At 62.2% G+C, this 227,551-nt stretch carries 216 protein-coding genes, 2 tRNA genes and 1 pseudogene (1 of these 219 running past the window's edge); 102 read left to right on the top strand and 117 right to left on the bottom strand.

The features are described from left to right. The 3 genes in view from WLQ66_RS05055 to WLQ66_RS05045 are tightly spaced (at most 5 nt apart) and all read right to left on the bottom strand, a layout consistent with a single transcriptional unit that may run on beyond the window. Positions 1-398, bottom strand: partial view of an MATE family efflux transporter gene (locus WLQ66_RS05055; RefSeq protein WP_340545278.1) — the beginning only. Its footprint begins 934 nt before the window's first position; 398 of the gene's 1,332 nt are visible here — the first part of the coding sequence; its start codon is at positions 396-398; its stop codon lies off the left edge, out of view. 5 nt (positions 399-403) lie between these two features. Next, a complete protein-coding gene (locus WLQ66_RS05050; protein ID WP_340545277.1) occupies positions 404-970 on the bottom strand; it encodes a PaaI family thioesterase in 567 nt (188 codons plus the stop codon). Beyond that, on the bottom strand, positions 967-1,389 hold the full coding sequence (locus tag WLQ66_RS05045; RefSeq protein ID WP_340545276.1) for a PaaI family thioesterase: 423 nt from the start codon (positions 1,387-1,389) through the stop codon (positions 967-969). Before WLQ66_RS05045 ends, WLQ66_RS05050 begins: the two co-directional genes overlap by 4 nt. A 115-nt stretch (positions 1,390-1,504) precedes the next feature. On the opposite strand from WLQ66_RS05045, the gene WLQ66_RS05040 reads away from it, so the two are divergent. The 8 genes from WLQ66_RS05040 (at position 1,505) to WLQ66_RS05005 (ending at position 10,457) form a co-directional block, all read left to right on the top strand. Then, positions 1,505-1,882, top strand: a complete 378-nt coding sequence (locus WLQ66_RS05040; RefSeq protein WP_340545275.1) for a MerR family transcriptional regulator — start codon at positions 1,505-1,507, stop codon at positions 1,880-1,882. Positions 1,883-2,254: 372 nt separating this feature from the next. Beyond that, complete coding sequence (locus tag WLQ66_RS05035; protein WP_340545274.1) at positions 2,255-2,656, top strand: MerR family transcriptional regulator; 402 nt, start codon at positions 2,255-2,257, stop codon at positions 2,654-2,656. 79 nt (positions 2,657-2,735) lie between these two features. After that, positions 2,736-4,517, top strand: a complete 1,782-nt coding sequence (locus WLQ66_RS05030; protein ID WP_340545273.1) for an acyl-CoA dehydrogenase C-terminal domain-containing protein — start codon at positions 2,736-2,738, stop codon at positions 4,515-4,517. 141 nt (positions 4,518-4,658) lie between these two features. Then, positions 4,659-4,871 (top strand): hypothetical protein, encoded by a 213-nt coding sequence (locus WLQ66_RS05025; protein WP_340545272.1) that lies wholly within the window; start codon positions 4,659-4,661, stop codon positions 4,869-4,871. Between the two features lie 67 nt (positions 4,872-4,938). After that, positions 4,939-6,090 carry an acyl-CoA dehydrogenase family protein gene (locus WLQ66_RS05020; RefSeq protein WP_340545271.1) on the top strand — a complete coding sequence of 384 codons (1,152 nt, stop codon included), beginning with the start codon at positions 4,939-4,941 and terminating at the stop codon, positions 6,088-6,090. Positions 6,091-6,371: 281 nt separating this feature from the next. Beyond that, complete coding sequence (locus WLQ66_RS05015; protein ID WP_340545270.1) at positions 6,372-7,010, top strand: glutathione S-transferase family protein; 639 nt, start codon at positions 6,372-6,374, stop codon at positions 7,008-7,010. A 10-nt stretch (positions 7,011-7,020) separates the two neighbouring features. Next, complete coding sequence (locus WLQ66_RS05010) at positions 7,021-8,232, top strand: acetyl-CoA C-acetyltransferase (RefSeq protein ID WP_340545269.1); 1,212 nt, start codon at positions 7,021-7,023, stop codon at positions 8,230-8,232. Between the two features lie 23 nt (positions 8,233-8,255). Then, entirely contained in the window at positions 8,256-10,457 is a 2,202-nt protein-coding gene (locus tag WLQ66_RS05005; protein ID WP_340545268.1) for a 3-hydroxyacyl-CoA dehydrogenase NAD-binding domain-containing protein, read from the top strand. A 158-nt stretch (positions 10,458-10,615) separates the two neighbouring features. Here WLQ66_RS05005 and WLQ66_RS05000 read toward each other — a convergent pair whose 3' ends face one another. Both WLQ66_RS05000 and WLQ66_RS04995 read right to left on the bottom strand, forming a co-directional pair. Further along, on the bottom strand, positions 10,616-11,305 hold the full coding sequence (locus tag WLQ66_RS05000) for a Hint domain-containing protein (protein WP_340545267.1): 690 nt from the start codon (positions 11,303-11,305) through the stop codon (positions 10,616-10,618). A 175-nt stretch (positions 11,306-11,480) separates the two neighbouring features. Continuing rightward, positions 11,481-12,146, bottom strand: coding sequence for a sulfotransferase family 2 domain-containing protein (locus tag WLQ66_RS04995; RefSeq protein WP_340546302.1), 666 nt, complete (start codon positions 12,144-12,146; stop codon positions 11,481-11,483). A 137-nt stretch (positions 12,147-12,283) separates the two neighbouring features. Between WLQ66_RS04995 and WLQ66_RS04990 the strand changes: the two genes are divergently transcribed. The 4 genes from WLQ66_RS04990 (at position 12,284) to WLQ66_RS04975 (ending at position 17,330) form a co-directional block, all read left to right on the top strand. Then, entirely contained in the window at positions 12,284-13,912 is a 1,629-nt protein-coding gene (locus WLQ66_RS04990; RefSeq protein WP_340545266.1) for an AMP-binding protein, read from the top strand. Between the two features lie 111 nt (positions 13,913-14,023). Next, positions 14,024-15,034, top strand: coding sequence for a hypothetical protein (locus WLQ66_RS04985; RefSeq protein WP_340545265.1), 1,011 nt, complete (start codon positions 14,024-14,026; stop codon positions 15,032-15,034). 456 nt (positions 15,035-15,490) lie between these two features. Then, positions 15,491-16,573, top strand: a complete 1,083-nt coding sequence (gene rsgA, locus WLQ66_RS04980; RefSeq protein WP_340545264.1) for a ribosome small subunit-dependent GTPase A — start codon at positions 15,491-15,493, stop codon at positions 16,571-16,573. Positions 16,574-16,577: 4 nt separating this feature from the next. Beyond that, positions 16,578-17,330 (top strand): VOC family protein, encoded by a 753-nt coding sequence (locus tag WLQ66_RS04975; RefSeq protein WP_340545263.1) that lies wholly within the window; start codon positions 16,578-16,580, stop codon positions 17,328-17,330. A gap of 609 nt (positions 17,331-17,939) precedes the next feature. Here the strand turns inward: WLQ66_RS04975 and WLQ66_RS04970 are convergent. The 6 genes from WLQ66_RS04970 to WLQ66_RS04945 form a co-directional block, all read right to left on the bottom strand. After that, a complete protein-coding gene (locus WLQ66_RS04970; protein WP_340545262.1) occupies positions 17,940-19,271 on the bottom strand; it encodes an SPOR domain-containing protein in 1,332 nt (443 codons plus the stop codon). 229 nt (positions 19,272-19,500) lie between these two features. After that, entirely contained in the window at positions 19,501-20,133 is a 633-nt protein-coding gene (gene upp, locus WLQ66_RS04965; protein WP_014874324.1) for a uracil phosphoribosyltransferase, read from the bottom strand. Between the two features lie 156 nt (positions 20,134-20,289). Then, positions 20,290-21,507 (bottom strand): phosphopentomutase, encoded by a 1,218-nt coding sequence (locus tag WLQ66_RS04960; RefSeq protein WP_340545261.1) that lies wholly within the window; start codon positions 21,505-21,507, stop codon positions 20,290-20,292. Continuing rightward, the gene (locus tag WLQ66_RS04955) at positions 21,507-22,817 is read right to left on the bottom strand and encodes a thymidine phosphorylase (protein WP_340545260.1); all 1,311 of its coding nucleotides are present in this window, start codon (positions 22,815-22,817) and stop codon (positions 21,507-21,509) included. Before WLQ66_RS04955 ends, WLQ66_RS04960 begins: the two co-directional genes overlap by 1 nt. Before the next feature lie 3 nt (positions 22,818-22,820). Continuing rightward, positions 22,821-23,213 carry a cytidine deaminase gene (locus WLQ66_RS04950; RefSeq protein WP_340545259.1) on the bottom strand — a complete coding sequence of 131 codons (393 nt, stop codon included), beginning with the start codon at positions 23,211-23,213 and terminating at the stop codon, positions 22,821-22,823. A 154-nt stretch (positions 23,214-23,367) separates the two neighbouring features. Further along, positions 23,368-24,465 (bottom strand): cupin domain-containing protein, encoded by a 1,098-nt coding sequence (locus WLQ66_RS04945; protein ID WP_340545258.1) that lies wholly within the window; start codon positions 24,463-24,465, stop codon positions 23,368-23,370. A gap of 152 nt (positions 24,466-24,617) precedes the next feature. Here WLQ66_RS04945 and WLQ66_RS04940 point away from each other — a divergent pair, with 152 nt between their 5' ends. After that, a complete protein-coding gene (locus WLQ66_RS04940; protein WP_340545257.1) occupies positions 24,618-26,906 on the top strand; it encodes an NADP-dependent malic enzyme in 2,289 nt (762 codons plus the stop codon). A gap of 85 nt (positions 26,907-26,991) precedes the next feature. Here the strand turns inward: WLQ66_RS04940 and WLQ66_RS04935 are convergent, their stop codons facing one another. Continuing rightward, positions 26,992-27,171, bottom strand: a complete 180-nt coding sequence (locus WLQ66_RS04935) for a hypothetical protein (RefSeq protein WP_340545256.1) — start codon at positions 27,169-27,171, stop codon at positions 26,992-26,994. Positions 27,172-27,211: 40 nt separating this feature from the next. On the opposite strand from WLQ66_RS04935, the gene prpE reads away from it, so the two are divergent. Continuing rightward, positions 27,212-29,101, top strand: a complete 1,890-nt coding sequence (gene prpE, locus WLQ66_RS04930; protein WP_340545255.1) for a propionate-CoA ligase PrpE — start codon at positions 27,212-27,214, stop codon at positions 29,099-29,101. A 128-nt stretch (positions 29,102-29,229) separates the two neighbouring features. Then, complete coding sequence (locus WLQ66_RS04925; protein ID WP_340545254.1) at positions 29,230-30,657, top strand: amidase family protein; 1,428 nt, start codon at positions 29,230-29,232, stop codon at positions 30,655-30,657. Positions 30,658-31,085: 428 nt separating this feature from the next. On the opposite strand, the gene WLQ66_RS04920 is transcribed toward WLQ66_RS04925, so the two are convergent. After that, positions 31,086-31,847: an NAD kinase gene (locus WLQ66_RS04920; RefSeq protein WP_340545253.1), complete on the bottom strand. Its 762-nt coding sequence runs from the start codon at positions 31,845-31,847 to the stop codon at positions 31,086-31,088. 169 nt (positions 31,848-32,016) lie between these two features. Between WLQ66_RS04920 and glyA the strand changes: the two genes are divergently transcribed. Next, positions 32,017-33,315 carry a serine hydroxymethyltransferase gene (glyA, locus tag WLQ66_RS04915; RefSeq protein WP_340545252.1) on the top strand — a complete coding sequence of 433 codons (1,299 nt, stop codon included), beginning with the start codon at positions 32,017-32,019 and terminating at the stop codon, positions 33,313-33,315. A gap of 81 nt (positions 33,316-33,396) precedes the next feature. Here glyA and WLQ66_RS04910 read toward each other — a convergent pair whose 3' ends face one another. From WLQ66_RS04910 to WLQ66_RS04895, 4 genes are all read right to left on the bottom strand, one after another. Next, positions 33,397-33,681 (bottom strand): YiaA/YiaB family inner membrane protein, encoded by a 285-nt coding sequence (locus WLQ66_RS04910; RefSeq protein WP_260101729.1) that lies wholly within the window; start codon positions 33,679-33,681, stop codon positions 33,397-33,399. Positions 33,682-33,757: 76 nt separating this feature from the next. Then, the gene (locus WLQ66_RS04905) at positions 33,758-34,435 is read right to left on the bottom strand and encodes a PspA/IM30 family protein (protein WP_340545251.1); all 678 of its coding nucleotides are present in this window, start codon (positions 34,433-34,435) and stop codon (positions 33,758-33,760) included. A gap of 91 nt (positions 34,436-34,526) precedes the next feature. Beyond that, complete coding sequence (locus WLQ66_RS04900) at positions 34,527-35,114, bottom strand: TetR/AcrR family transcriptional regulator (protein ID WP_340545250.1); 588 nt, start codon at positions 35,112-35,114, stop codon at positions 34,527-34,529. Positions 35,115-35,180: 66 nt separating this feature from the next. After that, positions 35,181-35,546 (bottom strand): hypothetical protein, encoded by a 366-nt coding sequence (locus WLQ66_RS04895; RefSeq protein ID WP_340545249.1) that lies wholly within the window; start codon positions 35,544-35,546, stop codon positions 35,181-35,183. Positions 35,547-35,690: 144 nt separating this feature from the next. Here WLQ66_RS04895 and WLQ66_RS04890 point away from each other — a divergent pair, with 144 nt between their 5' ends. Further along, positions 35,691-36,449 carry an alpha/beta fold hydrolase gene (locus tag WLQ66_RS04890; RefSeq protein ID WP_340546301.1) on the top strand — a complete coding sequence of 253 codons (759 nt, stop codon included), beginning with the start codon at positions 35,691-35,693 and terminating at the stop codon, positions 36,447-36,449. Between the two features lie 30 nt (positions 36,450-36,479). Here the strand turns inward: WLQ66_RS04890 and WLQ66_RS04885 are convergent, their stop codons facing one another. After that, complete coding sequence (locus WLQ66_RS04885) at positions 36,480-36,662, bottom strand: hypothetical protein (RefSeq protein ID WP_340546300.1); 183 nt, start codon at positions 36,660-36,662, stop codon at positions 36,480-36,482. Positions 36,663-37,000: 338 nt separating this feature from the next. Continuing rightward, on the bottom strand, positions 37,001-38,368 hold the full coding sequence (locus WLQ66_RS04880; RefSeq protein WP_340545248.1) for a methyl-accepting chemotaxis protein: 1,368 nt from the start codon (positions 38,366-38,368) through the stop codon (positions 37,001-37,003). Positions 38,369-38,821: 453 nt separating this feature from the next. Here WLQ66_RS04880 and WLQ66_RS04875 point away from each other — a divergent pair, with 453 nt between their 5' ends. Continuing rightward, positions 38,822-41,350, top strand: a complete 2,529-nt coding sequence (locus WLQ66_RS04875; RefSeq protein ID WP_340545247.1) for an ATP-binding protein — start codon at positions 38,822-38,824, stop codon at positions 41,348-41,350. 133 nt (positions 41,351-41,483) lie between these two features. Here the strand turns inward: WLQ66_RS04875 and WLQ66_RS04870 are convergent, their stop codons facing one another. From WLQ66_RS04870 to WLQ66_RS04855, 4 genes are all read right to left on the bottom strand, one after another. After that, positions 41,484-42,458, bottom strand: coding sequence for a glycosyltransferase family 2 protein (locus tag WLQ66_RS04870; RefSeq protein WP_340545246.1), 975 nt, complete (start codon positions 42,456-42,458; stop codon positions 41,484-41,486). Between the two features lie 30 nt (positions 42,459-42,488). Then, positions 42,489-42,574, bottom strand: a tRNA-Leu gene (locus WLQ66_RS04865). A gap of 143 nt (positions 42,575-42,717) precedes the next feature. After that, positions 42,718-43,350 (bottom strand): tetratricopeptide repeat protein, encoded by a 633-nt coding sequence (locus WLQ66_RS04860; RefSeq protein ID WP_340545245.1) that lies wholly within the window; start codon positions 43,348-43,350, stop codon positions 42,718-42,720. Between the two features lie 69 nt (positions 43,351-43,419). After that, a complete protein-coding gene (locus tag WLQ66_RS04855) occupies positions 43,420-43,893 on the bottom strand; it encodes an Lrp/AsnC family transcriptional regulator (RefSeq protein WP_340545244.1) in 474 nt (157 codons plus the stop codon). 136 nt (positions 43,894-44,029) lie between these two features. Here WLQ66_RS04855 and putA point away from each other — a divergent pair, with 136 nt between their 5' ends. The 3 genes from putA (at position 44,030) to WLQ66_RS04840 (ending at position 48,814) form a co-directional block, all read left to right on the top strand. Then, entirely contained in the window at positions 44,030-47,506 is a 3,477-nt protein-coding gene (gene putA, locus WLQ66_RS04850; protein ID WP_340545243.1) for a bifunctional proline dehydrogenase/L-glutamate gamma-semialdehyde dehydrogenase PutA, read from the top strand. Positions 47,507-47,583: 77 nt separating this feature from the next. Next, positions 47,584-48,360, top strand: coding sequence for a rhomboid family intramembrane serine protease (locus WLQ66_RS04845; RefSeq protein ID WP_340545242.1), 777 nt, complete (start codon positions 47,584-47,586; stop codon positions 48,358-48,360). Between the two features lie 40 nt (positions 48,361-48,400). Then, complete coding sequence (locus WLQ66_RS04840; protein WP_340545241.1) at positions 48,401-48,814, top strand: GFA family protein; 414 nt, start codon at positions 48,401-48,403, stop codon at positions 48,812-48,814. A 90-nt stretch (positions 48,815-48,904) separates the two neighbouring features. Here the strand turns inward: WLQ66_RS04840 and WLQ66_RS04835 are convergent, their stop codons facing one another. Together WLQ66_RS04835 and WLQ66_RS04830 are read right to left on the bottom strand one after the other, a co-directional pair. Beyond that, on the bottom strand, positions 48,905-49,690 hold the full coding sequence (locus WLQ66_RS04835) for an inositol monophosphatase family protein (RefSeq protein ID WP_340545240.1): 786 nt from the start codon (positions 49,688-49,690) through the stop codon (positions 48,905-48,907). A gap of 180 nt (positions 49,691-49,870) precedes the next feature. Then, positions 49,871-50,776, bottom strand: coding sequence for a LysR family transcriptional regulator (locus WLQ66_RS04830; RefSeq protein ID WP_260087555.1), 906 nt, complete (start codon positions 50,774-50,776; stop codon positions 49,871-49,873). Between the two features lie 96 nt (positions 50,777-50,872). Between WLQ66_RS04830 and metF the strand changes: the two genes are divergently transcribed. Both metF and WLQ66_RS04820 read left to right on the top strand, forming a co-directional pair. Then, positions 50,873-51,742 carry a methylenetetrahydrofolate reductase [NAD(P)H] gene (gene metF, locus WLQ66_RS04825; RefSeq protein ID WP_260087554.1) on the top strand — a complete coding sequence of 290 codons (870 nt, stop codon included), beginning with the start codon at positions 50,873-50,875 and terminating at the stop codon, positions 51,740-51,742. Between the two features lie 99 nt (positions 51,743-51,841). Beyond that, positions 51,842-52,399 (top strand): PaaI family thioesterase, encoded by a 558-nt coding sequence (locus WLQ66_RS04820; RefSeq protein ID WP_374015305.1) that lies wholly within the window; start codon positions 51,842-51,844, stop codon positions 52,397-52,399. Between the two features lie 583 nt (positions 52,400-52,982). On the opposite strand, the gene WLQ66_RS04815 is transcribed toward WLQ66_RS04820, so the two are convergent. From WLQ66_RS04815 to WLQ66_RS04770, 11 genes are all read right to left on the bottom strand, one after another. Continuing rightward, positions 52,983-53,318 (bottom strand): hypothetical protein, encoded by a 336-nt coding sequence (locus tag WLQ66_RS04815; RefSeq protein ID WP_340545239.1) that lies wholly within the window; start codon positions 53,316-53,318, stop codon positions 52,983-52,985. Then, positions 53,258-53,476 carry a transposase gene (locus WLQ66_RS18840; RefSeq protein ID WP_506546807.1) on the bottom strand — a complete coding sequence of 73 codons (219 nt, stop codon included), beginning with the start codon at positions 53,474-53,476 and terminating at the stop codon, positions 53,258-53,260. Before WLQ66_RS18840 ends, WLQ66_RS04815 begins: the two co-directional genes overlap by 61 nt. A gap of 9 nt (positions 53,477-53,485) precedes the next feature. Continuing rightward, entirely contained in the window at positions 53,486-53,647 is a 162-nt protein-coding gene (locus WLQ66_RS18835) for a hypothetical protein (RefSeq protein WP_506546808.1), read from the bottom strand. Between the two features lie 474 nt (positions 53,648-54,121). Beyond that, positions 54,122-54,562 (bottom strand): c-type cytochrome, encoded by a 441-nt coding sequence (locus WLQ66_RS04805; RefSeq protein ID WP_340545238.1) that lies wholly within the window; start codon positions 54,560-54,562, stop codon positions 54,122-54,124. A gap of 11 nt (positions 54,563-54,573) precedes the next feature. Beyond that, positions 54,574-55,776 carry a 6TM ABC transporter family protein gene (locus WLQ66_RS04800; protein WP_340545237.1) on the bottom strand — a complete coding sequence of 401 codons (1,203 nt, stop codon included), beginning with the start codon at positions 55,774-55,776 and terminating at the stop codon, positions 54,574-54,576. A gap of 53 nt (positions 55,777-55,829) precedes the next feature. Then, the gene (locus WLQ66_RS04795) at positions 55,830-56,528 is read right to left on the bottom strand and encodes a copper-binding protein (RefSeq protein WP_260101378.1); all 699 of its coding nucleotides are present in this window, start codon (positions 56,526-56,528) and stop codon (positions 55,830-55,832) included. A 40-nt stretch (positions 56,529-56,568) separates the two neighbouring features. Further along, positions 56,569-57,927: a multicopper oxidase family protein gene (locus tag WLQ66_RS04790; protein ID WP_340545236.1), complete on the bottom strand. Its 1,359-nt coding sequence runs from the start codon at positions 57,925-57,927 to the stop codon at positions 56,569-56,571. Positions 57,928-57,941: 14 nt separating this feature from the next. After that, the gene (locus tag WLQ66_RS04785) at positions 57,942-59,402 is read right to left on the bottom strand and encodes a TolC family protein (RefSeq protein ID WP_340545235.1); all 1,461 of its coding nucleotides are present in this window, start codon (positions 59,400-59,402) and stop codon (positions 57,942-57,944) included. Beyond that, complete coding sequence (locus WLQ66_RS04780; protein ID WP_260084249.1) at positions 59,402-59,626, bottom strand: hypothetical protein; 225 nt, start codon at positions 59,624-59,626, stop codon at positions 59,402-59,404. Before WLQ66_RS04780 ends, WLQ66_RS04785 begins: the two co-directional genes overlap by 1 nt. An 83-nt stretch (positions 59,627-59,709) precedes the next feature. After that, complete coding sequence (locus WLQ66_RS04775; protein WP_340545234.1) at positions 59,710-60,093, bottom strand: hypothetical protein; 384 nt, start codon at positions 60,091-60,093, stop codon at positions 59,710-59,712. Positions 60,094-60,739: 646 nt separating this feature from the next. Beyond that, a complete protein-coding gene (locus tag WLQ66_RS04770) occupies positions 60,740-61,777 on the bottom strand; it encodes a helix-turn-helix domain-containing protein (RefSeq protein WP_340545233.1) in 1,038 nt (345 codons plus the stop codon). 114 nt (positions 61,778-61,891) lie between these two features. Between WLQ66_RS04770 and WLQ66_RS04765 the strand changes: the two genes are divergently transcribed. Continuing rightward, complete coding sequence (locus tag WLQ66_RS04765) at positions 61,892-62,905, top strand: alpha/beta hydrolase family protein (RefSeq protein ID WP_340545232.1); 1,014 nt, start codon at positions 61,892-61,894, stop codon at positions 62,903-62,905. Positions 62,906-63,387: 482 nt separating this feature from the next. On the opposite strand, the pseudogene WLQ66_RS04760 reads toward WLQ66_RS04765, so the two are convergent. The 5 genes and pseudogenes from WLQ66_RS04760 to WLQ66_RS04740 form a co-directional block, all read right to left on the bottom strand. Next, positions 63,388-63,868, bottom strand: a pseudogene (locus WLQ66_RS04760) (transposase); the annotation flags it as partial. Positions 63,869-64,038: 170 nt separating this feature from the next. Next, the gene (locus WLQ66_RS04755) at positions 64,039-64,389 is read right to left on the bottom strand and encodes a tyrosine-type recombinase/integrase (protein WP_416633925.1); all 351 of its coding nucleotides are present in this window, start codon (positions 64,387-64,389) and stop codon (positions 64,039-64,041) included. Positions 64,390-65,104: 715 nt separating this feature from the next. Further along, positions 65,105-66,304, bottom strand: coding sequence for a T6SS phospholipase effector Tle1-like catalytic domain-containing protein (locus WLQ66_RS04750; RefSeq protein ID WP_340545230.1), 1,200 nt, complete (start codon positions 66,302-66,304; stop codon positions 65,105-65,107). Continuing rightward, complete coding sequence (locus WLQ66_RS04745; protein WP_340545229.1) at positions 66,282-68,579, bottom strand: xanthine dehydrogenase family protein molybdopterin-binding subunit; 2,298 nt, start codon at positions 68,577-68,579, stop codon at positions 66,282-66,284. The genes WLQ66_RS04750 and WLQ66_RS04745 overlap by 23 nt, the downstream gene beginning before the upstream one ends. Before the next feature lie 114 nt (positions 68,580-68,693). Then, complete coding sequence (locus WLQ66_RS04740) at positions 68,694-69,845, bottom strand: type III PLP-dependent enzyme (RefSeq protein ID WP_340545228.1); 1,152 nt, start codon at positions 69,843-69,845, stop codon at positions 68,694-68,696. Between the two features lie 121 nt (positions 69,846-69,966). Here WLQ66_RS04740 and WLQ66_RS04735 point away from each other — a divergent pair, with 121 nt between their 5' ends. The 18 genes from WLQ66_RS04735 to WLQ66_RS04650 all read left to right on the top strand — a co-directional run bounded on the left by WLQ66_RS04735 (position 69,967) and on the right by WLQ66_RS04650 (position 88,871). Next, positions 69,967-70,404: an Lrp/AsnC family transcriptional regulator gene (locus tag WLQ66_RS04735; RefSeq protein WP_340545227.1), complete on the top strand. Its 438-nt coding sequence runs from the start codon at positions 69,967-69,969 to the stop codon at positions 70,402-70,404. A 434-nt stretch (positions 70,405-70,838) separates the two neighbouring features. Further along, complete coding sequence (locus WLQ66_RS04730; RefSeq protein ID WP_340545226.1) at positions 70,839-73,985, top strand: valine--tRNA ligase; 3,147 nt, start codon at positions 70,839-70,841, stop codon at positions 73,983-73,985. A 280-nt stretch (positions 73,986-74,265) separates the two neighbouring features. Next, positions 74,266-74,559 (top strand): DUF1330 domain-containing protein, encoded by a 294-nt coding sequence (locus tag WLQ66_RS04725; protein ID WP_340545225.1) that lies wholly within the window; start codon positions 74,266-74,268, stop codon positions 74,557-74,559. A 42-nt stretch (positions 74,560-74,601) separates the two neighbouring features. Then, complete coding sequence (locus WLQ66_RS04720; RefSeq protein ID WP_340545224.1) at positions 74,602-75,144, top strand: tellurite resistance TerB family protein; 543 nt, start codon at positions 74,602-74,604, stop codon at positions 75,142-75,144. Then, positions 75,141-75,581 carry a tellurite resistance TerB family protein gene (locus WLQ66_RS04715; protein WP_340545223.1) on the top strand — a complete coding sequence of 147 codons (441 nt, stop codon included), beginning with the start codon at positions 75,141-75,143 and terminating at the stop codon, positions 75,579-75,581. The genes WLQ66_RS04720 and WLQ66_RS04715 overlap by 4 nt, the downstream gene beginning before the upstream one ends. Beyond that, the gene (locus tag WLQ66_RS04710) at positions 75,578-76,363 is read left to right on the top strand and encodes a phosphate/phosphite/phosphonate ABC transporter substrate-binding protein (protein ID WP_340545222.1); all 786 of its coding nucleotides are present in this window, start codon (positions 75,578-75,580) and stop codon (positions 76,361-76,363) included. The genes WLQ66_RS04715 and WLQ66_RS04710 overlap by 4 nt, the downstream gene beginning before the upstream one ends. A 278-nt stretch (positions 76,364-76,641) precedes the next feature. Continuing rightward, the gene (locus tag WLQ66_RS04705; protein WP_340545221.1) at positions 76,642-77,421 is read left to right on the top strand and encodes an ABC transporter ATP-binding protein; all 780 of its coding nucleotides are present in this window, start codon (positions 76,642-76,644) and stop codon (positions 77,419-77,421) included. Positions 77,422-77,456: 35 nt separating this feature from the next. Continuing rightward, the gene (locus WLQ66_RS04700) at positions 77,457-78,167 is read left to right on the top strand and encodes a transporter substrate-binding domain-containing protein (protein ID WP_340545220.1); all 711 of its coding nucleotides are present in this window, start codon (positions 77,457-77,459) and stop codon (positions 78,165-78,167) included. Positions 78,168-78,281: 114 nt separating this feature from the next. Continuing rightward, positions 78,282-79,163, top strand: a complete 882-nt coding sequence (locus WLQ66_RS04695; RefSeq protein ID WP_340546298.1) for an ABC transporter permease — start codon at positions 78,282-78,284, stop codon at positions 79,161-79,163. Beyond that, the gene (locus WLQ66_RS04690) at positions 79,160-79,966 is read left to right on the top strand and encodes an ABC transporter permease (protein WP_340545219.1); all 807 of its coding nucleotides are present in this window, start codon (positions 79,160-79,162) and stop codon (positions 79,964-79,966) included. Before WLQ66_RS04695 ends, WLQ66_RS04690 begins: the two co-directional genes overlap by 4 nt. A 191-nt stretch (positions 79,967-80,157) precedes the next feature. Then, positions 80,158-81,492: a glutamine synthetase family protein gene (locus WLQ66_RS04685; RefSeq protein WP_340545218.1), complete on the top strand. Its 1,335-nt coding sequence runs from the start codon at positions 80,158-80,160 to the stop codon at positions 81,490-81,492. Between the two features lie 71 nt (positions 81,493-81,563). Beyond that, positions 81,564-82,244 carry a type 1 glutamine amidotransferase gene (locus WLQ66_RS04680; RefSeq protein WP_340545217.1) on the top strand — a complete coding sequence of 227 codons (681 nt, stop codon included), beginning with the start codon at positions 81,564-81,566 and terminating at the stop codon, positions 82,242-82,244. Next, a complete protein-coding gene (locus tag WLQ66_RS04675; protein ID WP_340545216.1) occupies positions 82,244-83,602 on the top strand; it encodes a glutamine synthetase family protein in 1,359 nt (452 codons plus the stop codon). The genes WLQ66_RS04680 and WLQ66_RS04675 overlap by 1 nt, the downstream gene beginning before the upstream one ends. Before the next feature lie 117 nt (positions 83,603-83,719). After that, complete coding sequence (locus WLQ66_RS04670; RefSeq protein WP_340545215.1) at positions 83,720-85,030, top strand: NAD(P)/FAD-dependent oxidoreductase; 1,311 nt, start codon at positions 83,720-83,722, stop codon at positions 85,028-85,030. Positions 85,031-85,198: 168 nt separating this feature from the next. Continuing rightward, positions 85,199-86,419, top strand: a complete 1,221-nt coding sequence (locus WLQ66_RS04665; protein WP_340545214.1) for a DegT/DnrJ/EryC1/StrS family aminotransferase — start codon at positions 85,199-85,201, stop codon at positions 86,417-86,419. A 172-nt stretch (positions 86,420-86,591) separates the two neighbouring features. Then, entirely contained in the window at positions 86,592-87,533 is a 942-nt protein-coding gene (locus WLQ66_RS04660) for a nucleoside hydrolase (protein ID WP_340545213.1), read from the top strand. Next, positions 87,530-87,979 (top strand): GNAT family N-acetyltransferase, encoded by a 450-nt coding sequence (locus WLQ66_RS04655; RefSeq protein WP_340545212.1) that lies wholly within the window; start codon positions 87,530-87,532, stop codon positions 87,977-87,979. Before WLQ66_RS04660 ends, WLQ66_RS04655 begins: the two co-directional genes overlap by 4 nt. Positions 87,980-88,595: 616 nt before the next feature. Beyond that, complete coding sequence (locus WLQ66_RS04650) at positions 88,596-88,871, top strand: glycine zipper 2TM domain-containing protein (protein ID WP_340545211.1); 276 nt, start codon at positions 88,596-88,598, stop codon at positions 88,869-88,871. Positions 88,872-89,085: 214 nt separating this feature from the next. Here WLQ66_RS04650 and WLQ66_RS04645 read toward each other — a convergent pair whose 3' ends face one another. From WLQ66_RS04645 to WLQ66_RS04625, 5 genes are all read right to left on the bottom strand, one after another. Further along, on the bottom strand, positions 89,086-89,316 hold the full coding sequence (locus WLQ66_RS04645; RefSeq protein ID WP_340545210.1) for a hypothetical protein: 231 nt from the start codon (positions 89,314-89,316) through the stop codon (positions 89,086-89,088). Positions 89,317-89,513: 197 nt separating this feature from the next. Beyond that, positions 89,514-90,029 (bottom strand): hypothetical protein, encoded by a 516-nt coding sequence (locus tag WLQ66_RS04640; protein ID WP_340545209.1) that lies wholly within the window; start codon positions 90,027-90,029, stop codon positions 89,514-89,516. A gap of 65 nt (positions 90,030-90,094) precedes the next feature. After that, positions 90,095-91,369, bottom strand: a complete 1,275-nt coding sequence (gene eno / locus WLQ66_RS04635; RefSeq protein ID WP_340545208.1) for a phosphopyruvate hydratase — start codon at positions 91,367-91,369, stop codon at positions 90,095-90,097. A 173-nt stretch (positions 91,370-91,542) separates the two neighbouring features. Then, positions 91,543-92,439 carry a DMT family transporter gene (locus tag WLQ66_RS04630; RefSeq protein ID WP_340545207.1) on the bottom strand — a complete coding sequence of 299 codons (897 nt, stop codon included), beginning with the start codon at positions 92,437-92,439 and terminating at the stop codon, positions 91,543-91,545. A 307-nt stretch (positions 92,440-92,746) separates the two neighbouring features. Further along, positions 92,747-93,160, bottom strand: a complete 414-nt coding sequence (locus tag WLQ66_RS04625) for a Fur family transcriptional regulator (RefSeq protein WP_340545206.1) — start codon at positions 93,158-93,160, stop codon at positions 92,747-92,749. Between the two features lie 372 nt (positions 93,161-93,532). Here WLQ66_RS04625 and WLQ66_RS04620 point away from each other — a divergent pair, with 372 nt between their 5' ends. Next, the gene (locus WLQ66_RS04620; protein WP_340545205.1) at positions 93,533-94,861 is read left to right on the top strand and encodes a DEAD/DEAH box helicase; all 1,329 of its coding nucleotides are present in this window, start codon (positions 93,533-93,535) and stop codon (positions 94,859-94,861) included. 112 nt (positions 94,862-94,973) lie between these two features. Here the strand turns inward: WLQ66_RS04620 and WLQ66_RS04615 are convergent, their stop codons facing one another. Next, on the bottom strand, positions 94,974-95,693 hold the full coding sequence (locus WLQ66_RS04615) for an endonuclease/exonuclease/phosphatase family protein (protein WP_340545204.1): 720 nt from the start codon (positions 95,691-95,693) through the stop codon (positions 94,974-94,976). A 188-nt stretch (positions 95,694-95,881) separates the two neighbouring features. Here WLQ66_RS04615 and WLQ66_RS04610 point away from each other — a divergent pair, with 188 nt between their 5' ends. Further along, positions 95,882-96,787 (top strand): DMT family transporter, encoded by a 906-nt coding sequence (locus WLQ66_RS04610; protein ID WP_340545203.1) that lies wholly within the window; start codon positions 95,882-95,884, stop codon positions 96,785-96,787. 2 nt (positions 96,788-96,789) lie between these two features. Here the strand turns inward: WLQ66_RS04610 and WLQ66_RS04605 are convergent, their stop codons facing one another. After that, positions 96,790-98,229: a protein adenylyltransferase SelO gene (locus tag WLQ66_RS04605; protein ID WP_340545202.1), complete on the bottom strand. Its 1,440-nt coding sequence runs from the start codon at positions 98,227-98,229 to the stop codon at positions 96,790-96,792. Between the two features lie 62 nt (positions 98,230-98,291). Here WLQ66_RS04605 and WLQ66_RS04600 point away from each other — a divergent pair, with 62 nt between their 5' ends. Next, positions 98,292-98,723 carry a cupin domain-containing protein gene (locus WLQ66_RS04600; protein ID WP_340545201.1) on the top strand — a complete coding sequence of 144 codons (432 nt, stop codon included), beginning with the start codon at positions 98,292-98,294 and terminating at the stop codon, positions 98,721-98,723. A gap of 59 nt (positions 98,724-98,782) precedes the next feature. Here WLQ66_RS04600 and WLQ66_RS04595 read toward each other — a convergent pair whose 3' ends face one another. After that, complete coding sequence (locus tag WLQ66_RS04595) at positions 98,783-99,943, bottom strand: anhydro-N-acetylmuramic acid kinase (protein ID WP_340545200.1); 1,161 nt, start codon at positions 99,941-99,943, stop codon at positions 98,783-98,785. A gap of 153 nt (positions 99,944-100,096) precedes the next feature. Here WLQ66_RS04595 and tyrS point away from each other — a divergent pair, with 153 nt between their 5' ends. Further along, entirely contained in the window at positions 100,097-101,353 is a 1,257-nt protein-coding gene (gene tyrS / locus WLQ66_RS04590; protein WP_340545199.1) for a tyrosine--tRNA ligase, read from the top strand. Between the two features lie 310 nt (positions 101,354-101,663). On the opposite strand, the gene WLQ66_RS04585 is transcribed toward tyrS, so the two are convergent. After that, positions 101,664-101,801: a hypothetical protein gene (locus tag WLQ66_RS04585; protein ID WP_340545198.1), complete on the bottom strand. Its 138-nt coding sequence runs from the start codon at positions 101,799-101,801 to the stop codon at positions 101,664-101,666. Between the two features lie 45 nt (positions 101,802-101,846). Here WLQ66_RS04585 and WLQ66_RS04580 point away from each other — a divergent pair, with 45 nt between their 5' ends. The 4 genes from WLQ66_RS04580 (at position 101,847) to WLQ66_RS04565 (ending at position 104,808) form a co-directional block, all read left to right on the top strand. Then, the gene (locus tag WLQ66_RS04580) at positions 101,847-102,791 is read left to right on the top strand and encodes a GNAT family N-acetyltransferase (RefSeq protein ID WP_340545197.1); all 945 of its coding nucleotides are present in this window, start codon (positions 101,847-101,849) and stop codon (positions 102,789-102,791) included. Between the two features lie 72 nt (positions 102,792-102,863). After that, the gene (locus WLQ66_RS04575) at positions 102,864-103,619 is read left to right on the top strand and encodes an SDR family NAD(P)-dependent oxidoreductase (protein ID WP_340545196.1); all 756 of its coding nucleotides are present in this window, start codon (positions 102,864-102,866) and stop codon (positions 103,617-103,619) included. 152 nt (positions 103,620-103,771) lie between these two features. Beyond that, entirely contained in the window at positions 103,772-104,257 is a 486-nt protein-coding gene (locus tag WLQ66_RS04570) for a GFA family protein (protein ID WP_340545195.1), read from the top strand. After that, a complete protein-coding gene (locus WLQ66_RS04565; RefSeq protein WP_340545194.1) occupies positions 104,254-104,808 on the top strand; it encodes a sugar O-acetyltransferase in 555 nt (184 codons plus the stop codon). The genes WLQ66_RS04570 and WLQ66_RS04565 overlap by 4 nt, the downstream gene beginning before the upstream one ends. 167 nt (positions 104,809-104,975) lie before the next feature. Here the strand turns inward: WLQ66_RS04565 and WLQ66_RS04560 are convergent, their stop codons facing one another. From WLQ66_RS04560 to WLQ66_RS04550, 3 genes are all read right to left on the bottom strand, one after another. Beyond that, on the bottom strand, positions 104,976-106,787 hold the full coding sequence (locus WLQ66_RS04560) for an ABC-F family ATP-binding cassette domain-containing protein (protein ID WP_444739776.1): 1,812 nt from the start codon (positions 106,785-106,787) through the stop codon (positions 104,976-104,978). Between the two features lie 41 nt (positions 106,788-106,828). Then, on the bottom strand, positions 106,829-107,623 hold the full coding sequence (locus tag WLQ66_RS04555) for a GNAT family N-acetyltransferase (RefSeq protein ID WP_374015623.1): 795 nt from the start codon (positions 107,621-107,623) through the stop codon (positions 106,829-106,831). Between the two features lie 167 nt (positions 107,624-107,790). Then, the gene (locus WLQ66_RS04550; RefSeq protein WP_340545192.1) at positions 107,791-108,258 is read right to left on the bottom strand and encodes an outer membrane protein assembly factor BamE; all 468 of its coding nucleotides are present in this window, start codon (positions 108,256-108,258) and stop codon (positions 107,791-107,793) included. An 87-nt stretch (positions 108,259-108,345) separates the two neighbouring features. Between WLQ66_RS04550 and WLQ66_RS04545 the strand changes: the two genes are divergently transcribed. The 8 genes from WLQ66_RS04545 to WLQ66_RS04510 all read left to right on the top strand — a co-directional run bounded on the left by WLQ66_RS04545 (position 108,346) and on the right by WLQ66_RS04510 (position 116,520). After that, positions 108,346-108,891 (top strand): YceD family protein, encoded by a 546-nt coding sequence (locus tag WLQ66_RS04545; protein ID WP_340545191.1) that lies wholly within the window; start codon positions 108,346-108,348, stop codon positions 108,889-108,891. 219 nt (positions 108,892-109,110) lie between these two features. Beyond that, positions 109,111-109,317: a 50S ribosomal protein L32 gene (rpmF, locus tag WLQ66_RS04540; protein ID WP_014874239.1), complete on the top strand. Its 207-nt coding sequence runs from the start codon at positions 109,111-109,113 to the stop codon at positions 109,315-109,317. A gap of 40 nt (positions 109,318-109,357) precedes the next feature. After that, positions 109,358-110,482, top strand: coding sequence for a phosphate acyltransferase PlsX (gene plsX, locus WLQ66_RS04535; RefSeq protein WP_340545190.1), 1,125 nt, complete (start codon positions 109,358-109,360; stop codon positions 110,480-110,482). A gap of 15 nt (positions 110,483-110,497) precedes the next feature. Beyond that, positions 110,498-111,469: a beta-ketoacyl-ACP synthase III gene (locus WLQ66_RS04530; protein ID WP_340545189.1), complete on the top strand. Its 972-nt coding sequence runs from the start codon at positions 110,498-110,500 to the stop codon at positions 111,467-111,469. Between the two features lie 119 nt (positions 111,470-111,588). Then, positions 111,589-111,891 carry an integration host factor subunit alpha gene (gene ihfA / locus WLQ66_RS04525; RefSeq protein WP_008207184.1) on the top strand — a complete coding sequence of 101 codons (303 nt, stop codon included), beginning with the start codon at positions 111,589-111,591 and terminating at the stop codon, positions 111,889-111,891. Positions 111,892-111,920: 29 nt separating this feature from the next. Then, positions 111,921-115,124 carry a MerR family transcriptional regulator gene (locus WLQ66_RS04520; RefSeq protein WP_340545188.1) on the top strand — a complete coding sequence of 1,068 codons (3,204 nt, stop codon included), beginning with the start codon at positions 111,921-111,923 and terminating at the stop codon, positions 115,122-115,124. Positions 115,125-115,213: 89 nt separating this feature from the next. Next, positions 115,214-115,290, top strand: a tRNA-Pro gene (locus WLQ66_RS04515). Between the two features lie 111 nt (positions 115,291-115,401). Further along, positions 115,402-116,520 carry a 2'-deoxycytidine 5'-triphosphate deaminase gene (locus WLQ66_RS04510; RefSeq protein ID WP_340545187.1) on the top strand — a complete coding sequence of 373 codons (1,119 nt, stop codon included), beginning with the start codon at positions 115,402-115,404 and terminating at the stop codon, positions 116,518-116,520. 24 nt (positions 116,521-116,544) lie between these two features. On the opposite strand, the gene WLQ66_RS04505 is transcribed toward WLQ66_RS04510, so the two are convergent. From WLQ66_RS04505 to WLQ66_RS04470, 8 genes are all read right to left on the bottom strand, one after another. Next, positions 116,545-116,751: a hypothetical protein gene (locus WLQ66_RS04505; protein ID WP_340545186.1), complete on the bottom strand. Its 207-nt coding sequence runs from the start codon at positions 116,749-116,751 to the stop codon at positions 116,545-116,547. Positions 116,752-116,855: 104 nt separating this feature from the next. Beyond that, positions 116,856-117,518, bottom strand: coding sequence for an SMC-Scp complex subunit ScpB (gene scpB, locus WLQ66_RS04500; protein ID WP_340545185.1), 663 nt, complete (start codon positions 117,516-117,518; stop codon positions 116,856-116,858). Further along, positions 117,518-118,309, bottom strand: coding sequence for a segregation and condensation protein A (locus WLQ66_RS04495; RefSeq protein ID WP_340545184.1), 792 nt, complete (start codon positions 118,307-118,309; stop codon positions 117,518-117,520). Before WLQ66_RS04495 ends, scpB begins: the two co-directional genes overlap by 1 nt. After that, a complete protein-coding gene (gene nagZ / locus WLQ66_RS04490) occupies positions 118,302-119,306 on the bottom strand; it encodes a beta-N-acetylhexosaminidase (protein WP_340545183.1) in 1,005 nt (334 codons plus the stop codon). Before nagZ ends, WLQ66_RS04495 begins: the two co-directional genes overlap by 8 nt. A gap of 149 nt (positions 119,307-119,455) precedes the next feature. Beyond that, positions 119,456-120,820 carry an SPOR domain-containing protein gene (locus WLQ66_RS04485; protein ID WP_340545182.1) on the bottom strand — a complete coding sequence of 455 codons (1,365 nt, stop codon included), beginning with the start codon at positions 120,818-120,820 and terminating at the stop codon, positions 119,456-119,458. Positions 120,821-120,912: 92 nt separating this feature from the next. After that, positions 120,913-122,658, bottom strand: coding sequence for an arginine--tRNA ligase (gene argS, locus WLQ66_RS04480; RefSeq protein WP_340545181.1), 1,746 nt, complete (start codon positions 122,656-122,658; stop codon positions 120,913-120,915). A 188-nt stretch (positions 122,659-122,846) separates the two neighbouring features. Continuing rightward, complete coding sequence (locus WLQ66_RS04475; RefSeq protein ID WP_061048797.1) at positions 122,847-123,161, bottom strand: YciI family protein; 315 nt, start codon at positions 123,159-123,161, stop codon at positions 122,847-122,849. 121 nt (positions 123,162-123,282) lie between these two features. Continuing rightward, the gene (locus tag WLQ66_RS04470) at positions 123,283-124,464 is read right to left on the bottom strand and encodes a deoxyguanosinetriphosphate triphosphohydrolase (RefSeq protein ID WP_340545180.1); all 1,182 of its coding nucleotides are present in this window, start codon (positions 124,462-124,464) and stop codon (positions 123,283-123,285) included. 99 nt (positions 124,465-124,563) lie between these two features. Here WLQ66_RS04470 and WLQ66_RS04465 point away from each other — a divergent pair, with 99 nt between their 5' ends. Next, entirely contained in the window at positions 124,564-124,887 is a 324-nt protein-coding gene (locus WLQ66_RS04465) for a HesB/IscA family protein (RefSeq protein ID WP_014874225.1), read from the top strand. Positions 124,888-125,019: 132 nt separating this feature from the next. Here the strand turns inward: WLQ66_RS04465 and WLQ66_RS04460 are convergent, their stop codons facing one another. Further along, positions 125,020-126,249: a DUF6902 family protein gene (locus WLQ66_RS04460; RefSeq protein WP_340545179.1), complete on the bottom strand. Its 1,230-nt coding sequence runs from the start codon at positions 126,247-126,249 to the stop codon at positions 125,020-125,022. A gap of 78 nt (positions 126,250-126,327) precedes the next feature. After that, complete coding sequence (locus WLQ66_RS04455; RefSeq protein WP_340545178.1) at positions 126,328-126,579, bottom strand: hypothetical protein; 252 nt, start codon at positions 126,577-126,579, stop codon at positions 126,328-126,330. 387 nt (positions 126,580-126,966) lie between these two features. Here WLQ66_RS04455 and xth point away from each other — a divergent pair, with 387 nt between their 5' ends. Further along, a complete protein-coding gene (xth, locus tag WLQ66_RS04450) occupies positions 126,967-127,773 on the top strand; it encodes an exodeoxyribonuclease III (RefSeq protein ID WP_340545177.1) in 807 nt (268 codons plus the stop codon). 215 nt (positions 127,774-127,988) lie between these two features. On the opposite strand, the gene WLQ66_RS04445 is transcribed toward xth, so the two are convergent. The 3 genes from WLQ66_RS04445 to dksA all read right to left on the bottom strand — a co-directional run bounded on the left by WLQ66_RS04445 (position 127,989) and on the right by dksA (position 130,202). Then, on the bottom strand, positions 127,989-128,195 hold the full coding sequence (locus WLQ66_RS04445) for a cold-shock protein (protein WP_014874221.1): 207 nt from the start codon (positions 128,193-128,195) through the stop codon (positions 127,989-127,991). Positions 128,196-128,433: 238 nt separating this feature from the next. Then, entirely contained in the window at positions 128,434-129,660 is a 1,227-nt protein-coding gene (locus WLQ66_RS04440) for an FAD-dependent monooxygenase (protein WP_340545176.1), read from the bottom strand. A 119-nt stretch (positions 129,661-129,779) separates the two neighbouring features. Beyond that, positions 129,780-130,202, bottom strand: a complete 423-nt coding sequence (gene dksA / locus WLQ66_RS04435) for an RNA polymerase-binding protein DksA (protein ID WP_340545175.1) — start codon at positions 130,200-130,202, stop codon at positions 129,780-129,782. Positions 130,203-130,395: 193 nt separating this feature from the next. Between dksA and WLQ66_RS04430 the strand changes: the two genes are divergently transcribed. Beyond that, entirely contained in the window at positions 130,396-131,235 is an 840-nt protein-coding gene (locus tag WLQ66_RS04430) for an AAA family ATPase (RefSeq protein WP_340545174.1), read from the top strand. Between the two features lie 70 nt (positions 131,236-131,305). Here the strand turns inward: WLQ66_RS04430 and WLQ66_RS04425 are convergent, their stop codons facing one another. The 3 genes from WLQ66_RS04425 to WLQ66_RS04415 all read right to left on the bottom strand — a co-directional run bounded on the left by WLQ66_RS04425 (position 131,306) and on the right by WLQ66_RS04415 (position 133,001). Beyond that, positions 131,306-132,043, bottom strand: coding sequence for a hypothetical protein (locus WLQ66_RS04425; RefSeq protein ID WP_340545173.1), 738 nt, complete (start codon positions 132,041-132,043; stop codon positions 131,306-131,308). Between the two features lie 222 nt (positions 132,044-132,265). Continuing rightward, on the bottom strand, positions 132,266-132,622 hold the full coding sequence (locus WLQ66_RS04420; protein ID WP_340545172.1) for a helix-turn-helix domain-containing protein: 357 nt from the start codon (positions 132,620-132,622) through the stop codon (positions 132,266-132,268). Between the two features lies 1 nt (position 132,623). Continuing rightward, the gene (locus WLQ66_RS04415; RefSeq protein WP_340545171.1) at positions 132,624-133,001 is read right to left on the bottom strand and encodes a hypothetical protein; all 378 of its coding nucleotides are present in this window, start codon (positions 132,999-133,001) and stop codon (positions 132,624-132,626) included. A 331-nt stretch (positions 133,002-133,332) separates the two neighbouring features. Here WLQ66_RS04415 and WLQ66_RS04410 point away from each other — a divergent pair, with 331 nt between their 5' ends. From WLQ66_RS04410 to rsgA (WLQ66_RS04395), 4 genes are all read left to right on the top strand, one after another. Further along, positions 133,333-134,694 carry a DUF2927 domain-containing protein gene (locus WLQ66_RS04410; RefSeq protein WP_374015624.1) on the top strand — a complete coding sequence of 454 codons (1,362 nt, stop codon included), beginning with the start codon at positions 133,333-133,335 and terminating at the stop codon, positions 134,692-134,694. 83 nt (positions 134,695-134,777) lie between these two features. Then, the gene (locus tag WLQ66_RS04405; RefSeq protein ID WP_340545170.1) at positions 134,778-134,945 is read left to right on the top strand and encodes a hypothetical protein; all 168 of its coding nucleotides are present in this window, start codon (positions 134,778-134,780) and stop codon (positions 134,943-134,945) included. A gap of 54 nt (positions 134,946-134,999) precedes the next feature. Then, positions 135,000-136,184: a vWA domain-containing protein gene (locus WLQ66_RS04400; protein ID WP_340545169.1), complete on the top strand. Its 1,185-nt coding sequence runs from the start codon at positions 135,000-135,002 to the stop codon at positions 136,182-136,184. A 252-nt stretch (positions 136,185-136,436) separates the two neighbouring features. After that, positions 136,437-137,528 carry a ribosome small subunit-dependent GTPase A gene (rsgA, locus tag WLQ66_RS04395; RefSeq protein WP_340545168.1) on the top strand — a complete coding sequence of 364 codons (1,092 nt, stop codon included), beginning with the start codon at positions 136,437-136,439 and terminating at the stop codon, positions 137,526-137,528. 90 nt (positions 137,529-137,618) lie between these two features. On the opposite strand, the gene WLQ66_RS04390 is transcribed toward rsgA (WLQ66_RS04395), so the two are convergent. The 3 genes from WLQ66_RS04390 to WLQ66_RS04380 all read right to left on the bottom strand — a co-directional run bounded on the left by WLQ66_RS04390 (position 137,619) and on the right by WLQ66_RS04380 (position 141,913). Next, positions 137,619-139,493, bottom strand: coding sequence for an OmpA family protein (locus WLQ66_RS04390; RefSeq protein WP_340545167.1), 1,875 nt, complete (start codon positions 139,491-139,493; stop codon positions 137,619-137,621). A gap of 122 nt (positions 139,494-139,615) precedes the next feature. After that, the gene (locus WLQ66_RS04385) at positions 139,616-140,881 is read right to left on the bottom strand and encodes a vWA domain-containing protein (RefSeq protein WP_340545166.1); all 1,266 of its coding nucleotides are present in this window, start codon (positions 140,879-140,881) and stop codon (positions 139,616-139,618) included. 18 nt (positions 140,882-140,899) lie between these two features. Then, a complete protein-coding gene (locus tag WLQ66_RS04380; RefSeq protein ID WP_340545165.1) occupies positions 140,900-141,913 on the bottom strand; it encodes an AAA family ATPase in 1,014 nt (337 codons plus the stop codon). Between the two features lie 309 nt (positions 141,914-142,222). Between WLQ66_RS04380 and WLQ66_RS04375 the strand changes: the two genes are divergently transcribed. From WLQ66_RS04375 to WLQ66_RS04285, 19 genes are all read left to right on the top strand, one after another. Continuing rightward, the gene (locus tag WLQ66_RS04375) at positions 142,223-143,302 is read left to right on the top strand and encodes a glycosyltransferase family 2 protein (protein ID WP_340545164.1); all 1,080 of its coding nucleotides are present in this window, start codon (positions 142,223-142,225) and stop codon (positions 143,300-143,302) included. Between the two features lie 198 nt (positions 143,303-143,500). Next, positions 143,501-144,460: a phosphoadenosine phosphosulfate reductase gene (locus WLQ66_RS04370; protein ID WP_340545163.1), complete on the top strand. Its 960-nt coding sequence runs from the start codon at positions 143,501-143,503 to the stop codon at positions 144,458-144,460. A gap of 81 nt (positions 144,461-144,541) precedes the next feature. Further along, positions 144,542-145,582, top strand: coding sequence for a dihydroorotase (gene pyrC, locus WLQ66_RS04365; protein ID WP_340545162.1), 1,041 nt, complete (start codon positions 144,542-144,544; stop codon positions 145,580-145,582). Positions 145,583-145,659: 77 nt separating this feature from the next. Further along, positions 145,660-146,340: an orotate phosphoribosyltransferase gene (locus WLQ66_RS04360; RefSeq protein WP_340545161.1), complete on the top strand. Its 681-nt coding sequence runs from the start codon at positions 145,660-145,662 to the stop codon at positions 146,338-146,340. Positions 146,341-146,613: 273 nt separating this feature from the next. After that, entirely contained in the window at positions 146,614-148,134 is a 1,521-nt protein-coding gene (locus tag WLQ66_RS04355) for a replicative DNA helicase (protein WP_340545160.1), read from the top strand. Positions 148,135-148,472: 338 nt separating this feature from the next. Continuing rightward, on the top strand, positions 148,473-149,510 hold the full coding sequence (alr, locus tag WLQ66_RS04350; RefSeq protein WP_340545159.1) for an alanine racemase: 1,038 nt from the start codon (positions 148,473-148,475) through the stop codon (positions 149,508-149,510). Continuing rightward, positions 149,507-150,307: an MlaE family ABC transporter permease gene (locus WLQ66_RS04345; protein ID WP_340545158.1), complete on the top strand. Its 801-nt coding sequence runs from the start codon at positions 149,507-149,509 to the stop codon at positions 150,305-150,307. Before alr ends, WLQ66_RS04345 begins: the two co-directional genes overlap by 4 nt. Continuing rightward, positions 150,304-151,050 (top strand): ABC transporter ATP-binding protein, encoded by a 747-nt coding sequence (locus tag WLQ66_RS04340; protein ID WP_340545157.1) that lies wholly within the window; start codon positions 150,304-150,306, stop codon positions 151,048-151,050. The genes WLQ66_RS04345 and WLQ66_RS04340 overlap by 4 nt, the downstream gene beginning before the upstream one ends. A gap of 129 nt (positions 151,051-151,179) precedes the next feature. Continuing rightward, entirely contained in the window at positions 151,180-151,623 is a 444-nt protein-coding gene (locus WLQ66_RS04335) for a paraquat-inducible protein A (protein WP_340545156.1), read from the top strand. A gap of 187 nt (positions 151,624-151,810) precedes the next feature. Then, on the top strand, positions 151,811-153,175 hold the full coding sequence (gene radA / locus WLQ66_RS04330; RefSeq protein WP_340545155.1) for a DNA repair protein RadA: 1,365 nt from the start codon (positions 151,811-151,813) through the stop codon (positions 153,173-153,175). Between the two features lie 40 nt (positions 153,176-153,215). Beyond that, positions 153,216-153,770, top strand: coding sequence for a CvpA family protein (locus tag WLQ66_RS04325; protein WP_340545154.1), 555 nt, complete (start codon positions 153,216-153,218; stop codon positions 153,768-153,770). Positions 153,771-154,346: 576 nt separating this feature from the next. Further along, positions 154,347-155,057 carry a Hint domain-containing protein gene (locus tag WLQ66_RS04320; protein ID WP_340545153.1) on the top strand — a complete coding sequence of 237 codons (711 nt, stop codon included), beginning with the start codon at positions 154,347-154,349 and terminating at the stop codon, positions 155,055-155,057. 287 nt (positions 155,058-155,344) lie between these two features. Next, positions 155,345-156,802: an amidophosphoribosyltransferase gene (purF, locus tag WLQ66_RS04315; protein ID WP_374015315.1), complete on the top strand. Its 1,458-nt coding sequence runs from the start codon at positions 155,345-155,347 to the stop codon at positions 156,800-156,802. A gap of 113 nt (positions 156,803-156,915) precedes the next feature. After that, positions 156,916-157,458, top strand: a complete 543-nt coding sequence (locus WLQ66_RS04310) for a DUF2199 domain-containing protein (RefSeq protein ID WP_340546295.1) — start codon at positions 156,916-156,918, stop codon at positions 157,456-157,458. 241 nt (positions 157,459-157,699) lie between these two features. Further along, a complete protein-coding gene (locus tag WLQ66_RS04305) occupies positions 157,700-157,969 on the top strand; it encodes a hypothetical protein (RefSeq protein ID WP_340545151.1) in 270 nt (89 codons plus the stop codon). A gap of 99 nt (positions 157,970-158,068) precedes the next feature. Next, positions 158,069-158,722 (top strand): SDR family NAD(P)-dependent oxidoreductase, encoded by a 654-nt coding sequence (locus tag WLQ66_RS04300; RefSeq protein ID WP_340545150.1) that lies wholly within the window; start codon positions 158,069-158,071, stop codon positions 158,720-158,722. A 270-nt stretch (positions 158,723-158,992) separates the two neighbouring features. Continuing rightward, positions 158,993-159,775: a 5'/3'-nucleotidase SurE gene (gene surE / locus WLQ66_RS04295; RefSeq protein ID WP_340545149.1), complete on the top strand. Its 783-nt coding sequence runs from the start codon at positions 158,993-158,995 to the stop codon at positions 159,773-159,775. Continuing rightward, complete coding sequence (locus WLQ66_RS04290; protein ID WP_340545148.1) at positions 159,772-160,419, top strand: protein-L-isoaspartate(D-aspartate) O-methyltransferase; 648 nt, start codon at positions 159,772-159,774, stop codon at positions 160,417-160,419. The genes surE and WLQ66_RS04290 overlap by 4 nt, the downstream gene beginning before the upstream one ends. A gap of 139 nt (positions 160,420-160,558) precedes the next feature. Further along, positions 160,559-161,779: a peptidoglycan DD-metalloendopeptidase family protein gene (locus WLQ66_RS04285; protein WP_340545147.1), complete on the top strand. Its 1,221-nt coding sequence runs from the start codon at positions 160,559-160,561 to the stop codon at positions 161,777-161,779. A gap of 108 nt (positions 161,780-161,887) precedes the next feature. Here the strand turns inward: WLQ66_RS04285 and WLQ66_RS04280 are convergent, their stop codons facing one another. From WLQ66_RS04280 to tatA, 5 genes are all read right to left on the bottom strand, one after another. Continuing rightward, entirely contained in the window at positions 161,888-162,730 is an 843-nt protein-coding gene (locus WLQ66_RS04280) for an ATP-binding protein (RefSeq protein ID WP_340545146.1), read from the bottom strand. Between the two features lie 47 nt (positions 162,731-162,777). After that, entirely contained in the window at positions 162,778-163,233 is a 456-nt protein-coding gene (gene rpiB, locus WLQ66_RS04275) for a ribose 5-phosphate isomerase B (RefSeq protein WP_340545145.1), read from the bottom strand. 185 nt (positions 163,234-163,418) lie between these two features. Further along, positions 163,419-164,393, bottom strand: a complete 975-nt coding sequence (tatC, locus tag WLQ66_RS04270) for a twin-arginine translocase subunit TatC (protein WP_340545144.1) — start codon at positions 164,391-164,393, stop codon at positions 163,419-163,421. Next, positions 164,390-164,875, bottom strand: a complete 486-nt coding sequence (gene tatB / locus WLQ66_RS04265; RefSeq protein WP_260087519.1) for a Sec-independent protein translocase protein TatB — start codon at positions 164,873-164,875, stop codon at positions 164,390-164,392. The genes tatC and tatB overlap by 4 nt, the downstream gene beginning before the upstream one ends. Before the next feature lie 6 nt (positions 164,876-164,881). Then, positions 164,882-165,100: a twin-arginine translocase TatA/TatE family subunit gene (gene tatA, locus WLQ66_RS04260; RefSeq protein ID WP_260080776.1), complete on the bottom strand. Its 219-nt coding sequence runs from the start codon at positions 165,098-165,100 to the stop codon at positions 164,882-164,884. A 225-nt stretch (positions 165,101-165,325) separates the two neighbouring features. Here tatA and WLQ66_RS04255 point away from each other — a divergent pair, with 225 nt between their 5' ends. Both WLQ66_RS04255 and WLQ66_RS04250 read left to right on the top strand, forming a co-directional pair. Continuing rightward, positions 165,326-165,634 (top strand): hypothetical protein, encoded by a 309-nt coding sequence (locus tag WLQ66_RS04255; RefSeq protein ID WP_340545143.1) that lies wholly within the window; start codon positions 165,326-165,328, stop codon positions 165,632-165,634. Positions 165,635-165,768: 134 nt separating this feature from the next. Next, positions 165,769-166,476: a helix-turn-helix transcriptional regulator gene (locus WLQ66_RS04250; protein ID WP_340545142.1), complete on the top strand. Its 708-nt coding sequence runs from the start codon at positions 165,769-165,771 to the stop codon at positions 166,474-166,476. Positions 166,477-166,486: 10 nt separating this feature from the next. Here the strand turns inward: WLQ66_RS04250 and WLQ66_RS04245 are convergent, their stop codons facing one another. The 3 genes from WLQ66_RS04245 to WLQ66_RS04235 all read right to left on the bottom strand — a co-directional run bounded on the left by WLQ66_RS04245 (position 166,487) and on the right by WLQ66_RS04235 (position 169,706). Beyond that, positions 166,487-167,614, bottom strand: a complete 1,128-nt coding sequence (locus WLQ66_RS04245) for an ABC transporter ATP-binding protein (RefSeq protein WP_340545141.1) — start codon at positions 167,612-167,614, stop codon at positions 166,487-166,489. Between the two features lie 171 nt (positions 167,615-167,785). Further along, a complete protein-coding gene (locus tag WLQ66_RS04240; RefSeq protein ID WP_340545140.1) occupies positions 167,786-168,913 on the bottom strand; it encodes a YhaZ family DNA alkylation repair protein in 1,128 nt (375 codons plus the stop codon). A gap of 13 nt (positions 168,914-168,926) precedes the next feature. Further along, positions 168,927-169,706: an SDR family oxidoreductase gene (locus WLQ66_RS04235; protein ID WP_340545139.1), complete on the bottom strand. Its 780-nt coding sequence runs from the start codon at positions 169,704-169,706 to the stop codon at positions 168,927-168,929. A 295-nt stretch (positions 169,707-170,001) separates the two neighbouring features. On the opposite strand from WLQ66_RS04235, the gene WLQ66_RS04230 reads away from it, so the two are divergent. The 7 genes from WLQ66_RS04230 (at position 170,002) to WLQ66_RS04200 (ending at position 177,134) form a co-directional block, all read left to right on the top strand. Beyond that, positions 170,002-170,970: a Hint domain-containing protein gene (locus tag WLQ66_RS04230; RefSeq protein ID WP_340545138.1), complete on the top strand. Its 969-nt coding sequence runs from the start codon at positions 170,002-170,004 to the stop codon at positions 170,968-170,970. 167 nt (positions 170,971-171,137) lie between these two features. Next, positions 171,138-171,569: a nuclear transport factor 2 family protein gene (locus tag WLQ66_RS04225; protein ID WP_340545137.1), complete on the top strand. Its 432-nt coding sequence runs from the start codon at positions 171,138-171,140 to the stop codon at positions 171,567-171,569. Between the two features lie 89 nt (positions 171,570-171,658). Then, entirely contained in the window at positions 171,659-173,266 is a 1,608-nt protein-coding gene (locus tag WLQ66_RS04220; RefSeq protein WP_340545136.1) for a peptide chain release factor 3, read from the top strand. Positions 173,267-173,287: 21 nt separating this feature from the next. After that, positions 173,288-174,049: a hypothetical protein gene (locus WLQ66_RS04215; protein WP_340545135.1), complete on the top strand. Its 762-nt coding sequence runs from the start codon at positions 173,288-173,290 to the stop codon at positions 174,047-174,049. Next, on the top strand, positions 174,046-175,011 hold the full coding sequence (locus WLQ66_RS04210) for a glycosyltransferase family 2 protein (protein ID WP_340545134.1): 966 nt from the start codon (positions 174,046-174,048) through the stop codon (positions 175,009-175,011). The genes WLQ66_RS04215 and WLQ66_RS04210 overlap by 4 nt, the downstream gene beginning before the upstream one ends. 179 nt (positions 175,012-175,190) lie before the next feature. Further along, complete coding sequence (locus WLQ66_RS04205; protein ID WP_340545133.1) at positions 175,191-176,744, top strand: DEAD/DEAH box helicase; 1,554 nt, start codon at positions 175,191-175,193, stop codon at positions 176,742-176,744. Between the two features lie 123 nt (positions 176,745-176,867). Continuing rightward, the gene (locus WLQ66_RS04200; RefSeq protein ID WP_340545132.1) at positions 176,868-177,134 is read left to right on the top strand and encodes an RSP_7527 family protein; all 267 of its coding nucleotides are present in this window, start codon (positions 176,868-176,870) and stop codon (positions 177,132-177,134) included. A 190-nt stretch (positions 177,135-177,324) separates the two neighbouring features. Here WLQ66_RS04200 and WLQ66_RS04195 read toward each other — a convergent pair whose 3' ends face one another. The 28 genes from WLQ66_RS04195 to WLQ66_RS04060 form a co-directional block, all read right to left on the bottom strand. Beyond that, positions 177,325-178,992 (bottom strand): ribonuclease J, encoded by a 1,668-nt coding sequence (locus WLQ66_RS04195; protein ID WP_340545131.1) that lies wholly within the window; start codon positions 178,990-178,992, stop codon positions 177,325-177,327. Then, entirely contained in the window at positions 178,982-179,770 is a 789-nt protein-coding gene (locus WLQ66_RS04190) for a type III pantothenate kinase (protein WP_340545130.1), read from the bottom strand. Before WLQ66_RS04190 ends, WLQ66_RS04195 begins: the two co-directional genes overlap by 11 nt. 21 nt (positions 179,771-179,791) lie before the next feature. After that, positions 179,792-180,541, bottom strand: coding sequence for a biotin--[acetyl-CoA-carboxylase] ligase (locus WLQ66_RS04185; protein ID WP_340545129.1), 750 nt, complete (start codon positions 180,539-180,541; stop codon positions 179,792-179,794). 70 nt (positions 180,542-180,611) lie between these two features. Then, complete coding sequence (nuoN, locus tag WLQ66_RS04180) at positions 180,612-182,051, bottom strand: NADH-quinone oxidoreductase subunit NuoN (protein ID WP_340545128.1); 1,440 nt, start codon at positions 182,049-182,051, stop codon at positions 180,612-180,614. Between the two features lie 13 nt (positions 182,052-182,064). Next, complete coding sequence (locus WLQ66_RS04175; protein ID WP_340545127.1) at positions 182,065-183,612, bottom strand: NADH-quinone oxidoreductase subunit M; 1,548 nt, start codon at positions 183,610-183,612, stop codon at positions 182,065-182,067. Further along, positions 183,612-185,744 (bottom strand): NADH-quinone oxidoreductase subunit L, encoded by a 2,133-nt coding sequence (gene nuoL, locus WLQ66_RS04170; protein ID WP_340545126.1) that lies wholly within the window; start codon positions 185,742-185,744, stop codon positions 183,612-183,614. The genes WLQ66_RS04175 and nuoL overlap by 1 nt, the downstream gene beginning before the upstream one ends. A 6-nt stretch (positions 185,745-185,750) precedes the next feature. After that, a complete protein-coding gene (nuoK, locus tag WLQ66_RS04165; protein ID WP_014874166.1) occupies positions 185,751-186,056 on the bottom strand; it encodes an NADH-quinone oxidoreductase subunit NuoK in 306 nt (101 codons plus the stop codon). Positions 186,057-186,060: 4 nt separating this feature from the next. Further along, on the bottom strand, positions 186,061-186,663 hold the full coding sequence (locus tag WLQ66_RS04160; RefSeq protein WP_340545125.1) for an NADH-quinone oxidoreductase subunit J: 603 nt from the start codon (positions 186,661-186,663) through the stop codon (positions 186,061-186,063). Beyond that, the gene (locus tag WLQ66_RS04155) at positions 186,660-187,079 is read right to left on the bottom strand and encodes a carboxymuconolactone decarboxylase family protein (RefSeq protein ID WP_340545124.1); all 420 of its coding nucleotides are present in this window, start codon (positions 187,077-187,079) and stop codon (positions 186,660-186,662) included. The genes WLQ66_RS04160 and WLQ66_RS04155 overlap by 4 nt, the downstream gene beginning before the upstream one ends. Next, positions 187,076-187,570 (bottom strand): NADH-quinone oxidoreductase subunit NuoI, encoded by a 495-nt coding sequence (nuoI, locus tag WLQ66_RS04150; RefSeq protein WP_340545123.1) that lies wholly within the window; start codon positions 187,568-187,570, stop codon positions 187,076-187,078. Before nuoI ends, WLQ66_RS04155 begins: the two co-directional genes overlap by 4 nt. Before the next feature lie 3 nt (positions 187,571-187,573). Then, positions 187,574-188,611: an NADH-quinone oxidoreductase subunit NuoH gene (nuoH, locus tag WLQ66_RS04145; RefSeq protein ID WP_340545122.1), complete on the bottom strand. Its 1,038-nt coding sequence runs from the start codon at positions 188,609-188,611 to the stop codon at positions 187,574-187,576. Between the two features lie 6 nt (positions 188,612-188,617). Next, positions 188,618-189,004 carry a YNQ4 family lipoprotein gene (locus WLQ66_RS04140; protein ID WP_340545121.1) on the bottom strand — a complete coding sequence of 129 codons (387 nt, stop codon included), beginning with the start codon at positions 189,002-189,004 and terminating at the stop codon, positions 188,618-188,620. Then, on the bottom strand, positions 189,001-191,019 hold the full coding sequence (gene nuoG / locus WLQ66_RS04135) for an NADH-quinone oxidoreductase subunit NuoG (RefSeq protein WP_340545120.1): 2,019 nt from the start codon (positions 191,017-191,019) through the stop codon (positions 189,001-189,003). The genes WLQ66_RS04140 and nuoG overlap by 4 nt, the downstream gene beginning before the upstream one ends. Positions 191,020-191,022: 3 nt before the next feature. Further along, positions 191,023-191,427, bottom strand: a complete 405-nt coding sequence (locus WLQ66_RS04130; protein ID WP_340546294.1) for a DUF5333 domain-containing protein — start codon at positions 191,425-191,427, stop codon at positions 191,023-191,025. A gap of 113 nt (positions 191,428-191,540) precedes the next feature. After that, the gene (locus tag WLQ66_RS04125) at positions 191,541-191,891 is read right to left on the bottom strand and encodes a hypothetical protein (RefSeq protein ID WP_340545119.1); all 351 of its coding nucleotides are present in this window, start codon (positions 191,889-191,891) and stop codon (positions 191,541-191,543) included. A gap of 17 nt (positions 191,892-191,908) precedes the next feature. Continuing rightward, on the bottom strand, positions 191,909-193,207 hold the full coding sequence (nuoF, locus tag WLQ66_RS04120; RefSeq protein WP_340545118.1) for an NADH-quinone oxidoreductase subunit NuoF: 1,299 nt from the start codon (positions 193,205-193,207) through the stop codon (positions 191,909-191,911). Positions 193,208-193,213: 6 nt separating this feature from the next. Continuing rightward, the gene (locus tag WLQ66_RS04115) at positions 193,214-193,441 is read right to left on the bottom strand and encodes a DUF5337 domain-containing protein (protein WP_340545117.1); all 228 of its coding nucleotides are present in this window, start codon (positions 193,439-193,441) and stop codon (positions 193,214-193,216) included. A gap of 53 nt (positions 193,442-193,494) precedes the next feature. Further along, a complete protein-coding gene (locus WLQ66_RS04110) occupies positions 193,495-194,688 on the bottom strand; it encodes an NADH-quinone oxidoreductase subunit E (protein WP_340545116.1) in 1,194 nt (397 codons plus the stop codon). Beyond that, positions 194,688-195,899: an NADH-quinone oxidoreductase subunit D gene (locus WLQ66_RS04105; RefSeq protein WP_260084618.1), complete on the bottom strand. Its 1,212-nt coding sequence runs from the start codon at positions 195,897-195,899 to the stop codon at positions 194,688-194,690. The genes WLQ66_RS04110 and WLQ66_RS04105 overlap by 1 nt, the downstream gene beginning before the upstream one ends. Further along, positions 195,899-196,504 (bottom strand): NADH-quinone oxidoreductase subunit C, encoded by a 606-nt coding sequence (locus WLQ66_RS04100; protein ID WP_340545115.1) that lies wholly within the window; start codon positions 196,502-196,504, stop codon positions 195,899-195,901. Before WLQ66_RS04100 ends, WLQ66_RS04105 begins: the two co-directional genes overlap by 1 nt. 24 nt (positions 196,505-196,528) lie before the next feature. Beyond that, positions 196,529-197,062, bottom strand: coding sequence for a NuoB/complex I 20 kDa subunit family protein (locus tag WLQ66_RS04095; RefSeq protein WP_082996117.1), 534 nt, complete (start codon positions 197,060-197,062; stop codon positions 196,529-196,531). Continuing rightward, a complete protein-coding gene (locus WLQ66_RS04090) occupies positions 197,053-197,418 on the bottom strand; it encodes an NADH-quinone oxidoreductase subunit A (protein ID WP_014874151.1) in 366 nt (121 codons plus the stop codon). The genes WLQ66_RS04095 and WLQ66_RS04090 overlap by 10 nt, the downstream gene beginning before the upstream one ends. A gap of 238 nt (positions 197,419-197,656) precedes the next feature. Continuing rightward, entirely contained in the window at positions 197,657-198,439 is a 783-nt protein-coding gene (locus tag WLQ66_RS04085; protein WP_340545114.1) for a crotonase/enoyl-CoA hydratase family protein, read from the bottom strand. A 90-nt stretch (positions 198,440-198,529) separates the two neighbouring features. Further along, positions 198,530-199,390: a hydroxymethylglutaryl-CoA lyase gene (locus WLQ66_RS04080; protein ID WP_340545113.1), complete on the bottom strand. Its 861-nt coding sequence runs from the start codon at positions 199,388-199,390 to the stop codon at positions 198,530-198,532. A 91-nt stretch (positions 199,391-199,481) separates the two neighbouring features. Next, positions 199,482-201,431, bottom strand: coding sequence for an acetyl/propionyl/methylcrotonyl-CoA carboxylase subunit alpha (locus WLQ66_RS04075; protein ID WP_340545112.1), 1,950 nt, complete (start codon positions 201,429-201,431; stop codon positions 199,482-199,484). A gap of 90 nt (positions 201,432-201,521) precedes the next feature. Further along, on the bottom strand, positions 201,522-203,126 hold the full coding sequence (locus tag WLQ66_RS04070; protein WP_340545111.1) for a carboxyl transferase domain-containing protein: 1,605 nt from the start codon (positions 203,124-203,126) through the stop codon (positions 201,522-201,524). Further along, complete coding sequence (locus WLQ66_RS04065; protein WP_340545110.1) at positions 203,123-203,443, bottom strand: hypothetical protein; 321 nt, start codon at positions 203,441-203,443, stop codon at positions 203,123-203,125. Before WLQ66_RS04065 ends, WLQ66_RS04070 begins: the two co-directional genes overlap by 4 nt. Before the next feature lie 152 nt (positions 203,444-203,595). Beyond that, positions 203,596-205,137, bottom strand: a complete 1,542-nt coding sequence (locus WLQ66_RS04060) for an AMP-binding protein (RefSeq protein WP_340545109.1) — start codon at positions 205,135-205,137, stop codon at positions 203,596-203,598. A 149-nt stretch (positions 205,138-205,286) separates the two neighbouring features. Between WLQ66_RS04060 and WLQ66_RS04055 the strand changes: the two genes are divergently transcribed. Beyond that, a complete protein-coding gene (locus WLQ66_RS04055; RefSeq protein ID WP_340545108.1) occupies positions 205,287-205,889 on the top strand; it encodes an OmpW/AlkL family protein in 603 nt (200 codons plus the stop codon). 152 nt (positions 205,890-206,041) lie between these two features. Here WLQ66_RS04055 and WLQ66_RS04050 read toward each other — a convergent pair whose 3' ends face one another. After that, a complete protein-coding gene (locus WLQ66_RS04050; protein ID WP_340545107.1) occupies positions 206,042-207,202 on the bottom strand; it encodes an isovaleryl-CoA dehydrogenase in 1,161 nt (386 codons plus the stop codon). Positions 207,203-207,400: 198 nt separating this feature from the next. Here WLQ66_RS04050 and WLQ66_RS04045 point away from each other — a divergent pair, with 198 nt between their 5' ends. Beyond that, the gene (locus tag WLQ66_RS04045; RefSeq protein ID WP_340545106.1) at positions 207,401-208,465 is read left to right on the top strand and encodes a Hint domain-containing protein; all 1,065 of its coding nucleotides are present in this window, start codon (positions 207,401-207,403) and stop codon (positions 208,463-208,465) included. Positions 208,466-208,486: 21 nt separating this feature from the next. Here WLQ66_RS04045 and WLQ66_RS04040 read toward each other — a convergent pair whose 3' ends face one another. After that, a complete protein-coding gene (locus WLQ66_RS04040) occupies positions 208,487-209,695 on the bottom strand; it encodes a DegT/DnrJ/EryC1/StrS family aminotransferase (protein WP_340545105.1) in 1,209 nt (402 codons plus the stop codon). A 93-nt stretch (positions 209,696-209,788) separates the two neighbouring features. Beyond that, complete coding sequence (locus tag WLQ66_RS04035) at positions 209,789-210,454, bottom strand: HAD-IA family hydrolase (RefSeq protein ID WP_340545104.1); 666 nt, start codon at positions 210,452-210,454, stop codon at positions 209,789-209,791. Positions 210,455-210,586: 132 nt separating this feature from the next. Between WLQ66_RS04035 and glmU the strand changes: the two genes are divergently transcribed. The 3 genes from glmU to WLQ66_RS04020 are packed head-to-tail and all read left to right on the top strand — an operon-like array spanning position 210,587 to position 214,466. Continuing rightward, positions 210,587-211,942 (top strand): bifunctional UDP-N-acetylglucosamine diphosphorylase/glucosamine-1-phosphate N-acetyltransferase GlmU, encoded by a 1,356-nt coding sequence (gene glmU, locus WLQ66_RS04030; protein ID WP_340545103.1) that lies wholly within the window; start codon positions 210,587-210,589, stop codon positions 211,940-211,942. Next, positions 211,942-213,750, top strand: a complete 1,809-nt coding sequence (gene glmS / locus WLQ66_RS04025; RefSeq protein ID WP_340545102.1) for a glutamine--fructose-6-phosphate transaminase (isomerizing) — start codon at positions 211,942-211,944, stop codon at positions 213,748-213,750. The genes glmU and glmS overlap by 1 nt, the downstream gene beginning before the upstream one ends. Beyond that, positions 213,747-214,466 carry a DNA alkylation repair protein gene (locus WLQ66_RS04020; RefSeq protein WP_340545101.1) on the top strand — a complete coding sequence of 240 codons (720 nt, stop codon included), beginning with the start codon at positions 213,747-213,749 and terminating at the stop codon, positions 214,464-214,466. Before glmS ends, WLQ66_RS04020 begins: the two co-directional genes overlap by 4 nt. Positions 214,467-214,585: 119 nt before the next feature. Here WLQ66_RS04020 and WLQ66_RS04015 read toward each other — a convergent pair whose 3' ends face one another. Beyond that, on the bottom strand, positions 214,586-215,056 hold the full coding sequence (locus WLQ66_RS04015) for a hypothetical protein (protein WP_340545100.1): 471 nt from the start codon (positions 215,054-215,056) through the stop codon (positions 214,586-214,588). Positions 215,057-215,158: 102 nt separating this feature from the next. Between WLQ66_RS04015 and moaA the strand changes: the two genes are divergently transcribed. The 3 genes from moaA to WLQ66_RS04000 are packed head-to-tail and all read left to right on the top strand — an operon-like array spanning position 215,159 to position 218,568. Further along, positions 215,159-216,166, top strand: coding sequence for a GTP 3',8-cyclase MoaA (gene moaA / locus WLQ66_RS04010; RefSeq protein ID WP_340545099.1), 1,008 nt, complete (start codon positions 215,159-215,161; stop codon positions 216,164-216,166). Between the two features lies 1 nt (position 216,167). Next, on the top strand, positions 216,168-217,511 hold the full coding sequence (locus WLQ66_RS04005) for a 3-deoxy-D-manno-octulosonic acid transferase (protein ID WP_340545098.1): 1,344 nt from the start codon (positions 216,168-216,170) through the stop codon (positions 217,509-217,511). 13 nt (positions 217,512-217,524) lie between these two features. Continuing rightward, the gene (locus tag WLQ66_RS04000) at positions 217,525-218,568 is read left to right on the top strand and encodes a glycosyltransferase family 4 protein (protein ID WP_340545097.1); all 1,044 of its coding nucleotides are present in this window, start codon (positions 217,525-217,527) and stop codon (positions 218,566-218,568) included. 84 nt (positions 218,569-218,652) lie between these two features. Here the strand turns inward: WLQ66_RS04000 and WLQ66_RS03995 are convergent, their stop codons facing one another. The 5 genes from WLQ66_RS03995 to WLQ66_RS03975 all read right to left on the bottom strand — a co-directional run bounded on the left by WLQ66_RS03995 (position 218,653) and on the right by WLQ66_RS03975 (position 225,477). Next, entirely contained in the window at positions 218,653-219,816 is a 1,164-nt protein-coding gene (locus WLQ66_RS03995; RefSeq protein ID WP_340545096.1) for a M20 aminoacylase family protein, read from the bottom strand. A gap of 87 nt (positions 219,817-219,903) precedes the next feature. Further along, positions 219,904-221,067, bottom strand: coding sequence for a M20 aminoacylase family protein (locus WLQ66_RS03990; RefSeq protein WP_340545095.1), 1,164 nt, complete (start codon positions 221,065-221,067; stop codon positions 219,904-219,906). A gap of 10 nt (positions 221,068-221,077) precedes the next feature. After that, on the bottom strand, positions 221,078-222,244 hold the full coding sequence (locus WLQ66_RS03985) for a M20 aminoacylase family protein (protein WP_340545094.1): 1,167 nt from the start codon (positions 222,242-222,244) through the stop codon (positions 221,078-221,080). A gap of 241 nt (positions 222,245-222,485) precedes the next feature. Beyond that, a complete protein-coding gene (gene argE / locus WLQ66_RS03980; RefSeq protein WP_340545093.1) occupies positions 222,486-223,652 on the bottom strand; it encodes an acetylornithine deacetylase in 1,167 nt (388 codons plus the stop codon). Positions 223,653-223,656: 4 nt separating this feature from the next. Continuing rightward, positions 223,657-225,477: an ABC transporter ATP-binding protein gene (locus WLQ66_RS03975; RefSeq protein WP_340545092.1), complete on the bottom strand. Its 1,821-nt coding sequence runs from the start codon at positions 225,475-225,477 to the stop codon at positions 223,657-223,659. Positions 225,478-225,806: 329 nt separating this feature from the next. On the opposite strand from WLQ66_RS03975, the gene WLQ66_RS03970 reads away from it, so the two are divergent. Continuing rightward, positions 225,807-227,507 (top strand): peptide ABC transporter substrate-binding protein, encoded by a 1,701-nt coding sequence (locus WLQ66_RS03970; protein ID WP_340545091.1) that lies wholly within the window; start codon positions 225,807-225,809, stop codon positions 227,505-227,507. Positions 227,508-227,551: the final 44 nt, after the last annotated feature.

Here is a 227,551-nt window from a genome sequence, read left to right as displayed (position 1 = left end):
AGCCCCTCGACCTCGGCACTGGCAGGGGCCAGCGCAAAGGCCCCCCAGAACACCGCGACCTGTCCAACAATGAACACAAGGCCCGCAGCAAAGGCCAGCAGGATCCCCCGGGTGAGCAGCGCGCCCGTTTCTGCCCAGTCTCCAGCCCCGCGGGCCTGCGCGGCGAGACCCGTGGTGCCCATCCGCAGAAAACCGAAGATCCAATAGATCGTCGCCAGAATGACCGCACCGATGCCCACCGCCCCAATAGGAGCCGCCTGCCCCATCTGGCCGACAACTCCGGTATCCACGGCCCCCAGAATAGGCACCGTCGCATTCGAGAGTACAATCGGCAGCGCAATCTTCAGCACCCGCGCATGGCTGATCGGTTCCGGCACCTCGGCGCTGGCCGTGGACATGCGTTCTAGCCCTTGTCCCGAGGCGCGGCATCGGCCACGAAGTCCGGCGCGGCAGACCCCTGTTTTGCCGCCTCCTGCGGCATCAGGAAATGGCCCGTCGCCTGGGCGAACAATTTGTCCCTGTGATCCTGCCAGGCCGCCACATGGACCGAGGCATAGCGCCGACCGGACCGGGACACGGTGGCGCGTGCATAGGCATCTCGCGGCAGCCCGGAACGCAGGTAATCCACCGTGAAATCAATGGTCTTCGGCTGGCGTGGCAATTTACCTGCGGCCAGTTCCTCAACATCGAGCGTGCCGCTTTCGATGCGCTCCCACAGGTTGGCCCAGGTCAGGGTCATCACGGCTGTCACCTCCAGAAAGGCCGCTGTGACACCACCGTGGATGGCGGGTAGAAACGGGTTACCGATCAGCTTGTGATCGAAATTTAGCTGCGCCGTCAGCTCATCGCCGCGACGATCAAACGTGATGTTGAGAAAACGCGCATAGGGCACGGATTCCACAAGCGCGGCGAGGGCAGCGTCGCGCCGTTGCTTCACCACCTGAACGGGTTCGGGACGGGGGCGGCTCAAAATTTTGCCTCCACGGTAAAGGCGCCAACCGCCGTGGCGACGGGATGTGCCTCATCCTCGTCCATCGCCGTCGCACGGACGAAGGCGACATTGCGGGTCATGTGATGACAGGTCGCGCGGGTCACGATCCGCTGCCCGGGGGTGGCCGCACGCATGTAGTCGATACGCAGGTCGATCGTGGCGGTGCCGCCCGGCGCCGACGGGTGGCACATCACCGCCGCGCCGCAGCAGGTATCCATCAGCGCCGACACCGCGCCACCGTGGATCACCCCGGTTTCAGGGTCGCCGATCAGTTTCTCATCATAGGGCATCACGATCTCGGCCGTGCCATCCCCCAGTTCCGTGAGGGTCATCCCCAGTTCCTGCGCATGCGGGATGGCTTCTATGAACTGTCGCGCGAGCTGCGTCTTGTCGACCATGGGCTTCCCCGTTCCTATGTTTTCCTCTTTATCGGCCAGACCTTGGCCGAAGAGCAACCCCGGCGGTTGAACCCTTTGCCGGTTGTGCTTAGTTTGCGGGTAAGGGAGATACGGAATGACCGAACAGAAATTGTCATTCAAGGAGATGTGCAGCGAATTCGACGTGACCCCGCGCACGCTTCGCTACTATGAGTACATCGAATTGTTGCAACCCGATCGCGAAGGCCGGTCGCGGTTTTACGGTGCCCGCGAGCGGGCCCGGATGAAGCTGATTATGCGGGGACGCAAGTTCGGCTTCCAGCTCGAAGAGATCCGCCAGTGGCTGCTGATCTATGAAAACGAGGGCGATGAGGCTCAAAATCGCGCCTTTGTCGAAATGGCCGACCGCCAGATGGAAGAGCTGCGCAAGCAGCGCGAACAGCTCGACGAAGCGCTTCAGGAACTCCACGACCTGCGAGCCACCACGCTCAACCTGCTGAAACAAGACGCCTGATCCCAGCCGACCAAGCGTCAGGTCCGATCCGCTTTTGACACTCAACGCCCCGCCGACTGGTGGGGCGTTTGCCGTTCTGCGGGCTCGTCAGCGCGTGATCTGCCGTCCATGTGACGGATGTTTCAATCAAAAAAATCGAACATAATCCACGCGAAAAAGCCCGATAATTTTGTCGGTAATTTGCACGATCGCCCTATTTTAAGGGCTGATAGCCAAACCCGAAACGAAGTAACGTTACGTCAGTCCAGTGGATCCTACGTCACCTCGGAAAGTGACGCAGCGTTCAACTTACGTCAACGTCAAGTTGCTGTTGTAAACGACGGGCAAGCTGCTCACCTTAGTCTCACAACCCAGCAGTTATGAGTTACGACGATGACCGATGAAACCAAGACCATCCGCCAGATGTGCGATGAGTTCGGCGTTACGCCGCGTACATTGCGGTTTTACGAAGCCAAGGAGTTGCTGTTCCCGATCCGCGAGGGTCAGAAACGCCTCTTTACCAAACGCGACCAGGCCCGGCTCAAGCTGATCCTGCGCGGCAAGCGGTTTGGCTTCAGCCTCGAGGAAATCCGGCAACTTCTGAATCTCTATCATATGGGCGACCAGCAGCTGACGCAGTTGACCCGCACCTATGACATCGCCTGCGACCGGCTCGCCGATATGGAGCGGCAGCGCGATGAGCTGAACGAGGCAATTGATGATCTGAAAGAGCAGCTGCGTTGGGGCGAACGTGTGATCGCCTCGATGAGCGCCAAACAAGAAGCCGCGGAATAGATCCCGGCCCCCATGCCTGCCTGTCCCACGATGGGAGAGGCAACCAGACAGACACCGCAGAACCACAGCGAGGACCGCGATGCCCAGTTACACCGCCCCGATCAAAGACACTCAGTTCATTCTTCACAATGTTCTGAAGATCTCTGAAAGCGCCATTCCCGGCTATGACGAGCTGGACGCCGATTTCACCAATGCCGTGCTGGAAGAAGCAGGCAAGATCTCCAGCGAAGTCCTGCACCCGCTGAACACCGTCGGCGATACCGAAGGCTGCCGCCTTGAAAATGGCGTCGTCTACACACCGACCGGGTTCAAGGCTGCGTTTGAGCAGGTCAAGGAAGGCGGCTGGACCGGTCTCGACATGCCGGAAGAATACGGTGGCCAGAACATGCCCTATATCATGGGCACAGCCGTGGGCGAGATGTTCTCCGCTGCGAACCAGGCCTTCACCATGTATCAGGGCCTGACCCATGGCGCCGCGTCGGCGATCCTCGCCCATGGTAGCGACGCCCAGAAAGATACCTATCTGCCGAAAATGGTGTCCTGCGAATGGACCGGCACGATGAACCTGACCGAACCGCACTGCGGCACCGATCTGGGTCTGATGCGCACGAAGGCCGAACCGCAGGATGACGGCAGCTACAAGATCACCGGCCAGAAGATCTTCATCTCCTCCGGCGATCACGACATGGCCGACAACATCATCCATCTGGTGCTGGCCAAGATCCCCGGCGGCCCCGAGGGCATCAAAGGCGTGTCGCTCTTCATCGTGCCGAAGTTTATGGTGAACGAGGACGGCTCGCTCGGCGAACGCAATGGTGTCTCCGTTGGCAAGATCGAAGAAAAGATGGGCATCCACGGCAACTCGACCTGTGTGATGAACTACGACAGCGCAACCGGCTACCTGCTCGGCATCGAGCACAAGGGCATGCGCGCCATGTTCACGATGATGAACGAAGCCCGCCTCGGCGTTGGCATGCAGGGTCTGGCTCAGGCCGACGCCGCCTATCAGAACGCCTTGGAATATGCCAAGGACCGTCTTCAGGGTCGCGATGTGACCGGAGCCAAGAACCCGGAAGGCCCGGCGGACCCGCTGATCGTCCACCCGGACATCCGCCGCAACCTGATGGATCAGAAAAGCTTTGCCGAAGGCGCGCGCGCATTCATCCTCTGGGGCGCAAAGATGATCGACCAGGCGCATCGCGCCGAGGATAAGAATGCCGACGGGCTGATCTCGCTGCTGACACCGGTCATCAAAGGCTTCCTGACCGATCAGGGTTATGACATGACCGTTCAGGCACAGCAGATCTACGGCGGTCACGGCTACATCGAAGAATGGGGCATGTCGCAATACACCCGCGATGCCCGGATCGCGATGATCTACGAAGGCGCCAATGGCGTTCAGGCGCTGGATCTGGTCGGCCGCAAGCTGGCGCAGGATGGCGGCAAACATGTCATGGCCTTCTTCGAGATGGTGAAGAATTTCTGCAAAGAAAACGGGGACATCTCCGACGCTTACAGCAAGGAGTTCATCGAACCTCTGAAAGCCGCGTCGAAGGATCTTCAGGCCGCTGGCATGTATTTCATGCAAAACGGCATGACCAACCCGAACAATGCGCTGTCTGGGTCTTATGACTTCATGCACATGTTTGGTCACGTCTGCCTCGGCCTGATGTGGGCGGAGATGGCCAAGGCCGCACAGGCAGAGCTTGACGCCGGGTCTTCTGACGCCGCGTTCTACGAGACAAAAATCGCGACCGGGCGGTATTACATGGCACGCAGGCTGCCTGCGACGGCGCTGCACCTCAGCCGTATCCAGACCGGCGGCGACACGGTGATGGCACTGGCGGCAGACCAGTTCTGAAGCGCAGTTTGATCATCTCGGAGCCCCTTTTCGTGAGGGTCTCCGACACCGCCCCCGTCTGATCATCGGGGCGGCAGGATAACAGGCGATCCGGGCCATCCGGGGCGCCAGAACCAGGGCGTCGCAATTGGAGGAGAGACAATGCCCAAACGCTTTCGCCTCACGCGCCGCCTGCCGGTTGCCATGACCGAAGATGGCTACCGCCGCTTGCGCCGATTTTCGCAGGAGGCCGGCCTCGACGAAGGCGAAGCCCTCTCCTTCCTGTTTGAGAATTTCGACAGCGTCACAGATCGCGACAACCTCACCCACCGGCTGCGGCTCTTCAATGCCGAGCTTGAGGACCGCAAGAAATAGGCCGGCCCACACCGTCCAAAGAAAACAGATGCCACAAGGCACGAGACAGCCACCAAAGGGGAGCCCCATGAGCGCAGAGCAAAAATCCAGCTGGATGACCGAAGAGCATCAGATGCTGGCGGATATGACCGCCCAGTTCATCACCCGCGAATGGGCGCCGAGATTCGAGACCTGGCGCAAGCAGGGCATGATGGATCGCTCCACCTGGAATGAAGCTGGCGCCCTTGGCCTGCTCTGCCCCTCCGTACCGGAAGAATACGGTGGCGTCGGTGGTGATTTTGGCCATGAAGCCGCAATCCTGATCGAAGGCAGCCGCGCCAATCTCGCCAGCTGGGGCCACGGGATCCATTCCGGCATCGTCGCCCATTATGTGCTGGCCTATGGGACCGAAGAGCAGAAACAGCGTTGGCTGCCCAGGATGATCACCGGCGAGCTGGTCGGCGCTCTGGCGATGACCGAACCCTCCACCGGCTCCGACGTGCAGCGGATCAAGACAAAAGCAGTCAAAGATGGCAACGCCTACCGGCTGAGCGGTCAGAAAACCTTCATCACCAATGGCCAGCACGCCAATCTGATCCTGGTGGCGGCAAAGACCGACCCTACCGAAGGATCCAAGGGCATCTCGCTGGTGGCGGTTGAGACCGATGGCGCAGAGGGTTTCAGCCGCGGCCGCAACCTCGACAAGATCGGCTGCCATGCCGCAGATACCTCGGAACTCTTCTTCGACAATGTCGAGATTGCGCCGGAAAACATCCTCGGCGGCGCCGAGGGTCAGGGCTTTTACCAGATGATGCAGCAGCTGCCGCAGGAACGGCTGATCATCGCCTGTGGCGCCGTCGGTGCCATGGAAGGGGCGGTTGAACGCACGATCGCCTATTGCAAGGAGCGCGAGGCCTTTGGCGGGCCGCTGACGCAGTTTCAGAACACCCGGTTCAAACTGGTCGAATGCCAGACAAAAACAAAGGTTGCCCGTGCTTTCCTTGATGAATGTATGGTCGAACATCTGCAGGGCAAGCTGACCGTGGAAAAGGCGGCGATGGCCAAATACTGGATCACCGATACCCAAGGTGAGGTGCTCGACGAATGTGTCCAGCTGCATGGCGGCTACGGGTTCATGCAGGAATATGCCGTGGCCGAGATGTGGGCAGATGCCCGCGTTCAGCGCATCTATGGCGGCACCAATGAGATCATGAAGGAATTGATCGCGAGGTCCCTGTGAGGCTTCGGGCTGCACATATGGACGCAGATGCCGGAAGCCTCCGGCGGGAGTATTTGGGGAAAGATGACAGGATGAGACGCGCCTCCCCCCGAGCTCTCCGCCTAATGGGGCGGCGCGCCGTCACCTTTCACGGTCATCGGCTCTCCAGCCTGTTCCGCAGGACCATGCTGACGCCATCTACCTTAATACGGAGTGAAGGTTCCGTCATCTTTCCAGAAATACTCCACGGGGGTGCGGGGGTGTGAAACCCCCGCTCCGCCAGCAGACACAGGGAGCAACATATGACACTCAAACTGCATTGTTTCGGTGAAAGCGGCCATTCCTATAAGGCCGCCCTGGCTCTTGAACTGGCCGGGATCAACTGGGAGCCGGTGTTTGTGGATTTTTTCAGCGGCACCACCCGGGGTGATGCCTTCCGTCGAGATATCAACGACATGGGAGAATGCCCGGTGCTGGTGGATGGCAATCTGACACTCAGCCAATCCGGGGTGATCCAGCAGTATCTGTCGGACACTTATGGCCGGTTCGGCGGCGCCACTGTCGAGGAAAAGCGCGAGATCCTGCGCTGGCAGCTATGGGACAATCACAAATTGTCCTCAAACGCAGGCTTGTGCCGGTTCCTGATGAATTTCCTGCCCGAAGACAAACGCCCGCAGGAGGTCATCGCCTTCCTTCAGGGCCGTCTGCGAGGCGCCTACGCGATCCTGGACAAACATCTTGAGGGGCGAAGCTGGATTGTCGGCGATGGGCTGACCAATGCCGATCTGACCTGCTGCTCCTATCTCTATTACCCTGAACCCTTCGGCTTTGATCGAGCCGAATGGCCCCATATTGACGCTTGGCTCTCGCGGCTGAGCGCACAACCGGGCTGGAAAGCCCCCTACGACCTAATGCCCGGCAACCCGTCGGACCGAGCCTGAGGAGACTGATATGACCGAAGCCTATATTTACGACGCCGTGCGCACCCCGCGTGGCAAAGGCCGCAAGGATGGATCCTTGCATGAAGTAACGGCCGCGCGTCTCTCTGCGGTGGCGCTCAACGCTCTGAAAGAGCGCAACAATCTTGAAGGCCACGCAGTCGAGGACGTGATCTGGGGCAATGTGACCCAGGTTGGCGAACAGGGCGCCTGCTTGGCGCGGACCGCTGTTCTGGCCTCTGATCTGGATGAATCGATCCCCGGCGTGTCGATCAACCGCTTCTGCGCCTCGGGTCTGGAAGCCGTCAACATGGCCGCCAACCAGGTGCGGGGACGTGCTGGTCATGCCTACATCGCCGGCGGTGTGGAATCCATGAGCCGTGTCCCCATGGGCATGGACGGCGGTGCCATTGCTGTTGATCCGGCGATTGCCATCGAGAACTACTTTGTGCCCCAGGGGATCTCGGCAGATATCATCGCCACCGAATATGGTTTCTCGCGTGATGATGCCGATGCCATGGCGGTGGAATCCCAGCGCCGGGCGAAGGCGGCCTGGGACGACAAGCGTTTTGCGCGCAGCGTTGTCCCGGTGCGCGATATCAACGGGCTGACCATTCTCGATCACGATGAATACATGCGCCCCGGCACCGACATGCAGTCGCTCGGCGGTCTGAACCCCTCGTTCCAGATGATGGGTGAGCAAATGCCCGGCTTCGACAAGATCGCGATGCTGAAATACCCGCATCTGGAGCGGATCAATCACATCCACCACGCGGGCAATTCCTCCGGCATCGTCGACGGCGCCGCTGCCGTACTGATTGGCGACAAGGAGTTCGGCGAGGCGATGGGCCTGAAACCGCGCGCCCGTATCAAGGCCACAGCCAAGATCGGCACCGACCCCACCATCATGCTGACCGGCCCCGTGCCCGCCACCGAGAAGATCCTGCGCGACAATGGCATGGAGATTGGTGACATCGACCTCTTTGAGGTCAACGAGGCCTTTGCCAGCGTCGTCATGCGGTTCGAGCAGGCCTTTGGCGTCGACCATGACAAGGTGAACGTCAATGGCGGCTCGATTGCCATGGGCCACCCACTTGGTGCGACCGGCGCCATGATCCTCGGCGCACTGCTGGATGAGTTGGAGCGCAGCGACCGCGAAACCGGTCTTGCGACACTCTGCATCGGGTCCGGCATGGGCGCGGCCACCATCATCGAACGCGTGTAACCCAGGCGACAGGAGACTAAGATATGTCTGATTTCACAATGAAAAAAGACGCCGACGGCGTCGCCATCATCACCTGGGACTGCCCCGGCAAAAGCATGAACGTTCTGAACGGTCAGGCGATGCTAGACCTCGACGGGCTGGTTGACGACGCGCTGGCAGATGAGGCCGTCAAGGGCATCGTCATCACCTCGGGCAAGAAAGACTTTGCCGGCGGCATGGATCTCAATGTGCTGGCCAAGATGAAAGAAGATGCCGGTGACGAACCCGCCCGTGGTCTGTTCGAGGGCATCATGAAAATGCACCACGGTCTGCGCAAGATCGAACGGGCCGGCATGGATCCGAAAACCAACAAGGGTGGCAAACCCGTGGCAGCAGCCCTGCCCGGCACAGCTGTTGGCATTGGTCTGGAACTGCCGCTGTCGACGCATCGCATCTTTGCCGCTGACAACCCCAAGGCCAAAATCGGCCTGCCTGAGATCATGGTCGGCATCTTCCCCGGTGCAGGCGGCACCACCCGTCTGGTACGCAAGATGGGTGCCATGAACGCTGCGCCCTTCCTGCTGGAAGGCAAGCTGGTCGATCCCAAAAAAGCCAAGGCCGCAGGCATCATCGACGAAGTGGTCGAGGATCCGCTGGCCGCCGCACGCGCCTGGGTTCTGGAGGCAAAAGACGCCGATATCGTCAAACCCTGGGATGCCAAGGGTTACAAGATGCCCGGTGGCGCGCCCTATCATCCTGCGGGCTTCATGACCTTCCTTGGTGCAGCAGCCATGGTGCATGGCAAAACATTTGGCGCCTTCCCGGCGGCCAAAGCGCTGCTGAGCGCGGTCTATGAAGGCGCGCTCGTGCCCTTTGACACCGCGCTGAAGATTGAGGCGCGCTGGTTCACCCATGTGCTGATGAACCCTTCGTCCGAGGCGATGATCCGCTCGCTCTTCCTCAACAAGGAAGCGCTGGAAAAAGGCGCTGTGCGCCCGGCGGGCATCGAGGATCAGTCGGTCAAGAAAATCGGCGTTCTGGGCGCTGGCATGATGGGGGCCGGTATCGCGCTGGTCTCCGCTCAGGCCGGGATGGAGGTTGTTCTGATCGACCGTGATCAGGCCGCCGCCGACAAGGGCAAGACCTATACCGAAAGCTATCTCGACAAGGGCATCAAGCGCGGCAAAGTCACGGCCGACAAGAAAGAGGCGATGCTGTCACGCATCACCGCAACCCCTGATCTGGACCATCTCAAGGGCTGCGATCTGATCATCGAAGCGGTCTTTGAGGATCCCGGCGTCAAGGCGGAGATGACCAAGAAGGTCGAGGCGATCATCCCCGACGATTGCATCTTTGCCTCCAACACCTCGACTCTGCCGATCACCGGTCTGGCCGAAGCCTCGGTGCGCCCGGAGCAGTTCATCGGCATTCACTTCTTCTCGCCGGTGGAAAAAATGTTCCTGGTGGAGATCATCAAGGGTGAGAAAACCGGCGACCGCGCAGTGGCCAAGGCGCTGGACTACGTGCGCCAGATCCGCAAGACTCCGATCGTGGTCAATGATGCCCGGTTCTTCTACTGCAACCGTTGCATCATCCCCTACGTGAACGAAGGCGCGCGGATGATCACCGAGGGCGTTGCCCCTGCGTTGATCGACAATGCCGCACGCCAGTTGGGCTTCCCGGTCGGTCCGATCCAACTGACCGATGAGACCTCGATTGACCTCGGTGCCAAGATCGCTCGCGCCACCAAGGCGGCAATGGGCGATGCTTATCCCGAAAGTGCTGCGGATGATCTGATCTTCTGGATGGAAGAACAGGGCCGTCTGGGGCGCAAGTCCAACGCTGGTTTCTTCGACTATGACGACAAGGGCAAGCGGCAGGGTTACTGGAAGGGCATGCAGGAGAAATACCCGCTGGCCGAGGAACAGCCGGACCTGATCGAGGTCCAGGAACGCCTGATGTTTGCACAGGTCCTGGAAGCCGTGCGCGCGCTGGAAGAAGGTGTTCTGATGGACATTCGCGAAGGGGATGTTGGCGCGATCCTGGCCTGGGGCTTTGCGCCCTGGTCCGGTGGCCCGCTGAGCTGGCTGGACATCATCGGCACGCCATATGCTGCCGAGCGCTGCGACCAGCTGACCGCGAAATATGGCGAACGTTTCACCTGTCCGCCGCTGCTGCGCGAGATGGCTGAGAAAGGCCAGACTTTCTATGGCCGGTTCAGCCCGGAGGCCGAAAAGGCCGCCTGATTGAGGTCAGATGACGTCTGAAAGCTCTGAAAGCGGCGCCTCCGGGTGCCGCTTTTTTCACATCAGGAAAGCCGCCTAAGTGGTTGTGAAAAATAAAAACCGCCTCCGATATGGTGACGGTCCTGTCTCTGTTTTCACTTGTTGGATTGCAGCGCGGTCTAGACCATCGCTGCGTATTCCGCAGCACCATGCCCACCAGGACCCATCGGCAACGTATTGGCCCAGACGCTTTCCTCGGTGATCATGTCGATTACCAGTTCGCGGGCAGCGTCGGGCTCCAGAACCCGATAAAGCTCGGCATAGGCGCTGGTGTCGAACGACAGAATGTCACGCGGTGACACGCTAAAGCTCAGCAGACCCGCCTCCAGATAGATGACCTCATCCTGTGCAAACCGTGGCACCATGATCTCGACCCGTGTGTCAGGCTCGACCCGGCCAATGCCGCGGTACCCTTCCAACGCGCAGGCGGGTACGACAACAAACGGATGGCCCTGCCCATCACAGGCAAGATCGCTCTCGATCAGGATCCCCTGGTTCGGCATCACCCAGAGCGGCGCGCGATTGTTCAGCGCATCCTGCGGAATATGAACCGGGCATGTCAGCGGATTGGGTCCACCGCTGGAAAGCAGGATTGTTTCGCGGTGGATATCGACTATGGGCTGCATCCCATGATCGAAGGTCAGGACCATGTCGCCCACGGCCAGAGCCTCAATCGGGCGCCAGCCAAGATGTGAGGCCACATGGGTGCCCGACAGGATCCCGCCCTGCCCGGCTGCGACCAACGGGTACTCTGTTGCCAGAGCCTCGGCCATCGGAGAGAGCTTGCGTTTCAGCAGCCAATCCAGCATCGGTTTTCCCTTTCACCAAGGCAGCCATACGTTCTGCATGACCCGTCACGTTACCCGTCCGAGAGGCGGCCACTGGCGCGCCCACGGGAGAGATGATCATGGTCGCGGATCGAAGATGCGCCATTTTGGCGAAGACTTCGGACCCAGCGTCGTCCCATGTGATTCCATCTCTCGACTACTGGTCTATCGGTGAATCGTTAAAAGAGTATTCAAACTGGGCAAGATCCGCCTCGCAGGCCTGAGCCACCGCCGCGCGGGCCGCGTCGGTATAGGCGTCCTGCCAGCCTCTGGGACGGTCTGAGACATTGGCCCGTGGCAGCTGCAGCTCAAAACCCAGGTGATCAAAGAGCGGGGCCGCATCGCATGCGAAATGCTCCAGGCGAATATAGCAGTCGCATTGTTCGCCCCCATCCGCGCGCCGCATATATGACCGCGCCGGATGTGCACGAAACGCTGCAAGCATCCGGGGATCGCTGGCAAAATCGGGAAATGCCAACGCTTTGGCCAGAGCGACCGAAGGGTGATCAAAGCTCTGCTCGCGCAGCCAGTGATAGAGGCTCAGCACCCGATCGAACGGGTTCCGTACCAGCGTAAAGGCAAAGAGACCGCGCAGCTGCGCCTCGGGCACCAGACCGTCAATATCGGCAAGAGTTGAGTGTTTCCACAATCGGCCCCGGGTTTTTGCGTCTCTGAGGCGTCGCCGCCGCTTGCTGGCCTTGGGCGTGTCGCCGAGCATGAGATCATCTGCCATGGCCCGCGCTTCCAGCGCGAGGGACAGCGCGGTGCCCCCGGTCTTGGGGATATGCACAAAGACATAGGAACGGCCAGGCGACAGGATCATGACAGGCAGGCTAAGCGGTTTGAAGACCAATGGAAACCTCGGCTCTGTCAGACAAAAATGTCTTACGCCTTTCATTGGGGGCAACTTTGCGCAATATCTTGCAACCACGTCGCATGAATCATCTTGGAGGGGTCGAAATGGGTTGGATGTCGGACGAGTCGGGACTGGAGAAAACCGCCGCCAACTATGTGCCGCTGACGCCGCTGTCACATCTGCGCCGGGCCGCGCATGTGTTTGCCGATGTCCCTGCCGTCATCTACGGCAGCCATCGCGAGACCTATGCGGCCTATTATGATCGCTGCACGCGGCTGGCCTCGGCGCTTGCGGGGATGGGCGTCCGCCCCGGCGACGTGGTGGCGACCTTGATCCCCAACCTGCCGGCCCAGGCCGAAGCGCATTTTGGCGTGCCTGCCTGCGGTGCCGTTCTCAACACGATCAACACACGTCTCGACGTCAGCACGGTCGCCTATATTTTCGACCACGGAGAGGCCAAGGTCGTGCTGGTCGACAGCCAGTTCCTGCCACTCGCCGAAGAGGCCAAAGCAGCCTGCGACGGCCCGGGACCGCTGATCATTGAGGTCCCGGATGATCAGGCAGCCTATCCGGCGTCCGGTCGGCACCCGGTCTACGAGCATGTTCTGGCCGCTGCCTCCCATGATTTCGACTGGATCATGCCGCAGGACGAATGGGAAAGCCTTGCGCTCAACTACACCTCCGGCACCACGGGCCGCCCGAAAGGCGTGGTCTACCATCACCGTGGCGCCTATCTGATGACCATGGGCACGGTGATTTCCTGGCGCATGGTGATGCAGCCGAAATACCTAGCTATTGTACCACTGTTTCACTGCAACGGCTGGAACCACACCTGGATGATGCCGGTTCTAGGTGGCACCCTGGTGTGCTGTCGCGATATCACCGCGCCCGCGATCTACGATGCGATTGCCGACGAAGGGGTGACCCATTTCGGCGGTGCGCCAATTGTGCTCAATATGCTGGTGAACGCACCCGAAGAGGACCGGCGCAGCTTTGATCACACGGTCGAGGTCTTCACCGCCGGCGCCCCGCCCGCCCCGGCCACCCTGCAAAAGATCGAGGCTATCGGCTTTCATGTCACGCAGGTCTACGGGCTGACGGAAACATATGGCCACGTCACCGAATGCCTGTGGAAAGGCGGCAGCTGGGACACGCTGGACCAGCAGGGCCGGGCCGCGATCAAGGCGCGTCAGGGCGTGGCCTTCCCGATGATGGATCACATTACGGTCATGTCCGACGATATGCAGCAGATTCCGATGAACGGTCAGGATCAGGGTGAGATCGTGATGCGCGGCAATTCGGTCATGAAGGGATATCTGAAGAACCCCGAAGCCACCGCCGAGGCCTTTCAGGGGGGGTATTTCCATTCCGGCGATATCGCCGTGCAGCATCCCGATGGCTATATCCAGATCGCCGACCGCGCCAAGGATATCATCATCTCCGGCGGCGAGAATATCTCCTCGGTGGAGGTTGAGGGCGTGCTGATGGGGCACCCCGATGTGAACCTAGCCGCGGTGGTTGCCAAACCTGACGAAAAATGGGGCGAAGTGCCTTGTGCTTTTGTCGAGTTGAAGCCCGGCGCGGAGGTTGATCCTGCCGAACTGATCCGCTTTGCGCGCGAAACGCTGGCCGGTTTCAAAGCGCCAAAACAGGTGATTTTCCAAGAACTTCCCAAGACATCGACCGGAAAGATCCAGAAATTCGAACTGCGCCAGCAGGCCAAGGCTCTCTGACCCGGTTTCCTGACCAAAGCAGGCGCGAACTGCCGCAAAGTCAATTGCTGACGCTGGGGGCTGCGTGCTATTTGATCTGTGAACAATCGACGGTGAGGACGCGCCCCATTCATGACGGCATTGCGGGAATATCAACGGCTGGAAGCTGCTGCGCTGTGGCGGGCTGCCCCTGACGCGCAGCGGCGCGATGTGATCGTCTCGGTTGGCGACGCGACCCTGACCATTGCGGATATGAATGACCGGCCACTGGCCCATTGGTCACTGGCAGCGCTAGAGCGACAGAACCCCGGCAGTTTCCCCGCGTTGTTCCACCCTTACGGAGATCAGGGCGAAACGCTGGAGATCGCCGAAGATGAAACCGCGATGCTGGACGCAATCGACCGTTTGCAATCCGCCCTCACCCGCGCTCGTGCCCGCCCCGGTCGCCTTCGCTCGGTGACGCTGCTGTCGGCGCTGGCTGTCGTGACCGGTCTGGCGGTGTTCTGGCTGCCCGATGCGCTGCTCTCGCATACGGTGAATGTGGTGCCGGACATCAAACGCAAGGCGCTGGGACAGGCGCTGCTTGGCCGGATCGAACGGGTGTCAGGTCAGGCCTGCAGCACATTGGAGACCGCGCCCATTCTGGAACGTCTCGCAGAGCGGTTGGATGTGCGTCAGTTGGTGATCCTGCGCAGCGGCGTGGCCAGCAGCCTTTATCTACCAGGTGGCATCGTGCTTCTGAACCGCGAGCTGGTGGAGGATCACGAAGATCCGGCGGTAGCAGCTGGCGCGGTACTGGTTGAGCGCGCCCGTGCGGTGGAAAAAGACCCCCTGGCCGAGCTTCTGGCCGCGGGCGGCATTCGCGCCACCTTCAGGATGCTCACAACCGGTGAACTGACCCGTGCAACCCTCGACCGTTATGCGGAAACCGTCATTAGCGCGCCGCGCCCCACGCCGGACGAGGCCACGACACTCGCTGAATTTGCCCGTGCTGCCGTTCCCTCCAGCCCCTATGCCTACGCTCAGGACATTACCGGTGAAACAGTGCTCGGCCTGATCGAGGCCGATCCGATGGCGGGCCGTGACTTGCAGCCGGTACTGAATGACCGCGACTGGGTGCAGCTACAAAGCATCTGCGGCTGATCCAACAGTACCGGTGTGGAACACATCGCACCTCTGACACGATGCGTTGAGATTTCTGCATCCTGTCACCGGGCCGCTGCACGCAATACTGACGCAAACGTCAAGCATTCGGGATCCCGATCGGAACTTCACCGCGAACGTTTCCAGGGTCGGCAGAGTGCGACGGAGCTGACATACCTTTTTCCTGCTGAATGGCTGCTACAGATACCTGAAGACGAGTTCCAAATCAGCCATCAACGGTTGTGTTGTGCATGTTTCCCCACTATCTGCACGTCATCTGTAATGGAGTTTTCATGTCCCGGTAAGGAAGGGAGGCAGCGCGCCTCCCGGAGCACATACAAAATCGCAAACATCGCCGTCACTTTGTAGCTGACGGGTCGGTTTGATGTGCTCACTCGTTTCCTACCATCGGCGCCCAAAATTGACTTGGGCCAGAGATATGAAAGTGAACACCCTATGACGAGGGATTACTCAGACTTCCTTCCGCGTCGCGCGCGCGACACCGGATCACAGGCCAAACTCAGCCCCCTTCAGGCACTAGGATGGCAACCGTTTTTCACCCAGCAAGTTAGCGTGGAAGACATGGCCGCGATACCTCCTGTTCGCGTTGTCGAAGTGCATCGCAGCGGGCTGCACGCCCTTGGTGACGGCATCGATACCATCCTTCCGCCCAGAGCCGATGTGACTGTCGGGGACTGGCTGTTGCTGGACCAGTCGCACCCGCGGTCCAGTAGGGCTCTTGAGCGTGCCAGCCTTATCAAGCGGCGCGCGCCCGGCACCGACCGGCAGGAACAACTGATCGCGGCGAACATTGATACGGCCTTTATCGTCACGTCCTGCAATCAGGACTTCAAATTGGCCCGGCTTGAACGCTATGCCTCCTTGGCGTTCGAGGCGCGGATCACGCCCGTCATCGTCCTCACGAAAACCGACCTCTTGGCGGATCCTGAAGACTACATTGACGCGGCCCACGCGGTGTCGGACATAATCGACGTCGTCGCACTTGACGCGCGCGGTTCTGCCCCGAAGACAGACCTTGCGACCTGGTGCAAGCCCGGCAAGACGGTAGCGTTCCTTGGCTCATCCGGTGTTGGGAAATCGACGCTGGCCAATGCGTTGCTCGACAGCCAATCCATCGAGACCCAGACCATTCGCGAGGACGACGCGAAGGGGCGGCATACGACGACGCGGCGTGAGCTTCATGCTATGCGCAATGGCTGTCTGATCCTGGACACGCCGGGCATGCGGGAATTGCAGCTCACCGATGCGGCGGACGGAATCAATGATCTCTTTGCCGATATTCAGGAGTTGGCCGCGCGGTGTCGATTCAACGACTGTCAGCACGAGACCGAGCCGGGATGCGCGATTCTGACGGCTGTTGATGATGGCGTTCTCGATGCCCGTCGGCTTGGCAGATGGCGTAAGCTGATAGCGGAGGACGCGTTCAACTCCGCGAGCCTTGTGGAACGCAGGTCGCGCGACAGGGCGTTCGGAAAAATGGTGCGCGGCGTCAAGAAAATCAAAGATGTCAGGAGGTAAGACGATGACGCAGTCGAAAGCAGGTCAAATCGTATGGCACGATCTTTTCACATCGGACAGGGCGTGTTCGATGGCATTTTACCAGCACGTGGCCAAATGGACGTATGAAGTCGAGCGGGCGACGGATTTTGCCTGGGGAGGCGGCGAGAAGGATTTCATCCTCGCCCTCTCCGGGGACGAAGCGGGTGCGGGGTTGGCCGAGACGCCTGCCGAGCAGGAAAATGGCTGGATCGCCTACATCGAGGTTCCCGACGTGGACGCGGCGGTCAGACGCGTCGCCACGCTCGGAGGCAAGATCGTTCGGGAGCCATTCGAGGTGCCGGGTGTCGGTCGCAATGCACTCGTCCGCGATCCGCTCGGTGCTCTGGTCGGGATTTCGCTGTCCCGGCACAGCTTCCCTGTTCCGCACCGGCAGTTCGGCCCTGACGTGTACGTCGGCATCGGGACTGACTTCCCGCTGGCGTTCTATGCAGAGCTTTTTGGATGGAAGGTCTCTCCCGAGCAGGACACGGATTGTCTTGCACTCCTCGGGCCTGAGGGCGATCTTGTTGCACTCCAACATGCCGCGACCTGGCCAACCGATTCAAATGCAGCTTGGGTCCCGTGCATCAAGGTTGCTTCAGTCGCCGATGCCTGCCGTGCTGCTGAAGCCAAAGGCGCGTGTCTGGCTCCTGTGGATGTGAAGGGAACTGTTCAAGCCCGTAACCCCATTCTGCGTGATCCAGACGGCGCGCCGTTTGCTCTTGGCATCGAATAGACGACCACTTTCTAGCAGTTCGCCTCTTCTTCACAGGAACTGCAGAGCGGGCATTTGTACGCGCTGCAGTATCCGTAACTCAGGGCTCACTGCCCGCTTTCGCTGCGTCGCCCATGGATGGCCGCTCTAGTTTTCTTCGCAAAGATCAGGGGTAAGCTGCTCTGGCGTAGTTTGCGAAGCGTCGGCCAACGCCTGCTCAATCTTTGCGATCTACTCATTCTTTTGCCTACCAAAGTACCGCAGAGTCCGTCACTCCCAATTCGCAGGCAATCCTTGCAAGGGAGCTTCCCCGAACTCGAAGATCGGCGTTGCGGCGGTCACGTCTATCTAACTGCTGCTTTGTGGGCTGACGCATATTGGCACAATGGCGCGGCGCAATTGTTAGGACAATACAGAACGTCCGCGAGCCATTTGCCGATATTGCGACAATGTTGTGAAGGAGGAGTTCGGCCGGGGCCGTGTTGGATTAACGATGAGACGAAAAAGTCAAATATCTCTGACGTTCTAAAAGCGGTTGGCGCAATCATAGCGCCGCGCCAAGCCGCCCCCGCTCCGTTGCGTGAACGCAGATTGGCCAAACAACGTGGCTGACCGGACCCACCGTCGTGATTACTTGCTCAGCCGCGCGCCAGAGAACCCGGCCGCGCGCACTGTCGACAGGGCCGCTTGCGCCGCCTCCCCGACAAAAGGCCCTGCCAGAACGACCTGCAGGCTCTGACCATTGCGGTTGACCCGACCCAGACGCACCGGCAACCCCTTTTGGCGCAACCGTTGAGCCACGGCGTCGGCCTGACTTACATCGGCGAGGGTCGCCGCGCGCACATACCGCGTCGCCGGAGATGACTGAGGTTTGGCCATCGAAGCCGAGGCCGCGCGCGCTGATGTCGCATCGCCGGAAGGCGCCGACCGGGTCGACAGACGGGTGACCAGAGTCTCCTCATCGGTGCCCACGGACGTGCTCGCATCTCCTGCAAGCTGTCTCTGCGAAAGCTTCACAACCGGTCGATCGACTGGACGGCGAATGCCTTCGCGGGGAACGGTGCGCGTCCAGATCGCGCCGGTTTGCGGCCCGCGGTTCGGATTGTAGCGATCCTGATGGATCACCCGCACATATCCCGCAGGCACGCCATCGTTGGCCGCCGCGAGTACGCCGCCCAGCGACATCTCCGCCCGGCGCGGATTAAGACGGTCATCCTCCCATGCGCGGCGATACCCCTGCGGCACTACCAGTCCTCGGCTCAGGCTGCGCTCCTGATAGACATGCTTGGGAACAACGCGGGTGTTGGGATCCAGAACCGAGGACAGGCGGCTGCTGCCCCCCTGCGGCCCGCATCGCACATTGCCCGTCTGGTTGATATATTGCTGGCTCAGGGCAGACGCGCCGGGACAGCGGCCAAAGCCCGGCGCCGAACTGGCCGTGGTTACGGTGCTGACGGGCGGACGATAGGCATCATCCAGTGGCTGTCGGCGCGGCAGCTTCGCCGTTGATGTGCCAACCCGAAGCGGCTTTGCCTGTCGCACGGCACTGCGCTGCGGCTTGGTGGTGGTGACGGTCTGCGGCGCGCGCGCTGCTGCAACCGGCTCTGTAGTTGCTGTTACGGCGCCTTCCAGATTATTCGCTCGCTGCCCCTCCGGCAGGGTGATCAGCTCCGGCGCCGGAGCCGAAGTGGCTCTCGGCGAACTGGGGGCCGCAGCAAGCTCAGTGGGCTGGAAGCCGCAGAGCTGTTTGCGGCTGCGGGTTACCCTCGGCACCCAGGTGACATTGCCGTCGATCCCCGCCCGAATGAAAACACAGCCGCGACTGTCGACATATTGCTTGCCTGCAAAGGAGGCGGGCGGAAATTCTGCCGGCGGTTCGGTGGGGCGGATCGACTGCGCCTCTGCTGTGCCGAAGCAGGCCGCCGCGATCAAAGCACTTGCAATAATTCTAGTAAGCGTCATCCGAGAGCCCCACAACATATGGCCGCAGGATGCCCGAAAAGCGAATCTGAGTAAAGCAGGGTTTCCCCGATTTCACGAAAGATCCCAGAGACATCGCTGCCGTTACCCTCCCCGCGCCCGGGTGTGTCAGCCGACGGACATGGAAAAGGCGCCTGTTGCCAGACGCCCTTGGCTTCGTGGCCGTGCCTTGTGTCCATGCCGCCCCAAGAGCTGCACGCTGGCCGCAGGCTTATTTGGTGCCGAACATCCGATCACCCGCATCGCCGAGCCCGGGCAGGATATACCCCTTCTCGTTCAGCTGCCGGTCCAACGAGGCCGTCACGATCGGCACATCCGGATGCTTCTCCTTCATCAGCTCCACCCCCTCGGGCGAGGCCAGCAGGCAGAGGAAACGGATGTCATTTGCTCCGGCCTCTTTCAGCAGGTCGATGGCCGCGGCCGAACTGTTGCCGGTTGCCAGCATCGGATCTACCGCAATGACCAACCGGTCCTTCAGCCCCTCGGGTGCCTTGAAGTAATATTGCACTGGCTGCAGGGTTTCCTCATCCCGGTAGAGACCGACAAAGCCGACCCGTGCCGAGGGGATCAGTTCCAGCACGCCGTCCAGCATCCCGTTGCCCGCCCGCAGGATCGACACCAGCGCCAGTTTCTTACCCGCAAGGATGGGTGCCTCCATTTCCTCCATCGGAGTGTCGATGGTGGTGGTGGTCAGCGGCATCTCGCGGGTGATCTCATAGGCCAACAGCTGGGTAATCTCGCGCAGCAGGCGGCGGAAACCGGCGGTAGAGGTGCCCTTGTCGCGCATCAGGGTGAGCTTGTGCTGCACCAGCGGGTGGTCGACAACGGTCAGATGATCGGACATTGGGCGCTCCTTTCAGGAAAATTCAATCTCTCTTAGTGCCTGCACTGTGGGACAGGCAAGGCGGATTTGTCGGCTATCGTCTCCAACCGCTGCAAATTCGGGCGCCGTTCAGCGCGCAGACGCTGCCGAGGCCGCCATCTCATCCGCCCGCTTCAATCAGGTCAGCACCGACCGGCCCGGCCCCTGAGCAGGGATTTTCAGATGGTCCGCCACGGTCGCTGCCATGTCCGCGAATGCCAGATTGCCCAGCGGTCCGGCCCCCGCGCCGGCCATCAGCACCGGCACCTGTTCACGGGTGTGATCGGTGCCGGGCCAGCTCGGATCATTGCCATGATCGGCCGTCAGGATCAGCAGGTCGCCATCCCGCAGCTGCGGCAGCAGCTTGCCGATCTCTTGGTCAAACCATTCCAGCGCCCGCGCATAGCCCGAGATATCGCGACGATGCCCGTAGAGGCTGTCAAACTCGACAAAATTGGCAAAGGTCAGGCTGCCGTCCTCGGCCTCAGCCACAGCCGCCTGCAAATGCCGCATCAGCCTCGCGTCATCGCCTTTCTTCAGCGTATCAATCCCCTGCATAGAGAAAATATCACCAATTTTGCCGATGGCGTGCACTGGTCGACCGGCATCCTGCACCCAATTGGTCAGGATCGGCTCAGGCGGCATGATGGCGTAGTCACGCCGGTTTGTGGTGCGCTGAAATCCGGTCTCGGGCGTCCCGACAAAGGGCCGCGCAATCACCCGCCCCACCTTCATCGCGTGCAGATAGGGGGCCACCGCCTCGCAGAGCGCCAACAACCGGTCAAGACCAAAGCTCTCCTCATGGGCGGCAATCTGGAAGACACTATCGGCAGAGGTATAACAGATCGGCTGCCCCGACTGCATATGCGCGGCGCCATGTTCGGCAATGATCGCAGTACCCGAGGCATGGCAATTGCCAAGTAGAGCCTCGGTTCCGGCCGCCGCGCAGACATGGGCCACCAGATCATCCGGAAACGCGGGTGTCTGATCCGGGAAATAGCACCAATCCCAAGGCACCGGCAGGCCCGCCAGTTCCCAATGACCAGAGGGGGTATCCTTGCCCCGGCTGATCTCGCGGGCGACACCCCAGCGCCCGATAATCTCCGCCCCACCCAGATCAGGGCAAGGCACCGCCGAGGCCTGCGCCACGGCAGCCCCCAACCCGAGCCGATCCAGATTTGGCACCTGCAGCGGACCGCTGCGCCCCTCCTCGGCGCGGCCCGCAGCGCAGGCCTGGGCGATATGGGCCAGCGTATTGGCGCCAATGTCCGGCAGATCACCATTGAAATACTGACCAGCATCTGGCGCACCACCGATACCGACGGAATCCATCACCACCAGAAACGCACGCGCCATTAGGAAACCCTCTTGTAGATCAGCGGCAGCCGCTCCGGCGCGCTATCAGACAGCTGATAGGCTGCGCGCAGGCTGGCCTCGGCTGCATCAGCGGCGTCTTCATCAGCGGCATGGATCACACCAATCAGGTCGCCGACTGAAAGCGTGCGTCCAAGCGGCGCCAGCTCCGCCAGTCCGACGGAGGGGTCGATCACGTCGCTTTCGATCATCCGCCCGCCGCCCAGCCGCACGACCGCAAGGCCGAGCGCCTCGCCATTGATAGCGTGAACATGGCCCGCCCGATCTGCGGTGATGGGGCGTACCACCGGAGCCGTCGGCAGAATTGTGTGCCAGTGGTCCGCGAAATCGGTCGGGCCGCCCATCGCGGCGACCATTCGGGCAAAACGTTCGGCAACCGCCCCGCTGGCAATGGCCTTGCGGATCATATCCGCCCCGGCATGGCTCTGCGCCGCCAATCCGCCATGTGCCAACAAGACACCTCCCAGCTCCGCCGTCAGCTCCGCCAAGGCGCCCGTCTGGCCGCAGATACCGGTCAGCACCCGCATCACCTCCGCCACCTCCAACGCGTTGCCCAGCGCGGGCGCCAAAGGCTGGTTCATATCAGTGATCAGCGCCGAGGTCCTGCAACCGGCCGCATTCGCCGTCTCAGTGAGACTGCGGGCCAGCGCCTCGGCCTCCTCCAGCGTTTTCATGAAGGCACCGGAGCCGATTTTCACATCCAGAACCAGCGCATCGGTGCTGGCCGCCAGTTTCTTTGACAGGATCGAGGCGGTGATCAGGTCCAGACTATCCACCGTGGCGGTGACATCACGGATCGCATATAGCCGCTTGTCCGCCGGGGCGATCTCTGCGGTCGCCCCGACGATGGCGCAGCCTACGCTTTGCATCATGCTGCGCAGCCCCTGTTCGGACACTTGGGTGCTGACGCCCTGAATGGCTTCCATCTTGTCGAGCGTCCCGCCGGTATGGCCCAGACCCCGACCGGAGATCATCGGCACATAGGCACCGCATTCCGCCAGCGCGGGTGCCAGCAGCAGCGACACGCAATCGCCGACCCCACCGGTAGAGTGTTTGTCCAGCACCGGCCCATCCAGATCCCAGCGCAGCACGTCACCGCTATCACGCATTGCCAGCGTCAAGGCCCGCCGCGCATCGACGCCAAGCCCCTGCAGACAAACCGCCATGGCAAACGCACCCGCCTGCGCATCCGAGACGGCCCCATTGGCCAATCCTTCGGCAAACCAGCGCAGGTCTTCATCGCCGGGTGTCTCTCCCCGGCGCAGGCTGGCGATGATCGCGCGTGCGTCCATGGCTCAGCTCCGTTCCATATGGTCCGCGCCAAAGGCGCCGGGCAGCAGATCGCCAATCGTGGTTTCGCGCTCCAGCCCATCTGTGGTGGCAAGTGTCACCTTGACCTCGGGCGCGCCAAACTCCGCCAGCTTCTGACGGCAGCCGCCGCAGGGCGGGATTGGCGCCGGGCAATCGGCAATCACATATGCCGCCTCAAGCTTCGTCTCGCCTGCGGCAACCATTGCGGCGATGGCACCGGCCTCTGCGCAGGTGCCTTCTGGGTAGGCAACGTTTTCCACATTGCAGCCAACATAGACCGTACCGGATGCTGCCCGGATCGCCGCACCGACCTTGAAGTTGGAATAAGGCGCGTGTGCGTTTTCACGAACGGCGGTGGCAGCATCTTTGAGGCTCATGGCGATTCCCTGATTTTTTTGATCAACTGGTCAGAATTTGAGACGATAGCTGAATTTGCCGAAGGAGCGAAAGCCCCCTCGACCAAGCTGAACCACAATATCACATCCTCCGGCCAATACCGCTATTGCCTGATGATCCACCCAGGATCTGCGGTCAGACCGTTGGCTCTGCCAAGCTGGTGTTGAACACACCCGGAAGCGTCACCTCCAGCAGTTCCACATCATCCGACGGCGCGCTGAGGCGGGTTTTCATCCCCGGCGGAATGACGAAGGCATCGCCCTGTTCCAATTGATAAGGCTCGCGGCCCTCGCCCTCCAGCGTGACTGTGCCGTTCATGACAAATGTGAAATGGATATCGGTGTCATGCGCGGCCCACTGCGGCGCGCCTTCTCCGCGGCGCACCACCTGTACGCCTGCGACGCCCTTGGTATTCTCGGCAATCGTCGTGTCGCGGCAGATGTAGCCCGGCAGGCGGAACGGCATCCATTCGGCGCCTTCTGCCTTGTTGTAAACAAACCGCTGGCCCTGCCATTCCCGTTCGGGGCGGTAGTGCGGCGTCGGCAAGGTCATCTCGTGGTCGATCTCGGTCACATGCTCGGCCGGGACGCCGATCTCGATCACCTGCACATTGTCGCTGGCCTCCAGCACCCGGTGGCGGATCTCCGGCGGCTGGATGAAGCAATCACCGGCGGTCAGCCGCATCTTGTCTCCCTGATCCTCATAGACGACATCAACCCAGCCGTGGATACAGAAGATCAGCTGAAAGCCCACCTTGTGGAAATGCACCATATCCGGCACCGGGCCGCCGTCGGGAATGCGGATGTGGCTGGCGATGATCGAGCCGCCCAGCCGGTCCGGCACCAGGTCGCGGTAGTGCATGCCTGCGCGGCCGATGATCCAGGGCGCCTGATCCTTCAGCCGCCGAACCACAAAACTATGCACTGTTTCGGGCATCACCAGTGGTGGGTTGCGCTCTTCAATCTCAATCTGGGTGCCATTGGGAGCGGTCAGCCTGCGGGCACCACCGGCAAACCCATCGGGATCATCAGTCAGGATGCGAATGGTGCCGGGTGCTTCAGCGGCGCCGCGCTCGATCCGCAGCCGCAGTCCATGGCCCGAAAACACCCCGATAGCCGGATCATCTGCCGGATAGATCGAGTCCAGCTTCATCCCGAGGGTTTTGGTGTAAAACGGGATGTCGTCCCGAAGCTCCTGCGTCGGCAGCCGCAGCTCCGCAATCGTATCCGCCATTCTTCGCTCCCTTTTGGTCTTTTGCCACACAGTGAGACCAAGCGCGCTCGGGCGCAAGCTCTTGCGAAAGCCCCCAAACACCCAACGAGAATAGTCTGTTTCCCTGACGTCAAAAGTCGTTTAATGCTAAACTATAGTCTCTGGAGCGCCTGATGACCAAAAATCCAAAGTCCGACACCCAAACCCTGCGCGATGCCGCGCTGCACTATCACGCCTATCCCAACCCCGGTAAGCTGGAGATCCGCGCAACCAAGCCGATGGCCAATGGCCGCGATCTGGCGCGGGCTTATTCGCCGGGCGTGGCAGAGGCCTGCATCGAAATCAAATCCGATCCTGCGGACGCGGCGAAATATACGTCGCGCGGCAATCTGGTCGCGGTTGTGACCAATGGCACAGCGGTCCTCGGCCTTGGAAACATCGGCGCGCTGGCGTCGAAACCGGTGATGGAAGGCAAGGCCGTCCTGTTCAAGAAATTCGCCAGTATCGACTGTTTCGATATCGAAGTAAACGAAAGCGATCCGGAGAAGTTGGCCGATATCGTCTGCGCGCTGGAGCCGACCTTTGGGGCGATCAATCTTGAGGATATCAAGGCCCCCGACTGCTTTATCGTTGAAAAGATCTGCCGCGAGCGGATGAATATCCCGGTCTTCCACGATGACCAGCACGGCACCGCAATCGTCGTGGGCGCAGCCGCCAAAAACGCACTGCACGTCGCGGGTAAGACATTCGAAGACATCAAGATTGTCTCCACCGGTGGTGGCGCGGCGGGGATTGCCTGCCTCAACATGCTGGTGAAACTGGGCGTGAAGCGTGAGAATATCTGGCTCTGCGACCTGCATGGGCTGGTCTATGAAGGCCGCACCGAGGATATGAACCCGCATAAGTCCGCCTTTGCACAGAAAACCGACCTGCGCACGCTGGATCAGGTGATCGAGGGCGCGGACCTCTTCCTCGGCCTGTCCGGCCCGAATGTGCTGAAACCGGAGATGGTGGCAAAGATGACGGATCGTCCGATCATTTTTGCCCTGGCCAACCCCAACCCCGAGATCCTGCCGGATGTGGCGCGCAGCGTCTCCCCCAACGCCATCATCGCCACCGGCCGCAGCGACTTTCCCAATCAGGTCAATAACGTCCTCTGCTTCCCCTTCATCTTCCGTGGGGCGCTGGATGTGGGCGCGACAGAGATCAACGACGCCATGCAGATCGCCTGTGTCGAGGGTATCGCCGAAATGGCCCGGATGACCACCTCGGCCGAGGCGGCAGCCGCCTATCAGGGCGAACAGCTGACCTTTGGCGCCGACTACCTCATCCCCAAGCCGTTTGACCCGCGTCTGGTCGGTGTGGTGTCCTCCGCCGTGGCCAAGGCCGCCATGGACAGCGGTGTCGCCCAGCGTCCGATTGATGATCTTGTCGCCTACCGCGCGAAATTGAACCAGACCGTATTCAAATCCGCCCTGCTGATGAAACCCGTCTTTGAGGCGGCAAAGGCTGCATCGCGCCGCATCGTTTTCACCGAGGGCGAAGATGAGCGGGTGTTGCGCACGGCTCAGGGCATCCTTGAAGAGACCACCGAAACGCCGATCCTGATCGGTCGGCCCGAGGTGATCGAAACCCGCTGTGAACGGCTGGGCCTGCGCATCCGCCCCGGCACCGACGTCCAGATCGTGAACCCGGAGAACGATCCGCGTTACTACGACTACTGGACCAGCTACCACCGCGTGATGCAGCGCGAAGGCGTGACCCCGGATCTGGCCAAGGCGATCATGCGCACCAACACCACGGCCATCGGCGCAATCATGGTCCACCGGGGCGAGGCCGACAGCATGATCTGCGGCACCTTTGGCGAATATCGCTGGCATATGAACTACGTGAACCAGGTGCTTGGCGGTGGCAGCTATGAGCCCCATGGGGCGCTGTCACTGATGATCCTTGAGGACGGGCCGCTGTTCATCGGTGATACCCATGTGCGGATCGAACCAACCCCGGAACAGATTGCGCAAACGGTTCTGGGCGCCGCGCGCCACGTACGCCGCTTTGGCCTGGAGCCAAAGATCGCCCTGTGTTCGCAATCGCAGTTTGGCAATACCAGCTGCGATTCCGGCGCACGGCTGCGCGCGGCCATCGACATCCTCGACCGGACGCCCCGCGATTTCATCTACGAAGGCGAGATGAATATCGATACCGCGCTGGATCCTGAGCTGCGGAGCCGGATCTTCCCGAATTCGCGACTGGAGGGCGAGGCCAATGTGCTGATCTTTGCCCATGCCGATGCCGCCAGCGGTGTGCGCAACATCCTCAAGATGCGAGCCGGCGGGCTGGAGGTCGGGCCGATCCTGATGGGCATGGGCAATCGCGCGCATATCGTCTCCCCCTCGATCACCGCCCGCGGGCTGCTGAACATGGCGGCAATCGCCGGAACGCCCGTCGCCCACTACAGCTGACGGCTGGCTGCGGGGCGCAGATCCCGCAGCGCCACAAACAGAGCAGGCACGTGGCCTCGAATCAGAGTGCCTGCCCCACCCTCCCTCAGACGACCGGCTTCTGAGGCTTGCGCAGAGACTTTGCAAACTGCGCTTCATCTTGCTGTAAATTCCGCGAACGCACCCTGTTTGCAAAACTTTGCAACGCCACACCGGCAAAAAATGCAAATTTCTTGCGCCAATCTGACGCGACGTCGCCCAGCACGCTTGCCCGGTGGCGATCCATGCGCCTAACTCACCTCCAAGGATGAGTGAGGAGGAACCGCATGTCGTATTCAGAGGTCTATGAGAGCTGGAGGTCCAATCCGGAACAATTCTGGATGGAAGCCGCAGCGTCGATCAGCTGGGATCGCGCGCCGAGCAAGGCCCTGACCGACAAGGGCGATGGGCTCTACGAATGGTTTGCCGATGCAAAGGTGAACACCTGCTACAACGCTGTCGACCGTCATGTCGAAGCAGGCCGGGGAGAGCAGACGGCGATCATCTACGACAGCCCCATCACCCAGACGAAGCGCGAAATCTCCTATGTTGAGCTGCGCAACCGTGTCGCCACCCTGGCTGGGGCGCTGCGGGCCAAGGGCGTGGAGAAAGGCGACCGCGTCATCATCTACATGCCGATGATCCCCGAGGCGCTGGAGGCGATGCTGGCCTGCGCCCGCATTGGCGCGGTGCATTCGGTGGTGTTCGGCGGCTTTGCCGCCAACGAACTGGCGGTGCGGATCGATGATGCCAAGCCCAAGGCGATCATCGCCGCCTCCTGCGGGTTGGAGCCGGGGCGGACGGTCCATTACAAACCACTTCTGGACGGCGCCATCGACCTGGCCACCCACAAACCCGACTTCTGCGTTATTTTCCAGCGCGAGCAGGAAGTGGCCGAGCTGATCGAAGGCCGCGACGTGAACTGGCACGGTTTCCAATACGGTGTGGAACCTGCCGAATGTGTGCCCGTTGAGGGCAACCACCCTTCCTATATCCTTTATACCTCCGGCACCACTGGCCAGCCCAAGGGGGTGATCCGCCACACCGCAGGCCAGCTGGTGGCGCTGAACTGGACCATGAAGAACATTTACAACGTCGATCCCGGCGACGTGTTCTGGGCTGCGTCCGATGTGGGCTGGGTCGTGGGCCACAGCTATATCTGCTACGGGCCGCTTATTCACGGCAACACCACAATCGTGTTCGAGGGCAAACCCGTCGGCACGCCCGATGCGGGCACCTTCTGGCGGGTGATTTCCGAGCATAAGGTCAAGAGCTTCTTCACCGCGCCGACTGCTTTCAGGGCAGTGAAACGCGAGGACCCGAAGGGCGAATACGTCAAGAAATACGACCTCGGCTGCCTCAAACAGGTCTACCTGGCCGGCGAGCGTGCGGACCCCGACACCATCACCTGGGCGCAGGAGCAGCTGAAGGTGCCGGTGATCGACCACTGGTGGCAGACAGAGACCGGCTGGTCGATTGCCGCGAACCCGCTGGGGATCGAGGAACTGCCGGTCAAGCTCGGCTCCCCCGCCGTGCCTATGCCGGGCTATGAAGTCGATATTCTGGACGAAGGCGGCAACCCGGTGGCGCCGGGCGAGCTGGGCGCGATTGCGGTGAAACTGCCGCTGCCGCCGGGCACGCTGCCGACGCTCTGGAATGCTGAGGACCGCTTCAAGAAAAGCTACCTCACCACCTTTCCCGGCTACTATGAGACCGGCGATGCCGGCATGAAGGACGAGGACGGCTACCTCTACATCATGGCGCGCACGGATGACGTGATCAACGTGGCGGGCCACCGCCTGTCCACCGGCGGCATGGAGGAAGTGCTGGCAGGCCACCCGGATGTCGCTGAATGCGCGGTAATTGGCGCCGCCGACAGCCTCAAGGGGCAGATGCCATTGGGTTTCCTCTGCCTCAATGCTGGCTGCAACACGCCCCATGAGGAGGTAGTCGCGCAGGTGGTGAAATTGGTGCGCGAGAAGATCGGCCCGGTGGCGGCGTTCAAACTGGCCTGCGTCGTGGACCGCCTGCCCAAGACCCGCTCCGGCAAGATCCTGCGCGGCACGATGGTGAACATCGCCGACGGCACGCCGTGGAAGATGCCCGCGACCATCGATGACCCGGCCATTCTGGACGAGATCACCACAGCGCTGCAAACTCTCGGATACGCGAAGTAAGACGCGCGCAGGCTTCTGACAAACGCAGGCTTCGCCACCCGGCGGAGCCTGTCTTTGTATGATGTGCCGCGCGGTTTTCCTTGCAACTCGGTCGTGCCCGCCTACCCTGCCGGGAAGGAGGCATGTATATGACACACATCGACATCTGGCGCCTGAGCGCAACGGAACTGGCACAGCACACCCGAGCGGGAGATCTGACCGCCGAAGCCGCCGTTGCCGCCTCCATCAACCGCATGGCAGCGGTCAATCCCGATCTGAATGCCGTTGTCGAGGATCTGGGCAGTGACGCCTTGGAGCGGGCCAGAGCGCTAGACAAGGCGCGCGATGCGGGTGCCACGCCCGGTCCGCTGCACGGTGTGCCAGTCACCATCAAGATCAACGTCGATCAGAAGGGCCACGCCACCTCCAACGGTGTGACCGCGCTGAAGGACCTGATCGCGCCGGATGATGCGCCGGTGGTGAAGAACCTCCAGGATGCAGGGGCCGTCGTGATTGGTCGCACCAACACGCCTGAGTTCTCCTTTCGCGCCGACACTGACAACCCGCTCTTTGGGCGCACGCACAATCCCTGGGGGTGCCATATCTCGCCTGGCGGCTCCTCCGGCGGGGCCGGTGCGGCGGTGATGGCCGGGATCGGCGCGCTGGCCCATGGCAATGACATCGGCGGCTCTTTACGTTTTCCCGCCGCTGCCAATGGCGCGGTAACCGTCAAACCCGGCCTTGGCCGCGTGCCTGCCTGGAACCCCAGCCAAAGCGCAGAGCGTGGAATACTGGCGCAGAATATGTCCGTACAGGGGCTGATCACCCGCACGGCACGGGATCTGCATCTGTCGATGCCCAGCCTTATTGCGCCCGATCCTCGCGATCCCTTCCACGTGCCGATGCCCTGGCACGGTCAGGCCACCGAAGGCCCAATCCGCGTCGCCTTTTCCAAGGAGACCTACGGCTACGAACTCCACCCGCAGGTGGAGGCCGCCTTGGATGACGCGCGCGCGGCCCTGCTGGATGCAGGCTATATCGTCGAGGAAACCCTGCTCCCCGATGTCTTCGATGCCGGGCGCACAGGGTACCGCGCGTTGATGGGCGAGGTCTATGCCCTGATGAAAGACGATGTTGACGCAGCCGGGTCGCAAACGGTGCGGGATATCTTTGCAGTCTATTTTGAGGAATTCCCGCCCTTTGCCGGCGTCGAGCTGCTGCAGATGATGGCCAAACGCACGCAATACGCGCGTGACTGGTCGCTCTTCATGCAGCGCTACCCATTGGTATTGACCCCGTTCCTGCCGCAGCCATTTTTCAAACCCGACCGCGACACCGAAGGGGCGGCAGGCGTGCATGAGGTGCTGGGCTGTGCTGTCTATTCCTATGCGATGAACTTCCTCGGCCTGCCTGCGGCCTCGGTTCCCAGCCGCCTTGCCAAATTGCCCTCAGGATCGCAGCCGATCAATGTGCAGATCGCAGCATCGCGCTGGCGCGAGGACATGGCAGTGGACGCCTGTATCGCCATTGAGGATCGGATCGGGCGCATGTGTGATAGACTGTGGGAGCAGCTCTAACCCGGCTGGCAGATGGTCGGATACATACTATGGGTGCGCGAAAAGAACCGCGGGAAACCAACACGCTCGCGGATAAGGAAACCCGGGACTCGGCTCACACCGACCCCCGGATTTTCCGATACCACCGGATACTCGTTCACAAACATCACACGAAGGTTGCGGGACCATCGCCCCGGCGTTTCCCGCCTTCGCGGATCCAAACGCGTACGGATCAATACCCGCACAGTCCGGCTGAAGCAAAATCTTAGCTGCTTAAAATATAGGGGCCGATGGCCATCCCGGTAGATCCTGCGCCTCTCTTCTTGAGAGCGCTATGCCCTTTGGCTGTCACCGCTGGCATCGGCCTTGTCTAGAGTTCGACTATCGCACAAAAACGCGATCCTTGCGATCACAAACACGTGATCCACCCCGGGCAATGGCCATCTACCTTAGGTGAATTGCTCCGAAATCAACCGTTCCTCCAGCCCATGGCCGGGGTCGAACAGGATCTTGTGGCGGATCCTGGTCTGGGTTGCGATCTCAACCTGAACAACATTGGCAAAAGAAACGGAATCCGCGGCCGCAATCACGGGCCGTTTCTCAGGTTCCAGCACATCAAACCGCACTGTTGCATTGCTGGGCAGCAAGGCACCGCGCCAGCGGCGCGGACGAAAGGCGGCGATTGCGGTCAATGCCAGCACATCCGAACCGATGGGCAAAATGGGACCATGCGCCGAATAATTATAGGCCGTCGACCCCGCTGGCGTTGATACAAGCGCCCCGTCACAGACCAGTTCCGCCATACGCTGACGATCATCAACAGAGATCTTCAGCTTGGCTGCCTGCGGACCGGCCCGCAGCAATGAAACCTCATTGATAGCCAGAGCCCGATGCGTCTGCCCTTCTGCATCCAGTGCGACCATGGACAGCGGGTTAATAATCTCTTCCTCGGCTGCCATCAGCCGCGCGATCAGGTCAACGACGCCATATTCATTCATCAAAAAGCCGATAGTACCTCGGTTCATGCCATAGACCGGCGCCGACAGATCAATCGTGTCGTGCAGCGTGTCGAGCATGAAGCCATCGCCGCCAAGCGCAACGATCACATCCGCCTCTTCCTTGGGCACGTTTCCGTAGCGTGCGACCATCTCGGCTTGAGCTGACTGCGCCACCGGAGCCCGGCTGGCCAGAAAGGCGATTCTCATTGTCATCAAATCTGTTTCCGGTGTTACGCAATTCGTTCCGAAACAATCACAGCTTTCCCAAGATTGCCAGTCTTGCCGCTCTCAGCGGGGATTTCGTCGCATTCCGGGCTTTCGGGGCCTAGGTGTTTCCGATAGGAAATCTCTCGAATACTACGCCAACTGATGGAGTGTCATCATGACCGAGACCACCTCCCGCGACCCCGGTTTTTTTACCCAATCCCTCGCAGAGCGCGACCCGGAGCTGTTCGGCTCGATCACGGATGAGCTCGGCCGTCAGCGCGACGAGATTGAGTTGATTGCATCGGAGAACATCGTTTCCGCCGCCGTGATGGAGGCTCAGGGCTCCGTTCTGACCAACAAATACGCCGAAGGCTACCCGGGGCGTCGCTACTATGGTGGCTGCCAATATGTTGATGTTGCAGAAAATCTTGCCATCGACCGCGCAAAACAGCTGTTCAACTGCGAATTTGCAAACGTTCAGCCCAACTCCGGTTCGCAGGCCAACCAGGGTGTGTTCCAGGCGTTGATCCAGCCCGGCGACACCATCCTGGGGATGGACCTCGCCTCTGGTGGCCACCTCACTCACGGTGCGCGTCCCAACCAGTCTGGCAAATGGTTCAACGCCATCCACTACGGTGTGCGTGAAGACAACAACCTGATCGACTATGATCAGGTCGAAGCGCTGGCGCTGGAGCATCAGCCCAAGCTGATCATCGCCGGTGGTTCCGCCATTCCGCGGGTGATTGACTTTGCCCGCTTCCGCGAGATCGCGGACAAGGTTGGCGCCTATCTGCACGTCGACATGGCGCATTTCGCCGGTCTGGTTGCGGCGGGTGAACACCCCTCGCCCTTCCCCCATGCCCATGTTGCGACCACCACCACGCATAAGACCCTGCGCGGTCCGCGCGGTGGCATGATCCTGACCAATGACGCCGATATCGCCAAGAAAGTGAACTCCGCGATCTTCCCCGGCATCCAGGGTGGCCCGCTGATGCATGTGATCGCCGCCAAGGCCGTCGCATTCGGTGAAGCACTGCGCCCCGAGTTCAAAGACTACCAGAAGCAGGTGCGGGCCAATGCCGTCGCGCTGGCCGATCAGCTGATCAAGGGCGGTCTGGACATCGTCACTGGCGGCACCGACACCCATGTGATGCTGGTCGACCTGCGCCCGAAAGGCGTGACCGGCAATATCGTGGACAAGGCTCTGGGCCGCGCCCATATCACCACCAACAAGAACGGCATTCCGTTTGACCCGGAGAAGCCGACCGTGACCTCCGGTATCCGTCTCGGTACCCCGGCAGGCACCACCCGTGGTTTTGGTGAAGCCGAGTTCCGCGAGATTGCCGATCTTATCATCGAGGTGGTCGACGGCCTGGCAGCCAATGGTGAAGATGGCAACGCCGCTGTTGAGGCATCGGTACGCGAGAAAGTGGCCGCCCTCTGCGCCCGCTTCCCGCTCTACCCGAACCACTGATCCGTTCGCGGAAACAAACAACAACCGCCGCGGGCCCATGGCGCGCGGCGGTTTTCTATTCATGATCTCTGCCCACTGGGATCAGAGCGATTTGGTCTCTGCCAGAGCCTCCTCCAGCATCTTCTCATTGCGCGCCTCTTCGATACGGCGGATGCGATCCTCGCTGGACCGGATATCAAAACGGTATTTCACAACATTGATCAGGCTCAGCGTCAGAAGCATGATCCCCATGCCCCAGAACCCTTTGGTCGCAAGCGGCACATCGGTCGACAGCCAGAGCGAAATGCCCAGCATTCCGTAAGCCACGGCCACACCGGCCACGTTGAGAGTGATGATCAGGTTGTTGTCATTGCGTGTGTTTGTCATTGGATTTCTCCCGGTTGGTCATAGGTGGTGTTAAGGTCAATCAGATATCGGGCGCATCGGCCCTATACGTGTTGTGTCAGGCTTTTGCGTGCAGCCGTGCCAGCACATCGGCAGCAGTACTGCGGGTCGGCTTCCCAAACCCTGCATCAGCCAGATCGTCGGCCACCGAGCCATGGCTCAGCCCGGTTTCGATGTCTTTGAGGATCGCACTCTGTTCAAAGGGGTCTTCGGCAGACATCACCCGATTGATCAGGGCTTCGGCCTCTCCCAGCGTGTCACCGGAACCGGCGCTGCGGGCCATGCCGCCATGCGCATGTTGCGCCTTGCGGGTGGCGCGGGCCGCGATGGCGCCCTGTTTCAGATCCATGAGGCGACGATGGCTGGCCTCGACCGACTGGCGCAATTGCAGGCCGCGCTGCTCCAGCATATCGACGGTACGGCGGCGCATGGCCTGTTCATTCTCCAGCTCGGCTATCGCGGCGGCAGCTGTCTGGGCCAGATCCTCCCGCCCCTCTCTCAGCGCTGCCTGCGCCCGCTCCAACAGATCCGCAATCCGCAGCGTCACCGCATCCAGCTGCCGGGTTTCCATACGGGATTTCTGGATCAACCCGGCCAGAACCTGCTTCGCACGGGCCAGATCTGCTTCGCTGGTGCGGATCTTCTGGTCGATCAGATCAATCGCATAGGTGTCGCTCAACCGTTCCTCGGCACGTGCATCAATGCCTCGGATCAGGGTCTTAATCGTTGCAAACATCACATCCTCCAAATCTGAACATCGTTCATAAATCTGGTATAGAAAAATCCTGAACGTTGTTCAAGGTATATTTTGAACAACGTTCAAGAGATCATGCAAGTCGCGATAATACCTCGGAAATCATCCGCTCGATCTTGGCGATCGGAACCCCGGAGATCCGGCTCTCCAGCCCCAGAAGCACGATTCCATGCACCGCCGAGAACAGCGCCCGCACCATGAGCGCCAGATCCTCAGGCGCCTTATCAGGAAAAATCTCGGCAACAGGCGCGGCAATATTGGCAAATAGTTTCTCCAGCGCCGCCCTGTACCAGTCGGGCACCTCGACCTCCTCCGCCCGAACATCGAACAAGGCCCGCCAGAGCCGCGTGTTTTCAGCCGCAAACCCCAGATAGGCGTGGCTCATCAGGATCAGCCGGTCCGTTGGCGCCTGCGTCTGCGCGCCAACCAGCGATCGCTGCACCGCCAGCCCCAGCGCCTGAAAAGTCCGCCCGTTGACAGCCATCACGATGGCATTCATGTCGTCGAAAGCGTTGTAGATGGCCCCAACTGCACAGCCTGCATCGGTCGCCAGATCACGTGCCCGCAGCGCCCCTGCCCCGTCGCGGCGAATGCGGATCTCGGCCGCTGCCACCAGCTTTTCGCGCAACTCTTGCTTGCGGATTTCGGCCTTGCTCGCCATCTGCTCTGCCCCTCAATCTTGAACCACGTTCAAGTTATCGCCTCAGGCAGGCAAACAAAAGAGCAATCAGATAAAACCCCGCCAGCGCAGCACCACCACCAGCAGCACCGCAACAACGATCAGTGAAAATGCCATCGTCGCAACGATGTCCAGTATCCGCCCCCGTCGCCGATCGGCCAGATCAATGGATTTCAGATGTTTGCTCACCTCGCGCGCCGCGCGTTGCAGCGGTTCGTGATCCACCGTCAGCGCCAGTTTCGGATGCGCCAGAAGATGCTGTGCCTCTGCCAGTCGCAGCCCCTGCTGGTAAATCCGTCGGGGCAGCCGTCGCCGCGCCCGGTTCAACGCCGCAGAGAGATCCCCGCCCGCCTGTTCACGGTCCTTCAGCAGATCCTGAACCTGTTCGATCTCTTTCAGAAGTGTCTCTGCCATGGGCTGCCCGAAGTATGAGGAGTGTCGCGCACCTTAGCCGGGCCGGGTCCGACGCTCAATGGCTGGGCCGCTCTGGTCAGGATTGGGGCAATCCCCCGCGCAAAGGGACTGGCGACCGCCGTGATCGGGCGCTATCACGGGGACATGCTGAACACCATCCGCCATGGCGCCCCGACTGATAAACCCACCTTGATGATCGCGCATGGACTCTATGGATCCGCCCGCAACTGGGGCGCGATTGCCAAGCGGCTCTGTGATGATCGCGAGGTCATCGCCGTCGATATGCGCAACCACGGCAACAGCACCTGGACGGAGAGCCACAGCTATCTCGATCTGGCCAGCGACCTTGCCGAGGTCATCGAGCAGCACGGCGGTCCGGTCGATATGATCGGCCACTCCATGGGCGGCAAGGCGGCGATGACACTCGCGCTCAATCACCCTGACGCGCTGCGCCGTCTCCTGGTCGCCGATATCGCCCCGGTCGCCTATGGCCATAGCCAGATCCAGTTCATCCACGCCATGCGTCAGGTCGATCTGTCACGGGTTGAGCGGCGCTCCGATGCGGAGGCCCAGCTGGCAGAACTGGGGGTCGAAAAAGCTTTGCAGAGCTTCTTCACTCAGTCGCTTGACCTGCCCAACAAACGCTGGCGGCTGAACCTGGACACGCTGGAACGTGATATGCCCAAGATTATGGGTTTTCCCGAAACCGAGGCGCAATGGGACGGCACCACGCTGTTTCTCTCCGGCGCTGCATCCCACTATGTCCTCGCCGAGCACCGCCCCTTGATCAAAGCCCGCTTCAGCCAGTCGCATTTCGCCAAGCTTCCGGACTGCGGCCATTGGCTTCATGCAGAAAACCCGCGCGCATTTGTTGCCACAGCCCGCGGGTTCTTTGACGCCTGACCGGGGATACCGCGCCAGACCGACCAGGAATCATCCCTGATACAGACGACGCGCCACGAGATAGGACACCGGCAGGCCAGCAACAGCACCGATGGCCGCCGCCATAAGGATGGCAGCCACCGAAACGTGACCGGCGACCAGCACCGCGATCACACCAGCGCCGGCAAGGCTGCTGCCGATCAGGGAATAGAGAATGGACGCTAGGCGGATCATGTCGGTCACTCCGGTCATGGTTGGCAGATGTCATTTAGAACTGCCCTCTTAGACCATCGCGACCGCTCGATCGTCTTTGATCCTGATCAGGTTCTCCATGACGGTTTGGCCGATCGGGAAATCTGTGTTTCGATGCAGGCCCAAACGATCATCAGGCCGGACGCGCCTGATCAGGAACTTGCGTACATCCAAAACGGACAACCGCCGCACCTGCTCTCGCGGTACGACGGTGGCCTGCCGGGGGCCATTGGTACAGACGTGCCCCCAGATATCATCGCTTGTGACGCAGCAGTGGTCGGACCAGCTCAACCCCAGGTCTGCCGCATTTATGTCAGGCCCTAGCCGGTAGCCCGCGCACCATAGCCGCCAGCGCCACCATTTGCGAAGGACACGATGTTCTGCCCGCCCGAACCGGTCTTGAAGATGGAGATCTGGCGGGTCAGCTCATTGGCGTCGTTGGACAGGGTCTGGCTGGCAGCCGTCGCCTCCTCAACCATCGCCGCATTGTGCTGGGTCACCTGATCCAGCTGGCTGACGCCCGTGTTGATTTCCACCAGCGTGACCGATTGCTCGGCGGCGCCGGTTGCGATCTGGCTGACATGGCCGGAAATCGTGCTGACGCTGCCGATGATCTTTTGCAGCTCTTCCCCCGCCCGGCTCACCAGTTTCACGCCATTGCCAACATATTGCGAGCTTTCGGTGATCAATTGCTTGATCTCGCCCGCCGCATCAGAGGACCGCTGCGCCAGCGCCCGCACTTCGGAGGCCACAACGGCAAACCCGCGCCCTGCCTCGCCTGCTCTCGCGGCTTCAACGCCGGCGTTCAGTGCAAGCAGGTTGGTCTGGAACGCAATGTCGTCAATGACCGAGATGATCTGGGAGATCTTGCCGGATGATTCCTCGATCTGCGACATGGCCGTGACCGCACTATTCACCACCTCACCGCTTTCTTCGGCGGTGACGCGGGCGTTGCTTACAATTTCCTCGACCTCGCGGGCGCCATCAGCGGCCGAGCGCACGGTCGAGGTCAGCTCCTCAATCGCCGCTGCCGTTTCTTCCAGGGTTGCGGCCTGGGTTTCGGTGCGATGCGACAATTCGCTGGAGGATTGGCTGATCTCAGAGGCGGTGCTGCCCACGGCCTCGGCCACAGCTTTCACCGTTTCAACCGCGCCCATCAAGGTGTCCTGCGCCTTGTTGAACGCATCGCAAAGCACCCGCATATCCGGCAGATCACTTGTTGGTACACGGTAGCTGAGGTCGCCGTCGCTCAGCGCTTCCAGCCCTCTGGAGATTTCCTCAACACAGTTCTGCCGCGCAGTGATATCGGAGGCCAGCTTGATCACGCGGATCGTCTTGCCTTCGCTGTCCAGAACCGGGGCATAGGTGGCCTGGATCCAGATCGTCTTGCCCGATTTGGCAACACGCGGAAACTGATCCGTAAACGCCTTGCCAGCCGCAAGATCCCGCCAGAACGCGGTGTAGGCCTCGCTGCGGACGTAATCCGGGTCCACGAACATCGAATGATGTTTGCCTTGGATTTCCTCAAGAGGGTAGCCAATCGCGCCAAGGAAGTTGGCATTGGCTTCGATGATGGTCCCATCAGGTTCAAACTGGATCATCGCCTGCGTCCGGTCGATCATGTCCATGACCGACTGCTGCATCGTCGACTCTGCCGACTTCTTCTTTGCGTCTTTCTTGAAAAACATCTTTACCCTCGGCCTAACATTGAAAGTTCACTAGAAATTCAATACCCAAGAGACATTGCTCAAACATTAACCCGAGGGAGCGATGCCAGCATGATCGAAAGCCGATGGCCAGCAAACCAGAATCATGATTTTTCGGAATAATATCAATTATTTAATATACACCCTGCAACTGAAGGATACGGCCAGTTTTAACGCCATAAGGAACACTCTTGCCGCACCCTCAACCCAAGGTGGTGAGACTTCTGACGAACCGCCAGCCGGAAATGAACACAATTTGATATTAATCAAGGATACACTCCCAGAACGCCCCTATACAGAGCATCTTGCGCGCGACCTGAATTCACAAAAATCGCCTAAAGCGGAAAAGACCGAGTATTGTTAATACTGGCTGAACAGTTTTGCGACAGAAATGACCCTAGATTGCAGTAAACGATAACCACCGGTGTAGCCTTCATGAGTTTTCGGCCCAAAGCATGGATCCAGGCGCTGAACAATCGGACCTATCTTCCGACCCTGGTCGCCTTTGTGGTGATCGTGGCGGCCGGGCTGTCTGCCGAGTCCCAGAATGACACAATCTATGAACAGAAGCTGCGCGCGGATGTTCAATATGAGGCGGGGCTGATCCGCGCCCGGATCGAGGGAAACCTGTCAGCCGATATCCAGCTTGTGCGCGGGCTGCAGGCGGTCCTCTCGACCGAACCCGACATGACGCAGCGGCGCTTTGCCGAGCTGGCGTCACAACTGATTGCTGATGAAGCAAGTCTGCGCAACATCGCCGCGGCGCCGGATCTGGTGATCCGCCTGATGTATCCGATTGCGGGTAACGAGGCTGCAATTGGCTTGGACTACCGCAAGAATGAAGCCCAGCGTGCTGCGGCGCTCCGCGCACGCGACAGCGGCGACCTTGTCCTTGCCGGACCGGTCAACCTGCTGCAGGGCGGTCGCGGTATGATCGCCCGCTTTCCGATCTTCGCGGGCCCGCAAGCGACCAGATCATTCTGGGGCATTCTCTCGGCGGTGATTGATGTCGATGCCATCTATACCCAAGGAGGGCTCAACAACCCGGATCTTATGATCGACGTGGCGCTGGTCGGCAAAGACGGCAGGGGCGCCGAGGGCGAGCAGTTCTACGGTGACCCGAGCATACTGAAGGACAACCCGGTCCTGATGGACATTGTCCTGCCCGTAGGCACCTGGCAGCTGGCTGCCCGGCCCAAAGGTGGCTGGCCCGCCCATGCAGACAACCAGTGGCAACTGCGGTTCACCGTTCTGCTGGCTGGCGCCTTCATTCTGTTTCCAACCGCGCTCGCCGGTCGCCTGTCCGCAGCGCGGCGTTCGGTGATCCAGACACTCAAACGGCGCGAACGTGATCTGGAGGCGCTCTCGCGCCGTCTCGAAATGGCTGTTGAAACCTCGAAAATCGGCATCTGGGAAATAGACGAGACTTCTGACAACGCCCTCTGGGACCGCCGGATGCGTGAACTCTACGGGGACCCTGCCGAAGCCGGTGAAGTGCCTTTGTCGCTCTGGCGATCGTTTCTGCACGCCAAGGATCGCGATCGCGTTATTAGCGGCTTCCAGGAGGCGCTACGCAATGGCAACAACCACTCGGTCGATTTCTGCATCGAGCTGAAAGATGGCACTCATAAGAATATCCGGGCCATGGGCTGTTCGTTCCGTGATCGACGGGGGCGCAACCGGATGATCGGTGTCGAATGGGATGTCACCCGCGATGTTGAGTTGAACAACGAGTTGAAGCGCGCGAACCAGCAGCTGACCCATCGCAACGCCCAGCTCACCCAGGCCAAACAATCCGCCGAAAAGGCCGATCAGGCAAAAACCGAATTCCTCGCCAATATGAGCCACGAGATCCGCACGCCGATGAATGGGATCATCGGCATGTCCGACATCCTCGCTGAGAGCCCGCTGTCGGAGGAACAGGAGCAATGTGTCGAAACCATTCGGGATTCCTCAGTCGCGCTGTTGAAAATCATCCACGACATCCTGGATCTGTCCCGGCTCGAGGCCGGAAAGATGGAAATCAGCACGGTCGATTTCAACCTGCGCAAATGCGTCGACGGCGCCGTCGATGTGCTCAGGCCGAAGCTGCGCGAAAAGGGGCTATCCTTTACCCTGAGCTTTGCCCATGACCTGCCCGAACAGGTCCATGGCGATGACGGTCGGCTGCGCCAGATCCTGGTCAACCTGCTGAGCAATGCGGTGAAATTCACCCACGATGGCAGTGTCGCCCTGCACGTCAGTCGCGGTGCAAAGGATCCCTATCATCTTTTTATCGACGTGGTGGACACCGGCATTGGCATCTCCGAAGATCAGGCCAAACACGTATTTGAGCGGTTTTCGCAGGCCGATGCCGCAACCACACGCCACTATGGCGGAACCGGTCTGGGGCTGACCATCTCCAATATCCTCGCACAGCGCATGGGCGGCGGTATCAGCCTGCAATCCAGCGCCGGCAACGGCGCCTGCTTCCGCTTGGAAATCCACCTTTCAGCTGCCCGCACGGCCCCCATCGTCCCGCCCCAGATCAGCCGGGAAACCTCCCAGCCGCAGCTTGGTCCGGGGGTATTGCTGCTGGCTGATGACAATCGCACCAACCGCCTGCTGATCCTGAAATTCCTGGCCGACACGCCGCTGAAGGTGATCGAAGCCGAAAATGGACGCGAAGCGGTAGATATGTGCCGCGACCATCAACCCGCCATCATCCTGATGGATATGTCGATGCCCGAGGTCGATGGCCTGACTGCAACCCGCCAGATCCGCGCCAGCGACATGGCCCAGCCCGCGATCATCGCATTGACGGCCAATGCGTTTGACAGCGATCGCCGCGCCTGCCTGGATGCCGGGATGGACCGTTTTCTGCAAAAACCGATCCGCAAGCCGCTGCTGCTGGAAACCATCGCCGCCGTGCAAGCCGAACGCGCGGCACCGCAGGATCAGACCAAGGACGGCACCAACTCCTGACGCCAGCCTCGGCTTACGCCCTCATCCAACTACTCCGCAACACCACGGCAGACGCCCTCCTGCGGTCTTGGGGTTGATAATCCGTCCGGCGAATGGGCCGCAAAACGATCGGATCTAGGAGAGACCTCAACGGTCAGCCGCCTGTCGGCAGCATCTGATTTTCCAGACAGAACTCATAGAGTTCGCGATAGGCGGCCTCTTTCATCAACGCCTCAAACCGGGCGCGATGCAGCGCGATGGCCTTGCTGCGCAGGTCAAACAACCGCCCGCCCGACGCCACATCCAATGCGGCCATACCCGCCCTGATTCTATCAGCCTTGGCCGCAAGCCGTGTGTCGGCCTGAACATTGTGATTGCGGCGCAGCCAGTATTTGCGATCAATCAGCCGGTTCGCCTGATGGGCACTGCCGCGGTGCGACTTCAGAACAAAACTCGCCGCGTCCTTGGTGATATAGTGGTTGATCTGGGCCAGCGCGCGCAGGCTGGGATCCTTAGCCCTGAAATTGCGATGTTCGTAGGCGCTGCTCGGCAGGCCGGATCCATTGCAAATTCTGATCTGATCATCGGGAAGCTTCGCGCCATTTGGCCTGTGGATGCCGCACCGCTCATGAGCAGCAGGATCAAACATCGTCTTGAACGGTGTCAGATGCGTAGCAACCCGGTCGTCATCCTCGGCCAGCAAAAAGGTCTCCACCACCAGCTGCTCCGACAGAGTTGCACTGCCTGCGCTGCCAAACTTCTTCCAGTTCACCATGATCTGGTCGCAGTCCGGCACGGCATCAATGAGATCGCCGACGGTTCCCGCGCCAGTGTGAACGACGAGAAACTCGTCAAGATCAAGCGCAAGGACCCATCGCGCATCCCGGAACTCCGGCTGGCGCGCGGCACGTTTGTAGGCTTTGACCTGATGTCGCCCGCGTTCAGCCCGATTGTAGAAATAGGAAATTTCACCGAGATCGCGCAGAGTTTTCAGAATTTCATCTGTAAAATCATCAGAGTCGTTCTGGTAGATGATGATGTTCTGAAACCCGATCATCTTGTGGTAGGCGACCCATTCCAGGATCGAGGGCCCTTCATTCTTGGCAGTCGCAACCAGCGTAAAAGACAACGGAGGCTCCTGATCTCAAACTGAGGAAACTGGTGCGGACGGCGGGACTCGAACCCGCACGGCCATACGGCCAGGAGATTTTAAGTCTCCGGTGTCTACCATTCCACCACGTCCGCACAGCGGGCTTGGCCCGTTGCAATCACAGACCTAGCGAGGACGCCGCAGCGGCACAATGGGATATCTCACGGATCATGGAATTTTTCCCGCATCGGTGTTTGGACGCCGCGTCATGCGAAACAGGGGTCTCAATGCCCACAGATCACAGGTCCACTTCAGGCGTCGTCGGGCCTGCCCCTTCCGGTGCCAATGGACCACCCGGCGCCACCAGATGCCGCTCCGGCAGCCAAGGATTGAGCGCCAGCGCCTGCTCCAGCGCCTGGCGCGCCTCCGTCAGGCGCGACAACCCGTAAAGCGACAGCGCCCGACCACTCAGCGCCGCAACATGACGCGGCGACAGGGCGATTGCGCGATCCAGATCCGTTAGCGCCGCGCCAAAATCCCGCCGCAGATAATGGACAAAAGCGCGCTGATTGTAGCCCTCGGCGTAATCCGGGCAGTAGGCGACCAACCTGTCAAATGCCTCCAGTGCACCGAGAAAGTCAAAGGCCGAGCGCCGGGTCATCCCCCGATCCAGCAGCGCCTGCGCCTGCGCATTGGGTGCATCTGCCCAATATTGCCAGAACTGGTTGGAGATCTGCTGCGCTGACGCTTCATCAGGGGCGGCCTGCACACGGCCGATCAGCAGGTCTACAGCGCCCTGATGATCCGGCGCCGCCGGGCAGCTTGCACTGTCAGCGAGTAACGGCACCCGCCCTGCCCTCTCTGCCTGAGCGAGGGGCGCAGCCGCAGCGAAACAAAGACCAAGAAACGGGGCAATCCAGAACTGTCGCATCGTCCAATCTTGGCGCAAAACTCCCACCGGACAAGTCACGATTTCGCGCGCATCCGCCCGACATGCCAATCACGGCAGCACCGCGCTATCCTCGATCACTGCCTGCATCGCCACATAGGTTGAGGTCGACGCCACATGCGGCAGCGCCGATATCTTCTCGCCCAGCACGGCGCGATAGGCCGACATGGATCGCGTCCGAACTTTCAGCAGATAGTCAAAATGCGAGGCCATCAGATGGGCCTGTTCGATCTCGGGCACCCGCGCCAGCGCCGCATTGAATTTCGCCAGCGCCTCCTCTCGGGTATCGGTCAGCTTCACCTCGACAAAGGCGACGTGATCCAGGCCCAGCCGGATCGGATCGATCAGCGCCCGATAGCCTGTAATGAAGCCCTCGGTCTCCAACCGCCGCAGCCGCGCCTGTGTCGGCGTTTTGGACAGGCCGATCCGCCGCGCCAGATCCGCGATGGACATGCGGCCATCCTCTCCAAGCGCCTCCAGAATCGCCTGATCGAACCGATCCATGCCCGGAAAGTCTATTTGCATTGTCCTAAGGTCCTTTTTTGGGCGTTATGCCTATTGATTGCACAACATAGGGCGATTGTCCCAGCAATTTCGCGATATCATATGCGGATAGACCAACCACGGCACGACCTGTGGTTCCTTCGGAGAGTTCCCTAAAATGACAGCGACCCAATCCCGGCCCACGCCCCCCCTGTCCTCCGCGCAGACTGCGGACCACGCGGAGGCGCTACGCTACCGCATCGACGCGGGCACCTATGTTGATCAGGCTCAGATGCGCGACCGGCTGTTTGCGTTGGCCGATCTTAGCGCTGCGGACCGTCGCACCATCTGCGCCAATGCCGCCGCCCTGGTGCGCGACATCCGGGGCCATTCCTCGCCCGGCCTGATGGAAGTCTTTCTGGCCGAATACGGTCTTTCCACCGACGAGGGCGTTGCCCTGATGTGCCTGGCCGAGGCGCTCTTGCGGGTGCCCGACGCCGACACCATCGACGCGCTGATCGAGGATAAGATCGCGCCGTCGGAATGGGGCAAGCATCTGGGCAAATCCACCTCCTCTCTGGTCAATGCGTCCACCTGGGCCCTCATGCTGACCGGCAAGGTGCTCGACGAAAAGCGCAGCCCGGTCTCGGCGCTGCGCGGCGCCATCAAACGTCTGGGCGAACCGGTGATCCGCACCGCCGTCAGCCGCGCGATGAAGGAAATGGGCCGCCAGTTCGTGCTGGGCGAGACCATTGAAGGGGCCATGAAACGCGCCGCCGGGATGGAAGCCAAAGGCTACACCTATTCCTACGACATGCTGGGAGAGGCCGCCCGCACCGAAGCGGATGCCGCCCGCTATCACCTGGCCTATTCCCGCGCGATTTCGGCCATCGCCGCCGCCTGCGACAGCGAGGATATCCGCCAGAATCCCGGTATCTCGGTCAAACTCTCGGCGCTGCATCCGCGCTACGAACTGGCGCAGGAAACCCGCGTCATGGAGGAACTGGTGCCGCGCCTGCAGGCGCTGGCGCTGCTGGCCAAGGCCGCCGGCATGGGGCTCAACGTTGATGCCGAAGAAGCCGACCGCTTGTCCCTGTCGCTTGAGGTGATCGAAGAGGTGATCTCCGATCCCGCGCTTGCTGGCTGGGATGGGTTTGGTGTGGTGGTGCAGGCCTATGGACCGCGCACCGGAGTGGCGCTGGATGCCCTCTATGATATGGCCAACCGCTATGACCGCCGCCTGATGGTCCGCCTTGTCAAAGGCGCCTATTGGGACACCGAGGTAAAGCGCGCCCAGGTCGAGGGCGTCGATGGGTTCCCCGTCTACACCCATAAATCGCTGACTGATGTGTCCTACATCGCCAACGCCCGCAAACTGTTGTCGATGACTGACCGGATCTACCCGCAGTTTGCCACCCATAACGCCCATACCGTCGCAGCCATTCTGCATATGGCCAAGGACACCGACAAAGGCGCCTATGAGTTTCAGCGCCTGCATGGTATGGGCGAGACCCTGCATCAGATGGTGCTGGAACAGAACCGCACCCACTGCCGGATCTATGCGCCGGTAGGCGCCCATCGCGACCTGCTGGCCTATCTGGTCCGCCGTCTGCTGGAGAATGGCGCCAACAGCTCCTTTGTGAACCAGATCGTTGATGAAAATGTGCCTCCCGAAGTGGTCGCCGCCGATCCCTTCGATCAGGTCGAGGATCTGACTGCGAACCTGCGCAGCGGACCGGAGCTGTTCCAGCCGGAGCGGCCGAACTCCTCCGGGTTCGATCTGGGCCACGCCCCCACCCTTGCGGCGATCGACGCCGCCCGCGCGCCTTGGAAGAGCCACAGCTGGACCGCAACCCCCCTGCTGGCCAAGGCGCCCGCGAGCCCCAGCACCACCGAAGACGCAGTACGCAACCCGGCTGATCTCACCACGGTAGGCCAGGTGCACAGCGCCGGTCAGGCCGAAATCGAGGCGGCCCTCGGCGCCGCAGCCCCGTGGCAAGCCAGCGCCGACATCCGCGCCGAAGTGCTGAACCGGGCCGCCGACCTCTACGAGGCAAATTATGGCGAACTGTTTGCGCTGCTGACGCGCGAAGCGGGCAAGACGCTGCCCGACTGTGTGGCCGAGCTGCGCGAAGCGGTGGATTTCCTGCGCTACTACGCCGCCCGCATTCCAGCAGAGCCGCCGGTCGGCGTGTTCACCTGCATCTCGCCCTGGAACTTCCCGCTGGCGATTTTCTCCGGCCAGATTGCAGCCGCCCTGGCAACCGGCAATGCAGTGCTCGCGAAACCGGCCGAGCAGACCCCGCTGATCGCCCATCGCGCCATCGCGCTGCTGCATGAGGCAGGCGTCCCGAAAGAGGCGTTGCAGCTGCTGCCCGGCGGCGGCGCTGTTGGCGGCGCGCTGACCTCAGATCCGCGCGTCGGCGGCGTCGCTTTCACCGGCTCCACTGCAACCGCACTGAAAATCCGCGCTGCCATGGCCGAGCACCTGCGTCCCGGCGCGCCTCTGATTGCCGAGACCGGTGGTCTCAACGCGATGATCGTGGACAGCACCGCGCTGCCGGAACAGGCCGTTCAGGCCGTCATCGAAAGCGCCTTTCAGTCGGCAGGTCAGCGCTGCTCGGCCCTGCGTTGCCTCTACCTCCAGGAAGATATCGCCGATAACGTGTTGAAAATGCTCAAAGGCGCGATGGATGCCCTGCGGCTTGGCGATCCCTGGCACCTGGCAACCGACAGCGGACCAGTGATCGACGAGGCCGCCCGCGCCGGTATTCTCGCCCATATCGACACCGCCCGCGCCGAGGGCCGGGTGCTGAAGGAACTGACCGCACCGCAGGGCGGCACCTTCGTGGCGCCAACCCTGATCGAAGTCTCCGGCATCAGCGCGCTGGAACAGGAGATCTTTGGCCCGGTCCTGCATGTCGCCCGCTTCAGATCGCAGGATCTCGACCGGATCATCAACGATATAAATGCCACCGGCTATGGGCTGACCTTTGGCCTGCACACGCGGATCGACGACCGGGTGCAATATGTCTGCGACCGTATTCACGCAGGCAACCTCTATGTGAACCGCAACCAGATCGGTGCCATCGTCGGCAGCCAGCCCTTTGGAGGCGAAGGCCTGTCCGGCACCGGTCCCAAGGCCGGCGGCCCCTTCTACATGACGCGTTTCTGTGCGCCTGACCGTCAGCAGAGCACCGACAGCTGGCCCGCCGATACCGCAGCGATGGTGTCCCTGCCAGCACCGACAGGTCAGCCAATGCAGCAGACCACCACCAGCCTGCCCGGCCCGACCGGCGAATCGAACCGCCTGTCGCAGCAGGCCCGCCCACCGCTGCTCTGCCTGGGACCGGGACCACAGGCCGTGGCGGCCCAGGCCCGCGCCGTTCACGCGCTCGGCGGCACCGCGATCGAAGCGACCGGCCCCTGCGATATGCCCCTGCTTCTGACCGCAGAGGGAATCTCCGGGGTGATCTGGTGGGGTGATGAGGCAACCGCGCGCGAGATTGAGACTGGGCTGGCGCGACGCAACGGGCCAATCCTGCCGCTGATCCCCGGCCTGCCGGATGTGGCACGGGTACAGGCCGAACGGCATGTCTGCGTCGACACCACCGCCGCAGGCGGCAACGCAGCCCTGCTTGGCGGCATGTCCTGACCGCGAGCGTCAGGCCAATGCGCACAATATCCGGCTAAACTCTTGACGCTGGGCCATATCCGGCCCAGCGTTCCCCCATGTTTCCAATCCGTGACCACAACCCTTCCGGGCGCACGCCCTATGTGACCTATGCGCTCATGGTTGCGAATATCGCGATCTTTGCGCTGACCTACTTTGGCTATGACAGCCCGCGCCGCCTGACCGCGCTCTACAACGCCTATGCGTTGCTGCCCGCGGAGATCATGGCAGGCTATGACTGGAAAACCCTGCTCACCTCGACCTTTCTGCATGGCAGCTGGATGCACCTAGGCGGCAACATGCTGTTTTTATGGATCTTTGGCGACAATATGGAGGACGAGATGGGGCATTTCACCTTTCTCGCCTTCTACCTTGTTTCCGGTATCGGCGCCGGGCTGGTCCATGTCGCAAGTGCCCCGGACTCGCTGGTGCCGCTGGTCGGGGCCTCCGGCGCCATTGCCGGTGTCATGGGCGGCTACCTGCTGCTGTTCCCACGGGCGCGCGTCGATATCCTGTTGATCCTGATCATCTATTTCCGCGTCTTCTCGATCCCTGCCTTCGTCATGCTGGGCGTCTGGCTGGGCATGCAGTTCCTCGGCGGGATCGGCTCTGACCCTCAGGCAGGCGGCGTCGCCTATTGGGCGCATGCCGGCGGTTTCGGCGTCGGGCTGGTATTGACACTACCGCTCTGGCTCAGGCGCGGCGGGCCGGTGTACTGGGGCAAGACCCACGGCCATCCACCTCATCCCGAGGTCAGCTATACCGACAGCCGCATCCCACGCGTGCAGCGCAGGCCATCCGCCCCCAACCGGCGCAACACCCCCTGGGGCAAGTAGCAGTCCAGATATCGCAATCTCAAACAAAGGGCCGCAGCAGATGTCCGCATCCACCTCCGCCACGCCGCAGGACGGCGCCCAGCCCTGGCAGGCAAGCTGTCATTGCGGCGCCGTTGTAATCAGAGCCGAGCTGCCTGACGGGCTCGCCTCAGCCAGCCGTTGCAATTGCTCCTTCTGCATCCGTCGCGGGGCCGCGGCAGTGACCGCGCGCACCGCCAGCCTGACCATTCTCAAAGGCGCCGAAAATCTCAGCCTCTACACCTGGGGCAGCCATACGGCGAAACACTATTTCTGCAAGACATGCGGCATCTACGTCTATCACCAGCGCCGTTCCGATCCGGCAGAATGCGGGATCAATCTGGGCTGTATTGACGGTGGCAACCCGCGCACCCACGCCGAAACCTATGGTGACATTCCTTGGCACGACGGGGTGAATCACCCCTCTGACCGCTAGGCAGACGCCGCGGATCAGCCGCAAAACAAAAACGCGACCCGAGGGGCCGCGTTTCAATACGTCAAATCCAGCGAAAAAACCGGGGCGGCATCAGCCTCGGATCACCTTGGCAAAGCTGTCGTAAATCGACTCATTGGCGCAGAGCACATCGCCGGAGGTAAGGATATCATCCTCGGGGTTCACCGCTTCGATAAGGCCGCCTGCCTCCTGCACGATGATCACACCCGCAGCCAGATCCCAGGCATTCAGGCGGCGCTCCCAGTAGCCCTCGTAGCGGCCCGCCGCCACATAGGCCAGATCCAGCGCAGCCGCGCCCCAGCGACGCACACCGGCGCAGGCAGGCATCAGACGCGCCAGATCCTGCAGGGTCGCAGGCAGGTCGGAACGACCGGCAAACGGCAGCCCCGTCGCAAAGATCGACTCGATCATGCGATGACGGCCCGAGACCCGGATCCGGGTGTCATTCATCCAGGCGCCAGCACCTTTTTCGGCAAAGAACATCTCGTCCTTGGCGGCATCATACACAACACCGGCGACAACCTTGCCCTTATGCTCCAGCGCGATGGAAATCGCCCAATGCGGCAGACCGTGCAGGAAGTTGGTGGTGCCATCCAGCGGGTCAACGATCCAGCGGCGGGTCGGATCTGCGCCTTCTTCTTCGCCACCCTCTTCGGCCAGCCAGCCGTAAGTGGGGCGGGCGCCCATCAGCTCTTCTTTCAGGATCTTCTCGGCAGCGATATCGGCCTTGGAGACAAAATCGCCTGCCCCCTTTCTCGACACCTGAAGGTTTTCAACTTCGCGAAAATCCTTGACCAGCGACCGCCCCGCCTTGCGGGCAGCTTTGATCATGATGTTGAGGTTTGCGCTGCCAATCATGCGAAAGACTCCTGAGCGAAAAGGGGGAGATGTCGGTCAAACCGTGCCTATACGCGCCTGATTGCCGCTTGCCAAGGCCCAATAGGGGCCTGAACGCACCAGTACGACACATGAGAGCTATGCCTCTGGCGCATGGGTATGCCCTGCTCTGCCCCCTGCGCCACCGCCAGTGTTCGCGCACTACTGCTGTTGCAGCCTGCGCGCCTCCACCTTGGCCAGTCGGATCAGCTCCTGCATATAGGGTTTTTCACGATCTTCACTGCGGATCGCCGCATAAAGCCTGCGGGTGATCCCTTTGGAAGTCAGCGGCCGGGTCACATAGTCGGAGGAATATTTGACCTCCCGCACCACCCAGTCCGGCAGCACCGAAACACCCCGGTTCGACGCCACCAAGAGCAGGATCACCGCCGTCAGCTCCACCTGCCGGATGCCGGCAGGTTCCACGCCCGCAGGCGTCAGCAGCTGACTGAAGATATCCAGCCGTGCCTTGTCCACCGGATAGGTGATCAGGGTCTCGCCGCGAAAATCCTCGGCCTCGACATAGGGTTTCTCAGCCAGCGGATGCAGCGCCGAGGCTACAAAAACCGGTTTATAGTCAAACAACTCGATAAACTCGATTCCCGGCAGCACCTCGGGATCCGAGGACACCACCAGATCGACCTCCTCCTTTTGCAATGCAGGCAGCGCGTCAAAGGCAAGGCCGGGGCGAATATCGACATCGACATCGGCCCAGTTCTTGCGCAGTCCCTCCAGCACCGGGAACAGCCATTCAAAACATGCGTGGCACTCGATGGCGATATACATCCGCCCGGTGTTTCCGTCACGCAGGGCCGAGAATTCCGCCTGCATCGCCTCCACCTGTGGCAGCACCTGATCCGCCAGCCGCAGCAGCCGCAGCCCCGCCGCCGACAGTTTCATCGGCTTGGAGCGGCGCAGGAACAGTTCGACCCCCGCCTGATCCTCCAGCCCCTTGATCTGATGGCTCAGCGCGCTCTGAGTGATATTCAGCTGATCGGCCGCCCGCGCCAACCCGCCTTCCTGATGTATGGCCTTGATGGTGCGCAGGTGACGAAATTCGATGTGCATCTATCGTGTCGCTCATGTTGTTCTTGAGTATTATGAAATTGTTTCACAATAGACGCTATGCAACAAGAGATGAAATCATGCGGAGCGCTTTTGAAAATGACGACCCCTGACATCTCTTTTGAATTCTTCCCGCCGCAGTCGCTGGAGGCCTCTTTCCGGCTCTGGGATACGGTTCAGACACTGGCGCCGCTGGCGCCCCGCTTTGTCTCCGTCACCTATGGGGCCGGCGGCACCACCCGCGACCTGACCCGCGATGCGGTGGCAACGCTGCATAAATCCTCCGGTCTCAATGTGGCGGCGCATCTGACCTGCGTGAACGCCAGCAAATCCGAGACCATGGAGATTGCCGACCAGTTTGCCGAGGCCGGCGTGCGCGAAATCGTTGCCCTGCGTGGCGATCCGCCAAAAGGCTCCGCCGGGTTTGAACCCCACCCCGAGGGTTTTGCCAATTCGGTCGAGCTGATCTCGGCGCTGGCAGAGCGCGATCAGTTCTCGATCCGCGTCGGCGCCTATCCCGACCGCCACCCGGAGGCCACTAGCGCGCGTGCGGATGTCGACTGGCTGAAGCGCAAACTGGACGCTGGCGCCGATGAGGCGCTGACCCAGTTCTTCTTTGAAGCCGATACATTCCTGCGCTTTCGCGATGACTGCGCCAAGGCCGGGATCGACACCAGCCGCATCACGCCCGGTATCCTGCCCATCGAAAACTGGAAGGGCGCGCGCAATTTTGCCAAACGCTGTGGCACCAATATTCCGGCCTGGATCGACGATGCGTTTGACAAGGCGATCCGCGATGGGCGCGAGGACCTGCTTGCCACGGCGCTGTGCACCGAGCTCTGCTCCGATCTGATGGACAACGGCGTTGACAAGCTGCATTTCTACACGCTGAACCGGCCCGAGCTGACCCGCGATGTCTGCTTTGCGCTTGGCATCACACCAACGGTCTCGCTGGAGAACGTGGCGTAGCGCTTGTCCTGCCGCCGCTGTCCTCCTAGCCTTTGATCTGGTCGCCCCTGCCGCTGTCGGCGGGGGCATCGTCTTCGCCGACCGGATCAGGATTTCTGCATGACCTCACCCATAAGTTCGCCCGAAACGTCGGCCAAGACGTCCTCCACCACCGCCGCAGCCGCTTCCCCTCTGCGCCGCGCGACCGGCCCGGACGACCTGCTGCGCCCCGAGGACATCACCGGCATGTCCGGGCTGGACTTCATGCAGGGCATTCTCGCAGGTCGCCTGCCCGGTCCGCCCATTGGCGAGAGACTGGGCTACCACCTGCACAGCGTCGAGGCAGGCAAAGTCGTGTTTCGCGGCACCCCGGAATTTGCTGTGACCAATCCAATGGGCACGGTCCACGGCGGCTGGTACGGCACCCTGCTGGACAGCGCCATGGCCTGCGCAGTGATGACCCGCGTGCCGAAGGGAGCAGCCTATACCACGCTGGAATTCAAGGTAAATATCCTGCGTTCCATCCCACTCGGCACTGAAATCGAATGTATCGGGATGACCGACCATGTCGGGCGCTCGACCGGTGTCGCCCATGGTGAGTTGCGCGGGCTTGCGGATGGCCGCCTCTATGCCACCGGCTCCACCACCTGCATCGTGATGCAGATCACCGCCGGCTAAGCGCCGAAGCGCTTCCCCTCCGGTTCAGGCGCTGCTTGGAGTTCGGAAACTCCCCCAAAGATCGCTCCCAGAGGGAGCGCGCCGGGCTCTTATGGCCAACGCTAAAAAATTAAGCCAGAGCAGCTTTTCCCGCGTCTGGTGCGATGGGAACGACAGCGTTCGTTGATGGGCGACGCAGCGAAAGCGGGCATTGAGACCAGACCAGCGGATGCTGGGCCTAGGCTCTGTGACAGAGCTTCGCAGCAAAGCGCCCCTTGCAACTCGGCTGCTTGACGCAACCAGCCGAGGGTTTCTGCTGCGGTGCGGCCCGCAGTTCCTGCCGTTCGCTGCGCCTGCGAGGCTATAGAGCCGGTGAGCTGACACAATGCGGACAAACCCGCCTTTTGTCCGTGCGGCCAGTGCTCATGCAGACAACCGTTGCGCTTGCGACGTGGCGTTTGCGACGGTGCAGCGGATTATCTCAAAGCAGCCGCTCACACATTGCTCAGGTTGTCAGCTGATTGGTGTCCGGATCACGAACGAGTAGGGCCAGATTTTAAGGAAGGCGTTCGGAGCTGAGCGACCCGAACTCTGTTTCTGATGATCAGGCTTGATCAGACTTTTTAAGTTGTAAGAAACTCATCGCCGCAAGAAATACAAAGAAGGCGGAGTCCGACCAGCCAAACCCGGTAAAGACACCAATCATGGCGGCATATAGCGTTACGATAAACCCAAGCGCATTGGTTGCCATCATCCCGGTCAGCAGCCTCCGGAGGGTTGTCCCATCGGTCACATCCCGAAGCAGGAATCCGAGAATAGCAATCCCTCCAAAGAAAATGCTGTTGTGCTGGGACAGGAACCAAGCATAGCGGTCAGGACTCATAGCCAGTAAGTGACAGTTGCAGCCAAAGCGATTGCTGAGAGGAAGACCTTGGGGCAACGGTGATAGCGGGTTGCGATACGTCGCCAGCCCTTGAGCCTGCCGAACATGATCTCGATCCGGTTGCGGCGTTTGTAGCGCCGCTTGTCGTACTTGACGGGCTTTTTGCGCTGTTTTCGGCCTGGGATACATGCGCGTATCCCTTTGTCTTTCAACACATCTCTGAATCAATCAGCGTTATATCCGCGGTCCCCAAGCAGCCGGACGGCATCAGACAGGCTGCTCAGCGTTGCCCGTGCGCCAATGTAGTCGCTGACCTGACCGGCCGTGACGAACAGGTTGAGCGGTCGGCCCTGGCTATCGCGGATGGCATGCAGCTTGGTGTTCATGCCGCCCTTTGTCCGGCCAATCAGACGTCGCCGCCCCCCTTTTTGACGCCCATGCTGGTCGCTGTCCGGTGGGCCTTCAGATACGTCGCGTCCACTGCCCGGCAGTTGATTACGCAGCAATCAATGAGAGGGGATCATCACGGTCTTCTGTTCGCCATCCTCGGCGGCCAGGCCGACCATCATCCGAGCGAAAATGCCCTTGTCGCTCCACCGCTTCCAACGGTTTTAGAGGGTGTTCTGCGGGCCATATGCAATAGGCGCATCGCGCCATCGTAAGCCACTGCGATTAATGAAGATAATCCCACTCAGCACCCGCCCGTCATCAACGCGTGGTTCGCCGTGGGACTTCGGAAAATAAGGCTCACGGCGCGCCACCTGCGCGTCCCTCAGCCAGAAAAGATCAGACATGTTCACCGCTCATTCTCGAACCGAGAGCCATCCAGCCAAGCGGAAATCAATGGGGCCTGACCCTAGTTAGCGGATACCATTTGCTTCCTGCAGTTCCCGCACATAGCGGATGATGCCACTGACGTCGCCATCAGTAAGCCCCTGCTGCGGCGGCATGCTGCCAAAATCCCAGTGGTGTGCCCGCACTCCGTTGCGGACGGCGAGCAGGAAGGCAGCGTCACCATGGTGAGATGGTTCATAGATGTTATGAACCAGCGGCGGCCCAATCCCGTTTCGTCCTGCGGCATTCGTACCATGGCACTCGGCGCAGACCGCATCAAAGGCGCGTTTGCCGATTGCTGCAGTCTGGCTCAAGTCGTGCGGCAGCTGAACGTCCGTAAGGGGGGCACCGTATTCCAAAACGGAACCCTGCAGGGCCGCATCGTTTCCGCCAGCGCTGCGAAGTACGAAATAGGTCGCTCCCGCTGCACAGGTCGCAGCAACAATGATCGTGGTGATTTTGTTCATGAGAAGTTCTTTCATCTTTGGAAGTCAGGCGCTGGTCTCAGTATCCCGCCGGAAAGCGCCGCGAAGGCGCGAATTTCCTGGTAGCGGATCCGCACATCCTCGCTTTGCTGGTAGAAACGGAACAGATCCTTCAGCGGTGAGGAAAACTCCTTGTGTGCCGATAGCATCGCCACAAGCGCACCCAGCGAGACGCGCTCCTGCAAAACAAAATAGCCGCCCAGGGAATAGAACAGGAACGGGGTCAAGGCTGTCAGGAAGTTGTTGATGGCCTTGGCAAGGAATTTCAGCCGGTGGATCTGCAGTCGCAGATCCTGCAGTTGGCGGAAGCTCTGCGCAACCGGCAGAACGCCGGAGCCCAACTCCCGCAGTTGCAAGTCCAGATGGCCACCAAGCAGGCGCATCTCGCGGATACGTTTGCGGGATACCGCATTTACCCGCCGCTGCAGTCGCGGCACGATGATCAGTTGCAAAGGGAGCACAGTGAGCGCAGCAGCCGCGAGGATCGGATCCTGCACGAACATGAACAGAAGGATTGTCGCGAGGGTTCCGCCTTGAAGCAGCGGGACTGCCAGCAGTTCGGAGGCAAAGCCGCCGACAGGCTCAACCTCGGGACCAAGTACTGGCATGATGGCAGCCTGGCGCTGCGCGGGGTGCTTTCGTCGCCACTGGCGGTAGACTGCAAGGCGGAGCCGGCGCACGAAGCTCTCGGCGACCCGACCCTTGCAGATGTTCAGCCAGTATTTATTGAGGCCGTTGAGCGATATAACCGCCAGATAGGCGCCGCAGAGCACAAACAGCAGCGAGATTTGCGGGAGGTCATATCCCAGGACCGCAGCCGTCCCGTCTTGGCTTTCAAAAACACGGTTCACGATCTGCTTGGGCAGTTCAAGTGTCAGGTAGAGGGTGGGCATGGCGGTCAGGCTCAGCACAACCAGGACTGCCTGCTGCCGTCCGGTGGCGGTCAGGATATGGCGCGGAAGACTGGCCCGAATTCCGGCTGCTTGCCCCGGTATCGCTTCATCAGGTGACACGACGGTCCGAAGATGCCTGCGCAGCAGCAAGGCCGCCTGAACCGCCAAGGTTGCTGCCAGCAGTGCCGGGGCGAGAACCAGCACCAGATGCATCACCGGATGCAGCCAGGCCGGCGCGCTGCTGTCATAGCTGAAGCCAAGTGCCGCCGCTGCATCATGCGCTAGACTGTGAAATTTGGGCATCGCATTCTCTGCTGGAAAACACGGGAAGCGGGATGGCCCGCCTCCCGCCTAACTTAGTTCAGGGCCGTCACGGTAAGCTTGCCTTGGATCCGCTCGGCAACGAACTCGATGGCATCGCCAACCTCGAGCTGGTCCAGCATCGCGTGATCCGCTACCCGAAACACCATGGTCATCGCGGGCATCTCCAGGTTCACCAGTTCCTCATGGATGATGGTAACCTTGCCAGATTTGGTATCGAGCTTTTTTACCGTGCCCTTGGTGAAGCTACCTGCGCTATCAGCCAGCACGGCAACCGGCCCGTGCATGCCCGATTCATAATGACCAGGGATCAGGCATGCGAACTCGAATGTGCCTGCATTGGAGAAGGTCCAGATGACCTCTCCGCTTGCACCCGGATCTAGGCGCACCGAGTTCGGATCATCATGTTCCATCTCCATTTCGGCCATCATCGCCTTGTGCCGAACATTACGCTCTGCCGTATCCAGCACAAACTCATGCTCCAGCTCACCGGCGTTGGTAATCACAAATTTCACCGTCTCATTCTTAACAAAAGAAAAGCTGGAAGGCTCAAACAGCATCTCCCCGTCATCGGTTTCCATCATGGTGACGGCGACCTCGCGGTCCGTGCGGGACAGGTCGCCGGGCTTACCAACTTCCATACCGCCATCATGGCCGCCGCCGTGTGTTCCATCGGCAAAGACCGGGGCTGCGGGAAGTAGGCAAAGAAGGGCGGTGTAAAGAGCTTTGTTCATGTTTGTTTCCTTATTAGGTTTGGTTGAGGTCAAGGGCTGGTCAGCCCTTGACGGGTGGTTTGGGGGTAATGCGCGTCTGCGCGTCTTCGACGCGGGCAGTCTCCGGGAGCTGTCCGGTCCACTCATAGGCCTGGGTGCCGGGCGGGTTCTCGTACCAGCCGGGATCGCTGTAGTCGTCTGCGCCGATGCCCTCGCGCACCTTCACGACCGAGAACATGCCGCCCATTTCCAGCGGCCCGTAAGGGCCCCAGCCGGCCATCATCGGCACGGTGTTGTCGGGGAGCGGCATCGACATCTCGCCCATATCCGCCATGCCTGAGGTGCCCATCGGCATGTATTCTGGCTGCAGCTTGCGGATCTGACCGGTCAGCTTGCGCTTGTCGGCCCCGATGAAGGTCGGAATGTCGTGGCCCATGGCGTTCATCGTGTGGTGGGACTTGTGGCAGTGGATCGCCCAGTCGCCAGGATGCACGGCGTCGAACTCATAGGCACGCATGGCGCCGACGGGAATGTCGATCGACACCTCCGGCCAGCGGGCGCTTTGCGGAACCCAGCCGCCGTCAGTACAAGTGACCTCAAAGTCGTAGCCGTGCATGTGGATCGGATGGTTGGTCATGGTCAGGTTGCCGGTCCTGACCCGCACCCGGTCGCCCTGATTGACCACCAGCGGGTCGATGTCCGGGAAGATCCGGCTGTTCCAGCACCACAGGTTGAAGTCTGTCATCTCCATCACCCGCGGCACATAAGAGCCGGGGTCGATGTCGAAGGCGTTCAGCATGATCAGGAAATCACGGTCGACGGGCATGAAGGCGGGGTCCTTGGGATGCACGATGAACATCCCCATCATGCCCATCGCCATCTGCACCATCTCATCCCCGTGCGGGTGGTACATGAAGGTGCCGGATTTGATCAGGTCGAACTCATACACAAAGGTCTTGCCGGGCGGGATGCCGGGATGGCTGAGGCCGGCAACCCCGTCCATACCGGAAGGCAGGATCAGCCCGTGCCAATGTACCGTGGTATGCTCCGGCAGCTTGTTGGTGACGAAGATCCGCACCCGGTCGCCCTCCACCGCCTCGATGGTGGGACCGGTGGACTGGCCGTTGTAACCCCACAGATGGGCGGTCATGCCGTCGGCCAGCTCGCGCTCGACCGGCTCGGCCACCAGGTGGAATTCCTTCACCCCGTTGTTCATCCGGAACGGCAGCGTCCAGCCGTTCAGGGTGACCACAGGGTTGTAGTCCGGCCCGGTGGTAGGGGCCAGCGGCGGCTGGGTCGCCGCGCTGTTCATGCTGGCGGCCTCGGGCAGCCCCATGTTCGCGGTCTTGCCCCAGGCCTGGCTGGACACCAGCGCAGCCCCCGCCGCGCCGGCCCCAAGCATTTGACGTCTGTTCATCATGTCATTTGATCCTTTCAATGGCCTTCGCCGCCGCCAGCAGCGATCTCGGCGCTGCCGCCCTGCGGAGCGGACCCCGTGCCGCCGCCATAGATCGCGGCACCTACATTGGCCTGCGCCAGCCAGAAATCGCGCTTGGCGTTGGCCGCTTCCAGCGAGCCCGCCAGCTTTTCGCGCACGTCTGTCAGCAGTTCGAAGGTGCTGGTGATCATGCCGTTGTAACTCAGCAGCCCTTCCTCCTCGATTGTCCGGCGCAGCGGCACCAGCACGTCGCGGTAGTGGCGCGCAATCTCGTAAGAGGAGTGATAGGCCAGCTCTGCGCTGCGGGCTTCTGAGCGGACAGTGACCGCCCGTTCCGCCAGCGCATTGGCCGCCTGCATGTAGGACAGCTCCGCCTTGCGCATCCGCGCCTTGCCGGTGTCGAACACCGGGATGGCGAACTCCAGCTCCAGCTGTGGCAGGGTTTCGGTTTCCGTCTCCCCGTCCTCCCGCTCGCGCTCGGACTCCACCCCGGCAATCAGCTCGAGGTCGGTGACAAGCCGGGTCCGGTCCGTCAGGCCAAAGGCCCGGGCCTGCGCTTCCAGCCCCAGCTTGGCCACCTGCAGGTCCACCCGGTTCTGCAGCGCCGCCTTTTCGATGGCCGGCACTTTGCTCAGCGACTTGGGCAGCGGCGGCAGCGCGTCGGGCACATGGTAATTGGCATCGCTGCCCCACAGCCCCATCAGCCGGGTCAGCTCCTCCTTGGCGAGCTTTGCTTCCAGCTGCGCCCGGGCCACCTGCCCTGCAAGCTCCGCGTTAAAGGCGAACTCCCGCGCTTGGCTCGCCTTGTTCAGCGCGCCGGTCCTACCCAGCTGGCTGGCCAGCTCTGCCCCCGCCGCTGCTGTCTCGCCAGCCTGGCGCAGATAGCTCAGCCGCTCAAAGGCCGCCACGGCATTGATCCAGGCCAGCCGGGTCTGCCCCGCCAATGCCAGCGTATCGTTCACCGCATTCAGCTGCGCCTGCTGAAACTGCGTCTCAGCCACGGCGATGCGCTGCTTGCGGGTCTTCACGTCCAGCAGGTTCACGGCGATGGTGGATTCCAGAGCCCGGTACAGGCCCAGTTCCGGCGCGCCGATCCCCATCAGGCCGATCGAGACCACCGGGTTCTCCGGCGTCATCTGCTGCCAGGCCTCCGCCGCCGACAGCCCGACTGCGGCATAAGACGCCTGCAGGCCTTTATTGTTCAAAAGCGCCGCCTGCACCGCGGTATCGGCAGAGATTGTCTTGCCCTGCACCAACTGCCGGACTTCTTTCGCCAGCGCCTCGTTCTGGGCCTGTGTCCGCGCAAAGGCCGTGCGCTTGCCGATTGCGGCCGCGGTTTGGCTGGCGACCTCCTGAAACCCGGCCTGCGGGCTGGTGTATTTCTCCGGCACCGCCGCCGAACAGGCGGCCAGCACCAGGGGCGACGCCAAAAGAACGCGCCAAGTTTTCGCTGTCATCAGTGGTTCTCCTGCTGCTGCCCGTTGACACCGCGCCAGGACGCAGGGCCGCGGGGCGTGTGGTTTTCAAATCCCCTGAAAGGGGACTGGTAATTCAGGGACCGGTAGGGGCCGGAGGGCGCGGCGGCACGTTGCAAGTCTGCGGTATCGGGCAGCGCCGCCGGTGACTTGGCGCACGCCCCCAGCAGCAGGGCGCCCGCCCCGGCCAGTAAGAGAGATTTCATGTGTTTTTCCTGAGAAATATCTGCGCGGCTCCTGCATGGATGTGCAGGAGTGATTAGCGGCCGTTAAAAACGGTTCAGATGTTTCAGGCTTTCGGAGGACGCAGCAGGGAGTTCAGTTGCTGGGACGGCAGCTGCGAAGCTGCTTGCCGCCAGCGCACTGGGCGCTTGAGGGCGATTTCCGCCGACTCCAGGGAGATCACGCCAACCGCCATACAGGCGCCTAGGCAACAGTTTCCAGTGTCGGCAGCATTTTGCGACGCCTCCTGGGGATCATGCGCCCCGGCCGTGGAAACGTCTTGCGCCGCGGCGATCACGGCAACGTCGCCGTGGTTGCTAGCACTTTGCGCAGTCAGCGTATTGCCGTGGTGCCCCGCGACAGTATGCGCGGCGGATGGCAGCGAAAAACCCAGCACAATGATCACTGCACATGTAGCAGTCACCCTGATCAGCCGAAGAATATGTGCCATAAACGCCATGCCGTTATTTCTTCCGAAAGGACCCGACCGCGTCAAGGCGGCAATCATGCGTCGAGAGCACAAATCAGCGCTTTTAAGAGGTCTTTTCCGTCAATCCAGGGGATGGATCCCCAAGCTTCGGAAAAAGCCACAAACCTTCCAGCGCAGGAAGGGCGCTGCAGTTCACGGTGATGATTCGGTCTCTGAATTAGTCGATAAAGTCACAATCCAGTACCCCAATGGATACTCAGCTAAGGGAAGGACGCAGCCCAAAGCTGTCGTAGATAAGTGGTGCCGCGCCAAAGATGCTGCTGGTGCGAAACTCCGTGGTCATTTCCCCGGAAGCGGACGCTCGCCAGGGCCAAGTTGCTTCATGGGATGCTGCGGGTTGCACCGGAGGCAGCGGAGCGCAAAACCAGCCGTTCGCGGAAGGTGCTCCAGACGAACAGTTTGAGCCCAACGTGTAGGAATGCTGCGGGGCGACGAATGACAGGTCGGCCGTCGGCAGCCCAAAACATGCTAAAACCAAACGAGGTTTTGCCACAGGGTTGTGGCGCGAGATTTTCTGGAGACTTCGGGCTTCAGGCTGTGCGTGGCAAAAGGGCCGTTTCTTGCGCCTGGCGGCTTGCAGGGGGATAATGTTCAAACGCTTACCGGTTCAAGCACCTTTGCCCGCGTCGAAAATCCGCGCCACATTTGCAGATGGTTGCACTCCGCGTTTCCATTGGCTCGGCGGAACGCCGGTCTCTCGTACAAATTCTCGATTGAAGTTCGATTTGGTGTTGAAACCGCTATCCAGCATCGCATCGGTGACGGTTGCACCATCCTCGATAAGCTTGCAGGCATGACGAATGCGCCAGCTATTGATGTAGCGAGAGACATTGGCACCGGTCGCGCGGTTGACGGCCATCGAAAGGCGCTTCTCCGGCAGATGCAAGCGGCGCGAAAGCCGCGACAAGCTCAGGTTGGGATCAAGATGCATGGGCTCGCGCCTCAAAAACGTCTCAAGCACTTCCAGGATTTCGATGTCCTCTTTACTCGTTTCTCTGGGGCGTGGAGCTGGCTCATCTGGGTCTTCGCCAACCACACCCGCTGCAGAGGGGCTGCCACTGAGCAACCCCAAAAGCACAAGCACCAGAGACGAAGAGAAGGTGATCAGCCATCCAGCCCATTTTTCGTTGCCCGTCATGAAGGCGACCGCGATGAGAACGTCGCTGAGGGCGGAAGCAATCAACGCCCAGCCCAGGACCTGCCAAAGAACCTTAGGGACTTGCCCGGCGTCCAGCCGGGCAAGGGGCATGTCTGTGGCGCTGTGCAACAGATATAGGATCGCGCAGCCATAGCCAGTAAAGACTAGCGGCACGACGATATCCGTCGTCTCGGGCGCGAAGACACGACAGAACAGTGTAAATGACGGGGCCGCGCCGTGCAGCACGGTTTGACGCAGCGATATCCGGCTGATCAGGGCATCCTGCAATGTGATCCAGGCGAGCGGCGGGATGACCGTGGCACTGACTGGCAAAATGGGCCTGAGCCACGCAATGTCGTAGCCCAGAACCAGAGCGACCAGAAGAGATTGAACCGCGCAGGCGGTAAGGAAGGCGACAAGCAGCGGCCTGCCCTCTGACATAAAGGTGCGAGCGGCAAGATACGCGAGGACAATGGCTGCAAAAGCAGGGATCGGGAGCATGGGCATGCCACGACTATTGTCCAAAATCCGGATTGTGACGACCTGAATCCCGAAAATAGGACGCGATAAACTGCCTTTATCCGCACATCAATTGGCATGCGTTTAAAAACGGAGGTTCCCATGAAACGCCTTGCCCTTCTCACCATGCTTGGATTGCCAATCGCGGCTCCGGTTGCGGCGGATATGCTGCCCGGTTATGACCGGTTCGATCTGACGGCCGACCACCGCGCCAGCCCCATCGCCGCCTCGATTTGGTATCCGGCAGCGAACCCCACATATCGCGCGCCTGTCGGCGATGGTCCGATCTTCGACCCGACCTTCGCGTTCATTGGCCCCGCCATTGCACAGGGAGAGCATCCGCTTGTACTTTTGTCCCATGGATCAGGCGGTAATTCCGATAGCCTGGGATGGCTGACAAGCGGCCTTGTCGCGAACGGGGCGATTGTTTTGGCGGTGAACCATCCGGGATCCACAAGCGGCGATAGTTCCCCTCGCCGATCGGTTGATCTGGGCGCGCGCGCAAATGACCTGACGGCCGCGCTCGACATGATCCTCGCTGACCCTGCTTTTGCGCCATTCATCGATCCAGATCGGATTGGCGTCGTCGGATTCTCCTTGGGCGGGACCACCGCTCTCGGAATGGCCGGCGTCCGCTTCGATGGTGCTGCGCAAGACACGAATTGCAGCACTGGTCCCGATGCTGCTGATTGCGTTTTCTTCCGCCGTGGCGGAGTACGGTTTGCCGACTACCCCGGTTTCGAAGCGGATGCACGCGACCCGCGCATATCACGGGCCGTGATTGTCGACCCCGGCTTTGGCGGTGCCGCTGATCCAGGGACGCTCCAGGGCGCTTTGGCGGGGATTACTCTCATCAACCTGGGTGATGCAGACAGACTCGGAGCTGTTGACGTGGGACCGGATGGAAATGACCTCGCGAACAGGTTGCCCGATGCAACATACGTTGAGATTGCAGCGGCAAACCACTTCACGTTCCTCGGCACCTGCAAATCTGGTGCCGCCGCGTTGCTTGAAGAGGAGCAGGACGACCCGATCTGCACGGACCCGAAAGGCGCGGATCGCACCACTGCGCACTTGCAGCTGATTGACGCAATTACGTTTGGTCTTGAGCTCTAAGAGAGGCTCTCGCTCGATCCATCAATAAAAAGAGTGCGGCTTCCAGTTAACAGCGCCGAAGGCAGCACTCTTTGCCAAGACTCAACAGTTTCTAACACCGGCGGAAAGGACCGGTTTTGACGCCGCTAAATCATCAAAACTGATCCTGGCGCAGCCGCAGCGAAAGCCCGTTTTATCTAATATTTTTTCATTTGGATCAGTTGGTTAGGCTCGTGTCATACGGTGTGGACCGCGTTAACCAATCTGACACGGTGGAAGCCACGGGATGGAAGCGCCGTGCTATCGGGAAAGCGCAGACATCGGTCCAAAATATCGGTTAGAGTTTCGCGGGTTTTTCTGAGTTTGGAGGCTCCGCGCCGGTGCCTTTGGCATGGGGTTGGTCTCGTTTATCGGCCTTACTGCGTCGGTTTGGCCCCCGTTGCGACGCATGGATTGCATTGGGGCAAAGCCTCTTTGCGACCGGCACCTGCCAGGAAGCCTTAATGGCGCATGCGATGGAACCGGTTTGGCAGGACGTGCATCAGGAAGCGGCGGATGAACTCATACGTATTGAGCCGCATTGTCTTCATGCGATCCCCACTATTGATCCGGTAGTGTGTCCATTTGAAGACCACGGTGTTTGCATCAGCGCTGACCAGGCGGTGTTTGGAGATGGCGATGCCGTGGGTTTAGCGGGACAGGTATGCCAGTACGGTGAGATCACCAGAGAACCTCAGTTGTCCTGCGCGGTGCAGGGCCATCAGGCCTTCGACATACACCCGCCGGGACAGCCGCGACAGCATGCGCACATGCAGAACAAACCCAGGTTTGCAGGCAACCCACAGGGTGCCGTCCGGCGGCAGGCCGCCACCCGGGACGATCATGTGGATTTGGGGATGATGGGGCCACGCCGGAGGCGTGCTTTCAGCACGACGCTGATCCCCAGCTGTGCAGCACGCTGGTCAAGCCGACACGGGCGCCGAGCGCTTCCGTGCGACGGATCTCGATGGCCGACGTGGGGCGCAGTTGGCTGCGCTGAAGGCGCGATGCAATTGCCGCCGTGAGAGCGGGTTGATCCGGGGCTTTCCGGGAAAGAGCCAGCCATCCGGTGGAGCCTCACGCCAGGAGTCACGCAGAAGCTCCAGCAATCCGGGCTACAGCGTCACCTTGCGATCCTTGCCGCCCTTGCCCTTTTCGACGTGGATCAACATCCGATCGCTGTCGATATCCGTGACCTTGAGATTGCAAACTTCCGACGCGCGCACCCCTGTACCGTAGGAAATACTGAGCGCCGCTCGATACTTAAGCCGAGGGCCGGGCGCGACCCTGAGTATCTCGAACACCTCTTCGGCGCTGAACACCACCGGAAGCTTGCGCGGTTCCGTGCGAAAGTGCAGGCAATCCTTCATCGCGGGCTGTTTACACGTCGTCTCGAAAAAGAACCGCAAACCCACAAGCCCCGCATTGTTGGTCGACGGGGTGACATTCGTGTTCACCATATGCAGCTGGTAAGCGCGCAGGTCTTCGGGCGTTGCAGTATCCGGCGATCGGCCAAGAAAATCGAACGGCCCGGATGTGCGCCTTCTGCGAACTCTCCCCGAGCCCTTTGATCCGCATATCTTCGATCATCCGCTCTCGAAGCGGTGTCAACTTCATGTCCGCCATGGGAAACTCCCTGTCTGTTGATTGAGAGACCCCAATCGTCAGACAGACACGCCCATTCCCAAAATCTCAGTCGTCAGATCATCCCGCAACGGTATCACCGAGCGCCCCTGCCGCCGTCGCGGCTTCGTCCCCGTCCTGCGCTCCGGACCGTTGCACGCTCGTGGTGAAGGGCCGGACTGGGTCCGAAATCCTGGGTGTTTGGGCGGTCGAGCCTGGCGCGCTTTTCTTGAGGACGCGGAGAACGCACCGCATCTGGTCAAAGAGGCATAACTGTCGGCATCTCTATGACTTTCGCGGCCGCGCCATATGTCACAGAAAATTGCCGCAGGATATGATGAACCAGGAACATACATCTCCCTGCCCTCACAGCTCCTCCAGCGCGGCGAATACTTCAGCCGCAACCTGCCTTCAGGCCTGCCCCCTTTCGGATCAACGACTATGAGTGTTCTTCCCGCAGCCGCCAGGTTTTGCCCGCAGCTGTGTGCTCGTCATCAGCGCATCCACCATCCCGGCCCCCACAGCCGCTCACAGACAATGGCGCGCCCTACTGCCCGCCTAGCGGGCTGCCTTCGACATCTCTGATTGCCAATGCGCCAGACGTTTGTCGGTGGCATTGGCGCCAACGCTGCTGTGCAGCCTCTCGCTGCTGTCCAGCCCGACCCGCCGCTTGCCGCGCAGCAGGAAAATCTTGCCCCAGCCGCGCCAGGTCCCGACGGAGGGCGCCGTCGGATCAACCGGAAACCGCATCCGCCAGTCGCGCGGCAGCGGTAGGCCACAGTTTTCTGCCCGTTCCAGCATCCACACCAGCGAGACATTTGACAGCGGCCGCGCCGCTTCGAACCCGCCCAGCTGCCCGCCGACATCGCCATGGCTGCCGCGAAACCAGACCTGCTCAACCTTGCCGTCGTGACCATCCGGGCATTCCCAGAGAACCGGCTCAAACACCCGGCGGGTTTCGTCCAGCGCAAGCGCGTGAAAGCCGTTCTTCACATGTCGGCCCAGCTGATGGTTGTGAAATCCGTGTCGCCGCTCCGCCCAGCGCCATAGCAGCGGCAGGCGCAGACCCAGCGCCTTCACCGTATCCCAGACCCCCACCATTTCGATCTCCACATTTCGGTGGCAATACCGCTCGCTGAAGGTGGAGGCGACACAGGCTCCGGTCTGCGCCATTGCCTGCCCATGACCGGTCGCATCGGGTTCAGGGGCCGTCTCTGCGCCCGTCTCTGCCACGGGCGGCAGGCTGGTGGCGGTATGATTACGCATCCCGCTGGCCGAGGCCCCGCCGCATTGATAATGCCGGTAGGCGGTGCGGATATTGCGCACCGTGGCATGTTCGGCCTTCAGCAGCCCCACCTCGTCAATGACCCCCGCAAGGGAGCGCACCGCATAGGCCCCCCGCGAATAGCCCATCAGGTAGATCCGGTCGCCAGGACGATAGCGCGAGGCAAGATAGCCATAGGCTCGGCGGATCTGACGGTTGATGCCGCGCCCGATCATCACATCCGTCGTCTTGCGCCAGCTCTGCCATTGCACACCGGCCTCATAGAACACCGAAACCTGCGGGCCGACCTCGCGGCACAGCCGGTAGACCATGCCCGCATGGGTCTCATGTCCGGGTTCCAGCGTCGACATGGTGCCATCCAGGATGATCACATGCGCCTGCGGCCCACGCAGCTTGGTCTCGGCGGAATGCTCGGAGCGCAAAGGCCGCCCAAGCCATCCCAGGATCCTCTTACTCAGCTGCGTCAGCGACATTCCTCAATGCTTCCCATAGTCTAAGTGGTGTAAACGGCATCTCTATCTGCTGAACGCCGCGCTCCCGGACCGCGTCCTGCACCGCATTGGCAACCGCCGCCAGCGCCCCCACGGTTCCGGCCTCGCCGCAACCTTTCATACCCATCGGGTTCTGGGTCGATGGCACTGGCGCAAAGCCTACCTCAATCATCGGCACATCGGCGGCACGCGGCAAGGCATAGTCCATAAACGATGCTGTGAGCAGCTGCCCGTCGGCATCGTAGACGACACGCTCCAGAATCGCCTGCCCCAGCCCCTGCACCACCCCGCCATGAACCTGACCTTCAGCCAGCAACGGGTTGATGAGATTGCCAAAGTCATCAACCACCGTGTAGCGATCAACATGGCTCAGCCCGGTTTCCGGGTCGATCACGATCTCGGCAACATGGGCTCCGTTTGGAAACGAACGCCCCGGCAGTTTGGCCCGTGCCGCGTGACGCAGCAACTCGTGGCGGCCTTGCGCACGGGCCATCTCTGCGGCCTCCACCAGGCTTGGCCGCTGGTTGCTGCCCGGGGCAGTGAACCGTTCCCCGTCAAAGGTGACGGAGCCATGGGCGACGCCCAGCTCCTCCTCAAGGAAGGGGGTAAAGGCGGCGATCATCACATCGACGGCTGCAAGCGTGGCATTGGCCTGGGTGGTCACCGAACGCGATCCGCCGGTGCCGCCGCCCTGGGCAATCCTGTCGCTGTCGCCCTGCACCACGGTGATATCAGCGGCAGGGATTCCGGTCTGATCCGCAAGAAACTGCGCATAGACCGTTTCATGGCCCTGCCCGTTGCTCTGCGTTCCGACATAGATGCTCACCCGACCCTCCGCTTCAAAGGCGACCTCCGCGCTTTCAGAAGGATCGCCCAAAATACTTTCGATATAGTAACACAGCCCAACGCCCCGTAAATTTCCGCGTTCCGCATCAGCGGCCTTGCGCCCAGCGAATCCCGCCAGATCTGCCGCCTCTTCGGTGCGCGCCAGCAGCTGGTGGAAATCGCCGACGTCATAGGTCTCATCCGTTGCGGTCTGGTAGGGAAACTGGTCGGCGCGGATAAAATTGCGTCGCCGCAGCTCCCATGGGTCGACGCCCAGCGCGTGAGCGGCGTGATCCATCACCCGCTCCAGCACATAGATCGCCTCCGGCCGACCGGCCCCGCGATAGGCATCGACCTGAGCGGTATTGGTATAGATCCCCTCAACCCGCAGCCAGGTGGCGCGGATGTCATAGACCCCGGCCAGCACCCGGCTGAACAGCTGCGTCTGCACCGGCTGGCCGAAATGTGAATTATAGGCGCCAAGGTTGCAATGGCTGTGGACCCGGTAGCCGGTAATGCGCAGATCCGCATCAAAGGCCAGCTCCGCCAGAGAGGTCAGATCGCGCCCGGCATTATCGCTCAGCATCGCCTCGGTACGGTCCGAGATCCACAGAACCGGCCGACCCAGCAACCGCGCGGCATGGGCAACCGCGAAATACTCTGGGTACGGCATCGCCTTCATGCCAAAGCCGCCACCAACATCCGGTGTGGTGACATGCACCGCCTCGGGCGCCAGTCCCAGCTTATCGCTGAGCTGCTTTTTCATCGCCCAGACGCCCTGACCGCCATAGGTGAACTGCAACCGGCCATCGGCCCAGCGCGCAAAACAGCCGCGCGGCTCCATCGTGTTGACAATGATCCGGTTGTCTTCGACCTGTAGCGCCACCCGGTGGGCGGCAGCGGCGAATGCGGCGTCCGTCGCGGCCTCATCGCCCATGCCCCAGTCAAAGGCCCGGTTGTCAGGCGCCTCCGGGTGCAGCTGCTCGCCCCCGGCGACCAGATCCAGTTTCGCCGGCAGATCGTCGATATCAAGCTCGATCATCTCACCTGCGTCACGCGCCTGATCCAGCGTCTCGGCAATCACCACCGCAATCGGCTCACCGACAAATCGAACCCGCTCGCGCGCCAGCATTGGCCGTTCGGGCGCAGCTGCCTTGCTGCCATCGCGGTTGGTCACCACGGCACCGTCCATGCCCACGATCAGTCCAGCTGCCTCAAGATCAGCCAACGCCAGCACCGCCGCGACGCCGTCGGCCTCGCGCGCCATGTCGAGATCCAGATGGGTGATGGTGCCATGGGCGACAGGGCTGCGCAGCACCCAGGCCCGCAGCGCCCCGGCTGGCGCGATATCTTCCAGATAGCGCCCCTGCCCGGTCAGAAACCGCACATCCTCGACCCGTCTCACGGGTTGGCTCTTGCCGAATTTATCCATCACTGCCCCTGACCTGCCTTGCGTGTCGGATCGCGTTTCAGCTGCAAAACGTCCACAGCGGCGCCGGGTCCGCCCCGCGCCGCCGTGTTGATCCTGTCAAAAGCGAGACTAGCCTCAGGGGCGCGCTTGTCCAGACAGCTCGATCACTGTCGCCACGTCCGACAGCCCATAACCGTTGAACTGCGTGCTCATGGCCGAGGAATAGGCACCAAGCCCCGGAAACAGCACATAGTCACCGATCCGGGTGTCGCCTGGCAGCGGCAGCCCATCCGGCAGCCGGTCCAGGCTGTCGCAGGTCGGCCCGAAGACCACCCGCGGCTGGCAGTCCGCCACCCGGCGGGTGCCATCGGCGGCCACCACCTCGACCCGGCCCGGCAGGCCCATGTCGCGGATATCGACCAGCCCGCCATAGATCCCGTCGTTCAGGAACACCACCGCGCCCTGCTTGCGCATCCCCTTGACGCGCGCCGCCAGGGTAAAGCTTTCAGAGACCATCGCGCGCCCCGGCTCGCAGATCAGCTGCGGCCTCTCCGCACCAAAAGCCTCATCGGCGGCAGCTGAAATCGCCGCAAAAACCTTTTCCAGGTCCGGCGCCACCCCGTCACGGTTGGCAGCAAACCCCCCGCCGACATTGAGCCGGGCAATGCGGACACCGGCGGCATCCACGATCCGTTTGGCGGCATGAACATATTCGACCCAGGCGCTCTCATCCTCGCATTGGGTACCGGGGTGAAAACACAAGGCCGGGGTCCAGCCCTGAGCTGCCACCCGTTTCAGCAGCTCAATCGCTAGCTCGGGTTCGGCCCCGAATTTACTGCCGAAATCATAGGCGGCACCGGCCACCGGCAGCGCAAAGCGCACGGCGATTTCGCAGGTCTTGGGCACCTCGGCCAGCTTGTCCAGCTCGCTGGCCTCATCCACAGACCAGCTGGCAACGCCATGGGCGATCCCTGCAGCGATCTCCACCTCCGACCGCACCGGGTTGTTGTAATGCATCACCGCATCGGGGCTTGCCGCGCGCACCGCATCCATTTCCGCAGGCGACGCCACATCAAAACCGGTGATCCCCGCCGCCACCAGATTGGACAGCACAGCAGGATGCGGGTTGGCCTTCACCGCATAGGTCACCAGCCCCGGAAAGCCTTTTTGAAAGCGGTTGGCCACATCATGCAGCACCCGCGGCGAGAAATAGAGGATCGGATGATCCGGGGTGCTGCGCGCCAGATGAGTTTCAGGGGAAAGCCAGAGGGGTGGGATCTGCTGCATGGGGAACGGCCCTAATTGGAATATTCGGTGGTGTTTTTATCAGTTTCCGCCGAAATCCCGTCGATTTCGCTCGTCACATTGACTATAGTGACGAAATTCACCGTCATATCGCAGGTCAAACATGCAAACCGACGAAACCGACCAACATCTGCTGACGCTCCTGCGCGAGAACGCCCGCCGCCCTGTGGCGGATCTGGCCCGGCGTCTGGGGCTGGCGCGCACGACGGTGCAGGCACGGATCGAGCGGCTGGAGACCTCAGGCGTGATCAGCGGCTACACGCTGCGCACCTCGTCGCAGGCGCGTCCGCCGCTTCAGGCGACGGTGCTGATCTCGATTGAACCCCGCTCCGGCCCCGAGGTGCTGGCCCGGCTGCGCGGCTTACCCGGCGTCGAGGTGGTCCATACCACCTCGGGGCGCTTTGACCTTCTGGCACAGGTGGTGGCGCAGACCACGGCGGAGCTGGACGAAACCATTGACCGCATCGGCGAGGCACGCGGCGTGCGCTCTTCCGAAAGCCTGATCCATCTCGCAACCAAACTGGACCGCACCGGCCAATAGTGTTCCCACTCGCCGCAACACGTGCCAACGCGCCTCACCACATTCAAACCCTGGAAAACGTGAAAAGTCGTGCGCCCGGCCGCCCCTGCGGTATCCGCATCAAGGGCGCCCGGGCGGCTTGAAACCATAGACATCGGCAATCAGGATCCGAGGGAGATCCCTGTGGACAAAGGCGGCTTGGAACTCCACCTCGGTGACCCGGGCGCGACATCACTCACTGTCATCTGCATCCCGATATCCCCACCACCAACCGTGCCGGATTAAGCTTAAAACGCCGTTATCACCGCGATCGTTCCAATTTAATTTTGGTTTTTCAAAAATCATCCGCCAACACCGCCCCGCCAGCACCGCCGCCTCCTATCGAGCCTTTCCCTTTCCCCCGCCATTCGCTATGGGATGAGCCGATTAGATGGATACGCAGGCAGGACATTCCGATGGCGATGGACAAGACATTTAACGCAGCCGAAGCCGAAACCCGGCTTTCCGAGGCCTGGGAAAAGGCAGGCTGTTTCCGCGCAGGTGCAAACGCCAAGCGCAGCGAAACCTACAGCGTCATGATCCCGCCCCCGAATGTCACGGGCGTCCTGCACATGGGCCATGCCTTCAACAACACGCTTCAGGACATCCTGATCCGCTGGAAACGGATGCAGGGGTATGACACGCTCTGGCAGCCCGGCACCGATCACGCGGGCATCGCCACCCAGATGGTGGTGGAGCGCATGTTGGCCCAGACCCAGCAGCCCTCCCGCGGAGAACTGGGCCGCGAGAAGTTCCTGGAAAAGATCTGGGAATGGAAAGAACAATCCGGCGGCACCATCATCAACCAGCTGAAGCGCCTTGGCGCTTCCTGTGACTATGACCGCACCGCCTTCACCATGGCCGGCGCTGCGGGCGACACCCGCACGGGCCATGAGAATTCGCCCAATTTCCACGATGCGGTGATCAAGGTCTTTGTTGAGATGTACAACAAGGGGCTGATCTACCGTGGCAAGCGGCTGGTGAACTGGGACCCGCATTTCGAAACTGCGATCTCCGACCTTGAGGTGGAGAATATCGAGGTTGCGGGCCACATGTGGCACTTCAAATACCCGCTCGCCGGTGGGGCCACCTACACCTATGTGGAGAAGGACGAGGACGGCAATGTCATCCTCGAGGAAGAGCGCGACTATATCTCCATCGCCACCACCCGTCCCGAAACCATGCTGGGCGACGGCGCGGTGGCTGTGCATCCTTCGGATGAACGCTACGCGCCTATTGTGGGCAAGCTGTGCGAAATCCCGGTCGGCCCCAAGGAGCACCGCCGCCTGATCCCGATCATCACTGATGAATACCCGGACAAGGATTTCGGCTCTGGTGCCGTTAAGATCACCGGCGCGCATGATTTCAATGACTATCAGGTCGCCAAACGCGGCGGCATTCCGATGTATAACCTGATGGATACCAAGGCGAATATGCGCAGCGACGGCGCGCCCTATGCCGAGGAAGCCGCCAAAGCACAGGCCATCGCCAATGGCGAGGCAGAGTTCACCGAAGCCAGCATCGCCGCGATGAACATGGTGCCGGAAGAATACCGTGGCCTGGACCGTTTCGAGGCACGCAAACGCGTGGTCGCTGACATCACCGCCGAAGGTCTCGCCGTGATGCAGACCACCAGCAGAACGGTGAAGGATGAGGACGGCAACGAGACCGAGGTGACCGAGACCACGCCTTATGTCGAGAACAAGCCGATCATGCAGCCCTTTGGCGACCGCTCCAAAGTGGTGATCGAGCCGATGCTGACCGACCAGTGGTTCGTGGACGCCGCCAAAATCGTTGGCCCGGCGCTGGACGCGGTGAAAGACGGCACCGTCAAGATCCTGCCGGAAAGCGGCGAGAAGACCTATTACCACTGGCTGGAAAACATCGAGCCCTGGTGCATCTCGCGCCAGCTGTGGTGGGGCCACCAGATCCCGGTTTGGTACGGGCCACTTAGGACGGACGAAAAGGGCACTGCTGTAGTTGATAAGCTCGAAGAATCTTTGGCGAAAGGAAAATACAGCCCGCCGGAAGTTTCTCCCAGAGAAGATGCGTGGAACGAAGTGATGTTTCCGTCTGCAAGCGGCGCACAGACGTACTTTTGTGCGGAAAGCAACGATGCAGTGCTCGCCAAGGCGAAGGCATACTACGGCACAGAAGTACAGATCGTCGAAAATCGGGACGAATCTTTCGATTTCTGGCATGAAAACCCGGGAGTTATTCCAATCTGGCGCGACCCCGACGTGCTGGACACATGGTTCTCTTCAGGCCTCTGGCCCATCGGCACGCTTGGCTGGCCGGAATGGTCTGAGGACACCTCGAAATATTTCCCGACCTCGACGCTGGTCACAGGCCAAGACATCCTGTTCTTCTGGGTGGCGCGGATGATGATGATGCAGCTGGCGGTTCTGGATCAGGATCTGCCGGTCGAACAGCGCATCCCGTTTGACACCGTCTACCTCCACGGCCTCGTCCGCGATGCCAAGGGCAAGAAGATGTCGAAATCCACCGGCAACGTGGTCGACCCGCTGGAGATCATCGACGAATACGGCGCCGACGCGCTGCGTTTTACCAATGCGGCGATGGCCAGCCTTGGTGGCGTGCTGAAGCTCGACATGCAGCGCATCGCAGGCTACCGCAACTTTGGCACCAAACTGTGGAATGCGGTGAACTTCGCCCATTTCAACAATGTCTATGACGCCGACACCCCCGCCTATGACATCCCCGATGCCAAGGCTGCCGTGAACCAGTGGATCATCGGCGAAACCGCCAAGGTCCGGGTCGAGGTGGACGCCGCCCTTGAGGCCTTCCGCTTCAACGACGCCGCCCTCGGCCTCTACGCCTTTGTCTGGGGCAAGGTCTGCGACTGGTACATCGAACTCAGCAAACCACTGTTCGGCTCCGAGGATGAGGCGGTGATCGCCGAAACCCGGCAGACGCTGGGCTGGGTGCTGGATCAGTGCATGATCCTCCTGCATCCGATCATGCCCTTCATCACCGAAGAGCTGTGGGGCAATACCGCCAAGCGGTCAAACATGCTGGTGCATGAAGACTGGCCGACCTATGGCACCGAGCTGTTGAACGCCGATGCGGACGCCGAAATGAACTGGGTGATCACCGCGATCGAGAACATCCGCTCCACCCGCGCGCAGATGCACGTCCCGGCGGGCGCCAAGATCCCGATGGTGGTGACAGAATTCTCCGATCAGGCGCGCAGCGCCTGGGAGAAGAACGAGGCGATGATCCAGAAACTGGCCCGCATCACCACGCTGGAACAGGTCGACACCTTCCCCAAGGGCTGCGCAAGCGTCGCCGCCCCCGGTGCCTCCTTCGGTCTGCCGCTGGCGGATGTCATCGACGTGGACGCCGAAAAGGCGCGTCTGGAGAAGACCCTGGGCAAGCTGGCCAAGGAGCTGGGCGGCCTGCGCGGACGTCTCAACAACCCCAAATTCGCGGCCTCCGCCCCCGAAGAGGTGGTCGCCGAGGCCCGCGAAAACCTGAACCTGCGCGAGGAAGAAGAAGCCAAGGTGAAGGAAGCGCTGGCGCGCCTTGCCGAGATCGGCTGATCACAACAAACTGCGGGGCAAGCCATTGGTATTCCTACCGGCTTGCCCCGGTACGATCTCCAAAGATGAGATCCAGCGCTGCGGCAGCAACCGCCCGCGATCAGGTCATGTGCCCTGCATAAACGGCGCGATCTGCCGCCCCGATTTGCACTCCTGGCTGAGCCATCCCGTCAAATCGTCCCCATAAGGGGAAAAACCACACAACGCGATCATTGCCTTTGCTCCGGTTCTGTATCAGCCTGTGCCAACAGCTTGATATCCGCGCCAGAAAGGACCCCCCATGCCCAAAGGATACTGGGTCGCCCATGTCGACGTTGATGATATGGACCGCTACAAGGACTATGTCGCAGCCAATGCCACCGCCTTTGCCGAATATGGTGCGAAATTCCTGATCCGCGGTGGTGCCAAGGAAGTGCGCGAAGGCCAGACGCGCGCGCGCACCGTGGTCATCGAGTTCAAGGATTTCGCCACCGCCAAGGCCTGTTATGATTCTGTCGCCTACCAGCAGGCCAAGGCGCTGCGCGATCCGGTCGCAACCGGCGACATGGAAATCATCGAAGGCTACGGCGACTAGGACCCGCTTGGCCCTGGACGCACTCAACAGTAGAGTAATGCCATGCTGAAGAAACTGTTTCAGGTCTTTCGACCGCAAAAGACCCCCGCCCAGCCGGACCCGGATGCCGAGCTGGCGCTGGGTGCGCTTCTGGTGCGTGTGGCGCAATCGGATCGCGACTACCAGCTGGAAGAGATCAGCCTGATCGACCGTATTCTGGCCCGCCTTTACCAGCACGACGCGATTGAGGCGGCAAAGGTCCGTGCCGCCTGTGAGAAACTCCATGCCGCCGCGCCGGAAACCGACACGTTCGGCCGCCTCATCCGCGAAACCACCGGGCTTGAGGAACGGCTCGCGGCGCTGGATGCGCTCTGGGAGGTGGTGCTGGCCGATGGTCACGAACACCCCGGCGAGATGAAAATCGTCGAGGACGCGCGCAAGGCGATGGGTCTGTCAAGGGCCGACAGCGACACCGCCCGCGCCCGCGCGCAGGGCAAATTGCTCGCCCCGGAGCCAGCCATTGCCGCAGCCCAGCGACCGCAGGCTGTGGGCACGGCCGAGGACACCCCGCCGCCGCCCATTCCAGACAGGGAACCGCAACCATGATCAAGGAACTGCTGGGACGGCTTCTGGCGCCCGCGCCCGAACCGCTGGATGACCGCGACGCCCGACTGGCGCTCTGCGCGCTGCTGGTGCGGATTGCGCGCTCCGATCACAATTACTCCGATGACGAACGGGACCGGATCGACCGGATCCTGCGCGCTCGTTACGACCTCGACATGGGCGGTGCGATCCTGCTGCGCGAACAGGCCGAGGCGCTGGAGGCCGAGGCCCCCGACACCGTCCGCTTCACCCGCGCGATCAAGGACGCGGTACCCTATGAAAACCGCATGGCCGTGGTCGAGGCGCTGTGGCAGGTGGTGCTGGCCGATGGCAAACGCGACGACGCCGAGGATGCGCTCCTGCGGCTTTCCGCCAGCCTGCTCGGGGTCAGCGATATGGACAGCGCCCGCGCCCGCCAACGCGCCGAGGCCAGCTCATGATTGCCAGCCTGGCGATGTATGACCGCCCGGAAACCGCCGCAGCGCTCGATGCCCTGTGGCAGGCGATCCGCAGCGCTCTGGCCGATGCCTCAATCGAGGCCCCCGAAACCCTGAGCCGAGGCGGCGACCTCTGGTCGATCTGGTCCGATTCGACACTGCTGCTGGCGCAGACCTGTGGCCTGCCCTACCGCACGCGGCTCTATGAACAGGTCAATCTGGTCACCACGCTGGACCACGGCGTCGCGGATTGTCCGCCGGGCTATTACACCAGCGTCTTTGTCGCCCATCGCGACCGATCCGGCGCGGATCTTCGGACCATCGCGGGCGGCAGCTTTGCCTATAACGAAGCGCTCTCGCAATCGGGCTGGGCCGCACCGATGATGCACCTGCGCGACCTCTCGCTGCTGCCCGGCAGCCTGTTCCAATCCGGCAGCCATCGCGCATCCGCCCGCGCCGTCGCCGACGGGACCGCAGATTTCGCGGCACTTGATGCCGTCAGCTGGGCGCTGATGCAGGAGCATGACGACTGGGCGACGGAGCTTGTGGAAATCGCCCGCACCAAACCTACGCCGGGCCTGCCGCTGATCACCGCCCGGACCCGCGATCCGGTTCCGCTGCGCGCCGCCGTGGCCCAGGCTGTCGCCGAGCTGGACGAGACCCACCGTCAGGTATTGCACCTGAAGGGCGTCAGCGATATTGCCCCCGGCGCCTATCTGGCGGTCCCGACACCGCTCGGGCCGGTGCTGACGGAACAATCCATCCGCCAGCAGGCCGCAGTCTGACCCCTTGGTTCCCGCCCTCAGGGCCCGCGCTGAGCAGGCCCGGAGGGTGCGCGAGGGCCTGACAACCACGCCGCGAGCAGTCGAAGGGCCACAAACTCGCCCATTGATTACAGGCAGATCTCGCATCAGCCACAGCCTCCACATGTATGAGTACAATTTGATCAGATTACCCGCCAAAATGATAAATTCCGCACCGGCCTTATCGGTTTGCACGTTGCATCCGCTCTTTTTTTCGGTCCAATAAGGACGAATTCAACGACAATTGAACGAGAGACACCTTGACCGACACAACACCAGTTCTGGAAATCCGCGGCCTGCACAAGTCATATGGCGAGCTGGAAGTGATCAAAGGTGTTGATATCACCGCCCACCGGGGCGATGTGGTCTCTCTCATTGGATCGTCCGGTTCGGGCAAATCCACCCTGCTGCGCTGCTGCAACCTCCTAGAAGACAGCCAGGAGGGTGACATCCTCTTCAAAGGCGAACCGATCCGCTGGTCAGGACGCGGTCTTGCGCGGCGTCCCGCGGACCCGAAACAGGTGCTGCGCATCCGCACCAACCTGTCGATGGTATTCCAGCAGTTCAATCTCTGGGCCCATATGACCATTCTGCAAAACGTCATGGAGGCGCCGCTGACCGTGCTCGGTCGCGACCGTGCCGAGGTCGAGGAGGCCGCGCGCAAATACCTCACCAAGGTGGGGATCGGTGACAAATGCGATGCCTATCCCGCGCAGCTCTCCGGCGGACAGCAGCAGCGCGCCGCCATCGCGCGCGCACTCTGCATGGAACCCGAGGCGCTGCTGTTTGACGAACCGACCTCTGCTCTTGATCCCGAACTGGAACAGGAAGTGGTCAGGGTGATCAAGGATCTCGCCGCTGAAGGCCGCACCATGATCATCGTGACCCATGACATGAACATGGCCGCAGATGTGTCCAGCCATATCGTCTTTCTGCACAAGGGCCTCATCGAAGAAGAAGGCTGCCCGGACGAACTCTTTGGCAACACCCGCTCCGAACGCCTGCGGGGCTTTCTTGCCTCCACGCGACACGGTAAATAATCATCATAACAACCAAACCAAACGGGAGTAACCTCATGAAATCTCTTATCCTCAGCACCGCTGCGCTGGCTCTTACGGCCGGTATCGCGATGGCCGACACCGTGCGTCTGGGCACCGAGGGCGCCTACCCTCCGTACAACTTCCTGAACGACGACGGTCAGGTCGACGGTTTTGAGCGTGAGCTGGGCGACGAGCTGTGCAAGCGCGCCGAACTGGACTGCGAATGGGTCACCAATGACTGGGATTCGATCATCCCGAACCTGCTGTCGGGCAACTACGACACCATCATCGCCGGCATGTCGATCACCGAAGAGCGCAAGGAAGTTGTGAACTTCACCACCGGCTACACCCGCCCGTCGCCCTCCGCCTATGCGGCGATGTCGGCTGATGTCGATGTGAACAGCGCCGTTGTGGCAGCACAGGCCTCCACCATTCAGGCCGCCCATGTCGCCTCCACCGGCGCCACCCTGGTCGAATTCCCCACCCCGGATGAAACCGTCGCTGCGGTGAAAGCTGGCGAAGTCGACGCGGTCATGGCCGACAAGGACTTCCTGATCCCGATCGTCGACGAAACCGAGCTGTCCTTCGTAGCAGAGGACGTGCTGCTGGGCGGTGGCATCGGCATGGCGTTCCGCAAATCCGATGATGAGCTGCGCGGCAAGTTCGATGCTGCCATCGAATCGATGAAGGCAGACGGCTCGCTGAACGCCCTGCTGGAAAAATGGGAAATCGAAGGCCGGTTCTGAGCCCTCGCATCATCCTGATATCAAGGAAGGGGGGCGGCATGGCCCCCCTTCGCCCTTGACCGGTCCCGCTCCGCTGTGGCGCCCTGACCGGTCCCTGTCCGAACGAGGCCCGCCATCTTCTCCTTTTGCACCGATCCGGCCAGCCTGGAGGGTTTCCAGTGGCTGAGCTGTTATCTCACCACCGGCAAGCATTTTGCCTTCTACGCCTCCTTCGGGACGGTTCTGCTGCTGCTGGCTGTCACCGCGCCCGCGGCGCTGGCCTTCGGCTTTGGCGGCGCCATGGCTGCCCGCGCGCAATTCGCGCCGCTCTCCTGGCTGGGCAAGGCCTATATCGCCATTGTGCGCGGCGTGCCGGATATTGCCTTTTTCCTGTTCTTCGTCATCGCTCTGGATCAGGGCATCGAATATCTGCGCCATCAGGTGAAATGCCCCGACTGGGACGCGCCGGTGCGCCAGGGCAATGACTTTGTTGTCTGCGACATCGCCAAGATGCCGCTCAGCACCTCCGAACAGTGGATCCATGAGGTCTATGGCTTCACCCTTGCGGTGGTCACCTTCGCTATCGTCTTCGGCGCCTTTGCCGCCAATGTGCTCTATGGCGCCATGCGCGCTGTGCCCCGCGCCCAGATCGAAACCGCCGAAGCCTATGGCATGAGCCACCGACAGGCCTTCTGGCGCATTCTGGTGCCGCAGATGTGGACCTATGCGCTGCCCGGTCTGTCGAACCTGTGGATGGTCCTGATCAAGGCGACGCCGCTGCTGTTCCTGCTGGGGGTTGAGGATATCGTCTATTGGGCACGTGAACTCGGCGGCTCCAAGACGGCCCGCTTCACCGAATACCCCCATGGCGACTGGCGCATGTGGTATTTCCTCGGCCTTCTGGTCTTCTACCTCGCGTTCACCAAACTCTCCGAACTGGTGCTGGACCGGATCCGCGACCGGCTCTCCCACGGTCAGGCCACGCTGGCCGGCGAAGCGCAAAGGAAAGCGTCATGAGCTGTATCCAGACACTGCAAGATTACGGCCTGCGCGCCCTCGGCATCGGCGAACGCATGTTGCCGCGCAGCGATTTCACCCTCTGCGACCAGTTTGTGCTGATCGGTTCGGGGATGCTGTGGAACATCTATTTCGGCGCAATCGCCGTCATCATCGGGTTTGTCATCGCCAATGGCGTGGCGCTGGCCAAGAATTCCACCTCCACGCCGCTGCGCAAAGCTGCGGAATGGTTCATCTTCATCTTCCGTGGCTCGCCGCTGTTCATCCAGTTCTTCTTTGCCTACTTCCTGTTCCTGCAACTGAAATCGGTGTCCTCCATCTTTGACCCGCTGTCGGCGGCCTGGCTCGGGGCGCTGATCGTGCTGATCCTCAACACCGCCGCCTATTCCGCCGAAATCTTCTACGGCGCGCTGCGGTCGATCCCAAAGGGCGATATCGAGGCGGCAGATGCCTATGGCCTCTCCGGCTGGACCCGATTTCGTCGAATCATGTGGCCAACGATGATGCGGCTGGCCTGGCCCTCCTACACCAACGAAGCGATCTTTCTCTTCCACGCCACCACGCTGGTGTTCTTCTCCGGCTTTCCGGCATGGCAACAGCGCGGCGATGCGCTCTACTACGCCAGCTATTTCGCGGACAAGACCTTCAACCCCTTCGTGCCCTACCCGATCCTGGCCTTCTATTTCATCCTGCTGACGCTGGCGGTGATCACCCTCTTTGGCGCGATCAATACCCGTCTGAACGCACATCTGCCGCAGGACCGGCGGAAAAAAATTCGCTTGCGTCCTAATCTGATCCGGTAGTATCCATTATTTGATCAAATTTAGAACCTGAGTTTCTGGCCGCAGAATCCTGCGAGTTCATGGACAAATTCTAGGTTATACTGAGTTATGATCAAAAATTGGACCAGGGGTGATAAACTGCCCCGGCCCTGCTGCGCCCCATCCGGGGGCGCTGGCGGCCGGTGGTGCCCTCGAAACCGTCAGGTGATTAAATGAAGAACTGGCTCAGGAAAAACCCGCATGTGCGCACCATCCGCGTTGCGGCGGCGGACATCAACGGTCAGGCCCGGGGCAAGCGCGTCCCTGCCCGCTTTGCCGACAAGGCGGTAGAGGAAGGCACCCGGTTCCCGCTATCGGTCCTGAACCTCGACATCTGGGGCGAGGATATCGACGACAGCCCGCTGGTGTTTGAAAGCGGCGATGCCGACGGCGTGCTGAAGCCAACCGAACGTGGCTTTGTGCCGATGCCCTGGCTCGACGCGCCTTCGGCGCTGCTGCCAATCTGGATGTACCGCGAAGACGGGCGCGCCTATGAGGGCGATCCGCGCCATGCGCTGCGCGCCGTGGTGGACCGCTACAAGGCACTGGGGCTGACCCCGGTGGTCGCGGTGGAGCTGGAGTTCTTCCTGATCGACGACAGCGGCAAAAAACTGCAGGTGCCGACCTCTCCCCGCTCCGGCAAGCGCCGCAAGGCAGCAGAGACCATGTCGATCCGGGCACTGGACCAGTTCGACACCTTCTTCACCGATCTCTACGACGCCTGCGAGGACATGGACATCCCCGCCGATACTGCGATTTCCGAGGCGGGTCTGGGCCAGTTCGAAATCAACCTGATGCACGGTCCCGACGCCCTGCGCGCCGCCGATGACGCCTGGCTGTTCAAGATGCTGGTCAAGGGTCTTGCCCGCCGCCACGGTTTTGCCGCCAGCTTCATGGCCAAACCCTATGACGATTACGCCGGCAACGGGTTGCATACCCATTTCTCTGTGCTGGATCAGGACGGCAACAACATCTTTGACGATGGCGGCCCCAAGGGCACCGATGCCATGCGCCACGCTGTCGGCGGCTGTCTGAAGGCCATGGGCGATTCCACCCTGGTGTTTGCGCCGCATGGCAACAGCTATGACCGGATGGTGCCGGGCGCCCACGCCCCCACCGGCATCTGCTGGGCCTATGAGAACCGCACTGCCGCCATCCGCGTGCCCTCGGGCAGCCCCAAGGCGCGCCGCATCGAGCACCGCTTTGCCGGCGGCGACGTGAACCCCTATCTGATGCTGACCGCCATCCTCGGCGCCGCGCTTTATGGGATCGAGAACAAGATCGACCCCAATGAGCCGATCACCGGCAACGCCTATGCGCTGGACCTGCCGCAGGTGCCCAATACTTGGCAAAGCGCCATCGACGCATTCGAGAGCTCCGAGATCATCCCGCAGTTCTTCTCCGCCGAGATGATCCGCAACATGGTGCTGACCAAACGCCAAGAGCTGCATTACATGGAAGAACTCACCCCGGAGGAACGGGTGGAGATCTACCTGGATACCGTCTGACGGCCTCTTGCCCGCCGTCCTGACGGCGGGCTATCGTCCCGTGCAGCGAACTCCTTTCTAACTGGTGACTTATGAAAATCGGCATTCTGCAAACCGGCCATGCGCCCGAAAACCTGATCGACAGCGCCGGCAACTATGACCAGATGTTCCGCACCCTGCTCGCCGACGGCGGGTTTGAATTCGACACCTATGCGGTGGTCGACAATGTCTTCCCCTCCGGCGCCGATGCGGCGGAGGGCTGGCTGATCACCGGCTCCAGACATGGTGCCTATGAGGATCACGACTGGATCCCCCCGCTGGAGGATCTGATCCGCGAAATCCACGCCCGCAAGAAGCCTTTGGTCGGCATCTGCTTTGGCCATCAGATCATCGCCCAGGCGCTCGGCGGCAAGGTGGAGAAATTCGCAGGCGGCTGGGCCGTTGGCCCGGTGACGTATCAGATGGACGGCAAGCCCCTGCGGCTCAATGCCTGGCATCAGGATCAGGTCACCGCCCTGCCCGAAGGCGCCCGCGTGCTGGCGGGCAACGACCACTGCAAGAACGGCATCCTGGCCTATGGCGATCATATCTGGACCCTGCAACCGCACCCGGAATTCGCCAGCAGCTTTGTCGGCGGTCTGATCGACAGCCGCGGTCGCGGCGTGGTCCCCGATGAGATACTGGACGCTGCCAGCGCCGACCTGCATCACCCCGTCCAATCGGACGAAATCGCAACCTTCCTCAATGCCTTTTTCAAGAAAGAGAGGACCTGATGTCAGCCTGGCTCGACACTCTTCCCGAAGCAGCACAAGCCTATCTGGAGGGGCGTCGTCTCGACGAAGTCGAATGCGTTATCTCGGACCTGCCGGGCATCGCCCGAGGCAAGGCGGTGCCGGCATCCAAATTTGCCAAGCAGGATTATTTCCACCTGCCCGACAGCATTTTCTACCAGACCATCACCGGCGACTGGGCTGATGCTGCGGATGACGACGGCTGGATCGAAAAGGACATGACGCTGAAGCCGGACATATCCACCGCCACCGCCGCCCCCTGGACGGCGGACTGGACGCTTCAGGTGATCCACGACGCCTATGACCGGGACGGCGACCCGATCCCCTACAGCCCGCGCAACGTGCTGAAGCGGGTGGTCCAGCTGTATCATGATCAAGGCTGGGAGCCGATTGTGGCGCCGGAAATGGAATTCTTCCTGGTCGCGCGCAATCTGGACCCGGCGCATGAAATCAAGCCGATGATGGGCCGCTCCGGCCGTCCCGCCGCGGCACGGCAGGCCTATTCGATGACCGCGGTCGACGAATTCGGCCCCGTCATCGACGACATCTACGACTTTGCCGAAGCGCAGGGGTTCGAGATCGACGGCATCACCCAGGAAGGTGGCGCCGGCCAGCTGGAAATCAACCTGCGCCACGGCAACCCGGTGAAGCTCGCGGATGAGGTCTTCTACTTCAAGCGGCTGATCCGTGAGGCCGCCCTGCGCCACGACTGCTTTGCCACCTTCATGGCCAAGCCGATCGAGGATGAGCCGGGCTCTGCCATGCACATCCACCATTCGGTGATCGACATGGAGACCGGCGAGAACATCTTCTCAGGCCCGCAGGGCGGCGAGACGGATGCCTTCTTCCACTTTATCGCCGGTTTGCAGAACCACCTGCCCGCAGGCCTTGCGGTGATGGCACCCTATGTGAACTCCTACCGCCGCTACGTGAAGGACCACGCCGCGCCGATCAATCTGGAATGGGCGCGCGACAACCGCACCACCGGCATCCGCGTGCCGCTGTCCGGCCCCGAAGCGCGGCGGGTGGAGAACCGCATCGCCGGCATGGACTGCAACCCCTATCTGGGCATCGCTCTGTCGCTCGCCTGCGGGTATCTGGGCCTGATGGAGGAAAAGCGCCCGCGCAAGCAGTTCAAGGGCAACGCCTATGACGGGGATGGCGACATTCCGCAGGTCATGGGCGAGGCGCTCGACCTGTTCGAAGAGGCCACCGCCCTGCATGAGGTGCTGGGACCCGAGTTCGCCCGCGTCTACTCGATCGTGAAACGCGCCGAATATGACGAATTCCTGCAGGTGATCTCCCCCTGGGAGCGCGAGCATCTGCTGATGAACGTCTAAAATTGTCGGCGCTGATCTCTCCGCCGAGGTCAGCGCCGGTGAGTATTTATGGAAAGATGACAGGCAGTTGCGCGTAACCGGACTTGGGGCGGCGACTGCCGGGGACTGAGGTGTGCCATGGGGTTGAACCTGCTCTATTCCAACGACCGCAAAGGGACCTATCCCGATAGCTGGTATGCCGCAACGGCCACACCGCTGGCGCCTTTTGCGCCGTTGACGGGCGACGCCCGCGCTGATGTCTGCGTTGTCGGCGGTGGCTACACCGGGCTGTCGGCGGCGCTGCATCTGGCCGATTCCGGGCGTTCGGTGATCCTGCTGGAGGCCAACCGCGTCGGATTTGGTGCCTCCGGTCGCAACGGCGGCCAGCTTGGCAGCGGTCAGCGTATGGAACAGGACGGGCTGGAAAACCTGCTGGGTACGGCGGATGCCGAAAAGCTCTGGCAGCTGGCAGAGGACGCCAAGGATCTGGTGAAATCGCTGATCACACGCCACGATATCGACTGCCATCTGAAGCCCGGCATTGCCCATGCCTGTTTCTCAAAGGGCGAGGTCGACCACGAACACCGCTATGTGGAGCATCTGCAAAACCGCTATGGTTACCAGGAGATCACCGCCCTGGATCACGATGGTTTGCAGGCGATCTGCCCCTCGCCCGCCTATGTCGGCGGCTCTCTCGATATGGGGGCGGCGCATCTGCACCCGTTGAAATACGCGCTTGGCCTCGCCCGTGCCGCTGCGGCAGCCGGTGTGCGGATCTGTGAGGGCAGCGAGGTTCTGAACATCGACGAGGGCAAGCAGATCCGGCTGCGCACCGCGGCGGGGGAGGTCGTTGCCGATCAGCTGGTGCTGGCCTGCAACGGCTATCTCGGCGGGCTCAACCGCCGCGTGGCGGCGCGGGTGATGCCGATCAACAATTTCATCGCCGCGACCGCGCCGCTTGGCGCCGAAACCGCGCGGGTACTGGCCCGCGATGTGGCGGTGGCCGACAGCAAATTTGTGGTGAACTATTTCCGGCTCAGCCATGACGGCCGCCTGCTGTTCGGCGGTGGTGAAAGCTATGGCTACCGCTTCCCCAGCGATATCGCCGCCACCGTGCGCAAGCCGATGGTCCAGATCTTTCCGCATCTCCGCGATGTGAAGATCGACTACGCCTGGGGCGGCACCCTCGCGATCACCATGAAACGGATGCCCTATCTGGTGCGGCTGGCGCCCAATGTGCTCTCGGCCTCGGGGTATTCCGGCCATGGCGTCGGCACCGCCACCCATGCAGGCCAGTTGATGGCGCAGGCCATCGCCGGAGAGAGCGACGGCTTTGATACCATGGCCCGCGTACCCGCCCCCGCCTTTCCCGGCGGAACCGCCATGCGCAGCCCCCTGCTGGCGCTGGCGATGACCTGGTATGCGCTGCGCGACCGGATCGGCGTCTGATCCTGCGCGGCCCAGGCCACAGGGGCTCACCCCCGCAGATCACGCCCGCTGCCAAAGCAACAGTTCTGTGAAATTTTCCGCCAAAACCTGCCGATCCCGCGGGCGAGGCTTGGCATTTTTGCGCCAAGCATTTATGTTTTTGGAAAGGTAGATTCAGGATTTTGAAATATGAGCCAGGCATCCCCGTCGCAAGTCCCGAACGTCCATCAGGCAGAACCGATCCCGGAGGCCGCCCGCGCCGCCATTGACGCCCTGATGCAGTCTGGCGATCTGTTCCGCTACACCGCGCCGCAGGATGCGCCGGTTGCGCTGCTGGAAGAGGAATTTGCCCAGCTCCTTGGCAGCAAATACGCGCTGGCGGTCTCCTCCTGCTCTGCGGCGCTGTTCCTGTCGCTGAAGGCGCTGGACCTGCCCCGCGATGCCCGGGTGCTGATCCCCGGCTTCACCTTTGCGGCCGTGCCCTCGTCGATTGTCCACGCCGATTGCGTGCCGGTCCTTTGCGAGGTGGGGGCCAACTACCGGATCGACATGGCCGATTTCGAGGCCAAGCTGGGGGATGTGCAGGCTGTGATCATCAGCCATATGCGCGGCCATACCTCCGATATGGATGCGATCATGGCGCTCTGCAGCGCGCGCGACATTCCGGTGATTGAGGATGCCGCCCATTCGCTGGGCACCACCTGGCATGGCCGCAATATCGGCACGCTGGGCGCCATCGGCTGCTTCTCGTTCCAGTCCTACAAGATGATCAACGCCGGCGAAGGCGGTATCCTGGTTACCGATGATGCCGATCTGGTCGCCCGCGCCGTGATCATGTCCGGCGCCTATGAGCACAACTGGAAAAAACACAAATCCGCCCCCGGCGACAACACCGGCGCGCTCGAGCAGGCCTTTGCGAAATGGCAGAACCAGCTGCCGCTTTATAACCTGCGGATGAGCAACCTGTCGGCCGCCGTGATCCGCCCGCAGCTGCCCGAACTGGCGCGCCGGGTGCGCGACGGGCTGAAGAACCACGACTATGTCGCAGATCAGCTCAACCGCTCGCCGCATATCGACGTGCCTGCCCCATTGCCGCCGGAACAGCGCGCGCCGGATTCGATCCAGTTCAACCTGGTCGATATGAGCAGCGAGGAGATCAACCGCTTTGCCGCCGCAGCCGAGGCGCGGGGCGTCAAGGTGCAGATCTTCGGCCTCTCCGAAGACAACGCCCGCGCTTTCTGGAACTGGCAATTCCTGCGCGATATCCCCGAGCTGCCGCAGACCCGCGCCATGCTGATGCAGGCCTGCGATGTGCGCCTGCCGGTGCGCCTCAGCCGCGACGAACTCGATGTGATCGCCACTGTGCTGCTGTCTGCGATGGCCGACACCATGGGGGCCGCTGCCGCCTGACCCTGCGGGCGGCGGGGTTCATCGGACACCGGGGCGCGCAGGCTGAGGCGGCGCGCCTTTTTGCTGGCGGCTTAGGCCGCAAACCGGCGAATTCCCGACCGCAGCCCGCGCCGCCGCTGGACATTGCCCGCCACCCTTGCGAGGGTCTGGCAACGACCAGAAGGACAGCCCCATGAGCGCGCGCAAGATCATTATCGACACCGACCCCGGACAGGATGACGCTGTCGCCATTCTGCTGGCATTGGCCAGCCCAGAAGAGATTGATCTGCTTGGGATAACCTGTGTTGCGGGCAATGTGCCGCTGGCGCTGACCCAGACCAATGCACGCCGCGTCTGCGAAGTGGCAGGCCGCCCGGATGTCGCCGTGCACGCAGGTTGCGACACGCCCTTGGCCCGGCCGCTGATCACCGCCGAACATGTGCATGGCAAGACCGGCCTCGATGGGCCGGACCTTTGGGATCCAACCATGCCGCTGGCTGCAACACATGCTGTCGATTTCATCATCGACAGCCTGCGCCGCGAAGCTCCCGGCACCGTTACGCTCTGCCCGCTGGGGCCGCTGACCAATATTGCCACCGCTTTTCAGAAAGCCCCCGACATCGTCGCCCGCGTACAGGAGATCGTGCTGATGGGCGGCGCCTATTTCGAGGTCGGCAACATCACCCCGGCGGCGGAATTCAACATCTACGTCGACCCGGAGGCCGCCGCCGCCGTGCTCAGCTCCGGCGTGCCGGTCACCATGATGCCGCTGGATGTCACCCACAAGGCGCTGGCCACTCGCCCCCGGATCGAGGCGATCCGTGCATTGGCCACCAAAGTGGGCGATTTCACCGCCGATATGCTTGATTTCTTTGAACGCTTTGATGTCGAAAAATACGGCTCCGAAGGCGGCCCGCTGCATGATCCCTGCGTCATTGCCTATCTGATCCGGCCTGAGCTGTTCTCGGGCCGCAAGATCAACGTGGTGGTCGAAACCACCTCCGAGCTGACCCTTGGCATGACTGTGGCCGATTGGTGGGGGGTCACCGACCGGCCTGCCAATGCGCTGTTCATTGGCGATCTGGACGCCGATGGTTTCTTTGACCTGATCACCAGCCGATTGGCCACCCTATGAGCGCCGCGCTGCACCTTGCAGGCCCCGAGGATCTGACCCGTGTTCTGGATCTCGTCGCGGCCTTTCACGGCGAGATGGGCATCGCCTCAGATGAGCCGCACCGCCGCGCCGCCATTGAGCCGCTGCTGAACGGGCTGCCCTATGGCGCCGTCTATCTGATCGGCCCGACCCGCGCACCGGTGGGCTATATCGTTGTCACCTTCAGCTGGTCGGTGGAGTTTGGCGGCATGGATGGTTCTATCGACGAGCTGTTCATCCGCCCGCCCGTGCGCGGGCGCGGCATTGCCACCGAAGTGCTGTTTTCCCTGCCCCGCACCCTGGCCGAAGCCGGCATCAAAGCGCTGCATCTGGACGTCGACAGAAACAATGCGCCTGCCCGCGGCCTCTATGCCCGAGCCCGGTTCGAGCCGCGCGACACACACATGCTGATGAGCCGCAAGCTCTAGCACCGGACCACCGCGCATGCCGCCCGCTTGCGGACGCGCCCGGGCGTTCCCGGACGTGCGCGCAGGCCGCCGCATGGCGATTGCCTGTGCGCGGATGGCACGCTGTCTGGCGCCAGTTTCGCGCCCCGTGAATTATTTTTCATGACACAGGGAACCAATCTGCACGTCTGGGGTTCTCTCTTTGAACCAGCGGCGCGGGGCACCGGCCAGCGCCAGCGCGATGGAACAGACCAATTGAACACACCGTGGAACGTGTGGGAGCGCGCCGCCAACCGATAGGCGGCGCACGAAGACAGCGGCAGAAGCCGTGATGAACAGCCACCCACCGGGGTGGGCGCCGGGCGAACCCCCGCGCGCGTAACACCGGATCCGTCACGCCTCATCACACCATGGGGCCGTGGATCTGCACGACGGCGGCGGCCTTTTGGCGGTCGACCAAACCGGGGTTCAGGGGTGGGCCCCAGCAGCTGAGCGGAGCCGTCCTGGGGTGTGGCGGCTCCGGTTGGCGCCAGTCGAAGCGGGCCGGAGACGGCGTATCGCCGGGACAAGCCACAAAGATGCAGGAGCGCTCCTGCACAGCCATCACAAGCGCATCAATGACAGGAAAGGAAATCTCATGAAATCCCATATCCTCGCAGGCCTCAGCGCCGCGACGCTTGCGCTCTCCGCCTGCACCGATCTGACTCCAGAACAGCGCACAGTGGCCGGTGTTGCCGGTGGCGCCGCAGCGGGTCTGATTGCCGCCGACGCGCTCAAGGCCGATGACGACTGGCGCCTGATTGCTGCCCTTGGCGGGGCCGCCGCCGGTACGCTTGTGGCGCAGAACAACCAGTCGCGCCAATGCGCCTATTCCCGCGGTGACGGCACCTATTACACAGCGGCCTGCCCGTAATTCCGGCGCAGAGCGCGGGCGAGACCTGCGGCGTTCGCATCACGGATCGCGGATCGCGGATCCGACCCAACAGTCAAAGAAAGACCCTGAGAGCGGATCCGCTCTCAGGGTCTTTCCCTGTGGCCAACGGCTTGAAATTAAGCCGCGCCCCCTCTGCGCCAAGGCCCTGACATACTCAGGGCTGACAATGTCGATCCCCCTTTGGCAGGGCGCCTCAGAGCCCCCCGGCCACCATTGCGCCCTGTGTCATCGACATGTTGTGAACCGGATCAGCCACATTCGCGTCATGCCCTGTCAGCGGATAATGCCCGGGCCCCGCACAACCGGCCAGCAGGGCCACCGCAATGATGAACCCCAGCGGCAGCCAGCTTGCGGTTCCGGCCACCCTGACCGCAGGCTTCGGATAAACACTCTCCCGGGCTTTCAGATGTGCAGTCGCTCCCATGATCTTCCCCTCCTGGCCAGCGCCACCCCCGTAGCGCCTGCGACCAAGACTGCCATAGCTGCGATCACAGGTCTGTGAAGCAGGCCACAGAAGTGCGCCATCCGCACAGATTTCGATCTGAGAGGTTATCGGCGCAGATCCGGGGCCGTCCTCGCCCCGACACGCAGGCCCGACACGCAGGCCCGGCACTCAGACGCTCAGGACAGCCGACGCATCAGCTGCAGGTCGCAGGCAGTGGCATAGCCCATGGCGCGCTTGATCCCCGGCAGCATCGCCGCCCCGTTCATCGCAAAACTCAGCTCGATCAACCCCGCCTCGCCATAGGCCGCGCGCACGGCCTCCCGCGCCTCAGGATCGTCACTGCGCGTGCCAGCCACCGCCCCCGCCAGACGCACAACCGCCTCCAGCTCAGGTTCCAGCGCGCTGCCTGTCAGGATCGACCTGATCAGCTCGGGCGACAGCCCGGCGGATTTCGCAAGGTTGATCTCCGCCTCGACACAGGACCCGCAGTCCGCGCTCAGCGCCCCGGTCAGCCGCGCCGCATGATAGGCGGCAGCAGGCAGCTGACGGTTCGGATCCAGAAAACCAAACACCCGATTGTAGCGGGCCAGCAACCCCAGGTCCGTATCGGCAATGGCATGGGCATAATCGAGCGAGACGCCAATACGGCGTTCAGCCCGCCGGATCAGGAAATGGGCAACCTTCTTGAGCATGATAACCACACAACAACGGAACACAGGAACAAAAAGGCCGGAGCAACATGCCCCGGCTTCTGGTCTTACTTCAGGATCGAACGACCCGCGTATTCGGCGACTTCACCCAGCATTTCCTCGATACGGATCAGCTGGTTGTATTTCGCGAGCCGGTCAGAGCGCGCCAGCGAACCGGTCTTGATCTGGCCGCAGTTGGTGGCCACGGCGAGGTCGGCAATGGTGGCGTCCTCGGTCTCGCCGGAACGGTGCGACATCACATTGGTGTAGCGCGCACGATGGGCCATATCGACGGCTTTCAGGGTCTCGGTCAGCGAGCCGATCTGGTTCACTTTCACCAGCATCGAGTTGGCGCAGCCGCGCTCGATGCCCTCGGCCAGACGCGCCGGGTTGGTCACGAACAGATCGTCGCCGACCAGCTGCACCTTGTCGCCCAGCTCTTCGGTCAGGGCCTTCCAGCCGTCCCAGTCATCCTCACCCATGCCGTCTTCGATCGAGATGATCGGATAGTCCTTCACCAGCGCCGCCAGATAGGCCACGTTCTCTTCCGACGACAGGGTCTTGCCTTCGCCGGACAGAACGTATTTGCCATCCTTGTAGTATTCGGTCGCCGCGCAATCGAGCGCCAGGTAGATTTCCTCGCCCGGCTTGTAACCGGCCTTTTCAATCGACTTCAGCACAAAATCCAGCGCTTCGCGGGTGGAGGCGATATTGGGGGCAAAGCCGCCCTCGTCGCCGATCCCGGTCGACAGACCCGCCGCCGACAGCTCTTTCTTCAGGGTATGGAACACCTCGGACCCCATGCGCACGGCGTCGCGGATGTTGTCCGCAGCCACCGGCATGATCATGAATTCCTGAATGTCGATCGGGTTGTCGGCATGTTCGCCGCCGTTGATGATATTCATCATAGGAACCGGCAGAACCCGCGCCGAGGTGCCACCGATATAACGATACAGCGGCTGGGTGGTGAAGTCCGCCGCAGCCTTGGCCACCGCCATGGAAACACCCAGAATGGCATTGGCGCCCAGACGGCCCTTGTTCTCGGTGCCATCCAGCTCGATCATCGCCATGTCCACGGCAACCTGCTCGCAGGCGTCAAAGCCGACCAGCTCTTCGGCGATCTCGCCATTGACGGCGGCAACTGCTTCCAGAACGCCTTTGCCAAGGTAACGGGACGTGTCGCCGTCGCGCTTTTCCACCGCCTCATAGGCCCCGGTTGACGCACCCGACGGTACCGCCGCGCGGCCCATTGTGCCGTCTTCCAGCATGACGTCGACTTCAACGGTCGGATTGCCCCGGCTGTCGAGAATTTCACGGGCGTGGATATCGATAATGGTGCTCATTATTCAGGTCCCTGATCTTGGCAAGTGATTGCGGCAATTGGTGCCTGCGTCATAGCATTCACAGGTCAAAAGTAAACCATGAGCGTTATCGCTAACGTCACTTATTTTACGGGGTTAGGGCTAACAGTTCGCTGTTTGCGCAATCAATCGCCACCGCCGCCAGCCCGATGTGCTCAGACAGGGACCGCCGCCTGCGCCCGCGCCGCCCGCCGCGCCAGACGCCGCTCCCGCAGAAAGGTATAAAGCCCGGAGCCGATGATCAGCGCCGATCCCGCCAGCGTCATCATATCCGGCGCCTCGGCAAAGATCACCACGCCGATCAGGGTCGAAAACACCAGCCGGGAGTAGCGAAACGGCGTGATCACGGCGGCATCGCCGATCCGGGTGGCGGTGACAATCCCGTAGTACCCCAGCACGCCAAAGATGACGCCTCCCAGCAACATGCCCCATTGGCTGCCTTCCAGGGCAACCGGCTCTCCGGGCAGGATCAGCAGCATCACCAGCCCCGCCGGGATCACCGAGCCAAAGGCCTGCGAGCTGACCACGGCAGAGGGCACCGCGCTATCCATCACCCGCGTCATCAGGTCGCGCGCCGCAACCGCCACAACCGAGATCAGCACCAGCAGCACCCCCGGCTCAAATCCGGCCAGACCGGGCCGCACGATCATCAGCACCCCGGCAAAACCGACAAGGATCGCGGTCCAGCGCCGCCAGCCGACATCCTCGCCCAGAAACAGCGCCGCCCCGACAGTGACCGCAAGCGGCATCGCCTGAAACACCGCCGCCACGGTCGAGATATCCACCACCGCCAGCGCCGAGGCAAAACTGACCGCCGCCAGCGCCTCGGTCGAGGCACGCAGCACCGGTTGCCAGCGCCAGTTGCGTGGCGCCATCACCCGGTGGCCCTGCAGCTTGGCCCAGATCACAAAGATCGTGCCACTGCCCAGCCCCAGCATCATCAGGATCTGCCCCACCGGCACCGAGGTGGCGAGCTGCTTGATGAACATATCCTCCAGCGAAAACCCCGCCATGGCGAGGATCACCAGCAATATTCCCGAGACATTGTTCATCTTGATCGTTCCATTCCAATGGGTCCGATGGCTCTGCCGAGGGGCCGTGCCCGCCGTCGCTGCATCGACTGATCCGCACAACAAATAGCCGGAAGCGACCGCCCACTTGTCCATTTGCGACGCGACTCGATATTTGCGGCGCAGCTTCATGACTTCATGTGACCGCTCCTATCACGCGCCGTGATACTGGGCCACCGCCGGGCTGCGGCGCGCCCCGGAATTTTCCGGAATATTCGGACCCGTTATCCTGTCTAAGAAAACACGCCCCGCAGGCCGACCGGCATGTGGTCAGCGGGCGCGCGCTGGCTCAGCTCTTCTTGCGCGGCACGCCATATAGTTCCAACTTGTGGCCGCGCAGCTCATAGCCCAGCTTTTCGGCGATCTTCTCCTGCAAGGCCTCGATCTCCGGGTCGCAGAATTCGATGACCGCCCCGGTGGTCATGTCGATCAGATGATCGTGATGCTCGCGGTCGGCATCCTCGTAGCGGGCACGCCCGTCGCCGAACTCCAGCCGCTCCAGAATGCCCGCTTCGTCAAACAGCTTCACCGTGCGATAGACGGTGGCCAGCGAAATCGCCCCGTCCAGCGCGCTGGCACGGGCATAGAGTTCCTCGACATCGGGGTGATCGTCGCTCTCTTGCAATACGCGCGCAATCACCCGTCGCTGGCCTGTCATCCGCAGACCTATGGCTTCGCAGCGTGCGATAATCGTCTCGCTCATGGTCATCCCTTATTCAGCATGGCGTCCCTGTTTATACAAAGACGCCCGCGCCGCAAACCGGGTTTTAACAGTCTGTGGCGCAGAATATACAACAATTGCCCATTGACTTTATCCGCTGGCGGGGCCATCTGCCCTGTCAGGCATCCCTCCCTGCCGCGTGAGCAGAGGACGTCGGGCCGCGCCAGATCAATGCGCAGGCCAAACACCGACCCTAAGGATATGCCACCGTTCCCAATATCACGCGTGGGGCACTCGCAGCGACCAGCGGTCTGGCATGATGCCAGCCCCGCCCGAGGTCCCTGCCCCAACGACAGACCGCCCCCGTGGCGGCACCGGCCGAGCCCTGTTGGCGCGGCTGTGAAAGGACGAGACGTGACAGAATTTTCAACCATGGGGCTGCCCGAGCAGCTTCTGAAGCGCATTGCAGAACTTGGCTATACCGATCCGACCCCGATTCAGGCCCGCGCCATCCCGCATGCGCTGAACGGCAAGGACGTGCTGGGTCTGGCGCAGACCGGCACCGGCAAAACCGCCGCCTTCGGCGTGCCGCTGATTGCCCAGATGATGCAATACGGCCGCAAACCCGCCGCCAAGACCGTGCGCGGCCTGGTGCTGGCGCCGACCCGCGAACTGGCCAACCAGATCGCCGCCAACCTCAAGGGCCTGACCGAAGGCACCCCGATGAAAACCGGTCTGGTTGTCGGCGGCGTTTCCATCAACCCGCAGATCAGCCGCCTGTCGCGCGGCACCGATATCCTGATCGCCACCCCGGGCCGTCTGCTGGACATCCTTGACCGTGGCGCGCTGGATCTTGGCTCCTGCGACTTCCTCGTGCTGGATGAGGCCGACCAGATGCTGGACCTCGGCTTTATCCACGCGCTGCGCAAGATCGCCGCTCTTCTGCCGGCACAGCGCCAGACCATGCTGTTCTCGGCCACCATGCCCAAGCAGATGAACGAGATCGCCAATTCCTACCTGCAAAGCCCGGTGCGGATCGAGGTGAACCCTCCCGGCAAGGCTGCCGACAAGATCACCCAATCGGTGCATTTCATCGCCAAGGCAGAGAAGCTCTCGCTGCTGAAAGAGCTGCTGACCAAACACAAGGACGAGCGGACGCTGGTCTTTGGCCGCACCAAACACGGCATGGAAAAGCTGATGAAAACGCTGTCGGCCGCCGGTTTCTCGGCCGCAGCAATTCACGGCAACAAAAGCCAGGGCCAGCGTGAACGCGCGCTTGCCTCCTTCAAATCCGGCGAGGTCAAGATCCTCGTGGCCACCGATGTGGCGGCCCGTGGTCTCGATATCCCGGATGTGAAATACGTCTATAACTACGAGCTGCCCAATGTGGCGGATGCCTATGTGCACCGGATTGGCCGGACCGCACGCGCAGGCAAGGACGGTCAGGCCGTGGCCTTCTGTGCCCCGGATGAAATGGATGAGCTGAAGGCGATCCAGAAGACCATGAACCTCAATATCCCGGTGGCCTCAGGCCGTCCGTGGGAGGTTCTGCCCGATGCCAAGGCCCCGGCAGGCCGTCGTGGCGGCGGCAAACCCGGTGGCAGCGGCAAACCCGGCGGTCATCGCCGGCGTCGCAGCGGTGGTGCCGGTGGCGGCCAGAGCGGTGCGCGCAGCGGTGGATCCGGTGCCGCCGCAGGCGCGGCTCAGGGCAAACCCGGCGGTCAGCGCCGTCGCGCCCAGTAAACCCTCACCATGCCCCTATGGGGGCACGGCTGAAAACCAGACAAAGCCGGGGATGCCTTTTGCGTCCCCGGCTTTTTCGTCCCCGGTTTTTTTTTACTTTTTCGTCATCGACTTACCGCGCCGCCACCAGATCCGCCCAGACCGGCAGGTGATCCGAGGCGATATGCGCCGGACGGGCGCGATAGACGCCGCTGTCCACCACCTCCAGCCCCCGGCTGACCGCAATCCGGTCCAGCGCGCCAATCGGGCGCAGCGACGGAAAACTGGGCCGTGGCGGCACAAACCGCAGTTTCGGAGCCAGATGATCCAGCACCGGCTGGCGGGACCATTCGTTGAAATCTCCGGCCCAGACCGTCGGCAGATCCGGGCGCTTGGCGATGATCCCCGCCAGATGATGGACCTGCTCATGGCGCGCCTTGGTGGTCAGCCCCAGATGCGCGCCCACCACCCTGAGCGGTCCCAGCGCCGTCTCGAACAGCGCCCAGACCGCCCCGCGCGGCTCCAGCCCCGGCAGCGGAATATGGCCGTGATCCTGAAGCGCAATCCCGTCGCCCCGCCAGATCACCGCATTGCCATGCCAGCCCAGCGACCCCGCCCCGCCCAGATCAACAATCTGCCATCCTGCCTCATCCAGAATGAAATGCGGCAGCGCGGCGGGTCGTGGCGGCAGCCGCTTGTCGGCCTCCTGTAACAGCACCAGATCCGCCCCGGTGCCCTCGATCACCTGCAAGGTGCGACGCGGACGCCGACGCAGATCCAGCCCCATCGACTTCTGAATATTGTAACTTGCCAGCCGCAGCCGTCCCGGCCGGGTGCCCTGTTCCTGCGTCATTCCTCTGCCTTCTTTGCCACCGCGCCTTGTCACCGATCCGGTGCGTGATACGGCCACAGCATGGCCGAAATCCGCACCGCAGGCCAGAGCGCGCCCTGTCACACCCATCGCGGCCTAAGCATCTGTTTTCCCGGCTTGACTCTCGGACCAAGCCCACCTCCTCTGGCGGCATGAGTGAGAAACGCGCAATGGACGGCATCGGGGCCGCAATGCTGATCGGCTTCAGCGGGCTGATGGGCTTTAATCAGGTGGTGATCAAGGTCTCCAACGGCGGGTTCGGCCCGGTGTTTCAGGCGGGCCTGCGCTCTCTCATCGGGCTGGCGGTCCTGCTGACATGGCTCGCCTTTCGCGGCCAGCTGAAGCGCGCCAGCACTCCTGCCCCTGCCCCTGCCTCTGCCCAGGCGTCGGCGCATTGGAGCCGCTCTGTCCATTTCTGGGGGCTGGTGTCCGGGCTGTTGTTCACGGCCGAATTTGTCTGCCTCTATATCGCACTTGATCTCTCCTCGGTGTCGCGGGTCACGATCATCTTCAACTCGATGCCGGTCTGGCTGGCCCTGGCCGGCCATCTGCTCCTGCCCGGCGAGCGGCTCAACAGCCTGCGCATGTTGGGACTGATCCTGGCCATGGGCGGCGTGGTGCTGGCCGTGTTGCACCGGGGCAGCGGCGATGCCTCGCTGCTGGGCGATATTCTCGCGCTTGCGGCGACGCTGGCCTGGGCCGGGATCGCCCTCTGCGCGCGGCTGTCGCCACTGGCCCATGTCCCGCCGATCCGCCAGCTCACCTATCAGCTGGCCACATCGGCGCTGGTGCTGCTGGCGATCTCGCCGCTGTTTGGACCGCTGCTGCGCGACCCCACGGCGCTGCATATCTCCGGCGTGCTGTTTCAGGCCATCGCCATCGCCAGCCTCGGCTATCTGCTGTGGCTCTGGCTGATCAGCCTCTACCGCGCCAATGCCGTTGCCTCCTTCAGCTTCCTGTCGCCGGTGATCGCGGCCATTCTCGGCTGGCTGCTGCTGGACGAGGTGATCCTGCCGCAGGTCTGGGCCGCACTGGTGCTGGTCGCGGTCGGTATCCTGCTGATCAATCGCAAATAGGTTCAGGTGCCGCAGAAGGTCGCCTTCACCACCTCGCTCGCAGCCGGCGGGCGACGCAGATCCTCGGCCCCTGCCTGCACGGTATAGGGATCCGCCAGCACGGTATTGAGCCGCTCGAACGGGCCAAAATCGCCCGCAACGGCGGCACTGATCATCGCCTCGATCCGGTGGTTGCGCGGGATATAGACCAGGTTCGCTGCCGCCATCACCGCCGCCGGATCGGCCTCCTGCGCCAGACGCGCGCGCCAGTCCATTGCCCAGCCGTCAAACGCCTCAGGCTCCAGAAACTCATCGCGCACCTTGCCGGAGTCCGGCGCAACAGCATCGCCCAAGGCCCGGAAGGTATTGGTGAAATCCGCCTGTCCCGCCGCCATGCGCTGCATCAGGTCAGTGATCAGCGCCATATCGTCAGGCGTTGCCTCGGCAATGCCGATCTTGGCGCCAAAGCGCCGCAGCCAGGCGGCCTCGGTCCGGGCGGGCATCGCATGAACGATCTCGGTCGCCTCCTCAACCAGCGCCTGCGGATCCTCCGCCTGCTGGATCAGCGCGGTGGCCAGCTGCGCCAGATTCCAGACCGCAATATCGGGCTGGTTGGAATAGGCATAACGCCCCATCCGGTCGATCGAACTGAACACAGTGCTGGGGTGATAGACATCCAAAAAGGCGCAGGGACCATAGTCAATCGTCTCGCCGGAAATGGACGAGTTATCGGTATTCATCACCCCGTGGATAAAGCCTACCGACATCCAGGCCGCGATCAGCTCCGACTGCCGATCCCGCACCGCCCGCAGCAGCCCCATCGGCCCCTTCGCCTCAGGATAATGGCGTTGGATCGCGTAATCCGTGAGCTGCCGCAGCGCCGCCTGCTCGCCCCGCGCGGCAAAGATCTGAAAGCTCCCGACCCGCAGATGGCTCGCGGCCACCCGTGTCAGCACCGCGCCGGGCAAACCGCCCTGTTCGCGCCAGACCAGCTCACCGGTCGCAACCGCCGCCAGCGCGCGGGTTGTCGGAATGCCAAGCGCATGCATCGCCTCGCTCACCACATATTCGCGCAGGACCGGCCCCAGCCAGGCCCGCCCGTCACCGCCCCGCGAATAGGGTGTGCGCCCCGATCCCTTCAGCTGGATATCGCGGCGCTCGCCATCAACACCAACAGCCTCGCCCAGCAGGATCGCGCGCCCATCGCCGAGCTGCGGATTGTAGGTGCCAAACTGATGCCCCGCATAGAGCTGCGCCAGCGGATCGGCGCCATCGGGCACACGGTTGCCCGCAAAAATCTCGGCCAGCTCGGCCCTGTCACCCGCCCGGATGCCCAGCTCCGCGCCAAGTGCACCATTGTAGGCGATCAGCTCTGGCGCCTTCACCGGCACGGGAGCCTGTTTGCTATAGAACAGCGGCGGCAACGCGGCATATGTATTGTCAAAAGGGATGTGCAATGTCATGGCCCAAACATATGCGGCAAATGCCAAATTGCCAGAGCCAACAGACAAAACGGAGCACTGACATGACCGCCGATGAGATCATCGCCCGGCTGAACCTCCAGCCCCACCCCGAAGGCGGCTATTACCGCCAGACATGGATCGCCGAAACCACAGCCAGCCACGATGACCGCGCAACCGGCACCTGCATCTATTTCCTGCTGAAGGCGGGTGAGAGCAGCCACTGGCACCGTGTCGATGCCACCGAGATCTGGCTTTATCACGCTGGCGCGCCGCTGGTGCTGTCGCTGTCAGCCAGCGATGACGGCCCCGCCCACGACCACCTGCTGACCCCGGACCTGACCACCGGAGAACCGCAGCTGATCGTCCCCGAAGGCCACTGGCAGGCCGCCCGCACCACCGGCGACTATACGCTGGTCAGCTGCACCGTCTCACCGGGGTTCCGGTTCGAGGGCTTCACCCTCGCCGACCCCGGCTTCGATATCCCGCGCGCCTGACCCCAGATTTCGTCGAAGAAATTTGCCAGGAAACCTCCAAGTTTCCCGGCCGCCAGACCTCAGTCCTCGCGCCCCGGCACACTCACCACACCGCCGCCAACGCAGGCGCTGACACCGGTTGTGCCGGGACAGGAGGTCGGCAGCCCGCGCGCAACCCGTACCGCCAGATGCGCAAAGGCCTGCGCCTCCAGCATGTCGCCATCCAGCCCCACCGTCTCGATCGGCTGAACCGGGCAGTCCAGCGACACCCGCAGCATCTCCATCAGCACCGGGTTGTGGCGCCCGCCGCCAGTGACCAACACCACCTCCGGCGGCTCCGGGCAATGCTCCATCCCCTGTGCAACAGCAGCGGCGCACATGCCGGTCAGCGTCGCCGTCGCATCGCGGTCGCTCAATTCGGAGACCAGCGTGATCATCTCGGAAAAATCATTGCGATCCAGCGATTTCGGCGGCATCCGGGCAAAATAGGGCTCCGCCAGAAACAGCTCCAGCGCCCCGGTCTCCACCGCGCCGCCACGGGCAATCGCGCCGCCTTCGTCCATCATCTGCCCACAGCGCGCCTGCACCAGATCATTGATCGGCGCATTGGCAGGGCCGGTGTCAAACGCCAAAAGAGCGCCGGGATCCTCAGCCGCGTCACAGCGCGGATCGACATAGGTCAGATTGCCCACGCCGCCGAGGTTCAGGAAACACAGGGGTTTGTCCCGCTTCAGGTATTTGGCGCAAGCAAAATGAAAGAACGGCGCCAGCGGCGCGCCCTCGCCGCCCAGCCGCACATCGTCGCTGCGAAAATCCCAGACCACCGGGGTGTCAAGCTCAGCCGCCAGCGCCGCACCATCGCCCACCTGCAGGGTGCCCTGCACGCGTGGCGCATGGGCCAGCGTCTGACCGTGAAACCCTATGACATCAACCGGTCCCGCCGCTGCATCCTCGGCCAGAACCTGCGCCAGCAGCGCCGCATGGGCGCGGGTCACGATCTCAGCGGCGGCGTCCACCTGTGGCCCCTGCCACTGTCCCAATGCGGCCGCCAGCTGCGCCCGTTCCACCGGCTCATAGGCGCGATAGGCACTGGCGCCAAAGCCGTGGATCACCACGCCATCGGTCTCGACAATGGCCGCATCCACCCCGTCCAGCGAGGTGCCGCTCATGGTGCCAAGGGCGCGCAGAACGCCGGTCTTGGGGATCGCCACAGAACGGGCCGAGGAGGGGGATCTGGTCATGTTGATGGTGCCTGCTGTGATATTGGGCGCGCCGCGCCGGTTTGCGCCAAGGATACAGCAGCGAATTTCTTGCGCAAAGCCGTTCACACTGCTTTCCCCCCGGCAATTTGCGTTTTATACAGCAGCGCGCAATTTAGAAAGCCGAGGCACATCATGACCTACCACCCAAAATCGGACTTCATCGCAGTTATGATGGAACGTGGCTATCTGGCCGACTGCACCGATTACCAGGGCCTGGACGAGGCGCTGATGACCCCCGGCCAATCCGCCTATATCGGCTTTGACGCCACCGCGACCTCGCTGCATGTGGGCTCGCTGATCCAGATCATGATGCTGCGCTGGTTCCAGAAAACCGGCCATAAACCGATCACCCTGATGGGCGGCGGCACCACCAAGGTGGGCGATCCCTCCTTCCGCGCTGATGAACGCCCGCTGCTGACGGATGAGCAGATCGATTCCAATATCGCCGGCATCAAGAAGGTGTTTGCCGCCTATATCGACTATGACAGCGGCGCGGGTAACGCCGCCATGATGCTGAACAACGCCGAATGGCTGGATGATCTGAACTACCTCACTTTCCTGCGCGATATCGGCCGCCATTTCTCGGTGAACCGGATGCTGTCGTTTGAAAGCGTGAAATCGCGTCTCGACCGCGAACAGTCGCTGTCCTTCCTCGAATTCAACTACATGATTTTGCAGGCCTATGACTTTTTGGAGCTGAACCGCCGCTACGGCTGCGTGTTGCAGATGGGTGGCTCCGATCAATGGGGCAATATCGTCAACGGCATCGACCTCACCCGCCGGGTGCTGGACCATGAGATCTACGGTCTCACCTCGCCGCTCTTGACCACCTCCGACGGCAAGAAGATGGGCAAATCGCAGAATGGCGCGATCTGGCTCAATGGCGATCTGCTCTCGCCTTATGAGTTCTGGCAGTTCTGGCGCAACACCACCGACGCCGATGTGGGCCGCTTCCTGAAGCTCTATACAGAGCTGCCGGTGGACGAATGCAACCGCCTGGGTGCGCTGGAAGGGTCGGAGATCAACGCCGCGAAGGTGATCCTCGCCAATGAGGTGACCACCCTGCTGCACGGTGCCGAGGCCGCCGCTGCCGCCGAGGCCACCGCCCGCGAAGTGTTCGAGAAAGGCGGCATTGGCGACGACCTGCCCACGCTCAGCCTGACTGCCGCAGATCTGGGCGATGGCATCTCCATCGTGCAGCTGATCGTGAAATCCGGGCTGGCCAAATCGGGCAAGGACGCCAAGCGCCTGATCGCCGAGAACGGCGCCAAGATCGACGACGCGCCGCTGACCGATGCAGGGCTGATGATCGACGCCGCCGCTCTGGCCTCGCCGATCAAACTGTCTGCGGGCAAAAAACGCCACGCGCTGGTGCAGCTGGAGGGGTAATCGCCCCGCGGTGCAGCCGACGGGCCGGACCAACCGACAGCAATCAAAGAAAAGGGGCCGCTGTGGCCCCTTTTTCGATCCCGAAGATCAGACCAGCCGCAGCGCCATTGCCAGCCCAGGGCCGAGGCGTTGCGGGAACCTCCGCAAAAGGCTCCCGCCCGTCATCCCCCATCCCGGATGGGGTGTTCCCGTTGGGCGGGGCGCCGCGCCCGGGCGCGGCGCGGCAGCCCATCACGACAGGGCATCACCGCTGTGCACCGGAGCTGCTGCCACGACCCTGCCCTCGGATCCCGGGCTAAAACAAAAGGCTTCACAGCACCCAGAGATCCAGCAGCATCAGCACCAGCCCAACCGGCAGCGACAGCGCCAGAGCCACCAGAAGAGCCGCAGCTTTGGTGACCCGCGGAGCCGGTGCGGAATGATTTCGAATTTTATTCGCATTTTTCATATCTTCATTAACCATCATTTAGGTTTCGCTGCGGTTAATGGCGCCATGTTCGATTTCACACCAGCAGATGTCATGCCCCGCCCCATTCTCCGCGACGAAACCATCTCTGCCCTACCGCAATCGGCGGAATTTGCCCGCGCGCTTCAGGCGACGGGCAAGGACCCTCTGGTGCTGAACCAGATGAAAGGCACCGTCGTCATGCGCCGCAAGCTCTGGGGCCGCATCAACGTGGCCATGGTCAACCGCGCCCGCATCGACAAGCCGTTGCGACTGCTGGAACAATTGCAGGAAAACGGCCTGCGCCGCACGCCCGTCATCCTGTCGCCAGAAACGCCGACCCCCGCCCTCGCCCGCCACGGCGCGGTGGCGCTGGTCAGCCCGGCGCATGTCGGTTTGCTCGACCTCACCGGTGACCCGGATCAGCGCCGCGCGGCGCTGCATCAGAAATGGCGCAACCGGCTGGTCCATGGCGAACAGCAGGGGCTGCGCATCACCCGCCAATCCCTGCCCCAGACCCCGGCGCACTGGATCTTTGCTGCTGATGCCGCGCAGCAATCCAGCCGCGGCTATCGCAACTGGCCGGTGGATCTGACCCTGGCCTATGCCCGCGAGAACAAGGGGATGGCCAAGATTTTCGAAGCCCATGACGGCAAGGAGATCGTCGCCGCCGTGCTGGTGCTCTGCCATGGGCGTGGCGCCACCTATCACATCGGCCATACCACCGATCGCGGCAAGGCGCTGTCCGCCCATAACCTGCTGATGTGGGAGGCGATGTCCTGGCTTGCCAAACGCGGCTATGAACAGCTCGACCTTGGCGTGATCAACACCGAAAACGCCGCCGGTCTGGCCCGCTTCAAACTGGGCACCGGCGCACGGCTGCACCAGCTGGGTGGCACCTGGGCCTATTGGCCGCCGCTGGGTCGGCTGCTGCGTCCGCTCGCCGCGCTCGACAAACGGCTGATGAACCCCGGGCTCTCTGGACACTGCTAGGGGGACGTGATTATCTGAACACACGTTCAGATATGAACCCGATAGCATAGACCCACGGGAGGAGCCCTGCTCATGAAACTGTCGCAAACCGCCGCCGTCATCACCGGCGGCGCCTCTGGCCTTGGTGAGGCCACCGCCCGTCATTTTGCCGCCCAAGGCGCCCAGGTCACGCTCCTGGATCGTGACGCCGAACGCGGCGCTGCCGTAGCCTCCGAAATCGGCGGGCATTTTGCCCAGACCGATGTCACCAGCGAAGAGTCGGTAGCCGCAGCCATGGCGCTTGCCAGCGAGAAGATGGGCAAGATCAACGTCTGTGTGAACTGCGCAGGCATCGCCCTTGGCATCAAGACCGTGGGCCGCGATGGCGCGCACCCTCTGGATGCCTATCAGCGCACCATCGACATCAACCTTGTCGGCACCTTCAACGTCGCCCGGCTCGCTGCGGTGGAAATCGCCAAATGCGAGGCTGAGGCAGACGGTGGCCGGGGTGTCATCATCAACACCGCGTCAATCGCGGCCTTTGACGGCCAAAAGGGTCAGGCTGCCTATGCCGCCTCCAAAGGCGGCGTTGTGGGCATGTGCCTGCCGATGGCCCGTGATCTGGCCTCTTCGGGCGTGCGGGTGATGACCATCGCGCCGGGCATCTTCATGACCCCGATGCTGGCGGGCCTGCCGGAAGAGGTGCAGCAGCAGCTCGCCGCCGATGTGCCCAACCCGGCCCGGCTTGGCGACCCTGCCGAATATGGCCGTCTGGCCGGGTTCATCGTCGAGATGGGCTATCTCAACGGCGAGGTGATCCGCCTCGACGGCGCGCTGCGGATGCGCTGAGGCGCTCTCGGTTACCCGCATCGAAACCAAGACCTCAAGGGGCAGACCACCCCTTGAGACACCCCCTCTCCGCGCGATACGGAATTGATCAGCGACAGCCTCCCGGTTCTCCGCTAGCCTGTCGCACAACCTTGCCGAGGGGGAGCAGACCCATGACCCAGCCCAACCTGCCGCTGACCGGCGCCTGTCTCTGCGGTGCTGTCCAGCTGCATGTCACCGCCTCCCCCCTGCTGACGCTGGCCTGCCACTGCCGCGATTGTCAGAAACTTGCCGCCAGCGCCTATTCCCTGACCGTCATGTTTCCGGCAGAGGCGGTCACCGTCACGGGAGAGCTGGTGCTGGGTGGAAAACACAGCGAAGAGCGCAAGCATTATTACTGCCCGACCTGCCTCAGCTTTGTCCTGTCCCGCCTGAAGGCGGCACCAGAACGGGTGAACCTGCGCGCCTCTTTGCTGGATGATCTGACTTGGTTCACCCCCTTTGTCGAAGTCATGGCCGAGGACAAACAGCCCTGGGCGACGGTTCCGGCCTCTCACAGCTATGCCCGCTTCCCCACCACGGCAAAGGAGCTGGCGGATCTGATGGATGATTACGCCAAAGCCATCGCACCCTCCGCGGCCGGCAGGGATCCGGCATGAGCCGATCCGAACGACAAAAGATGCAGGCGGGCGACTGGTACTGTTGCCTGGACAGCGAACTCTCAGCGTTGCGTCATCAGGCCCGTCTGGCGGTGCATCAGCACAATCACCGCCCCCCTGATCCCGGCGACAGCCTCAGCCCGTCGCTGGCAGCCCTCTTTGCCGGTCATGGGCAGAATTGCCTGATCGAGGCCCCGTTTCACTGCGCCTACGGGGTCAATATCACCCTCGGGCATCAGGTCTATCTGAACGCGGGCTGCACCATCCTTGATACCGCGCCGGTGCGCATTGGGGACCGCTCCATGCTGGGGCCGAATGTGCAGATCTACTGCGCCCAGCACCATAAGGATAAAGCTTTGCGCGCCAAGGGGTTGGAAATCGCCCATCCGGTCACGCTGGGGTGCGATGTCTGGATCGGTGGCGGCGCGATCATCCTGCCCGGCGTCAGCATCGGCGATGGCGCCATCGTCGGTGCCGGCGCGGTGGTGACACGAGATGTGGAGGCCGGGGTGACAGTGGTCGGCAATCCGGCGCGGGCGCTTCCTCGCTAGCATCCGCAGGGTCAAAACTCGCACCCGTTGCGCAGCAGCCGCGCGCCGCCTTAGGCTTCAATCAGGAAAAATTTATATTTTACAAAAGACTACGGCAGCGTCTTTGACCCAATGTTTCGCACGCGAAACATTGGGTCAGCCCTGCTTACCGAAAAATCAGAGGGGCTTCAGCCTGCGGATTTCTCTTCCAGCTCCAGCCATTCCTCCTCAGCGGCAGAGAGTTTCTCCTGCCGCTCCACCAGCGCATCGGTGGCCTTCTGGAACTTCACCGGTTCGCGGGTGAACAGCTCGGGATCAGCCATCAGCTGCTGCAATTTGGCAATCTCCGCCTCCAGCCGCTCGATCTCTCCGGGCAGCGCCTCCAGCCGGTGTTTTTCCTTAAAGCTCAGACCGTCCTTGGGCTGCGCTTCCTGCTTGGGTTTCGGCTTGCTCGCCTTGGCTTTCTCCGCCTTCTCTGCGGCACCTTCGACCGGGGCACGCTGCGAGAGGTAATCGCTCCAGCCGCCAGCATAGGCCGTGGCGCGCCCGCCGCCTTCCATGGCGATGGTGGTGGTGGCCACGCGGTCCAGAAAATCCCGGTCGTGGCTCACCAGCAGAACCGTGCCATCGTAGCTGTCCAGGAGTTCCTGCAACAGGTCGAGCGTCTCGACATCCAGATCATTGGTCGGTTCGTCTAGCACCAGCAGGTTGCTCTGCCGCGCCATCAGCCGCGCCAGCAAGAGACGCGCCTTCTCGCCGCCGGACAGGGACCGCACCGGCGCGCGGGCCTGCGCCTCGTCGAACAGAAATTCCTTCAGGTAGCCGACCACATGTTTCGGCTGCCCCCGGACCATCACCTGATCCGCCTTGCCAGAAATCCCCAGAAGCGGATCCGAGGTCAGGTTTTCCCAGAGACTGGCATCGCCGTCCAGCTGATCGCGGGTCTGATCAAACAGCGCCAGCTCCAGATTGGTGCCCATCTGCACATGGCCTTCATCAGGCTGTTCCAGCCCCAGCAGCATCTTCAGGAGCGTGGTCTTACCTGCCCCATTCGGCCCGACAAAGGCAACGCGATCGCCGCGCTGCACCTTCAGCGAGAAGTCCCGCACAATTGCCTTGTCACCGTAGGATTTCGTCAGCCCTTCGGCCTCGATCACCTTGCGGCCCGATTTCGGGCCCGCGTCCAGCGCCAGCTCAGCCGTGCCCTGCCGCTTGATCTGGCTGGACCGCTCCTCCTTCAGATCCTGAAGCGCGCGCACCCGGCCCATATTGCGTTTGCGGCGGGCGGAGATGCCCTCCACCGCCCAGCGGCTTTCGGATTTGATCAGCCGGTTCAGCTTATGCCTCTGCTGGTCTTCTTCTTCCCAGATCTTGTCGCGCCAAGCCTCAAAGGCATCAAACCCCTTCTCCTGACGGCGCACCTGCCCCCGGTCCACCCAAAGCGTCGCGCGGGTCAGGGCACGCAGAAACGCCCGGTCGTGCGAAATCAGCACAAAGGCGGCGCGGGTCGATTTCAGCTCATTCTCAAGCCAAGTGATCGCCTCGATATCCAGATGGTTGGTCGGCTCGTCCAAGAGCATCAGATCCGGTGCCTCGGCCATCAGCTTGGCCAGCGCCGCGCGGCGTTTTTCACCACCGGAGGCCGTCGCCACAGGGCGGGCGGGATCAAACTTCAGCCCCTCGCCTGCCCGCTCCACCTTGTACATCTCGCCCGGATCCAGTTCGGAACTGGCAAAATCGCCCAGCGTGGCAAACCCGGTCATCTGCGGGTCCTGCTCCATATAGCCGACGGATTTGCCCGGCGGCACCACCAGCGAGCCGGTGTCGGCCTCGACCAGACCGGCCATCACCTTCATCAGGGTGGATTTGCCGGAGCCATTGCGCCCGACCAGCGCCACCCGGTCGCCGGGTTGCACCACCAGATCAAGATCCGCGAACACCGGATCGCCCCCAAAGGTGAGGGAGATACCGGACATCTGTAAAAGAGGAATACGTGCCATGTGAGGCTGCTAAACCGGGGCGCGGGGCAGGTCAACGGCTGTCAGCGCACCGGATGGTCAACGCCGGTGACAATGGCGCGCAGCAGACGTTTGCGCGCTGCGGGAATGGTGGCGATTTCCACCGCCGTAAAGAGATGCAGCGTGCCAAGCTCGCGGTCGATCACCGCATGGTCGCTGACCCAGCCGCCCATCATCAGATAGGTGCGCAACAGGGGTGGCATCTGCTGCTGCGCCGCCTTGCCATCCACGGGCGGCAGATCCAGTGCCGCAAGGGGCAGCACCTGCGCCGCCCGCACCCCCACCCCCTGCCCGGTCGGTGCCTGATGACGGGCCAGCAGCAGGGCAAGGGCCTGCCCATAGGGCGCCGGATCAACACCCTGAAAGGACGAGCAGCCAAACAGCAGCTCGACCCCGTGATCATCGACAAACGCCGTCAGCGCCCCCCAGGCAAGCCGCAGGATATCGGCATCCTGCCAATCGGGATGGATGCAGAACCGACCCAGCTCCAGCAACGGGCCACGACGGGCGGAAAACATATTCAGATCATATCTTTGCGCGGAATAACTCTGGGCGATATATGCGCCATCTGGCAGCAGCAGAAGGCGAAAACAACAGACCAGAACACCGCTGGCCTGATCCTCGATCAGCATATGCTGGCAGCGCAGGTCCAACGGTTCTGCGTCGAGCTTGCTACGGCCGAAACACAGGCTTCGCAGCGCCCGCGCCCGTTGCAGATCGCCGCCATCACCGGCCACCTGCCCGGCGCCATCAATCAGCCGGACCCGATAGCGGCCACGACACAGCAGCGGCCGCGGCGCGACCTTTGCAGGGGACATCTTCACAAGGGGCAACAGATCACGCAACGCAGCTCTTCCAGCGACCACAGGCACCGCAGCCTGAGGCCTGCCTAGCATGGATCACGTATCAGCCAAACGACGAAAGCCACCCCGGATCGGGATGGCTTTCTCAGAATTTGATATGCAGGCCAATCAGACCCGCCGCATCATTCGATCAGCCCACCGGGACCAAAGTTGCCGAGGCTGCCCAGCAGCTGGCGCAGGAAGGTCTTGTCCTGCACGTTAGAGCTGGTCACGCGGCGTTGCAGGGGAATCACCCGGCCCTGCTCCAGACCGTAGCGTTCGATCCCCGTGACCACGCCCTGATCGTTGAAATTGATCGCAACCAGCTCCCGCGAGACCGGCTTGCTGGCCGAAGGACCACGTCGGCGCATCAGGGTGGAAACATAGTAGTAACCGCCATCGGTCAGCACGCCCTCTGCCGCCGGAACCCCAATGGTTTCAGCAACGCTGTCCTTGGTATCAACGCCGACAACCACCTCTGACAGCAGCTCTTCGCTGGGGACATATCCGTGCTTGCGGTACATGGAACAGGCGCCAACCGCGAGCCCCGCTACCAAGAGAACCGTGACCCTTGTCGCCGCCTTCAGCGACCTCATACGTTTGGATGCCATGCTACTCTCTTGCCCCCCGGCTTGAATACGCCTTTGAACCGGATTACCTAAACCAAGCCTCCGGTTCAAGAAACGAAAGTCCCCCAAATGTCTGAGAGCACCGCTTTTCGGGTCGCTGACCTGCCGCAAAACCGCGCAACCTCGTTCGAACTGCGCCCCGACGCCGCTGGTCTGACCGCCCTCGCGCAGGAGCTGGGCGTCGACGATCTGCGCAAACTGCGCTTTGCCGGAGAGATCCGCGCTCTGGGCAAACGTGACTGGGAACTGGTTGCGGATCTGGGCGCCACCGTGGTGCAGCCCTGCGTGGTGACACTGGATCCGGTGACCACCCGCATTGATCAGAAGGTGCGCCGCAGCTTTATCGCCGGGATGGTGCATCCCGACAGCGAGGAAGAGGTGGAGATGCCCGAGGATGACACCAGCGAACCGCTGGGCAGCCATATCTCCCCGCATGAGGTGATGGTCGAAGCGCTGGCGCTGGCGCTGCCGCAATACCCCCGTAAAGACGGCGTCTCGCTCGGAGAATCAGTGCACGCCGAACCGGGTGTTGCCCCGATGCGCGACGAGGACACAAAGCCCTTTGCCGGGCTGGCCGCGCTGCGTGATCAGCTTGACGGCAGCCGCGAAGACTGAAAAGAGAGCGGCCAGACGATTCCGATTGGTGTTCATGCGCTGACCGGCCAAAAAACCACTTGCGCCAGCGTCAATTCGCAGTATTTTCGCGCGCTCATCGGAATTTTGGTTGGACATCGGCAAGGCTGAGGCCTAAACGCACGGCAGACCGATCGAAACATTGAATGTGAAACGCGCCGCGGGGACAGCCCCAAGGCCCCAAGTGACAAAGGTTGAGACATGGCTGTCCAACAGAACAAAGTATCCAAGTCGCGTCGCAACAACCGCCGCGCGCACGATGCACTGGTTGCTGCAAACCCGAACGAATGCGGCAACTGTGGCGAACTGAAGCGTCCGCACCACGTATGCCCCTCCTGCGGCCACTACGACGAGAAAGAAATCGTCGCAGCCGCTGACGAGATCGACATGGACGAAGACGCGGCCTAAGCCGCGTCTGCACCAGACTTAATGTCAGGCAGGCATTTTCATGGCGGGTAAACCCGATCAGATGCAGAAGAATGCCGGCCGCATAGTTATTTCGGTTGACGCCATGGGCGGAGATGCCGGCCCCGCAGTTGTGGTGGCCGGCATTGCCATGTCCGCCGAAAAGAACCCCGATTTGGGGTTCATCCTGCATGGTCCCGAAGAACAGCTGACGCCGCTGGTCGCCAAGAAGCGTATTCTCGACGGCCGGGTGGAATTCCGCGATGCCCGCGATGTGGTCACCATGGAGGACAAGCCCTCTCAGGTGATGCGCCACGGCAAGGGCACGTCGATGTGGTCGACGCTGGAGTCGGTCAAGGAGGGTGAAGCCGCCGGTGCGGTCTCCTGCGGCAATACCGGCGCGCTGATGGCGCTGTCGATGCTGCGGCTGCGCAAGCTGCCCGGTGTGAACCGCCCGGCCATTGCGATTCTCTGGCCGTCGCGCAATCCGCAGGGCTTCAACGTGATGCTCGATGTTGGCGCCGATGTGCGCGCCGACGCGCAGGATCTGCTGCAATACGCCATGATGGGCACCTCTTATGTGCGCAATTCGATGGACATTCCCCGCCCCCGCGTGGGCCTGCTGAATGTCGGCACCGAAGAGCACAAGGGACATGCCGACCTGAAAGAAGCCTATGGGCTGATCTCGGATCATTCCGAAACCGGGGGGTTTGACTTTGTCGGTTTTGTCGAGGGCAGCGATATCCCCGGCGATGTCGCCGATGTGATCGTCACCGACGGGTTCACCGGCAATGTCGCGATCAAGACCGGCGAGGGCACTGCCAGCCTGATGCGTGTCGCCCTGCGGGAAGCCTTTGAATATTCGTTCCTGTCCAGGATTGCGGCGCTGCTGGCGATGACCTCGCTCAAGCGGCTGTCCAAGCGCATGGACCCGCGCCGGGTCAATGGCGGTGTTTTCCTTGGTCTCAATGGCACCGTGGTGAAATCCCATGGTGGCGCGGATGCCACCGGTGTCTCGGCGGCGGTGAAGCTGGCCTTCCGTCTTGCCCAGCAGGGGTTTGCCGAAAAACTCGCCGCACGGGTTGCATCCTCTGTGGCGCTTACCCAAGATAAACCAGCGCAAATGGACGAGACCAAAACCGACCAGGCGCCCACCAAAAAAGACTAAAAGGCAGGCATCAGAATGACGCGACGCGCAGTAATTGTCGGGACCGGGCATTATCTCCCTGAACGCGTGGTCGAGAACGCGGAATTCGAAGCCACGCTGGATACGTCGGACGAATGGATTCGCAGCCGCTCCGGGATTGAGCGCCGCCATTTCGCCGCCGACGGCGAGACCACCTCCTTCATGGCCACCAAGGCCGCCGAAAAGGCGCTGGATGATGCCGGGCTGACCGCGGATGATATCGACGCCATCGTGGTGGCCACATCGACCGCCGATCTCACCTTCCCCTCTGCTGCCACCATGGTGCAGGCCCAGCTGGGCATGACCCGTGGCTTTGCCTTTGACGTGCAGGCGGTCTGCGCCGGGTTTGTCTATGCGCTGAGCAACGCCAATGCGCTGGTGGCCTCCGGGCAGGCCGAGAAGGTGCTGGTGATCGGGGCCGAGACCTTCAGCAAGATCATGGACTGGAGCGACCGCTCCACCTGTGTGCTGTTCGGCGATGGTGCCGGTGCGCTGGTTCTGGAGGCGCAGGACGGCGCAGGCACCAGTGCCGACCGTGGTATTCTGGCCACCGACCTCAATTCCGACGGCCGCTACAAGGATCTGCTTTATGTGGATGGCGGCGTTTCCACCCAGAACACCGGCCATCTGCGGATGCAGGGCAATCAGGTGTTCCGCCATGCGGTCGAGAAACTGGCCTCCACTGCCAATACCGCGCTGGAGCGCGCCGGCCTGACCGCCGCCGATGTCGATTGGATCGTGCCCCATCAGGCCAATATCCGCATCATCCAGGGCACCGCCAAGAAGATGGGCCTGCCGATGGAAAAGGTGGTGGTCACCGTGCAAGACCACGGCAATACCTCGGCCGCCTCGATCCCGCTGGCGCTGTCAGTGGGCAAGGAACGCGGCCAGATCAAACAGGGCGATCTGGTCGTCACCGAAGCCATCGGCGGCGGTCTGGCCTGGGGATCGGTTGTCCTGCGCTGGTAAGCGGCAAAGCCAGCCCGAGAAGCGGCGCGATTTTACGGGCGGAACTCCGCGATGCAATTCATTGATATTGACAGGGAAATTCCCCCCGCCCTATGCTTTGCCAAACAGCGGGGATAGTCATGGGCGAAAAAACACTAACACGAATGGATTTGAGTGAAGCGGTCTTCCGCGAGGTTGGCCTGTCGCGCAACGAAAGCGCGCAGCTGGTGGAAAGCATGCTTCAGCATATGTCTGACGCCCTGGTCCGTGGGGAACAGGTCAAAATTTCTTCATTCGGGACATTCAGCGTGCGCGATAAATCCGCCCGCGTTGGCCGCAACCCGAAGACCGGCGAAGAGGTGCCCATTCAGCCTCGCCGGGTTTTGACCTTTCGACCATCGCATCTGATGAAGGACCGGGTGGCAGACGGGAACCGTAAATAACGGTCAGTAACCACGGGACACACCACGCGATGTCAAAATCACCAGACGCCTTCCGCACCATCAGCGAAGTTGCGGAGTGGCTGGGGATCCAGGCGCATGTCTTGCGTTTCTGGGAAAGCAAATTCACCCAGATCAAACCGGTCAAACGCGCAGGCGGACGCCGGTACTATCGCCCTGCCGATGTGGAATTGATCAGCAGCATCAAGTACTTGCTGCACGACAAGGGGCTGTCCATCAAGGATGTGCAGGCGCTGTTGCGCGAACATGGCCCGGTCCATGTCGCCGCGATGGGCGGTGGCGCCCCGATAGATGCCGACACGGTTGAGGCGGACGCGGTCGAGGCGGACGCAATTGAGGCCACGGTCGCAGAGGCGCAGGACGAACCCGCCAGCGCGGAGCCGTCCGGGGGTGATCTTTTCTCCGACGCCGAGGCGCATGCGCCCGAGCCTGCAACCGCGCAGACGCCAGAGGCGGCAGCCGCCCCCGCTGTTGAGATGCCTGCTACGGACGTGCCCGCCACTGCGCCGATGGCCCCTGCCTCCGCCGCGCCTGTTGCGCCCGTAATGCCCGCAGCGCCCACCGCAGGTGGCCCGCCCGCGCCAGTGGTCGGCTCCGCAGCAACCTCACCGGTGGATGCCGGTCCGGTTGAGGTTGCCGCCTTCGACGCCGCCGCCGTGGCGCAGCCTTCCGATGCTGGCCCTGTCCCGGCGCAGCCCGAAACCGGCGCTGCCCCCCTGACGCCTGTGCAGCCTCAGGGCGCGGCACCAATGGCCCCACTGGCAGATGTTCCACCCGCCGCAGCTGCACCCGCTCCGACAGCGCCGCTTGCGGCGGAGCCTGCCATGGCGCCGATGGATCCGATTGACGCGGCTGTCGCGCAGACCGGTTCGGTCCACCCGCCTGCCGCACCGGTCAGCGAAACCGCCATCCCTGCCGCCGCCGAACCCACCAGCGATCTGCATGTCATGGCCGACGCCCCCGAGAGCGCGCCACAGGCAGATGGTCCTGCGGATGACCTCCCGCCGATGATGGACGCGGCCATGCCGCAGGCACCCGACGTTTCCGTGCCGGCGGATACCGCCGACGCGATCGCAGACCTGCCCCCGGCGGCGCCATCCGATGTTGCAGCGGAGCTGACCCAACCGGGCCTGCCGCTTGGTGAGGAAGAGGATGCGCTGCTGGATGCGCCTGTCGAGGCTGTGGCGGATGCGCCGGAGCAGGATCAGGCGCAGCTCTGGCCGGAGACGCCGGAGTCGCAAGACCCCGGCACCGTGGAGGTCGCCGAGGCTGCGGCACTCCCGCCGGTGGCGGCGGAAGGGAACAGGCTTGCCGAACCGTCAGCGGATCCGGCGCTGGAGGCGACAATCGAGATACCGGTTGCGAGTCCGGTTGAGGGTCCAGCGGACAGCCCGGTTGCCATGGCTCTGGACACAGATGCGGGCGCAGATGACAGCGCCGCGCCTGCGCCATATGCGCCTGACAGCACCATGTCTGATAGCGCCGCGCTGATGGCAGAACCGGGCGAGCCGGTGACAACGGTCGCGCCGGTGGAGCTGATAGCCGAGGCTGAGCCCGCGCCGCTCCTCGCACCTGAGCCTGAGCTCGAGCCTGAGCCTGAGCTCATCCCGGAGGTCGTGGAAGAGACTGCGGAAGACGCATCAATCGAGGCCGAGGCGCCGAATCTCTCTCCCTGGGGGGATGAGGAGCTTGCCTCGCCCGAGGTGGAAACGCCGGTTTCCATGGCAATGGCGCCTGCCGCCGATGAGGCCGAGGCCCCTGCCGGTGCTGGCGCGGATATATTTGCTGCCGACTCTGATGCGCCGATGGCCGAGACCCCCGCCGAGACGGATGCGCAAGATCCCGTGGTGTTTGATCAGGGCGACAGCCCGGCACCCGTGGTTGAGGCGCTGGACAGCGATCCCGCACTTGGCGATATGCCGCCGGACGCGCCTGCGGCGGAGGCCGTGCCAGAGGTCACAGTGCAGCCGCTGTCCGATCCTGAGGCCGATGTCGCACAGGAGGCTGCCGAGCCGGTAGCGACAACCGACTTTTTCGCTGGTGGCGATGTGTCAGATGACGCGCTGGCAGATGGCGATCTGATGGCGGGCGAACTGGCGGGCAGCGATCTGCTGACCGACGCAGCGGGTGATCATCTGCCCGACGACAATGAGGCCCCCTCGCCCGAGGATGTGCCGCTGGCCTTTGCCGATGCGGCGGAGACGCCGGACGCGGCCGCGCCTCCGGCTGACGTGCTGGATATGCCTGACCCGGTTGCCGATCGTGCCGATCTTGAGGCTGTGGCGGCACTGGAGGCGGGGCCGGAAGAGCTGCCAGATCTGGCTGAGGTTGCGGCCGAGGTTGAGGTTGCGGCTCCGGTTGCCCTGGAGGATCCACAGCTGGACGCGGGCATTGTCAGCGACCCGGTCTTGGCTGCGCCTGCGGTTGATGAGGATCTGTTGACCACGCCGGTGCAGGAGGATGCCGCGCTGCCGGAACCTGACCTGCCGGAACCTGACCTCGTGGAACCTGACCTTGCGGGACTTGGGGACGCAGGATTTGCGGCTGTCGCGCCGGAGCATCCCGAAGCGGAGGTCGCAGAACTGGCCACCGCTGACCCGGCATCCGAGGTGACCGAAGGCGCGGTTGAACCTATCGCGCCTGAGCCACATGACGAGGATGCGGCTGCGATGCCCGCGGGTGGCTCCGATATGGCTGCCACGGGCGAACTGAGCCTGCCGAGCGAATTGACCGCCCCTGTCGAACTGGGCGCGGCAACCGAATTGGCAGAGCCTGAAGAGCTGGCGCAGACCGCGCCGCTCGCAGAGCCTGTGGATGCGGCAACGCCGGACCAGGAGGCGATGGCCGAGGTCGCAGAGGTCACGGAGACGGCGCCACCGCTGGATGAACCGGCAGAGCCTGCCGCGCCGGTTTCCGCCCCGGCTGGGCAGGAATTTGTCGAACCCGATCTCCCCGCAGCCGATGTGGCCGAAGCGGACCTGCCCGCCGCTGATACATCTGCCGCTGACACCCCTACCGCCGACGGTCCCGCCGAGGCTGCGGCGCCGGAGCTTCGACCGCTGGTGATTGATATCCCCGATGAGGCGGAGCCGCGCGCTGCGCAGACCTCCGGCGCGCTGTCGCGGCTTGCGGGGATTGCGCAGCTGCCTGCGGATCATGTCAGACAGGCCCGCGCCTGTGCCGAGGCATTGCGGGCGCATCGGGGCGCTGCCTAGGGTCGCGTCACATTAATCTTGCGGAGGCGGCGAAATAATCTGGTTTTTTCGCTTGCCCCTGCCGGAAAAACGGGTAGAAACCAGCGCAACGGGCTATAGCGCAGCCTGGTAGCGCGTCCGTCTGGGGGACGGAAGGTCGCAGGTTCGAGTCCTGCTAGCCCGACCAAAATACCCCGCCTCGCAAGGGGCTAAAAAACGCCCGCCCCTCTCTGGGGTGGGTGTTTTTGTATCTGCCTTTCGTGCAAGGTATTGATAATAAAGCGTTGGGAGGATCGGGATGACATCAGAACCACGGCTCGTGAGCGGAGCGGCACAGGGCGTGCTGTCGGATCGCCAAATCCGCCAGATGATCACCGAGGCTGCGATTTCCGCTTCTTCTCCGATCCTGAATGACCAGATCCAACCGGCGAGCCTTGATCTGCGGCTGAGCGATTGTGCCTATCGGGTGCGAGCCTCCTTTCTGCCCGGTCTGGGGCGCACGGTGGCCGACCGGCTGGAGGATCTGACCATGCACCGGGTGGCGCTGACCGGTGGTGCGGTGCTGGAAAAGGGCTGCGTCTATGTGGTGCCGCTAATGGAGCGGATCCGTCTGCCCGAGGGAATGACGGCGGCGGCCAGCGCCAAATCCTCCATCGGGCGGCTGGATGTGATGACGCGGGTGATCACCGATCAGGGGGTGGAGTTCGACCGAGTCACCGATGGCTATGACGGGCCGCTTTATGCGGAAATCTGCCCGCAGAGTTTCTCTGTGGTGGTGCAGCCGGGGCAGCTGCTGACGCAGATCATCTTTCGTCAGGGGCGCACATTCCTCAGTGATGCGGAGCTGCGCGCGGTGCATGAGGCGACGCCGATTGTGTCGGGAACACCGGTTATCTCCGACGGTCTGGGCTTCTCCGTCGATCTTCGGCCTGAGCGGGGCGATCTGGTGGGATACCGCGCCAAACATCACACCGGTGTGGTCGATCTGTCAAAGCTCGGCCATTACGATCCGGCGGAGTACTGGGAAGAGGTCCGCACCACCAAGGGGCAGATCATTCTGGATCCCGGTGCATTCTACATTCTGGTGAGTCGCGAGGCGATTGCCATCCCGCCGGATTATGCTGCCGAAATGGCGCCCTATCTGGCGATGGTGGGCGAATTCCGGGTGCATTACGCGGGCTTCTTTGATCCCGGTTTTGGCTATGCTGCCGCTGGCGGGGCCGGATCGCGTGGCGTTCTGGAAGTGCGCTGCCATGATGCGCCCTTTGTGCTGGAGCACGGGCAGGTCGTGGGGCGGCTGGTCTACGAGAAGATGTCGGAAGTCCCCGAACAGCTCTATGGCGTTGATATCGCATCAAACTATCAGGGTCAGGGGCTGAAGCTATCAAAGCATTTCAAACCCCAAACCAAGGGCTGACGCCCTGACTGGGGGAGCCTGAGCCTAGAACCGTGGGGGTCGGGTATTGCGCCCGGTCAGGCGCGCCTTCTGGGCGGTTGCCTTGTCCTGTGGCAGCGGGCGCGCGGATTTTTCCGTGCCCTGCCCCTTGTCGCGCTTGGCGATTGCCCTGATCCCGGCGTTGACGCCTGCATTGACCGCGCGGCCCACAAGACGGCGCAGGATCATGTTGATCAACCGGTCTATGCTCATCTGCGTCACTCCTTGGCCCTGGGGTCTGTTGCACGCGGATCTCACCGCGTGCACCGGCAGTATCGCAGAGGTTTGCGGCCCTTTTGCGGCGCGGCGGCCTGCCCTCAGTCGCCAAAGAGTTCCGGCTGTTCCTCGACCTCGTCGCTGTCGCCGCGCCCGCCCAGAGGCAGGCTGCCCGGTGGCGGGCGGTTTTCCAGCAGACCTGCGGCGCGCAGCTCCTTGAGGCCGGGGAGATCACGCGCGCTTTCCAACCCGAAGTGATCGAGGAACGTGGGCGTCACCACAAAGGTCACCGGGCGGCCCGGTGTCATCTTGCGGCGGCCAAGGCGGATCCAGTCCATTTCCAGCAGTTGGTCGATGGTGCCGCGCGACACCGACACGCCGCGCACCTCTTCGATTTCGGCGCGGGTGACCGGCTGGTGATAGGCAATGATCGCAAGGGTTTCGATGGCCGCGCGTGAGAGTTTGCGGGTTTCGACCGTTTCCTTCTGCATCAGAAAGCCAAGGTCAGAGGCGGTGCGCAGCGCCCAGGCATCGCCGACGCGCACGATATTGACGCCGCGCCCGTCATAGCGTTTGCGCAGGTGCTCCAGCGCGGTGCCCGGTTCGCAGCCATGCGGCATCCGCGCCTCAAGATCGCGCACCGTCACCGGTTCGGCGCTGGCAAAGAGCACCGCTTCAACCATGCGCTCCTGTTCGGCCATGGGGGGCGCGTCGAAGAGGGTTTGGGTTTCCTCCGCAACAGTGTTCTGGCTGTGGTCGTCCATCAGGTATCCTTGTCACGAATGCGCAGCTGAATGGGCGCATAGGTCTCGCTCTGTCGCAGCTCCAGCCGGCCTTCTTTCACCAGTTGCAGCGAGGCGGCAAAGGTGGAGGCGGTGGCGGAGCGGCGTTTCATCGGGTCGGAGTGCCAGCCATCGGGCAGATAGGTCAGCATATCGGTCCAGCTGCCGGTGTAGCCGATCAGGTGGCGCATCCGTTCCAGCGCCGCCTCCATGGTAAAGATCGCCTCGCGGTCCAGCACGAAGGGGCGGAAATCATCGCGGGTGCGGATCCGGGCATAGGCCTGCATCAGGTCCAGGAGATTGGCCGAATAGCTGACGGTGCGGATGCGGGTCACATCCTCACCCTGACCACGGGCAAAGAAGTTGCGGCCCAGCTGATCGCGCGCCATCAGCCGCGCCGCGCTGTCGCGCATGGCCTGAAGCCGCTCCAGCTGGAAGGCCAGATGCGCCGCCAGCTCCTCACCGGAGGGGCCGTCCTCCGTCGGGTCGGGCGGCAGCAGCAGGCGGGATTTCAGATAGGCAAGCCAGGCCGCCATGACCAGATAATCGGCGGCCAGTTCGATACGCAGCTCATGGGCCTTTTCCACGAAACTGAGGTATTGGCGCGCCAGTTCCAGCACCGAAATGCGGCGCAGGTCGACCTTTTGCGTGCGCGAGAGCGACAAGAGCACGTCCAGCGGCCCCTCGTAGCCGTCAACGTCCACGATCAATGCTTCGGCCGCGAGCCGCTCCTCGACGCTGGTCGCGTCGTCGTCAAACAAAGTGTCAGCCATATACCTGTCCGCCCATGAGGGCTGATAGTTCGGCCTCGGCCGCGGTTATGTCAAGCGGGGCCGGAGCGCGGCGGGCGGCCTCGGCCTGTTCGGCGCGGGCCTGTGCAGCCACGCTCATCTGGCCCGAAGCCTCCGCCACCGCGGCGCGCTCATCCAGCGGGGCGTTGCAGAACAGGACCACATCGCAGCCTGCCGCCAGCGTGTCGCGGGCGATATCCTGCGGTGTGCCGCTCAGCGCCTTCATCGAGATGTCATCGCTCATGATCAGCCCGTCAAAACCGATGTCGGTGCGGATCATCTGCATGACGCGGGGCGACAGGGTGGCGGGGCGGCTGTCCAGCGCCTCATAGACCAGATGGGCGGTCATCCCCATCGGCAGGTCATTCAGCGCGGCAAAGGCGGCAAAATCCGAGCCGGTCAGCTGATCCAGCGGCGCGCTGATGCGGGGCAGGTCCTTGTGGCTGTCCAGCGTCGCGCGGCCATGGCCGGGGATATGTTTCACCACCGGCACGACGCCGCCATCCAGCAGGCCGTCGGCGGTGGCGCGGGCGCGGCGCACCACCGCCGCCAGATCGCTGCCGTAACAGCGGTTCTGGAGAAACGGGTGGGTATCGGGACCGGCCACATCGGCCAGCGGTGCGCAGTTGCTGTCGATGCCCAGCCCGCGCAGCTCCTCCGCGATCAGGCGGGCGCGCAGATACATGGCGCGATCCGCCCCTGCCCCGGCAGCCGCCGCGTGATCCAGCGCGGGCCGCCACTGGCGTGCCAGCGGCGGGCGCAGGCGCTGCACGCGGCCGCCCTCCTGATCTATGGTGATCAGACAGTTCCGGCCAACCGCCTCGCGCAGTTCATCACAGAGCGCGCGGGTCTGCTCGGCGCTGTCGATATTGCGGGCAAACAGGATGAAGCCAAAGGGATTGGCGCGGGCGAACAGCGCCTTTTCGGCGGCGCTGAGACGCAGACCTTCGGCATCTAGAATTGTGGCTCCGTAACGCATTGCGATCCTCTTGTGCTGGGGCGCTGATACACCAGTGTCGGGGGCGGCGCCATGGCCGGATGGGTCAAACTGGCAGCAGTTTGCCGGATGGAAAACGACAAACGCCCGGCTGGAGCCGGGCGCGGAGGTGTCGGGGGGAGGCCCATGTCCTAGCGGGTGGTCACGGGGATACAGTCGGCGTTGCCTGCCACCAGAGCGGAGCAGAAACGGCGCGCATCGGAGAGGTCGTCAAAGCCCATCGCGCGCAGGCGGTAGAAGGTGCGACCTCCGCTTTCCGCCTTTTGGATCACCCGTTTCTTGCCTTCCAGATAATCGGCGAAGCGTCCGTGGATGCGATCCCATTCGGCGCGCGCGACCTCGGCGCTTTCATAGGCGCCGAGCTGGGCCAGACGGGTGCCTGCGGGCAGGCTGTCGGGCGAGACATCCTGCGTGGTTTGCGCCACCGGCGCAGACGCTGTGGCGCGGCTTGGTGAAAAACGGGCGGGCCGCGCGGCGGGGCGCAGCGAGACGCGCACACCGGGGGCATTGCGCAGGGCTGCATTTGGCGCGGGCGCCACGGCCGCGACGCTCACGGCCTGTAGGGGTTGTGGCTGGACGATGGCCGGGGCTGTGGCGGAAGCCGACAGCTGTTCGGCGCCGCGCAGGGTCTCCTCCCCCAGAGGGGCGAAATCCTCGGTCAGCTCAGCCACCAGCGCGTCGATATCGCCGCCCTGATAGGCCGCGACCGCTTCGCTGGAGAGCCTGCCTGTATCGGCATTGGCCGCCGCAGCGGCATCAGCCGCGCCATCGCGGGTGTCGTTGATCCGCGCAGCACCGGTGGTGAGCGCCGCCTGCATGGGCTGGTCATCCTCGGTCAGCTCCACGTCCTGCGGCGCCAGTGTCAGCCGGTCGGCGGGAGTTTCGACATTGCCATTGGCGGCAACCGCATTGACGGCAAGCCCCTGATGATCGGCGGGCAGGCCGCCGGGGTTCTCGGGCTGCACCCGCAGCGGGCCTTCGACGGCGCGCACGACCGGCACGCCGCTGACATCGCGGGAAATCAGCTGGTAGCCCCAGAGACCGATGCCTGCGACCAATGCAAGCGAGGCCACGGCGCCAAGGACGCTGAACGCCTTGCTGAGGCCGGCGCGACCGGCCCCTGCCGTTTCCGGGCTAAATCCGTAGTCATCGTAGCGATGCCCCTGACCGGTGCCCGGCCCGCTATAGGCGTCCTGCGCGGAGGCACCATAGCTGGGCGCTGGCTGCTGATAGGGGCTGTAGGACTGCGCGCCTTGTCCGGGGGATGTATGGGGCTGCGCAAAATAGCCGCCCGCTGCCGGCTGCTGGGCCTGTGGCGCGGCGGCCGATGTCTGCGGATCGAATCCGAAGGGGTGTTTGGGCTGCGGATAGGGCAGATGCGCATCGGCAAAGGAAGGCTCCTGCCGGGTGCCCTGTGTTTCAGTGGCGGAGGCCGAAGAACGGTCCCCACCATTGGAATACGACTGGCCGTGACCTGCCTGCGTAAAATACGCCATTTCCGCCTCACTGCCCGCAGACGGCACGCAATGCGCCGATCCGGGTTTCTACTTGATGATCTGCCTCGATCCGGCGGCCTGGGCGATTTTAGCTATCGCATCTCCTGCGCCGGTGTGACCCCAAGAATACCAAGACCGGCAGAAATGACAATGGAAACGGACTTGGCCAGTGCCATTTTTGCATGTGTTGCAGATGGGTTGCTCTCGTTAACAAAACGTAAACCTTCGTTGGTTTTGCCAAGGTGATACAGCCCGTGCAGTTCCGAGGCGAGATCATAGAGATAGAAGGCAACCCGGTGCGGCTCGTGGGTGCGGGCGGCGATTTCCACCTGACGTGGCCATTCGGCCAGCTTCTTGGCCACCGCCAGCTGGGCGGAATCGTCCAGAAGCGACAGGTCGGCCGCGGCCAGCGTGGCCTCGTCGGTCGCAATCCCGGCCTCTGCCGCCTTGCGCAGGGTCGAGCAGATCCGCGCATTGGCGTATTGCACATAGAACACCGGGTTGTCCTTGGACTGCTCCAGCGCCTTGTCGAGGTCGAAATCGAAACCCTGATCGTTCTTGCGCGTCAGCAGCATGAAACGGGTGACATCGGCGCCGACGGCATCGACCACATCGCGCAGGGTAACAAAGGTCCCTGCCCGTTTGGACATCTTGAATTCCTGACCGTCCTTGAACAGCTTCACCAGCTGGCACAGCTTGATATCCAGCGGCACCCGGCCATCGGACAGCGCCGAAACCGCCGCCTTCATCCGTTTGACATAGCCGCCGTGGTCGGCGCCGAAAATGTCGATCAGCTCGTCAAAGCCGCGCTCAACCTTATCGTAGTGATAGGCGATGTCGGGCGCGAAATAGGTCCAGGAACCATCGGATTTCTTCACTGCCCGGTCAACGTCGTCGCCGTGATCAGTGGATTTGAACAAGGTCTGTTCGCGCGGCTCCCAATCGTCGGGTTTCTTGCCCTTCGGCGGTTCCAGCACGCCTTGATAGATCAGCCCCTTGGCGTCCAGCTCTTTCAGAGCGGCCTCGATCTTGCCGGTGCCGTAGAGGGATTTTTCCGAGTAGAACACATCCATCTCGATGCCAAGCTGGGCCAGATCCTCGCGGATCAGCTGCATCATCGCATCGGTTGCGAATTCGCGCACCTCGGCCAGCCAGACATCTTCGCCCTGGTCGACATAGGCATCGCCCACCTTGTCCTTCAGCGCCTGCCCGACGGGAACCAGATAGTCGCCCGGATAGGTGCCATCGGCAAAGGCCACGTCCTGCCCGTGTGCCTCGAGGTAGCGCAGGTAGACAGAGCGCGCCAGCACATCGACCTGACCGCCGCCGTCATTGATGTAATATTCGCGGGTGACGTCATAGCCGGCATAGGCCAGGAGCGCCGCCAGCGCATCGCCGAAGACCGCGCCGCGGGTGTGACCCACATGCAGCGGGCCGGTCGGGTTGGCGGAGACATATTCCACGTTCACCCGCTTGCCCGCGCCGACGTCCGAGCGGCCGAAATCCGTGCCTGCGTCCAGGACCGATTTCAGCACGCCCTGCCAGATGCCCGGAGCCAGCCGCAGGTTCAGGAAGCCTGGGCCTGCGACCTCAGCACTGGCGATCCGATCGTCCGCGGCCAGCTTCGCCGCCAGCGCCTCGGCGATGTCGCGCGGCTTCATCCTGGCGGGCTTGGCCAGCACCATCGCCGCATTGGTCGCCATGTCGCCATGGGCGGCATCGCGCGGCGGCTCCACCGCCACATTGGCAAAATCGAGCCCTTCGGGCAGCGCGCCCTCGCCGGTCATGGCGGTCAGGCTGTCGATCACGAGCGAGCGGATATCGGTAAAGAGGTTCATATCTGGCGTCCCAACTGTTCAGCACAGCGGATACCGGGGGCGGCAGGAAGGGTCAACAGGATTGCAGAACCCATCACCATCAGCAGCCGGAGCGCCCCGGAGAATTCCCGTTTCCCGGTCAATTCTCCGGGTGAAGAAAATTGCGCGCGGGGCGAGGTTACGCGATATGCGCACCAAGGCGCGGCAGGTCAGGCAACCGGTACATCACGGGCCGGCAGACGGCCCCATCTGGTGATCTGATACCGGCGCAGCGAGGCGACATAATAGGGGTCGCGCAGAATCAGACGCTCAACCTCATCGCGGCTGGCCGCCTCGACATTCCAGATCGCCCCCGGAAAATCCTGCTCGGGCCGCATCGCCAATGCGCCGCCGATCTGCAATTCGGGATGGGCGCGTACATATGCGATATGCGCATCCCGGCGCGGGCGATCCGCGCGGATCCGCGCCATCTCTGGCGCATCCTGAAAGGTCACGGTCCAATGCGTCATGCCATTGCTTGCCATGGCGGCCTCTTGCATCTGCGATTGCGGTTCTGGGCGTCTGCCCCATGAAACCGCATCGGACCTGCCTCAGGATAGTGCCAGTTGGCGTCAGCGTTACCGCCAGTCGCAGCGCAGCCCGCGCCTATTGCCCGGCTTGCAGATCCGCCGCAGCGGCAGCGGCCTCAGCGGGGAACAGGCGGCGGTGCTCCTGCAATGCAAAGCGGTCGGTCATGCCTGCGATGTAATCCGACACGATCCGGGCCAGAGCGGTTTCATCAGCGGCGGCGGCGATATCGCCCTGCCAGCGCGCGGGCATCTCTGCCGGATGGTTGAGGAAATGCGGAAACAGCGCCTCCACCACCTTGGAGACCTCAGCGCGTTTGCGCATCACGCTGGGCGCGCGGTACATGCGGGTGAAGAGAAAGGCGCGGATTTCCTTCAGGTCAGCCCAGAGCGCATCGGAGAACACCACCACGGGCGCGCCCAGGGCACGCACATCCTCGACGCTTTGCGCGCCGCTGGCAGCAAGACGGGCGCGGGCGCCGTCGATCACATCGCTGACCATCACGCCAAAGACCCGCCGCAGCGCCTCATGCCGGCGGCGGCGCGCGTCAAGGCCGGGATAACGGCGATCCACCGCCTGATAGGCCGGACCGATCACCGGCAGCTCGGCAATATCGGCATCGGTGAACAGCCCGGCGCGCAGACCGTCGTGCAGGTCGTGGTTGTTATAGGCGATGTCATCGGCCAAGGCCGCAACCTGCGCCTCGGCGCTGGCATGGGTGTGCAGCTCCAGATCCAGCGCCGCATTGCATTCGGCCAGCGCCCAGGGCAGATCGCCCACAACCGGACCATTATGTTTGGCAATCGCCTCAAGGGTTTCCCAGGTGAGATTCAGCCCGTCGAATTCGGCGTAATGCCGTTCCAGCGAGGTGACGATGCGGATGGCCTGCGCATTGTGATCAAAGCCACCATAGGGGGCCATCAGCGCATGCAGAGCATCCTCGCCGGTGTGGCCGAAGGGCGTGTGCCCCAGATCATGCGCCAGCGCCACCGCCTCGGTCAGCTCCTGATTGAGCCGAAGTGCGCCCGCTATGGTCCGCGCCACCTGCCCCACCTCGATCGAATGGGTGAGCCGGGTGCGATAATTGTCGCCTTCATGTTCGACAAAGACCTGGGTTTTGTGTTTCAGCCTGCGAAAGGCGCTGGCGTGGATGATCCGGTCACGGTCGCGCTGATAGGGGGAGCGGAAACTGCTTTCTTCTTCGGGGACTTGGCGGCCACGGCTACGGTCGGGCATGGTCGCATAAGGCGCGTAGGTCACTAATCTTTTCCCCAGTCAATCTTGTCCCTGTGGCGTCACCTTTCTATATTATGAACTCAGCTGCAACACGGCAGTGATCACCGTATTGGGAGACCAGAGATGCAATTGCCTCCAAAAGTGACCGAGCGCGCCTTTGCCCGGCTGGCCGAAATCGGCGCGGCCGATCAGGGTCAGGCGCTGCGCGTGGCTGTCGAAGGCGGCGGCTGTTCCGGGTTTCAGTACGAAATTGCACTGGATGCCCCGCAGGCCGATGACCTGATCCTTGAGGGTCAGGGGCAGAAGGTGGTGGTGGATGAGGTCTCGCTGCCCTTTCTGGAAAACGCGGTGATCGACTTTACCGAAGAGCTGATTGGCGCGCGGTTTGTGATCAACAACCCCAATGCCACCTCAAGCTGCGGCTGCGGCACCTCGTTTTCGATGTAAAACGCCCGCAGGGGCTGCATGACCATCGGTTTGCACTAAGTGATGCTGGCCGCGCGGTGCCCTGCGGACCAGATCCGTGATCTGCTGCCATATGGCCGGAGCGTCGCCGCTAAACGGGCTGGCGCGTTTTGATCACGGCGACAGGCTGAGCCCCCCTGCCCCGATCCGTCGATATCGGGCGTGACAGTCCCCCGCCCTGCTGAAGATCTGCCAGAACGCCTCGAATGCGGGGGTGCTGTTTTGCAGGTTCCGCAACTGTTTGCGGGCGTCGGGACCGGAGTGCGCCGCCATATGGCTGAGGGCATCCTGCCAGAGTGCGGGTGCTGTCCGGCCGGGTCCAGCGCCTGCCTCCATCAGCCAGACCGACAGCGGCGCCAGCAGACTGCGGGTGGCGGGGGCGGCGATATGCAGGGCCTGCCCGGCGCCTGCGGGGAGCCGGCAGGCGGGCTCGGCTTTCCGGCCCACCGCAGTTACCTGCTGCCACCACAGCGTAACGAAACAAGCGTGATAGCCATCCATGCGCCCGTCAAACCCGTCTGGTGTCAGGGTAAACTGCGCGGTCGCGTGGCTGAGCAGCTGCTCCCAATAGGGCGGAGGCGTCGCGCCGGCATAGCGCAGGGCAATGCAGATCTCGGCCAACAGGTCCAGATCCTGATCAAGGCAGGCCAACAGCCCGGCGTAGGTCAGGCTTTGCAGGGCGCGGGCGTCCAGCCCCGGATCCCGGCGCCCGTAATCGGAGAGGTAGAACACGATATGGGTCAGCTCGTAGGCAGCCTTGCGATTGGGAATCGCAAAGGTCGCGCTGCGGCGGGTGAAACGGCGCAGCCGGTCCGCAAGCCCAGGATCAACCGGCAGCGCAATGCCACGGCGGGCCAGTAACTGCTGTGCCTCAGCGCGTTGCAGATCCGACAGTTCCGCCTCCACGAGACCCTGAGCCGCGGCCCAATGTGCCAGCTCCGATGCGGCGGCGGGCGTGCCGGTCAGATCTTCGTAGTCGAGGCAGATCGACAGGATAAAGCGATAATATTGCGGGAAAAACCGCAGTTGGCGCGTGGCGCCGTCACAGAAGGGGCGCAGGGGGGACAGCGCCGCCTCGCCGCCGATCCCCCCTGCGCCTGCCGGTCCCCCGGCCCGCTGCTGCATCACCCGCAGCAGGCTCAGCAGTTCTGCGTTCTCCTTCAGCCAGTAGACCTCCTGCGGCCGGCGCCGGTGGCAGGCAAAGCTCTCGACCCATGTTGCAGCCGATGTACCCGGCGCCGTGCCCCGCCGCCCCGGTCCAGAGGGAGGCGGATGGTCGGGCGGGCCATCTGCGGACGCGCGGGTTTCGGCGTCCGGGATCTTGAAAGGCAGGATGATGGTCATGGTTGAAGCACCAAGTTGGAACGCGCCCTGTGCCCGTCAGCCGTCAGACAGGCTGCCGGGGGGCTGGCTCATCGCGGCTTAGCTGCCGGAGGAGAACAAGCCGGTGGCCGCGCCGGTGGTGGTGGCGCCATCGGCCTGCGGGGCGGAACCGGAGGAGAACAGCGCGGTGCCTGCGCCCGCAACCAGATTGCCGTCGTCCTCGCGGCAGATCGAACCGGAGGAGAACATCTCGATCCCGTCCCCGGCATGAAGTTCGCCGGTATGAAGCTCCGCCGCCGCAGGTGTCGACGGCTGTGCAAAGAGGTCGTGGCGCAAGGTTGAAGTGGTCATGGATCGTCTCCCGCTCTAGGTGAAAAACACCCGTCGACGATCGGCACGGGATGCCTGTTTCGCAACTGATAAACACGCCTATCGGTTGTTTTTCTGATAGGTCCACGGTTTAGGAACGAGCGTCAATCCGTTGATCCTGAACCGAATGGCAGGTTCTGCACAGGTTAGCCACAGAGCTATCCACAACCGCAGACGCACAAAGCATAAGCAGACCGTCAGGCGATGATTTTGCAGAGCTGCAAATCACCCGGCAGCCGGGAGGGCGAGACCGAGCGGATCGCGTGCTGCTGATTCGCTGCTGTCGCCGGGGCGCGCCCTTGCCCCCTCGCCCGGATTGCGCGATAGATCAGGCGCCCCGCTGCGGGCCATTGAGGCAGGAGACCGGATATGAAAATCGCCACCTTCAACATCAACGGCATCAAGGCCCGCATCCATGCGCTGCCGGAATGGCTGGATGAGGCGCAACCCGATGTGGTGGTGCTGCAGGAGATCAAATCGGTCGATGAGGCCTTTCCGCGTGAGCTGTTCGAGGACCGGGGCTACAATGTCGAAACCCATGGCCAGAAGAGTTTCAACGGGGTGGCGATCCTGTCGAAGCTGCCGCTGGAGGATGTGCGGCGCGGCCTGCCGGGAGATGACAGCGACGAACAGGCGCGCTGGATCGAGGCAACCGTGGTGGGCAAACAGGCGATCCGCATCTGCGGGCTTTATCTGCCCAATGGCAACCCGGTTGAGCTGGACGCAGATGGACAGCCGGTCGACGGCGGCAAATACGCCTATAAACTGGCCTGGATGGAGCGGCTGCGGCAGCGGGCCAAGGATCTGCTGGCCGAGGAAATGCCCGCGCTGATGGCCGGGGATTACAATATCATTCCGCAGGCCGAAGACGCCAAGACGCCCGAAGCCTGGAAAGACGACGCGCTGCACCGCCCCGAAAGCCGGGCGGCATTCCAGCGGATTGTCGCACTCGGCTTTACCGAAGCGTTCCGCGCCCGCCATCAGGGGCCGGGGCATTATTCGTTCTGGGATTATCAGGCCGGGGCCTGGAACCGCGATAACGGCATCCTCATCGACCATTTCCTGCTGAGCCCGCAGGCCGCCGATCTGCTGCGCGACTGCCAGATCGACAAGGAGGTGCGCGGCCGCGACAAACCGTCAGACCATGTGCCGGTCTGGGTTGATCTGGACCTATAGGCGGATAAGGCAGCGGCCTGAGTGCCGGGTCGCGGGCGATCCGGCGGATTGACCGGGGTCAGCCCTAACGGCGCGCGGGCTGCTGATATCGGCCGGCCCCTGAGGTCCGCAAAGATTTCATCTCGGCACGGACAACTCCGCACAAAAAACAAAGGGCGCATCGTTTCCGATGCGCCCGAATATCATCTCAGCAGATACCCCCGCAGGGGCAAAGCTTAGGCGAGAGCCAGATTGGCTGCGCTTTCGCGGCCATCACGACCGGCTTCGATATCGAATGTGACTTTCTGGTCGTCATTCAGTGTGGTCAGGCCTGCGCGCTCAAGCGCCGAGATATGCACAAACACATCTCTGCTACCGCCCTCGGGGGCGATAAAACCAAAACCTTTAGTAGAGTTGAACCATTTTACGGTGCCATTAGCCATCGTAAGTCTCCTTAAAAATGCCACCCGCGGAATGCGGCAGCTCGGCCAGTCAGTGCAAGATCGCATCGCTGAGCCGTAAGGAGCAGAAAAGTCGATAGAGATAACCTAACCCGACCTCCCTACCTGCCTTTGTGCAACTAAGCAAGCAGCAACTGCGGATTGTTGCGCACGAGGGTTTGCGAATGCGCCAGCTCCAGCTCCAGCGCCGCGCCCCAGGTTCTGACGGCCTGCCCGCCGGTCAGGCCAGCGTGGTGACGGGGCCGCCGGTGCCGGGGTCGTTTTCGGTCGGGGCCGCGCTGTCGCCGGTAACGTCATGGCCGTAAATCCAGTCGAATTGCTGCACCATGCGCTGGGGCGCGAGGCGACCGCCAAGGCGCAGGATCTGATGCGCAGGCCAGGCCAGCGGCTGGCGCAGGTGGTATTTCCAGGCATTGCCGGTGGCGGCATCGACAACCCGGGCGGTGCGGTCGTGGCGGCGCGCCTGATAGGCGGCCAGACCGGCCTCGGTGGTCTTGGCGGTGCGCAGGGCATCAACCAGCACCCAGGCATCCTCAAGCGCGAGGTTCGCACCCTGCGCCATGAACGGCAGCGTGGGATGCGCGGCATCGCCCATGATCGCCAGCGCGCCCTTGTGCCAGACTTCGGCCACCGGATGGCGGAACAGCCCCCAGAGCGCCACCTGATCGACCTGCCCCAACAATTCTGCGGCAGCGCCACCAAAGCCCTGGAAGGCGGCGCGCAGGTTTTCGGGGTCATCCTGCTGATGCCAGCCCTCATCCGCCCAGGTCTTGCGTTCCTGCACCGCGACGATGTTCATCAGGCTGCTGTCGCGCAGCGGATAGGTGGCCAGATGGCGACCCGGCCCCATGAAGACCTGCGCCTCGGCCGGGTGATTGTGAAGATTGGCAACCGTAGCGCGCCAGGCCACCTGCCCGGTAAAGCGCGGTTTGGCCACGCCGTTCAGCGCGGCGCGCGCCTTGGAGTGCAACCCGTCTGCGCCGATCACCAGATCGCCGCCGCATTGCGCGCCATTGGCCAGATGCACCACCGGCCGGGCGCCGCAGCTGATGCGGTCGACCTTCTGCAACAGGCGCACCTTGACGCCGCTGCGACGTGCGGCATCAGCCAGCAGGTTGATCAGATCGGCGCGGTGGACAAAGTAGAAATTCCGCCCCGGCGCATATTGGTCGAGATCGAGACGCAGCACCTCCCGCCCCCGCCGGTGGCTGCGCAGAACCACCGCACGGGCGCGCGGCGCAGTCCAGGCGAGATCATCGGCCAGCCCCAGCGCCCGCAGAACCGCGACACCATTGGGGCTGATCTGAATGCCCGCGCCGACCTCGGTGATCGCCTCGGCCTGTTCGAGGACCGTGACCTCGGCGCCCTGCTGGCTGAACGCCAGTGCCGCCGCCAGCCCACCGATGCCCGCGCCGATGATGGTGATTTTCCGGTCTGTCAGTCTCATGCTGTCCCGCTGTCTGCACGCCGACCGGTCCGTTCTGGCCAGGCGATACCCCCAGATAACCGAAAAACGCCGGAGCGACAGGCCCCGGCGTTGTGATTTTTTTCACAAATGCAAGAAAATCAGTCGTCGCGGTGGACTTTTTCGCGCCGCTCATGGCGTTCCTGTGCCTCAAGGCTCATCGTGGCGATGGGCCGGGCGTCCAGACGCTTGAGCGAAATCGGTTCACCGGTGACTTCGCAATAGCCGTATTCGCCTTCGTCGATGCGGCGGATCGCGGCGTCGATCTTGGCGACCAGTTTGCGCTGACGGTCCCGGGTGCGCAGTTCCAGCGCGCGGTCCGTTTCCTCGCTGGCGCGGTCGGCAACATCGGGAATATTGCGGGTATTGTCCTGCAACCCCTCGATGGTGTCACGGCTTTCGGCCAGGAGTTCCTGTTTCCAGTCATAGAGCTTACGACGGAAATACTCCTGCTGCCGGTCATTCATGAAGGGTTCATCTTCAGCCGGACGATAATCATCCGGCAGGAACACGTCTTGCTTCATTTCGCTACCTTTGGTTTGCCCCATACTGCCGGTCTTCCTCGGTATTGTTTACAAACTCAGCGGCTCCCCCCGCATGCCGCAGCGTTTATCCCCTGCGCAGGCGATTGTCACTACACAATAGTACGCACAAAGGGTTAAAACCTGCATAAGAGCGCCCCCAGGGGTTTCAGCGAGGCAACGAGGCAGGAAAGACATGCAGTTTCAGGGCACTAAGGATTATGTCGCGACCGAAGATCTGAAAATCGCGGTCAATGCCGCGGTCACTCTGGAGCGGCCGCTGCTGGTGAAGGGCGAGCCGGGCACCGGCAAGACCGAGCTGGCGCGGCAGGTGGCGGATGCGCTGGGACTGCGGATGATCGAATGGAACGTGAAATCCACCACCCGTGCGCAGCAGGGGCTGTATGAATACGATGCGGTCAGCCGGCTGCGCGACAGTCAGCTGGGCGACGAGCGGGTGCATGACGTCAGGAACTACATCAAGAAAGGCAAGCTCTGGGAGGCCTTTGAGGCCGACGAGAAGGTCGTTCTGCTGATTGACGAAATCGACAAGGCCGATATCGAGTTCCCGAACGACCTGTTGCAGGAGCTCGACAAGATGGAGTTCCATGTCTACGAAACCGGCGAGACGATCCGGGCCAGGCAGCGCCCGATCATGATCATCACCTCCAACAATGAAAAGGAACTGCCGGACGCGTTTCTGCGTCGGTGCTTCTTTCACTACATCCAGTTTCCCGATGCCGAAACCATGCGCAAGATCGTCGAGGTGCATCATCCCGGTATCAAGGACAGCCTGCTGACCACCGCGCTGACGCAGTTCTACGAGATCCGCGATACGGCCGGGTTGAAGAAGAAACCTTCGACCTCGGAGGTGCTGGACTGGCTGAAGCTGCTCTTGGCCGAGGATCTGAGCGCAGAAGATCTGAAGCGCGATGGCGCGGATGCGCTGCCGAAACTGCATGGCGCGCTGCTGAAGAACGAACAGGATGTGCATCTGTTTGAGCGACTCGCCTTTATGGCGCGGGGACGTCGCTGAAGGCCAGCCGCGCAGGATCAGACCAGAGGCCCGCCCCTTGTTGCGGGCCTTTTTTGTCCTTGCCTCCGTATCAGACGGGCTGTTGCTCTTCTGGTCGTAGATAGGCCTGCGCTGTCTGCTTCAACAGAAGCCGCAGCTTGCGCGGGCGCCCTTCGATGGCAAAGTGCACGACCTGCTCCAGACAGTTCAGCTGTTTGAGCCGTTGCGGGACGTTATGATGGGTGCCGGGCATCACATAGTGGCGAAGCGTGTCGCGCCGGGGAAAACGGTCCCGTTGCGTTGCCTCGCGGCCATGTCGCCCGTGGATGACAGTGTAATCCGTGCCGTCGCGAAAATGATCGGCAGCAGATTTCACCTCGTAATGCGAGATCCGGTTGCGATAGGCCGCCCAGCGTGTTTCGTCAGGCACGATATCGGGGTGGATCGAAATCTGCGGCGCAAAGGCGAGAACGGCGTCTATGCGGGTAACGGAGGATGCGACGATGGCGCTGAAGCCGCCCATGGAATGGCCCATCGCAATCACACGGGTGGCGCCGCATATCGCGCGGTAACTCTCAATTTCGGCACCGATGCGGCTCAGAAGACCCGGCGTGTTCAGCCAGCTTCGCTGCGGATCCGCGATGAACAGGGTGTTGTGGCGGCCATTTCCCGTCGCGCTTCGCGCGAATTCATAAGGCGGGCAGGTTTCGGCATCCTTGCCAATCCCTGAAAAACACACGACGAGCCTGTCGCCGGGACCGCGATGCGCCCATGTGACCAGATCATCGCAGGACAGCCGGGGTGTGATCGTAAGCTGTGATGGAGGCACGTCCGCTCCCTGATTACTGAGCGTTGTTTACGGTGCTCACGCATGGTGCGCGGCGACGCGACGGGGTTGGTAAGGGGGCGGCACATACACCGGCCTGCTGACGGCTGAGTGCGCCAGTGGGCTGGACCGGCGCCTATGCCGCGTCTTCCGTCTGCGGTGCGGGGGGGGCACCGCGGGGTTGCCCCGTCGGCCTGCCCTGCCCGCATGGAAGCGGTCACAAGGTCAATACGCCTCGCGCAGGAAGCGTTCGACGCGCTCGGGGTCATCCTCGATCATGCGCAAGAGGATGCGGGCGGGGCGTTCCGGCAGGCGGCGACCCTGTTCCCAGTTGCGCACCGAGCCGAGGCGAAAGCCGAAGTGGCTGCAAAAGCGTTCCTGCGACATGCCGAGGGTCTTGCGCAGGCGCACGACATCCACCATCGGCACCTCGCGGGTTGCGATGGTCTCCAAGGGCGTCTTGCCGGAGATGTCCTCCTGCATCTGTTTGAGCGCCATGGCGTCGCGGTCCGCTTCGCTTTGCTGGCGGATACGGCTGCCGGTTCGACGCCGTGCGTGATGCTCTGCCCGATGCTCTGCCATGTCAGTTGCCCTCCTTCAATAGTGCCTTGATCCGGGATTTGACCACATCCAGGGCCAGATCCCGCACTGCCCGTGCCCCCTGCGCCATCAAGCCGGACAGCCGCGGATCGGGCTGTCGGCGGTGGATCCGCAGCACATAGACCATCATCAGATCAGGGCTGGCCTGATGGATGCGGTAGCGCAGCGCCAGATCCCCGGCGACATGGGTGTAATCTTCATCCGTCTTGCGCCCGATGGTGGGGTCGCGCACCAGGGTTGCGATCAGCCGGGCCAGCTCATCCTCGTCCAGATAGGCGTGGATGGCGTCCTCGACCGCGACCGGGGTGATGCGATAATCCACCCGCAGGCATTTCTGTGTCTCTTTGCGTATATACGCCATTGGCGTAGCCTTTTCAACCTGTCTCTGCGTTCCGTCACCGCTGGCAGAGTTGATCGGACCCGCCGTGATGCACAACCTCTGTCTGCATCAACAGAGACGCACCGCCCGCGGCGCGGGCGAAATTTTGCCGTCAATGTGATGCCGGGTAGCTCTTCTCATTGTCACACCGCTGCGATAAGGCCAGCCATAACATTGATTTTTAACCCTGTCTTGGCACAAGCTGGGGCGATCGCGCCGCAGGAGATATCGCTTGTTCACATTCCGGCCCCCCATCGCGGCCCCGCGCAAGCCTGCCAGCGGCAGCAGCGGCCCGGCGGCTGCCCCGTCCCGCGTGTTCCGGCGCGGCTGCGCCGCGCTGGTGCTGCTCGCCACACTGGCGGGATGTGGCACCGGAAGCGCCCCCCCGGCCCCCGGTCACCGCGGCGCGGCCACGGCGGCGCTGGCCCCGGCCAAGAGCTTTGCCCGTGCCCATCCAGTGGCGCCGCAGCGGGCCAACAGCGATATCGCACGGGATTTCCTGGATCTGCATTTCCAGCTCGAAGGCGGCACCGAACTGCCTGTGTTTACCCGGTTTGAAACTCCGATCACGCTGCGCGTCACCGGCCAGCCGGGCAGCGGGCTGACCCGCGATCTGGAGGCGTTGCTGCTGCGGCTGCGCCGAGAAGCGGGGCTGGACCTGCGGCAGCTGACCACCGGGGCGGCCAATATCACCATCGAAGCCGTGCCGCGCAAGGCGATCCGCCGCGCCTCGCCCCGGGCGGCCTGTTTCGTGGTCCCCAACGTCAGCTCGCTGGCGGAGTATCGCCGCTATAAGCGCCATCCGCGCACCAATTGGGCCAATCTGCGCGCCCGTCAGCGGCTGGCGATTTTTGTGCCGAATGATGTCAGCCCGCAAGAGACCCGCGACTGCCTGCACGAAGAGCTGGCGCAGGCGATCGGGCCGCTGAACGATCTCTACCGGCTGCCGGATTCGGTGTTCAACGATGACAATATCCATACGGTACTGACCGGGTTTGACATGCTGATCCTGCGGCTGGGCTATGCGCCCGAGCTGCGTACCGGCATGACACGGGCCGAGGTGGCCGCGCGCCTGCCTGCCATTCTGGCACGGCTGAACCCGGCAGGTGCCGGGCGCGCCGCGGCGCCACTGCCGCGCACCTCTCGGGACTGGATCCGCGCGACCGAGGCGGCGCTGACACCGGGCACTGGTCGCGGCACCCGTTTGCAGGCCGCCCATCGCGGCGCCGCCATTGCCCGCGATCTGGGCTGGCAGGATCACCGGCGGGCGTTCAACCACTATGTGCTGGGGCGCATTTTGCAGCGGGACGAGCCGGAGCTGGCGCAGCAGCATTTCGAGACCGCGCTGATCTATTTGCAGGGGCGCTATGACAGCCCGCTGCTGCGCGCGCAGATCGCCAGCCGCATGGCGGCCTTTGACATCGTGCGCGGCGACGGCGCCAGCGCCCTGGCGCGGATCCGCCCTGCCCTGCCGGTGGCAGCGCGCGGCGAGAATGCGGTGCTGTTGTCAAGCCTGATGCTGCTGGAGGCCGAGGCGCTGCTGCTGGAGGGGCAAACTGACGCTGCCTATGCGGTCAGGCTGGACAGTCAGGGGTGGGCGCGATACGGGTTTGGCCCGGATTGGGCGGTCCGGGGGGCAATGCGCGAAATCGCAGCCCTGGCGCCGCCGCAATAACCACAGCTGAGGGGCGCACCGGCTTGACCCGGCCCGCGGCGGCCCCACCTGAGACCTGAACACTCTAACATACGGACATTGGCATGATCGTAATCGGCGCATTGATCATTGGCGCATTCCTGGGGGCCCGTACGGCCCAGAAACGCGGCGGCAGCTTGGCGGACAAACTGCAATATGGCGCTGCATACGCCATTGTTTTTGGTATTCTGGGGATGTTTGCAACCATCCTTGCGGACCGCGCCCTGCTCTGACGCGGGGCTATGGGCCGCGACATGACCGCCTGATCAGCCCTGAGGGAGACCCCGATGTTTCAGCCCTTCTTTGAAAACCTGCGCAAAGCGGCGGTTCCGGTATCCCTGCGGGAGTATCTGACCTTTCTCGATGGGATGAAGGCCGGGCTGGCGACCTATGATATCGACGCTTTCTACTATCTGGCGCGCGCCGCCATGGTGAAAGATGAGCGCAATATCGACAAATTCGACCGTGCCTTTGCCACGACATTCTCGGGACTGGAGGCGATCCCCGCCGAGGCGGTGATGCAGGCCGTGGATATCCCCGAGGAGTGGATCCGCAAGATGGCGGAAAAGCATCTGAGCGAGGAAGAGCGCCGCGAAATCGAGGCGCTTGGCGGGTTTGAAAAACTGATGGAAACCCTGAAAGAGCGGCTGAAGGAACAGGAAGGCCGCCATCAGGGCGGCAACAAGTGGATCGGCACCGCTGGCACCTCGCCTTTTGGCGCCTATGGCTACAATCCCGAAGGCGTGCGCATCGGCCAGAAGGAAAGCCGCCACCAGCGCGCCGTGAAGGTCTGGGACAAGCGCGAGTTCAGGAACCTCGACGGCGATGTCGAACTGGGCACCCGCAACATCAAGGTGGCGCTGAAACGGCTGCGCCGCTGGGTGCGCGAGGGCGCTGCCGAGGAGCTGGACCTCTCCGGCACCATCCGCGCCACCGCCGAACATGGCTATCTGGATGTGAAGACCCGGCCCGAGCGGCACAATGCGGTGAAGGTGCTGCTGTTTCTGGATGTCGGCGGGTCGATGGATCCGCATATCAAGGTGGTGGAGGAGCTGTTCTCGGCGGCGCGCAGCGAGTTCAAGCATCTGGAATATTTCTATTTTCACAATTGCCTCTATGAAGGGGTCTGGCGCGACAACCGCCGCCGCTGGGAGGCGCAGATCCCCACCCATGAGGTGCTGCGCACCTATGGGCCGGACTATAAATGTATCTTTGTCGGCGATGCCTCGATGTCGCCTTATGAAATCGCCTATCCCGGCGGCGCCAATGAGCATTGGAACCCGCAGGCAGGTCAGGTCTGGCTGGAGCGGGCGCGGGCGCAGTGGTCCTCACATCTGTGGATCAACCCGGTGCCGGAGGCCTATTGGGGCCATACCCATTCGATCCAGATGATCCGGGAGATTTTCGAGGATCAGATGGTGCCGATGACATTGGCGGGACTGGAGCGCGGCATGCGGGAGCTGACGCGCTAGGCCCGGCAGCCCGCACAGGCCACGCGCGGCGAAAGCTTGCCAAGTCACCCTGCCTCGGGTAGACCAAGCGCCAGAGAATTGGAGAGTTTATGTCCTGGTGAAGAAGGGGCGGCAGAGGCCACCCCGGTTTGCAGATTGCCCCGGTGAAGACCACCTGCGCTCATCCGCAGGTGTCAGGAAAGATCTGCGCGACATTCATCAGAGACACGGATCCGGGCAGGCCCCGCGATCACACCAAGAAAGACATTCCCAATGACAAGGGACTATTCCCAATTCCTGAGCCCCGCCTCCACTGACGGATCTGCCGATACCGCGCGGCCGCTGAGCCCGCTGGAGCATCTGGGCTGGCAGAGCTTTTTCTCTCAGCAAACCGATCTCGAAGAGATCGCCAGCCATCCGCCCGTCCGTATCACCGAGGTGAACCGCAGCGGGCTGCGCGCCCTTGGCGATGGCATCGACATGGTGATCCCCCCCGGCCCCGAGGCCACGGTGGGCGACTGGCTGATGCTGGACGCCGAGCTGCCGACCCATAGCCGGGTGCTGGAGCGCAAGAGCCTGATCCGCCGCCGCGCGCCGGGCAAGGATCGCAAGATCCAGCTGATTGCGGCCAATATCGACACCATGTTTGTGGTCACCTCCTGCAACGCGGATTTCAACGTCGCGCGGCTGGAACGGTTTATCGCCATGGCCTTTGACGCGGAGGTGACGCCGGTGATCGTGCTGACGAAGATCGACCTCTGCGACGATCTTGAGCCCTATGTCATCAAGGCAAAGGCGATTTCCGATCTGGTTGAGGTGGTTCCGCTGAACGCCAAGAGCGAGACCGCGCGTGAGGCGCTGGCGCCCTGGGTCCGGGCCGGGCAGACGATTGCCTTTCTCGGCACCTCCGGCGTGGGCAAATCCACGCTGACCAAGGCATTGGGCGATGATCTGGATATCGCAACCCAAGGCATCCGCGAAGACGACGCGCGCGGGCGCCACACCACCACCCGGCGGCAGCTCTATTTCATCGAAAACGGCTGCGGCGTGCTGGACACGCCGGGAATGCGGGAGCTGCAGCTGACCGATGCCGCCGAGGGGGTGAGTGATGTTTTCGCCGATCTTGAAGAGCTGTCCACCCAGTGCCGGTTCCGCAACTGCGCCCATGAGGGCGAACCGGGCTGCGCGGTGCAGGCCGGTATCGCAGCCGGCGAGGTGGACCCGGCGCGGCTTGACCGCTGGCGCAAGCTGGCGGCGGAGGAGGCGTTCAACTCGGCCTCGCTGGCGCAGCGCCGTGCCAAGGACAAGAGCTTTGGCAAGATGGTGAAAACCGTGAAGTCGATCAAGAAACGCAACCGGAAGTAACCGCGCTGCGCGATCAAGACAGAAAGGGCGCCTCGTTGGGGCGCCCTTTTGCTATGTGCAGATGCGGGGGTTTTGCCCCCTGCCACCCGGTCAGCTACCGCCCTGTAGCAGCGGCGTGATGCGGCGTACGGCAGCGCGGCGGTTGGCGCGCTCGGCGCGCTGTGTCACCACCGCCAGATCGGTTTCCCCATAGCCCTGCACCACCATGTTTTCCGGCGGCACGTTGAAATATTCGGTGAGCGCCAGCGCGACACTCTCGGCGCGGCGGTCCGATAGTGCCAGATTATAGGGCGCGGCACCGACCGCATCGGTGTGGCCTTCGATCAGGAACACGTCCTGCGGGTTCTTTGCGATCATCTCGCGCATGGCATTGCCCAGCGCCGATAGCTCTTCGGCCTCGGCGGCGCGGATCACGGCAGAGCCGGTCTCGAAGTTGATGGATTGCACGGTGATTTCCGGCACCAAGCGGCGCACCGCGTCAATATTGCGGATCTGGCGCAGGGAGAAGCGGCGGTTGACCTGCGGCGCTTCCTTTGCCGCCAGGGCCAGCGCCAGCTCATCGGCAGTGATCGCGTCGCTGCTGAAACCTGACTGACGCGGCGCGGCGGTGGGCAGTTCGGAGACCACAACATTGTCGCTGCGCTGGGTGTCGTCGAACAGGACCACGGTGCTGCCATCGGTCAGCGTGCGGGTGCGGCGCAGCACCCGACCATCGCGGGCGCGGATGGTTTCCACCTCTGCGCCATCCTCGCGTACGACAACGGTGCGGGTGGACCCGTCCTTGAACTTATAGGTGGTGACATTGCTGCCGGGCTGGCGAAGCAGGGCGTCGTCATTCTTGATCACCCGGTACTGGCCGTTCTGTTCAACCACCGCGCGGTCGCCGGAATTGCTGACAACGGTTTCGCCCTGTTTCAGGAGCTGACCGATGGCCACGGCCCCCAGTCCAAGCAGAGCGGCCTTCTGCAACTTGCTGAGACCGTCATCGTCGTTGTCTGCGGTGGCAGCGGCGTTGTTGCTGTCAGTTTCAGCGTTTGCAGACGTCTCGGCAGTGGCCGCGGCCTCAGCCGCCGGGGTGTTCACCGCGGTTTCAAACTCCTCATCCGAACTGCGCGCGCTGTCCTCGGTCACGGTTTCCTCGACAACCTCTGCCTCCTCGGTGGCGGCGGCGCTGGCCGCTGCGGCGGCGGCGCTGTCATCTGCCTCCTCGGTCTGGGCAAGGGCGTCGGCCTGCGCCTGACTGTCGAGCGGCTCAACCTCGGGTTCGGGTTCAGGATCGGACGCAGGTGCAGGGTCGGTCCCGGCCTCCGCCTCTGCCAGCGCTGCGGCCAGTTCGGTGTCGGAGGTGGTCTCGGCCGCAGCCGTAGCCTCGGGTGCGGCGGCGGCGCCTGCCTCTGTGCTGGCGGCTGTATCCACCCCGTCATTGGCTGCCGGCTCCACCGGTGTCTCTGCCTCTGCGGTGGTTTCACCTGCGCTCTGTTCAGCGGCTGTGTCTGCCGTCTCGGCCGGAGCTTCGGTCGGCGCGGTCTGAGATTCGGCAGCGTCTGTGGCAGGTTCTGGGGCAGGTTCAACCGGAGCGGCGGCGGCCTGCTCGGCCTCGGTCGGAGCTGCTGGCTCAGCCTGATCGCCTGCCTCAGGTGCAGGCTCAGCCTGTTCAGCGCCCGCCATCAGGGCAACGGACGCGAGCGCCGGATCCAATGCGGCGTCCAGCTCTCCGGTGACATAGGCCTGGCAGAATTGTGCCTTGGCCCCTTTGCCCTTGCCTTTGAGGATCTCACCCTCGGGGGTGATGCGGCCGTTTTGCAGCCAACGCAGGCAGCGCTGCACGGCCTCGGTGATCTGCTCCGCCGTCATCTGGCTGAGATCGGTCGGATCCGATTTGGACTGCGCCGGTGCGGCGACCGGAAGGCTGAGAGAGACGATGACCGCCAACGCGGTCGAGGATCTGAGAAGCTGCGAAACCATGCGGTGTTCCTTTCGCTGTGCGGTGCAAAGCCTAAGGAGCCAACTCGCGGCAAAGCAAATAAGTTGCCTGTGAGGGTCATTTTTCGGCCAGAGCCTGCCGATGCGGGCGTCGGGCGCCGGGGTCAGTCGGCGGTCAGCATCTGCATCAGGCGCTGTTTTTCGCCGCTGTCATCCTGACGCGCGAGCATATCCGCCAGATCCTGAAGCGCGGCAATGGAATGGCCTGCGCGAAAGCTGTCGACATGAGGCAGCATGGCGCGGATGCCGCGCGCCTTGGGGGCGAACCCGTCAAAGCGCAGCAAGGGGTTGAGCCAGATCAGACGGCGCGCGGAGAGATGCAGCCGCTGCATTTCCGCGCTGAGCTGATCGCTCTCGTCGCGGTCCAGCCCGTCGGTGATCAGCAGGACCACGGCCCCCTGCCCCATGACGCGGCGCGACCAGTCACGGTTGAAATCATGCAGGCAGGCGCCGATCCTTGTGCCGCCCTCCCAGTCCTGCGCCTCGGCCCCGGCTGCGGCCAGGGCGGCATCAACATCGCGCTGCGCCAGATGGCGGGTAATGTTGGTAAGCCGTGTGCCGAAGGTAAAACCATGGACCCGCGCCCAGCCCGGCCCCTTGCGATTGGCGACCGCATGCAGGAAATGCAGGATCAGGCGGGAATATTGGCTCATCGAGCCGGAGATATCGCAGATCACCACCAGATTGGGCCAGCGCAGCCGGCGCTGCGCCCGTGCGAGGGTCGTGACCTCTCCGCCCTGACGTGCGGCCTGGGCGAGCGTGCGTCGCCAGTTGATCCGGCTGCCAGAGGGAGCCGCCATCAAACGGCGCGACTGAATGGGGCGGATCGGCAGCTGCATCTTGGCCAGCATCCGCTTGGCCTCGGCCACCTCGGCGGTGCTCATCTGCTCAAAGTCGAGCTGCCGCAGCCGTTCCTCGCGCGACATGGTGAGTTCGGCGTTTAATTCCAGCTGTTCCGGTGGCTCCTCCCCCTCCGGCGGGTCAGGGCGATCCGGTGCCTCAGCCCCGTCCAGCAATGCCTCGGCGGCGCGTTTCTGGGCCGGTTTGGCGGCCTTCTCCTCCTGCGTGCCACGGATTGCGGGCAGCATCGCCGCCATCATATGCTCCAGAAAGCGCGGATCGCGCCAATAGAGGCGAAAGATCTGCGCAAAGACCTGACGATGCTCCGGCTTGGAGACAAAACAGGCGTGCAGCGTCCAGTAGAAATCCTGTTTCGAGGTAAAGCCAGCAGCGGCAACAGCCTCCACCGCCTCGCTCACCCGGCCCGGACCGATAGGCAGCCCAGCGCGGCGCAAAGCCCGCGCGAAATGGGTGATGTTCTGCGCCAGCCGGGGCGTTTCCGGCAGCGGCAATGGCGGGTATTCAGGCATATGGACAGGGCTGGCGCATCAGGCGGGACCCAGCGCGGCACGGGCCTGATCGAGAATGCGTTTGGCCTCTGATCCATGCAGGCGGCTGATGTCATCCTGATATTTCAGGATGGCCCCCAGCGTGTCGGCGATCACCTCGGGCGACAGGTCGATCACATCCAGCGCCAGCAGGCAATTGGCCCAGTCGATGGTTTCGGCGATGCCCGGGCGTTTGAACAGATCCTCGGTGCGCAGGGCCTGCACAAAGGCGACGACCTCCTGCGACAGACGCGGTGCGAGACCGGGAGCACGGGCGGTCAGGATCTCCATTTCGCGCTCAAAGTCCGGGTAATCCACCCAGTGATAGAGACAGCGGCGTTTCAGCGCGTCATGCACCTCGCGGGTGCGATTGGAGGTGAGGATCACAATGGGCGGCTCGGGAGCCTTGATGGTGCCAAGTTCGGGGATGGTGACCTGAAAATCGCTGAGCGCCTCAAGCAGGAAGGCCTCGAACGGCTCATCGGTGCGGTCGAGTTCGTCGATCAGCAAGACAGGTGCGCCCGCCGGGTCCGGCTGCATCGCCTCAAGCAGCGGGCGGCGGATCAGATAGTCGTCGCTGAAGAGTTCCGCCTGAAGCGCAGCACGGTCGCTTGCCTCCCCGGCGGCGACTTCGGCGGTGCGGATGGCCATCATCTGGGCGGCAAAGTTCCATTCATAGACGGCGCTGGCGGCATCCAGCCCCTCGTAGCATTGCAGCCTTATCAGCCGACGTCCAAGCGCGGCGGCGAGTGTCTTGGCGATCTCGGTCTTGCCGACCCCGGCCTCGCCCTCCAGAAACAGCGGCCGACCGAGGCGCAGCGACAGGAAGACCACCGTGGCAAGCCCGCGATCCGCGACATAGCCCGCGCCTGTCAGCAGGGTTTGCACCGCATCAATGGAGCCGGGCAGACCGTTGGCCTGAGCCTGCCCCTGAGCCCGTCCCCGAGCCTGGGCGCTGTCCGCTGCGTGGCGGGTGGGATTTTCCGGCTCGACCGCCCGTGTTTCCTGCGACATCTGCCCCCCTTCTGGTCCCTGATCAGGAGACATCTGGCCCCTGACCAACAGGCCATATGTTCGGCACCAAGAGGCCACGCCGAACCGGTCGGGTCAAGCGCTTGTCGATGCCACTTTGGTCTCATAGACGCCCCGCCGACCACACCCGCACCGCATGTACCTATCTGCACAGCAAGGCCCAAACACCCGGCGCAGCGGCGCATGACATTGACCGGCTTTCGCTGCAATGCGATGACAGAGGCAGGCCATCCGCCCCAAGGGCGCGCCATGCCCCAAGGCGGCGACGGCACAGACGTGGCAGGAGACAGCATGCGAACACTGGCCGTAACATGTGTAAAGAACGAAGGGGCTTTCCTGCTGGAGTGGATCGCCCATCACAAGGCCGTCGGCTTCAGCGACATTCTGATCCTGTCCAATGACTGCGCGGATGGCACCGACCGGATGCTGGATCGACTGGATGAACTGGGCCATATCACCCATCTGCGCAACGACGGCCCCTATGACAAGGGCGGCATCCAGTTCACCGGGCTGAAGAAAGCGGACAAACACCGGCTGATGCGCAAGGCGGACTGGGTGATGGCGTTTGACGTGGATGAGTTCGTCAATATCCACGTCGGAGACGGCCGCCTGACCGACCTGCATGACGCGCTGCCGGAGGCGGATGCGATCACCCTCACCTGGCGGCTGTTCGGCAATGGCGAAACGGTGCGTTATCAGGACCAGCCGGTGACCGACAGCTTTACCCGCTGCGCACCGGAGGTGATCCACTGGCCGTGGCGCGCAGCGATGTTCAAGACGCTCTATCGCAATGACGGCACCTATCGCAAACTGGGGGTGCATCGCCCGCGAAGCCCACAGGAGGAGGCCGCGCTGGCGCGGTATCGCTGGTTCGACGGATCGGGTCGTGAACTGGGTCAGGACTTCAGGACGCAGCGGATCTATTCCGACTATGGTCAGTCGAATTTCGATCTGGTGCAGCTCAACCACTACCCGCTTGGCGCGATGGAGAGCTATGTGCTGAAAGCCGACCGCGGACGGGTCAACCGCCCGGGCGAGCTGGGCATGGATTATTGGGTGGAACGCAATTTCAACACCGATGAGGACGGCAGCATCGCCCGCTATCGCCCCGCCCGTGAGGCGATCGCCGAGCTGCTGCGCGAAGACCCCAAGCTGCAGCGCCTGCACGAACGCGCGGTGCAGTGGCGCCACGACCGCTTTCGCATGTTGATGCAGCAGGACGCCTATCGGACATTGTTTTCGCGCCTGCTGATGACACCGCCTTCGCGGCTGATCAGCCCCGGAACCGCCCGCACTCTCGCCGGTTTTGCCACCTTGGGCCGTCACAGCGCGCAGCAGGGCAGCGACAAACCCGACAATGGGCAGGACTGAGCAGTGGGCAGAGCTGAGCCCTGACCGGATGCGATCGGCCCGCCCCCGGCGCCCGCGCAGCAAGCCGTTCCGCCTCCTTTTGCGCGCAACAATGGCCGACAAACCGGCCTTACAATTTCCAATTTTAGCCTTATTTCGCCTTTAGATGTTGCTGGAGGCAAACCCGTCCGATCCAGGACGGGGCGAGAGGACGAGGCTATGCAGCAGGATACGTTGGACACGCTGGACGAGGATCTGTCCGGGCTGAAGCCCGCGCAGTGGCAGGCCCGCATGGCCGCGCTGGCCGAAGAAAACGGCATGTATCAGCCGCTCGGGAATCGTCACTTTGCCAGCTTCATCGATCAGGGCAATACGCTGCTGGTCAGCTTTGAGACAATCCAAGGCATCCACAACCTGTCAGATCTGGCGCAGCCCCTCGGGTTTGATCTGGTCAAGAACCTGGGCTGGTCGCATCTGTGCCTCATCTCCAACGGCGACACCTGGTTTCGCAATGACCGCATCTTCGGGTTTTTCGACCAGCTGATCGATGATGGTTTCTTTGACGAATTCGACAAGGTGGTGTTCTACGGCGCCGGTCCCTGCGGCTATGCCGCGGCCGCCTTCTCCGTGGCCGCGCCCGGCGCTACCGTGGTCGCGATCCAGCCGCAAGCAACCCTTGATCCCCGGCTGACTGACTGGGACGACCGCTTCACCGAGATGCGCCGTGTCGATTTCAGCCATCGCTACGGGTTTGCCCCCGACATGATGGATGCGGCCCGGCAGGGCTTTGTGATCTACGATCCGCGTGAGCGGCTGGACTCCATGCATGCCGCCCTGTTTGCGCGCAAAAACGTGATGCGCCTGCGCACGCCCCATCTGGGCGACACTGTGCAGACCCGGCTGATCGAGATGGAAATCCTCTATAATATTCTGGCGCTGGCCGGTGCCGACCGGCTGACGGAACAGCAGTTCTACAAACTCTATCGCGCCCGCCGCACCAATGGCCCGTATCTGCGAAAGCTGATGGCAGAGCTGGAACAGACAGACCGCCCCTATCTGATGGCGCTGCTCTGCCGCAATGTCACCGGCAGGCTGCGCGCCCCGCGCTTCCGTCGTCGGCTTGAGGCGCTCCGGAAACGCGCTGCCGAGGGCGAGATCACCCTGCCACCCGAGCGCTGAGCGACACCGGGGACAGGCCAGCAACGCGACAAGATGATCCCGTCGCTTCCCCTTCGCGCGGCCCTGTGCTAGGCGAACGCCATGACCGTTCAGCTCACCATCCCCCGCCCCGATGACTGGCATCTGCATCTGCGCGACGGCGCGATGCTGAAGGCCGTTCTCCCCGAAACCGCCCGCCATTTCGGCCGTGCGATCATCATGCCGAATCTGGTGCCGCCCGTGGTGACCGGTGACCAGGCCGCCGCCTACCGCGACCGTATTCTGGCGGCCCTGCCCGACGGCATGGCATTTGAACCGCTGATGACGCTCTACCTGACCGAGGACACCGATCCTGCGGATGTGGCAGCGGCCCACGCCAGCGGTCTGGTCAAGGCGGTGAAGCTGTATCCGGCCGGGGCCACCACCAACTCTGCTTCGGGGGTGAGCAATTTCGACAAGGTCCGTGCGGTGCTGGAGACGATGGCAGAGATCGGCCTGCCGCTCTGCACCCATGGCGAGGTCACTGACCATGATATCGACATTTTCGACCGCGAGGCGGTGTTCATCGACCGGGTGCTGGACCCGATCCGCAAGGCGACACCGGGCCTGCGGGTGGTGATGGAACATATCACCACCAGAAACGCCGCCGATTATGTGACCAGCCAGGACGAAGACCTCGGCGCGACAATCACCACGCACCATCTGATCATCAACCGCAACCACATCCTGGCCGGCGGCATCAAACCGCATTACTACTGCCTGCCGGTGGCCAAGCGCGAGGAGCACCGGCTCGCCCTGCGCGCGGCCGCCACCTCCGGCCATCGGCGGTTTTTCCTCGGCACGGATTCCGCGCCCCATACCGACCCCAACAAACTCAGCGCCTGTGGCTGTGCCGGCTGTTTCACCGCCCCCAACACGATGTCGCTGCTCGCTCATGTCTTCGAAGAAGAGGCCGCGCTGGACAAGCTGGCGGGCTTTGCCTCGGAACATGGCCCGGCCTTCTACGGCCTGCCCGTCAATGCAGACAGGCTGACCCTGATCAAACAGGACAATGCCGTAGTGTTCCCCGACCAGATCAAAACCGCCGATGGCCCGGTGACCGTCTTTGATCCGGGGTTTGATGTATTTTGGAAAGTTGCCTGACCATATCTTCTGGCTCCAAATATCCCCGCCGGAGGCTCCTGCCACCGGCGGCTCGCGCCGACCACAAGGATGATAGAATGATCCCCTCCTCCTACCCTTCCCGCGAAGAAATCGCCCGTCTTTCCGCCCGTATGCTGCTGGAGATCGGCGCGGTGAATTTCAATACCGAGACGCCTTATACCCTGGCCTCCGGCCTGCCGTCGCCCAGCTATATCGACTGCCGCAAGCTGATCTCCTTTCCGCGGATCCGCTCGACGCTGATGGATTTCATGACCGTCACAGTGATGCGCAATGCCGGCTTTGAGGCCTTTGACAATATTGCCGGGGGCGAAACCGCAGGTATTCCCTTTGCCGCGCTGGTCGCCGAGCGCATGGCGCTGCCGATGACCTATGTGCGCAAAAAGCCCAAAGGCTATGGCAAGAACGCCCGCATCGAAGGCGCGATGAGCGATGGCGAGCGGGTGCTGCTGGTGGAGGATCTGACCACCGATGGCGGTTCGAAACTGTCCTTTGTCGATGCGATCCGCGAAACCGGCGCCTCCTGTGGCCATACGGCAGTGGTCTTCTACTACGACATCTTCCCCGAAACCGAAAAGACGCTGGGCGACCACGGCGTATCGCTGCACTATCTGTGCACCTGGTGGGACGTGCTGGCCGAGGCGCGCGTGCAGCAGGCCTTCTCCAGCGAGACGCTGGATGAGGTGGAGCGTTTCCTCAAGGATCCGCGCGCCTGGCAGGACGCGCATAAATCCGCCTGATCTGAAATCAGCACAGTGATGCACCGGGGGCGGCCTGTGGACAGGGCTGCCCTCGAATCGTCTCTGCCACTGGCAATCGCCCAGATATAGATCGCTTCCCAGATTGCACCACATGATATAGAATGCGCCCAGCCCAAGCCGGTCTCTGTGGATTTGGCGCACAGGCCAGCCTGCGGATATCCACAGGCTGTTCACAATTAATCCACAGAGTTTTCCAGATAGCCAAACCGCGCGCCACGCCGGTATAACGCGGGGCCAAAGACGAGAGCAGCGATGAACGATATTACGCCTTTTGACCCCAATCTGCCCGCCGCCCGGCAGCCTGATGCCACTGGCGAGGGCAATGCAGACGACGTCAGCATCCTGCCCCATTCCGTCGAGGCCGAACAGCAGCTCCTCGGCGCCATCCTGACCAACAACGACGTCTACGACCGCGTTGCCTCGATCATCACCTCGGCGCATTTCTACGATCCGGTCCATGCCCGCATCTACGAGATCGCCGCTGCGCGGATCTCAAAGAACACGCTGGCCTCCCCGGTCACGCTGAAGGCGTTCATGGAGGATGACGAGGGGCTGAAGGAACTGGGCGGCCCTGCCTATCTGGCAAAACTGGCAGGCGCCTCGATCTCGGCCTTTGCGGTGCGCGACTATGCGCAGATGATCTATGATCTGGCGATCCGCCGTGAGCTGATCGCACTGGGCCGCAGCATCGCCGACAAGGCACGCCGCGTCGATGTCGCCTCAGAACCCAAGGAGCAGATCGTCGAGGCGGAACAGTCGCTTTATAAACTGGCCGAACAGGGGCAGACGGAAAGCGGCTTCAAATCCTTTCTCAAGGCGGTCACCGAAGCGGTCAATGTCACCAATGAAGCCTATCAGCGTGGCGGCGGCATGGCCGGGATCTCCACCGGTCTGGCTGATCTCGACAAACAGCTCGGCGGCCTGCACCCCTCGGACCTCCTGATCCTCGCCGGGCGGCCCTCGATGGGCAAGACCTCGCTGGCGACCAACATCGCCTTCAACGTGGCCAAGGCCTATAAGCGGGGTGTGAAACCCGATGGCACCGAAGGCGCCATTGACGGGGGGGTGGTTGGCTTTTTCTCGCTGGAGATGTCGGCCGAACAGCTGGCCGGCCGTATCCTAGCCGAGGCTTCGGAAATTTCCTCCCACAAGATCCGTCAGGGCGATATGACCGAGGAAGAGTTCCGCCGGTTCGTTCAGGCGGCGAAGGATCTGGAAAGCTGTCCGCTGTTTATCGACGACACCCCGGCGCTGCCGATCTCGCAGCTCGCGGCCCGGGCACGACGCCTGAAGCGGACCCATGGGCTGGATCTGCTGGTCATCGACTACCTCCAGCTCTGTCGCGGCATGGCTGACAACCGGGTCAATGAAATCGCCGAGATCTCCATGGGCATGAAGGCCATCGCCAAGGAGCTGAACATTCCGGTGGTTGCCCTCTCCCAGCTGTCGCGTCAGGTGGAAAGCCGCGAAGACAAACGTCCGCAGCTGTCGGATCTGCGGGAATCAGGCTCGATCGAGCAGGATGCCGACGTGGTCATGTTCGTGTTCCGCGAGGAATACTACAAGGAGCGCGAGAAGCCCGGCGATCACGAGCTGGACAAGATGGAAGAATGGAAACAGGCCATGGAACGGCTGCACGCCAAGGCCGAGGTGATCGTCGGCAAGCAGCGTCACGGCCCCATCGGCACCGTGGAACTGGCGTTTGAGGCGCAGTTCACCCGTTTCGGCAATCTCGCCAAAGCCTGGCAGCAGGACCATGCGCCCGAATATTGAGCGCTGATAATTCGGCAATCGACATCAGGCGGCGCAGATCTATTGCGGTGCCTTATTGTTATGCCGCGGCCCTGCCCCGCGCGCCCTGCCGACTTGGGCCGCAGCTCGGCGCTTGTCCTCGGTCATGGTCCAGGTCTTGCCTGTCACCTTTCCAGAAATACTCAAAATCCCCGATCGCGGCGCAGATCATCACTTGCGGTGACAGCCCCCGCAGGCCCGGTCTCCCCGCAGGCCGATATGTGTCAGGTCAGCGCCGAAACTCCGCCAAGCACGCCCGCAGCAAAGCTGGAATGCGGTTTCCCCCTTGACCCCTGTGCCCCCCATGTCATGAACAGCACATGACGACTGCTAGACTGACACTCAACCTCGATGCGCTGGTGACCAACTGGCGCAATCTCGATGCGCTGACCAATTGCGAAACCGCCGCCGTGGTCAAGGCCAATGGCTATGGGCTGGACGCAGGCCGCGTTGGCAAGGCGCTGGCCAAGGCGGGCGCGCGCAATTTCTTCGTGGCCATGGCAGAGGAAGGCGTCGCCCTGCGCCGCGCCATCGGGCCCGGCCCCGGCATCTCGGTCTTTGCAGGCCATATGGAAGGCGATGCAAAACTGCTGCGTGATTTCCAGCTGACGCCGATGCTCAATTCGCTGGACCAGATGCTGCGCCATTTCGAAAGCCTGCCGGGGCACCCCTTTGGCGTGCAGCTCGACAGCGGCATGAACCGGCTCGGCATGGAAGCCGCCGAGTGGAGCGCCGTGCGCGACATCGCGCTCAGCCAGGGGCCGGTGCTGCTGATGTCGCATCTGGCCTGCGCCGATGAGCCGGCCCATCCGATGAACGACCAGCAGTTGCAGCGCTTCGTCGAGATGACCGACGGGCTTGATCTGCCCCGCTCCCTCGCCGCGACCGGCGGGCTGCTGCTGGGGCGCAAGTATCACTTCGACCTCTGCCGTCCGGGCATCGGCCTATATGGTGGCCAGCCCTTCGGTGATGCGCTGCCGGTGGTGCAACTCGATCTGCCGGTGATCCAGATCCGCAGCCTGGATCTCGGCGAGACCGTCGGCTATGGCAACAGCTGGACTGCGCAGCGCCCCAGCCGAATTGCCACCGTCGCCGCAGGCTATGCCGACGGGCTGCACCGCGCGCTTGGCAATGGTGGGATCAAGGTCTACGCGGGCGACACGCCCTGCCCAGTGGTCGGCCGGGTGTCGATGGATCTGATCACGGTAGATGTCACCGACCTTGGTGACGAACCGAGTCATCTGACCATTCTGAATGAGCGCCAGACCGTCGATACGCTTGCCGATGCGGCCGGCACCATCGGCTATGAAATTCTCACTTCCCTCGGCAGCCGCTATGCACGGAGCTACACCGAATGAGCACCCTCTCGCGTCTCTCGCCCCTCAGCCTGCTTGCCCGGCTGGGACAGATGGCCCTTGCCGGACTGGGGGCTGTGGGGCGGGTCACGCTCTTTGGTCTTTCGACCTTCAGCCACATGCTGCGCCCGCCCTTCTACCCGCGCGAGCTGCTTAATGCGCTGTTGCAGGTGGGCTGGCTGTCGCTGCCGGTGGTTGGGCTGACCGCGATTTTCACCGGCGCGGCCCTGGCCTTGCAGATCTATGCCGGCGGCGCCCGCTTCAACGCAGAGGCTGTGGTGCCGCAGATCGTGGCGATCGGCATGGTCCGCGAGCTTGGCCCGGTTCTGGTCGGGCTGATGATCGCCGCGCGCGTCACCTCCTCCATCGCAGCCGAAATCGCCACCATGAAGGTGACCGAGCAGATCGACGCGCTGGTGACGCTCTCCACCCATCCGATGAAATACCTGGTGGCGCCGCGGGTGCTGGCCGCGCTGATCACAGTGCCGGTGCTTGTCGGGGTTGGTGACATCATCGGCATTATGGGCGGCTATGTGGTGGCGACCCAGAATCTGGGCTTCAACCCGGCTGCCTATCTGAAGAATACCGTAGATTTCCTCGAAGCCCGCGACATCGTCTCGAGCCTGGTAAAAGGCGCCGCCTTTGGCACCATCGCCGCCACGATGGGCTGTTACTACGGCATGCAGTCGGGCCGCGGCGCGCAGGGCGTCGGCCGCGCCACCAAAGGCTCGGTTGAGGCCGCAGCCGTGCTGATCCTGGCCGCCAATTTTGTCCTTACAGGGATTTTCTTCTCGCTATGATCCAGATGAAAGACGTCTATAAGGCCTTTGGCGACAACCGCGTGCTCAATGGCATGAATCTGGAGATCGCCAAAGGCACCTCGATGGTGATCATCGGCGGCTCCGGTACCGGCAAGTCGGTGGCGCTGAAAAGCATCCTTGGCCTGATCCAGCCCGACAGCGGTGAGATCCTTGTCGATGGCAAACCCGCCGGATCCGGCGACCGCGACATGTTTCTGGCCCGCTTCGGGATGCTGTTCCAGGGCGGCGCGCTGTTTGACAGCCTGCCGGTCTGGCAAAACGTGGCCTTCCGCCTCTTGCGCGGCGCGCTGAAGCGGCCCACCGAAGAGGCGCGCGAAATCGCCATCGAGAAGCTGCGCCGGGTGGGTCTGAAGGCTGATGTGGCGGACCGGCTGCCCGCAGAACTGTCGGGCGGCATGCAGAAGCGTGTGGGTCTTGCCCGTGCGATTGCAGCCGAGCCGGAGATCATCTTTTTCGATGAGCCGACCACCGGCCTTGACCCGATCATGTCCGGCGTCATCAACGACCTGATCCGCGAAATCGTGGTCGAGATGGGCGCAACGGCGATGACCATCACCCACGACATGTCCTCGGTCCGCGCCATCGCCGACAATGTGGCGATGCTGCATGCAGGCGTGATCCAATGGACCGGCCCGGTCAGCGAGATGGACAACTCTGGCGATCCCTATATGGAGCAGTTCATCCATGGTCGTGCCGAGGGGCCGATTGAGGCGGTGCGTTAGGCCTCGCGGCCTTTTTTTTGCGAGGGTCGCTGTCTCTGGCACCGCGTCTGGCGTTCGCTCGCAGCCTTCCCCCTTCGAATCCGGCACTAAACGCGCAAGTCTTGGCCGTCCCACAGAAAACGAGCTGCCATGACCCTCCGCCTCCTCACTCTCTCCCTGCTGATCCTCTACCCTGTTGCCTGGTTTGCTCCCCTGATGCGGGCGGGTCTGCTGCCGATCTTCGGCCTCAGCGAGATCTCGGTGATCACCGGCTTGCAGAGCCTCTGGGGCAGCGATGTCATCCTCGCTCTGACGGTCACGGCTTTTGCGATCTTTGCGCCTTATCTCAAAACCATCGGGCTGGCGCTGGTGCAATGGGGCCTGCTGGATATGCGGCTACAGCCCGTCCTCCATATTCTGGGCAAGCTGGCGATGGCCGATGTCTTTCTGATCGCGCTCTATATCACCCTGGCCAAGGGGATCGGCTACGCGACGATCGAAACCGCCTGGGGGCTTTATCTGTTTACAGGCTGTATCCTGGCCTCGGTGGTGCTGGGGCTGATAACCGAGCGGCGGGTCAGAACTGCCGAGTAAGAACCGGGTCCGCGGGGGCTCTGCCCCCGGCCTTGCGGCCTCCCCCGGGATATTTCCGGCCAGAAGAAATCCGCTACTTCCCATCTTCTGGCGTCAAATATCCCGGAGCGCGAGGCAGCGCCTCGCAGGATCGGTTTCAGCGACCGCAACACTTGAACAAACCGGAAACATCTGCCAGATCTACCGGATGGCAAAAACAACATATTCCTGCTCTGCCTGCGGAGCATCTTTTTCAAAGTGGTCCGGGCGCTGCGATGGCTGTGGCGAGTGGAATTCCATCACCGAAGACAAGGGCCTGTCCAAAGGCGGCCCGGCGTCGAAATCTCTCGGCATGCGCCGGGGCAAGACCATTCCACTCAGCGATCTTGCAACCGAGGAGACGCCACCGCCACGCACCTGCTGCGGGGTTGCGGAACTGGACAGGGTGCTGGGCGGCGGGCTGGTGCCTGCCTCGGCCATTCTGGTGGGCGGCGATCCTGGGATCGGGAAATCGACGCTGCTGCTACAGGCGGCGGCGCAGTTTGCCCATTCAGGCCTCAAGACGATCTATGTCAGCGGCGAAGAGGCCAGTGCGCAGGTACGCATGCGGGCGCAGCGGCTGGGATTGGCTGAAGCGCCGGTCAAGCTGGCGGCGGAGACCAATCTGCGCGATATCCTGACCACGCTGGAGGCGGAGCGGCCACAGCTGGCGATCATCGACTCCATTCAGACCATGTGGGCCGATCATGTGGACAGCGCGCCGGGATCCGTAAGCCAGGTCCGTGCCGCGGCGCATGAGCTGACCACCTTTGCCAAGACCAATGGGATCTCCATCATCATGGTGGGCCATGTCACCAAGGAAGGCCAGATTGCCGGTCCGCGGGTGGTCGAGCATATGGTGGATACCGTGCTGTATTTCGAAGGCGAGCGCGGGCATCAGTTCCGCATTCTGCGCGCGGTCAAGAACCGCTTTGGTCCGGCGGATGAGATCGGCGTCTTCGAGATGACCGGTGGCGGGCTGAGCGAAGTCCGCAACCCCTCGGCGCTGTTTCTGTCGGAACGCGGCACACCCTCGCCCGGTTCTGTGGTGTTTTCTGGCATTGAAGGTACCCGCCCGGTTCTGGTCGAGATGCAGGCGCTGGTCGCGCCCTCGCCGCATTCGCAGCCACGCCGGGCCGTGGTGGGCTGGGACTCTTCGCGCCTGGCGATGATCCTTGCCGTGCTGGAGGCGCGCTGCGGCATCCCCTTTGCCGGGCTCGACGTCTATCTGAATGTGGCCGGCGGCATGAAGATCTCGGAGCCTGCGGCGGATCTGGCGGTGGCGGCGGCGCTGCTCAGCGCCCGCGAAGACACCGCATTGCCCTCTGATACGGTGGTATTCGGAGAAATATCGCTCTCAGGAGCCCTGCGACCGGCCCCGCAGACCGAAAACCGGTTGAAAGAAGCGCAAAAACTTGGTTTCACCGCAGCGATAGCTCCAAGTGGTGGCAAATCCGTCGCGGTCCCCGGACTTGCGGTGCGGCAGGCCTCTGATCTCGCCGGTTTTGTTGGCGAATACTTTGGGGCTGGCTAAAGTCGCAAGAATTCTAATCGCAGGTTAACGGGCGAGGGACATGGAAGGTTTCACCATTATCGACGGGGTCGTGGCCCTGGTCATTGTTGTATCAGCGTTGCTGGCCTATTCGCGCGGTTTCGTGCGTGAGGCGATGGCCATCGCTGGTTGGATCGCCGCCGCCATCTTGGCCTTTCTGTTTGCGCCACAGGTTGAGCCGCTGATGGCCGAGATCCCGGTCATCGGGGAGTTCATTGCGGACAGCTGCGAATTGTCGATCATCGCTGCGTTTGCCGCGGTCTTTGCGCTGGCGCTGATCGTGGTGTCGTTCTTCACGCCGCTGTTCTCATCATTGGTCCAGCGCTCGGCGCTTGGCGGGCTGGATCAGGGGATCGGCTTCTTCTTCGGGGTGCTGCGCGGCATCCTGTTGGTGGCGATTGCCTTCTTCCTCTATAATGTGGTTATGACCGGCCAGAGCTTTACCATCGTGGACGAGAGCCGCTCTGCGGTGGTGTTTGAGCGGATGATCGGCAAGATCGAAGACCGCAACCCCGAGCAGGCGCTTGGATGGGTGACCACACAATATGAAAGCCTGATCGGCTCCTGCGACAAGTGAGGCGGACGCCGATCCGCCGCCAGTGGGCGGCTGCGCGGATCACGGGTGCGGGCGAGAAACGGGATTGCAACCGGACTGAAACGGGGCGCCTTCGGGCGCCCTTTTTTAATACATCGGGTCACGCCTGCGACCGGAGGCGCGTTGTGGCGCCCATGGGAAGCGCCGCCTCGACTGGCGATGACAGCCTCCGGTTAGGGCTGCGCAGTGCGGGCTTTGGAGCGATGGAGACTTATCCAATTCCGACATTCCAGCCCCGACTGGCGTTTACCTTTCCTAACATCAAGAACGCCTATTAACGCTTTATTAACCAATTAGAATCGCGATTTTTAGCGCCTGATCGCCGCCCTACTCCATGTGCTGAGCGCGGGGGCAAACCGATAAAAGTTAACAAATCCTGTGATCGGAGGTGTTTTTCGGCAACAATTTGGGGAATGAGGCGGCTTTGGAGACCAAAAACCCCGCTGTTGTCCCAATCGGCCCGATCCTTGCCCCAATTCCGTCCAAATTCGGAGCGCACATTGGTGTCAACAAGACGCCGGACAGAACGTCAGGCCTATCGCTCAGAAGGACAACACCATGCTGCTGGATCACTCGACATCATTTGCGGACTGTCAGCCGGTTGGTCTTCTGATGGATTTCCCGACAGCTGCGCGCCCTGCCGCATGCAACCGCAGCCGCCTGCGTCCGCGCACCGGCGGTCTGCTGCCGCATATGATGATCGAGACCGAGCGTGGGTTTGTACAGGCCCGTCACGTCAAGCCCGGCGACAAGGTCTACACCCTGGATGGCGGTGCGCAGGAGGTGACCGGTGTCAAACACGCGGTGCCGCGCCTCACTTCTCTGGTGCATGTGCCCGCCGGCGCTTTGGGCAACGATGACGATCTGATGCTGCCCGCCGATCAGCAGGTTGGTCTGGAACTGGCTGCCGTCGAGCGGCTGTTTGATGTGCCCACCGCGATCACCAAGGTGGTGTCGCTGATTGGCTACAACGGCATCTCTGCCGCCATGCCGGAGAAGATGGCCCGCATCTATCTGTCCTTTGCCGAGGAAGAAATGATCTGGGCTGCCTGCGGGATGCTGGTACATGTTGCACATGAGAACACCGCCAACAGCGCCGATGATGGTGCCTTCCGGGAGCTGTCGCTGGCCGAAACCCGTCAGATCCTCGCCAGCGAGGACGGGCGTGCTCTTTCTGACGCGGGCAAGGACGAGACCGACAGCCGCGAAGATGACCGTGACGATGTGCTCTCCGCCTTTGACATGCTGCGCGGGCTGCTGGCCGCCTGAGGCTGACGCGGGCGCGAACCGGACACGGATCTGGACATTGCCGGTCACGGGATCTGCGTATCCCACGCTGTTCCCCAAATAAATATGCTCCGCCCCCCTCCTGCGGCCTGCGACATTTCGCAGGTTTTTTTGTTTTTGGCGGCTGTCCGACGGCGGTCAGGGCTGCGGTTTTTTTACCCAACTGTCGTGAAACCGTGATCCTTGGGTGACATGCGCGGACGGACCCTCTATGTGGGGGACATCCTGACAACCGGATTCGGAGCTACACCGCCTTGCCGATGCCGCAGATGCCCCCCGCCCACCCGTTTGACGATGACAAGCTGCGCGAAGAATGCGGCATCTTTGGCGTCGTCGGCGTCCAGGACGCTTCCAACTTTGTCGCGCTCGGCCTGCACGCCCTGCAACACCGGGGACAGGAGGCCGGCGGCATTGTCACCCATGATCCTGTCGAAGGGTTCCAGAGCGCCCGTCGTTTCGGCTATGTCCGCGACAACTTCACCTCGCAGGATGTGATGTCCACCCTGCCCGGCCCCATCGGGATTGGCCATGTGCGCTATTCCACCGCCGGGTCCAAGGGTCAGACTGCGATCCGGGACGTGCAGCCTTTCTTTGGCGAATTCGCTATGGGCGGTGCAGCGATTGCCCACAACGGCAATATCACCAACGCCAATGCCCTGCGCCGCGAACTGATCGAGCGCGGCTCGATCTTCCAGAGCTCGTCCGACAGTGAGTGCATCATTCATCTGATGGCCCGCTCGTTGCAGCGCAATATCCCGGAGCGGATGGAAGATGCGCTGCGCCGGGTCGAAGGCGCCTTCTCGGTTGTCGCCATGACCCGGACCAAGCTGATCGGTGTCCGCGACCCGCTGGGCGTGCGCCCGCTGGTGCTGGGTCGGGTCGGCGAAGGCTATGCACTGAGTTCGGAGACCTGTGCGCTGGACATCATCGGCGCCGAGTTCCTGCGCGAGATCGAGCCGGGCGAAATGGTGGTGATCACCGACAAAGGTGTCGAGAGCCATTTCCCGTTCCGCCGCCAGTCGTCCAAGTTCTGCATCTTTGAACATGTCTATTTCTCCCGCCCTGATTCGATCCTTGGCGGGCGGTCCGTCTATGAGACCCGCGAAGCCATCGGTCGCGAGCTGGCAAAGGAAAACCCGGTCGAGGCGGATCTGGTCTGCCCGGTGCCGGACAGCGGCACGCCCGCAGCGATCGGCTATTCGCTGCAATCGGGCATTCCCTATGCGATGGGGATCATCCGCAACCAGTATATGGGCCGGACTTTCATTGAGCCGACCGAGCAGATCCGCAACATGGGCGTGCGCCTGAAGCTGAACGTGAACCGCGCCCTGATCGAGGGCAAGCGGGTGATCCTGGTGGATGATTCCGTGGTGCGTGGGACAACATCGCGCAAAATCAAGGAGATGATCCTGGATGCCGGGGCCAGCGAGGTGCATTTCCGCATTGCCTCGCCGCCGACCGCTTGGCCCTGTTTCTATGGTGTGGACACACCCGAACGTGACAAGCTGCTGGCCGCAACCATGTCCGAGGATCAGATGGCCAAACATCTGGCCGTGGACAGCCTGAAGTTCATCTCGCTGGACGGGCTTTACCGGGCCGTCGGGCAGGATCAGGGCCGTAACAGCAAATGCCCGCAGTATTGTGATGCCTGTTTCTCGGGCGAATACCCTGTTGTTCCGACCGATATGGTCGAACGGGGGTTTGAAATGAAGTCGCCGGCAGAGTAAGAGCGCAGCCGATATCAGTTCGACTCATGAGGCGCTGATCACCGGATCGGCGCCTCTTTCCTTTTTGCCCCTGCCCCCGAAAGGCCGTCCCCTTGGATCCACATCTCGCCCGCATGCTTGGCTCGCAGCGCCAGTGTCGCTGTTGCGGAGCGACGTTTGCCCAGCTGTTGAGCCTCAGCTGCGACCGGCCCGACGTCTGCCCGGAGGATATGTTTGTGCATGACAACACGGCGATCTCGGCGCAGGCGGGGGATGTGCTGACCGAAGATTTCTGCCGCCTGGGGCATCTGCGCTTTGTGCGGGCGGTGCTGGCTGTACCGCTGGCGGACACCCGTGGAGAAGAGTTCATTCTGGGCACATGGGCGCGGCTCAGCCAAGAGGATTTCGATGCCTATCTCGACCGCTTCGAGATGCAGGACACCGAAGATATGGACAGCAAGCGGGCCTGGCTGGCCAATGCCATTCCGCCCGATGACAGCGAGTCTGTTGAAGCGATGCTGCATATGCGGCCCGAAGGGCAATACCCTGAGCTACAGATCTCCGAGCCGGATCACCCGCTTTACAATCTGCAGATGGTCGGCGCGCAGATGGAAGAGTTGCTGGGGCTGCTTTATGCCTATGGCCACGATCTGCCCTCGCTCATCTATGATGCCTGAGGAGGCTGCTCTGCGCGCCGCCTAGGCGCTGCACTGTCGCTTTTGCAAGATGCGACACCTGAGACTTCAAGCCCCCTGCGCGCAATTGCGCAGGGTCACTTGGCGGAATGGGCGGGCGTTTGCGCAGGGCGCCGGGGCGCACCGGCATGGGCTTGCCCACGCTCTCGGCGCCCCCTGTTCCCGGCAGTGCACAGCTGATAGCCGAAGGGCGATACCGCACAAGAAAGAAATCCTGTCCAGAATGGCAAATCGTGAGAACGGCAAGACGCCGGCCAATGTCGCCGGTCATGCCACCCAGAAAGACGCATTGCACCGCAACCGCCTCAGCCTTCTGGGGTTGTTCGGCGCCAACGACAACCTGAGCGCCATGGTGCGGATGCCGAACGGCCGCATGCAGATCGTGACCCGCGGCAGCCGCCTGTCCGGTGGCGAAGTTGTTGCCATTGATGCCGACGGCCTGATCCTTCAGAAAAACGGCAAGGCATCACGTCTGGCGATGCCGGGCGGGTGACCCGCAACCGGCGCGCGGACGGGCATCACGCCCAGGCTTGAGACCGCTGCGCCGCTTTGGCCCCTTGACCCGCGCCGCGCTGCGCCGCACAAGGCGCCCATGACACAGAAACTCGCTCTCATCACCGGGGCCTCACGGGGCCTGGGCGCCGCCCTCGCAGAGGCATTGGCGCCGACGCATCACATCGTCGCCGTGGCCCGCACCACAGGCGCATTGGAAGAGCTGGACGATCGTATCAAGGCCAACGGTGGCTCGGCGACTCTGGCCCCTATGGATATCACCGTTCCGGAGGCCATGGCCACGCTCTGCCGGGGCATCCATGATCGCTGGGGGCAGCTGGACCTCTGGCTGCACACCGCCATTCACGCCGCGCCGCTGAGCCCGGCGCAATTCGTGGCGGCCAAGGACTGGCAGAAATCCATCGCGATCAATGCCACGGCACCCTCCGTTCTGATCCCCTATGTCGCGCCGCTTCTGGGGCAGACCGGTCAGGCCGTATTCTTTGACGATCCCCGCGCGGGCGAGAAATTCTTTGGAGCCTATGGCGCCAGCAAGGCCGCGCAGATGTCGCTGGCCAACAGCTGGCAGGTCGAAAGCGCCAAGACCGGCCCCAAGGTGCAGGTGCTGACGCCAAATCCGATGGCGACAGCGGTGCGCGCACGGTTCTTTCCGGGTGAAGATCGCGATGCCCTGAGCACGCCGCAGGCCGAGGCCGCACGGCTGCTCCCCGAGATTCTGGCCGCCGCCGACTGATCTGAGGGTCAGAGACACCCGCAAACTGCGCGAACACGCGGCTTTCCGCCGACCGGTGCCTGCAACGGGCGCCGGTCGTTCTGGTTTTCAAGCGGGCCAGAAAATCTGTGACCTCTGTGCCGCAGGGGCTGGCGCCGGGCGCTCTGGTCGGGATCACGACGGGGAAAGGCTTGCCCCCTTTTGCCCCACATCTTATTCAGGTCTGGAGTGCAGATCGGCGTAATCACGCCCGACACATAGGCTGCCAGAGCCAGACGAGAGGCCCCGTCCATGCGAATTCTGATCACCAATGACGATGGCATCAGCGCCCCCGGCCTTGCGGTTCTGGAGCAGATCGCCCGCGAGGTTGCAGGTCCCGGCGGAGAGGTCTGGACAGTGGCACCGGCGTTTGAGCAATCCGGCGTTGGTCATTGCATCAGCTACACCCGCCCCTTCATGCTGAGCCAGCTGGGCGAACATCGCTTTGCCGCAGAAGGATCGCCTGCGGACTGTGTGTTGGCCGGGCTGCATGTGGTGATGAAAGACCAGCAACCGGATCTGGTGTTGTCCGGGGTAAACCGGGGCAACAATTCTGCCGAGAACGCGCTCTACTCCGGCACCCTCGGCGGGGCGATGGAGGCGGCATTGCAGGGCATTCCGGCCATGGGCCTGTCGCAGTATTTTGGGCCTCAGAACGCGCAGCTTGAAAACCCGTTTGAGGCAGCCGCCCAACATGGTGCCGATCTGATCCGTTCCATCTTGGAAGCGCAACCCAAGGAAGACGCCGATTACCGCTTGTTTTACAACATTAATTTCCCACCTGTCCCTGCCGCTGATGTGAGGGGACGGCGGATTTCACCGCAGGGTTTCCGGCGCGGCAGCCATTTCTCGGCCGAGGAGCAGACCTCCCCCAACGGGCGGCGCTACCTGTGGATCCGTGGTGGCAACCAGCATGTTGCCACCGCCGAGGGCAGTGACGCAGCGCAGAACCTGGCAGGCTATATCTCCGTGACGCCGATGCGGGCGGATCTGACCGCGACAGATGCGCTGGAGCGCCTGAAGGGCATTGAATGAGCGACCCGACAGCTGAAACCAAAATGCAGTTCCTGTTCGCCCTGCGCTCGCGCGGGGTGACGGATGCGCAGGTCCTCGATGCAATGGAACAGATCGACCGCGGCCCCTTTGTGCGGGGGCTGTTTTCGGCGCGCGCCTACGAGGATATGCCGTTGCCGATCGCCTGCGGGCAGACCATTTCGCAGCCCTCTGTTGTCGGTCTGATGACCCAGGCCTTGCAGATCTCGCCCCGCGATACGGTGCTGGAAGTTGGCACCGGCTCTGGCTATCAGGCCGCGATCCTGAGCAAGCTGGCGCGGCGGGTCTATACCGTGGATCGTCATGCGCGGCTGGTGCGGGAGGCGCGGCAGATCTTCGACCAACTGCACCTGTCCAATATTACCTCACTGGTCGGCGATGGCAGCCACGGCCTGCCCGAACAGGCGCCTTTTGATCGAATCATCGTGACCGCTGCCGCCGAAGACCCGCCCGGCCCACTCTTGGCGCAGCTGAAGACCGGCGGTATTATGGTGGTGCCCGTGGGGCAGTCCGACACTGTACAGACGCTGATCCGTGTTCAAAAAACCGACAGCGGCCTCGAATACGACGAATTGCGCCCGGTGCGTTTTGTTCCCCTGCTTGAGGGGATCGGCAAAGACACGTAAGGGAGGGGCAAGAGACCCGCCCACCCCAACCGCTCCGGACATCCTCGAGCGGGATCGCGTGGCTGGCCGACAGACTATTGGCAAGCCCCAGGGATAATGGGGGCCCGCAAGACGGGAACGGCGTTCCGAGGAGAGCGAAATGACAGTGACTGTACCCACCCACCGCAATCGTGTGACAGGACGCAAGGCGCTGATGGCGCTGCCGCTGGTGGCCGTGCTGGCGGCCTGCGAGGCACCGCTGGATTACGATCTGCGCGGCCAGATCGGTGCGTTCAACACGACAAAGGCGGCGCAGACCGCAACCGCCAGCCGCCCGAAACCCGATGCCAAGGGGCTGATCACCTATCCATCCTATCAGGTGGCCGTTGCCCGTCGCGGCGATACGCTGAACGATGTGGCAGGCCGCATTGGTCTGCCCGCCAGCGAGCTGGCCCGGTTCAACGGGATGAAGCCCGACGATCCGCTGCGGCAGGGGGAGATCATTGCCCTGCCCCGCCGCGCACCCGGTACGGCGACCAGCGGCGGCGTCGATATCGCCTCGCTGGCGGGGGATGCGATCGACAGCGCCCCATCGACCACACCCTCGGCGGCAAGCACCGTCAGCACAACGCCGCTGGCACCGCAGCCGACCGCAAGCAAGCCGCAGGTCCAAAGCGGCCCAGAGCCGGTGCGCCATAAGGTGAAGCGCGGCGAAACCGCTTATACCGTCTCGCGGCTTTATCAGGTGCCGGTGAAATCCCTTGCGGAATGGAACGGCCTCGGCAGCGATTTTGCCATCCGTGAGGGCCAGTTCCTGCTGATCCCGCTGAAGGACCGCCCAGCCCCGCGCAAGGAAGCATCCGCAGTGGTGGTTCCGGCCGCCGCCACCGTCACCGCGCCGGGTGAAGGCACCAATACGCCCCTGCCGCCAAGCGCCACCAAGCCACTGCCGCAGGAAACCGTCGCGCCCGCGGCCCAGGCGCCGAAAGCGCTGCCTAAGGTAGAGGTCCCGACCCCGACCCGCAGCTCCAGCGCCGCGATGGGCTTCCCGGTCAAGGGCAAGATCATCCGCACCTATTCCAAGGGCAAGAACGACGGCATTGATATCGCCGGTGCAGCGGGCGCCCCGGTGCAGGCCGCCGATGGCGGTACGGTGGCGGCGATCACCAAGGATTCCAACAATATTCCGATCATTGTGATCCGCCACGACGCCAAGCTGCTGACGGTCTATGCCAATGTCGACAAGATCGAGGTGAACAAGGGCGACACCGTCTCGCGCGGTCAGACCATCGCCGCATTGCGGGACGGACCCGCTGCCTATGTGCATTTCGAGGTGCGCAACGGCTTTGAAAGCGTCGATCCGCTGCCCTATCTGCAATAAACGTCGCAAGCGGCAACAGGCAATAAAGAGACGGCGCTCCGGGTCATCCCGAGCGCCGTCTTTTGGTTGATCACAGCTGTTCAATCATGGCTGCTGCCGTCTTTGCGGTCAGCTGACCTTCACCCCATGGCGGCCGGCCAGATCGGTAAAAAACTGCCAGGCCACCCGGCCCGAGCGGGCGCCGCGCGTGGCCTGCCATTCGATCGCCTCGGCGCGCAGAACCGGTTCCGGCACCACAACGCCATAGGCCGCGCAATAGCCTGATATCATGGCGAGATATTCATCCTGATCGCAGGGGTGGAAACCCAGCCACAGCCCGAACCGATCCGAGAGAGAGACCTTTTCCTCAACGGCTTCCGACGGGTTGATGGCGCTGGAGCGTTCGTTCTCGATCATATCACGCGGCATCAGGTGACGGCGATTGGAGGTGGCATAGAACAGCACATTGTCCGGCCGACCTTCGATGCCGCCATCCAGCACCGCTTTCAGGCTTTTGTAGTGCTGATCGTCATGGCCAAAGGACAGGTCATCGCAGAACAGGATGAACCGCTCGGGCGCTGCCCGCAGATGGTTCAGCAGACGCGCGACCGATGGCAGATCCTCGCGCTGCAGCTCCACCAGTTTCAGAGCGGGGAATTCCGGCGACAGCTGTCCGTGGATCGCTTTCACAAGGCTGGATTTACCCATCCCCCGCGCGCCCCAGAGCAGTGCATTATTGGCGCCGAACCCGGCGGCAAAGCGGCGGGTATTGTCCAGCAGCGTGTCGCGCGCGCGGTCGATCCCCAGCAGCAGCTCAAGATCGACGCGGTTCACGATTTCGACAGCCTCCAGCCGGTCCGGGGCCACATGCCAGACAAAGGCAGAGGCAGCACCAAAGTCAGGCGCTTTCAGCGGCGCAGGTGCCATCCGTTCCAGCGCATCGGCGATGCGGCTCAGGCTTGTGTCATCCATCGGGGCCTCCGGTCTATTGCACGTGGGGCGTATCGGCGCGCTCGGGCTCAGCTTTCCTGCGGCTCGATCATGTCGACGCGCGTGGCATGTCGGCCGCCCTCGAACTCAGCATTAAGGAAGGCATCGACAATTTCAATCGCCAGGCTGTCGCCTACCACACGCGCCCCGATAGAGAGCATGTTGGCGTTATTGTGCTGGCGGATCATCTTGGCCGAGAAAGTCTCTGAGCAGACGCCGCAGCGGATGCCTTTGACCTTGTTCGCGGCCATCATGATGCCCTGGCCGGTGCCGCAGAGGATAATGCCCAGATCGCAATCACCCGAGGCAACGCGCTCTGCCGCAGCCGCGCCATGTTTGGGGTAATGCGTGCTTTCCGGTGTTGTCGGACCGATATCAACCACCTCATATCCGTTTGCGGCAATATGCGTGGCGATGGCCTGGCGCAGGTCGATTGCGGCGTGATCGCTGGAAAGAACAACGCGGGTGGGTTTGGTCTGGTCCATGGGTGTCTCCGTCGGTGGGTTACCGGCGTCAAAGCATGTTCCGGCTGCGCGAGCAAGGGGGCAGCCTATACACCCCTGCCCGATCCGCCCTGGCGCCCCGGCCGCATGAGAAAGGGCGCACCGTCTCCGGCGCGCCCTTCCTCGATATGCTGGTCCTGATCTGGCAGGAGCAGATCCGGTCTGGATTACCGGGTCTTGCCGTCGTCCTCATCGTCGAACTCGGCCATCAGAGGGTCGTCTTCGGGATGCCGGTCCATCTCCTCGTACAGATCGTCGCCGTCATCATCCTCGTCATCATAGTAGCCTTCTGCGCGCAGCTTGGCCTCGCGGGTCTTTTCCACCTGACGCACCAACAGGATCGACAGCTCGTAAAGGCCATAGACCACCGAGAACAGGATGCCTTGGGTGATCACATCCGGCGGCGTCACCAGCGCAGCCAGCACCAGAATGGCGACAACCGCGTATTTGCGCACGCTGCCAAGACCATCGGCGCTGACCAGCCCGGCCTTGCCCATCAGGGTCAGGAGCACCGGCAGCTGGAAACACAGCCCAAAGGCCATAATGAACTTCAGCGTGATGTCCAGCGACTCGTTGACCTTGCCAAAGAAGGTGATGCGCACACCTTCTGTGGTTTCCGGCACCACGGCGGCATCCGCAGGCAGGTTGTCGACCGCGCCGGACAAGAGGTTGGCAAAGATGGATGACACATCGGCAAAGCCAAGGAAAAACGCCATCGCCAGCGGTGTGACCACGAAATGGGCAAAACTGGCCCCCAAGAGGAACATCACCGGCGAGGCGATGAGGAAGGGCAAAAAGGCGTTCTTCTCTGTCTTGTAGAGCCCCGGTGCCACAAAGCGCCAGAGCTGGAAGCCGATGACCGGGAATGACAGCGCAAAGCCAAACACCATGGAGATGCGGAACAGCGTGAACAGATATTCCTGTGGGCTGGTGTATTGCAGCGTTGGCGACGGGTCGCCGAGGCTGCGCAGGGTTTCCTCGATCGGGCCAAGCAGGAACTGCAGGATCGGCTCTGCCACGGTGAAGGCAAGCACGATCCCCACGATGAACGCGCCAACCGCCCGGATCAGGCGGGTGCGCAATTCGGCCAGATGCTCAATCAGCGGCGCTGTGCTGTCGTCGATATCCTCGGACGCGCTCATGTCTTGGTCTCACTTTCTGACGTCGCCGACGTGTCTGTGGCAGCCAGGGCCGCCTCCGCTTCGGCTGCCTTGGCCTGGGCCTCTGCGGCCTCGCGTGCCTTGCGGTCCGCAGCGGCACGGGCAGTGGCCGCCTGGATCTTCTTGGCATCCTCAGCCCGCTCAGCGGCCAGTTTCCCGGTTTCACTGTCGGGGTCGAACTTGGTCGGGTCGATGGATTTTGCCATATCCTGCGCGGCCTGTTTGACGCCGTCCATTGCGGTATTGACCGGGTTGGCCGCCGCTTTCAGCCCCTTGGCCATCTCATTGACGCCCGCCTCATCGGCGGCGTCATTCATGGCCCGGCTGAATTCGCGCGCCATGCCCTTGGCCTTGCCCACGAACCGTCCGACATTGCGGAACAAAACCGGCAGGTCCTTGGGCCCGACAACAATCAGCGCCACAACGCCGATAACCATGAGTTCGGTCCACCCAAGATCAAACATCGCGGCTTAGACCTTGTCTTTTTCGGTCTCGGGCGTCACGTCGCGCGCGGTCTCGGCGGTGGTCTCTTCTTCCAGCTCCTTGGTGCTGTCGTTCACGCCCTTTTTGAAGGCGGTGATGCCTTTGCCGACCTCACCCATCAGCGAGGAAATCTTGCCGCGGCCAAAGAGGACCAGAACCACGACGGCGATGAGCAGCAGGCCGGGAAGGCCGATATTGTTAAGCATGAGAGCGTCTCCTTCTGCGGCAGATCCGCCGGGAGACGGTCTGCGTTGTTGTTTGACCTGTTTTTAAGCGCCGAGCCCCCGGCGGGAAAAGCGGTGAGACATCGGCAGGGGCGTGGATTCCGCACAAAACTGCATTTTTGCGCGCTGCTGAAAACACAACTGACAGGTTTATGTCAGTTGGACTGCTCTACACCACCCCCATCACAGCATTCAAGGAGAGACGTGATGAGCAAACATGTTGCAGAGATTGTGACCTTCAAACTGGCCGAAGGTGTGAGCGAGGCGGATTTCATCGTGCTGAGCCAGGCCAGCGAATCCTTCGTTCGCGCCCAGCCCGGATTTGTTCACCGACAGCTGAGTTGCGGCGAGGACGGGCGCTGGACCGATTATGTCATCTGGGCAGACATGGAAACCGCCAAGTCGGTCGCGGCTGAGTTCCACAAGCAGGACTTCTGCGCCAGCCTGATGCAGGCGATTGCTGAGGGCACTGCGCAGATGCGTCATGAGGAGGTACAGTGGAGCATGGCCTCCTGAGGGGCGCGAGCCAGGCTCAGGTCAAGTACGGAGGGTGGATGCGCTGCATCCGCCCTCTATCCGGCGGGGGGCGTCAATCACTGCGCGTGGTGTCGGGCCTTGACCTCCTCCCCGCGCCGTTCCAAGGCTAGATCATGCGCCGTACTGATCGCCTCTTTGATATTATCCAGATCCTGCGCGACGGGAAATTGCACCGCGCACAGGATATCGCCGAACGGCTGGAAGTCTCGACCCGGACGATCTACCGCGACATGGATACGCTGGTTGCCAGCGGTGTCCCGGTGGAGGGCGCAAGAGGGGTCGGCTATATGGTGCGCGAAGCGATCACGCTGCCGCCGCTGACGCTGACTGCGGAGGAGCTGGAGGCGCTGAACCTGGGCATGGCGATTGTGGCCGAGGCCGCCGATCCGGATTTGAAGGCCGCCGCCGAGAGGCTGGCCGCCAAGGTGGACGCGGTGCTGCCCGAAGGCACCATCGCCGAGGCGGATGCGTGGAAGTTTGCCGTCTACCCCTTTGCCGATGCTGCGCGGGGCTTTACGCAGATGCCAACCTTGCGGGCCGCGATAAAGGCCCGCCAGAAGCTGCATCTGACCTATCGCCGCATTGATGAGACGCTGACAGAGCGCGTCATCCGCCCCTTGCATATGGAATATTGGGGCCGGGTCTGGACGCTGACGGCCTGGTGCGAAACGCGTGGCGATTTCCGGGTATTCCGTGTCGACCTGATCGAGGCGGCCAAACCCCTGCCCGAGCTGTTCGTGGATGAGCCGGGCAAACGGTTGATGGACTACCAGCCCTATGCCGACACGTCCGATGCCGCTGCGGGGCCAACGACCGGCTGATGGATATAGCTCAGCTGCCGGTCGGGAAGACGAAGCAGCGGTTGCGCCGAACCGTGAGCCACATCACCCGGCCTGCATCCGGCAGGAATACATTGGGCACAGTCGCCTTCAGCACGCTGCCATCGAAATCCATGCGAAATTCAACCAGGCTCTCATGCCCTAGAAAGCGCGCCCGCTCGACCACGCCGCGCGCGGCTACCCCGTCGCTGGGGGTCGGGTGCGGGCCGCGCCCGTTCCGATCAAAATCAATGCGCAGATGTTGGGGGCGGAACACGATGTCGACCTTGGTGCCATCAGGCACGCCCGGCGCCAGAAACTGACCAAAGGGCGTTTCGGCCAGAGCGCCGTTCACTTCGGCATGAAGAACATTGGTGTCGCTGAAGAACCCCACCGCCGCACGATCGACCGGACGGGTATAGACATTATAGGGCGCCCCCTGCTGCACGATCTTACCGGACCGCATCAGCGCAATCTCATCAGCCATCCGCATCGCCTCTTCCGGCTCATGGGTGACCAGCAGGACGGCAGCATCCTCTTCCTTCAGCAATGTCAGGGTCTCGTCGCGAATGCCGTCGCGCAGGCGATTGTCCAGCCCGGAGAACGGCTCATCCATCAGCATGATGCGCGGCTTGGGCGCCAGCGCGCGGGCCAGGGCCACCCGCTGCTGTTCGCCGCCCGACAGCTGATGGGGGAATTCGTCGATATATTGCGACAGCGACACCTTCTGCAGCAGCTCCTGCACCCGGAGGCGTTTCTCGTCCTTGCTGCCCTTCAGTCCGAAGGCGACATTGTCGGCCACGCTCAGATGCGGGAACAGGGCAAAGTCCTGAAACATAAGCCCGATTTCCCGGCGTTCGGGCGGAACGCGGAACACGGTGTCGCAGATCAGCTTGCCATCGACGTAAATCTCGCCGCTGTCCTGCATCTCGACGCCGGCAATCATCCGCAAAGTGGTGGATTTACCACAGCCCGAAGGCCCCAGAAGACAGGTCACCTGACCGGCCTGGATCTGTAGCGACACGTCATCCACCACCGCCCGCCCGTCAAAGAAGCGCCGCAGGTTGCGGATCTCCAGACGTGGTGCGGTCACGGCGGGTCTATCGGTGCCAACCATCGGATCAAGGGGGGCAGATGTCATGCGACCTCGTAACTGGTTTCTGATCAAAACGATCTGGTTTAGCTCGCAGATATCAACCCCGCTGCCCCCATGCAAGGGAACGGGGCGCGGCGCGACAGATCGCGCTTTGGATCGGGCAAACTCACCGCTGACGGAGGGGCGGCTGGCAGAGGGTAAACCGAGGGCGGACTGCTAGCTCATAGGCTCCAGCAGATCAAAGGTGAGATCATCCCGCACCCGGCCATTGACCAGCAACTCCAGCCGATGCGGCCCCGGCACCAGCGTAAAGGTGCTGGCACCGGCTTTCAGCGGATGGCGCTTGCTGAGACGGGTGCCGCCATCGGAGATCGCCGTCTGTTTCAGTTTGAAGACCTTCGCCGAGACCTTGCCTCCGGGCCGCTGGAAATGCAGGCGATAATCCACCAGCACAGGGGCGCCGGGGGCGCCGTCCAGATGGCAGTCAAATTGCAGGGCTCCGCCGATATGGACCGGCTCCTTGGCAAGCGCCAGCGTCGCCTTGACGGCGGCCTCGGGATCATAGCCCAGCATCTGCATGGCGCCTGTATGACCCTCTTTGACGAGACCCCGCAGGGCATGGGCCGTGATCCAGGCCAGCTCCTCCGGGCGCTGCCGGTCGGCCGCCTGCCAGCTGCGTAGCCGGTCCAGCACCAGTTCCGGTTCCTTTTTCGAGATGTCATTCAGGTGGTTGGCGACCGAGCGGGTGACATAGCGGGTGGGATCTGCGTGAAGCTGATCCAACAGCGGCAACGGCTGCGCAAGAGACAGCGGTACCGACTGCCCCCAGGGCAGCCTTGGACGGGTGCCCTCGCTCACCAGACGGCGGACATGATAATTGTCGCTCGTGGCCCAGTGCTGCATCTCTGCCAGAGTCAGATCGGTCCAGCGGGTCAAAAAGGGACGTATCGCCCATTCCATCGAGAACCGCTGCGTGATGTCGCGGAGCAGCTGCAACGACAGCTCCGGCGCCTGGTCCAGCCCGCGCAGCACCACAAATTCCCCCAAAGGCGCAAATATGAAATCACCGAAGTCATCATCGCTCAGGCTTGGGTCCAGCGGCGGTGGCAAGGCGCGCCGCAACACCGGTGCTGCGGCCTCCAGATCCTCCGGTAGGTGGCGGGCCAGCACATCGGCAATCAGCGCGATGCGCTGCTTCAGCTCCAGATCGGGCAGATCCGCCATCACCTCGGACACAAATCTGTCCGCTTCAAACCCCGGGTCCGCCGCCGCAAAGAGACCCGCGAGATAGCGGGTCTTCTCAAGATTAAACAACTGATCCTTCAGCGAAAAACCGGATGCCACGTTGCCGCCCCCATCAAATGGTCATATTGGTGGCGCCGCCATCCAACAGGATGTTCTGGCCAATGATAAAACCCGCATGCTGGGAGCAGAGAAAGGCGCAGGTGGCGCCAAATTCCTGCCGCGTGCCGTAGCGCCCGGCGGGAATGCTGGCGGCGCGCTGTTCGGCCGCTTCCTCAAGCGATATCCCCTGTTGCTGGGCCACGCCCGTATCCAGCGAGACCGCGCGGTCAGTGGCATGGATGCCGGGAAGCAGATTGTTGATGGTCACGCCCCTGGACGCGACCTGGCGCGAGGTGCCTGCCACATAGCCGGTTAGCCCGGTGCGCGCCGCATTGGAGAGGCCCAGAACCGCTATCGGTGCCTTCACCGACTGTGAGGTGATGTTGACGACACGGCCCCATCCGCGTTCCATCATGCCGGGGACCAGCGCCCTGATCAGCGCGATCGGCGTCAGCATGTTGGCATCCAGCGCCCTGATGAAATCATCACGGCCCCAATCGGACCACATGCCCGGTGGCGGCCCGCCCGCGTTGGTGACAAGGATATCGACGCCCTCTGCCGCGGCGATAACCTCGGCCTGCCCTGCCTCGGTGGTGATGTCAGCAGCAATGGTTTCGACATTGACACCATGCACATCGCGGATCGACTGGGCTGACGCCAGAAGCGCCTCTTCGCCGCGCGCGTTCATCACCAGATCCACGCCCGCCTCGGCCAGAGCCTCAGCACAGCCCAGCCCCAGCCCCTTGCTGCTGGCACAGACCAACGCCCGCTTTCCCGACAATCCCAAATCCATCAGATCTCTCCCTGTTACGGCGCGTCGTCGTCCGCCTGTCAGCTGCCCGATGGGCTGATGTGGCGGGCCGGATCACGCATCTGTTCTGTTGCCCGAAGCTTGCACACTCGCCCCGGGATTGACCAGCCCCGATGCCATCGGCGACCCGGTGGTCGTCCCCTGCCCTGCCGGCTTTGGCAGTTTCCCCCTGCGGCTTCGCAAAACCACCCCGCTCTGGTCCGCATCTCGCCACATTTCGCCGCAAGATAGAAGGTCATACGCGCAGGATGCGCACACGATACTGGTTAGGTTATTCATGCTGACACAGCTGCATCAGAGCCCCGTTGCCGCCCAGATTCTTGCTGTTTTTCCTGCCGCCGATTTCTGCGTCGAGATGGGCGCGAATATGGGCGATGGGCTTGGGGTATATGATGACCTGCATCTGGACGACGTCTATCAGCTGGTGCGCGACGCGCCACCGCGCCAATTGTCGTTGACCGCACGCGCGGACGGGCAGCTTGTTCTTGGTCAGGACAGCGCAACCGGTGCACCCGGTGCCCGGCTGCATCTGGATTGCCTGTTAACGCTGATGCCGGATATCGGCGCCAATGTGGAGGCGCTGGTGGTGGTTGAGGTCGATGACGACGGGTTGATCGCGGCGATCTATCTGCTGCCGCTTGCCCCCTTGCTGCCGCAGACCGGCTATACCCTTGTGCGCAAGACCCGCGAGGGCACGCGCCAGCGGCTTGCACAGCTGGCCTGTGTCTCCTTCACGCGCGGAACACATATCACCCTAGACACCGGCGCCCAGCGACCAATTGAGGATCTACAGGTAGGCGACCGGGTTCTGACCCGCGATGCCGGTGCCCAAGTGGTGCGTTGGATCGGCCAATGCACCAGCCGTGCGGTTGGAGAAATGGCTCCGATCCTGATCCGGGCCGGGGCGCTCAACAACGCAAATGACCTGCTTGTCAGCCCGGACCACCGGTTGCTGGTGCATCGCTGTCGCGAAGGTCGCCGCCGTGGCCGACCAGATCAGCTGGTGCGCGCACGCGAACTGGTCAATGGCATCGACATTGTCAAACGAACCGGCGGCTTCATCGACTATTTCCAGCTGCTGTTTGATCGCCACCAGATCATCTTTGCCGAAGGGATCGCCGCTGAGAGCCTGCTGCTTGATCCGCTGACACGGGCTGCGCTGCCGCAGGAGAAGCTGATCCGCACGCCGGGCCTGATCCCCGGTCAACCACCGCGCATCTCGGGACTGGAGCCGCGCCCGATGTAAACACGCTGGTATATGGCCCCTTCGCGCCGGGATGTGCGGGGCCGCAATAGATGCCCGGGAACTGGGCGAGAGGCGAAGCGAGTTTACGATTCCTGATAGAATTGCCCCCACAATTCAACCATATGGGGAATTCTCTCCTTATGGACTCTATGGGACTTTGCCTGACGATGACAAAACAGCAACTGGTGCAGCGCTGGTTTTTCGAGGTCTGGGAGAAACGCAACATGGCCGCGTTTGCCGAGATGCTGGCCCCCTCTCTGGATACGACCGAACTGCTCGACGGGCTCCCCAATCCACGTCAGGACTATCCTGTCCTGATTGACGTCGTTCACAAGCTTGCGGGCAAATTCCGCGTTCAAATTCTGCAGTATATCGAGGATGGCGACTGGACCTCGACACGCTATCTGCTGACCTCTGATGGCCCGGACGGGATGACGCCGGTCAGTGCCGAGGGGATCATGATGATTCGGTTTACGGACGGCAAAATCGCCGAGCTGAGTTCCAAGTTCGATGCCTTCACCTTTTTTGAACAGCTGGGTCAGCTGCCGCCAGATGCCATGCCGGCCTGCCTTGGAGGGCAGACGCTGGTCTGGGAGTAAACAGCAGGTCTCAGCTATCAGGACCGCGACGCAACGGCTGTCGCCCTGTTTTTCTTGCCTCGGCCCGCCATCCTGATATACGCGCGCTCATGCTCGATATCGTCCCAAACCGCCCCGACCTGCCGGCTGAAATTGCCCGGCGCCGCACCTTTGCGATCATTTCGCATCCGGATGCCGGCAAAACCACGCTGACTGAAAAGTTCCTGCTTTATGGCGGTGCTATTCAGATGGCAGGTCAGGTGCGCGCAAAAGGCGAGGCACGGCGCACGCGGTCGGACTTCATGCAGATGGAGAAGGACCGCGGGATCTCCGTCTCAGCCTCGGCCATGTCGTTTGACTACAACAGCTACCGCTTCAATCTGGTGGACACACCCGGTCACTCCGATTTCTCGGAAGATACCTATCGCACGCTGACGGCGGTGGACGCGGCGGTGATGGTGATCGACGGTGCCAAGGGTGTGGAAAGCCAGACCCAGAAGCTGTTTGAGGTCTGCCGACTGCGCGACCTGCCGATTCTGACGTTCTGTAACAAGATGGACCGGGAGAGCCGGGACACCTTTGAGATCATCGACGAGATCCAGCAGAACCTTGCGATTGACGTGACGCCCGCCAGCTGGCCGATCGGCGTTGGCCGTGATTTCATCGGTTGTTACGACATGCTGCGCGACCGGCTGGAACTGATGGACCGCGCGGATCGCAACAAGATCGCCGAAAGCATCGCGATTGAGGGGTTGGACGATCCCAAGCTGGCCGAGCATGTGCCTGCACATCTGCTTGAGAAGCTGCTGGAAGAGGTCGAAATGGCCCGCGAGCTGCTGCCTGCACTGGATCCGCAATCGGTGCTTGAGGGGCATATGACGCCGATCTGGTTCGGCTCGGCGATCAATTCCTTTGGCGTGAAGGAACTAATGGATGGCATCAGCACCTACGGACCCGAGCCGCAGCCACAATCGGCGCTGCCGCGCCAGATTGCGCCGGATGAGACGAAGGTTGCCGGTTTTGTATTCAAGGTGCAGGCCAATATGGATCCCAAGCACCGCGACCGTGTGGCCTTTGTCCGGCTGGCCTCGGGCCATTTCAAACGCGGTATGAAGCTGACCCATGTGCGCTCAAAGAAGCCGATGGCCATCTCCAACCCGGTTTTGTTCCTGGCCTCTGACCGCGAGCTGGCCGAGGAAGCCTGGGCTGGAGACATCATCGGCATCCCGAACCACGGCCAGCTGCGCATCGGCGACACGCTGACCGAAGGAGAGGCGCTGCGTGTCAGCGGCATTCCGTCCTTTGCGCCGGAACTGTTGCAGGGGGTGCGCGCGGGTGACCCGATGAAGGCCAAGCACCTGGAAAAGGCGCTGATGCAATTTGCCGAGGAAGGTGCCGCAAAGGTCTTCAAACCCTCAATCGGCTCCGGCTTTATCGTGGGTGTGGTCGGCCAGCTGCAATTCGAAGTGCTGGCGAGCCGTATCGAGATGGAATACGGCCTGCCGGTGCGCTTCGAAGCCTCGCAGTTCACCTCGGCCCGCTGGGTCAGTGGCGACAAGACCGCGCTTGATAAATTCATCAACACCAACAAGCAGCACATTGCCCATGACCATGACGGCGACGTGGTCTATCTGACCCGCCTGCAGTGGGATATCGACCGTGTAGAGCGCGACTATCCAGACTTGAAACTGACGGCGACCAAGGAGATGATGGTTTAAGACCAGCACCCTGACACATAGGTGACATCAGACCCCGCCATGGATATCGACAACGAAACCTATCCTGGCGGGTTCTACAGCCTGCTGCGCCAGCTTGAAAAAAAAGAGACCCCCTTCATAGATCCGGCGTCGGCGCTGCCGCCGGTGGATGTGGATCTCTCGTCGCTGCTCGCCCCCCTGCCCGAGGCCGCACTACAGTCACCAGAGGACGATCTGCCCAGTCGGCATATCGCGCGGAAATGGGAGGCCCTGCGAGCCGAGTTCGCAGGGCAGCCCGAACTTTGGGCACGACATGCGCTGTGCATCGCGATTCTGCGGCGCCGGGATCCGCCAGAGCAAGCGCGCAGCCTCTTTCTGCGGATCTGGCGCGAACAGGGCGCGATGCTCGCCGCCGAGCTGCCCACACGCTGGTTGATTTCCGCCGCCGCCACCTTTGCCGATCATGGGGATACCATGGAGCAGCGGCTTGGTGGTCAGGGGCTCCAGATGCTGTTTCACATGATCGCACTGCACGATAGCGAACGTCGGCTGTCAGGACGGCCGACCGACAGCGGATTTCCTCGGGTGAAAGGCAAGAAGCTTGACGATATCGGCTTTGGCATGAAGCCCTATCACCTGCCCCACGGAGATCTGGATCGGCACATGCTGGCGCGGCTCTGGCGCCAGGTCGAGGACGATGCCGTGCTGCGCCCGCTTGGTGTGCGGATGCTGCGGATGGTCATGGACGATCCCCGCAGCATTTTCGGCCGCATTCAGCGTTACAAGAAACCCCGCAAATCATGAGCAGGCCCAACGATCCGAAATGGGGCATCGTCAGCACGATCAAGGCCGATGCAGAGACCATCCTGAATTTCGCCGCCTATCATCTGGATCTGGGGGCCCATCGGCTTCATCTCTATCTGGATGCGCCGAATCCTGAGGCCTATCCGCATCTGAAAGCACATCCAAAGGTGCGGGTCACCACCTGCGACGACAGCCACTGGAGCCAGCGCAAGAAACCACGCCCGAAGATGCACCAGGCGCGCCAGACGATGAATGCGACCCATGCCTACGGCCGGATCCAGGCCGATTGGGTCGCCCATATAGATGTGGATGAATTTCTCTGGCCCCATATCTCGGCAAGAGGTGCGAGGCCGCAGATTGGCGAAATACTGGCTGCCCTGCCCGCTGAAACCGATGTCTTGCGGATGCGCCCGCTGGAAGCGCTTTCTGGGCGGGTGGATATGTATAAATCCATGATTGCCAGTGCAGCCGACCGCGAACAGCAGGTCCGCGCGATCTATCCCGAATTTGGTGTCTTCCTGAAAGGCGGGTTCCTCAGCCATACTGCGGGCAAGCTGTTCGCCCGCACCGGCCTGCCTGACATTCAGTTCCAAATCCACAACCTGTTCCAGCATGGTGAAAAAAACACGCACGAGCAGGAGCAGGACGCCCTGCAGATCTGTCATCGCCACGCCCCGAGTTGGGAGGCCTGGCAGGACAGCTATCGGTTCCGGCTCAAGCAGGGCTCTTATCGTCCGGGTCTGGCTGCCGGGTTTTCGCGCAACCTCGGCGGGTTGAACACCCATGATCTGCTGTCGATGATCGAGGAAGAGCACGGTTCTGAAGGGCTGAAGCGTTTCTTTGGCGAAATCAACGCAGAGGCGCCGGACATCTATCAACGGCTGCAAAAGCGTGGGATGATCCACCACTGCCCGCTGGATCTGACCGCCAAACGGCGTGAACATTTCCCGCAATTTGAATAAACTGTTTCGAGTTTGCCCGTTATTCAATCAATACGCGCCGAAAACCCGGCTTCGTTTGACGATTGCAGCGGATTTTGCTATGCCCCGCGCAAGCCGATAGAGATAGGACGCAAGACCATGCGGAATCGGCCCTGACATACACGCGCGGGCCAGGTCAGTGTCCGCAAAAACGGACGCATATGACAAAATTTTCAGATCTGAACCTGAACCCCAAAGTCCTCAAAGCGATTGAGGAAGCGGGTTACGAAACCCCCACCCCCATTCAGGCAGGGGCGATTCCGCCCGCCTTGGAAGGGCGCGATGTGCTGGGGATCGCACAGACCGGCACCGGCAAGACGGCTTCGTTCACCTTGCCGATGATCACTCTGCTGGCGCGTGGCCGCGCGCGTGCGCGGATGCCGCGCAGCCTGGTGCTTTGCCCCACGCGGGAGCTGGCAGCCCAGGTGGCGGAGAACTTCGACACCTATACCAAACACCTGAAACTGACGAAGGCCCTGCTGATCGGCGGTGTCTCTTTCAAGGAACAGGACACGCTGATCGACAAGGGGGTTGACGTTCTGATCGCAACGCCCGGTCGCCTGCTCGACCATTTCGAGCGCGGCAAGCTGATCCTGTCTGACGTCAAGGTAATGGTGGTGGATGAAGCCGACCGTATGCTCGACATGGGGTTCATCCCCGATATCGAACGCATCTTCGGCCTTACGCCCTTCACCCGTCAGACCCTTTTCTTCTCCGCCACCATGGCGCCGGAGATCGAGCGGATCACCAATACCTTCCTCTCCGCCCCGGAGCGTGTCGAAGTGGCGCGGCAGGCAACCACCTCTGAGAATATTTCCCAGGGTGTTGTGCTGTTCAAAGCCTCGCGCCGCGATCGTGAAGGCAGCGAGAAACGGAAGCTTCTGCGCCACCTGATTGATCAGGAAGGCGAGAAATGCACCAATGCGATCATCTTCTGCAACCGTAAGACGGATGTGGATATCGTTGCGAAATCGCTGAAGAAATACGGCTATGACGCGGCGCCGATCCACGGTGATCTTGATCAGAGCCAGCGCACCAAGACGCTGGAAGGCTTCCGCGAAGGGTCGCTGCGCTTTCTGGTGGCATCTGATGTGGCCGCCCGCGGGCTTGATGTGCCCAGCGTCAGCCATGTGTTCAACTTCGATGTGCCGAGCCATGCCGAGGACTATGTTCACCGCATCGGCCGGACGGGTCGCGCAGGCCGTAACGGCACCGCGATGATGATCTGCGTGCCCAAGGACGAAAGGAACCTCGAAGATATCGAGCGCCTTGTCCAGAACGAGATCCCGCGTCTTGAGAACCCGCTGAAAAAGGCCGAACCAGCGGCAAAAGACAGCAAGGACGCAGCGACCGGCGAGACCACAGAGCGCAAGACCCGCAGCCGCAGGTCTTCCACCCGTGCATCGGCTGCCAAGGAATCGGCCGCCAAGGAAGAGACCGCAGCGCCAGAGGCACAGGCTAAGGATATCCCGACAGCTGAAGCCAAAGCGGCAACGCCGGAGCAGTCGCAGGGCGAGCAGGAGAAGCGCAGAGATAGCCGCTCTTCCTCCCGTCAGAAATCGGCTGAGAAACCCTCCACCCCCAAGACCGGGCAGAAGGGCAACCAGAAATCCGGCCGGGGACGTGGTGGCAACGACCGCAACAATGTGGTTGGCATGGGCGACCATATGCCGAGCTTTATCGCACTCAGCTTTGCCGAGCGCCGCGCCGGCTAAACTGGCTACCGCATAGTCGTATTCCGAAGGGCTGCCTCTTGGGGCAGCCCTTTTTCATATGTGTGATCAGGAACCTGACCGCAAACAGCGCCCGATTTCTCTCATGAGCTTTGCACTTGCAGCATGGCAGGATTGCCCATTTTTGCAGATGTCGCCCCCGGCAGGAACGCCTATCTGGAGGGCAACAAGACGCAGTTAAGCAAGATGAGAGCCGCCATGAACAACCTTGAGTTCCCCACTGTGACCGCCGACGAAATCCGCGCCATCGAAGCCCGCGCACATGAGCTGCGCGCACAGGCGATGGCTTCCTTCCTGCGCAGCCTGGGCCGTGGGATCGTCAGCCTGCCCGGCAAGCTTGCAGCGCTGCTGTCGCGCCCCCGGCACGCCTGACCCCATCCGCAGCGACGCCTGCGCAGTATAGATTGACGGTTGCCCCTAGCAGCCGAACAAAGCCCCGGCCCCACCGCCGGGGCTTTTTCTATAAAGCGCGTGGGCTGTGGCCCACAGGGCCGATGTGCACATAAAAAAGGCCCGCCACAGAAACTGCGGCGGGCCTGTCTATCAACTTGGTCCGAAGCGATCAGCGCATCCGGCTGACCACCACGGTAACTTCCGGTTTCTTGCCAATCTCGTTCTGTGCTGTCTGGCGGGCAACGCGGCGAAGGTTTTCTTCCAGCTTGTCGTCATCGCGCAGTGTTTTGGCACCCGCGCGCATGATGAACTGGTTGAGATCCTCTTCCATCACCTCGACCAGCGCGGCATTGGAGCGGCCTGTCTCGGCCAACCCCTTGATATCGCACCAGGGTTCGCCCAATGGCTCATCTTCCTCGTCAAGAATGACGGTGACGACGACATGGCCGTTCAGCGCCATGCGAATCCGGTCCCGGACCACGCCATCCAGCGCACCGTATTTGACCGACCCATCCAGATAGGTGCGGCCGGTGTCGACATAATCCACGACCTTGGGGCGATCACCGGTCAGGTCCATCATCATGCCGTTGACCACAACCGCGCTGGCAATGTCCTTGGCCTCGCCGAGACGGGCGTGCTGGCGCAGGTGACGGTGCTCGCCGTGCATCGGGATCAGCATCTGCGGCTTGATGATATCGTGCATCCGCTCCAGATCGGGGCGGTTTGCGTGACCGGAGACATGGTAGAGACCGGAGCTGTCATCGACCACATCCACACCCTTTTCAGAGAACTGGTTGATGATGCGAATGACGCCACGCTCATTGCCCGGAATGGTCTTTGAGGAGAACAGGAACAGGTCGCCCTCCTTCACCTCGATCCCGCGATACTTGCCGCGCGCCAGCTGGGCGGACGCCGCACGGCGTTCGCCCTGGCTACCAGTCACGATCAGCATCAGGTTCTCACGCGGCAGCTCTTGCGCGGCCTCGACACTGACCACCTTCGGAAAGTCCTTGAGCACGCCGGTTTCGGTGGCGGCTTCGATCATGCGCTGCATGGCGCGGCCCAGCAGCACGATGGAGCGCCCGGCCCGCTGACCGGCCTCGGCGAGGGTTTTCACCCGCGCGACATTGGAGGCAAATGTGGTGGCAACCACCATCCCCGCGGCCTCGCCCACCAGGCGGGTGATCTCGGGTCCGACATCGACCTCAGACCGGCCCGGATGCAGCGAGAAGACATTGGTGGAGTCGCAGACCAGCGCCTTGACGCCATCCTTGGCAATCTCGCTCCACATGTCGGGATCAAACGCCTCGCCGACAATCGGCGTCGGGTCGGTTTTGAAATCACCAGTGTGAACGACCCGCCCCGCAGGCGTGTCGATCACCAGACCGCCACTCTCCGGGATGGAATGTGAGATCGGTGCAACGCCGATGGTAAACGGCCCCAGTTTGGTGACCTCTGGCCATGCGGAGACGGTTTTCACCTCTTCGCTGTCCAGACCGGCCTCATCCATCTTCCGGCGCGCCAGATTTGCGGTAAAGGCACGGGCATAAATTGGCACATTCAGGTCACGGTAGAGATGCGCCACGGCGCCGATGTGATCCTCATGGGCGTGGGTGATGAACACCCCCTCCAGCTGGTCGGCCCGTTCCTTCAGCCAGCTGATGTCCGGCATGATCAGATCCACGCCGGGCGTGCTGTCCATGTCCGGGAAAGTAACGCCAAGATCAACCAAGACCAGGCGTTCCTTGCCCGGTTTGCCGTAGCCGTAGATATAGGCGTTCATACCAATTTCGCCTGCCCCGCCGAGGGGCAGGTAGATTAAACGTTCAGTGCTCATCCTCGAGACCGTTATCCTTATTATATTTGTGTATGATCTGTAGCCCATGCATCGTGAGATCATCCTCAAATGCGTCAAACAGATCTGCTGTTTGCTGGAACAAAGGCGCCAGCCCGCCTGTCGAGATTACTTTCATCGGCACGTCGCGCTCCGCTTTGATGCGGGCGCAGATTTCGCGCACCAGTCCTACGTATCCCCAGAACACACCTGACTGCATACATGCAACCGTATTGGTGCCGATCACCGACTGGGGTTTGGAAATATCCACATGCGGCAGAGCCGCTGCTGCCTGATGTAGGGCTTCCAGGCTCAAATTCACCCCCGGCGCAATCACACCGCCGATATAGGCGCCATCCTCGGCCACCACGTCAAAGGTTGTCGCCGTGCCAAAATCGACGACGATGAGGTTGCCGCCATATTTGTCAAACCCGGAGACTGTATTGACCAAACGGTCCGGGCCGACATTGGTTCCCTGATCAACCCGCACCGCAACCGGCAGCAGGCAGTCAGGCTTACCCACCACCAGGGGGCGAGTGTGGAAGTAACGATCCGCCAGCACCCGCAGATTGAACACCACGCGCGGGACCGTGGAGGAGATGATCATATCGGTGATATCAGCTTCGATCCCCTGTAGCCGTATCAGCGTATTGAGCCAGACAAAATACTGATCCGCCGTGCGCCGCCAATCGGTGGCGGTACGCCAGGTGCCGATGAAATTCTCCCCGTCCCAGATTGAGAAGACAGTATTGGTGTTGCCGCAATCGACTGCCAAAAGCATGACCTGCCCCGTTCCTATGCCCTAGAAAAAGATATCCGCCGCCGGAATGCTGACACGGCCCTTGGCGGTGTTTAGGACAAGGTTGCCGCCGCCGTCCACTGTCTCAAAGGTGCCTTCGGTTTCGGAGTTCATGGTGCGGGCCACCACCACCTCGCCCAGGCGCGCAGCACGGGCCAGCCAGGCTGTGCGGATCGGCTCGAACCCATAGGTGACAAACTGTCGTTCATAGCGGTCATAGGCGACAGCAAGCGCGGTCAGGAACGCCTCTGGGGTGACCTGGACCCCGGTTTCCGACAGCAGCGAGACAGGCCAGACAGCACCCGGTTCCAGCCATTCCTGCATCGGCGTCTCGATCAGATTGACACCAATCCCGATCGCAAGATGTGTCACACCGGCGGCGGCCCCCGCGCTTTCCAGCAGGATCCCCGCCAGCTTGCCACCATTCAGCAGCACGTCATTGGGCCATTTCAGTGCAAGTCCAGCCGTCTCGCCGCAGAGCGCGACACAGGCATCATAAAGCGCCAGCGCCGCAACAAAGCTGCGCAGCGCCACCTGATCGGGCGGCCCCTCCGGCCGCATGACGAGTGTTGCGGCAAAATTCCCCTTGGGCTCCTTCCAGGCACGGCCACGGCGCCCCCGCCCCTTTGTCTGGCGTTTGGCCATGATCCATTCAGGGCCGGTCAATGTGGGCGCGCGTCGCGTCGCCTCATCGAGGGTGCTGTCCACCTCGTCAAGCAGGCTCCGCCCGTATCCCTCTGGCCAATCACTCATGATGCTGTCCCTTCAAGGCAAAAAGGCCCGGTCCGCAGACCAGGCCTTTGTGTGTTCTGTGTCGAAACCGTCAGTTGACCAGCGTGGCAGCCGCCGCAGCCGCTGCACCCTCGATGCCGAACATGTTGATGATCCCAAGAAGCATCACGGCCGCCGAGGCCATCAGGAACCCCCAGAGGATCGGCGAGCGGTTGGTTTCCAGCTCCTCGCCCTCTTCACCGAAATACATATAGTACACGATGCGCAGGTAGTAGAACGCGCCGATAACCGATGCGATCACACCGGCAATCGCCAGCCACGCCATATCCGCCTGATAGGCCGCATTAAGCACATAAAGCTTGCCGAAGAAGCCCAGCATCGGCGGTACACCCGCCAGAGAGAACAACAGGATCAGCATCGCCAGCGCCTTGCCCGGCTCGCGACGGGAGTAGAGGTTGAGCGCGCGAATGTCAGTGATCGGCTTGCCGTCCTTCTCCATCATCAGGATGAAGGCAAAGGTGCCGATATTCATCGAGACATAGATCGCCATATAGACCAGCAGCGCCTGCACGCCATAGGCGGTGCCAGCGGCGAGGCCCATCAGAGCATAGCCCATATGGGCGATCGAGGAATAGGCCATCAGACGCTTGATATCGCGCTGGCCGATGGCGGCAACAGCCCCGACGAACATCGACAGCAGCGACAGAAGGGCCACAACCTGGCTCCAGTCCTGTACCGCATGACCAAATGCATCATGCAGCACGCGGGCGAACAGACCCATGGCCGCAACCTTCGGCGCCGATGCAAAGAATGCGGTAACCGGGGTTGGCGCGCCTTCGTAGACGTCAGGTGTCCACATGTGGAACGGCACGGCAGACACCTTGAACGCCATGCCGGAGATCAGGAAGACCAGGCCGAACAGCAGACCGACGGAGACTTCACCATGCTTGGCCACCGCGTAGATACCGGCAAAGTCGGTGGTCCCGGCAAAACCATAGACCAGCGATGCGCCATAGAGCAGCAAACCGGACGAAAGCGCGCCGAGCACGAAGTACTTCAGGCCGGCTTCGGTGGATTTTACACTGTCACGACGCAGCGAAGCCACGACGTAGAGCGCCAGAGACTGCAGCTCAAGGCCCATGTATAGCGACATCAGGTTGCCGGCCGAGACCATCACCATCATGCCCACCGCGCTCAGCGCGACGAGGATGGGATACTCAAAGCGCAACATGCCACGGCGTGACATGTAGTCCTGGCCCATGACCAGCACGGCAGAGGCCGACAGCAGGATGGCGACCTTGGCAAAGCGGGCAAAACCATCGTCGACGAACATGCCGTTGAATGCCTCGCGGCTGCCCGAGGATCCGGTGGCGATCCAGATGGCCAGCGCCGACATCAGACCGGCCATCAGCCAGATCAATGCCGGGGCCAGTTTGTCCTTGCCGGTGTAGACAGCGCCAAGGAGCGCCGCCATTGCGCTGAGCGCCAGAACAATCTCTGGCAGGATAACGGTGAGATCAGCTGGGATCATCGCCCACGCCCCCTTAGTGCGAAGCTATCTGGGTCGCCGGGGACAGGTCCGCGGCAGCCAGAGATTCATTGAAGTTTGCAATCAGCGCCTCGGTCGACGGGCTGATGATATCGGTGACAAGCGCCGGGTAGACGCCCAGAAGGATGGTCATCACCACCAGCGGTGCAAAGATGAACCGCTCGCGGGCAGTCATATCCTTGATGGTCTTGAGGCTGCCCTTGATCAGGTCGCCAAAGACCACGCGGCGGTAGAGCCACAGCGCATAGCCTGCCGAGAAGATGACACCGGTTGCGGCAACTGCTGCGACCCAGGTGTTCTTCTGGAAGGTGCCCATCAGCGTCAGGAATTCCCCGATGAAGCCCGAGGTGCCCGGCAGGCCGACGTTGCCCATCGTGAAGAACATGAAGACCAGCGCATAGGCAGGCATACGAATGACAAGGCCGCCATAGGCGTCGATGTCACGGGTGTGCATCCGATCATAGATGACACCCACGCAGAGGAAGAGCGCCGCCGAGATGAAGCCGTGGCTCAGCATCTGGAAGATCGCGCCATCAATGCCCTGCTGGTTCGCCGCAAAGATGCCCATGGTCACAAAGCCCATATGCGCCACCGAAGAATAGGCGATCAGCTTCTTCATGTCCGACTGCACCAGCGCCACCAGCGAAGTATAGACCACCGCAATCGCCGACATCCACAGGATCAGATCCGTCATCACGTCGGCCCCGACGGGGAACATCGGCAAGCTGAAGCGCAGGAAGCCGTAGCCGCCCATCTTCAACAGGATCGCCGCCAGCACCACGGAGCCTGCGGTCGGCGCCTGCACGTGCGCATCGGGCAGCCAGGTGTGCACCGGCCACATCGGCATTTTCACCGCGAAGGAGGCAAAGAACGCGAGGAACAATAGGGTCTGCATCCCACCAACGACATGCACACCAAGAAGATCAAAGCCGGAGGCCGAGAAACTGTGCGTCAGCAGCTGGGCAATATCGGTGGTGCCTGCATCCGCGTACATCGCGACCATCGCCACCAGCATCAGCACCGAGCCAAAGAAGGTGTAGAGGAAGAATTTGAACGACGCGTAGATCCGTTCCTTGCCGCCCCAGATGCCGATGATCAGGAACATCGGGATCAGGCCCGCCTCAAAGAACAGGTAGAACAGCACCAGATCCAGCGCCATGAACACGCCAAGCATCAGCGTCTCCAGCATCAGGAAGGCGATCATGTATTCCTTGACGCGGGTGTTCACACCCCAGCTCGCCAAAATGGTCAGCGGCATAACAAAGGTGGTGAGCATCACAAACAGCACCGAAATGCCATCGACGCCCATCTTGTACTTCAGGCCAAAGATCCATTCGGCCTCTTCCACAAACTGAAAGCCTGTGTCGGAGGGGTCGAACTGGAAATAGATGCCAAGGCTCACCAGGAAGGTGATCGTGGTGGCAAAAAGCGCAACAGACTTGGCGTTGCGCTGCGCCGCCTCATCCTCGCCGCGCAGGAACAGGGCCAGAATGGCCGCCGCAAGCGCCGGGATAAAGGTGACAATAGAAAGGAGATTGTCCATCAGTGCGCTCCTCCGCCGATCGACATCCAGGTAACCAGGGCAGCAATGCCCAGCACCATCCAGAAAGCATAGGTGAAAATGTAACCCGACTGTGCGCGACCGGCGAGGCGGGTGAAGAAGGGAATGATGCCCATGGCGATACCGTTGAGCGCGCCGTCAATGGTTTTGCCGTCACCGCGCTTCCAGAAGAAGCGGCCGATCATCAGCGTCGGTTTGACAAAGACAAAATCGTAGAGCTCGTCAAAATACCACTTGTTCTTGAGGAACAGGTACAGCGGCTGCTGCTGCTTGGCGAGACGGCCCGGCAGGCTTGGGTTCACGATGTAGAACAGGATCGCAAGACCAAGACCAAGCAGCATCGCGATAAAGGGCGAAACTTTCACCCATTTCGGAGCGGCGTGCGCGTCATCCAGCACAGTGTTGTCGGCACCGAAATACAGCGCGCCTTCGCCCGGCTGGCCTGCAAATACATAGTGATGCTCACCGGATGCGTCAGCGGTGCCGTGACCGTCATCCGCCGTGCTGGCATGGCTGTCATCAGCGCCGTGGCCCGAATCCGCTGCCGCATCGCCATGTGCCGCGGCTTCTGCCACTGGGATGCCGTAGAATTTGCCAACCTTATCAGCATGGCCGAAGAAGCTGTTATACCAGAGCATGCCCGAGAAGATCGCACCAAGGGCAAGCACACCCAGCGGGATCAGCATGACCATCGGGCTTTCATGCGCGTGATCATGCGTATGCTTGTCGCCGCGCGGCTTGCCGTAGAAGGTCAGGAAGATCAGGCGCCAGCTGTAGAAGGATGTCATTGCCGCCGCGATGACCAGCAGCCAGAAACCATACATCGACCCGCCAGCATAGGCGCTCTCGATAATGGCATCCTTGGACAGGAAGCCGGCAAAGCCAAAGTGGGTCAGCGGGATACCAACGCCGGTGATGGCCAGCGTGCCGATCATCATCGCCGCAAAGGTGTAGGGGATCTTTTTGCGCAGACCACCGTAGTTCATCATGTCCTGCTCATGGTGCATCGCGTGGATCACGGAGCCTGCACCAAGGAACAGCATCGCCTTGAAGAAGGCATGTGTGAACAGGTGGAACATCGCAGCGGAATACATGCCGACGCCAGCGGCCACGAACATGTAGCCAAGCTGTGAACAGGTGGAATAGGCGATCACGCGTTTGATGTCGGTCTGAACCAGACCCACAGTCGCCGCGAAGAAGGCCGTGGTTGCACCCAGCACGGTGATGAAGGTTGTCGCTTCGGGTGCGAACTCCATCAGCGGCGACATGCGGCAGACCAGGAAGACACCGGCGGTCACCATGGTGGCGGCGTGGATCAGGGCCGACACCGGGGTCGGGCCTTCCATCGCATCCGGCAACCAAGTGTGCAGGATCAGCTGCGCCGATTTACCCATGGCACCAATGAACAGCAGGACTGCAATCAGATTGGCGGCATTCCACTCCGACCAGAGAAAGGTCAGCTGGGTTTCCGCCAGCATCGGCGTCGCGGCAAAGATGTCATCAAAATTGATGCTGCCAGTCAGGAAGAACAGCGCAAAGATACCAAGCGCAAAGCCGAAGTCTCCGACGCGGTTGACGATGAACGCTTTCATCGCGGCCGCACCAGCAGAGGGTTTGCGGTAGTAAAAGCCGATCAGCAGGTAGGAGGCAACGCCCACACCTTCCCAGCCAAAGAACATCTGGACCAGGTTGTCGGCTGTCACCAGCATCAGCATGGCGAAGGTAAAGAACGACAGGTAGGCAAAGAACCGCGGCTTGTAGCTCTCCCCGTCCTTCCACTGCGGATCGTGATCCATGTAGCCAAAGGAGTAGAGGTGAACCAGCGAGGACACGGACGTGATCACGATCAGCATGATCGCGGTCAGACGGTCAACGCGGAACTGCCAGGACGTGTCGAGGCTACCGGACTGGATCCAGCGCAGGATTTCGACAGTGTAATAGCCGTTTTCATGCGCAGAGGGATCAAACGTCAGGAAGACGATCCAGGACAGCGCCGCCGTCAGGAAGAGAAGTGCAGTGGCGAACACGGTCGCCACTTTTTCGCCAAGGATCTTGTGGCCAAAGCCACAGACCAGCGCCCCGACCAGAGGGGCAAAGAGAAGGATGGTTTCCATGACGCTTTAGCCCTTCATCACGTTGATGTCTTCCACGGCGATGGTGCCGCGGTTGCGGAAGAAGCAAACCAGGATCGCAAGACCAATAGCGGCCTCGGCGGCGGCCACGGTCAGCACAAAGAGGGTGAAGACCTGACCCACCAGATCCCCAAGGAAGCTGGAGAAAGCCACAAGGTTGATGTTCACCGCCAAGAGCATCAGTTCGATGCTCATCAGCAGGATGATGACGTTCTTGCGGTTCAGGAAGAGCCCGAAGATGCCGATGACGAACAGCGTCGCCGCGACGGTTAGATAATGCTCGAGTGTGATCATTGTCTCAAAGCCCCTGCCCCGGTTTCACATCCTTGAGTTCCATGGCCAAGGCCGGATCGCGCATCATCTGGGCGACAACGTCCTGACGCTTGACGTCGGTGCGGTGGCGCAGGGTCAGCACAATGGCGCCGATCATCGCAACCAGCAGGATCAGGCCGGAAAGTTGGAACAGAAGGAAATATTGGTCGTAAATGATGAGGCCAAGCGCCTCGGTGTTATGCTGGTCAGTCGGGATCGGCTGGGCCAGCTGCGTGGCCGCCGCCGGTGCGGTTTCCCACACACCAAAAGCCATCACGAACTGCATAAGGATCACCAGACCGATGAGCAGCGCCAGCGGCATATAGCGCGCCATCTCTGCTTTCAGCTCGGCAAAATCCACGTCCAGCATCATCACCACAAAGAGGAACAGCACCGCAACGGCACCGACGTAGACGATGACCAGCAGCATGGCGACAAATTCGGCGCCCAGCAGCACGAACAGCCCGGCCGAGGAAATAAAGGCCAGGATCAGCCACAGCACAGAATGCACCGGCTGGCGGCTGATCACCGTGAACAGCCCGCCGGTGATGGCGCTGATGGCAAAGAGGTAAAAGGCAAAAACGCTCATGTTTCATCGTCCCCTTTGGCGTCCAGAACCTCTTGCGCCAGTTCCAGCGCGCGGGTCATGGCCGGGATGCCGGCAAACACCGACATCTGTCCGATCGTTTCAACGATCTCTTGTTTCTTAGCGCCCGCCTCCAGGGCGTGGCGTACGGTCTGGCGCACGGCTGAATCCGCCTGTGCGCCCTGCATTGTCAGCCCGGCCAATGTCAGCAGCAGCCGGGTTTTGGCATCCAGCCCGCCCTTGTTGACGGTATTGCCGAACATCATCTCCATGACATCCTTCGGCATCGTCGGCCACAGCGCTTCAAACTCCTTGAACGCTCCGGTGGGAGAGAAGCTCTCCAACGCCGGGTTCAGGGCTTTGGCCATGTCCTGGGCCTGGGCCATCATGGCCTCAAATGGGTTCTTGGCATCGCTCATCGGTACGGCGCGTCCAGTTCGAGATTGCGCGCGATCTCGGCTTCCCAGCGCTCCCCGTTCGAAAGCAGCTTGTCCTTGTCATAGAACAGCTCCTCGCGGGTCTCGGTGGCGAACTCGAAGTTCGGGCCTTCGACAATTGCATCCACCGGGCAGGCTTCCTGGCAGAAACCGCAGTAGATACACTTCGTCATGTCGATGTCGTACCGCGTGGTGCGGCGGCTGCCGTCCTCGCGCGGTTCCGCGTCGATGGTGATCGCCTGCGCCGGGCAGATCGCCTCGCACAGTTTACAGGCAATGCAGCGCTCCTCGCCGTTCGGATAGCGGCGCAACGCGTGCTCACCGCGGAAGCGGGGCGACAGCGGGCCCTTCTCGTGCGGATAGTTCAGGGTGGCCTTAGGGGCGAAGAAATACTTCATCCCCAGTTTGAAGCCGACCCAGAAATCCTGCAGCAGGAAGTATTTGGCGGCGCGGGTGTAGTCGATGTTCGCCATTGATCAGCCTCCCACGGTCCAGCGGGCGAAGATGCCCCAGAACCAGTCAAATTTTGCAGCAAAGGATACGAAGACCACCCAGGCCAGCGAGAACGGCAGGAACACTTTCCAACCCAGACGCATCAGCTGGTCATAGCGGTAGCGGGGCGTGATTGCCTTCACCATTGCGAAGAGGAAGAAGAAGAACGCCATTTTGCCGACCATCCACAGGACGCCGTCGGGCAGCCCAGGGATCGGAGACAGCCAGCCGCCGAAGAACAGCAGTGTTGTCAGCGCGCACATCAGGAAGATGGCGATGTATTCCCCGGCCATGAACAGCAGGAACGGTGTCGCCGAGTATTCCACCTGGTAGCCTGCAACCAGCTCCGATTCCGCTTCGGGCAGATCGAACGGCGGGCGGTTGGTTTCCGCAAGTGCCGAGATGAAGAACAGGAAGACCATCGGGAAATGCGGGATCCAGTACCAGTTCAGCAGACCCAGATCACCGTCCTGCGCACGTACGATGTCGCCGAAGTTCATGCTGCCGGTGGAGATGATGACCCCAACGATAATCAGACCAATCGAGACCTCGTAAGAGATCATCTGCGCCGCTGAGCGCAAGCTGCCGAGGAACGGATATTTCGAGTTCGAGGCCCAGCCGCCCATGATCACGCCATAGACCTCCAAGCTGGAGACAGCGAAAACATAGAGGATCGCCACATTGATGTCCGACAGGACCCAGCCGTCGTTGAAGGGGATCACCGCCCAGGCGATCATCGCCAGCACAAAGCTGGTCAATGGGGCCAGAATAAACACGGTGCGATCGGCACCGGCGGGGATCACCACCTCTTTGACAACATATTTGAGCGCGTCGGCCACCGTTTGCAGCAGGCCGTAGATGCCTACGACATTGGGGCCACGACGCATCTGGACAGCCGCCCAGATCTTGCGGTCCCCGTAGACGAGGAACAGCAGCGAAATCATGACAAATGCAACAACTGCAAGCACTTGCGCCAGGATCAGAACAGCGATGCCGCCTGGGGTGTTAAAGAATTCAGCCATAGGTCCTCACACCGTGGGTATTCCGTTAGCCTCGCAATCCGCGACCACGACTTCGGCGTCGATGGTGCGCAGTCCGCGCGGGAGGGAAGGCGAGATGGTGTAGACAGCATCTGCCGTCTGATTGCCACCCTCTTGTTTCATTTTTGTGCGCACATGACGTGCAAATCCATAACCGCGGATCAGCGCATATTGCGCCGCCGCGCATTCCGCATAGTTGTCCAGATCGGCACCATTGCGGGCGCCGGTCATGGCCACGTGGAATTGCACCAGATCGCCGTCCAGTAGCCGTGTCTCTACCCCTTCGTAGTCGGGGGTGAACGGCGCCCGAGACGTCTGCGGGGCCTGCACGCAGGCTGCCAGCAGCAGAGGCGATATGATGCTCGCACGGATCACTCCGCCGCGATCTTCTCGGCGCTACGCGCCTTTGCGTTGGCGGAGAGTTCCGCCATCAGCTGCGACGACCGCGCAATCGGGTTGGTCAGGTAGAAGTCCTTGACCGCAGGCAGGAATGCCGCCTTGCCCATGGCCTCAACCTCAAGCGCCGGGCCGTCATTTGCCGCCACTTCGTCAATGCGCGCCAGATGCGGCACCTCTGCCACCAGCGCACTGCGCAGTTGCGCCAGCGAGTCATAGGGCAGCTTGGCATCCAGCTCCGCGCTGAGCGCCCGCAGGATCGCCCAGTTTTCCTTGGCCTCACCGGGGGCAAAGCTTGCGCGCATGGCCAGCTGCGGACGCCCTTCGGTGTTCACGAACAGACCGTTTTCTTCGGTATAGGCAGCACCGGGCAGGATGACGTCGGCGCGATGGGCACCACGATCGCCGTGCGAGCCCTGGTAGATCACAAAGGCGCCTGCATCAATTTCGACCTCATCAGCGCCGAGGTTGTAGATCACCTCTGCGCCGTCGATGGCCGCCTCAAGGCCACCCTCGGTGACCGCATTCACATCCATCGCACCAACACGGCCGGCAGCGGTGTGCAGCACCAGCAGTTTGCTCTCGGTCATGGCCGCGTATTTCTGCGCATGGGCCAGTACCGCCAGACCATCGGCCTCACGCAGGGCGCCCTGGCCGACGATGACCAGCGTATCTTTGCCAATCGCGCCTTCGGTTTCGCCGTTGAGCAGTGTCTCGAGCGCTGCGCGGTCGGTGCCGAGGTGGGCGTAGCCATAGGTCAGATCGACCGGCTGGCCGATCAGGCCGATATTGGCGCCGTTGATCCAGGCCTTGCGCAGGCGGGCGTTCAGAACCGGCGCCTCATTGCGAGGATCGGTGCCAATCAGCATGATCGCCTTGGCGCTGTCGATATCTTCGATGGTTGCGGTGCCGACATAGGCCGCGCGGTTGCCGATCGGCAGACGGGCCTTGTCCGTCCGGCACTCAACCTTGCCACCCTCCCCTTCGACCAGCTGTTTCAGCGCAAAAGCCGCCTCAACCGGGACCAGATCACCGATCAGGCCGGCAATCTTCTTGCCCTTCATTGCGGCGGCCGCTGCCTCCAGGGCCTCCGGCCAGGTCGCGGGCTTCAGCTTGCCGTCGACACGCACATAGGGGCGATCCAGACGCTGGCGACGCAGCCCGTCCCAGACGAACCGGGTCTTGTCGCTGATCCATTCCTCATTCACGCCGTCATGGTTGCGCGGCAGGATGCGCATCACTTCGCGGCCTTTGGTGTCGACACGGATGTTCGACCCCAGCGCGTCCATCACGTCGATGGTTTCGGTTTTGGTCAACTCCCACGGGCGGGCCGTGAAGGCATAGGGTTTCGAGGTCAGCGCCCCAACCGGGCACAGGTCGATGATATTGCCCTGAAGGTTCGAATCCAGCGTCTCGTTCAGATAGGAGGTAATCTCGCTATCCTCACCACGACCGGTCTGGCCCATCTGGGTAATGCCTGCGACTTCGGTGGTGAAACGAACGCAACGCGTGCAGGAAATGCAGCGGGTCATTGCGGTGCCGACGAGCGGACCGAGATCGAGATCGTCGACGGCGCGCTTTGGCTCTCGGAAGCGCGAGAAATCAACGCCATAAGCCATCGCCTGATCCTGAAGATCACATTCGCCACCCTGATCGCAGATCGGGCAATCCAGCGGATGGTTGATCAGCAGGAACTCCATCACGCCCTCACGGGCCTTCTTGACCATCGGCGAATTGGTCTTCACCTGCGGCGCCTGGCCTTCGGGACCGGGACGCAGGTCGCGGACCTGCATGGCGCAGGAGGCGGCAGGTTTCGGCGGGCCGCCGACAACCTCAACCAGGCACATCCGGCAATTGCCGGCGATGGACAGGCGCTCGTGGTAGCAGAAACGGGGAATTTCCACCCCGGCCTCTTCACAGGCCTGGATCAGGGTCATCGCCCCATCCACCTCAATCTCGGTTCCGTCAATGTTGATCTTGCGGAGGTCAGACATGGTCTATTTCGCCCTCAGTAAAACGCCGATCGCGCTGTTTTTCTTGATTTCCGCACGACCAAACGTACAGAATGTTTCCGTTTTCTCATATGAGACCCCGTTTTGCGCCAGGAAGCGTTCTCCCTTGGCCCGCATCCGGGCTTTTTCCTCGTCCGAGCCGATGTAGGCGCGGATTTCCGTATCCGTATAGCCAAGAGCATTGGCACGTGCCCGCAGGCGCCGCAGTTCGGTCAGACCCTTGAAGTAACGCGCGGTAATCGCATCACAGTGGTCGGCCACTTCCTTGGCCAGAGCGACCGCGAACAGCGGGTCTTCGATCTCTTGCACATCGCGCAAGGACGGCTTTGCCGCGCCCATCGACGGCAGCAGCATCAGGCAGGCGGCACATGTCGCAATCAGGATTCGCATTGGTGAACACTCCTTGGTGAGGGAGCGACCAGAACGCGCGCAGGCGACGGCGTTATGCAATAACACCGGCGTGGGCGCAGATTGCGCGGCCAAGGGATATGCCCGGCCTGCGATCACGGGGTGCAGGTTCCGCCATAGACGGCCGTATCGCCATCCAGCGGCACGGCAATATCCGCATCAAGCGGGTTGACCTGCCAGGCAATGCGCGACGTGCCGAAGTTTTCGATGCAGTAACGGGTGCTCTCGTGATGAGCGGCCAGCCGCGCGCCTTCCAGCGAGCGCGAGGCTTTGGATACCGTAGTGGTAAACACCGCCAGCGTCTCTTTCTTGTTGACCGCTTTGGACTTCGCCGAAAAGGGCACGCCCGCGTAGGTCGGGCGATTGTTGACGATACCGTCACACCCGGCCAGCACCCCGCCGCAGACGGCCAGCACAGCCATGGTTTTGGTCACACCCGTGATCATCCGGCTACCCCCCGACCCTATTCGGCTGCCATGGCGCCCATGCGCCCGGACTTCTGTGCCTTGATACGGTCTTCGATTTCCTCGCGGAAATTGCGGATCAGGCCCTGGATCGGCCAGGCTGCGGCGTCGCCGAGCGCGCAAATGGTGTGGCCTTCGACCTGCTTGGTCACATCCCACAGCATGTCGATCTCTTCCAGCTCGGCCTCGCCTTTCACCAGACGGTCCATCACGCGCATCATCCAGCCGGTGCCTTCACGGCAGGGGGTGCATTGGCCGCAGCTTTCGTGCTTGTAGAACTTCGATAGGCGCCAGATCGCCTTGATGATATCGGTCTGCTTGTCCATCACGATGACCGCCGCCGTGCCAAGGCCGGAGCCCAGTTCGCCGCGCAGATAGTCGAAATCCATGATCGCGTCGCGCATGTTCTCGCCGCGCACACACGGAACAGAGGAGCCGCCGGGGATCACCGCCAGCAGGTTGTCCCAGCCGCCGCGGATGCCGCCGCAATGCTTCTCGATCAGCTCCTCAAAGGAAATGCTCATCGCCTCTTCAACCACGCAAGGGTTGTTGACGTGGCCGGAGATCGCAAACAGCTTGGTGCCCGCGTTGTTCTGACGGCCAAAGCCTGCAAACCAATCGGGGCCGCGACGCAGGATGGTCGGCACAACGGCAATGGATTCAACGTTGTTCACCGTGGTCGGGCAGCCATAAAGGCCAGCACCAGCCGGGAACGGCGGTTTCATCCGCGGCATGCCCTTCTTGCCCTCAAGGCTTTCGATCAGCGCAGTTTCTTCGCCGCAGATATAGGCCCCTGCACCATGGTGCAGGAAGACGTCAAAGTCCCAGCCGGAGCCAGCGGCATTACGGCCCAGGAGCCCTGCGTCATAGCATTCGTCGATGGCCGCCTGCAACGCCTCGCGCTCGCGGATATATTCGCCGCGCAGGTATATGTAGCAGGTATGCGCATTCATAGCGAAGGAGGCGATCAGCGCGCCCTCGATCAGCGTATGCGGATCATGGCGCATGATTTCACGGTCTTTGCAGGTGCCCGGTTCCGATTCATCGGCGTTGATCACCAGATACGAGGGGCGACCATCGCTCTCTTTCGGCATAAAGGACCATTTAAGGCCGGTAGGGAAGCCCGCACCACCGCGTCCGCGCAGGCCGGAATCCTTCATGTTCTGGATGATCCAGTCCCGCCCTTTTTCGATGATGCCCGCAGTGCCATCCCAATGGCCCCGCTGTTTTGCGCCTGCCAATGTGCGCTCATGCATCCCGTAAAGGTTGGTAAAGATCCGGTCCTGGTCCTTCAGCATGTCTGCCTACCTTTGGCTGTCCTGGCGCATCCGCCAGAGTTGAAAAATGTTGACCGCTGCATAGATGAAGCCTGCAAGGGCTGCGAAATCAAACAGCAGAGCGTAGCGCCCGGCGAGCCCCAGCGCGGGGCCGATGAACAACGACATTGCCAGCCAGCCAAGCATGGTTGCGGCAATCACCAATGCGATGTGCCGTCCCTTTGCTGCCAGTGCTTTGTCGCGCTCTACGCTCATGTGGTCCTGAATATTGGCCCCTGCCCCGTAGGACAGGCGCGGTTATCGTGGTGTCAGTCTTTTTTGTAGCGGTCGTCGGCCTTGGCCTTCTTGGCGAATTCGGTTTCCTCGCCAGCCGCCAATTGCCGGGACTGTTCGATCCAGCCGTCGCGGACGATGCGCCCCTTGAACTTCAACCGGCTATCGACCCATGCGATCTGCTCATCCGTCCAGGCGGCGATCTGGTCAAAGTGGTAGAACCCCAGATCATTCAGGGTCTGCTCCAGCTTGGGACCGACACCTTTCAGCATCTTCAGATCATCGGCCTTGCCATCACGCGCTGCGGTCAGGGTTTCCGGCTTCTCTTCAACAGCGGCTCCGGCTTCTGCGGCCGCGCCCTCAGGAGAGGCCGGTTCGCTGACAGCAGCTTTTTTCGGAGCGGCCTTCTTTGGTGCGTCGCTCTTTGCCTTAGCAACCTCGGCCTGTTTCACCGCCGGAAGCGGTGTTTTCGGCGCGGGCGGCGGGGTGTCGGCACTGTCGCGACCGGCAACCTTGCCGTCCTTGCCAATCCATGGCGTCAGGATCGGCACTTCGGTGCCGTCGATACGCTTGACTGTATCGCCAATATCCGCCGCCAGCTGGACCGACGCATTATACTGCGTCTTGCCGCTTTCATATTCTGTCAGCGAGGTCAGCCCCGATTTCGGCTCGGCCGCGTAGCGCCCGTTTTGCGGGCCCGGCAGCGGCACCTGACCGGCAGCCAGATCATCCAGCAGCTTGGCAAAGCCTTCTGCGGTCAGATCTTCGTAATAATCCTTGCCGATCTGGGCCATCGGGGCGTTGGTGCAGGCACCAAGGCACTCGACCTCTTCCCAGGTAAACTTACCATCCGCCGACAGGGTAAAAGGCTTGTTCGCGATCTTTTCCTGACAGACGGCAATCAGATCCTCTGCGCCGCAGATCATGCAGGACGTGGTCCCGCAGATCTGAACATGTGCAACCGATCCAGTGGGTTGCAGCTGGAACATGAAGTAGAAGGACGCAACCTCAAGCGCACGGATATAGGCCATGCCCAGCATGTCCGCGACATATTCGATTGCAGGCTTCGTCAGCCAGCCTTCCTGCTCCTGCGCACGCCACAGCAGCGGAATGATCGCACTGGCCTGACGGCCATCAGGGAATTTGGTGATCTGCGCTTCGGCCCATGTCTGGTTCTCGGGCGTGAAGGCAAAACTATCGGGTTGTTCGGAATGCAGACGACGAAGCATTAGCGGTCAATCTCTCCAAATACGACGTCCATGGTGCCAATGATGGCCGCGACGTCGGCGAGTTGGTGGCCCTTGGCCACATAATCCATGGCCTGCAGATGCAGGAAGCCCGGCGCACGCAGCTTGGCGCGATAAGGTTTGTTGGTGCCATCTGCAACCAGATAGACGCCAAATTCGCCCTTGGGCGCCTCAACAGCGGCGTAGACCTCGCCGGCGGGCACGTGGAACCCCTCGGTATAGAGCTTGAAGTGGTGGATCAGGCTCTCCATCGAAGTTTTCATATCGCCCCGTTTGGGCGGGGTCAGCTTGCCACGGGCCAGAATATCACCGGGGGTTTCGCGCAGTTTGCCGATACACTGGCGAATGATCGACAGCGACTGGCGCATCTCTTCCATACGGACAAGGTAGCGGTCGTAGCAGTCGCCGTTCTTGCCAACCGGGATCTGGAAATCGAATTCGTCATAGCACTCATAGGGCTGCGCACGGCGCAGGTCCCAGGCAAGGCCGGAGCCGCGCACCATCACCCCGGAGAACCCGTAGTTGAGGATATCCTCCTCGGTCACGACACCGATATCGGCATTCCGCTGTTTAAAGATGCGGTTCTCGGTCAGCAGCCCGTCGATGTCATCCAGAACGGATGGGAAGCTATGGGTCCAGGCCTCGATATCGTCGATCAGCGCGTCGGGCAGATCCTGATGCACACCACCGGGGCGGAAATACGCCGCGTGCAGGCGCGCACCACAGGCCCGCTCATAGAAGATCATCAGCTTCTCGCGCTCTTCAAAGCCCCACAGCGGCGGGGTCAGCGCGCCAACGTCCATCGCCTGCGTCGTCACGTTCAGCAGGTGATTGAGGATCCGGCCGATCTCGGAATAGAGAACGCGGATCAGCGACGCGCGACGCGGCACTTCCACGCCGGTCAGCTTTTCGATGGCCAGACACCAGGCATGTTCCTGGTTCATCGGCGCCACATAGTCGAGGCGGTCGAAATACGGCAGGTTCTGCAGGTACGTCCGGCTCTCCATCAGCTTTTCGGTGCCGCGGTGCAACAGGCCGATATGCGGGTCGCAGCGCTCAACGATTTCGCCGTCCAGCTCCAGCACCAGACGCAGAACGCCGTGTGCCGCAGGGTGTTGCGGTCCGAAGTTGATGTTGAAGTTACGGATCTTCTGTTCGCCGGTCAGGGCGTCGTCCATTTTGGAGCCGTCCATTACTTCGCCCCCTCTTTCTCGTCGCCGGGCAGGATGTATTCGGCACCCTCCCACGGGCTCATGAAGTCAAACTGGCGGTACTCCTGAACCAGGCTGACCGGTTCATAGACAACGCGTTTCTGCGCCTCGTCGTAGCGAACCTCTGTATAGCCGGTGGTCGGGAAATCCTTGCGCAGCGGATAGCCACGGAAACCATAGTCGGTCAGAATGCGGCGCAGATCCGGGTGGCCGGTGAACAGGATGCCGAACATGTCGAACACCTCCCGCTCAAACCAGTTGGCCGAGGGATGGATGGTCACGATCGACGGCAGCATCTCATCCTCGCGGATCGATACGCGCAGGCGGATCCGCTGGTTCTGATACATCGACAGGAAATGATAGACCACGTCGAACCGCTTGGCGCGATCCGGGTAGTCAACGGCCGTGATATCGACAAGCGACGAGAACTTGCAGGTCGCATCGGCTTTCAGAAATTCGACAAACCCCGCAAGGTTCGACGGGGCAACATCGACATTCAGCTCATCAAAGCTGACATCCCAGTCGATGACACAATCAGGACGTTTGGCAGCGATCTGGGTGCCGAGTTCTTTCAGAGCTTCAGTCATATTTGTCTCTCCAACCAAAGCCACTTAACGCACAAGCGTGCCGGTGCGGCGAATTTTGCGCTGCAATTGCATCAGACCATACAGCAGCGCCTCTGCCGTCGGCGGGCAACCGGGCACATAGACATCCACAGGCACGATCCGGTCACATCCGCGCACCACGGAATAGCTGTAGTGGTAATAGCCGCCGCCATTGGCGCAGGACCCCATCGAGATCACATAACGCGGCTCGGGCATCTGGTCGTAGACCTTGCGTAGGGCGGGCGCCATCTTGTTGGTCAGCGTCCCCGCGACGATCATCACATCCGACTGGCGCGGAGAGGCACGCGGCGCGATACCGAAACGCTCGGCATCGTAGCGCGGCATCGAGGTGTGCATCATCTCAACCGCGCAGCAGGCCAGACCAAAGGTCATCCAGTGCAGCGAGCCGGTGCGCGCCCAGTTGATGATATCCTCTGCCGAGGTCAGCAGAAACCCCTTGTCCTGCAGTTCGGCATTCAGGGCCTGGGTGACAACTTCCTTGTCGACGCCAGCCGTATTGGCTCCGGTCATCACTCCCATTCCAGGGCCCCTTTCTTCCACTCATAGGCAAAACCGATGGTCAGCACAGCGAGAAACACCATCATCGACCAGAAGCCCGCATCGCTCATATCCTTGAAGCCGACGGCCCAGGGAAACAGAAACGCTATTTCCAGATCAAAAATGATGAACAGAATCGACACCAGGTAGAACCGGACATCAAACTTCATCCGTGCGTCGTCGAATGCGTTGAACCCGCATTCGTAGGCGCTGACCTTTTCAGGGTCCGGATTGCGGACGGCCAGCACAACTGCCGCCAAAATAAGAACAATTCCAAGCCCGACCGCTACGGCCAGAAACACCAGAATCGGGAGGTATTCCCGCAACATCTCTTCCACGAGTGGCTCCTTTCCGTGCGCGCGGATTTCTGCGCGCCGTCAATTGGCGTGTTGACTTGGGGCAGTGTCTACTCCCCTCCCCCCTCACCGTCAACCAACGCATCGTTAATGGATAAACCTTCTGTAACGGGCGCGGCAGATCCACATCATGGGCCTTAAACCCTATTGTTTTCATAGGATAAGGCGTACCCGGCAAAAGGCACGCCCCAAGCGAAGAAATCAGGCATTTTTAACGGGGCTACCGCTGCCAGCTTGGTTTTTCCTTGGCGAAAAACGCGGCAATCCCTTCGGGTGCCTCCCGGCCTTCCCAGCGCTCCACCAATGCGGCAATCGTGTGATCAATCACCGCATCGTCGATTTTCGGCCCCAGATCACGTACCAATGCCTTTGCGGCCCCGACCGCCTCGGGCGCGCAGCTCAGATAGGGGGTCACCTCGGCCTCGATTGCGGCGTCCATCTCGCTGGCGGGCACGGTCCGCGCAAGAATCCCGAGATCGACCGCCTCATCAGCCCCGAACAGGCGCGCCGACATAAAGACACGCCGAGCCCGCGCCTCACCCATGCGGGCGACGACATAGGGGCCAATCGTGGCCGGGATCAGGCCCAGCCGTGTCTCCGTAAGACCCATCTTGATGTGGTCGGCCCCAATCGCGACATCGCAGACACAGGCCATGCCGACACCGCCGCCAAAGGCATTGCCCTGAACCGCCCCAATCACCGGCTGCGGCAAGGTATTGATGGCCATCAGCATCTCCGCCAGAACCCTGGCTTCGCGCGCACGGGTTTCGGCATCCGCAGTCATCTGTGCCTGCATCCAGCCCAGATCGCCGCCCGCGCAGAAACTCTTGCCCGCCCCAGTGAGCACGACAACGCGCACCGACCGGTCCGCAGCCAGCGCAGCTGCGGCAGCCTTCAGCTCCTGTAGCATATCGCCGGACATGGCGTTGTGCTTCTCGGGGCGGTTGAGCATGAGGGTCGCAACACCCCGATCGTCGGTGGTCAGCGTGAGTGTGGTGTACATAGGGGTCGTCCTGCCTGTCCTGCTCGCAGCCCACTGCCGGCGGGCTGCGATTTTGGTTTCGGTCCGCTGTTGTTTACGCTTCGGTGTGAATCAGCTGCCGTCGCTGCGCATTGCCTGGGCCATCTTCGCCGCGTCCTGTAGCACAGAACCGTCAAGCCCCGTCTCGTAGCCAAGCCGCGTCAGATGCTCATGCACCGCCTCGGTTGCGACATTGCCTGCCGCCCCCGGCGCATAGGGGCAACCGCCCAGGCCGCCGACGGCCGCGTCAAACACCCGGACACCAAGCGAAAGCGACGCATCAATGTTGTCAATCGCCCGCCCCGCCGTGTCATGATAGTGCCCCGCCAAGCGGCTGACCGGCACCCGCTCACGCACCGCAAGCAACATGCGTGCAATCGAATCCGGTGTTGCCTGACCAATGGTGTCGCCCAGCGAAATCTCATAGCAGCCCATGGAGAACAGCCCATCCGCCAGCGCCGCAACAGCGTCGGGGTCCGTTGGCCCGTCAAACGGGCATTCGGTCACACAGGAGATATATCCGCGCACCGGCAGGTCGATATGGCGCGCGGCCTCGATGATTGGCGTGAATCGTTCGATGGATTCGGCCACGCTGGCGTTGATATTGGCCTTGGAGAACCCCTCCGACGCAGAGGCAAAGACCGCGATCTCATCCGCTTTGGCGGCCAAGGCATCCTCGTAACCGCGCATATTCGGCGTCAGCGCGGCATAGCGCACATCCGCCCCACGGTTGATCCCGGCGAGCACCTCGCCCGATCCGGCCATCTGCGGCACCCATTTGGGCGAGACAAAGCTCGCCACTTCGATCCGCCGGAAGCCCGCCTGCGTCAGGCGGTCGATCAGCGCGACCTTCTCCGATACCGGTATGTCCCGCTTTTCATTCTGCAAACCATCGCGTGGTCCGACTTCGAAAATCTCGACGCTTTCACCCACAGCACATCCTCCCAAGCTCAATTCACAAATCAAATGGCCCATCAGGCCGCAGGGCGCGGGCACGACCCGAGATCGCGCCCATGCCAGCCGTTTAGCTGTCCGCCTCCTCCAGGCGGACCAACGCGGCCCCCGCTTCGACCTGATCACCAGCCGAGGCCAGCACCTCGGCCACCACGCCGTCGCGGGCCGCCAGAAGCGAGTGTTCCATTTTCATCGCCTCAAGGATAGCGAGTCGTTCACCTTCTTTGACGCTCTGGCCTGCTTCGGCAAAAACCGCCTTGACCAGACCGGGCATCGGGGCCTCGATCACATTCTGATCCCCGCCCGCTGCCGATGCGCGGTCCAGGGGGTCAATCACCTCGAACTCGAGGCCATAGCTATCAAATACGGTGATCGTATTGCCCGATTGGGCGATCGAGGGCAGACGATTACCGCCCAGCACCCAATGTCCACCGATCCTGGTGGCGCAGACCTGGGATTCGGGGTCCTGGGGGAACTCCCAGATCTGGCGATCCGGTCCATCCACCTCAACCGTGGCTTCAAACACATCACCCTGATGGCTGAGGTGAACGGAACGGCGCATATCGGACCAAAGGGTAAAGCCGGTCTCCCAGCCGCCCTCGAGGAGGCCAAGGGCCTGCATACCGGCGGCGGCCTTCTGCTCGGGCGTCACCCCAGGCGCCTGCACCAGCTGATCCAGATCGCGCGCGATAAGGCCCGTGTCGACGTTCCCCGCCGCAAAGCCCTCATGCGCCGCCAGCGCGCCAAGGAAGGCAAGGTTGGTGACCGTGCCGCCGACCTCGGTTGCCGCCAGCGCCTGCGACAGGCGCGACAGGGCGATTGCGCGGGTGGGACCATGTACGATCACCTTCGAGATCATCGGATCATACCAGGGGCTGATGGTATCCCCTGCCCTGACACCGCTGTCGGCGCGGGCCTCAGCCGGGAAGGACAGATGCGTCAGCGTGCCGGTTGCGGGCAGGAAGCCCTTGGGCACGTCTTCGGCGTAAAGCCGTGCCTCAAACGCATGGCCGGTGATGGTGAGGTCTTCCTGTTTGGCAGGCAGGCTCTCGCCCGATGCAACCCGCAGCTGCCATTCCACCAGATCAACGCCGGTGATCAGCTCGGTCACTGGATGCTCCACCTGCAGGCGGGTGTTCATTTCCATGAACCAGAACCCGTCAGGGCGCAGCCCGTCAGAGCCGTCAACGATGAACTCAACCGTGCCCGCGCCCTTGTAGCCGATGGCTTCGGCCGCGCGCACGCCAGCCTCGCCCATCGCGGCGCGCATTTCTGCGGTCATGCCCGGCGCGGGGGCTTCCTCGATCACCTTCTGATGGCGGCGTTGCAGGGAGCAGTCGCGCTCGAACAGATGCACGGCACTTTTGCCGTCGCCAAAAACCTGCACCTCGATATGGCGCGGCTGCTGGATGTATTTCTCGATCAGCACATCGGGGTTGCCAAAGGCGGTGGTGGCCTCTCCCTGCGCGCTTTTGAGCGCGTCGGCGAAATCGGCAGGTTTCTCAACCAGCCGCATCCCCTTGCCGCCGCCACCGGCAACTGCCTTGATCAGCACCGGATAGCCAATCTGATCCGCCTGATCCCTGAGGAAATCGGCATCCTGATTGGCGCCGTGATAGCCCGGCACCACCGGCACGCCAGCCGCCTCCATCAGCACCTTGGCGGCGTCTTTCAGACCCATCTTGCGGATCGCCTCCGCAGAAGGGCCGATGAAGGTAAGGCCCGCAGCCTCTACCGCATCCACAAAACCCGGGTTCTCCGAAAGAAACCCATAACCCGGATGGATGGCCTGCGCACCGGTCGCCCTGGCGATTGCGATGATCTCATCGCCGAGGAGATAGCTGTCGGCCGGCGCCGGGCCATGCCCGATGTGGCAGGCCTCATCCGCCATGGCGACATGCTTTGCGCCACGATCGGCGTCGGAATAGACCGCCACGGTTTTCACGCCCATGGCGCGGGCGGTTTCCATCACGCGGCAGGCGATTTCGCCGCGGTTGGCAATCAGGATCTTGTCAAACATGGGGTTGGTCCTTTGTCTGGAGCTCTGGACCGGGGGCTGCCTGCCCCCGGACCCCCGGGGATATTTTGGGCCAGAAGAAACGCGGGGCGCTTACATCCGGAAGACGCCGAATTTGGTCTCTTCGATCGGGGCGTTCAGGGCGGCACTCAGCGACAGGGCCAGCACGTCGCGACTCTTGCGCGGGTCGATGATGCCGTCGTCCCAAAGCCGCGCCGAGGCGTAAAGCGGGTGGCTCTGCTCCTCGAACATCTCGATGGTGGGGCGTTTGAACTCGGCCTCGTCTTCAGTGCTCCAGCTGCCGCCCATACGTTCGATCGCGTCGCGTTTCACTGTCGCCAGCACGCCCGCCGCCTGCTCGCCACCCATCACCGAGATACGGGAATTCGGCCAGGTCCACAGAAAACGCGGGGAATAGGCGCGGCCCGACATGCCGTAATTGCCGGCACCGAAGGAGCCGCCAACCAGCATCGTAACCTTCGGCACATTGGTGGTGGCAACCGCTGTCACCATCTTGGCGCCGTGGCGGGCAATGCCTTCGTTCTCATATTTGCGGCCGACCATGAAGCCGGTGATGTTTTGCAGGAACACCAGCGGGATCTTGCGCTGGGAGCACAGCTCCACGAAATGCGCGCCTTTCTGGGCGGCTTCGGAGAACAGGACACCGTTGTTGGCGATGATGCCGACCGGGCAGCCCTTCACATGGGCAAAGCCGGTCACAAGGGTCTCGCCAAAGCGCGGCTTGAACTCATCAAAGCGCGAGCCATCGACCAGCCGCGCAATCACCTCGCGGATGTCATAAGGCGTGCGCAGATCGCCCGGCACCACGCCGAGGATTTCCTCGGGGTCGTAGGCGGGTTCCTCTGGGCTGGCCCAGTTCACTGTCAACGGCTTGTTGATATTCAGCGATTGCACCGCGCGCCGCGCCAGTGCCAGCGCATGGGCGTCATCCTCGGCGAGGTAATCCGCCACACCGGAGAGGCGCGTGTGCACATCGCCGCCACCCAGATCCTCGGCGCTGACCACCTCGCCCGTGGCGGCCTTCACCAGCGGCGGGCCCGCGAGGAAGATGGTGCCCTGCTCCTTCACGATGATGGTGACATCCGACATCGCCGGCACATAGGCACCGCCCGCAGTGCAGGAGCCCATGACGACGGCAATCTGCGGGATGCCCTTGGCCGACATCCGCGCCTGATTGTAGAAGATGCGCCCGAAGTGGTCACGGTCGGGGAAGACCTCATCCTGGTTGGGCAGGTTGGCACCACCCGAGTCGACCAGGTAGATGCAGGGCAAACGGTTTTCCTCGGCAATCTCCTGCGCGCGCAGGTGCTTCTTCACCGTCATCGGGTAGTAGGTGCCGCCCTTCACGGTGGCGTCGTTGCAGACCACCATGACCTCCTGGCCGTGAACCCGACCGATGCCCGCGATCACGCCCGCCGCAGGAGCAGCACCGTCATACATGGCGTGCGCCGCAGTGGCGCCGATCTCCAAAAACGGGGAGCCGGGGTCCAAGAGGTTCGCCACCCGGCGGCGCGGCAGCATCTTGCCGCGGCTTTCGTGCCGCGCGCGGGATTTCTCGCCGCCGCCCATGCGCGCGGCCTCTGCCGCCTCGCTGATCTGCGCGAGCGCGTCCAGATGCGCCTCGCGGTTCTGTTTGAAGACTTCCGAGGAAGGCATCGCCTTGGAATTGAGTTTCATTTCACATCCAATTCATTTGCTACACCGGCAGTGCGTGCCAATTCGCGAGCCGTGCTCCATCGCAACACGACTTTCAGGGTTTCACACATAAATTTCGTCATCTGCGCGCAGTTGGGGGCCAACTCATCGTTCATAAGCGTTGCCAATCTCTGATGATACGATTGCTCCAAGAAGGCGTCAGACAACGATGCCTGTTCAGGAAGTACCGCTGCGATCGCCTCAGTTCGACCTCGAATATGGAGGGTCAGCTCCTCAATGCAGGGCCGCCTTTCATCATACAGCCTCCCATATTCGCAATAGTCGTATGCGGTGGACATACACCGACGATCCATCTCACTGGCAATGTGAGTGCTCGAAAGGGCAGTACAACGGTCAAACCAAAGTGGCACATCGAGTTGCTCTGGTGCTTTCTGCGCAGCTGCACCGGCGGCGCCTGCGATCAGAAGAGCCGATATTGCGAGTTGCCTTATCAATTCACCTCCCCCGCTGCCCGCGCCTTCAGTTCCTTGCGGATCACCTTACCGGTCACCGTCATCGGGAGGGCGTCCAAGAACTCCACTTCACGTGGGTAAGAGTACTTTGCCAGACGGGATTTGACGTAGTCCTGCAGATCCTTCTCGGACGGCGAATGGCCGGGTTTCAGCACCACATAGGCCTTCACGATTTCGGTGCGCAGCTCGTCCGGCTTACCCACCACACCCACGGTTGCCACGGCCGGGTGGGTCATCAGGCAGTCCTCGATCTCGGCCGGGCCGATGCGATAGCCGGCGGAGGTGATGACATCATCCTCGCGGCCCACAAAGCGCAGATAATCACCCTCCCAGATGCCGCGATCCCCGGTGACCAGCCAGTCGCCATGAAATTTTTCAGCCGTCGCGTCGGGGCGGTTCCAGTATTCAAGCATCATCGACGCCGCGCCCCGGCGCACGGCGACATCGCCCTCAGCACGTGTGGGGGTGCCGTCGGCGTCGATCACCTCGACCACGCACCCCGGAACCGGCCTGCCAATACAGCCCGGACGGACCGGGAAATCAGCGGTGCAGGAGGAAACCGTCATATTGCATTCGGTCTGACCGTAGAATTCGTTGATGGTCACGCCCAGGCTCCGCTGGCCCCAGGCGAGCATCTCTGCGCCCAGGGGCTCTCCACCAGACGCGACCGAGCGCAGACCGTCGAGCCCCTGCCCCGCCGCCTTCAGCAGGCGCAATGCGGTCGGCGGGAAGAAGACGTTGCGCACGTCCCCCCGGCGGATGATGTCGGCGCAAGCCTCCGGCGTAAATTTGTCCAACCGTGCGGCGACAACAGGGACGCCCAGCGCCAGACCCGGCATCAGCACATCGAACAGACCGCCGATCCAGGCCCAGTCCGCAGGGGTCCAGAGGCAATCGCCAGGTTGGCCGAGATGATCATGGCTGATCGCAACACCGGGAAGATGGCCCGACAAAACCCGGTGCCCGTGCAATGCCCCCTTGGCGCTGCCTGTGGTGCCGGAGGTGTAGATCAACACCGCTGGCGTCTCCGGGGTGGTTTCGGCATAGGGCAGCAGATCGCCATTGTGCGCCGGGGTTTCGGTCAGGACCTCCTCCACCAGAAGCGGCTGTGCCAGCTCACCCAGCTGGGCCGCCCCAGCCGTATCGGTCAGCACAAGGTCCAATCCGGCATCGCCGATGCGTGAGGCCAGCGCATCCTGCTGGAACAGCTTGAACAACGGCACCGAGATGGCACCGATCTTCCAGATCGCCAGATGCGCAACTGCGCAGCCGACAGACTGGCTCAGCAGTACACCGACACGATCTCCGGGGGCGACCTGCGCCGACAGGTGGCGGGCCAGCAGGTCCACCTGTCCACGCAGCATCCCGTAGGTCACATCCCGGCGGTCTGCGGTTGTGAGATCAATCAGCGCAAGCGCATCGTCCGGGTGGTCCAGAGCTTGTTCAGCCATGTTGAGGCGCGCAGGAAACGCCCAGCCGCCTGCGGCCGTCAACCCGGGATATGTCGTCTGCTTGGTCATTAACAGCCCCTCGCAGGTTGCATGGCCGCCATGCGTTTTTTCACTGCATTCCCAAGGGGAAAGCCCGCGCGGGTTTGATCCAGATCAGTGTAACACCCGGCGGATGAGCGCATAGATCCCCCGTACACGAAAGAAGAGGGATAGTCCCAATGACCCGTATGGTTTCCGCCCTGGCTCTTAGCGCTGCACTGGCAGCCCTGGCCGGCCCCGCCCTTGCCCAGTCCCAGGGGGATTGGACCCTTGGCATCGGCATCGCCAACGTCAATCCGAAATCCGACAATGGTAGGCTCGCCGGTGCTGCTGCCACTATTGACGACGATACTGCTCTGACCTTCACCGCGGAGTACTTCATCCGCGACAACATCGGGATTGAACTTCTGGCCGCCAGCCCGTTCGAACATGATATTTCTTTGAACGGCGCCTATACCGCGACTACGAAGCATCTGCCGCCGACCCTGTCGGTCAACTATCACTTCCCGACGCAGACTAGGTTCAAACCCTTTGTCGGCGTTGGTATCAACTACACGACCTTCTTTGAGGAAAGCTCGCCCGCGGGGGTTATTTCGCTTGATGACAGCGTCGGGCTGGCACTGAACCTTGGCGCCGACTGGCAGATCTCGGATCGTGGCGCATTGCGGGTGAACGTCCGCTACATGGATATCGAAACCGATGTGACCCTGAACGGCACCAAGATCGGCACCGCCGAGATTGATCCGATCACTGTTGGGTTTGGCTACGTTCACCGTTTCTGATCCCTTTGACGAGTAACTGATTAGAACGAGTGGTTCAGGGAGAGGCGGCGCACCTTATGGGGCGCCGCTTTCTCTGTCTTGCGCCTTGCAGGCGTGTTGCATCACCAAGCCGCAAGACAGCAGTCACCCGGGGCATCTGCCCCGGTGCGGGCTTACATCTGGCCCATCAGCTCGCGGCCGATCAGCATCCGGCGGATCTCCGAGGTGCCCGCGCCAATCTCCATCAGCTTGGCATCCCGGAAGATACGGCCCACCGGGTTGTCGGAGAGATAGCCCGCCCCACCAAAGGCCTGCACCGCCTGATGCGCCTGCGTCATGGCCACCTCAGAGGCGTAAAGACAGCAGGCGGCGGCATCCTGGCGGGTCACGGTCCCCTTGTCGCAGGCTTTTGCCACTTCGTAGACATAAGCCCGCGCGGTGTTCATCGCGGTATACATGTCGGCGATCTTGCCCTGCATCAGCTGGAAGTTTCCAATCGGCTGGCCGAATTGTTTGCGTTCTTTCATGTAGGGCATCATCTCATCCATGCAGGCGGCCATGATGCCAGTGCCGATGCCCGCCAAAACGACGCGCTCATAGTCGAGACCAGACATCAGGACGCGCACGCCCTTGCCTTCTTCACCCAGCACATTCTCAAATGGGACCTCGACGTCTTCGAACACCAGTTCGGCGGTGTTGGAGCCGCGCATCCCCAGCTTGTCAAAATGCGGCGAGGTCGAGAAGCCCTTGAATTCCTTTTCGATCAGGAAGGCTGTGATCCCCTTGGATCCCGCTTCGGGGTCGGTCTTGGCATAGACCACCAGCGTGTCGGCATCGGGACCGTTCGTGATCCAGTATTTATTGCCGTTCAGGCGATAGTGATCATTGCACTTCTCCGCGCGCAGGCTCATCGAGACAACATCGGAGCCGGCGCCTGCCTCGGACATGGCCAGCGCGCCGACGTGTTCGCCGGAAATCAGCCGCGGCAGATATTTTGCCTTTTGTTCGGCATTGCCGTTGAGCTTGATCTGATTGACGCAGAGATTCGAATGCGCGCCATAAGACAGCGACACCGAGGCGCTGGCCCGGGCGATCTCCTCAACCGCGACGGTATGGGCCAGATAGGACATGCCGGCACCGCCGAATTCCTCAGGCACGGTGATACCCAGCAATCCCAGCTCACCCATCTCCTGCCATAGCTCGGCGGGGAATTCGTTTTTCTGATCAATCTCCTGCGCCATTGGCTTGACGCGCTCCTGCGCCCAGCGGTGCACCATGTCGCGCAGGGCATTCACATCTTCGCCCAGATCAAAGGTCATGCTTGCGTTAAACATCGTTTTCTCCCGAAGTCGCCGGTTATTGAACACTTGTTCATTAATAGCCACATCCCTGGCCTTCAGTCAATAAGATGACACCTCAGGGTGCAGAAATAATCTGCACATACCCGCCGCCACGGCGGTGCTATTGCCACACTGGCGCCTTACTTTGCGATTAACGCATTGTTTACCAAAAGCAGGCAGAGGCCCGGCGCGATGCAAAATCTGATCATCAACGGAACATTTGACAGCGGCTCCGCCAATTGGAGCGGCACCGACCTGGAGGCCAGCAATACAGAGAGCGCCTATCTCGGGAATGGCTCATCCAATCGCGTGGCCGAAATGGACGGTCAATCCGGCCAGACCACCGTGATGGAGCAGAGTTTTACCGTCACTGCTCCGATCCAGACCACGCTGACGCTGGACGCCGCCCTGCGCACTGCCTCGCTGAGTCAGGCGGGCACTGAGGGATTTACCGTCGAAATTCTGGATGCGAGCGGAGCGGTTATCGCCTCCATGTCGGTGCTGCCGACCACCAGCAGCTTTACCCAGACCAGCCTGAATGTGAACTTCACCAGCCCCGGAGACTACACGCTGCGCCTGACCGAACTTGGCAGCGACGATAGTCTCGGCGCGATCGTCGACAATATCTCGCTCTTGGTATGCTTCTGCAATGGCACCCTGATCGAAACGGCCGACGGTCCCCGCGCCATCGAAACCCTCACGCCGGGCGACATGGTCATGACTGAGGACGGGCTGAAGCCGCTGCGCTGGATTGGCAGGCGGCGTGTCTCGGCGAACGAGATGAGGGACGACCCCAGGCTCCGCCCGGTGCGGATCGAGGCCGGCGCCCTCGGGCCGGGACTGCCCAAGAAACCGCTGCTGGTCTCGCGGCAGCATCGGATGCTGATCCGATCACGCGTGGCGCAGCGCATGTTTGGCCAATTCGAGGTGCTGATCCCGGCCATTCGCCTTACGGCCCTGCCGGGGATCTATGTATCCGCACCGCAGGAGGGCATCGCCTATTTCCACATGCTGTTCGACAACCACGAGATCGTTCTCGCCAATGGTGCCCCCAGCGAAAGCCTGCTGGTCACCGAACCGTCGCTGGCCGCCCTCTCCCCCGCCGCGCGGCAGGAGTTGAAACAGCTGTTTCCGGATCTGGTAGGCGCGGCGCAGCACGGCCCTGCCAGCGCCAGACCCATCCCGCCACAGCCCAGACAAAAGCGGCTTCTGGAACGGATCGGCAAAAACAATCGCGCTGTCGTGGATCCTATCTGAGCCGAGCAGCCAGCCGACCCGTCAGCGCTCTCCGGCCTGGAACACCGCCGCCACCTCAGCCCGGATGATGCGCGCGATCTGCGCACAGTCGGAAAGCGAGAAGGTCAATGGCACCCGCATGTCGATGATCCCGTGCAGCACCCGATCACTTGCGGGCATTGCCGGTGCCGCCGCATAGCGCCAGCTGTCATAGCGGGAGGTGAATGCGACCGGCTCAGCCGCACCAAACCATTTGAGTTCCACTCCGCGAGCGCTGCACCGGCGCAGCACCTCACGGATCTTGTCAGCCGACCAGTCCAGCAGCAGGAACTGGATGGAGGAGCCGACATATAACTCCGCTTGCGGGCGTTCGACGACCTGCAGGCCGGGCGTGTCTCGCAGCCCTGTCTCGATCTGCTGATAGCGTTCGTTCCAGCGCTGCACCTGCTGGTCCAGTTGCCGCAGCTGCGGGCGCAGGATCGCAGCACGCAGGTTGTCCATACGGCCCGAAATATTGGGGGTTTCATATTTGATCCGCTCGAACACCTCAGGTCCGGGCGCAGCCCGATGCCGTGAGTAGAGCATATAAGACCCCGACAGCATGATGGCGCGGGCCGCGATTTCGGGGTCCGAGGTGATCATCAGACCGCCCTCTCCCGAGTTCACGTGCTTATAGGTCTGGCAGGAATAGCAGCCGACAGCGCCGTGACGGCCGGACAGAACTCCGTTCCACCGCGCCCCCATGGTATGGGCGCAGTCCTCGATCACGGTGACACCCGCAGCATCGCAGATGGCCATCAACCGATCCATATCGCAAAGATGCCCCCGCATATGTGACAGCATCAGAACCTTCGGGTGACCATCCGCCGCCAGCTGACGCTCAAGATCCTCAAGATCAAGGGTCAGCGCTTCGGTTACCCCGACATAGACCGGCTGTGCGCCAACAGCGGCAATCGACCCCGGTACCGGCGCGAGGGTGAAGGCATTGGTCAGCACCCTGTCGCCGGGCCGCACCCCGACCGCGCGCAGGGCGGTTGCCAGCGCATAGCCCCCCGACGCCACGGCTAGGGCATAGGGCGCGCCCATCTGTGCCGCAAATTCCTCTTCCAGCAGGGTTACCTCGCCCGCCTCATCCGCCACCACATTGTAGCGATGCAGGCGTCCGTGGCGCATCACCGCGACGGCGGCTTCGATGGCATCTTCGGGGATGGGTTCCTGCTGGGTAAAGCTACCGCTGAATATCTCTGTCATGGTGTTTTTGTCTGCCCCTGATCACACGAGGTCAAGCCCTGCCATGCCCCCCCGGAGAAGACGGCAACGATGTCATGACGACATCACCTGACATCAAAGAGGCAGCAAGCGGGCCGCCAGTGCAGGAAGATCCTCAAAACGCTGTAACAGCGCCTCGGGGCGCAGCGCCTCAAGGTCGTCGCCGGACGGACCAAAGGTCACCAGCACCGAGGCCACCCCGGCCGCTGCCGAGGTCTTGCGGTCGGTGTCTGTATCACCGATCAGAATTGTACGCTCAGGATCACCCCCGGCCCGCCGGGCAGCCTCCCGCAGCGGCTCCGGGTCAGGCTTGCGCACCGGCAGCGTATCCGCCCCGACCAGAGAGTGGAACGCATCACGTACGCCCAGACTCTGCATCAGCTTCTCCGCCAGCGCCTCCGGCTTGTTGGTGCAGATCCCCACCCGGAACCCGTCGGTTTTCAACTGCTCCACCGCCGCCATGGCGCCCGGATACAACACCGTGTGATGGTCAATCGCATCGCGGTAATACTCCAGAAGCCGCGGATAGTATTCCTCGACGGTTTCTTCACGATACTCCCCGGCGCGTTTCAGCCCGGTGGTCAACATGCTCTTACCACCGCGCAGGGCAACCGCAGCATCCCGTGGCAGGGTCAGCAGGTCCCCCAGTCCCATCTGACGGAAACAGGCATTCGCCGCAGCCAGAAGATCACCGGATGTATCCGCCAAAGTACCATCGAGATCGAAGATAACCGTTCGCATATCTGCCCTCTCTCGGCGCGTTTCCGCCACCGCTTGTTGCAAGCCGCAACCTTGTTTGATGGCGCTTTGCCTTGCGCGCCTGCTGTTAGCGGATAAAACGGGGGCGCTGAAAAGACAAAGAGAAAACATCACATGAGCACCGCCCTCGTCATTCTGGCCGCAGGCAAAGGCACCCGGATGAACTCCGACCTGCCCAAGGTTTTGCATCCCATTGCCCACGCCCCGATGCTGGAACATACGCTGTCCGCCGGTCGCGCGCTGGTCCCCGAGCGCACCATCGTGGTGGCCGGCCACGGCGCGGATTATGTACGGGCAGCCCTGGCCGATATCGACGAAGATGTCGAAATTGTCTTTCAGGACGAACAGCTTGGTACAGCTCATGCCGTCGCGCAGGCGCGTGAGGCACTGACCGGTTTCGAGGGCGATATCGTCGTGCTTTATGGCGACACGCCCTTTGTCAGCGCCGAAACGCTGGAACATATGATCGCCGCACGGCAGAACGCCGATCTGGTGGTTCTGGGCTTCACCGCAGCTGATCCGGCACGCTATGGCCGCCTGGTCATGAATGGAGACAGCCTGGAACGTATTGTCGAATACAAGGACGCAACCGAGGCCGAGCGCGCGATTGATTTCTGCAATTCCGGGCTGATGGCCGGCAATGCGGCGCAGATGTTTGCGTTGATTGACCGTGTCGACAGCGCCAATGCCTCCGGCGAATATTATCTCACAGATCTTGTGGAACTGGCCTGCGCCGATGGGCTTCGGGTCACTGCGGTCTCCTGCGATGAGGCCGAGACCCTTGGCATCAATTCCCGCGCGGATCTGGCCGAAGCCGACCGCATCTTCCAGCGCCGTGCACGTACCGCGCTGATGGAGGATGGCGTCACGCTGATGGATCCGGAGACGGTCTATCTGGCCTTTGACACCGTCATCGGCCGCGACACGATCATCGAGCCCAATGTGGTCTTCGGCCCCGATGTCACGGTCGAAAGCGGTGTCTTCATCCGATCATTCTCACATTTTGAGGGCTGCCATATCTCGCGCGGCTCCAAGGTCGGCCCCTATGCCCGCCTGCGCCCCGGTGCAGAGCTGGCAGAGAACACCCACATCGGCAATTTCGTTGAGATCAAGAATGCTGAAATTGCCGAGGGCGCCAAGGTCAACCACCTCAGCTACATCGGCGATGCCAGCGTTGGTGCCGGTACCAATATCGGCGCGGGAACGATCACCTGCAACTACGACGGCGTGATGAAACACCGGACCGAAATCGGAGCGGGTGCCTTTATCGGGTCCAACACCATGCTGGTGGCCCCGGTGCGCGTCGGCAATCAGGCCATGACCGCGACCGGAGCCGTGATCACGAAATCCGTCGAGGACGGCGCATTGGCCATTGCGCGCGCCGAGCAACAGAACAAACCCGGGCGGGCGCGCAAGCTGATGGACATGCTGCGCGCCAAGAAGGCCCGTCTTGGCAAAGGAGCCGAATAATGTGTGGCATCGTCGGCGTTCTTGGCAATCATGAAGCGGCCCCAATCCTGGTCAAGGCTCTCGAGCGGCTGGAGTACCGCGGCTATGACAGCGCCGGGATCGCCACCGTCAGTGACGGCGCGCTGGACCGCCGCCGTGCGGTGGGAAAGCTGGTGAACCTTTCCGATCTTCTTGTTCATGAACCGCTGCGCGGCAAATCCGGTATCGGCCATACCCGCTGGGCCACCCATGGGGCGCCGACGGTCAGCAACGCCCACCCGCATCGGGCCGGCAGGGTTGCCGTTGTCCACAATGGCATCATCGAGAACTTCAAAGAGCTGCGTGTGGAGCTGGGTCAGAAAGGCATCACCTTTGAGACCGAAACAGATACCGAAACCGTCGCCCTGCTCTGCGAGGCGCTGATCAGCGACGGCAAGTCCCCGGTCGAAGCGGCGCGCGAAACCGTGTCGCGTCTGGACGGAGCGTTTGCCCTGGCCTTCCTGTTTGAGGGCGAAGAGGATCTGATGATCGCCACCCGCAAGGGTTCGCCGCTTGCCATCGGCCATGGCGAGGGCGAAATGTTCGTCGGGTCGGACGCGATAGCGCTGGCTCCGTTCACCGACCAGATCACCTATCTGGAAGAAGGCGATTTTGCGGTACTGACCCGAACCAGCCTCGATATCTGGGACCAGCGCGGCGCCATCGCCAACCGCGAAAAACGCCAGATCCAGCTGGCAAATGCGCGCGTCGACAAGGACGGCCACAAGCATTTCATGGCCAAGGAAATCGCCGAACAGCCGGTTGCCATTGACCGCGCGCTGAAAGCCTATCTGAGCGAGGATGGCCAGCTGGCGCTGCCGTCCGAACTGGACTTCACCAGGATCGAGCGGCTGACCATGGTCGCCTGTGGCACCGCCTATTATGCCTGCATGGTTGCGAAATACTGGTTTGAACAGATCGCCCGGATGCCGGTCGAAGTCGATGTCGCCTCTGAGTTCCGCTACCGCGAGCCGCCGGTGTCGGAGAAGACGATGGCGCTGTTTGTGTCACAATCGGGAGAGACCGCCGACACCCTGGCCGCCCTGCGCTACATGGACGGCAAGGCGCAGCAGATCGTGGGGCTGGTCAATGTCCCCGAAAGCTCCATCGCGCGGGAAAGCGATGTGCTTCTGCCGCTGCACGCCGGCCCGGAAATCTCTGTTGCCTCGACCAAGGCATTTACCTGCCAGCTGACCATCCTGCTGCTGCTCGCCCTGCGGGCGGCCCAACAGCGCGGCATCGCCCTGCCTGCCGGAATGCCCGACGATCTGCGCGCGCTGCCCGGTCTGATCAACCAGTCACTGACGGGCGCCAAGCAGATCACCGCTACGGCACGCGGGCTGGCGAAGGCACGGGATATCATCTTCCTCGGGCGGGGGCAGCTCTATCCGCTGGCGCTGGAAGGCGCGCTGAAGCTCAAGGAGCTGAGCTATATCCATGCCGAAGGCTACGCCAGCGGCGAGCTGAAACACGGCCCCATCGCGCTTATTGACGAGAAGGTGCCGGTGGTGGTTCTGGCGCCGCGTGATGCACTGTTCGACAAGACAGTGTCAAACATGCAGGAGGTCATGGCACGCGGGGGCAAGGTGATCCTGGTGACCGACACCGAAGGCGCCAAGATCGCCGGTGATGGCACCCATGAGGTGATCGTGATGCCGCAGGTACCCGATGCGCTGGCCCCGATCCTCTATGCGGTGCCGGCGCAGCAGATCGCCTATTACACCGCGATCGCCAAGGGCACCGATGTGGACCAGCCCCGCAATCTCGCAAAATCGGTGACGGTGGAATGAGCGATCTGACACTGGAGGTGGCACTGGCCGCGCTGGAGAGCGCCGCCGAGCCTGCGCGCGCGGCTCAGATGGCCAGCTATCACAAGCAGAAGCGCGTTGTGCTGGGGGTTCCGAATCCCACCATCAACAGCCTGAGCCAGGAGTGGCGCAAGCAGCTGAGTTCGGGCGACGATGGGGTTGCCGCGCGCTGCGCGCTGGCGCAGGAGCTCTGGGCCAGCGATGTGTTCGAGGCGCGCATCGCGGCGGCAAAGCTGCTGACACAGGCGCGGATCAGGGACGACGCACCGGTCTGGGACCTGCTGCAAAGCTGGCTGCCGGATTTTGACAGCTGGGCCATTGCAGACCACGCAGCCTCGGCCATCCAGAAACGCCTTCAGGCTGAGCCCGCACGTCTGGATATCGTCGAGGGCTGGACCGGCTCTGATCACATGTGGACCCGCCGGGCAGCCCTGGTTGCCACCCTGCCCTGGGCCAAGCTGCCCAACCCCAAAGCTGAAGAACTGGCCGCACGCGAGCGGATCCTCGGCTGGGCCGCTGGCTACGTGCCGGATCGCAACTGGTTCATTCAGAAATCCATCGCCTGGTGGCTGCGCGATCTGAGCAAACATGACGCTGATCGCACCCGCGCATTCCTTACCGAACATGGCGCAGCGATGAAGCCCTTTGCCCGCAAGGAAGCGGCCAAACATCTGCCTGCTGCCAGTCACGCCGACTGAACCGCGCAGGCAGGAAACTCGCAACAGCTGTTACCAACAAAATAGGCGCGCAGGAGCTATCCTTCGCGCCATTTCTTTTTTTGGGGGGGGCTCGCCGGAGGTGACGACCTCAGGGCCGATCAGGCGGCAGGCAGCACCTCAACTTCGACCAGCTCCGTCAGCGGCAGCCCAAGTGCGCGCATCGCATCAATCGAAAGCCGACTTCCGGCGCCGGTATCCCCGCCGATGGGACGCAGAGTCAGCGTGACCTCGGTGCCCCGAGGCGAGCGCACGCGCGCCACCTGCGCACTATCGACCAAAGGCGTGTCCATCCACAGGCCGGGCTGCGAGGGATCCCCGAGGCTGGCCACGGTTGAGGCGCGCCCGGTATAGCCCGCAGCCGCGCCGACCGAGGCAACCGAACCGTTCGCAGCGTCCAGCGGTGTCTGTTCGACACCCGGCGCCAGCGGGACCGTAGCGGCCGTATCACTGACCGGATCACCAACCGGGCCAGAGGGTCTACCCCCACCCAGAACCGAGGAATTCCACTGCAACTGGCCACAGGCTCCAAGCAGCACGACAGACGACAGGATCAAAACAGAATAACGCATATCGCGACACTAGCTCCGCGCTCACGGCTTTGCCAGCGGCAATCCCGGGTTCGGCCAAACTCAGCCCTTGCCGCAAGCGCCGCCCCGCTTTACCTAAGAAGAATGACAGCGCCACTCATCGATCCCTTCGCCCGCGCCATTACGTATCTGCGCGTTTCGGTCACCGACCGCTGCGATTTTCGCTGCGTCTACTGCATGTCCGAAAACATGACCTTCCTGCCGAAGAAGGATCTTCTGACACTGGAAGAGTTGGATCGCATGTGTTCGACCTTCGTCAATCTTGGTGTTGAGAAACTGCGGATCACCGGTGGTGAGCCACTAGTGCGCCGGGGCATCATGACTTTCTTCCGCGCCATGACCCGGCATCTGGAAAGCGGGGCGTTGAAGGAGCTGACGCTGACCACCAATGGCTCGCAGCTGGAAAAATACGCGCAGGATCTTTATGACGCCGGTGTGCGGCGGGTGAATGTCTCGCTCGACACCATCGACGAGGCCAAATTTGCCGAGATCACCCGCTGGGGCCGCCTGCCCCAGGTGCTGCGCGGGATTGATGCGGCCCAGAAGGCCGGGCTGCGGATCAAGATCAACGCTGTTGCCCTGAAAGGCTTCAACGAGGACGAGCTACCCGCCATCACCCGCTGGTGCGCCGAGCGCGATATGGATCTGACCTGGATCGAGGTCATGCCGATGGGCGATATCGGCAATGAAAACCGACTGGGTCAATATTGGTCGCTGAAAGACGTGCGCCGCGCCTATGAGGATCACTACAGCGTCACTGATCTGACCGAACGGACCGGCGGACCGGCGCGCTATGTCCGCCTGGAGGAGAGCGGCCAGAAGATCGGATTTATCACGCCGCTGTCGCATAACTTCTGCGAAAGCTGCAACCGGGTGCGCCTGACCTGCACCGGTGAGCTATACATGTGCCTGGGGCAGGAAGACATGGCGGACCTGCGCGCGCCGCTACGGGATCACCCCGAGGATGATCAGGCGCTGGAGGCGGCCATACGGGCAGCGATCACGCTCAAGCCCAAGGGGCATGATTTCGATTATTCCCGGCAAAAACTGGACGGGCAGATGCCACGCCACATGAGCCATACCGGCGGCTGACATGGCCAGCCGCAGGACCAGCGCGCCGACGCTGCTGTTTCACCTCTACCGTGGCGCCACTGCGCTGCTGGCACCATTCGCCTTTCGCAAGGTGGCGGGCAAGCTCGCCGACCATGGCGTTTCTCCCACACGGCAGCGCGAGCGTCTGGGCTATGCCAGCCAGCCGCGCCCGACCCCAAGCGGACCGGACGGCAGGCCTGCGCCTCTGCTTTGGTTGCACGGGGCCTCGGTCGGTGAAAGCCTCGCAGCGCTCAGCCTGATTGACAAACTGGCCCCACGGCTGCCCGGCGCGGAGTTTCTGCTGACCTCCGGCACCGCCAGCTCGGCTGAGATGATGGCCAAGCGTATGCCCGCCAACTGTCGCCACCAGTTCGCCCCGCTGGATGCCACCGCCCCGGTCGATCGGTTCCTGCGCCATTGGCAGCCCGACGCAGCGCTTTTTGTCGAAAGCGAGCTTTGGCCGGTAACGCTCCATGCCGCTGAACAGGCTGCTGTGCGGCTCGCGCTGGTCAACGCCCGCCTCTCGGCCCGGTCTGTGGCGCGGTGGAAATCGAAACCGGCCACCGCGGCGTTTGTGATGCAGAAGTTTGATCTGCTGCTCAGCCAGAACCCGCAGATGGGGGAAAGCCTGATCGAGCTGGGCGCCGCACCGGACAAAGTCCATCCCAGCGGCAACCTCAAGGCCGGTTCCGCTCCGCTGCCCGTCGATCAGGCGGCCCTTGATGCGGTCCGCGCAGAGCTTGGCGAGCGCCCGCTCTGGGTGGCCAGCTCCACGCACCGGGGCGAGGAAGAGACCGTGATCGCCGCGCATAAGGCGCTGCTGGCCGAGGACCCGGACATCTGCCTGCTGCTGGCCCCCCGCCACCCGGAACGAGCCGAGGACATCATCGCGCTGATCGAGCTGGCAGGCCTCAGCGTTGCGCGCCGTAGCGCCGGTCAGCCGCTGACAGCGGATACCCAGGTCTATCTTGCCGACACATTGGGCGAAGTCGGCACCTGGTATGCGCTGTCGCCCATCGTGTTTCTTGGTGGCTCCCTTGCGCCCATCGGCGGCCATAACCCCTTTGAGGTAGCACAGGCAGGCGCTGCCGTGATCACGGGTCCGGGATACTCCAACTTCGCCGAGACCTATCCGCCGTTGATCAGCGCGGGCGGCGCGGTCGAGGTCAATGATGCCAAGGGGCTAGCAGGTGCCGTAAGCCACTGGATGGATGATGATGCCGCCCTCAACGCAGCGCGCGACGCGGCCCGTGGCGTGGTCGCGGCACAGGCCGCAGCGCTTGATGGCGTGGTTGATCTGCTGATCGACAATCTGGCGCTGTCGCCCGCCCGCCAGCCCCATTGAACGGGACCCGTAGATGGCCGACCTTCTTGTCACCAATTTCAATCGCAACTTCACCGGCGTTTCGGCAACCGCAGCCAATGTGATCCGTCAGCAGGCGGGCCGCTATGATATGGCGCTCGTCGGACGCCCCCTGCCCGGCTGCCCGGACCCCATCAGCATCGCCGCTGCCCGCGCGGCCTCACGCAGGCATGATCCCGCCAAACCCTTTGCCATCTGGCATGTGAGGCGCAACACCGAAATGCGTGCGGCGATCTGGGCACGCGACGTCCTGCGCCTGCCCATCCGCATTGTCTTCACCTCGGCGGCGCAGCGGCGCCACTCGGCCTTTCCCCGCTGGCTGATCTCGCGCATGGACGCTGTGATCGCCACCACCGAGGCCGCAGCGGCCTATGTCCCGCATGTCCGCGCGGTGGTGCCACATGGCGTCGATACAGATCTGTTCACACCGGCGGAAAACCGCAGTTCCGCCTGGGCCGCGCTGGGGTATGGAGGCCAGCAGGGGATTGCCACCATCGGGCGCATTCGCCCCGAGAAGGGCACCGATCTATTCGTGGACGCCATGCTGCGCCTGCTGCCGGATCACCCCGGTCTAGTGGCTCTGGTGGTCGGCCGCGCCGCGCGGGAGCATCAGGGCTTTCTGAAGGGGCTGCAAGCCCGGATTGCGGCGGCTGGCCTTGGCGATCGCATCCTCTTTCCCGGCGAAATTCCGGCTGGCGATCTGCCGCGTATGATACGGGCGCTGTCCTTGGTGATGCAGCTGCCGCGCTATGAGGGCTATGGCATGGCTCCGCTGGAGGGGCTGGCAAGCGGCGTCCCCTTTGTCGGGTCAGACACAGGCTACTACCGCGCGTTCTCCGCACAGGGAACGGTTGGGACGGTGGTGCCGCTGGAAGCTGCCGAGGCCGCGGCGGCAGCGGCTGATCGCCTGCTGTCGACACCCGATCAGCTGCTGGATTTCGGGCGCGCCGGGCGTGACCTCGCGGTAACGGCCTTTAGCGCAAGCGCCGAGGCCGATGGGATTGACGCGGTCTATCAGGACCTCTGGTCCGCAGGCTGATCCAGCTCCCCTTCCCCGGCCAGAACGCAAATTGCCTGCCCCGATGGGACAGGCAAGCAGGTCACCGACTGGATGACGGGCTGATCAGGCAGCAGGCATGCGCTGCTCGACGATTTCGGCCCACCAGCTACAGCCCGCCGGGATCGCCTCATCGTTGAAGTTGTACTCCGGGTGGTGCACGGCGGCGGTATCGCCGTTGCCGACCAGAATATAGGCACCGGGGCGCTCTTCCAGCATGAAGGCAAAGTCTTCGCCCCCCATCACCAGCGGCGCGTCATCGCAGCTGCCGGAGATGTCGCGGGCCACTTTGGCTGCAAATTCGGTCTGTTCTTCATGATTGACCATCACCGGGTAGCCGCGGTGATAGGTCACCTCAGCCGTGCCGCCATAGGTCGCTGCCACACCGGCACAGATCTCTTTGATGCGCTTCTCCGCAAGATCCCGCATATCGCCCGACATCGTACGCACGGTGCCTTTGATCTGGACACTCTGCGGGATCACATTGAACGCCTTGGAGGAGGTTTCAAAGGAGGTTACGGACACAACGATCTGATGCACCGGGTCCGCATTGCGCGAGGCGATGGTTTGCAGCGCCAGCACCGCCTGCGCCGTCATCACGGTGGTGTCGATGGTTTCCTGCGGCTTTGCGGCATGGCCACCGCGCCCTTCAAAGGTGATGTCGAACTGGTCAGTCGCTGCAAAGAAAGCACCCGGGCGGATCGCAAAGGATCCAACCGGCCGACCCGGCCAGTTGTGCATCCCATAGACCTCCTGGATATTCCAGCGATCCATCATGCCGTCGTCGCACATTTCCTTGCCGCCGCCGCCGCCTTCTTCGGCGGGCTGGAAGATCACCACGACAGTACCGTCGAAATTGCGGGTCTCAGACAGGTATTTGGCCGCCCCCAGCAGCATCGCAGTATGGCCGTCATGGCCACAGGCATGCATCGCGCCATCGGTTTTGGAGGCATAATCCAGACCGGTCTGCTCATGGATCGGCAGCGCGTCCATATCGGCGCGCAGACCGATGACCTTGCCGGAGCTGTCAGACTTGCCCTTGATCACGCCCACAACACCGGTCCGGCCAATGCCGGTGACAATCTCGTCGCAGCCGAATTCTTTCAGCTTCTCAGCGACCAGAGCGCTGGTGCGATGGGTCTCGAACAGGATTTCTGGGTTTTCATGAATGTCACGGCGCCAGGCGGTGACTTCCTCTTGCAGTTCGGCAAAGCGGTTCTTCACAGGCATGATAATATCCTCTTTTTTGCTCAATGCGCCGACCGTCATGGTCTGCGCCGTATTCGGGTAATTGGATCAGGGCGCAGCGCCTGCCCGTCAGGGCAGCGGCAGGCGCTGCTCAATCAGGGTGACAAACCAGCTGCATCCGCTGGGAATTGCGTCATCGTTGAAATCATAGGCCGGGTGATGCAGCCCAGCAGAGGGACCATTGCCGACGCGGATCATCGCACCGGGGCGTTCCTCCAGCATAAAGGAGAAGTCCTCGCCCCCCATCGCCAGGGGCACCTCCGCGCAACGACCGGCCACAGCCACCGCAGCCGCATGGGCATATTCGGTTGCGGCAGCGTCATTGATGGTCACCGGCACGCCGTTCACGAACTCCACCTCCGCCGAACCGCCAAAGCTCTGCGCGATACCGGCAGTCACCGCGCGCAGCCGTTCCGGGATTTGCGCCCGAACGTCCGGAGAATGGGTGCGAATGGTGCCCTTTACCTCGGCCCGGTCGGGAATGACGTTATAGGCCTTCGATGACGTTTCTGCCGAGGTGACCGATAGAACTGCCTGCATCACCGGATCGACGTTCCGCGACACGATGGATTGCAGGGCGGTGATCAGCTGACACATCATCACCGTGGTATCGACGGTTTCCTGCGGTTTGGCAGCATGGCCGCCGCGCCCCTGAAGACGGATGATGAACTCGTCGACCGATGCCAGAATGGGGCCGGGCCGCAGCGCGAATTGGCCCAGCTCCAGCCCCGGCGAATTGTGGATGGCATAGACCTCGTCGATGCCGAAACGGTCCATCAGCCCATCCTTGCACATGGCCTCCGCACCGTTGCCGCCCTCTTCTGCGGGCTGAAAGATCACCACCGCCGCACCATCGAAATTGCGCGTCTCCGCCAGATATTTCGCAGCCCCGAGCAACATCGCAGTATGACCGTCATGGCCGCAGGCGTGCATTGCCCCGTCGATCTTCGACGCATGTGGCAGGCCGGTATCCTCCGCCATAGGAAGTGCATCCATATCGGCCCGCAGGCCGATCACGCGGCCCTGCGTGTCGCTGCGCCCCCGGATCACCCCGACAACCCCGGTCCTGCCAATACCGGTCACCACCTCGTCGCAGCCAAAGGCCCGCAGTTTCTCGGCAACCAGCGCGCTGGTGCGGTGCGTCTCATACAGAATTTCGGGGTGCTGGTGGATATCCCGACGCCAGGCGGTGATTTCAGCGTGCATTTCGGCAAAGCGGTTCTTCACGGGCATCGGATAATCCTCAGGCTGCGGGCAGACGTCGTTCGACCAGTTCGGCAAACCAGCTACACCCCAGCGGAATTGCCTCATCGTCGAAATCATAGGCCGGGTGGTGGCACATGGCGGTGTCGCCATTGCCGAGGAAGATATAGGCGCCCGGACGTTCTTCCAGCATATAGGCGAAATCTTCGGAGGGCATGATCGGGTCGGTGTCATCGCTGACCTTGGCCGCAACAGCGCGCGCGGCCTCAACCGCGTATCCGGTCTCAGCCTCGGTATTTACGGTGACCGGATAGCCCGGCGTCCAGATCACCTCGGCATGGGCGCCATAGGCAGAGGCGATATCCTCCGCAATGCGGCGCACACGGATCTCGGCCTGACCGCGGCACTCCGTTTCCAGCGTCCGCACCGTCCCCTGCAGACGCGCGGTATGGGCAATGACATTAGAGGCGGTACTGTCTGTCTCAAATGTGCCAACGGTCAACACCACACGTTTCAGCGGGTCGATATTGCGCGCCACGATAGACTGGAGCGAGACCACGATCTGTGCAGCGACCAGCGTGGTATCAATCGCCTCATGCGGGGTTGCTGCATGGCCGCCGACCCCAGTCACCCTGATCTCGAACTCATCGGAGGAGGCAAGCAGAGGCCCGGACCGGATGGCAAATTCGCCCACAGGGATCCCCGGAGCATTGTGCAGGCCATAGACTTCCTGAATGTTCCAGCGATCCATCATGCCATCGTCACACATCGCCTTGCCCCCGGCGCCGCCTTCTTCGGCGGGCTGGAAGATCAGCACAACCTTGCCGTCGAAATTGCGGGTCTCGGCCAGGTATTTGGCGGTCCCAAGCAGGATAGAGGTATGACCATCATGGCCACAGGCGTGCATTAGCCCCGGTGTCTGCGACGCATAGTCCAGCCCGGTCGCCTCGGTGATGGGAAGCGCGTCCATATCCGCGCGCAGGCCAATGACCCGGCCAGAGGTGTTCGCCTTGCCCTCGATCACAGCGACAACCCCGGTCCGGCCAATCCCGGTGGTGATGTCTGTGATGCCAAAGCTGCGTAGCTTTTCCTCGACGAAGGCCGCTGTCTTATGCACCTCATAGAGCAGCTCGGGCATCTGATGCAGGTGACGTCGCCAGCCGGTGATTTCGGCGTGCATTTCGGACAGGCGATTCTTGATCGGCATGGGTGTCTCCCTACACTTGATCCGTCGTTCCCCAACCGCACCGCTGGCTGATGCGCACTGAGCCTGCACCTGGGCGATGCGCGTTCAGTCAGGCAGTGCAGACCGGCGACAGCGCTAACCTCCGGGGTCTGCGGCCACTCTCTGCCAGAAAAGTTGCCTTATCAAGTATCGACGTGCAAGCAGATCTCCTTAGGCCGCGATCAGCCCAAACAGCTGCCGCCGACGCGCCGTTGTTCTGGGCTCAGGATGCCAGCCGGTCGACCAGCTGCTGCATGAAGTGGTGGCCAGCGTCGAACTGCGACACCTCGATATATTCATTGGGCTGATGGGCCTGGGCAATGTCACCCGGGCCACAGATCACGGCGGAATAGCCCGCCTCCTGAAACTGTCCGGCCTCGGTGCCATAGCTCACCACATGGGTGCCATTATCCCCGGTGAGCGAGCGCACCAGCGTCTCTGCCTCGCCCTCGACCTCGGGGACCAGCCCCGGAACGTTGAATTTCTTGCTGACGTCGATGCGGGTGTCGGGATGGATCGCCTGCATCTCCGCCTCAACCTCACGCACCCTGGCCAGATAGGCGGCCTCCCAGTCGGCGGCAGATTCGCCCGGCACCACGCGGAAATCCATCACGAAGCGACAGTCCTTTGCGGTGATATTATGCGCGGTTCCGCCGTTGATCATCCCGACATGGCAGGTGGTAAAGGGAGGCGTGAACAGCGCTGCAACCTCATCCGGCGCCTTAGCCATATTCTCGGCATTGCGGGCATTGGCCCAGTCGATCAGCCGGGCGCCCTGCATGATGGCGCTGACACCGGTGTGCATGAGCGAGCTGTGCACCTCAAAACCCACCAGATGGGTGCTGTAGCCGATCCCGCCCTTGTGGCCGGTCACCGGTCGCATCACCGAAGGCTCACCAACGATGACACAGGATCCTTTTGGCAGGACCTCCTGCATCGCGACAATCATGGGCGGCGCGCCGGTGCATCCGACTTCTTCGTCAAAGCTGAGCGCCAGCTGCAAGGGCCGCGCGACGCCGCGATAATGGGCGGCCACCAGCGCCCAGATCGCCAGCGCGTCAAAGCCTTTCATATCGCAGGTGCCGCGCCCGTAATACTTGCCATCCCTCTCGACCACGGTGAAGGGATCGCTGTCCCAGGGCTGGCCTTCGATCGGCACCACATCCGTGTGCCCCGAGAGCACAACAGCCCCCTCGACCTCGGGGCCAACATGGGCAAAAACCGCCGCTTTATGCGGCTGCTCGGGATCGACCCAGCGATGCGCGGTGATGCCGTGGCTTGCCAGATAGCCCTCAACCCAATCCACCAGCGGCAGGTTGGTTTCGCTGCTGACAGTGGGAAAGGAGATCAGCTTGGTCATGATCTCCAGCGGGCTGAGCTGATCTGCCATACCCTTAGTAGCCGCTATCAGTTGTCAGAACGAAATGCCCCGGTTCCACCTCGATATATTGCGATGGCTCCGGCTCGTAGTTCAGATCATGGATCGGCGATGGGATCGGTTTGAAATTCAGGTCCTTCTCCGATTTGCGCTGATTTGGATCGGCAATCGGCACCGCCTTCATCAAGGCCTGCGTATAGGCGTGCTGCGGGTTCTCAAAGACCCGCGCCCGCGGTCCCAGTTCCACGATACGGCCAAGGTACATCACACCGACCTGATGGCTGACCCGTTCGACCACCGCCATATCGTGACTGATGAACAAGAAGGACAGGCCCAATTCTGATTGCAGTTCCATCATCAGGTTAAGCACCTGCGCCTGTACCGACACATCCAGCGCCGAAACGGCCTCATCCGCGACGATAAGTTTCGGGTTGAGCGCAAGCGCGCGGGCGATGGCAATGCGCTGCCGCTGACCGCCGGACATTTCGTGCGGATACCGGCGCATGAAGCTGCGCGGCAGATGCACCCTGTCGAACAGATTGGCGACGCGGTCCTGCAATTCGGAGCCGGAGGCAAGCCCATAGTTGCGCATCGGCTCCGCCACCTGATCCAGCAGCTGCATCTGCGGATTGAGCGAGGCAAAGGGATCCTGAAAAATCATCTGCATATCAAGGCGCGCCTTGTGCAGCTCCCGCGGGTTCAGACCCAGAATATCGCGCCCTTCAAATTCCACCGACCCGGACAGCGGCTCCACCAGCCGCAGGATCGACCGCCCGGCAGTGGACTTGCCGCAGCCGGATTCCCCGACCAGCGACAGCGTCTGCCCTTTGAACACCTTGAAGGAGACATCCTCCACCGCGTGAACATTGGCTATGGTGCGGCGCAGAACGCCGCCTTTTACCGGGAAGCGGGTCACCAGGTTGCGCACCTCCAGCAGCACCTCGTCGCTGCCCTTGATCGGCTTGATCTCCTGCTGTTCCACACCCATCAGCTTCATCGGCTCCGGGTAGTCCTTGCCGCGCATCTCGCCCAGTTTGGGAACGGCGGCCAGCAGCGCCTTTGTATAGTCGTGCTGCGGGTTCTCGAAGATTTCGGTGACGGTGCCTTCCTCGACCTTGTTGCCGCGATACATGACAACAACGCGATCCGCCATCTGCGCCACGACGGCCATGTCGTGGGTGATGAACATCACCGCAGTGCCGGTCTCGCGCTTCAGCCGGTCCATCAGCGCCAGGATCTCGGCCTGGATGGTCACATCAAGCGCGGTTGTCGGCTCATCCGCGATCAGCAGGCGCGGTTCGCAGGCCATGGCCATCGCAATCACGACCCGCTGGCGCATACCCCCGGACAGTTCGTGTGGATATTGTTTCAGGCGGCGCTCCGGCTCGGGGATCCGCACCTCACGCAGCAGTTCCAGCGCACGGGCCTCGGCCTGTTTCTTGTTGAGGTTCTTGTGGATCCGCAACCCTTCGGTCAGCTGACGGCCAACGGTGAACACCGGGTTGAGCGCGGTCATCGGCTCCTGAAAGATCATTCCGATCTCATTGCCGCGAATCTGTTTCATCAGCGCCTGATCGGTCTTGCCGAGGTCGACCTCCTCGCCGTCGCGACGGTCAAACAGCAGCTGCCCCGAGGTAATGTCGCCGCCGCCGAACTCAACCAGCCGCATCAGCGACAGCGAGGACACCGATTTGCCGGACCCGGATTCGCCAACGATGCAAACGGTTTCGCCGGGATTGATGTCAAAGGAGACATCCTTCACCCCCACAACCGGACCGTCCTTTGTCTGAAACTCCACCCGGAGTCCCTTAATTTGCGCGATTGGTTGATCCAGCACCGTGACGTCCCCTTCGTGTTCTTCTTTTTCGATGGCGTTAACAGAAATGTGTACGCACCTGCGTTGACCCCGTCAAACCCACCTCCTAACCCTGCGCGATTTTTTCTCCGACGGAAGTCTTGCAATTTGGCAGGAGTCTGTATTCGATACCTTCAGTGCAGCCACGCCTGCCTCCGGTTGCAAGCCATGATCGCGGTAACGTGATCGCAGCCAACGCCCGGCAGATAGCGCGTGCTCAAACGCACAGACCGCAGTGATGTGGCAAATCTCCGGGGCGCCAAAGCCCCGGTCATAAAGAAGGCACATACGTGTCCGACAAGGAGTGAATTATGAAAATCAAGACCCTTTTGCTGGGTGCAATTGCGTCAGCCGCGCTTGCTCCCGCAGCCTTTGCCGAACGGGGATCCGACGGCCAGGTTAACATTATTTATTGGCAAGCGCCCTCGATCCTGAACCCCTTCCTTTCGGGTGGCACCAAGGATGTGGAATCCGCCTCCCTCGTGATCGAGCCGCTGGCCCGCTACGACCCGCAAGGTGAGATGGTTCCCTACCTGGTTGAGGACATTCCCACCGTCGACAATGGCGGCGTGAGCGAAGACCTCACCTCGATCACCTGGAAAATCAAACCCGGCATCCTGTGGTCCGACGGCACGCCCCTCACCGCGAATGACGTGAAATTCACCGCCGAATACTGCATGCACCCCGAGGGCGGCTGCGCGCAGGTGACCAAATTCGAAGGTGTCACCAATGTCGAGGCCGTTGACGATCTGACCGTCAAGGTCACCTTCGACAAGCCGACCCCCTTCCCCTATGGCCCGTTTGTCGGCGGCGAAAGCCCGATCATTCAGGCGGCACAATTTGCCGAATGCCTGGGCGCCAAGGCACCTGAGTGTACTGAAGCGAACTTTGCCCCGATCGGCACCGGCCCGTTTGTCGTGGATGAGTTCAAGCCCAACGACGTGATCACCATGTCGGCCAACAACAACTACCGCGACCCGGCCAAGCCGGCCTTTGCCAAGCTCCTGTTCAAAGGGGGCGGCGACGCTACTGCTGCGGGCCGTGCGGTGATGGAAACCGGTGAATTCGACTACGCCTGGAACCTTCAGCTGGCGCCCGAAGTGGTCGCCCAGATGGAAGCCGGCGGCAAAGGCGTGCCAGTTGCTGGCTTCGGCCCGCTGGTCGAACGCATCATGCTGAACAACACCAACCCCGATCCGGCACTTGGCCCGGATGAGCGTTCGGTGATCCGCCCGCATCCGTTCCTCAGCGATCCTGCGGTCTACAAAGCAATGTCGATGGCCATCGACCGCCCGCTGCTGGTGGAAATCGGCTATGGCAAGGCTGGTAAGGTCACCTGTAACTGGGTACCGGCACCTGCGGCCTTCAACTCCGACTCGATGACCTGTGACACTCAGGACATCGCAGGCGCAAACGCCATGCTGGACGAAGCAGGCTACAAGGACACCAACGGCGACGGCGTACGGGAAACCCCCGATGGCAAGCCGATGAAGATCCTGTATCAGACCTCGACCAACGCTGTGCGTCAGGACTTCCAGGCGCTGATCAAACAGTGGTGGAGCGAAATCGGCATCGAAACCGAGCTGCGCAACATCAACGCATCCGTCTTCTTCGGTGGTGATCCGGGTTCCCCCGACACCTTCCAGAAGTTCTATGCTGACGTCGAAATGTACGCCAACACCTTCAATGGCACCGATCCGCAGTCCTACCTGGGCAACGGTCTGTGCGACAAGGCACCGCGTCCCGAGACCCAGTGGCAGGGCGAGAACATCTCCCGCTTCTGTGACGAAGAGTTCGACAAGCTGCACGCAGAGCTGGCGCAGACCGCAGGTCTGGAAGCCCGCGCGGAAATCGCCAAGCGCCTGAACGACATCATTGTCGAAAAAGGTGGCATGATTCCGCTGGTGCACCGTGGTCGCCTCTCCGCGCGCTCCAACACCCTTGGCGGTGTGGATCTGAACGTCTGGGACAGCGAACTGTGGAACGCCGCTGACTGGCACCGCACCGAGTAAGCAGCGTCAAACGCCTGCAGAGGCCCCGGTTAACGCGCTGGGGC

This window comes from Phaeobacter sp. A36a-5a, from assembly GCF_037911135.1.
Lineage (GTDB): Bacteria > Pseudomonadota > Alphaproteobacteria > Rhodobacterales > Rhodobacteraceae > Phaeobacter > Phaeobacter bryozoorum.
This window is presented reverse-complemented; position numbering and strand designations above follow the sequence as displayed.

Bases quoted from the DNA above. Each gene is read 5' to 3' on its own strand.
- WLQ66_RS05045 (WP_340545276.1), bottom strand. From the start codon at position 1,389: ATGGTCGACAAGACGCAGCTCGCGCGACAGTTCATAGAAGCCATCCCG.
- WLQ66_RS05040 (WP_340545275.1), top strand. From the start codon at position 1,505: ATGACCGAACAGAAATTGTCATTCAAGGAGATGTGCAGCGAATTCGAC.
- WLQ66_RS05035 (WP_340545274.1), top strand. From the start codon at position 2,255: ATGACCGATGAAACCAAGACCATCCGCCAGATGTGCGATGAGTTCGGC.
- WLQ66_RS05030 (WP_340545273.1), top strand. From the start codon at position 2,736: ATGCCCAGTTACACCGCCCCGATCAAAGACACTCAGTTCATTCTTCAC.
- WLQ66_RS05025 (WP_340545272.1), top strand. From the start codon at position 4,659: ATGCCCAAACGCTTTCGCCTCACGCGCCGCCTGCCGGTTGCCATGACC.
- WLQ66_RS05020 (WP_340545271.1), top strand. From the start codon at position 4,939: ATGAGCGCAGAGCAAAAATCCAGCTGGATGACCGAAGAGCATCAGATG.
- WLQ66_RS05015 (WP_340545270.1), top strand. From the start codon at position 6,372: ATGACACTCAAACTGCATTGTTTCGGTGAAAGCGGCCATTCCTATAAG.
- WLQ66_RS05010 (WP_340545269.1), top strand. From the start codon at position 7,021: ATGACCGAAGCCTATATTTACGACGCCGTGCGCACCCCGCGTGGCAAA.
- WLQ66_RS05005 (WP_340545268.1), top strand. From the start codon at position 8,256: ATGTCTGATTTCACAATGAAAAAAGACGCCGACGGCGTCGCCATCATC.
- WLQ66_RS05000 (WP_340545267.1), bottom strand. From the start codon at position 11,305: ATGCTGGATTGGCTGCTGAAACGCAAGCTCTCTCCGATGGCCGAGGCT.
- WLQ66_RS04995 (WP_340546302.1), bottom strand. From the start codon at position 12,146: ATGATCCTGTCGCCTGGCCGTTCCTATGTCTTTGTGCATATCCCCAAG.
- WLQ66_RS04990 (WP_340545266.1), top strand. From the start codon at position 12,284: ATGGGTTGGATGTCGGACGAGTCGGGACTGGAGAAAACCGCCGCCAAC.
- WLQ66_RS04985 (WP_340545265.1), top strand. From the start codon at position 14,024: ATGACGGCATTGCGGGAATATCAACGGCTGGAAGCTGCTGCGCTGTGG.
- rsgA (WP_340545264.1), top strand. From the start codon at position 15,491: ATGACGAGGGATTACTCAGACTTCCTTCCGCGTCGCGCGCGCGACACC.
- WLQ66_RS04975 (WP_340545263.1), top strand. From the start codon at position 16,578: ATGACGCAGTCGAAAGCAGGTCAAATCGTATGGCACGATCTTTTCACA.
- WLQ66_RS04970 (WP_340545262.1), bottom strand. From the start codon at position 19,271: ATGACGCTTACTAGAATTATTGCAAGTGCTTTGATCGCGGCGGCCTGC.
- upp (WP_014874324.1), bottom strand. From the start codon at position 20,133: ATGTCCGATCATCTGACCGTTGTCGACCACCCGCTGGTGCAGCACAAG.
- WLQ66_RS04960 (WP_340545261.1), bottom strand. From the start codon at position 21,507: ATGGCGCGTGCGTTTCTGGTGGTGATGGATTCCGTCGGTATCGGTGGT.
- WLQ66_RS04955 (WP_340545260.1), bottom strand. From the start codon at position 22,817: ATGGACGCACGCGCGATCATCGCCAGCCTGCGCCGGGGAGAGACACCC.
- WLQ66_RS04950 (WP_340545259.1), bottom strand. From the start codon at position 23,213: ATGAGCCTCAAAGATGCTGCCACCGCCGTTCGTGAAAACGCACACGCG.
- WLQ66_RS04945 (WP_340545258.1), bottom strand. From the start codon at position 24,465: ATGGCGGATACGATTGCGGAGCTGCGGCTGCCGACGCAGGAGCTTCGG.
- WLQ66_RS04940 (WP_340545257.1), top strand. From the start codon at position 24,618: ATGACCAAAAATCCAAAGTCCGACACCCAAACCCTGCGCGATGCCGCG.
- WLQ66_RS04935 (WP_340545256.1), bottom strand. From the start codon at position 27,171: ATGGATCGCCACCGGGCAAGCGTGCTGGGCGACGTCGCGTCAGATTGG.
- prpE (WP_340545255.1), top strand. From the start codon at position 27,212: ATGTCGTATTCAGAGGTCTATGAGAGCTGGAGGTCCAATCCGGAACAA.
- WLQ66_RS04925 (WP_340545254.1), top strand. From the start codon at position 29,230: ATGACACACATCGACATCTGGCGCCTGAGCGCAACGGAACTGGCACAG.
- WLQ66_RS04920 (WP_340545253.1), bottom strand. From the start codon at position 31,847: ATGACAATGAGAATCGCCTTTCTGGCCAGCCGGGCTCCGGTGGCGCAG.
- glyA (WP_340545252.1), top strand. From the start codon at position 32,017: ATGACCGAGACCACCTCCCGCGACCCCGGTTTTTTTACCCAATCCCTC.
- WLQ66_RS04910 (WP_260101729.1), bottom strand. From the start codon at position 33,681: ATGACAAACACACGCAATGACAACAACCTGATCATCACTCTCAACGTG.
- WLQ66_RS04905 (WP_340545251.1), bottom strand. From the start codon at position 34,435: ATGTTTGCAACGATTAAGACCCTGATCCGAGGCATTGATGCACGTGCC.
- WLQ66_RS04900 (WP_340545250.1), bottom strand. From the start codon at position 35,114: ATGGCGAGCAAGGCCGAAATCCGCAAGCAAGAGTTGCGCGAAAAGCTG.
- WLQ66_RS04895 (WP_340545249.1), bottom strand. From the start codon at position 35,546: ATGGCAGAGACACTTCTGAAAGAGATCGAACAGGTTCAGGATCTGCTG.
- WLQ66_RS04890 (WP_340546301.1), top strand. From the start codon at position 35,691: ATGCTGAACACCATCCGCCATGGCGCCCCGACTGATAAACCCACCTTG.
- WLQ66_RS04885 (WP_340546300.1), bottom strand. From the start codon at position 36,662: ATGATCCGCCTAGCGTCCATTCTCTATTCCCTGATCGGCAGCAGCCTT.
- WLQ66_RS04880 (WP_340545248.1), bottom strand. From the start codon at position 38,368: ATGTTTTTCAAGAAAGACGCAAAGAAGAAGTCGGCAGAGTCGACGATG.
- WLQ66_RS04875 (WP_340545247.1), top strand. From the start codon at position 38,822: ATGAGTTTTCGGCCCAAAGCATGGATCCAGGCGCTGAACAATCGGACC.
- WLQ66_RS04860 (WP_340545245.1), bottom strand. From the start codon at position 43,350: ATGCGACAGTTCTGGATTGCCCCGTTTCTTGGTCTTTGTTTCGCTGCG.
- WLQ66_RS04855 (WP_340545244.1), bottom strand. From the start codon at position 43,893: ATGCAAATAGACTTTCCGGGCATGGATCGGTTCGATCAGGCGATTCTG.
- putA (WP_340545243.1), top strand. From the start codon at position 44,030: ATGACAGCGACCCAATCCCGGCCCACGCCCCCCCTGTCCTCCGCGCAG.
- WLQ66_RS04845 (WP_340545242.1), top strand. From the start codon at position 47,584: ATGTTTCCAATCCGTGACCACAACCCTTCCGGGCGCACGCCCTATGTG.
- WLQ66_RS04840 (WP_340545241.1), top strand. From the start codon at position 48,401: ATGTCCGCATCCACCTCCGCCACGCCGCAGGACGGCGCCCAGCCCTGG.
- WLQ66_RS04835 (WP_340545240.1), bottom strand. From the start codon at position 49,690: ATGATTGGCAGCGCAAACCTCAACATCATGATCAAAGCTGCCCGCAAG.
- WLQ66_RS04830 (WP_260087555.1), bottom strand. From the start codon at position 50,776: ATGCACATCGAATTTCGTCACCTGCGCACCATCAAGGCCATACATCAG.
- metF (WP_260087554.1), top strand. From the start codon at position 50,873: ATGACGACCCCTGACATCTCTTTTGAATTCTTCCCGCCGCAGTCGCTG.
- WLQ66_RS04820 (WP_374015305.1), top strand. From the start codon at position 51,842: ATGACCTCACCCATAAGTTCGCCCGAAACGTCGGCCAAGACGTCCTCC.
- WLQ66_RS18835 (WP_506546808.1), bottom strand. From the start codon at position 53,647: ATGAACACCAAGCTGCATGCCATCCGCGATAGCCAGGGCCGACCGCTC.
- WLQ66_RS04805 (WP_340545238.1), bottom strand. From the start codon at position 54,562: ATGAACAAAATCACCACGATCATTGTTGCTGCGACCTGTGCAGCGGGA.
- WLQ66_RS04800 (WP_340545237.1), bottom strand. From the start codon at position 55,776: ATGCCCAAATTTCACAGTCTAGCGCATGATGCAGCGGCGGCACTTGGC.
- WLQ66_RS04795 (WP_260101378.1), bottom strand. From the start codon at position 56,528: ATGAACAAAGCTCTTTACACCGCCCTTCTTTGCCTACTTCCCGCAGCC.
- WLQ66_RS04790 (WP_340545236.1), bottom strand. From the start codon at position 57,927: ATGATGAACAGACGTCAAATGCTTGGGGCCGGCGCGGCGGGGGCTGCG.
- WLQ66_RS04785 (WP_340545235.1), bottom strand. From the start codon at position 59,402: ATGACAGCGAAAACTTGGCGCGTTCTTTTGGCGTCGCCCCTGGTGCTG.
- WLQ66_RS04780 (WP_260084249.1), bottom strand. From the start codon at position 59,626: ATGAAATCTCTCTTACTGGCCGGGGCGGGCGCCCTGCTGCTGGGGGCG.
- WLQ66_RS04775 (WP_340545234.1), bottom strand. From the start codon at position 60,093: ATGGCACATATTCTTCGGCTGATCAGGGTGACTGCTACATGTGCAGTG.
- WLQ66_RS04770 (WP_340545233.1), bottom strand. From the start codon at position 61,777: ATGCCCATGCTCCCGATCCCTGCTTTTGCAGCCATTGTCCTCGCGTAT.
- WLQ66_RS04765 (WP_340545232.1), top strand. From the start codon at position 61,892: ATGAAACGCCTTGCCCTTCTCACCATGCTTGGATTGCCAATCGCGGCT.
- WLQ66_RS04750 (WP_340545230.1), bottom strand. From the start codon at position 66,304: ATGTCGCTGACGCAGCTGAGTAAGAGGATCCTGGGATGGCTTGGGCGG.
- WLQ66_RS04745 (WP_340545229.1), bottom strand. From the start codon at position 68,579: ATGGATAAATTCGGCAAGAGCCAACCCGTGAGACGGGTCGAGGATGTG.
- WLQ66_RS04740 (WP_340545228.1), bottom strand. From the start codon at position 69,845: ATGCAGCAGATCCCACCCCTCTGGCTTTCCCCTGAAACTCATCTGGCG.
- WLQ66_RS04735 (WP_340545227.1), top strand. From the start codon at position 69,967: ATGCAAACCGACGAAACCGACCAACATCTGCTGACGCTCCTGCGCGAG.
- WLQ66_RS04730 (WP_340545226.1), top strand. From the start codon at position 70,839: ATGGCGATGGACAAGACATTTAACGCAGCCGAAGCCGAAACCCGGCTT.
- WLQ66_RS04725 (WP_340545225.1), top strand. From the start codon at position 74,266: ATGCCCAAAGGATACTGGGTCGCCCATGTCGACGTTGATGATATGGAC.
- WLQ66_RS04720 (WP_340545224.1), top strand. From the start codon at position 74,602: ATGCTGAAGAAACTGTTTCAGGTCTTTCGACCGCAAAAGACCCCCGCC.
- WLQ66_RS04715 (WP_340545223.1), top strand. From the start codon at position 75,141: ATGATCAAGGAACTGCTGGGACGGCTTCTGGCGCCCGCGCCCGAACCG.
- WLQ66_RS04710 (WP_340545222.1), top strand. From the start codon at position 75,578: ATGATTGCCAGCCTGGCGATGTATGACCGCCCGGAAACCGCCGCAGCG.
- WLQ66_RS04700 (WP_340545220.1), top strand. From the start codon at position 77,457: ATGAAATCTCTTATCCTCAGCACCGCTGCGCTGGCTCTTACGGCCGGT.
- WLQ66_RS04690 (WP_340545219.1), top strand. From the start codon at position 79,160: ATGAGCTGTATCCAGACACTGCAAGATTACGGCCTGCGCGCCCTCGGC.
- WLQ66_RS04685 (WP_340545218.1), top strand. From the start codon at position 80,158: ATGAAGAACTGGCTCAGGAAAAACCCGCATGTGCGCACCATCCGCGTT.
- WLQ66_RS04680 (WP_340545217.1), top strand. From the start codon at position 81,564: ATGAAAATCGGCATTCTGCAAACCGGCCATGCGCCCGAAAACCTGATC.
- WLQ66_RS04675 (WP_340545216.1), top strand. From the start codon at position 82,244: ATGTCAGCCTGGCTCGACACTCTTCCCGAAGCAGCACAAGCCTATCTG.
- WLQ66_RS04670 (WP_340545215.1), top strand. From the start codon at position 83,720: ATGGGGTTGAACCTGCTCTATTCCAACGACCGCAAAGGGACCTATCCC.
- WLQ66_RS04665 (WP_340545214.1), top strand. From the start codon at position 85,199: ATGAGCCAGGCATCCCCGTCGCAAGTCCCGAACGTCCATCAGGCAGAA.
- WLQ66_RS04660 (WP_340545213.1), top strand. From the start codon at position 86,592: ATGAGCGCGCGCAAGATCATTATCGACACCGACCCCGGACAGGATGAC.
- WLQ66_RS04655 (WP_340545212.1), top strand. From the start codon at position 87,530: ATGAGCGCCGCGCTGCACCTTGCAGGCCCCGAGGATCTGACCCGTGTT.
- WLQ66_RS04650 (WP_340545211.1), top strand. From the start codon at position 88,596: ATGAAATCCCATATCCTCGCAGGCCTCAGCGCCGCGACGCTTGCGCTC.
- WLQ66_RS04645 (WP_340545210.1), bottom strand. From the start codon at position 89,316: ATGGGAGCGACTGCACATCTGAAAGCCCGGGAGAGTGTTTATCCGAAG.
- WLQ66_RS04640 (WP_340545209.1), bottom strand. From the start codon at position 90,029: ATGCTCAAGAAGGTTGCCCATTTCCTGATCCGGCGGGCTGAACGCCGT.
- eno (WP_340545208.1), bottom strand. From the start codon at position 91,369: ATGAGCACCATTATCGATATCCACGCCCGTGAAATTCTCGACAGCCGG.
- WLQ66_RS04630 (WP_340545207.1), bottom strand. From the start codon at position 92,439: ATGAACAATGTCTCGGGAATATTGCTGGTGATCCTCGCCATGGCGGGG.
- WLQ66_RS04625 (WP_340545206.1), bottom strand. From the start codon at position 93,160: ATGAGCGAGACGATTATCGCACGCTGCGAAGCCATAGGTCTGCGGATG.
- WLQ66_RS04615 (WP_340545204.1), bottom strand. From the start codon at position 95,693: ATGACGCAGGAACAGGGCACCCGGCCGGGACGGCTGCGGCTGGCAAGT.
- WLQ66_RS04610 (WP_340545203.1), top strand. From the start codon at position 95,882: ATGGACGGCATCGGGGCCGCAATGCTGATCGGCTTCAGCGGGCTGATG.
- WLQ66_RS04605 (WP_340545202.1), bottom strand. From the start codon at position 98,229: ATGACATTGCACATCCCTTTTGACAATACATATGCCGCGTTGCCGCCG.
- WLQ66_RS04600 (WP_340545201.1), top strand. From the start codon at position 98,292: ATGACCGCCGATGAGATCATCGCCCGGCTGAACCTCCAGCCCCACCCC.
- WLQ66_RS04595 (WP_340545200.1), bottom strand. From the start codon at position 99,943: ATGACCAGATCCCCCTCCTCGGCCCGTTCTGTGGCGATCCCCAAGACC.
- tyrS (WP_340545199.1), top strand. From the start codon at position 100,097: ATGACCTACCACCCAAAATCGGACTTCATCGCAGTTATGATGGAACGT.
- WLQ66_RS04585 (WP_340545198.1), bottom strand. From the start codon at position 101,801: ATGAAAAATGCGAATAAAATTCGAAATCATTCCGCACCGGCTCCGCGG.
- WLQ66_RS04580 (WP_340545197.1), top strand. From the start codon at position 101,847: ATGTTCGATTTCACACCAGCAGATGTCATGCCCCGCCCCATTCTCCGC.
- WLQ66_RS04575 (WP_340545196.1), top strand. From the start codon at position 102,864: ATGAAACTGTCGCAAACCGCCGCCGTCATCACCGGCGGCGCCTCTGGC.
- WLQ66_RS04570 (WP_340545195.1), top strand. From the start codon at position 103,772: ATGACCCAGCCCAACCTGCCGCTGACCGGCGCCTGTCTCTGCGGTGCT.
- WLQ66_RS04565 (WP_340545194.1), top strand. From the start codon at position 104,254: ATGAGCCGATCCGAACGACAAAAGATGCAGGCGGGCGACTGGTACTGT.
- WLQ66_RS04560 (WP_444739776.1), bottom strand. From the start codon at position 106,787: ATGGCACGTATTCCTCTTTTACAGATGTCCGGTATCTCCCTCACCTTT.
- WLQ66_RS04555 (WP_374015623.1), bottom strand. From the start codon at position 107,623: ATGTCCCCTGCAAAGGTCGCGCCGCGGCCGCTGCTGTGTCGTGGCCGC.
- WLQ66_RS04550 (WP_340545192.1), bottom strand. From the start codon at position 108,258: ATGGCATCCAAACGTATGAGGTCGCTGAAGGCGGCGACAAGGGTCACG.
- WLQ66_RS04545 (WP_340545191.1), top strand. From the start codon at position 108,346: ATGTCTGAGAGCACCGCTTTTCGGGTCGCTGACCTGCCGCAAAACCGC.
- rpmF (WP_014874239.1), top strand. From the start codon at position 109,111: ATGGCTGTCCAACAGAACAAAGTATCCAAGTCGCGTCGCAACAACCGC.
- plsX (WP_340545190.1), top strand. From the start codon at position 109,358: ATGGCGGGTAAACCCGATCAGATGCAGAAGAATGCCGGCCGCATAGTT.
- WLQ66_RS04530 (WP_340545189.1), top strand. From the start codon at position 110,498: ATGACGCGACGCGCAGTAATTGTCGGGACCGGGCATTATCTCCCTGAA.
- ihfA (WP_008207184.1), top strand. From the start codon at position 111,589: ATGGGCGAAAAAACACTAACACGAATGGATTTGAGTGAAGCGGTCTTC.
- WLQ66_RS04520 (WP_340545188.1), top strand. From the start codon at position 111,921: ATGTCAAAATCACCAGACGCCTTCCGCACCATCAGCGAAGTTGCGGAG.
- WLQ66_RS04510 (WP_340545187.1), top strand. From the start codon at position 115,402: ATGACATCAGAACCACGGCTCGTGAGCGGAGCGGCACAGGGCGTGCTG.
- WLQ66_RS04505 (WP_340545186.1), bottom strand. From the start codon at position 116,751: ATGAGCATAGACCGGTTGATCAACATGATCCTGCGCCGTCTTGTGGGC.
- scpB (WP_340545185.1), bottom strand. From the start codon at position 117,518: ATGGACGACCACAGCCAGAACACTGTTGCGGAGGAAACCCAAACCCTC.
- WLQ66_RS04495 (WP_340545184.1), bottom strand. From the start codon at position 118,309: ATGGCTGACACTTTGTTTGACGACGACGCGACCAGCGTCGAGGAGCGG.
- nagZ (WP_340545183.1), bottom strand. From the start codon at position 119,306: ATGCGTTACGGAGCCACAATTCTAGATGCCGAAGGTCTGCGTCTCAGC.
- WLQ66_RS04485 (WP_340545182.1), bottom strand. From the start codon at position 120,820: ATGGCGTATTTTACGCAGGCAGGTCACGGCCAGTCGTATTCCAATGGT.
- argS (WP_340545181.1), bottom strand. From the start codon at position 122,658: ATGAACCTCTTTACCGATATCCGCTCGCTCGTGATCGACAGCCTGACC.
- WLQ66_RS04475 (WP_061048797.1), bottom strand. From the start codon at position 123,161: ATGGCAAGCAATGGCATGACGCATTGGACCGTGACCTTTCAGGATGCG.
- WLQ66_RS04465 (WP_014874225.1), top strand. From the start codon at position 124,564: ATGCAATTGCCTCCAAAAGTGACCGAGCGCGCCTTTGCCCGGCTGGCC.
- WLQ66_RS04460 (WP_340545179.1), bottom strand. From the start codon at position 126,249: ATGACCATCATCCTGCCTTTCAAGATCCCGGACGCCGAAACCCGCGCG.
- WLQ66_RS04455 (WP_340545178.1), bottom strand. From the start codon at position 126,579: ATGACCACTTCAACCTTGCGCCACGACCTCTTTGCACAGCCGTCGACA.
- xth (WP_340545177.1), top strand. From the start codon at position 126,967: ATGAAAATCGCCACCTTCAACATCAACGGCATCAAGGCCCGCATCCAT.
- WLQ66_RS04445 (WP_014874221.1), bottom strand. From the start codon at position 128,195: ATGGCTAATGGCACCGTAAAATGGTTCAACTCTACTAAAGGTTTTGGT.
- WLQ66_RS04440 (WP_340545176.1), bottom strand. From the start codon at position 129,660: ATGAGACTGACAGACCGGAAAATCACCATCATCGGCGCGGGCATCGGT.
- dksA (WP_340545175.1), bottom strand. From the start codon at position 130,202: ATGAAGCAAGACGTGTTCCTGCCGGATGATTATCGTCCGGCTGAAGAT.
- WLQ66_RS04430 (WP_340545174.1), top strand. From the start codon at position 130,396: ATGCAGTTTCAGGGCACTAAGGATTATGTCGCGACCGAAGATCTGAAA.
- WLQ66_RS04420 (WP_340545172.1), bottom strand. From the start codon at position 132,622: ATGGCAGAGCATCGGGCAGAGCATCACGCACGGCGTCGAACCGGCAGC.
- WLQ66_RS04415 (WP_340545171.1), bottom strand. From the start codon at position 133,001: ATGGCGTATATACGCAAAGAGACACAGAAATGCCTGCGGGTGGATTAT.
- WLQ66_RS04405 (WP_340545170.1), top strand. From the start codon at position 134,778: ATGATCGTAATCGGCGCATTGATCATTGGCGCATTCCTGGGGGCCCGT.
- WLQ66_RS04400 (WP_340545169.1), top strand. From the start codon at position 135,000: ATGTTTCAGCCCTTCTTTGAAAACCTGCGCAAAGCGGCGGTTCCGGTA.
- rsgA (WP_340545168.1), top strand. From the start codon at position 136,437: ATGACAAGGGACTATTCCCAATTCCTGAGCCCCGCCTCCACTGACGGA.
- WLQ66_RS04390 (WP_340545167.1), bottom strand. From the start codon at position 139,493: ATGGTTTCGCAGCTTCTCAGATCCTCGACCGCGTTGGCGGTCATCGTC.
- WLQ66_RS04385 (WP_340545166.1), bottom strand. From the start codon at position 140,881: ATGCCTGAATACCCGCCATTGCCGCTGCCGGAAACGCCCCGGCTGGCG.
- WLQ66_RS04380 (WP_340545165.1), bottom strand. From the start codon at position 141,913: ATGTCGCAGGAAACACGGGCGGTCGAGCCGGAAAATCCCACCCGCCAC.
- WLQ66_RS04375 (WP_340545164.1), top strand. From the start codon at position 142,223: ATGCGAACACTGGCCGTAACATGTGTAAAGAACGAAGGGGCTTTCCTG.
- WLQ66_RS04370 (WP_340545163.1), top strand. From the start codon at position 143,501: ATGCAGCAGGATACGTTGGACACGCTGGACGAGGATCTGTCCGGGCTG.
- pyrC (WP_340545162.1), top strand. From the start codon at position 144,542: ATGACCGTTCAGCTCACCATCCCCCGCCCCGATGACTGGCATCTGCAT.
- WLQ66_RS04360 (WP_340545161.1), top strand. From the start codon at position 145,660: ATGATCCCCTCCTCCTACCCTTCCCGCGAAGAAATCGCCCGTCTTTCC.
- WLQ66_RS04355 (WP_340545160.1), top strand. From the start codon at position 146,614: ATGAACGATATTACGCCTTTTGACCCCAATCTGCCCGCCGCCCGGCAG.
- alr (WP_340545159.1), top strand. From the start codon at position 148,473: ATGACGACTGCTAGACTGACACTCAACCTCGATGCGCTGGTGACCAAC.
- WLQ66_RS04345 (WP_340545158.1), top strand. From the start codon at position 149,507: ATGAGCACCCTCTCGCGTCTCTCGCCCCTCAGCCTGCTTGCCCGGCTG.
- WLQ66_RS04340 (WP_340545157.1), top strand. From the start codon at position 150,304: ATGATCCAGATGAAAGACGTCTATAAGGCCTTTGGCGACAACCGCGTG.
- WLQ66_RS04335 (WP_340545156.1), top strand. From the start codon at position 151,180: ATGACCCTCCGCCTCCTCACTCTCTCCCTGCTGATCCTCTACCCTGTT.
- radA (WP_340545155.1), top strand. From the start codon at position 151,811: ATGGCAAAAACAACATATTCCTGCTCTGCCTGCGGAGCATCTTTTTCA.
- WLQ66_RS04325 (WP_340545154.1), top strand. From the start codon at position 153,216: ATGGAAGGTTTCACCATTATCGACGGGGTCGTGGCCCTGGTCATTGTT.
- WLQ66_RS04320 (WP_340545153.1), top strand. From the start codon at position 154,347: ATGCTGCTGGATCACTCGACATCATTTGCGGACTGTCAGCCGGTTGGT.
- purF (WP_374015315.1), top strand. From the start codon at position 155,345: ATGCCCCCCGCCCACCCGTTTGACGATGACAAGCTGCGCGAAGAATGC.
- WLQ66_RS04310 (WP_340546295.1), top strand. From the start codon at position 156,916: ATGCTTGGCTCGCAGCGCCAGTGTCGCTGTTGCGGAGCGACGTTTGCC.
- WLQ66_RS04305 (WP_340545151.1), top strand. From the start codon at position 157,700: ATGGCAAATCGTGAGAACGGCAAGACGCCGGCCAATGTCGCCGGTCAT.
- WLQ66_RS04300 (WP_340545150.1), top strand. From the start codon at position 158,069: ATGACACAGAAACTCGCTCTCATCACCGGGGCCTCACGGGGCCTGGGC.
- surE (WP_340545149.1), top strand. From the start codon at position 158,993: ATGCGAATTCTGATCACCAATGACGATGGCATCAGCGCCCCCGGCCTT.
- WLQ66_RS04290 (WP_340545148.1), top strand. From the start codon at position 159,772: ATGAGCGACCCGACAGCTGAAACCAAAATGCAGTTCCTGTTCGCCCTG.
- WLQ66_RS04285 (WP_340545147.1), top strand. From the start codon at position 160,559: ATGACAGTGACTGTACCCACCCACCGCAATCGTGTGACAGGACGCAAG.
- WLQ66_RS04280 (WP_340545146.1), bottom strand. From the start codon at position 162,730: ATGGATGACACAAGCCTGAGCCGCATCGCCGATGCGCTGGAACGGATG.
- rpiB (WP_340545145.1), bottom strand. From the start codon at position 163,233: ATGGACCAGACCAAACCCACCCGCGTTGTTCTTTCCAGCGATCACGCC.
- tatC (WP_340545144.1), bottom strand. From the start codon at position 164,393: ATGAGCGCGTCCGAGGATATCGACGACAGCACAGCGCCGCTGATTGAG.
- tatB (WP_260087519.1), bottom strand. From the start codon at position 164,875: ATGTTTGATCTTGGGTGGACCGAACTCATGGTTATCGGCGTTGTGGCG.
- tatA (WP_260080776.1), bottom strand. From the start codon at position 165,100: ATGCTTAACAATATCGGCCTTCCCGGCCTGCTGCTCATCGCCGTCGTG.
- WLQ66_RS04255 (WP_340545143.1), top strand. From the start codon at position 165,326: ATGAGCAAACATGTTGCAGAGATTGTGACCTTCAAACTGGCCGAAGGT.
- WLQ66_RS04250 (WP_340545142.1), top strand. From the start codon at position 165,769: ATGCGCCGTACTGATCGCCTCTTTGATATTATCCAGATCCTGCGCGAC.
- WLQ66_RS04245 (WP_340545141.1), bottom strand. From the start codon at position 167,614: ATGACATCTGCCCCCCTTGATCCGATGGTTGGCACCGATAGACCCGCC.
- WLQ66_RS04235 (WP_340545139.1), bottom strand. From the start codon at position 169,706: ATGGATTTGGGATTGTCGGGAAAGCGGGCGTTGGTCTGTGCCAGCAGC.
- WLQ66_RS04230 (WP_340545138.1), top strand. From the start codon at position 170,002: ATGCTGACACAGCTGCATCAGAGCCCCGTTGCCGCCCAGATTCTTGCT.
- WLQ66_RS04225 (WP_340545137.1), top strand. From the start codon at position 171,138: ATGACAAAACAGCAACTGGTGCAGCGCTGGTTTTTCGAGGTCTGGGAG.
- WLQ66_RS04220 (WP_340545136.1), top strand. From the start codon at position 171,659: ATGCTCGATATCGTCCCAAACCGCCCCGACCTGCCGGCTGAAATTGCC.
- WLQ66_RS04210 (WP_340545134.1), top strand. From the start codon at position 174,046: ATGAGCAGGCCCAACGATCCGAAATGGGGCATCGTCAGCACGATCAAG.
- WLQ66_RS04205 (WP_340545133.1), top strand. From the start codon at position 175,191: ATGACAAAATTTTCAGATCTGAACCTGAACCCCAAAGTCCTCAAAGCG.
- WLQ66_RS04200 (WP_340545132.1), top strand. From the start codon at position 176,868: ATGGCAGGATTGCCCATTTTTGCAGATGTCGCCCCCGGCAGGAACGCC.
- WLQ66_RS04195 (WP_340545131.1), bottom strand. From the start codon at position 178,992: ATGAGCACTGAACGTTTAATCTACCTGCCCCTCGGCGGGGCAGGCGAA.
- WLQ66_RS04190 (WP_340545130.1), bottom strand. From the start codon at position 179,770: ATGCTTTTGGCAGTCGATTGCGGCAACACCAATACTGTCTTCTCAATC.
- WLQ66_RS04185 (WP_340545129.1), bottom strand. From the start codon at position 180,541: ATGAGTGATTGGCCAGAGGGATACGGGCGGAGCCTGCTTGACGAGGTG.
- nuoN (WP_340545128.1), bottom strand. From the start codon at position 182,051: ATGATCCCAGCTGATCTCACCGTTATCCTGCCAGAGATTGTTCTGGCG.
- WLQ66_RS04175 (WP_340545127.1), bottom strand. From the start codon at position 183,612: ATGGACAATCTCCTTTCTATTGTCACCTTTATCCCGGCGCTTGCGGCG.
- nuoL (WP_340545126.1), bottom strand. From the start codon at position 185,744: ATGGAAACCATCCTTCTCTTTGCCCCTCTGGTCGGGGCGCTGGTCTGT.
- nuoK (WP_014874166.1), bottom strand. From the start codon at position 186,056: ATGATCACACTCGAGCATTATCTAACCGTCGCGGCGACGCTGTTCGTC.
- WLQ66_RS04160 (WP_340545125.1), bottom strand. From the start codon at position 186,663: ATGAGCGTTTTTGCCTTTTACCTCTTTGCCATCAGCGCCATCACCGGC.
- WLQ66_RS04155 (WP_340545124.1), bottom strand. From the start codon at position 187,079: ATGAGCGATGCCAAGAACCCATTTGAGGCCATGATGGCCCAGGCCCAG.
- nuoI (WP_340545123.1), bottom strand. From the start codon at position 187,570: ATGGCGAACATCGACTACACCCGCGCCGCCAAATACTTCCTGCTGCAG.
- nuoH (WP_340545122.1), bottom strand. From the start codon at position 188,611: ATGGCTGAATTCTTTAACACCCCAGGCGGCATCGCTGTTCTGATCCTG.
- nuoG (WP_340545120.1), bottom strand. From the start codon at position 191,019: ATGTCTGACCTCCGCAAGATCAACATTGACGGAACCGAGATTGAGGTG.
- WLQ66_RS04130 (WP_340546294.1), bottom strand. From the start codon at position 191,427: ATGCGAATCCTGATTGCGACATGTGCCGCCTGCCTGATGCTGCTGCCG.
- WLQ66_RS04125 (WP_340545119.1), bottom strand. From the start codon at position 191,891: ATGATCACGGGTGTGACCAAAACCATGGCTGTGCTGGCCGTCTGCGGC.
- nuoF (WP_340545118.1), bottom strand. From the start codon at position 193,207: ATGCTGAAGGACCAGGACCGGATCTTTACCAACCTTTACGGGATGCAT.
- WLQ66_RS04115 (WP_340545117.1), bottom strand. From the start codon at position 193,441: ATGAGCGTAGAGCGCGACAAAGCACTGGCAGCAAAGGGACGGCACATC.
- WLQ66_RS04110 (WP_340545116.1), bottom strand. From the start codon at position 194,688: ATGCTTCGTCGTCTGCATTCCGAACAACCCGATAGTTTTGCCTTCACG.
- WLQ66_RS04105 (WP_260084618.1), bottom strand. From the start codon at position 195,899: ATGGACGGCTCCAAAATGGACGACGCCCTGACCGGCGAACAGAAGATC.
- WLQ66_RS04100 (WP_340545115.1), bottom strand. From the start codon at position 196,504: ATGACTGAAGCTCTGAAAGAACTCGGCACCCAGATCGCTGCCAAACGT.
- WLQ66_RS04095 (WP_082996117.1), bottom strand. From the start codon at position 197,062: ATGGGAGTGATGACCGGAGCCAATACGGCTGGCGTCGACAAGGAAGTT.
- WLQ66_RS04085 (WP_340545114.1), bottom strand. From the start codon at position 198,439: ATGTACACCACACTCACGCTGACCACCGACGATCGGGGTGTTGCGACC.
- WLQ66_RS04075 (WP_340545112.1), bottom strand. From the start codon at position 201,431: ATGTTTGACAAGATCCTGATTGCCAACCGCGGCGAAATCGCCTGCCGC.
- WLQ66_RS04070 (WP_340545111.1), bottom strand. From the start codon at position 203,126: ATGAAACTCAATTCCAAGGCGATGCCTTCCTCGGAAGTCTTCAAACAG.
- WLQ66_RS04065 (WP_340545110.1), bottom strand. From the start codon at position 203,443: ATGTCCACCGCATACGACTATTGCGAATATGGGAGGCTGTATGATGAA.
- WLQ66_RS04060 (WP_340545109.1), bottom strand. From the start codon at position 205,137: ATGACCAAGCAGACGACATATCCCGGGTTGACGGCCGCAGGCGGCTGG.
- WLQ66_RS04055 (WP_340545108.1), top strand. From the start codon at position 205,287: ATGACCCGTATGGTTTCCGCCCTGGCTCTTAGCGCTGCACTGGCAGCC.
- WLQ66_RS04050 (WP_340545107.1), bottom strand. From the start codon at position 207,202: ATGTTTAACGCAAGCATGACCTTTGATCTGGGCGAAGATGTGAATGCC.
- WLQ66_RS04045 (WP_340545106.1), top strand. From the start codon at position 207,401: ATGCAAAATCTGATCATCAACGGAACATTTGACAGCGGCTCCGCCAAT.
- WLQ66_RS04040 (WP_340545105.1), bottom strand. From the start codon at position 209,695: ATGACAGAGATATTCAGCGGTAGCTTTACCCAGCAGGAACCCATCCCC.
- WLQ66_RS04035 (WP_340545104.1), bottom strand. From the start codon at position 210,454: ATGCGAACGGTTATCTTCGATCTCGATGGTACTTTGGCGGATACATCC.
- glmU (WP_340545103.1), top strand. From the start codon at position 210,587: ATGAGCACCGCCCTCGTCATTCTGGCCGCAGGCAAAGGCACCCGGATG.
- glmS (WP_340545102.1), top strand. From the start codon at position 211,942: ATGTGTGGCATCGTCGGCGTTCTTGGCAATCATGAAGCGGCCCCAATC.
- WLQ66_RS04020 (WP_340545101.1), top strand. From the start codon at position 213,747: ATGAGCGATCTGACACTGGAGGTGGCACTGGCCGCGCTGGAGAGCGCC.
- WLQ66_RS04015 (WP_340545100.1), bottom strand. From the start codon at position 215,056: ATGCGTTATTCTGTTTTGATCCTGTCGTCTGTCGTGCTGCTTGGAGCC.
- moaA (WP_340545099.1), top strand. From the start codon at position 215,159: ATGACAGCGCCACTCATCGATCCCTTCGCCCGCGCCATTACGTATCTG.
- WLQ66_RS04005 (WP_340545098.1), top strand. From the start codon at position 216,168: ATGGCCAGCCGCAGGACCAGCGCGCCGACGCTGCTGTTTCACCTCTAC.
- WLQ66_RS04000 (WP_340545097.1), top strand. From the start codon at position 217,525: ATGGCCGACCTTCTTGTCACCAATTTCAATCGCAACTTCACCGGCGTT.
- WLQ66_RS03995 (WP_340545096.1), bottom strand. From the start codon at position 219,816: ATGCCTGTGAAGAACCGCTTTGCCGAACTGCAAGAGGAAGTCACCGCC.
- WLQ66_RS03990 (WP_340545095.1), bottom strand. From the start codon at position 221,067: ATGCCCGTGAAGAACCGCTTTGCCGAAATGCACGCTGAAATCACCGCC.
- WLQ66_RS03985 (WP_340545094.1), bottom strand. From the start codon at position 222,244: ATGCCGATCAAGAATCGCCTGTCCGAAATGCACGCCGAAATCACCGGC.
- argE (WP_340545093.1), bottom strand. From the start codon at position 223,652: ATGGCAGATCAGCTCAGCCCGCTGGAGATCATGACCAAGCTGATCTCC.
- WLQ66_RS03970 (WP_340545091.1), top strand. From the start codon at position 225,807: ATGAAAATCAAGACCCTTTTGCTGGGTGCAATTGCGTCAGCCGCGCTT.